The organism is Lentilactobacillus curieae, assembly GCF_000785105.2.
GTDB classification, from domain to species: domain Bacteria; phylum Bacillota; class Bacilli; order Lactobacillales; family Lactobacillaceae; genus Lentilactobacillus; species Lentilactobacillus curieae.
Map to the genome: position 1 here is coordinate 173,015 of NZ_CP018906.1, position 230,686 is coordinate 403,700.

The 230,686-nt window shown below is 40.5% G+C and carries 208 protein-coding genes, 2 tRNA genes, 2 rRNA genes, 3 pseudogenes, 1 riboswitch and 3 other annotated features (2 of these 219 cut by a window edge); of the genes and pseudogenes, 53 read left to right on the forward strand and 162 right to left on the reverse strand.

Features of this window, described 5'->3' with window-relative positions; genetic code table 11:
* The 6 genes from PL11_RS01040 to PL11_RS01065 form a co-directional block, all read right to left on the reverse strand.
* A 23S ribosomal RNA gene (locus tag PL11_RS01040) occupies window positions 1–802 on the reverse strand; it reaches 2,119 nt to the left of the window's first position.
* Window positions 803–978: 176 nt separating this feature from the next.
* Window positions 979–1,051: transfer RNA gene (locus tag PL11_RS01045), tRNA-Ala, on the reverse strand.
* Window positions 1,052–1,078: 27 nt separating this feature from the next.
* Window positions 1,079–1,152, reverse strand: a tRNA-Ile gene (locus tag PL11_RS01050).
* Window positions 1,153–1,238: 86 nt separating this feature from the next.
* Window positions 1,239–2,814 (reverse strand): 16S ribosomal RNA (locus PL11_RS01055).
* The 16S and 23S rRNA genes sit together here with 2 tRNA genes alongside, the layout of an rRNA operon.
* Window positions 2,815–3,164: 350 nt before the next feature.
* Window positions 3,165–4,421 (reverse strand): tyrosine--tRNA ligase, encoded by a 1,257-nt coding sequence (tyrS, locus tag PL11_RS01060; protein ID WP_035165701.1) that lies wholly within the window; start codon window positions 4,419–4,421, stop codon window positions 3,165–3,167.
* A 39-nt stretch (window positions 4,422–4,460) separates the two neighbouring features.
* Window positions 4,461–4,663 (reverse strand) — a binding site (T-box leader).
* Between the two features lie 51 nt (window positions 4,664–4,714).
* On the reverse strand, window positions 4,715–5,347 hold the full coding sequence (locus PL11_RS01065) for a zinc metalloprotease (protein WP_035165703.1): 633 nt from the start codon (window positions 5,345–5,347) through the stop codon (window positions 4,715–4,717).
* 159 nt (window positions 5,348–5,506) lie between these two features.
* Between PL11_RS01065 and PL11_RS01070 the strand changes: the two genes are divergently transcribed.
* Window positions 5,507–5,734, forward strand: coding sequence for a hypothetical protein (locus PL11_RS01070; protein WP_335621931.1), 228 nt, complete (start codon window positions 5,507–5,509; stop codon window positions 5,732–5,734).
* A gap of 109 nt (window positions 5,735–5,843) precedes the next feature.
* Here PL11_RS01070 and PL11_RS01075 read toward each other — a convergent pair whose 3' ends face one another.
* Window positions 5,844–6,278, reverse strand: a complete 435-nt coding sequence (locus PL11_RS01075) for a MerR family transcriptional regulator (RefSeq protein WP_035165708.1) — start codon at window positions 6,276–6,278, stop codon at window positions 5,844–5,846.
* Between the two features lie 225 nt (window positions 6,279–6,503).
* On the opposite strand from PL11_RS01075, the gene PL11_RS01080 reads away from it, so the two are divergent.
* From PL11_RS01080 to PL11_RS01090, 3 genes are read left to right on the forward strand one after another with little or no spacing between them, the layout of a single operon-like run.
* Complete coding sequence (locus PL11_RS01080; RefSeq protein ID WP_052127753.1) at window positions 6,504–7,922, forward strand: DHA2 family efflux MFS transporter permease subunit; 1,419 nt, start codon at window positions 6,504–6,506, stop codon at window positions 7,920–7,922.
* Window positions 7,922–8,653: a DUF4811 domain-containing protein gene (locus tag PL11_RS01085; protein ID WP_035165710.1), complete on the forward strand. Its 732-nt coding sequence runs from the start codon at window positions 7,922–7,924 to the stop codon at window positions 8,651–8,653. Before PL11_RS01080 ends, PL11_RS01085 begins: the two co-directional genes overlap by 1 nt.
* 10 nt (window positions 8,654–8,663) lie before the next feature.
* Window positions 8,664–8,882: a hypothetical protein gene (locus PL11_RS01090; RefSeq protein ID WP_237047502.1), complete on the forward strand. Its 219-nt coding sequence runs from the start codon at window positions 8,664–8,666 to the stop codon at window positions 8,880–8,882.
* A 68-nt stretch (window positions 8,883–8,950) separates the two neighbouring features.
* Here the strand turns inward: PL11_RS01090 and PL11_RS01095 are convergent, their stop codons facing one another.
* From PL11_RS01095 to PL11_RS01105, 3 genes are all read right to left on the reverse strand, one after another.
* Window positions 8,951–9,817 (reverse strand): NAD(P)-dependent oxidoreductase, encoded by an 867-nt coding sequence (locus PL11_RS01095; protein WP_035165711.1) that lies wholly within the window; start codon window positions 9,815–9,817, stop codon window positions 8,951–8,953.
* Window positions 9,817–10,791, reverse strand: coding sequence for a dTDP-glucose 4,6-dehydratase (locus tag PL11_RS01100; protein WP_052127620.1), 975 nt, complete (start codon window positions 10,789–10,791; stop codon window positions 9,817–9,819). Before PL11_RS01100 ends, PL11_RS01095 begins: the two co-directional genes overlap by 1 nt.
* Window positions 10,792–10,901: 110 nt before the next feature.
* A complete protein-coding gene (locus tag PL11_RS01105; protein WP_035165714.1) occupies window positions 10,902–12,071 on the reverse strand; it encodes an iron-containing alcohol dehydrogenase in 1,170 nt (389 codons plus the stop codon).
* A 274-nt stretch (window positions 12,072–12,345) separates the two neighbouring features.
* Window positions 12,346–12,577 (forward strand) — a binding site (T-box leader).
* A gap of 42 nt (window positions 12,578–12,619) precedes the next feature.
* Between PL11_RS01105 and PL11_RS01115 the strand changes: the two genes are divergently transcribed.
* Window positions 12,620–13,792, forward strand: a complete 1,173-nt coding sequence (locus tag PL11_RS01115; protein WP_052127622.1) for a trans-sulfuration enzyme family protein — start codon at window positions 12,620–12,622, stop codon at window positions 13,790–13,792.
* 181 nt (window positions 13,793–13,973) lie between these two features.
* On the opposite strand, the gene PL11_RS01120 is transcribed toward PL11_RS01115, so the two are convergent.
* From PL11_RS01120 to trhA, 4 genes are all read right to left on the reverse strand, one after another.
* Window positions 13,974–14,411: a hypothetical protein gene (locus PL11_RS01120; RefSeq protein ID WP_152638981.1), complete on the reverse strand. Its 438-nt coding sequence runs from the start codon at window positions 14,409–14,411 to the stop codon at window positions 13,974–13,976.
* Between the two features lie 91 nt (window positions 14,412–14,502).
* Complete coding sequence (hisD, locus tag PL11_RS01125) at window positions 14,503–15,792, reverse strand: histidinol dehydrogenase (RefSeq protein ID WP_035165718.1); 1,290 nt, start codon at window positions 15,790–15,792, stop codon at window positions 14,503–14,505.
* 55 nt (window positions 15,793–15,847) lie between these two features.
* Window positions 15,848–16,111, reverse strand: a binding site (T-box leader).
* 64 nt (window positions 16,112–16,175) lie between these two features.
* Entirely contained in the window at window positions 16,176–16,862 is a 687-nt protein-coding gene (locus PL11_RS01130; protein ID WP_052127623.1) for a CPBP family intramembrane glutamic endopeptidase, read from the reverse strand.
* A 76-nt stretch (window positions 16,863–16,938) separates the two neighbouring features.
* Complete coding sequence (trhA, locus tag PL11_RS01135; RefSeq protein ID WP_035165720.1) at window positions 16,939–17,589, reverse strand: PAQR family membrane homeostasis protein TrhA; 651 nt, start codon at window positions 17,587–17,589, stop codon at window positions 16,939–16,941.
* A gap of 137 nt (window positions 17,590–17,726) precedes the next feature.
* On the opposite strand from trhA, the gene PL11_RS01140 reads away from it, so the two are divergent.
* Complete coding sequence (locus PL11_RS01140) at window positions 17,727–18,173, forward strand: DUF1836 domain-containing protein (RefSeq protein ID WP_052127624.1); 447 nt, start codon at window positions 17,727–17,729, stop codon at window positions 18,171–18,173.
* 100 nt (window positions 18,174–18,273) lie between these two features.
* Window positions 18,274–18,648: a hypothetical protein gene (locus PL11_RS01145; protein WP_035165722.1), complete on the forward strand. Its 375-nt coding sequence runs from the start codon at window positions 18,274–18,276 to the stop codon at window positions 18,646–18,648.
* Window positions 18,649–18,897: 249 nt separating this feature from the next.
* Here the strand turns inward: PL11_RS01145 and PL11_RS01150 are convergent, their stop codons facing one another.
* Both PL11_RS01150 and PL11_RS01155 read right to left on the reverse strand, forming a co-directional pair.
* Window positions 18,898–20,154, reverse strand: coding sequence for an NADPH-dependent oxidoreductase (locus tag PL11_RS01150; RefSeq protein ID WP_035165723.1), 1,257 nt, complete (start codon window positions 20,152–20,154; stop codon window positions 18,898–18,900).
* A 4-nt stretch (window positions 20,155–20,158) separates the two neighbouring features.
* Window positions 20,159–20,782: an NADPH-dependent FMN reductase gene (locus PL11_RS01155; RefSeq protein WP_035165725.1), complete on the reverse strand. Its 624-nt coding sequence runs from the start codon at window positions 20,780–20,782 to the stop codon at window positions 20,159–20,161.
* Window positions 20,783–21,183: 401 nt separating this feature from the next.
* On the opposite strand from PL11_RS01155, the gene PL11_RS01160 reads away from it, so the two are divergent.
* Window positions 21,184–22,116, forward strand: coding sequence for a serine hydrolase (locus PL11_RS01160; RefSeq protein WP_035165726.1), 933 nt, complete (start codon window positions 21,184–21,186; stop codon window positions 22,114–22,116).
* Window positions 22,117–22,168: 52 nt separating this feature from the next.
* Here PL11_RS01160 and PL11_RS01165 read toward each other — a convergent pair whose 3' ends face one another.
* The 6 genes from PL11_RS01165 to alsS form a co-directional block, all read right to left on the reverse strand.
* Complete coding sequence (locus PL11_RS01165; protein WP_035165727.1) at window positions 22,169–24,388, reverse strand: alpha-galactosidase; 2,220 nt, start codon at window positions 24,386–24,388, stop codon at window positions 22,169–22,171.
* A 16-nt stretch (window positions 24,389–24,404) separates the two neighbouring features.
* A complete protein-coding gene (locus tag PL11_RS01170; protein WP_035165729.1) occupies window positions 24,405–25,664 on the reverse strand; it encodes a M20/M25/M40 family metallo-hydrolase in 1,260 nt (419 codons plus the stop codon).
* 119 nt (window positions 25,665–25,783) lie between these two features.
* Window positions 25,784–26,515 carry an SDR family NAD(P)-dependent oxidoreductase gene (locus tag PL11_RS01175; RefSeq protein ID WP_035165731.1) on the reverse strand — a complete coding sequence of 244 codons (732 nt, stop codon included), beginning with the start codon at window positions 26,513–26,515 and terminating at the stop codon, window positions 25,784–25,786.
* A 169-nt stretch (window positions 26,516–26,684) separates the two neighbouring features.
* Window positions 26,685–28,112: an MFS transporter gene (locus tag PL11_RS01180; protein ID WP_035165733.1), complete on the reverse strand. Its 1,428-nt coding sequence runs from the start codon at window positions 28,110–28,112 to the stop codon at window positions 26,685–26,687.
* 173 nt (window positions 28,113–28,285) lie between these two features.
* Window positions 28,286–28,999, reverse strand: coding sequence for an acetolactate decarboxylase (budA, locus tag PL11_RS01185; RefSeq protein ID WP_035165734.1), 714 nt, complete (start codon window positions 28,997–28,999; stop codon window positions 28,286–28,288).
* A gap of 21 nt (window positions 29,000–29,020) precedes the next feature.
* Window positions 29,021–30,697: an acetolactate synthase AlsS gene (gene alsS, locus PL11_RS01190; RefSeq protein ID WP_035165735.1), complete on the reverse strand. Its 1,677-nt coding sequence runs from the start codon at window positions 30,695–30,697 to the stop codon at window positions 29,021–29,023.
* Between the two features lie 95 nt (window positions 30,698–30,792).
* Here alsS and PL11_RS01195 point away from each other — a divergent pair, with 95 nt between their 5' ends.
* The gene (locus tag PL11_RS01195; protein ID WP_035165737.1) at window positions 30,793–31,212 is read left to right on the forward strand and encodes a MarR family winged helix-turn-helix transcriptional regulator; all 420 of its coding nucleotides are present in this window, start codon (window positions 30,793–30,795) and stop codon (window positions 31,210–31,212) included.
* Window positions 31,213–31,303: 91 nt separating this feature from the next.
* Here PL11_RS01195 and PL11_RS01200 read toward each other — a convergent pair whose 3' ends face one another.
* The 7 genes from PL11_RS01200 to PL11_RS01230 all read right to left on the reverse strand — a co-directional run bounded on the left by PL11_RS01200 (window position 31,304) and on the right by PL11_RS01230 (window position 38,076).
* A complete protein-coding gene (locus tag PL11_RS01200; protein ID WP_035165739.1) occupies window positions 31,304–32,032 on the reverse strand; it encodes a glycerophosphodiester phosphodiesterase family protein in 729 nt (242 codons plus the stop codon).
* Window positions 32,033–32,046: 14 nt separating this feature from the next.
* Window positions 32,047–33,375 (reverse strand): ABC transporter substrate-binding protein, encoded by a 1,329-nt coding sequence (locus PL11_RS01205; RefSeq protein WP_078256878.1) that lies wholly within the window; start codon window positions 33,373–33,375, stop codon window positions 32,047–32,049.
* Window positions 33,376–33,389: 14 nt separating this feature from the next.
* Window positions 33,390–34,229: a carbohydrate ABC transporter permease gene (locus PL11_RS01210; protein ID WP_035166690.1), complete on the reverse strand. Its 840-nt coding sequence runs from the start codon at window positions 34,227–34,229 to the stop codon at window positions 33,390–33,392.
* A gap of 8 nt (window positions 34,230–34,237) precedes the next feature.
* Window positions 34,238–35,188: a carbohydrate ABC transporter permease gene (locus tag PL11_RS01215; RefSeq protein WP_035165742.1), complete on the reverse strand. Its 951-nt coding sequence runs from the start codon at window positions 35,186–35,188 to the stop codon at window positions 34,238–34,240.
* Window positions 35,163–36,260: an ABC transporter ATP-binding protein gene (locus tag PL11_RS01220; protein WP_035165743.1), complete on the reverse strand. Its 1,098-nt coding sequence runs from the start codon at window positions 36,258–36,260 to the stop codon at window positions 35,163–35,165. The genes PL11_RS01215 and PL11_RS01220 overlap by 26 nt, the downstream gene beginning before the upstream one ends.
* A 373-nt stretch (window positions 36,261–36,633) precedes the next feature.
* Window positions 36,634–37,560: a phosphoglycerate dehydrogenase gene (locus PL11_RS01225; RefSeq protein WP_191982073.1), complete on the reverse strand. Its 927-nt coding sequence runs from the start codon at window positions 37,558–37,560 to the stop codon at window positions 36,634–36,636.
* Window positions 37,561–37,584: 24 nt separating this feature from the next.
* Window positions 37,585–38,076 carry a GNAT family N-acetyltransferase gene (locus PL11_RS01230; protein ID WP_035165745.1) on the reverse strand — a complete coding sequence of 164 codons (492 nt, stop codon included), beginning with the start codon at window positions 38,074–38,076 and terminating at the stop codon, window positions 37,585–37,587.
* 180 nt (window positions 38,077–38,256) lie between these two features.
* Here PL11_RS01230 and PL11_RS01235 point away from each other — a divergent pair, with 180 nt between their 5' ends.
* Both PL11_RS01235 and PL11_RS01240 read left to right on the forward strand, forming a co-directional pair.
* A complete protein-coding gene (locus tag PL11_RS01235; RefSeq protein WP_052127630.1) occupies window positions 38,257–40,017 on the forward strand; it encodes a bifunctional metallophosphatase/5'-nucleotidase in 1,761 nt (586 codons plus the stop codon).
* Between the two features lie 17 nt (window positions 40,018–40,034).
* Window positions 40,035–40,925 carry a histidine phosphatase family protein gene (locus PL11_RS01240; RefSeq protein WP_035165746.1) on the forward strand — a complete coding sequence of 297 codons (891 nt, stop codon included), beginning with the start codon at window positions 40,035–40,037 and terminating at the stop codon, window positions 40,923–40,925.
* Window positions 40,926–41,018: 93 nt separating this feature from the next.
* Here the strand turns inward: PL11_RS01240 and PL11_RS01245 are convergent, their stop codons facing one another.
* The 18 genes from PL11_RS01245 to PL11_RS01325 form a co-directional block, all read right to left on the reverse strand.
* Window positions 41,019–41,831, reverse strand: a complete 813-nt coding sequence (locus PL11_RS01245; RefSeq protein ID WP_035165748.1) for a hypothetical protein — start codon at window positions 41,829–41,831, stop codon at window positions 41,019–41,021.
* 11 nt (window positions 41,832–41,842) lie between these two features.
* A complete protein-coding gene (locus PL11_RS01250) occupies window positions 41,843–42,658 on the reverse strand; it encodes a hypothetical protein (RefSeq protein WP_052127631.1) in 816 nt (271 codons plus the stop codon).
* Between the two features lie 90 nt (window positions 42,659–42,748).
* On the reverse strand, window positions 42,749–43,510 hold the full coding sequence (locus PL11_RS01255; RefSeq protein ID WP_035165751.1) for an ABC transporter ATP-binding protein: 762 nt from the start codon (window positions 43,508–43,510) through the stop codon (window positions 42,749–42,751).
* On the reverse strand, window positions 43,497–44,456 hold the full coding sequence (locus tag PL11_RS01260) for a FecCD family ABC transporter permease (RefSeq protein WP_035165753.1): 960 nt from the start codon (window positions 44,454–44,456) through the stop codon (window positions 43,497–43,499). The genes PL11_RS01255 and PL11_RS01260 overlap by 14 nt, the downstream gene beginning before the upstream one ends.
* A gap of 1 nt (window position 44,457) precedes the next feature.
* On the reverse strand, window positions 44,458–45,354 hold the full coding sequence (isdE, locus tag PL11_RS01265) for a heme ABC transporter substrate-binding protein IsdE (RefSeq protein WP_035165755.1): 897 nt from the start codon (window positions 45,352–45,354) through the stop codon (window positions 44,458–44,460).
* 9 nt (window positions 45,355–45,363) lie between these two features.
* Window positions 45,364–46,251, reverse strand: coding sequence for an NEAT domain-containing protein (locus PL11_RS01270; RefSeq protein ID WP_035165757.1), 888 nt, complete (start codon window positions 46,249–46,251; stop codon window positions 45,364–45,366).
* Complete coding sequence (locus PL11_RS01275) at window positions 46,244–47,446, reverse strand: NEAT domain-containing protein (RefSeq protein ID WP_052127633.1); 1,203 nt, start codon at window positions 47,444–47,446, stop codon at window positions 46,244–46,246. The genes PL11_RS01270 and PL11_RS01275 overlap by 8 nt, the downstream gene beginning before the upstream one ends.
* A gap of 121 nt (window positions 47,447–47,567) precedes the next feature.
* On the reverse strand, window positions 47,568–49,886 hold the full coding sequence (locus PL11_RS01280; protein ID WP_052127634.1) for an Ig-like domain-containing protein: 2,319 nt from the start codon (window positions 49,884–49,886) through the stop codon (window positions 47,568–47,570).
* Window positions 49,887–50,084: 198 nt separating this feature from the next.
* Window positions 50,085–51,068 (reverse strand): YhdH/YhfP family quinone oxidoreductase, encoded by a 984-nt coding sequence (locus tag PL11_RS01285; RefSeq protein ID WP_035165759.1) that lies wholly within the window; start codon window positions 51,066–51,068, stop codon window positions 50,085–50,087.
* Between the two features lie 165 nt (window positions 51,069–51,233).
* On the reverse strand, window positions 51,234–51,626 hold the full coding sequence (locus PL11_RS10215; protein WP_035165762.1) for a VOC family protein: 393 nt from the start codon (window positions 51,624–51,626) through the stop codon (window positions 51,234–51,236).
* 12 nt (window positions 51,627–51,638) lie between these two features.
* On the reverse strand, window positions 51,639–52,340 hold the full coding sequence (locus tag PL11_RS01290) for a DUF6198 family protein (protein WP_237047524.1): 702 nt from the start codon (window positions 52,338–52,340) through the stop codon (window positions 51,639–51,641).
* Between the two features lie 71 nt (window positions 52,341–52,411).
* On the reverse strand, window positions 52,412–53,419 hold the full coding sequence (locus PL11_RS01295; protein WP_035165768.1) for a zinc-dependent alcohol dehydrogenase family protein: 1,008 nt from the start codon (window positions 53,417–53,419) through the stop codon (window positions 52,412–52,414).
* A 310-nt stretch (window positions 53,420–53,729) separates the two neighbouring features.
* Window positions 53,730–54,917: an iron-containing alcohol dehydrogenase gene (locus tag PL11_RS01300; protein WP_035165769.1), complete on the reverse strand. Its 1,188-nt coding sequence runs from the start codon at window positions 54,915–54,917 to the stop codon at window positions 53,730–53,732.
* A 69-nt stretch (window positions 54,918–54,986) separates the two neighbouring features.
* Window positions 54,987–55,844, reverse strand: a complete 858-nt coding sequence (locus PL11_RS01305; protein ID WP_035165770.1) for a MetQ/NlpA family ABC transporter substrate-binding protein — start codon at window positions 55,842–55,844, stop codon at window positions 54,987–54,989.
* 19 nt (window positions 55,845–55,863) lie between these two features.
* The gene (locus PL11_RS01310) at window positions 55,864–56,634 is read right to left on the reverse strand and encodes an acetoin reductase (RefSeq protein ID WP_035165771.1); all 771 of its coding nucleotides are present in this window, start codon (window positions 56,632–56,634) and stop codon (window positions 55,864–55,866) included.
* Window positions 56,635–57,038: 404 nt separating this feature from the next.
* Window positions 57,039–58,286 (reverse strand): glycosyltransferase family 2 protein, encoded by a 1,248-nt coding sequence (locus tag PL11_RS01315; RefSeq protein ID WP_035165772.1) that lies wholly within the window; start codon window positions 58,284–58,286, stop codon window positions 57,039–57,041.
* A gap of 263 nt (window positions 58,287–58,549) precedes the next feature.
* A complete protein-coding gene (locus tag PL11_RS01320; protein WP_035166696.1) occupies window positions 58,550–59,452 on the reverse strand; it encodes a prenyltransferase in 903 nt (300 codons plus the stop codon).
* 111 nt (window positions 59,453–59,563) lie between these two features.
* Window positions 59,564–61,915, reverse strand: a complete 2,352-nt coding sequence (locus PL11_RS01325) for a nitric-oxide reductase large subunit (RefSeq protein WP_035165773.1) — start codon at window positions 61,913–61,915, stop codon at window positions 59,564–59,566.
* Window positions 61,916–62,163: 248 nt separating this feature from the next.
* On the opposite strand from PL11_RS01325, the gene PL11_RS01330 reads away from it, so the two are divergent.
* From PL11_RS01330 to PL11_RS01340, 3 genes are read left to right on the forward strand one after another with little or no spacing between them, the layout of a single operon-like run.
* Window positions 62,164–63,465 carry a Y-family DNA polymerase gene (locus PL11_RS01330; protein WP_035165774.1) on the forward strand — a complete coding sequence of 434 codons (1,302 nt, stop codon included), beginning with the start codon at window positions 62,164–62,166 and terminating at the stop codon, window positions 63,463–63,465.
* Window positions 63,458–63,763 carry a hypothetical protein gene (locus PL11_RS01335; protein WP_035165775.1) on the forward strand — a complete coding sequence of 102 codons (306 nt, stop codon included), beginning with the start codon at window positions 63,458–63,460 and terminating at the stop codon, window positions 63,761–63,763. Before PL11_RS01330 ends, PL11_RS01335 begins: the two co-directional genes overlap by 8 nt.
* A gap of 6 nt (window positions 63,764–63,769) precedes the next feature.
* Window positions 63,770–64,147 carry a hypothetical protein gene (locus PL11_RS01340; protein WP_052127637.1) on the forward strand — a complete coding sequence of 126 codons (378 nt, stop codon included), beginning with the start codon at window positions 63,770–63,772 and terminating at the stop codon, window positions 64,145–64,147.
* Between the two features lie 44 nt (window positions 64,148–64,191).
* Here the strand turns inward: PL11_RS01340 and PL11_RS01345 are convergent, their stop codons facing one another.
* The 17 genes from PL11_RS01345 to PL11_RS01425 form a co-directional block, all read right to left on the reverse strand.
* The gene (locus PL11_RS01345) at window positions 64,192–65,535 is read right to left on the reverse strand and encodes a dihydrolipoyl dehydrogenase family protein (protein WP_035165776.1); all 1,344 of its coding nucleotides are present in this window, start codon (window positions 65,533–65,535) and stop codon (window positions 64,192–64,194) included.
* A 62-nt stretch (window positions 65,536–65,597) separates the two neighbouring features.
* Window positions 65,598–66,035: a MarR family winged helix-turn-helix transcriptional regulator gene (locus PL11_RS01350; protein WP_202817842.1), complete on the reverse strand. Its 438-nt coding sequence runs from the start codon at window positions 66,033–66,035 to the stop codon at window positions 65,598–65,600.
* An 86-nt stretch (window positions 66,036–66,121) separates the two neighbouring features.
* Window positions 66,122–67,261 carry an NADH-dependent flavin oxidoreductase gene (locus tag PL11_RS01355; RefSeq protein WP_035165778.1) on the reverse strand — a complete coding sequence of 380 codons (1,140 nt, stop codon included), beginning with the start codon at window positions 67,259–67,261 and terminating at the stop codon, window positions 66,122–66,124.
* 130 nt (window positions 67,262–67,391) lie between these two features.
* On the reverse strand, window positions 67,392–68,153 hold the full coding sequence (gene pnuC / locus PL11_RS01360) for a nicotinamide riboside transporter PnuC (RefSeq protein ID WP_035165779.1): 762 nt from the start codon (window positions 68,151–68,153) through the stop codon (window positions 67,392–67,394).
* Window positions 68,154–68,337: 184 nt separating this feature from the next.
* Window positions 68,338–69,207 (reverse strand): shikimate dehydrogenase, encoded by an 870-nt coding sequence (locus tag PL11_RS01365; protein WP_035165780.1) that lies wholly within the window; start codon window positions 69,205–69,207, stop codon window positions 68,338–68,340.
* Window positions 69,208–69,714 (reverse strand): shikimate kinase, encoded by a 507-nt coding sequence (locus tag PL11_RS01370; RefSeq protein ID WP_035165783.1) that lies wholly within the window; start codon window positions 69,712–69,714, stop codon window positions 69,208–69,210.
* A gap of 5 nt (window positions 69,715–69,719) precedes the next feature.
* Window positions 69,720–70,571, reverse strand: coding sequence for a prephenate dehydrogenase (locus PL11_RS01375; protein WP_035165784.1), 852 nt, complete (start codon window positions 70,569–70,571; stop codon window positions 69,720–69,722).
* Window positions 70,572–70,584: 13 nt separating this feature from the next.
* Window positions 70,585–71,868: a 3-phosphoshikimate 1-carboxyvinyltransferase gene (aroA, locus tag PL11_RS01380; RefSeq protein ID WP_035165786.1), complete on the reverse strand. Its 1,284-nt coding sequence runs from the start codon at window positions 71,866–71,868 to the stop codon at window positions 70,585–70,587.
* A 14-nt stretch (window positions 71,869–71,882) separates the two neighbouring features.
* Window positions 71,883–73,049, reverse strand: coding sequence for a chorismate synthase (gene aroC, locus PL11_RS01385; protein ID WP_035165789.1), 1,167 nt, complete (start codon window positions 73,047–73,049; stop codon window positions 71,883–71,885).
* The gene (locus PL11_RS01390) at window positions 73,046–73,333 is read right to left on the reverse strand and encodes a chorismate mutase (RefSeq protein WP_035165791.1); all 288 of its coding nucleotides are present in this window, start codon (window positions 73,331–73,333) and stop codon (window positions 73,046–73,048) included. The genes aroC and PL11_RS01390 overlap by 4 nt, the downstream gene beginning before the upstream one ends.
* Window positions 73,334–73,345: 12 nt before the next feature.
* A complete protein-coding gene (locus PL11_RS01395; protein WP_035165793.1) occupies window positions 73,346–74,569 on the reverse strand; it encodes an MFS transporter in 1,224 nt (407 codons plus the stop codon).
* 323 nt (window positions 74,570–74,892) lie between these two features.
* The gene (locus PL11_RS01400; protein ID WP_035165796.1) at window positions 74,893–75,615 is read right to left on the reverse strand and encodes a sulfite exporter TauE/SafE family protein; all 723 of its coding nucleotides are present in this window, start codon (window positions 75,613–75,615) and stop codon (window positions 74,893–74,895) included.
* A 205-nt stretch (window positions 75,616–75,820) separates the two neighbouring features.
* Complete coding sequence (locus tag PL11_RS01405) at window positions 75,821–76,960, reverse strand: GGDEF domain-containing protein (protein ID WP_035165803.1); 1,140 nt, start codon at window positions 76,958–76,960, stop codon at window positions 75,821–75,823.
* Window positions 76,961–76,994: 34 nt separating this feature from the next.
* Window positions 76,995–78,224, reverse strand: a complete 1,230-nt coding sequence (locus PL11_RS01410; protein ID WP_078256881.1) for a glycosyltransferase family 2 protein — start codon at window positions 78,222–78,224, stop codon at window positions 76,995–76,997.
* Between the two features lie 60 nt (window positions 78,225–78,284).
* Window positions 78,285–78,770 (reverse strand): hypothetical protein, encoded by a 486-nt coding sequence (locus tag PL11_RS01415; protein WP_035165805.1) that lies wholly within the window; start codon window positions 78,768–78,770, stop codon window positions 78,285–78,287.
* A gap of 4 nt (window positions 78,771–78,774) precedes the next feature.
* A complete protein-coding gene (locus tag PL11_RS01420; protein WP_035165808.1) occupies window positions 78,775–79,569 on the reverse strand; it encodes an EAL domain-containing protein in 795 nt (264 codons plus the stop codon).
* A gap of 169 nt (window positions 79,570–79,738) precedes the next feature.
* Window positions 79,739–80,515, reverse strand: coding sequence for an acetoin reductase (locus PL11_RS01425; RefSeq protein WP_035165810.1), 777 nt, complete (start codon window positions 80,513–80,515; stop codon window positions 79,739–79,741).
* A gap of 308 nt (window positions 80,516–80,823) precedes the next feature.
* Here PL11_RS01425 and PL11_RS10465 point away from each other — a divergent pair, with 308 nt between their 5' ends.
* The 7 genes from PL11_RS10465 (at window position 80,824) to PL11_RS01460 (ending at window position 85,595) form a co-directional block, all read left to right on the forward strand.
* Window positions 80,824–81,441, forward strand: coding sequence for a C40 family peptidase (locus tag PL11_RS10465; RefSeq protein WP_035165818.1), 618 nt, complete (start codon window positions 80,824–80,826; stop codon window positions 81,439–81,441).
* 141 nt (window positions 81,442–81,582) lie between these two features.
* Complete coding sequence (locus PL11_RS01435) at window positions 81,583–81,981, forward strand: hypothetical protein (protein ID WP_035165820.1); 399 nt, start codon at window positions 81,583–81,585, stop codon at window positions 81,979–81,981.
* A gap of 66 nt (window positions 81,982–82,047) precedes the next feature.
* The gene (locus tag PL11_RS01440; RefSeq protein ID WP_035165821.1) at window positions 82,048–82,401 is read left to right on the forward strand and encodes a YisL family protein; all 354 of its coding nucleotides are present in this window, start codon (window positions 82,048–82,050) and stop codon (window positions 82,399–82,401) included.
* Window positions 82,402–82,405: 4 nt separating this feature from the next.
* The gene (locus tag PL11_RS01445) at window positions 82,406–82,675 is read left to right on the forward strand and encodes a type II toxin-antitoxin system RelE/ParE family toxin (protein ID WP_418287661.1); all 270 of its coding nucleotides are present in this window, start codon (window positions 82,406–82,408) and stop codon (window positions 82,673–82,675) included.
* Window positions 82,676–82,806: 131 nt separating this feature from the next.
* Entirely contained in the window at window positions 82,807–83,709 is a 903-nt protein-coding gene (locus tag PL11_RS01450; protein WP_035165823.1) for an ABC transporter ATP-binding protein, read from the forward strand.
* A gap of 11 nt (window positions 83,710–83,720) precedes the next feature.
* Complete coding sequence (locus PL11_RS01455) at window positions 83,721–84,497, forward strand: ABC transporter permease (protein WP_035165824.1); 777 nt, start codon at window positions 83,721–83,723, stop codon at window positions 84,495–84,497.
* Window positions 84,498–84,860: 363 nt separating this feature from the next.
* Window positions 84,861–85,595, forward strand: coding sequence for an MIP/aquaporin family protein (locus PL11_RS01460; protein WP_035165826.1), 735 nt, complete (start codon window positions 84,861–84,863; stop codon window positions 85,593–85,595).
* 69 nt (window positions 85,596–85,664) lie between these two features.
* Here the strand turns inward: PL11_RS01460 and PL11_RS01465 are convergent, their stop codons facing one another.
* Both PL11_RS01465 and PL11_RS01470 read right to left on the reverse strand, forming a co-directional pair.
* Entirely contained in the window at window positions 85,665–86,849 is a 1,185-nt protein-coding gene (locus tag PL11_RS01465) for a tripartite tricarboxylate transporter TctB family protein (protein ID WP_052127641.1), read from the reverse strand.
* A gap of 95 nt (window positions 86,850–86,944) precedes the next feature.
* Entirely contained in the window at window positions 86,945–87,376 is a 432-nt protein-coding gene (locus PL11_RS01470; protein WP_035165828.1) for a MarR family winged helix-turn-helix transcriptional regulator, read from the reverse strand.
* A 159-nt stretch (window positions 87,377–87,535) separates the two neighbouring features.
* Here PL11_RS01470 and PL11_RS01475 point away from each other — a divergent pair, with 159 nt between their 5' ends.
* A complete protein-coding gene (locus PL11_RS01475; protein ID WP_035165830.1) occupies window positions 87,536–88,924 on the forward strand; it encodes an MFS transporter in 1,389 nt (462 codons plus the stop codon).
* 72 nt (window positions 88,925–88,996) lie between these two features.
* On the forward strand, window positions 88,997–89,113 hold the full coding sequence (locus PL11_RS10305; RefSeq protein ID WP_191982075.1) for a putative metal homeostasis protein: 117 nt from the start codon (window positions 88,997–88,999) through the stop codon (window positions 89,111–89,113).
* 62 nt (window positions 89,114–89,175) lie between these two features.
* Here the strand turns inward: PL11_RS10305 and PL11_RS01480 are convergent, their stop codons facing one another.
* Window positions 89,176–89,535 (reverse strand): YxeA family protein, encoded by a 360-nt coding sequence (locus PL11_RS01480; RefSeq protein WP_035165834.1) that lies wholly within the window; start codon window positions 89,533–89,535, stop codon window positions 89,176–89,178.
* A 15-nt stretch (window positions 89,536–89,550) separates the two neighbouring features.
* Window positions 89,551–90,582, reverse strand: coding sequence for a YdcF family protein (locus PL11_RS01485; RefSeq protein WP_035165836.1), 1,032 nt, complete (start codon window positions 90,580–90,582; stop codon window positions 89,551–89,553).
* Between the two features lie 322 nt (window positions 90,583–90,904).
* Between PL11_RS01485 and PL11_RS01490 the strand changes: the two genes are divergently transcribed.
* Window positions 90,905–91,831, forward strand: a complete 927-nt coding sequence (locus PL11_RS01490) for a GH25 family lysozyme (protein WP_052127642.1) — start codon at window positions 90,905–90,907, stop codon at window positions 91,829–91,831.
* A gap of 12 nt (window positions 91,832–91,843) precedes the next feature.
* Complete coding sequence (locus tag PL11_RS01495) at window positions 91,844–92,686, forward strand: hypothetical protein (RefSeq protein WP_035165838.1); 843 nt, start codon at window positions 91,844–91,846, stop codon at window positions 92,684–92,686.
* Between the two features lie 406 nt (window positions 92,687–93,092).
* On the opposite strand, the gene thiT is transcribed toward PL11_RS01495, so the two are convergent.
* Together thiT and PL11_RS01510 are read right to left on the reverse strand one after the other, a co-directional pair.
* On the reverse strand, window positions 93,093–93,677 hold the full coding sequence (gene thiT / locus PL11_RS01505) for an energy-coupled thiamine transporter ThiT (RefSeq protein ID WP_035165844.1): 585 nt from the start codon (window positions 93,675–93,677) through the stop codon (window positions 93,093–93,095).
* A 173-nt stretch (window positions 93,678–93,850) separates the two neighbouring features.
* Window positions 93,851–94,321: a glutathione peroxidase gene (locus PL11_RS01510; protein ID WP_035165846.1), complete on the reverse strand. Its 471-nt coding sequence runs from the start codon at window positions 94,319–94,321 to the stop codon at window positions 93,851–93,853.
* Between the two features lie 227 nt (window positions 94,322–94,548).
* Between PL11_RS01510 and PL11_RS01515 the strand changes: the two genes are divergently transcribed.
* Window positions 94,549–94,929, forward strand: coding sequence for a hypothetical protein (locus tag PL11_RS01515; RefSeq protein WP_052127644.1), 381 nt, complete (start codon window positions 94,549–94,551; stop codon window positions 94,927–94,929).
* A 318-nt stretch (window positions 94,930–95,247) separates the two neighbouring features.
* On the opposite strand, the gene manA is transcribed toward PL11_RS01515, so the two are convergent.
* The 5 genes from manA to PL11_RS01540 form a co-directional block, all read right to left on the reverse strand.
* On the reverse strand, window positions 95,248–96,228 hold the full coding sequence (manA, locus tag PL11_RS01520) for a mannose-6-phosphate isomerase, class I (protein WP_035165848.1): 981 nt from the start codon (window positions 96,226–96,228) through the stop codon (window positions 95,248–95,250).
* 18 nt (window positions 96,229–96,246) lie between these two features.
* Window positions 96,247–97,593, reverse strand: a complete 1,347-nt coding sequence (locus tag PL11_RS01525; RefSeq protein ID WP_035165850.1) for a glucose-6-phosphate isomerase — start codon at window positions 97,591–97,593, stop codon at window positions 96,247–96,249.
* A gap of 26 nt (window positions 97,594–97,619) precedes the next feature.
* The gene (locus tag PL11_RS01530; RefSeq protein WP_078256882.1) at window positions 97,620–98,360 is read right to left on the reverse strand and encodes a DUF6198 family protein; all 741 of its coding nucleotides are present in this window, start codon (window positions 98,358–98,360) and stop codon (window positions 97,620–97,622) included.
* Window positions 98,361–98,369: 9 nt separating this feature from the next.
* A complete protein-coding gene (gene scrK / locus PL11_RS01535; protein ID WP_035165853.1) occupies window positions 98,370–99,245 on the reverse strand; it encodes a fructokinase ScrK in 876 nt (291 codons plus the stop codon).
* Between the two features lie 223 nt (window positions 99,246–99,468).
* Window positions 99,469–99,948, reverse strand: coding sequence for a hypothetical protein (locus PL11_RS01540; RefSeq protein ID WP_052127645.1), 480 nt, complete (start codon window positions 99,946–99,948; stop codon window positions 99,469–99,471).
* 87 nt (window positions 99,949–100,035) lie between these two features.
* On the opposite strand from PL11_RS01540, the gene yaaA reads away from it, so the two are divergent.
* Window positions 100,036–100,785, forward strand: coding sequence for a peroxide stress protein YaaA (gene yaaA, locus PL11_RS01545; protein WP_035165855.1), 750 nt, complete (start codon window positions 100,036–100,038; stop codon window positions 100,783–100,785).
* A gap of 249 nt (window positions 100,786–101,034) precedes the next feature.
* Here the strand turns inward: yaaA and PL11_RS01550 are convergent, their stop codons facing one another.
* From PL11_RS01550 to PL11_RS01565, 4 genes are all read right to left on the reverse strand, one after another.
* Complete coding sequence (locus PL11_RS01550) at window positions 101,035–101,952, reverse strand: NAD-dependent epimerase/dehydratase family protein (protein ID WP_035165857.1); 918 nt, start codon at window positions 101,950–101,952, stop codon at window positions 101,035–101,037.
* Between the two features lie 60 nt (window positions 101,953–102,012).
* Complete coding sequence (locus PL11_RS01555; protein WP_035165863.1) at window positions 102,013–102,690, reverse strand: type 1 glutamine amidotransferase domain-containing protein; 678 nt, start codon at window positions 102,688–102,690, stop codon at window positions 102,013–102,015.
* Window positions 102,687–103,025 carry an ArsR/SmtB family transcription factor gene (locus PL11_RS01560; protein WP_035165865.1) on the reverse strand — a complete coding sequence of 113 codons (339 nt, stop codon included), beginning with the start codon at window positions 103,023–103,025 and terminating at the stop codon, window positions 102,687–102,689. Before PL11_RS01560 ends, PL11_RS01555 begins: the two co-directional genes overlap by 4 nt.
* A gap of 358 nt (window positions 103,026–103,383) precedes the next feature.
* Window positions 103,384–105,843, reverse strand: coding sequence for a phosphoketolase family protein (locus PL11_RS01565; RefSeq protein WP_035165866.1), 2,460 nt, complete (start codon window positions 105,841–105,843; stop codon window positions 103,384–103,386).
* Between the two features lie 434 nt (window positions 105,844–106,277).
* Between PL11_RS01565 and PL11_RS01570 the strand changes: the two genes are divergently transcribed.
* Window positions 106,278–107,006 (forward strand): GntR family transcriptional regulator, encoded by a 729-nt coding sequence (locus PL11_RS01570; protein ID WP_035165869.1) that lies wholly within the window; start codon window positions 106,278–106,280, stop codon window positions 107,004–107,006.
* 74 nt (window positions 107,007–107,080) lie between these two features.
* Here the strand turns inward: PL11_RS01570 and PL11_RS01575 are convergent, their stop codons facing one another.
* The 3 genes from PL11_RS01575 to PL11_RS01585 form a co-directional block, all read right to left on the reverse strand.
* Window positions 107,081–107,770, reverse strand: coding sequence for a 2,3-diphosphoglycerate-dependent phosphoglycerate mutase (locus tag PL11_RS01575; RefSeq protein WP_035165871.1), 690 nt, complete (start codon window positions 107,768–107,770; stop codon window positions 107,081–107,083).
* A gap of 82 nt (window positions 107,771–107,852) precedes the next feature.
* On the reverse strand, window positions 107,853–108,887 hold the full coding sequence (locus PL11_RS01580) for an AI-2E family transporter (protein WP_078256883.1): 1,035 nt from the start codon (window positions 108,885–108,887) through the stop codon (window positions 107,853–107,855).
* A 17-nt stretch (window positions 108,888–108,904) separates the two neighbouring features.
* Window positions 108,905–109,846, reverse strand: a complete 942-nt coding sequence (locus tag PL11_RS01585; RefSeq protein ID WP_035165873.1) for a tetratricopeptide repeat protein — start codon at window positions 109,844–109,846, stop codon at window positions 108,905–108,907.
* Window positions 109,847–109,959: 113 nt separating this feature from the next.
* Here PL11_RS01585 and PL11_RS01590 point away from each other — a divergent pair, with 113 nt between their 5' ends.
* Window positions 109,960–111,132: an SAM-dependent methyltransferase gene (locus tag PL11_RS01590; RefSeq protein WP_035165876.1), complete on the forward strand. Its 1,173-nt coding sequence runs from the start codon at window positions 109,960–109,962 to the stop codon at window positions 111,130–111,132.
* A 225-nt stretch (window positions 111,133–111,357) separates the two neighbouring features.
* Here PL11_RS01590 and PL11_RS01595 read toward each other — a convergent pair whose 3' ends face one another.
* On the reverse strand, window positions 111,358–112,131 hold the full coding sequence (locus PL11_RS01595; RefSeq protein ID WP_035165883.1) for a (S)-acetoin forming diacetyl reductase: 774 nt from the start codon (window positions 112,129–112,131) through the stop codon (window positions 111,358–111,360).
* Between the two features lie 189 nt (window positions 112,132–112,320).
* Here PL11_RS01595 and PL11_RS01600 point away from each other — a divergent pair, with 189 nt between their 5' ends.
* Window positions 112,321–113,301 carry a HoxN/HupN/NixA family nickel/cobalt transporter gene (locus PL11_RS01600; RefSeq protein ID WP_035165885.1) on the forward strand — a complete coding sequence of 327 codons (981 nt, stop codon included), beginning with the start codon at window positions 112,321–112,323 and terminating at the stop codon, window positions 113,299–113,301.
* 47 nt (window positions 113,302–113,348) lie between these two features.
* A riboswitch (TPP riboswitch) is annotated at window positions 113,349–113,446 on the forward strand.
* A gap of 42 nt (window positions 113,447–113,488) precedes the next feature.
* Window positions 113,489–113,992 (forward strand): energy coupling factor transporter S component ThiW, encoded by a 504-nt coding sequence (gene thiW / locus PL11_RS01605; protein WP_035165886.1) that lies wholly within the window; start codon window positions 113,489–113,491, stop codon window positions 113,990–113,992.
* Window positions 113,993–114,081: 89 nt separating this feature from the next.
* Here thiW and PL11_RS01610 read toward each other — a convergent pair whose 3' ends face one another.
* The 23 genes and pseudogenes from PL11_RS01610 to PL11_RS01715 form a co-directional block, all read right to left on the reverse strand.
* Window positions 114,082–114,414, reverse strand: coding sequence for an AzlD domain-containing protein (locus PL11_RS01610; RefSeq protein ID WP_035165887.1), 333 nt, complete (start codon window positions 114,412–114,414; stop codon window positions 114,082–114,084).
* 11 nt (window positions 114,415–114,425) lie between these two features.
* On the reverse strand, window positions 114,426–115,193 hold the full coding sequence (locus PL11_RS01615) for an AzlC family ABC transporter permease (RefSeq protein ID WP_035166708.1): 768 nt from the start codon (window positions 115,191–115,193) through the stop codon (window positions 114,426–114,428).
* 124 nt (window positions 115,194–115,317) lie between these two features.
* Window positions 115,318–116,586 (reverse strand): D-alanyl-D-alanine carboxypeptidase family protein, encoded by a 1,269-nt coding sequence (locus tag PL11_RS01620; protein WP_035165890.1) that lies wholly within the window; start codon window positions 116,584–116,586, stop codon window positions 115,318–115,320.
* Window positions 116,587–116,601: 15 nt separating this feature from the next.
* Window positions 116,602–117,771: a sensor histidine kinase gene (locus tag PL11_RS01625; protein ID WP_035165892.1), complete on the reverse strand. Its 1,170-nt coding sequence runs from the start codon at window positions 117,769–117,771 to the stop codon at window positions 116,602–116,604.
* A gap of 15 nt (window positions 117,772–117,786) precedes the next feature.
* Entirely contained in the window at window positions 117,787–118,476 is a 690-nt protein-coding gene (gene croR, locus PL11_RS01630) for a response regulator transcription factor CroR (protein WP_035165894.1), read from the reverse strand.
* Window positions 118,477–118,597: 121 nt separating this feature from the next.
* Window positions 118,598–119,761 (reverse strand): glycerate kinase, encoded by a 1,164-nt coding sequence (locus PL11_RS01635; RefSeq protein ID WP_052127646.1) that lies wholly within the window; start codon window positions 119,759–119,761, stop codon window positions 118,598–118,600.
* Between the two features lie 59 nt (window positions 119,762–119,820).
* Window positions 119,821–120,426 (reverse strand): hypothetical protein, encoded by a 606-nt coding sequence (locus PL11_RS01640; RefSeq protein ID WP_035165896.1) that lies wholly within the window; start codon window positions 120,424–120,426, stop codon window positions 119,821–119,823.
* A gap of 104 nt (window positions 120,427–120,530) precedes the next feature.
* Window positions 120,531–121,670, reverse strand: a complete 1,140-nt coding sequence (guaB, locus tag PL11_RS01645) for an IMP dehydrogenase (protein ID WP_035165899.1) — start codon at window positions 121,668–121,670, stop codon at window positions 120,531–120,533.
* Window positions 121,671–121,880: 210 nt separating this feature from the next.
* Window positions 121,881–122,588, reverse strand: a complete 708-nt coding sequence (locus PL11_RS01650; RefSeq protein ID WP_035165901.1) for a DUF1129 domain-containing protein — start codon at window positions 122,586–122,588, stop codon at window positions 121,881–121,883.
* Between the two features lie 26 nt (window positions 122,589–122,614).
* On the reverse strand, window positions 122,615–123,715 hold the full coding sequence (gene ychF / locus PL11_RS01655; RefSeq protein ID WP_035165902.1) for a redox-regulated ATPase YchF: 1,101 nt from the start codon (window positions 123,713–123,715) through the stop codon (window positions 122,615–122,617).
* 27 nt (window positions 123,716–123,742) lie between these two features.
* On the reverse strand, window positions 123,743–123,928 hold the full coding sequence (locus tag PL11_RS01660; RefSeq protein WP_035165903.1) for a DUF951 domain-containing protein: 186 nt from the start codon (window positions 123,926–123,928) through the stop codon (window positions 123,743–123,745).
* A gap of 21 nt (window positions 123,929–123,949) precedes the next feature.
* Window positions 123,950–124,834, reverse strand: a complete 885-nt coding sequence (locus PL11_RS01665) for a ParB/RepB/Spo0J family partition protein (RefSeq protein ID WP_035165905.1) — start codon at window positions 124,832–124,834, stop codon at window positions 123,950–123,952.
* On the reverse strand, window positions 124,824–125,591 hold the full coding sequence (locus tag PL11_RS01670; protein WP_035165906.1) for a ParA family protein: 768 nt from the start codon (window positions 125,589–125,591) through the stop codon (window positions 124,824–124,826). Before PL11_RS01670 ends, PL11_RS01665 begins: the two co-directional genes overlap by 11 nt.
* A gap of 1 nt (window position 125,592) precedes the next feature.
* Window positions 125,593–126,339, reverse strand: coding sequence for a 16S rRNA (guanine(527)-N(7))-methyltransferase RsmG (rsmG, locus tag PL11_RS01675; RefSeq protein ID WP_035165908.1), 747 nt, complete (start codon window positions 126,337–126,339; stop codon window positions 125,593–125,595).
* Window positions 126,340–126,627: 288 nt separating this feature from the next.
* The gene (gene gdhA, locus PL11_RS01680; protein WP_035166710.1) at window positions 126,628–127,974 is read right to left on the reverse strand and encodes an NADP-specific glutamate dehydrogenase; all 1,347 of its coding nucleotides are present in this window, start codon (window positions 127,972–127,974) and stop codon (window positions 126,628–126,630) included.
* A 292-nt stretch (window positions 127,975–128,266) separates the two neighbouring features.
* On the reverse strand, window positions 128,267–129,178 hold the full coding sequence (gene rihC, locus PL11_RS01685; RefSeq protein WP_035165910.1) for a ribonucleoside hydrolase RihC: 912 nt from the start codon (window positions 129,176–129,178) through the stop codon (window positions 128,267–128,269).
* Window positions 129,179–129,214: 36 nt separating this feature from the next.
* On the reverse strand, window positions 129,215–130,525 hold the full coding sequence (locus PL11_RS01690; protein ID WP_035165912.1) for an NCS2 family permease: 1,311 nt from the start codon (window positions 130,523–130,525) through the stop codon (window positions 129,215–129,217).
* Between the two features lie 30 nt (window positions 130,526–130,555).
* A complete protein-coding gene (locus PL11_RS01695; protein WP_035165915.1) occupies window positions 130,556–131,800 on the reverse strand; it encodes a NupC/NupG family nucleoside CNT transporter in 1,245 nt (414 codons plus the stop codon).
* A 117-nt stretch (window positions 131,801–131,917) separates the two neighbouring features.
* Complete coding sequence (locus PL11_RS01700) at window positions 131,918–132,754, reverse strand: alkaline phosphatase family protein (RefSeq protein WP_035165917.1); 837 nt, start codon at window positions 132,752–132,754, stop codon at window positions 131,918–131,920.
* Window positions 132,755–132,997: 243 nt separating this feature from the next.
* A complete protein-coding gene (locus PL11_RS01705) occupies window positions 132,998–133,357 on the reverse strand; it encodes a hypothetical protein (RefSeq protein ID WP_035165918.1) in 360 nt (119 codons plus the stop codon).
* An 11-nt stretch (window positions 133,358–133,368) separates the two neighbouring features.
* Window positions 133,369–133,981: pseudogene (locus tag PL11_RS01710) on the reverse strand (hydrolase).
* Between the two features lie 734 nt (window positions 133,982–134,715).
* The gene (locus tag PL11_RS10435; protein ID WP_257787907.1) at window positions 134,716–134,844 is read right to left on the reverse strand and encodes a hypothetical protein; all 129 of its coding nucleotides are present in this window, start codon (window positions 134,842–134,844) and stop codon (window positions 134,716–134,718) included.
* Between the two features lie 64 nt (window positions 134,845–134,908).
* A complete protein-coding gene (locus tag PL11_RS01715; RefSeq protein ID WP_035165920.1) occupies window positions 134,909–136,000 on the reverse strand; it encodes a hypothetical protein in 1,092 nt (363 codons plus the stop codon).
* Between the two features lie 159 nt (window positions 136,001–136,159).
* On the opposite strand from PL11_RS01715, the gene PL11_RS01720 reads away from it, so the two are divergent.
* Entirely contained in the window at window positions 136,160–137,362 is a 1,203-nt protein-coding gene (locus PL11_RS01720; protein WP_237047503.1) for an SGNH/GDSL hydrolase family protein, read from the forward strand.
* A 102-nt stretch (window positions 137,363–137,464) separates the two neighbouring features.
* Here the strand turns inward: PL11_RS01720 and PL11_RS10315 are convergent, their stop codons facing one another.
* From PL11_RS10315 to PL11_RS01775, 11 genes are all read right to left on the reverse strand, one after another.
* Window positions 137,465–139,312 (reverse strand): hypothetical protein, encoded by a 1,848-nt coding sequence (locus PL11_RS10315; protein ID WP_191982077.1) that lies wholly within the window; start codon window positions 139,310–139,312, stop codon window positions 137,465–137,467.
* A 183-nt stretch (window positions 139,313–139,495) separates the two neighbouring features.
* A complete protein-coding gene (locus PL11_RS01730) occupies window positions 139,496–142,138 on the reverse strand; it encodes a YfhO family protein (RefSeq protein ID WP_035165922.1) in 2,643 nt (880 codons plus the stop codon).
* A 200-nt stretch (window positions 142,139–142,338) separates the two neighbouring features.
* Window positions 142,339–142,887, reverse strand: coding sequence for a DUF6612 family protein (locus PL11_RS01735; RefSeq protein WP_335621932.1), 549 nt, complete (start codon window positions 142,885–142,887; stop codon window positions 142,339–142,341).
* Window positions 142,781–143,662 (reverse strand): DMT family transporter, encoded by an 882-nt coding sequence (locus PL11_RS01740; RefSeq protein ID WP_052127647.1) that lies wholly within the window; start codon window positions 143,660–143,662, stop codon window positions 142,781–142,783. The genes PL11_RS01735 and PL11_RS01740 overlap by 107 nt, the downstream gene beginning before the upstream one ends.
* 202 nt (window positions 143,663–143,864) lie before the next feature.
* A complete protein-coding gene (locus tag PL11_RS10320) occupies window positions 143,865–145,286 on the reverse strand; it encodes a hypothetical protein (RefSeq protein ID WP_035165925.1) in 1,422 nt (473 codons plus the stop codon).
* Between the two features lie 342 nt (window positions 145,287–145,628).
* The gene (locus PL11_RS10325; RefSeq protein WP_191982078.1) at window positions 145,629–147,158 is read right to left on the reverse strand and encodes an S-layer protein; all 1,530 of its coding nucleotides are present in this window, start codon (window positions 147,156–147,158) and stop codon (window positions 145,629–145,631) included.
* Between the two features lie 445 nt (window positions 147,159–147,603).
* Window positions 147,604–148,818, reverse strand: a complete 1,215-nt coding sequence (locus PL11_RS10510; RefSeq protein ID WP_052127649.1) for a hypothetical protein — start codon at window positions 148,816–148,818, stop codon at window positions 147,604–147,606.
* A 252-nt stretch (window positions 148,819–149,070) separates the two neighbouring features.
* Entirely contained in the window at window positions 149,071–149,442 is a 372-nt protein-coding gene (locus tag PL11_RS01760) for a hypothetical protein (protein ID WP_035165927.1), read from the reverse strand.
* A gap of 42 nt (window positions 149,443–149,484) precedes the next feature.
* Complete coding sequence (locus PL11_RS10480; RefSeq protein WP_052127651.1) at window positions 149,485–149,691, reverse strand: hypothetical protein; 207 nt, start codon at window positions 149,689–149,691, stop codon at window positions 149,485–149,487.
* Window positions 149,692–149,805: 114 nt separating this feature from the next.
* Window positions 149,806–150,165 carry a hypothetical protein gene (locus PL11_RS10485; RefSeq protein WP_052127653.1) on the reverse strand — a complete coding sequence of 120 codons (360 nt, stop codon included), beginning with the start codon at window positions 150,163–150,165 and terminating at the stop codon, window positions 149,806–149,808.
* Window positions 150,166–150,408: 243 nt separating this feature from the next.
* Window positions 150,409–151,950 carry a hypothetical protein gene (locus PL11_RS01775; protein WP_052127654.1) on the reverse strand — a complete coding sequence of 514 codons (1,542 nt, stop codon included), beginning with the start codon at window positions 151,948–151,950 and terminating at the stop codon, window positions 150,409–150,411.
* A gap of 349 nt (window positions 151,951–152,299) precedes the next feature.
* Between PL11_RS01775 and PL11_RS01780 the strand changes: the two genes are divergently transcribed.
* From PL11_RS01780 to PL11_RS01790, 3 genes are all read left to right on the forward strand, one after another.
* Window positions 152,300–153,625 (forward strand): dihydrolipoyl dehydrogenase family protein, encoded by a 1,326-nt coding sequence (locus PL11_RS01780; protein WP_035165930.1) that lies wholly within the window; start codon window positions 152,300–152,302, stop codon window positions 153,623–153,625.
* A 438-nt stretch (window positions 153,626–154,063) separates the two neighbouring features.
* A complete protein-coding gene (locus PL11_RS01785; RefSeq protein ID WP_052127657.1) occupies window positions 154,064–154,543 on the forward strand; it encodes a hypothetical protein in 480 nt (159 codons plus the stop codon).
* 160 nt (window positions 154,544–154,703) lie between these two features.
* The gene (locus PL11_RS01790; protein ID WP_052127659.1) at window positions 154,704–155,138 is read left to right on the forward strand and encodes a DUF2325 domain-containing protein; all 435 of its coding nucleotides are present in this window, start codon (window positions 154,704–154,706) and stop codon (window positions 155,136–155,138) included.
* A gap of 62 nt (window positions 155,139–155,200) precedes the next feature.
* Here PL11_RS01790 and PL11_RS01795 read toward each other — a convergent pair whose 3' ends face one another.
* From PL11_RS01795 to PL11_RS01815, 5 genes are all read right to left on the reverse strand, one after another.
* Entirely contained in the window at window positions 155,201–156,697 is a 1,497-nt protein-coding gene (locus PL11_RS01795; RefSeq protein WP_237047505.1) for a hypothetical protein, read from the reverse strand.
* 194 nt (window positions 156,698–156,891) lie between these two features.
* Window positions 156,892–157,248: a hypothetical protein gene (locus tag PL11_RS10515; protein WP_152638984.1), complete on the reverse strand. Its 357-nt coding sequence runs from the start codon at window positions 157,246–157,248 to the stop codon at window positions 156,892–156,894.
* A gap of 216 nt (window positions 157,249–157,464) precedes the next feature.
* On the reverse strand, window positions 157,465–158,283 hold the full coding sequence (locus PL11_RS10520; RefSeq protein ID WP_052127664.1) for a glycosyltransferase family 2 protein: 819 nt from the start codon (window positions 158,281–158,283) through the stop codon (window positions 157,465–157,467).
* Between the two features lie 128 nt (window positions 158,284–158,411).
* Window positions 158,412–159,431, reverse strand: coding sequence for an Ig-like domain-containing protein (locus tag PL11_RS01810; RefSeq protein WP_035165934.1), 1,020 nt, complete (start codon window positions 159,429–159,431; stop codon window positions 158,412–158,414).
* A gap of 112 nt (window positions 159,432–159,543) precedes the next feature.
* Window positions 159,544–160,122, reverse strand: coding sequence for a zinc ribbon domain-containing protein (locus PL11_RS01815; protein ID WP_035165935.1), 579 nt, complete (start codon window positions 160,120–160,122; stop codon window positions 159,544–159,546).
* A 275-nt stretch (window positions 160,123–160,397) separates the two neighbouring features.
* On the opposite strand from PL11_RS01815, the gene PL11_RS01820 reads away from it, so the two are divergent.
* Window positions 160,398–161,141: a hypothetical protein gene (locus tag PL11_RS01820; protein ID WP_035165937.1), complete on the forward strand. Its 744-nt coding sequence runs from the start codon at window positions 160,398–160,400 to the stop codon at window positions 161,139–161,141.
* A 208-nt stretch (window positions 161,142–161,349) separates the two neighbouring features.
* Complete coding sequence (locus PL11_RS01825) at window positions 161,350–162,522, forward strand: MFS transporter (RefSeq protein ID WP_035165938.1); 1,173 nt, start codon at window positions 161,350–161,352, stop codon at window positions 162,520–162,522.
* Between the two features lie 59 nt (window positions 162,523–162,581).
* Here the strand turns inward: PL11_RS01825 and PL11_RS01830 are convergent, their stop codons facing one another.
* The gene (locus PL11_RS01830; RefSeq protein WP_035165940.1) at window positions 162,582–162,899 is read right to left on the reverse strand and encodes a hypothetical protein; all 318 of its coding nucleotides are present in this window, start codon (window positions 162,897–162,899) and stop codon (window positions 162,582–162,584) included.
* Window positions 162,900–163,259: 360 nt separating this feature from the next.
* On the opposite strand from PL11_RS01830, the gene PL11_RS01835 reads away from it, so the two are divergent.
* The gene (locus PL11_RS01835) at window positions 163,260–163,694 is read left to right on the forward strand and encodes a hypothetical protein (RefSeq protein ID WP_035165942.1); all 435 of its coding nucleotides are present in this window, start codon (window positions 163,260–163,262) and stop codon (window positions 163,692–163,694) included.
* An 85-nt stretch (window positions 163,695–163,779) separates the two neighbouring features.
* Here the strand turns inward: PL11_RS01835 and PL11_RS01840 are convergent, their stop codons facing one another.
* Window positions 163,780–164,577 (reverse strand): matrixin family metalloprotease, encoded by a 798-nt coding sequence (locus PL11_RS01840; protein WP_035165943.1) that lies wholly within the window; start codon window positions 164,575–164,577, stop codon window positions 163,780–163,782.
* A 310-nt stretch (window positions 164,578–164,887) separates the two neighbouring features.
* Between PL11_RS01840 and PL11_RS01845 the strand changes: the two genes are divergently transcribed.
* Window positions 164,888–165,307: a hypothetical protein gene (locus tag PL11_RS01845; protein ID WP_035165944.1), complete on the forward strand. Its 420-nt coding sequence runs from the start codon at window positions 164,888–164,890 to the stop codon at window positions 165,305–165,307.
* Window positions 165,308–165,348: 41 nt separating this feature from the next.
* Here PL11_RS01845 and PL11_RS01850 read toward each other — a convergent pair whose 3' ends face one another.
* The 3 genes from PL11_RS01850 to PL11_RS01860 form a co-directional block, all read right to left on the reverse strand.
* Window positions 165,349–165,786 carry a hypothetical protein gene (locus tag PL11_RS01850; protein WP_035165945.1) on the reverse strand — a complete coding sequence of 146 codons (438 nt, stop codon included), beginning with the start codon at window positions 165,784–165,786 and terminating at the stop codon, window positions 165,349–165,351.
* 122 nt (window positions 165,787–165,908) lie between these two features.
* Window positions 165,909–167,288: an FAD-dependent oxidoreductase gene (locus PL11_RS01855; protein WP_035165946.1), complete on the reverse strand. Its 1,380-nt coding sequence runs from the start codon at window positions 167,286–167,288 to the stop codon at window positions 165,909–165,911.
* A gap of 353 nt (window positions 167,289–167,641) precedes the next feature.
* The gene (locus PL11_RS01860) at window positions 167,642–168,370 is read right to left on the reverse strand and encodes an alpha/beta hydrolase (RefSeq protein ID WP_237047506.1); all 729 of its coding nucleotides are present in this window, start codon (window positions 168,368–168,370) and stop codon (window positions 167,642–167,644) included.
* A gap of 148 nt (window positions 168,371–168,518) precedes the next feature.
* On the opposite strand from PL11_RS01860, the gene PL11_RS01865 reads away from it, so the two are divergent.
* Window positions 168,519–169,076: a TetR/AcrR family transcriptional regulator gene (locus PL11_RS01865; protein WP_052127667.1), complete on the forward strand. Its 558-nt coding sequence runs from the start codon at window positions 168,519–168,521 to the stop codon at window positions 169,074–169,076.
* A gap of 600 nt (window positions 169,077–169,676) precedes the next feature.
* Here the strand turns inward: PL11_RS01865 and PL11_RS01870 are convergent.
* Window positions 169,677–170,042, reverse strand: a complete 366-nt coding sequence (locus tag PL11_RS01870) for a hypothetical protein (RefSeq protein ID WP_035165947.1) — start codon at window positions 170,040–170,042, stop codon at window positions 169,677–169,679.
* Window positions 170,043–170,201: 159 nt separating this feature from the next.
* On the opposite strand from PL11_RS01870, the gene PL11_RS01875 reads away from it, so the two are divergent.
* Window positions 170,202–170,591 carry a hypothetical protein gene (locus tag PL11_RS01875; RefSeq protein WP_035165949.1) on the forward strand — a complete coding sequence of 130 codons (390 nt, stop codon included), beginning with the start codon at window positions 170,202–170,204 and terminating at the stop codon, window positions 170,589–170,591.
* Between the two features lie 535 nt (window positions 170,592–171,126).
* On the opposite strand, the gene PL11_RS10330 is transcribed toward PL11_RS01875, so the two are convergent.
* A complete protein-coding gene (locus PL11_RS10330; protein ID WP_191982079.1) occupies window positions 171,127–171,300 on the reverse strand; it encodes a hypothetical protein in 174 nt (57 codons plus the stop codon).
* 67 nt (window positions 171,301–171,367) lie between these two features.
* Here PL11_RS10330 and PL11_RS01880 point away from each other — a divergent pair, with 67 nt between their 5' ends.
* Complete coding sequence (locus tag PL11_RS01880) at window positions 171,368–172,165, forward strand: hypothetical protein (protein ID WP_078256884.1); 798 nt, start codon at window positions 171,368–171,370, stop codon at window positions 172,163–172,165.
* A gap of 183 nt (window positions 172,166–172,348) precedes the next feature.
* Here the strand turns inward: PL11_RS01880 and PL11_RS01885 are convergent, their stop codons facing one another.
* The 4 genes from PL11_RS01885 to PL11_RS01895 all read right to left on the reverse strand — a co-directional run bounded on the left by PL11_RS01885 (window position 172,349) and on the right by PL11_RS01895 (window position 177,558).
* Complete coding sequence (locus PL11_RS01885) at window positions 172,349–173,863, reverse strand: hypothetical protein (protein WP_078256885.1); 1,515 nt, start codon at window positions 173,861–173,863, stop codon at window positions 172,349–172,351.
* A 327-nt stretch (window positions 173,864–174,190) separates the two neighbouring features.
* Complete coding sequence (locus PL11_RS01890) at window positions 174,191–176,005, reverse strand: hypothetical protein (protein ID WP_237047507.1); 1,815 nt, start codon at window positions 176,003–176,005, stop codon at window positions 174,191–174,193.
* A 21-nt stretch (window positions 176,006–176,026) separates the two neighbouring features.
* Window positions 176,027–176,584: a hypothetical protein gene (locus tag PL11_RS10225; protein ID WP_152638987.1), complete on the reverse strand. Its 558-nt coding sequence runs from the start codon at window positions 176,582–176,584 to the stop codon at window positions 176,027–176,029.
* Between the two features lie 125 nt (window positions 176,585–176,709).
* Window positions 176,710–177,558, reverse strand: a complete 849-nt coding sequence (locus PL11_RS01895; protein WP_035165951.1) for a helix-turn-helix domain-containing protein — start codon at window positions 177,556–177,558, stop codon at window positions 176,710–176,712.
* A 148-nt stretch (window positions 177,559–177,706) separates the two neighbouring features.
* Here PL11_RS01895 and PL11_RS01900 point away from each other — a divergent pair, with 148 nt between their 5' ends.
* Window positions 177,707–179,089, forward strand: a complete 1,383-nt coding sequence (locus PL11_RS01900) for an MFS transporter (protein ID WP_035165952.1) — start codon at window positions 177,707–177,709, stop codon at window positions 179,087–179,089.
* Between the two features lie 136 nt (window positions 179,090–179,225).
* Here the strand turns inward: PL11_RS01900 and PL11_RS01905 are convergent, their stop codons facing one another.
* The 3 genes from PL11_RS01905 to PL11_RS01915 all read right to left on the reverse strand — a co-directional run bounded on the left by PL11_RS01905 (window position 179,226) and on the right by PL11_RS01915 (window position 180,313).
* A complete protein-coding gene (locus PL11_RS01905; RefSeq protein ID WP_035165953.1) occupies window positions 179,226–179,450 on the reverse strand; it encodes a DUF2922 domain-containing protein in 225 nt (74 codons plus the stop codon).
* Window positions 179,451–179,470: 20 nt separating this feature from the next.
* Complete coding sequence (locus PL11_RS01910) at window positions 179,471–179,680, reverse strand: DUF1659 domain-containing protein (RefSeq protein WP_052127669.1); 210 nt, start codon at window positions 179,678–179,680, stop codon at window positions 179,471–179,473.
* Between the two features lie 87 nt (window positions 179,681–179,767).
* Entirely contained in the window at window positions 179,768–180,313 is a 546-nt protein-coding gene (locus tag PL11_RS01915) for a sigma-70 family RNA polymerase sigma factor (RefSeq protein ID WP_035165954.1), read from the reverse strand.
* 459 nt (window positions 180,314–180,772) lie between these two features.
* On the opposite strand from PL11_RS01915, the gene PL11_RS01920 reads away from it, so the two are divergent.
* Window positions 180,773–182,191, forward strand: a complete 1,419-nt coding sequence (locus PL11_RS01920; RefSeq protein WP_052127671.1) for an MFS transporter — start codon at window positions 180,773–180,775, stop codon at window positions 182,189–182,191.
* Window positions 182,192–182,249: 58 nt separating this feature from the next.
* On the opposite strand, the gene PL11_RS01925 is transcribed toward PL11_RS01920, so the two are convergent.
* The 10 genes from PL11_RS01925 to PL11_RS01970 form a co-directional block, all read right to left on the reverse strand.
* Window positions 182,250–182,678 (reverse strand): hypothetical protein, encoded by a 429-nt coding sequence (locus tag PL11_RS01925; protein WP_035165955.1) that lies wholly within the window; start codon window positions 182,676–182,678, stop codon window positions 182,250–182,252.
* A 19-nt stretch (window positions 182,679–182,697) separates the two neighbouring features.
* On the reverse strand, window positions 182,698–183,177 hold the full coding sequence (locus PL11_RS01930; protein ID WP_035165956.1) for a hypothetical protein: 480 nt from the start codon (window positions 183,175–183,177) through the stop codon (window positions 182,698–182,700).
* A gap of 537 nt (window positions 183,178–183,714) precedes the next feature.
* On the reverse strand, window positions 183,715–185,640 hold the full coding sequence (locus tag PL11_RS01935; RefSeq protein WP_035165958.1) for a copper-translocating P-type ATPase: 1,926 nt from the start codon (window positions 185,638–185,640) through the stop codon (window positions 183,715–183,717).
* Complete coding sequence (locus PL11_RS01940; protein WP_035165960.1) at window positions 185,640–185,912, reverse strand: cupredoxin domain-containing protein; 273 nt, start codon at window positions 185,910–185,912, stop codon at window positions 185,640–185,642. Before PL11_RS01940 ends, PL11_RS01935 begins: the two co-directional genes overlap by 1 nt.
* Before the next feature lie 14 nt (window positions 185,913–185,926).
* On the reverse strand, window positions 185,927–186,298 hold the full coding sequence (locus PL11_RS01945) for a cupredoxin domain-containing protein (RefSeq protein ID WP_035165962.1): 372 nt from the start codon (window positions 186,296–186,298) through the stop codon (window positions 185,927–185,929).
* Window positions 186,299–186,310: 12 nt separating this feature from the next.
* Window positions 186,311–186,760, reverse strand: coding sequence for a CopY/TcrY family copper transport repressor (locus PL11_RS01950; RefSeq protein WP_035165965.1), 450 nt, complete (start codon window positions 186,758–186,760; stop codon window positions 186,311–186,313).
* A 134-nt stretch (window positions 186,761–186,894) separates the two neighbouring features.
* The gene (locus PL11_RS01955) at window positions 186,895–187,182 is read right to left on the reverse strand and encodes a hypothetical protein (RefSeq protein ID WP_035165967.1); all 288 of its coding nucleotides are present in this window, start codon (window positions 187,180–187,182) and stop codon (window positions 186,895–186,897) included.
* 158 nt (window positions 187,183–187,340) lie between these two features.
* Window positions 187,341–188,444, reverse strand: coding sequence for a glycerol dehydrogenase (locus PL11_RS01960; protein WP_035165971.1), 1,104 nt, complete (start codon window positions 188,442–188,444; stop codon window positions 187,341–187,343).
* Between the two features lie 570 nt (window positions 188,445–189,014).
* Window positions 189,015–189,779 carry an SDR family oxidoreductase gene (locus tag PL11_RS01965; RefSeq protein ID WP_035165973.1) on the reverse strand — a complete coding sequence of 255 codons (765 nt, stop codon included), beginning with the start codon at window positions 189,777–189,779 and terminating at the stop codon, window positions 189,015–189,017.
* Between the two features lie 124 nt (window positions 189,780–189,903).
* A complete protein-coding gene (locus PL11_RS01970) occupies window positions 189,904–190,755 on the reverse strand; it encodes a CPBP family intramembrane glutamic endopeptidase (protein WP_052127672.1) in 852 nt (283 codons plus the stop codon).
* Window positions 190,756–190,882: 127 nt separating this feature from the next.
* Here PL11_RS01970 and PL11_RS01975 point away from each other — a divergent pair, with 127 nt between their 5' ends.
* The 4 genes from PL11_RS01975 to PL11_RS01990 all read left to right on the forward strand — a co-directional run bounded on the left by PL11_RS01975 (window position 190,883) and on the right by PL11_RS01990 (window position 193,008).
* The gene (locus PL11_RS01975; RefSeq protein WP_035165974.1) at window positions 190,883–191,194 is read left to right on the forward strand and encodes a hypothetical protein; all 312 of its coding nucleotides are present in this window, start codon (window positions 190,883–190,885) and stop codon (window positions 191,192–191,194) included.
* A gap of 67 nt (window positions 191,195–191,261) precedes the next feature.
* A complete protein-coding gene (locus PL11_RS01980; RefSeq protein ID WP_035165975.1) occupies window positions 191,262–191,666 on the forward strand; it encodes a hypothetical protein in 405 nt (134 codons plus the stop codon).
* A gap of 115 nt (window positions 191,667–191,781) precedes the next feature.
* A complete protein-coding gene (locus PL11_RS01985) occupies window positions 191,782–192,285 on the forward strand; it encodes a hypothetical protein (RefSeq protein ID WP_052127675.1) in 504 nt (167 codons plus the stop codon).
* A 141-nt stretch (window positions 192,286–192,426) separates the two neighbouring features.
* Window positions 192,427–193,008, forward strand: coding sequence for a hypothetical protein (locus tag PL11_RS01990; RefSeq protein WP_052127677.1), 582 nt, complete (start codon window positions 192,427–192,429; stop codon window positions 193,006–193,008).
* Between the two features lie 39 nt (window positions 193,009–193,047).
* Here the strand turns inward: PL11_RS01990 and PL11_RS01995 are convergent, their stop codons facing one another.
* The 6 genes and pseudogenes from PL11_RS01995 to PL11_RS10230 form a co-directional block, all read right to left on the reverse strand.
* Window positions 193,048–193,983 (reverse strand): ADP-ribosyltransferase, encoded by a 936-nt coding sequence (locus PL11_RS01995; protein WP_052127679.1) that lies wholly within the window; start codon window positions 193,981–193,983, stop codon window positions 193,048–193,050.
* A gap of 472 nt (window positions 193,984–194,455) precedes the next feature.
* Window positions 194,456–196,453: pseudogene (locus PL11_RS02000) on the reverse strand (cation:proton antiporter).
* Window positions 196,454–196,630: 177 nt separating this feature from the next.
* Window positions 196,631–196,834 (reverse strand): hypothetical protein, encoded by a 204-nt coding sequence (locus PL11_RS02005; RefSeq protein ID WP_078256887.1) that lies wholly within the window; start codon window positions 196,832–196,834, stop codon window positions 196,631–196,633.
* A gap of 69 nt (window positions 196,835–196,903) precedes the next feature.
* Window positions 196,904–198,499: a S53 family peptidase gene (locus PL11_RS02010; RefSeq protein ID WP_052127683.1), complete on the reverse strand. Its 1,596-nt coding sequence runs from the start codon at window positions 198,497–198,499 to the stop codon at window positions 196,904–196,906.
* A gap of 144 nt (window positions 198,500–198,643) precedes the next feature.
* The gene (locus PL11_RS02015; RefSeq protein ID WP_035165977.1) at window positions 198,644–198,829 is read right to left on the reverse strand and encodes a hypothetical protein; all 186 of its coding nucleotides are present in this window, start codon (window positions 198,827–198,829) and stop codon (window positions 198,644–198,646) included.
* Between the two features lie 22 nt (window positions 198,830–198,851).
* Window positions 198,852–201,734 carry a DUF5776 domain-containing protein gene (locus PL11_RS10230; RefSeq protein ID WP_052127685.1) on the reverse strand — a complete coding sequence of 961 codons (2,883 nt, stop codon included), beginning with the start codon at window positions 201,732–201,734 and terminating at the stop codon, window positions 198,852–198,854.
* A 201-nt stretch (window positions 201,735–201,935) separates the two neighbouring features.
* Between PL11_RS10230 and PL11_RS02025 the strand changes: the two genes are divergently transcribed.
* Window positions 201,936–202,319, forward strand: coding sequence for a DUF805 domain-containing protein (locus tag PL11_RS02025; RefSeq protein WP_035165978.1), 384 nt, complete (start codon window positions 201,936–201,938; stop codon window positions 202,317–202,319).
* A gap of 303 nt (window positions 202,320–202,622) precedes the next feature.
* Here PL11_RS02025 and spxB read toward each other — a convergent pair whose 3' ends face one another.
* From spxB to PL11_RS02040, 3 genes are all read right to left on the reverse strand, one after another.
* The gene (spxB, locus tag PL11_RS02030) at window positions 202,623–204,386 is read right to left on the reverse strand and encodes a pyruvate oxidase (protein WP_035165980.1); all 1,764 of its coding nucleotides are present in this window, start codon (window positions 204,384–204,386) and stop codon (window positions 202,623–202,625) included.
* Window positions 204,387–204,543: 157 nt separating this feature from the next.
* Window positions 204,544–214,686 carry a DUF5776 domain-containing protein gene (locus PL11_RS02035; protein ID WP_052127687.1) on the reverse strand — a complete coding sequence of 3,381 codons (10,143 nt, stop codon included), beginning with the start codon at window positions 214,684–214,686 and terminating at the stop codon, window positions 204,544–204,546.
* 87 nt (window positions 214,687–214,773) lie between these two features.
* Complete coding sequence (locus PL11_RS02040) at window positions 214,774–216,045, reverse strand: KxYKxGKxW signal peptide domain-containing protein (RefSeq protein ID WP_035165982.1); 1,272 nt, start codon at window positions 216,043–216,045, stop codon at window positions 214,774–214,776.
* A gap of 529 nt (window positions 216,046–216,574) precedes the next feature.
* Between PL11_RS02040 and PL11_RS10415 the strand changes: the two genes are divergently transcribed.
* The 3 genes and pseudogenes from PL11_RS10415 to PL11_RS02050 all read left to right on the forward strand — a co-directional run bounded on the left by PL11_RS10415 (window position 216,575) and on the right by PL11_RS02050 (window position 219,488).
* Window positions 216,575–217,495, forward strand: coding sequence for a glycosyltransferase family protein (locus PL11_RS10415; protein WP_237047508.1), 921 nt, complete (start codon window positions 216,575–216,577; stop codon window positions 217,493–217,495).
* Between the two features lie 18 nt (window positions 217,496–217,513).
* Window positions 217,514–218,002: pseudogene (locus tag PL11_RS10420) on the forward strand (glycosyltransferase); the annotation flags it as partial.
* A gap of 16 nt (window positions 218,003–218,018) precedes the next feature.
* The gene (locus PL11_RS02050; RefSeq protein ID WP_035165984.1) at window positions 218,019–219,488 is read left to right on the forward strand and encodes a glycosyltransferase; all 1,470 of its coding nucleotides are present in this window, start codon (window positions 218,019–218,021) and stop codon (window positions 219,486–219,488) included.
* 77 nt (window positions 219,489–219,565) lie between these two features.
* Here the strand turns inward: PL11_RS02050 and PL11_RS02055 are convergent, their stop codons facing one another.
* From PL11_RS02055 to PL11_RS02080, 6 genes are all read right to left on the reverse strand, one after another.
* On the reverse strand, window positions 219,566–221,659 hold the full coding sequence (locus tag PL11_RS02055) for a fibro-slime domain-containing protein (protein WP_035165987.1): 2,094 nt from the start codon (window positions 221,657–221,659) through the stop codon (window positions 219,566–219,568).
* 68 nt (window positions 221,660–221,727) lie between these two features.
* A complete protein-coding gene (locus PL11_RS02060; RefSeq protein ID WP_191982081.1) occupies window positions 221,728–222,921 on the reverse strand; it encodes a KxYKxGKxW signal peptide domain-containing protein in 1,194 nt (397 codons plus the stop codon).
* Window positions 222,922–223,236: 315 nt separating this feature from the next.
* Window positions 223,237–223,974, reverse strand: coding sequence for a glycosyltransferase family 2 protein (locus PL11_RS02065; RefSeq protein ID WP_035165991.1), 738 nt, complete (start codon window positions 223,972–223,974; stop codon window positions 223,237–223,239).
* Between the two features lie 66 nt (window positions 223,975–224,040).
* Entirely contained in the window at window positions 224,041–224,616 is a 576-nt protein-coding gene (locus PL11_RS02070; RefSeq protein ID WP_052127689.1) for a TetR/AcrR family transcriptional regulator, read from the reverse strand.
* Window positions 224,617–225,077: 461 nt separating this feature from the next.
* Entirely contained in the window at window positions 225,078–225,599 is a 522-nt protein-coding gene (locus PL11_RS02075; protein ID WP_052127692.1) for a stage II sporulation protein M, read from the reverse strand.
* A 133-nt stretch (window positions 225,600–225,732) separates the two neighbouring features.
* Entirely contained in the window at window positions 225,733–226,425 is a 693-nt protein-coding gene (locus PL11_RS02080; RefSeq protein ID WP_035165993.1) for a GTP pyrophosphokinase, read from the reverse strand.
* Window positions 226,426–226,524: 99 nt separating this feature from the next.
* Between PL11_RS02080 and PL11_RS02085 the strand changes: the two genes are divergently transcribed.
* Entirely contained in the window at window positions 226,525–227,691 is a 1,167-nt protein-coding gene (locus PL11_RS02085; RefSeq protein WP_035165995.1) for an MFS transporter, read from the forward strand.
* A gap of 591 nt (window positions 227,692–228,282) precedes the next feature.
* On the opposite strand, the gene PL11_RS02090 is transcribed toward PL11_RS02085, so the two are convergent.
* Window positions 228,283–230,686 carry the 3' portion of an ABC transporter permease gene (locus PL11_RS02090; protein WP_035165997.1) on the reverse strand. 185 nt of this gene lie beyond the right edge of the window, so 2,404 of the gene's 2,589 nt are visible here — the last part of the coding sequence; its start codon lies beyond the right edge, outside the window — the gene reads right to left on this strand; its stop codon occupies window positions 228,283–228,285.

The following is a 230,686-nucleotide window of genomic DNA, read 5'->3' on the forward strand; positions in this document are numbered from 1 at the left end:
AGCACTTTTCAACGTACACGGGTTCGGCCCTCCAGTAAGTTTTACCTCACCTTCAGCCTGGACATGGGTAGATCACCTGGTTTCGGGTCTACGGCAACATACTTAAACGCCCATTTCAGACTCGCTTTCGCTGCGGCTCCGGCTTTTTCACCTTAACCTTGCATGTTACTGTAACTCGCCGGTTCATTCTACAAAAGGCACGCTATCACCCATTAACGGGCTCTAACTGCTTGTAGGCACATGGTTTCAGGAACTATTTCACTCCCCTTCCGGGGTGCTTTTCACCTTTCCCTCACGGTACTGGTTCACTATCGGTCACTAGGGAGTATTTAGCCTTGGGAGATGGTCCTCCCGGATTCCGACGACGTTTCACGTGTGTCGCCGTACTCAGGATCCTGAACTGAGGGTCATTGATTTCATCTACGGGGCTATCACCCTGTCTCGCCAATCTTCCCAGATTGTTCGATTATCAACAACTTTGGTAACTCAAATGTTCAGTCCTACAACCCCAAAGAGCAAGCTCTTTGGTTTGGGCTGTTCCCCGTTCGCTCGCCGCTACTTAGGGAATCGATTTTTCTTTCTCTTCCTGTGGGTAATTAGATGTTTCAGTTCCCCACGTCTACCTCTGATCAGCTATGTATTCACTGAACAGTAACAGTCGATTAAAACTGCTGGGTTTCCCCATTCGGAAATCTCCGGATCAAAGCTTACGTACAGCTCCCCGAAGCATATCGGTGTTAGTCCCGTCCTTCATCGGCTCCTAGTGCCAAGGCATTCACCATGCGCCCTTAATAACTTAACCTAGTATCACTTCGTGATACTCAAGTTAATTGAGTTTTACGCGAATAAAACATTTCGTTAATTTGACTCAATAAACGCGGTGTTCTCGGTTGAAATTATATTTTAAATATAATTCACTACAGAAAATTAATATTATCTAGTTTTCAAAGAACAAAATCCCTGACGCTCTCGCGTCAATGGAGAATAGCGGGATCGAACCGCTGACCCCCTGCTTGCAAAGCAGGTGCTCTCCCATCTGAGCTAATTCCCCATACTCTCCGGTCATATGGCCGGTGGATGGGCCTAAATGGACTCGAACCATCGACCTCACGCTTATCAGGCGTGCGCTCTAACCAGCTGAGCTATAGGCCCAAAAAAGCGTTAACCAGAATTGAGAGTAGACCTCTCAAAACTAAACAAAACTTTCGACATGTGTAGGTTTCCGTATTATTCCTTAGAAAGGAGGTGATCCAGCCGCAGGTTCTCCTACGGCTACCTTGTTACGACTTCACCCTAATCATCTGTCCCACCTTAGGCGGCTGGCTCCAAAAGGTTACCTCACCGACTTTGGGTGTTACAAACTCTCATGGTGTGACGGGCGGTGTGTACAAGGCCCGGGAACGTATTCACCGTGGCATGCTGATCCACGATTACTAGCGATTCCAACTTCATGCAGGCGAGTTGCAGCCTGCAATCCGAACTGAGAACGGCTTTAAGAGATTAGCTTGACCTCGCGGTTTCGCGACTCGTTGTACCGTCCATTGTAGCACGTGTGTAGCCCAGGTCATAAGGGGCATGATGATTTGACGTCGTCCCCACCTTCCTCCGGTTTGTCACCGGCAGTCTTGCTAGAGTGCCCAACTAAATGCTGGCAACTAACAATAAGGGTTGCGCTCGTTGCGGGACTTAACCCAACATCTCACGACACGAGCTGACGACAACCATGCACCACCTGTCATTCCGTCCCCGAAGGGAACGCCCAATCTCTTGGGTTAGCAGAAGATGTCAAGACCTGGTAAGGTTCTTCGCGTAGCATCGAATTAAACCACATGCTCCACCGCTTGTGCGGGCCCCCGTCAATTCCTTTGAGTTTCAACCTTGCGGTCGTACTCCCCAGGCGGAGTGCTTAATGCGTTAGCTGCAGCACTGAAGGGCGGAAACCCTCCAACACTTAGCACTCATCGTTTACGGCATGGACTACCAGGGTATCTAATCCTGTTCGCTACCCATGCTTTCGAGCCTCAGCGTCAGTTACAGACCAGACAGCCGCCTTCGCCACTGGTGTTCTTCCATATATCTACGCATTTCACCGCTACACATGGAGTTCCACTGTCCTCTTCTGCACTCAAGTCTCCCAGTTTCCGATGCACTTCTCCGGTTAAGCCGAAGGCTTTCACATCAGACTTAAAAGACCGCCTGCGCTCGCTTTACGCCCAATAAATCCGGACAACGCTTGCCACCTACGTATTACCGCGGCTGCTGGCACGTAGTTAGCCGTGGCTTTCTGGTTAAATACCGTCACGGTGTAAACAGTTACTCTTACACCTGTTCTTCTTTAACAACAGAGTTTTACGAGCCGAAACCCTTCTTCACTCACGCGGCGTTGCTCCATCAGACTTTCGTCCATTGTGGAAGATTCCCTACTGCTGCCTCCCGTAGGAGTTTGGGCCGTGTCTCAGTCCCAATGTGGCCGATTACCCTCTCAGGTCGGCTACGTATCATTGCCTTGGTGAGCCGTTACCTCACCAACTAGCTAATACGCCGCGGGTCCATCCTCAAGTGATAGCCGAAACCATCTTTCAAATGAAAACCATGCGGTTTTCATTGTTATACGGTATTAGCACCTGTTTCCAAGTGTTATCCCCTGCTTGAGGGCAGGTTACCCACGTGTTACTCACCAGTTCGCCACTCGTCCAAATGTTGAATCAGAATCCGTGCAAGCACTTCAACTTCATCAGCGAGGACGCGTTCGACTTGCATGTATTAGGCACGCCGCCAGCGTTCGTCCTGAGCCAGGATCAAACTCTCATTTTAAAAATGATAAGCTTGTAAGCTCATGATTATATTTGTTCTTTATCGCGAATTGACTTCGCAAATGTTTGTCTTTGATCTAACGATCAAAGGACCCTACACATTTGTTTGTCGAAAATTTTGTTCAGTTTTCAAAGGTCTACTTTGTTCAGTTAATGTTGCCTCAACGACTGATGTCATTGCTTTTGACAACTATTACAATATATCATGTAGTCGATTATGTGTCAACGACTTTTTGAAATATCTTTTGCGGTTCAAAACGCTGTGTCTCAAAAGCCGCAAGTAATAATATACCGACTTAAAGCACCAATGTCAACAAAAAAAGCAAATCAATTTGATTTGCTTTTAAAATCCTATTTAACTTTAGCCAAAAAGTACCGCTTTTTACCACGACGAACAATGACAAACTTACCGTCAAACTTGGCTTCTGGGTCGATTTCACTGTCAACATCAGTGACTTTCTCTCCATTAATTCTGATCGCACCATTATTAAGATCTTCTCTGGCTTGTCTACGAGAAGGTTCTATTGAAGTAACGTCAACTAACCACTCAACGATGTTTCGCTTTTCTGAAGTGAGTTCAACAGTTGGCATATTTTTAAATCCTTGTTCAATTTCTGACGAAGTCAACTTAGCAACGTCACCAGAAAATAGTGCAGCTGAAATATGCTCTGCTTCTATAACTGCCTGCTTGCCATGAACAAACTCAGTTACTTCTTCGGCTAATCTTCTTTGAGCTTCACGCTTTTCCGGTTGAGTCTTAACCTTATCTTCTAGTTCGGTGATCTCATCTTGGTCCAAGAAAGTAAAGTACTTTAAATACTTAACCACGTCACGATCATCTTGATTGATCCAGAATTGATAGAACTCGTAAGGAGTCGTCTTTTCTGGATCAAGCCAAACAGCACCTCCAGCAGTCTTACCAAACTTAGTTCCATCTGCTTTAAGCATCAATGGAATAGTCAATCCGTATGCACGGGCTTCTGAACCTTCAACCTTATGAATTAAGTCAATCCCTGAGGTAATATTTCCCCATTGATCAGCACCACCCAATTGTAGCTGAACGTCATTATTTTGATATAGATGAAGGAAATCAACAGATTGTAGAATCTGATACGTAAACTCAGTAAATGAAATTCCTACTTCTAACCGGCTTGCAACGATTTCTTTGTTAAGCATAGTATTAACGTTAAACAACTTCCCGTAATCACGAAGGAAATCCAATAACGTCATTTTTGATAGCCACTCATAGTTATTAACAATTTCAAACTGGCCATCATCCCCAAACAAGTTCTGCATTTGTTCAGTCAATGCAACCTCATTGTGATGAACTTGATCCATAGTTTGAAGCACCCGCTCAGACTTTTTACCACTTGGGTCTCCAATCGATCCGGTACCACCACCGATAACAGCAACCGGTTTATGGCCAGCTAATTGGAATCTCTTTAAAATCATAAATGGAATCAAGTGACCAATGTGCATACTGTCACCCGTTGGGTCTACTCCCACATAAATTCCAATTTTTTTATTTTCAACCAAATCGTAAAGTCCGTCGTGGTCAGTTTCCTGATTAATCGCACCACGCCACTGTAAATCATCAATAATGTTCATATGTAACTCCTCCTAAATAAAAAAGTCCCTAGCACAATTGCTAGGGACGAAGTTTTTCCGCGTTACCACCCAAGTTATCGACAAATATCGACCACTCAAACCATTGGTAACGAAATGACCCGTCTAAATAATTAAGAAAACTCCACAAGTGTATGTTCACTAAATACTCGTTTGGCTCGCATCCCCGCCAAATTTCTGAATTCTCGAAGTAATAAGCTACTGTCTTGTTTCATCGTTTACTGATATGCGTTTAATGATAGATTAGCAACCTATCATTGTCAATATGACAATAATCAAACTACATATTTCTGGAAATACAAGTGTGGATCATGCCTATAACCATTAAACTCTGAATCGCTAACTGGCGTGGTATGCTTCAAAGACCACTTTGCTAAATCAGCGTCAAATTTACCAATATGGGTTGAATAATCTCCCCCCATTATCGTTGCCCGTGTAAACAACGATCTTAAACTAGCCTCCGGATAAAGGTACAAATCCTTCGTGCCTAGAGTATGACCTAATTCATGAATCAATACTGCTTCCCGTTTACTCTCAGAATAGCGATTCATTGTCTCGCTATTTAAGGCAATTACACCACTATTGATTTCAGCCACGCCTGCCAATCCAGGAGTTATGGCTGCTTTAGTGATTACTAGTCGCGAGTCCGTTAAAGAATTAGTCTGTACGAACACCTTCTTGCCTAGTGCATAATTCCATTTTTTTGTTGCTACATTAATTTCATTATTGTATTTGTGAGCATTGCCAGTCACATGATACTTAATCACACCGTGATCAGTTAGGTTTTTTGAAGCAATCATGTTGTGATCAAAGTAGATTGTTCTCCCCTGAGCCGAATCAACTAACGATATCCCCATTATAACTATTCCGACAACTAAAGCAGATAAGAGTAAAGCTATCCGTTTCATATTATTAGTGCCCCCCTAATAATTCCTCTCCGCCTTTAACCATTATCAATATATCATGATGGCAACTTTCTGAGAACTAGATTGCACACAAAATTCATATAATCTTCACGGAAAATTCAAGGTGTGTATCAATTGCATTTAAGACCGATTATTTTTAAAATGATAGTCGAAAGGATAGTGATTAATATGTTAGAAATCACCTATAAAGACGGAAGTTCTACAAGCAAGATCACTTATAACAGCGTTGATGACTTTATCGCAAATCAACGTCTAGAAACTCCAGACCTTGAAGATTATTATGAAATCGAAAACGCAACTATTGATGGTAAGGAAGTTGACTTATCTGATAAAACTATTATGGGATTGTATAAACAACTATCAGACTAAGTATCAAATCAGTTAGATAAACCATTAATAGCTTAATAACAAAAGCACCACGTAATTCTTTTAAAAGAATTAACGTGGTGCTTTTTATAAATCTCATAAAGATTAATATTTAGCTGATGTCTTCAATTTCAAAAGAGGTCTCTCCATTTTCGATGATGCCCCAAACTCGCTGTTTCTTAGAATTATCAAGGTATCCAAAGTCTAGAAGAAACTTGTTATCAGCCTCTTTTTTTAGCCCCTTAAACTGAGTAGTCATAAATTGTTTGACTACTGGTGCAGCCTCATCAATTTTTAAAGCTTTCTCAACAGCAGCACTCAACGTGAACCCTCGATTCAAGAATCGTTGGATGTTCACAATTCTAATCAAGGTGTGCATATTATACTGCCTAGACGCACCTTTTTTAGTCTGAATTGCTGAAATGTATTTTTGCTGCTCCCAATATCTTAATTGCCGAGAAGATACTCCAGTAATTTTTGATACTTGGCCAATGCCAAAGATTAGCTTATCAGTGGCTAGAAATGATTTTTCTGGAATTTCTTCCATAACCTATTCACCTACAATGTGTTTTTATTAACTCGTTAGACAACAATCGAATTATAATTGGTAATTTTTTATTCGTCAATATTATGTATTCGATTACATTTGTCAAGTTAGTTGACAATGAATTAAGTTGAGCGTAATCTATCTTAGACTTTGTTTTTTGAAAGGAAGATAGTATTGTCTGAAAAAGTATTAGATGCAAACGGCAAGCCGTACAGTCGTGGCTTAATGGTTGCCACCATGATTTCTGGTGCGTTCTTGACCATCTTAAGTAGTACGATGTTAGCTACCGCATATCCAGCATTGATGAAGGCGTTTGACGCCTCCACTTCAACCGTCCAGTGGTTAACCACTGGTTTCTTAATGGTCAACGGGGTTATGATTCCAATTTCAGCCTGGTTGATTAGCAGATTTAGTTCCAAAACATTATATATGACTGCAATGTTTTTATTCTTAATTGGAACCACATTAGCATTTACCGCCAACGAATTTGGTGTAATCTTCGCCGGCCGAATTATTCAAGCAATTGCCGTGGGAATCTCAATGCCCCTAGCACAGACAGTTAACCTTTCGATTTTCCCTCCTGAAAAGCGGGGAACAATCATGGGTACCTTAGGGCTAGCGATGGGATTGGCTCCTGCAATCGGTCCAACACTATCAGGTTTCATCATCGATAGTTATTCATGGAGAATGTTATTTGGAATGTTAATTCCTATTAACATTCTGGTTATTATAGTAGCTTTCTTCACCGTTAAGAAAGTTCTTCCTACTTCAAAACCTTCTCTAGACATCATCTCAGCAGTATTATCAACTGTTGGTTTTGGGGCTCTCCTTTACGGGTTCTCAGAAGTCGGTGACAAAGGTTGGGGCAGCTCAGTTGTAATTATTTCAATTCTATTAGGATTAGTAGTAATTGCATTGTTCGTTGTTCGCCAACTTAAGGCAGAAAATCCTTTCTTGAACCTTCGAGTATTCAAGACAAAGGCATTCACGATCACTTCCCTACTTTCAGCCGACGTTAACGTTGCCATGGTTGGGGTCGAAATGGTTCTGCCAATTTACTTACAAACGGTTCGTGGCGATTCAGCATTAGAATCTGGTCTGACCTTGCTCCCAGGAGCTTTGATGATTGGTATCATGAGTCCAATTACTGGCCGAATTTTTGACAGAATTGGTGCTAAGCGCCTTGCAATGTCAGGACTAATTCTACTTACTCTTGGAACTGTACCTTTCCTATTCTTAACTAAGAATACCCCAGTTCTATTCCCAGTTATTACCTACGCAGTTCGAATGGTCGGAGTTGCCATGACATTAATGCCAGTTACGACTTCTGGTATGAACGCTCTGTCACTTGACCAAATTAGTCACGGAACTGCTGTAAACAACACCCTTCGTCAGGTTGCAAGTTCTGTCGGAACAGCTATCTTGGTAAGTATCTTGAGCAACGTTACCAAAAACTCAATGCCAGGAAAATCACTATTAGATTCAATGCCGCTACTATATAAAGAACACGCGACTAACGCTGTCTTAAACGGTTATGCCGCAGCGTTCCTTGTTGCAATCGTGTTCTCACTGATTGGACTAGTATTGACATTCTTCTTAAAGAACGAAAACACCGTTAATCCACTCGCTGGAGGTGACAAATAATGGGAATCGCTTTAATCGTAATTTTCTCCGTATTTTTCATTTACTCATTCGTTTTGATGAAACAAGGTTCATTTAGAACCACAACTTGGCTAGTTTCACTAATTGGATTAGTGCTAACTTTAGTCACAATCACAATGGGTGATACCCAACATTGGGGCATGAAGCCAGCTACTATTACAACCATTAAAAGAATTGATCCTGCATTTGCAATCAAAGATATGGGTCTAAATGTAGCCATCAAAAAAGATTTGGGAACTAAGGGTGAAAACGTAGTGGTTTACAAAAACCAAGGCGCTAAGAAAACTACTCACACCCAACTTGATTCAAACACCAAAAATAAGTTTACCCGTGTGCGCGAACACTCATCACAAATCATCACCACTACTAAAGAGTACACATACAAAAACACATTCTTTAAGTTTATGTATGCTGGCTTGGGGACTAACCATGAATATGTTTCAAGAGTAAACAACTTCCAAATTACGGACGATTGGGTTGTCCTTACCCCATCACAAGTCAAGAAGATGCAATCTCAAATGAAGAGTCAACAAGCTAACTCAAAAAAGATGTTAGCCTCAGTAATTAAACAACAAGTTACAGCAGCAAAAATGAAGAATCCAAAAATGAGTGCCTCACAACAAGCAGAATTAGTCAAAAAGATTAAGACTGCAGCGATTGCTAAAGCTTCAACTCAAGCAAAGCAAAAAATAAAGGCTATGTCCGTCGAGTAACTTTGCTATAATGATTGCGAAAGGAATGATTAGTTTGGGCTTTACACCGACACTTATCTTCGCAGACATCTGCTTAATTATCTCAATCGGAATTGGTTTATTAATTCAGGCAAACAACTTTCCGAATAACGTCAAAATCGGTTTGATTATTTTAGCTGGAATCTTTTTGATAATCTCAATTAGTATCAATGCGGTTTCAGCAGTCAAACGGAGAAATGAACGTAAATAAAAGACTGTAATCCACTGTCTTCTAAAACAATAAGGAGCTACGATGTTTTCAACTTCGTAGCTCCTTATTTATTTTTCCGTCCACAATTTTATCAATCCCTGGGTTCCAAGTTCCCCCCAATCATCAATGGAAACCATCTTTTCGTATAATTTTTTTGCTACCGCTGTTCCTGGAAGGGATATCTTCATTTCATCGGCAACTGAAAGCACAATTCGTAAGTCCTTCAAAAAGTGTTTAGCCATAAACCCTGGTTGTAAATCCCCTTGGAGGATTCTTGGCCCATAATTATCCATACTCCAGTTCTGGGCAGCACCGCCACCAATCATCTTAATAACGGCATCAAGGTTAAGGCCAGCTTTATCAGCATATACAAGTGACTCAATCATCCCCGTCATCGTTCCGGCAACCATGATTTGATTAGCCATCTTAGCATGTTGCCCTTCACCTGTTCCGCCAAAGTAGGTTACGGCACTTCCCATAGCTTTAAAAATCGGCAGTTGCTGTTCAAACGCTGATTGCTTGCCGCCAACCATAATCGTTAGAGTTCCACTTTTTGCGCCCACGTCGCCACCTGAAACTGGAGCATCTAAAGCAGCCACCCCTATTTTATTTGCGGCTGAATAAATCTTCTCAGCCAACATGGGCGAACTCGTTGTCATATCAATAATCGTCTGTCCTTCATGGGCGTTAGCTAAGACTCCGTCCTTACCCAAGTACACCTCTTCAACATCGGCTGGAAACCCGACAATTGAGATAATAACGTCAACACTGCGAGTGAGACTAGCGACATTATCTTGCCACTGTGCGCCATTATTGATAGCAGCTTGGGCATGATCTTTAGTTCTGTTATAAACATCAACTTGGTATCCTGCCGCCAGTAGATTTTTAATCATCCCTGTACCCATGATCCCAGTACCAATAAATCCAATTTTCATCACTGTTTACCCACCTTCCGCTGTTCTAACCATGAATAATTACCGGTATACCAGTCCACCAAATCCGACAAGTCTGACATTATATTATGACTTGCTTGCCATCCCATCAGTTCAATCGGCTGACCAGTAATCAAGTAATTAAGATCATGCCCTGGGCGATCCGCAACGTGTTTAATTAATGATGCAGGTTTATTAAGCCGTTTCAAAATTTGAGTAACTAATTCTAAATTCGAAACACTCTGGTTACCCGGAACGTTATAAACCTTACCCGACTGGCCTTTTCTTAACACTAGGTCGATTGCCCGACAATTATCCTCCACTGATAACCAACTCCGGCAATTATTACCTACTCCGTATATCGGCACCAGCTGATCTGCAACTGCTCGCTTAATAATTTTAGGGATTAACTTTTCTGGATACTGTCTAGTCCCGTAATTATTGGCGGACCTAGTAATGCATACATCCTGTCCATATGTCCTGTGATTAGCCAACACCATCATATCAGCAGCAGCCTTGGATGCCGCATACGGAGATGAAGGTCGTAAGGGGCTATCTTCCGAAAAATGTTTACCATTTAAATGTGAATCCCCGTATACTTCATCCGTGGATATTTGGATAAACCGGGAAATTCCCTTTTGTCGAGCAACCTCTAACAACCTAACTGTGCCGTTAACATTACTCATCAAAAATGGCTCTACATCGGCAATGGAGTTGTCAACATGGCTTTCAGCTGCAAAGTTGACAATTGTATCGATTTTAAATACATCTACCCATTCAGCGATCAGATCACTTTGATTAATATCAGCCTTCCTAATAAACAATCTATTGGGAAACTGTAGCGAAAGATTCCGTAGAAAGTTAAAATCGGCCGCATAAGTTCCCTTATCAACTACCAAAATCTTGTCAGCTGGATAAGAATTCAATATTAAGTTGCAAAAGTGGCTACCAATAAATCCCGCTCCACCAGTCACCATAATGTTCACAGAATCACCCAATCACATTTTTAGTTCTATTATAAGAGTTAATTGGGCAAAAAAAATGAATTTCAGCAATTACTGAAATTCATTTACAGAGATAATATTGATTATTCTGCGTCGTAGGCTTCTTGGAACAACTTAACTAATTCTTCTTTAGTACCCTTACGTGGGTTTGAAAATGCGTTTCCATCCTTCAACGCGTTTTCTGCCATCATTTCAAAGTCTTCTGGTTTGGCACCAATCGCTTTAATACTACGAGGAATGTTAACATCATCGGCCAATTGACGCATTGCCTTGATTGACAATTCTGCAGCATCCCTAGTTGATAGTCCAGTGGTATCTTCACCCATAATTCTAGCTAACTCTGCAAAGCGTTCTGGTGCGGCAATGATATTATACTTTTCAACGATTGGTAATAACATCGCACAGCAAACACCATGGGGAGCATCATATTGACCACCAAGTTGGTGGGCCATAGCATGGACATAACCAAGATCAGCATTGTTAAATGCCATTCCGCCAAGCATTTCTGCTTCAACCATTTTAGTTCTGGCATCAACGTCGTGACCGTTAGCAACAGCTTGACGAAGACTTTCTTCAACTAACTTGATTGCTTCCACACATTGGCCATCAGTAATGTCATTACGGTTGGTTGACACATATGGCTCAATAGCTTGAACAAAAGTATCCATTCCTGTTGCAGCAGTTAAACCCGCAGGAACGTCTAGCATTAACATTGGGTCATTAAACGAAACCAATGGAACGTTCCGCCATGAAACAACAACAAATTTTAGCTTAGTTTCTTCATTAGTAATTACACAGTGGCGAGTTAACTCAGATGCCGTTCCAGCAGTTGTGTTGACAGCCATCAATGGAGGAAGTGGATTATCAAGAGTTTCGATTCCAGCTAGCTTAGTGATATCGTCACCATTGGTTAAAATAATTCCAGTTCCTTTACCAGCATCATGGGAGGAACCCCCACCAACAGTGATGATACTGTCACAGTTATTATCTAAATATACTTGTTTAGCGGCTTGAATATTTCTAACCTTAGGATTTGGTTCAACCCCATCATAAATTGCATAATCTACTCCAGCTTCATCAAGTGATGACAAAGTTTGGGCAACTGGACCGTTGTCCATTGAGCGTAAGAATTTGTCAGTAACAATTAATGGTTTGCTCATGTTAAGCATCTTAGCACGATCACCAATTTTCTTAATTACCCCTTTACCAAAAAAATTCACGCTTGGCATTAAGAAATCAAAATTTTCCTTCATCAATAAAATCCCCTTTAAATAAATATTATGATAACAGTGTTAATCATATCATCGCCCTTACGAGATGTAAATAATTTCACAATAGTTTTTTGTTTATTTTTAAATCGTAAAAAAGCCTGTATTGTCAGTCTATGTAAGCGTTATGCTATAAACTGTTTTCGGACTCCTTTTGTGTTGTTCATCCTGGAATGTTGTGAACAATTTAATTAATCTCGTTAACTTAACATGGGATTGACCGAGTTTACAAAAGGCGGTAAACTAACTTCAATTTAATTATTAGACAGTGATGAGAAGAGTAATCATCTGAATTTAATAAAGAGAGCTTCGGTTTCACGGTGAGAGAAGATAAATTCAGTTGATGAAGATGATCTCTGAGTCTAGTTGCGGTCTTTTGGCTAGTAACTCGTTGGCAATCGTTAACTTGCACGGTATTCTTACGAGAGTACTGATAGAGATGCTAGCCATGACTAGCAAACCAGGTGGTACCGCGAAATTTCGCCCTGAACAATTATTTATTGTTCAGGGCTTTTTATTTGGAGGAATGAACAATGACAGAAAATAGACTAGATACAATTCTCGCTCAAGCAGGTAACCGGAACAACCATGATCAATACGGATCAGTCTCCACTCCACTTTACTTTTCATCTAACTTTAGGCATCCTTCTTTAGAGGAGGTCGAGGCTAGTGATCCCCATTCAGGATATTCATACTCACGACTCTCGACCCCCACTCGGGACGTACTTCAAGACACCTTAGCTAAGATGGAATCTGGCTGTGCTGCATACGCTGTTAGCTCTGGAATGGCAGCAATCCAGTTAGTGTTCAGTTTGTTTAAAACTGGTGACAAAATTATCACCTCAGATGATTTATATGGAGGCTCATTTAGATACTTCGACTACCTTGAATCTCACTACAACATCCAGTTCACAAAGTGGAACGGAACTGATTATGATGAACTCCAACAACTAGTTTCTCCAGATACTAAAGCAATTTGGCTGGAAACACCTTCAAACCCGACAATGAAAATTATCGACATAGATAAAGTTGCTAATATTCTTCACACGGCTAATCCAGAATCACTAGTTTGTGTGGATAATACATTTCTAACTCCCGTATATCAACAACCCCTGACTCAAGGAGCAGACATTGTGGTCCACAGTGCTACTAAGTATCTTTCTGGACATAATGATTTACTCGGTGGTGCCGTCATCGCTAAAAAGCCACAAATTGCCGAAGAGTTGGAATTTAATTTTAATACCACAGGGGTAACCCTTGATCCATTTGACTCATGGTTGTTACTTCGAAGTTTAAAAACCTTATCTGTCAGAATGGAACGTCACACCAGTAACGCTCAAAAAGTTGCTGCCTGTTTGAGCAATGTTCCGTGTATTGAAAAAGTCCTGTACTCGGGACAAGGTGGCATGGTCAGTTTCTACCTATATAGTGAGGATAAAGTCCGTCAATTACTAGATAATCTTAAAGTGGTTGCATTTGCAGAAAGCCTTGGTGGCGTTGAAAGTTTGATCACGCTACCAGCTAAGCAGACCCATGCTGATATGACCGAGGAGGCTCGGCAAAAACTGGGGATCACTAGCACCTTGCTTCGGCTCTCAGTTGGCTTAGAAAATCCTGATGATATCATTGAAGATATTGTTTCAGCACTGGGTGAATCTCTTGGTCAAGAAAACCCGAGTCCATCGCCATACGCTAACATCAACTAAATATTTTATGACACAAAAAAAGCCGACGATTTACATTTCGTCGGCTCTTTCTTATAGCATCAGCTATTTAGTTGAAACCTTCACAGCTGATGCTTTAAGATTATTTCCAATTGTCAAAAAGCATCACCTCCTTTTTTTGTTGTCAATAAGATACAACCATTTGTAGGAGAATGCAAGTAAATTACCCTAATGCATTATAAGTGTACTTATGCTTGATCTTTTGGGAGGTGTAAACGTCATACGAACCAACTCCGTAGGATCTAATCAATACCTTTTTATACGAACCTTTGATCAACTTTTTAGTAGTTTTGAATTGTCCTAATGACTGGGATTGCTTACTTGATTTATTTAGCATGTACCACGATCCCCATTTAGAAACGCTCAGCTTTTTATATCCCTTTTTTGATGGGGTATATTTTTTCCCATCAAACGTAACTGACTTGGGAGTCACTTTGATTTGGCTAAATTTTGACTTTCCTTTATAACAGTACCAGGTTCCTTGAATCTTCGCAGGCGTTTTGGTGCTTGCTTGTGCAGAAACTGGTTGTGTGTTTGCCGCCAAAAAAAGTCCAAACAGAGCTACAAACATCAAAACCGAATTTTTAAATACTTTCAACATGCTATCACTTCCTTGCAAAAATTATAGCATGCGTCCCATTTCCCTGCGGTTACTGTCCATCGACAATTGCATTACGGATGTAAGACACGGTTTACATCTGTTCTCCATTAAAACGGCTTTCAATTGCTCTGGCGTGGGCTTCTAACCCCTCAACTCTGGCAAGAGTGGTAATATTCTTGGCATCCTTTTCTAGAGCATCTTTGGTGTATGAAACAAATTGAGTCTTTTTAATAAAATCGTCAACTCCTAACGGCGAGAAGAATCTGGCCGTTCCACCAGTTGGCAATATGTGGTTGGGGCCTGCCAAGTAATCCCCCAGCGGCTCGGACGCGGAGAATCCAAGAAAAACTGAACCAGCGTTTTTAATTTGGTTAAGGTAAGAAATCGCATCATTTAACTGCACCTCCAAGTGTTCAGGAGCAACGTCATTCATCAATTCAAATGCATCGTCAATGTTCTCAACAACTGCAATAAACCCTTCATTATCAACTGCAGCTTGAGCAATTTCCCGTCGTGGTAGTAAAGCACATTGGCGATTAACTTCCACACTTACCTGACTTGCCAGAACCTCGCTATCCGTTACTAGTATTGGTCTGGCTAGTTTGTCATGTTCTGCTTGGGAAAGAAGATCTGCAGCTACCTGACTTGGGTTAGCATCATCAGAAGCAATAATTCCAATTTCAGATGGTCCCGCAATCATGTCAATGTCAACTTGACCAAATACCATCTTTTTAGCTGTCGCAACAAAGGCATTTCCTGGGCCAGTAATTTTGTCGACCTTCGGAATCGATTCAGTACCATATGCTAGGGCAGCAATTGCTTGAGCACCACCTACTTGGAATACTTTATCGACGCCGGCAATTTTCGCTGCGGCTAAAACTGCTGGTTTAATTCCATCCTTTTGTGGTGGGGTGACCATCACCACTTGTTGAACTCCGGCAATCTTAGCTGGAATTACATTCATCAGAATAGATGAGGGATATGCAGCCGTTCCTCCAGGGACATATACCCCTACTGATGCTAAAGGCGTAATTTTTTCTCCCCGAATGATTCCCGGTTTGTTAGCATCAACGAAGTTATTTTGAACTTCCATTTTATGAAAGGATTCGATGTTTTGTTTTGCTTCCTTTAACGCGGTTAAAACTGCTTGATCTGTTTGCTCATATGCAGCATCGATATTTTCTTGACTGACCAAAAAATCGTTAATTGAAATATTATCAAACTGTTGGCTGTATTCCTTTAATGCTGAATCACCCTTACTACGAACGGTTCTAATTATTTTTTCAACTGCTTCCTCGACTTCTTTTCGATTACTCACTTCTTCAGTTCTGGTATCAACAAACTTCAATAAATTTGGTAATGTGTCCTTTTCAATGCGCATACTATATCCCTCCATTTTCACAAACAAAAAAATCCCCAGAAATTGTTATCCAATTTCCGGGGACGAATTAACTCGCGGTTCCACCTCGTTTTGTCACCACCTCACGGTAAGTGACCTCACACTGCCAATAACTAGTCGTCTTGATAATATAATCAAAAGAACAGTTACGGTAGCAGTGGTAACGCTCGCTAGCGGGTAATCCTACTTAATTCAGATTACCAGTTCATAGATGTGGTTCACTGCCGTAACCAACTCCTTCTCACCAGCGGAGCTCTCTTTATGGATGCTAAACAGCTACTTTTCTAATCATAACTTCATGTTTGTAATTTGTTTTTAATTTTGATTGTCTATTAATTTACCACATCAACATCAATTGTCAATTATTATTTCGTAAAAAATTGCATTGCAAAGACAAAAACTGCACCCGCAAAGCTTGTAAAGTCAAAGATGAAGTGGGTCACAATACTTTGCCAAATATTTTTTGACCAATAATAAATTAGCCCAAAGAATGCCCCAATCACCATATATGGAATCATCTGCACCACAACTCCGTGAAAATTGTTCCAGTGGATAAGGCCAAAGGCAATTGACTGAACAAAAAACATAAGCCAAAATCCTAATCGGCTATTTTTAAACTGATAAAACATTACGTGCCGATATACGATTTCTTCAGTAAACGGTGCAAATAATGAAGTCAAACTGCCAATCACCATTATTCCTGCGCCCGTTGCTAGCATGTCTCCGCCATGTTGACCAGAAGCAGACAAGCCAACGGTCTTTAATAACGCCCTGGTTGCCGCCAATAGAACATAAATTCCAATGACAGATACAAATGCTAGTAGTAAATTGCGTAACCAATGGTGTTTCCAAACCTGCCAGTTATCTATCAACACATCTTTATACATACTGATTGCAACGATCATAACGGCAAGCCCAAGAACAACTGCGGCAACTACCCGCATATTTTGTGAATGAATTAAATTAAAATAAGACCCGATCCAAAGTTCAATGAATGGTAATGCTATCACCAAAATTGTCTTCCACCAGTTAATGGTTTCTTTTCTCTGCATATTTTTCTCCCTAAATCATTGATAGGTTGACAGTATCACAACCCATTACCAGTTTAAACGAGAAAGGCTTATTTTGCTAAACATTAATATAAATTGAAAGAAACATTGCTAAAGTGCCGCCCATTACGAAAAAGTGCCAAATTAAATGGAGTCCAGGAATTCCCTTCAAACTGTATATTAATGCGCCAACTGTAAAAGTAACCCCTCCAGCAACTAGTAGCCAAAATCCTGTTGGGGCTAATGCTGCATACAACTGCTTTCCAAGAATTAAACATAGCCAGCCCATTACTACGTACACAGTAGTTTCAATTTTTTGATAGCGGCCATGACCAAGTATGTGAAAACAAATCCCAGAAATGCTCAGAATCCAGATTACCGCTAACAGAATGTACGAAGCTGTGGTATGCAAAAACACAATACAGTAAGGTGTGTATGATCCAGCAATTAGGATAAAAATGTTACTGTGATCAAGAATTTGAAAGATACGCTTTGCCCTTGTAAACACAAAGCAATGAAACAGTGTTGATGCTAAATATAGAATCATCACCGTCGCAGAATACACAGCGAGACTAGCAATCGCAACCGCTGATAAATTATCTACAACCGCCTTATGAAGCAACATTACCGTTAACACAATTGCAACAATAAAAGACACACCATGCGTTACTGCGTTGAACACTTCGTATGTAATTAACTTGCCAGTAATTTTTTGTTTGACCTTTTGCATTTATTGACACCACCTTTACCAATATAATAGCGTCATCCAGTGGCCTAGTCAAGATTAAGTAGATATCAAGTCTACTTAATCTGGATTATAAAATTCTTTTATGCGATAATATATAAAAACGTCCAAGGAGTCCATTTATGGAAAATAAATTAATCCTCACCCTTCCCCACTACCAAGCATTACCCACGATTGGTCTTTACATGGACCAAGTTCTGGGCATGGTCGAACAGTACACGAGCTCGTTCGTAGATCAACCAATCACTAAGTCAATGGTTAATAGCTACGTAAAAAAGGGGGTAATTGAAAAACCAACTGGTAAAAAGTACAGTCAAACTCAACTAGCGGAAATTATTTTGATAGTTCTTTACAAACCAATCTTTAGTTTACCCGCAATTTCAAAGGTCCTTAGCCAAGCTAGGTCTGCAAATGAAGTATCCCAAATTTTTGATATTGTCGTTGATCACTTTAACGCTCAGCTAAGGAAAGTAACCGAGCAATCACCCCAAAATGAAGATTTATTGGCACAATCGGCAGAATTACTAGCTAGCAGATTGGTCATTGAACATCGGATAAATTTACTTTAGGAAAACGCAACCTTCTTTAACAAATATTACGATTATATTTCATTGACATCTTTTTGTAACATTGTATACTTTAGTCAATCAAAAAAAGGAGGAGATTATTATGAAAAAAATCTCAATTGTCATTGCAAGCGCGGTTCTTGCTCTACCTTTAGCATTTTCTGCACCACTAGCAGCTAATGCTGCTCCTAAGACTTATAGCTACACTGTTTCAAAAGCAATTACTTACAAGAAAGCAAAAGTTTACCATACTAAGGATGCAACCCCATACGTATTTAAGGGTGCATTTATGGCGGACAGACCAACGGTTAGCTTCCAAGCTAAGGCTAAACTGAAGGCTGGCACAACTTATTACGTAACTAAGGCACTTAAGGTTCAAAATAAGGCGAAGAAGAACGGTACATTCCTTTACGTTAAGGGTAATGGCTGGATTGCATCGTCGAAGTTGACGGCCGGCAAGTTTATGCAGGCGGATTGAGCGTAACAGAATTCTTTGATTTCGTCTTAACGCCCCCACAAGGATGGGAGCACTACATGAATCTTTGATTCAGTCGTAGTGCCCCGACAAAAGCAACAGTTAGTGAATCTCGTGAATATACTGTCCCTGCTGCCAATCAGTCGTAACAGCGACTGTGTGGAGCCATTAAAATAGAAAACAATCCCAATACTAAAAAACAGGTTTCGATATTTAAAATAAAAATATCGAAACCTGTTTTATTTCTATAATCTAGCTCTCTGACGCACCTGTTGAAGCATCTGTATCTGGCTTACTTGGTGTCTCTGGCTCTGCTTCACTTTCAGATGCACCCGTTGATGCATCTGTTGATGGCGCAGCGGAAGCCCCAGTTGAGGCGTCTACCTTATTACTTGGATCATCGACCAGCATTTTCCCTGTCATTTTTAGGTATGATTCAACGATTGGCCATAAATCAACTACCCATTCGTTAATTCCCCGGTATTCTCCGTTTTCATTATGCATTGCCTTGTAGTAATGCATGATGTGTTTGGTTGGACCGTTTCCTGGAACTGGCATTGAAACTAAATCAGTTTTACCTTCACGAAGTGCATGGATTACCTGTTGGACGTGTTTTACGGCTCTGCCAGGGTGAACACTGCTTAATGGGTCTCCAACTTGCCCGGGTTTTCTTGGAGCCAACATATCCTTGGTGTCCAGGTACTTGTTGTAGTAAATAAATTGATTGTTTTCATCCGCATAGGTCAACTCAATTGGCATGGTGTTAAGGAAGTAATTTAATTGATTAACTGTTAGCAAACCACGATCCAATTTAACATAGTCGCTACCTTCAGCTGCGTTAGTCTTTTTAGCTGCTTGCTCTACCCAATCATCAGCGTTCATATCAACGCCATCAACTGTGGTTTCAGCAGTTCCGTTTGCACCCAAATCTTCAGATTCATATGCAGAATCTTCTTGTTCATCAATTGTATTAATGACTTTAACAAACTTGATAAACTTTCTCAGTGTTTCGTGAATAAAGTCAACTGTGCCTTGGTTCTTTAAGTTTCCTAATGAATCAAAGGCATTCTTAACATCCCCAACCAAGACTTCGTTCCCTGGTAAAACTACAGCATTAACTCCAGGAGCTTCTAAGATTTGGCGTAGGTGCAATTGTGCCCGCGATGAACCTTGCGTGAAGTACGAAGCACCAATTATCATTACGGGTTTCCCGTCTAATGGGTGAACATTGAATGACAACCATTCAATCACACTCTTAAGTGCAGCGGGGACTGTATGGTTGTGTTCAGGAGTAGCGATAATCACCCCATCAGCAGATTTAATCTTCTTAACTAGGTATTGAACTGCTTCACTTTCTGTTTGGTCTTCATCTTGATTGAACATTGGAATATCGTTAATATCCAATAATTCGATATCCACTTCACGACTAAAGTGACTTGCAATATACTTTAATAACTTACGGTTATATGATTCGTCTGCAATCGAACCTGCAATTCCAACTAATTTCATAATTTTATCTCTCCTTCTTATCGGATGATTCCCAAGAAAAGTCCTTTGCCTGTTGCTTATTGGCAGTATGGGCATTACCTAATTGACTTGAAATATCAATAAATTCGATAAAGTCTTTAAACAATCCGTCAAGTTGATCAGCTAGTTCTTTGTTTACCAAGTGTTCTTTATCTTGAAATGCTTCGAGAGAATGATCAAGTAAGAACTCTGAGCTAGGCATTATCCTAGCCTTAATTTCTGGAGAATCCAAAACTTGGCGAAGTTGTGCTTGTGCTCGAGATGAACCTAGCGTCCCAAAAGATGCTCCCGTGATCATAACAGGTTTATCAACCAGTGGATGCTGGCCGTATGACAACCATGCTAACAAACTAAGTAGGGCAGCTGGAACCGCATGATCATACTCAGGGGTTCCAATGATGACACCGTCTGATTGTTCAATCTTTGCAGCAATCTTTCTAGTTTCTTCTGGTACTTGCATACCGGCACTCTTTTTGAAGATTGGGATTCCCTTGATTTCGATCAGTTCAATCTCAGCTTGTTGCTTAAAGTGCTCTTTCATATACTCCAGCAACTGACGGTTCGTTGATAGTTTTGAGTTTGTTCCCACAATTGCAACTAAATGTTTCATCCCGATTAGCCCCTTTTATTTAACAAGTACAAATTAAAAGATTCACATAATTGATTATCGTAGCAATTATATATTTAATTTTGGAATAAATCAACCAAAACGCAGAGAATATTGTAACCGTATTCAACGTTTTCAAGCGGCTAAATACCAGTACTTTATAAGTATCTATATGAGTAGCAATATTCTCCAAACATAATCCATTGACTTGTTCATTCCCCTACACAGTAATTATAATCTGCCAGGCTAAGTAGTGCAGTGATTTAGTTTTGTAACAAAGTACCGCTTATTTTACAAAAAATGACACTAATTACACAGTTCGATTACAGTTCAGAAATTTCGTTGATATCCCCCCTTAAAAGGTGTTAAGTTTATTCCAGTAATTTATTAAGGGAGTATGGAGAATGAAATTAAAACAATTATTTAAGACAGTAATTATCACTGCTGTCGCTTCTGTTTCATTTACAACAATGGGTAGTTTTGCATCAAATATGGAAAACGCCCAAGCATCATCAACTGGTGTTAAGTACGCTAAGTCAGCAGCAGCAATGGATGTTAACAGCAGTAAAGTTGCTTGGTCAAAAAACGGTAACACCTTGCGACCAATCGCTTCAATCTCAAAACTTATGACGTTGTATCTAGTTCGTGAAAAACTTGATGACACATCAGCAACTTGGAACTCAAAAGTTAACACAAGTTACTGGGGTCTTAAGTCAATGGGTAAATCATCAGTTTATGGTGGTTTCAAATTCAAAAAGAACTCATACACAGTTCGTGACCTTTACTTGGCTGCATTGATTGAATCATCAAACAACGCTGCTATTGCTTTAGGCCAATGGGTTGCTGGTGGGTATACACCAACTGCTAACAAGCGTTTCTTAAAGATGATGAATACTCAAGCTAAGAAGTGGCACTTTACCAGAGCCAAGTTTGTTTCAGCAAATGGTATGGAAAACAACGAATTAGCTAAGTATGGTTACGGTGTTTCTGGTTCATACGCTAACCTTCTTTCAGCAAATTACGTTGCCCACATGGCTCGTCACTTAATTAATGACTATCCAGACATTACCGACGATTCAAGTATCAAGAGCATGAAGGTTGATGGCCAAACTCTTTACAACTACAACAACCTACTACCGGGTAGAAAGTACTACCAATCTTCACTTAACGTTGATGGTTTGAAGACTGGTTACACTGATCCTGCTGGTTACTGTTTCGTAGGAACTGCTCAAAAAGCAGGCCACGACAGAATCGTAACGGTTGTTCTCCACGATGCTAATGAATTCACCGAAACTCGTTCATTAATGAACTACATGTACAATAACAATTTAGCTTAATAAAAAATAAAAAGGATTCCATTGGGTAACTGCCCTCTGGAATCCTTTTTTTCTATACAGCTTTGATAATAAATAGCTGGGAACTAAAGTCTGCTGTCCTTAGTCCTTGCTTCTTTGAATTAGTTAAAATCTCAGGGACAAAGTAACCAGCGTTCATCAATTCATCCCCATAAAAAATTTCCTCTGAATCGTTGACCCGGTATTGTTTATCCGGATCTAGCCCTTTAAATTTGATTCTCAAGTATGGTGAATTGGGAATATTTAATAATTGGAAACGGCCAACAATTGCCAAATCTCTGTCAGGGCTGACCACTTGCCAGCTAGTAACGTTACCATTAAAGGGGCTTTCCAAACGGTAAAATTTACCAAACTGGAAGACTTCACGATACTTCTTATAAAATTCGACCTGTTTCCTAACCTCTGCTAGCTCAGAGTCAGTCATTTTGGTCAAATCTAACTCATAACCAAAATCACCAAAGTAGGCAACTCTTGCCCTAGTGTTCAACTCAGTATAGCGTCCCGTTTGGTCGTTAGGAACAGCTGATACATGGGCACCCATCATTGATTGAGAATACCCATACGATGTTCCGTGTTGAATTTTCATTCTTTCAACGGCATCCGTATCATCGCTTGTCCAAGCTTGCGGAGCATAATACATCATCCCTAGATCAAACCTACCTCCACCCGAAGCACAAGATTCAAATAGCACTTCAGGGTGTGCCTTAGTTAACCGTTCATAGAGGTCATAAACACCAAGAATATATCGATGTCCCATCTCCAATTGTTGGTTGGCTGCCAGCTTTTGTCCATACATTTCAGTGATGTAGCGATTCATATCCCATTTAATGTAATCAAGTTGCGTTTCATCAATAATTTTACTAATCGAGTCAACTAAATAATCAACCACTTCCGGACGCGACATATCAAGTACAAATTGATTTCTACCAGGCGTTTGATGACGGCCTGGCGTTTGAATCATCCAGTCAGGATGTTCACCGTACAACTGAGATTGTTTGGAAATCATTTCTGGTTCAAACCACACACCCAGTTTCATCCCGAGTTCATGAACTTGATTAGCGAAGTGACCAATTCCATTTGGAAATTTGCTTTTATCAACAAACCAATCGCCTAAAGAAGTCGTATCGTCATTGCGTTCACCAAACCAACCATCATCTAACACAAACATTTCTATTCCAACCGACTTGGCAGTTTTAACAATCTCCATCAACTTATTTTCATTAAAGTTGAAGTAAGTTGCTTCCCAGTTATTTACTAAAATCGGGCGGGTTGAATGAGCATATATTTGATTAACCAGATGCTGTTGATAAAAGTCAGCCAATTGTTGACTTAACGCATTCATCCCTTGGTTAGAAAATGTCTGGACAGCTTCCGGAGTCTGGAATGTATCTCCCGGCTCTAAATTCCATGAAAATTCGTTTGGATTGATGCCAATAAGCACACGAGAACCATCAAATTGATCAACCTCAACCTGATCCAAGAAATTCCCAGAATATACTAAATTGAATCCAAACACTTCACCAGAATTCTCACCTGTATCTGGCCGAGCAAGCATCATAAATGGGTTTGCTTGGTGGCTGGATGCCGTGCGGAGACTTCCAGCTCCCTGATATCCAGGTTTTAGTTTTGAACGGGTAAAGTGTCTCTCACGAGCCCAGGCTCCCGGAAACTCAATCAGATCATAATTGCTATCAGGCAAATCTAACTCACTACTGAATGCGTGGTCAATTACCACCCTTTCAGTACCATGATTTATAAATTTAGAACTGCGAACAATCACATCTTGATCAGGAAAAACCGAGTAGCTAAGCTGTAAATCCACACCCACAGTCTCGTCTCTGAGAGTAATAATCAGAGTCTGACTACCGTCATCAGCGGAACCAAATGTAGCTGGTAATCCATCTAACCGCCGTTTTCCTGACTTGATTTCATAACTAGCATACTTAAATTCTGAAATCCGGCTGCCATTATTAAATGTTAGTTGAAACGCTGGAAATCTAAAATCACCACTACCTAAAGCTGAATATTCAAATTTAAGAATATCCGGCTGAAAGTCTGGTTTGTCAATTTTCCACGCCACTGTAGCATCTTTCAATTCCCGGGTCGTTAGGTTTGAGTAATTATCTTTGGCATGAATTTTTGTTCCGTAATAGATCTGACCTAGCTCTCCGTTTTCAAGTACATGGAATACATAACTCGTGTGTTTTGTTTGTAGATGAAATGTTTTTGAAGCATCATTATATTCAATTGTCATGGGACACCTTCTATATTTATTTTTGTAAATAGCTAATCACCGAAGTCTTAAACAAATCGATCATTTTTAAATAAACTTGAACATCAACGTACTCGTTAACTTGATGTGCGGATGTGTTACCCGGTCCAAGAATTACCACTTCCATTTCTGGATTACCTCTAACAAATTCAGACGCATCCGTGCCTAACGAAACCCCAATTGTCGGTAACGGCAAAGGTTGCTTTAAAAACTGGCTAGCATTTTCTTGCAATAAATGGGTTAACTCGCTTCTACCAAAGTTAATCACGGGATCTTCGCTATACTCAACTGTAAGTTTTAAGTCGATTGTCGGCGTCTCGTTAAGTTCAGTAATAATTAACTGTAAAGCCTCAATCAATTGATTATTGGGAAATTCTGGGATTGTCCGCACTTTAACCTGCTCATATGCATAGTCCGGAACTGAATTGACCTGTTCCCCACCATGGAAAACGTCCGGAGCATATACTGTTTTCCCCAAAAGCGAATTTTGATATTCTAGTTTAGAATAAAATTCCTTTTCAGCAAGGTAATACTGAACCAGACTATCAACAGCGTTAACCCCTAGACTTGGCATAGAACTGTGAACAGACTTTCCCCTTGCTTCAACTTTATAAGTCATCCAGCCTTTATGGGCACCAACGATAAAATGTTGTTCGCCATCTTGCTGCTTACTAGTCTCAAGGGCAGTCTGCAATTTAAAGTATTCGTGGGGATCAATAAATGCTCCGCCTTGGAAATATTCACGGATGTTTTCCAATGGAACTCCAGTTGGCTCACTGATTATCAATGCATCTAGATCGTCAGCATATCCTAACTCCGTGAGATGCTTTGCTCCTTGCTCAGTTAACTCCTCGGAAATCGTTGCCATAAACCTGAGGGTTCCGTGGGTGACGGCATTCATATCTTTTAGTTCAATCATCATAATTACAAATTCCGCCAGTCCTGACTTCATGTCGCTAGCACCTAACCCATAGATTAGACCGTCTTTTTCTACAGCAATGAATGGATCATCCGCCCATTTTATTGAGTCCGTTTTAACAGTATCTTGATGCCCACTCAAACCAATTATTGGGTGACCACCATCCCCAATCTCAGCAACTAAGTCCGTTCTACCAGGAAATTGTTGAATCTTTTTGGCCTTGATTCCATGCAATCCAAATAACTGAACTAAGTAGTCACTAACAGCTTCTTCATTACCGTTAACTGAGGGAATATTAATTAAGTCTTTTAGTATTTGTACTTTTTCGGTATCTTTCACTTGTTTGCTCCCACTGGTTAATAATTACCACCATTGTAACCGAAACGAAGAAAACATTGAAAAATAACGGGGTGGCCTGAGCCAAAATACTCACAACCACTCCGTTAAAATTATTTAAATTATTGGGCAGTCATCCCACCATCGATAACGAATTCCGATCCAGTCGAGTAACTTGAATCATCCGAAGCCAAGAATAAGACCATCTTAGAAACTTCTTCTGGTTCTGCAACTCGTTTTAACGGAATTGCCTTGGCGAATTCCTTGATCAAGTCTTCATTGTCTGACTGGTGAATCATTGGTGTTGAAATCACCCCAGGATGAACAGAGTTGACCCTAATTCCATAATTTGCAAGTTCAATTGCTGCTGCTTTAGTCATTCCTCTTACCGCAAACTTTGTGTCTGTATAGCCTAAAGCACCTGCAACCAGTCCATTCATTGAGGAAATATTGACGATGCTACCACCATGATCCTTCATCTTTTCGGCAGCATACTTCATGCCATAGAACACACTCAACTGATTGATTTTAAAAATCTTCATGTAGTCGTCAGTAGTTAAATCAAAAATTGACTTGGAGAAGGTAATCCCAGCATTATTTACCAGGATGTCGAGTTGACCAAACTTATCAACTGCTTCATTGACAACGTTTCGCCAATCATCCTCGTTAGAAACGTCTTGCTTAACAAAAATAACGTTGTCGCCAAGTTCGCTGGCAACTTGGTTTCCCTTCTCTTCGTTAATGTCTGTAATCACAACTTTGGCGCCCTCATCAACGAACAACTTAGCATGACTTGCACCCATTCCTTGTGAGGCTCCGGTAATTATTGCAACTTTACCATCAAGTTTACCCATATAAATTCCTCCTTTTTGAATCCGATTACAATTAAAGTGTAGCTTAATTCACATCGAATATAAATAAAAATGTACTTATTGTGATTGATTCCCGATTGGTTACGTAGATTAAGACACAAAAAAGGCTACAATGATGAAATCATTGCAGCCCCATTAACTAAACTAAGAATTATTTACTAACGCTTGCGGTTTTCTTGCTGACTTTTCGATTTTGCAAATAACGAATAAGCACCATAATTAACGTCAATCCTGAAACCACAGTTGCAATTCCAAACACATTCATAAAAGCACTCATAAAGTTGCTACCGAGTTGTGGAGTTATTCGCACGACTCCTGGAATTTGAACAAATAGAAGTGACGAAGAGAAGCTAATTCCAATCGTCATCCCCAACGTTCTGGCAAACGAATTAACTGATCCAGCAATCCCTGCTAAGCTACGATCGACAAGTCCCATCGTTAACGCATTATTTGGTGACAGGAACAGTGCCATTCCAACACCATTTAGCACGATTGGCCAGATAATTAGTGGTAACTGCATTGTTGCTGGATAAATTGCGTAACCCACCTGAGAAACCATTAAAACCACCAAACCGACCACAGTCAGTAGTTGTCGGTTAACTCGATCAGCCAAAATTCCTGATAGCGGGCTAACAATCAACATGGTTACTGACTGTAGCATTACTAGCAGCCCACTTTGCAGTGGAGTCATTAGTCCATAACTTTGTAAGTAAAATGGCAACATAATGTTTGAAACTGCGTTAACCATCATCGTCAAAAATAGTGCAGTAATTGATATCATGAATGGCTTGTTATGAAGTACCTTCGGCGAAATCCAAGGACTTTTGGCATGGTCATCTTGGATAAATGAGTACGCAGTGATTCCCCCACCAACAATTAGGAAGGCAAATCCCATCAAAATATCCTTACCACCTTGGAAAAATGGGCCACTCAGGAAGAAAATCAGCATTCCCACTGTGAATAGTGACTGTCCCTTCCAGTTTGCCCCCTTCATAGTGGAACCAACTGAATTGATGCTTTCCTTGGGAATTTGGAGAACCTTACGACCAAAATACAGCACAATCAAAGAGATAGGAATGTTTAGCCAGAAAATCCAGCGCCAACTTCCGATAGACATAATTAATCCACCAACCGCCGGCCCAGAAATTGCACCTGCGGAAATAAACATCGAAATATACGATAGGGCCTCTGCACGACGTTTATCAGGAAAATAATCGGTAACAATTCCCATCGAATTAGCCATGATCATTGCAGAGCCAATCGCCTGAATAATTCTTCCAACAATAATCACCCAAAAAGTTGGTGCAAACCCAGTAATCGCCGAGCCAATCAGGAATGCAATTCCTCCATTTAAAAATATGTAACTCTTTGAAATTTCGTCCCCTAAATGGCCAAACATTACCAGTAAAATGGCAGTAGTAATCAGTCCAGACTGAACTACCCAAGTTGCTAAACCACTTGAAATTCCAAGTGACAACGCAATTTTAGGCAATGCCAAGTTGGTACTTGATCCAGATAAACTCGATAAAAATGCAAATGAACCAAGAACCCCGATAATTGCTAAGTTTTTCTTTTCCATTTTTCTGGCCTCCCCCTTTGGTTTCTCATTATTTATAACATAAATGGCAGAGAATTCATCGAATTATGCTTGTAAAAAGTTAGTGGCTTGGCTTACCGCACAAAAAAACCGTAAACCATTCAAATTAACGTTTGAATGCTTTACGGCTATTCATTTATTTTGTTTATCTGCAACTACTTTTCTGACTCTTCAATACTCTTGTCAATTTCATCATCTGCAAAGTCATGTTGCATATAGTCATTATCGCTTACGGGTAGGTGTTGTTCTAAGGTATCAAACTGTTGAATAGTAACCTCAGCTTGATCAACCGCAAATCCCAAAACGTGCCCACCAAAGTCATGGGCGTCACTCATAAAGTGATAGTGGAACCCACCGACTGCTGCACCATTAAACAACTCTGGTGAGTAGTAACCCAGCAACGTTCCTTCAACTGTGTCACGCTTGAAGACGCTTTGCTGCTTAGCAGTTTCGGACAATGTTTTATATGGCACATCAGATTTGGCAACGGCTCGAGTTGTAACGTCCGTGAACGTTCCCTGAACTTTAACAGAGAAAAACGTATTGGCACTGCGTGATAGTTCAAGAATTTGTTTACTTAAATCGGCCATTTTTACGTTTTCGACAGTTGCTAGCGGTTGATAATCCGCCCAGTTTGCATTAGCAAACGGCATGGTAAAATCACCATTAACGATGTTTACCTCACCCTTAGAGTTGACTTGATATGGCTTGCCATCCAAAATAACGAGTTCGCCATCCAGTCCTTCACCGGTCCCGATTCCAGTATCACCATGTTTTAGGAAATCAGCCATTGTGGTAGTTCCCTTCAATAATCCTGGGACTAACAATGCCAGCGTCCCGTGTTGATATAACGTACTGGTTTTACTCATTGATATCATCCCTTCAACAAATTAATTTAAAATGTCATCTAATAAAGTTGACTTCAACTTAATGTTATCACTGTAATCAACCGGAACATCAATTACTGAAGGACCATCTTCTGATTTGGCTGCCTTTAAGGCTGAAATAAGTTCTTCCTTGGTAGTTGCTGTGTGGCCATGAGCACCAAAACTCTCAGCATACTGGGCAAAATCTACTTTACCTAGAGTAACTCCAGCATCCTTACCATATTTGGCAACTTCTTGGAACTTAACCATATCGTAGTACCCATCGTTAAAGATTACTTGGACAATATTCAAGTTTAATCTAACCGCAGTTTCTAACTCAGCTCCTGAGAACAAGAAACCACCATCGCCAGACACTGAAACAACTGGCTTTTCTGGGAATTCAAGTGCTGCTGAGATTGCCCAAGGTAGTGATACCCCAAGAGTTTGCATCCCGTTACTAAATAACAAGTGGCGAGGCTTGTAACTTCTAAAGTAACGAGCCATCCAGATATAAAAACTACCAACATCAACAGTAACGATTGTGTCTTCAGTTGTTTCTGATTGAAGGGCGTCAACCACTTCAAGTGGGTGAACAAACCCATCTTTAGCTGGTGAAGTTTCGATGGTTCCTTCATCAAATCTAGATCTTAAATCATCCAATTTCTTTTCAACATTGCTTGCCAACGGTTCAGTACCTGCAACTTGTTCAGCTAGTTGATCAAATGTCTTAGCAATGTCTGCTTGAATTGTCATTTCGGGTTGATAATCAAATGAGATTTCAGGGGCAATTTCGTCGATACTAACAATCTCTGATTTATGGTCAGCATTCCAGAATCTAGCTTCATACTCAACTGGATCATAACCAACGGTAATTACGAGATCACTTTCTCTTAAAATTGCATCACCAATTTGGTTTCTAAACAAACCAACTCGACCAAAGTAATTACCCTCTAATTCTTTAGAAATGATTCCAGCACCTTGAAAGGTTTCAACAACTGGAACAGCTAAATTACTTAAAAACTTTTTGATTGCGTCAGCATTTTCAGGTCTTGAAGCTCTCATCCCTGCAAGAATAACTGGCATCTTAGCTGCCTTAATTTTAGCAACGATTTTTTCAACACTAGCTTGGTCTGCGGTGCTCTTAACTGGTTCTTGAACCTTTTCAATAACTGGTCTGTCAGATTCTCCACCTAACACATCTCCAGGAATCGATACAAATGTGGCTCCAGCTTTAGGAGCTACAGCTGCTTGATAAGCGTTGGTAAAGGCTTCCGAAACGTTATTTGAATCCTGAATTTCCACACTTGTCTTAGTAACAGAACTCATAATCGCCTGACTTGGAATACTTTGATGAGTTAAACGGGCAACGTCATCACGAGGCACTTGGCCTCCGATTGCAATCACCGGATCAGCCTCAGAGGTAGCGGTCAATAGTCCGGTAATCAAGTTAGAAACCCCAGGACCAGAGGTCGTTGCGGCTACTCCTGGTTTGCCTGTTAACCTACCAATTCCTTGTGCCATGAAGGCAGCATTTTGCTCGTGGCGTGTTACTATTAATTGCGGAGCTTTAGGATCATCATTGTACTTTAAATCCTCAAACAATTGGTCAACTTTAGCACCAGGAACCCCAAACACATACTTAATTCCTTGGTTGATCATACTTTGAATTAAAGATTTTGAACCAGTCATTTTATCACTCATTACAAGCACCTCGATTTTTTGTGTGTTGAATTGTCAACACATTTAAGATATACTCACTGTGTTGAATTGTCAACACGAATTTGAAAGGATTATTTATGAAAGACCTTGGCTATTTAGCGCAGGATATCTCAATCCTGCACCGTCAGTACTACAAAGATACTGGCAAAATTTTCAGTGAATATCAATTAAATCCGACTGCTGTCTGTATTTTACTAACAGTCCATGACAAACCTGGAATCAACCAAAATCAGGTTTCAAAAGAATTGGTAATTGATCGTGGGTTAGCAACTCGGGAAGTTAAAAAGATGGAACAGATTGGCTTGCTGACCCGTGCTGCTGGCCATGGAAAAGCATTAACTTTGCAAACCACTGATTCCGGGGAAAAATTGATTCCCACAGTTCAAAAGGTACGCAGCAACTGGTGGGAAAATCGGCTAAAGGAGTCGGGAATTACAGTCGATAGTCCACTGTTTTCAGCGATTGACCAAGTAGTTGGTAAAATTGTTGGAAATTAGGTAATTAAAAGTTTCAAAACTGAAAAATAAGCTACGATGGGTGTTTTCATCGTAGCTTATTTTTTACTCACATCTAGGATTCACTTCCATACTAACCGGCAGTCATTGTTGACGATTTATGCAAATCGCCAGTTTGAACAAAATGTCTGACCTGTTGTGCTTTTTCAAAGTCATCCGTTATTAGTCCTGCAACGCCTTTGGAAAATAGTGTGGCCATTTTGCGTCCATCATCGACCGTCCAAATTCTCTCCTTCACACCAGACACCGGCTGATAGTGATGTAAATGTAGGCCACTAAGTCCTTCAGTAATTACAAACTCACCTGGATTTTGAATCCTATGATCTGATAAGAAGCAATAGTTACCTGCTGCAGCAATTTGGCGAGCAATTCGTAAACTATCAATATTAAAGGACGAGTAGATCACGTCACGCTTTAAGTTGGCTGCCCTAACCATTGCCAACACCTTGGGCTCAATATTCGGGTAATGAATTTTATTCGTTTTAAACTCTAGATTTAGTAACCCATCAAAATTCTGAACCAAGGATAAAAATTCACTCAGGCTTGGAATCGGTTCCCCATTAGCTAGTTTAAATTTGCGTAGGTCTTGAAAATCATAATCAAACACTCGCCCTTTGCCGTTAGTTGTTCGATTGATTTTTTCATCGTGAATCACCACAGGAACACCATCTTTTGTAAGGTGGACATCAAATTCCAACCCATCAATTCCATGATCAATTGCATACTCAAACCCTGCTAGCGAATTTTCTGGGAATCTTGCTGGAAAACCACGATGACCAAAAATCAGTGTTTTATTATTCATGATAAAGCCTCCAATTAGTATCCGTTTGCCCGATTGTTATTTTTGATGTATTCGTTCATGCCATCTTGAGCAGTCTTCAATGACTTATCGATATTACTACCGTTATATATTTGCTGCATTGCTGTTTGAGTGAGCACTCGTTCTTGAATTAAACCTTCCAATAAAATTCCTGAATTGGCTGAGTTTGGCTTGGTGTGCGCCAACTGTTCACCAGGAACCTTAGCTGCAGGTACTTTCTTGTACAAATCCTTCAAAATTTTTGTTTTTTGCGAATCCTTGTTTAGGGCTAAATACCCCGTTTGTTGTTGCCACTTGGCTTGATTTTCAGGTTTCATCAAGAACTTAATGAATTGCCAAGCTCCTTCTTGAACATTCTTAGGCTTATCATTTGAAATCCACATCGAGGCTCCACCAATGGCTACCCCGTTTGACTTAGTCCCATCCGCGTGTGGATATTCAGTGATTCCTAACTTGTCCTTCATCCCCGTTGTCAATTGGCCAATGTACGCAGACGATTGAATAAATACACCCAATTTTCCAGACAAAAATGCCGCAATTTCGTTAGCTTCAGCACTACTACCGGATCCAAAATTAATAAAGTTCTTCTTTTTAATATTTTCTCTGACCCACTCCATTGCATGCTTGGCAGCAGGCGTGTCCAGCTTGATCTTTGTAGGTGTCTTTTCCCGACCATTTTGATTATTGGCTAAACGTTCCTTCTGGTTCGCCATAAATTCTTCAAGGAGCCAAGCGTACTCTTCAACCGTCATTCCCTTGATTTTCCCCTTTGACTTCTGGGTAATTTCCGTAGCTAATTTTGTAATGTCGCTATAACTCGGTGACTTAGGCGGGTTCTTAATTCCCAATCTTTTCAGCATCGATTGATTGTAATAAAGAACTGGTTGAGAAGTGTTAAAGGGCATTGAAACTTGAACCCCATTCTTTGAATAGAACTTTTTAGCAACGGGCATAATCTTGCTCATGTCGTAGTGATCACGGTCAATAAATTTTTGAACAGGAGTTGTCATCTTTGAATTTGCCAATTGGGTAGTTGAAATTTCAAATGATTGGAATAGTGCTGGTGATGCGTTTGATCCGTGGGTATGATTAATTTTTTGAACGACTTCGTTATAACTACCCTCAAACTCAGGCACAACCTTGTACTTGGACTGCGATGCGTTGAATTCATTTGCAAACTTTGTCAATTGAACTTGTCCTGGACCCGTCATTTCATTCCAAAACACAATTTTTGTTTTGTCTGCGGCTTTGGACTTTACACATCCACTAACGCCCAATGCCAACAGAAGGATGGCTCCAAGTGCTCCTAAGGCTTTTAATTTCAATTTTAAAATCTCCTTTACTTAACTGATCCCTCATTAAGGCCGGCCTTAAAGTAATGTTGCCCAATAAATAACACGATTAGGGTTGGAATCACGACGATGGCTGCACTAGCTTGAATCATTCCCCAATTGTTAAACGTTTCTTGCGATTGCAACTGGCGAAGTCCATCTTGAACAGGTCTGAATTTGTCAGAAAAGGTCGTCAGCATTGGCCATAAATACTGGTTCCAGCTTCCAAGAAAACTGTAAGCAGCTAGCGTAAATAAACTAATTTTTGAATACGGTAGCACTACATGCCAGTAATACTGTAAGTGGGAAAGTCCTTCAATATCGCTAGCTTCCTTTAGCTCTTTAGGCATCTGCATAAATGATTGACGGAGCATGAACGTTCCAAAAGCAGTAGTAAAAAACGGAATAATCATGACAGCATAGTGATCCAACAGGCCCAAATTTTTAACCGTTGTAAAGTTAGGAATCACTTGAGCTTCAAATGGCAGCATCATTGTGGCCAAAAACAAGTAAAAGATTGCATTTCTACCCTTAAAGTTTAAGAAAACAAAAGCATAAGCTGACATCGAGCAGAATCGTAATTGAGCCAGCATCGTTCCCACTGAAATGACTAAACTATTGAACAGATAACGCAAGATTGGCGTCGTGGTAATTGCATCAACATAATTTTGAAATGTTAGGTGGCTACTAAAAATCGTTCCCTTAGCAATCTCATCAGTTGGTAAAAAGCTTGTCCAAAGTCCTAAAACAAACGGACTAATTACTAGGAACATCAGGAAAATCAACAAGACATACTTTGAAATTTTTACATATGCATTGATCCGACTCCTGGTCGGAATTGGTCCCATCAAATCCATTAGTAATTCACCCGTCTTTCCAAAACTTTAAATTGAATCAAAGTCATAATTGCAATAATTACTGTCAGAATAATTGATTCGGTACTTGCTTGTCCGTAGTTACCATTTAAAAATGCATCCTGGTAAATTCGGTAAACAAGGAAGTTAGTAGCGTTATTGGGTCCCCCCGCCGTCATCAGGTCAATCAAGCCAAAGCTCTTGAATGCATCAATCATAGTAACAATCATCACGAAGAACAAAGTTGGAGAAATCATCGGAACTGTAATTTTAAATACTTGAGAAATTTTGGAAACCCCAGCCACATCCGCCGCTTCGTATAAGTTTCTAGGAACCTGTTGTAGTGCCCCAAAGATAATTAAGAATGTGAACCCTAAGTTCATCCATACCGTAGTGGTAACAATTGCGACCATTGCTAATTTAGGATCTGTTAGCCAATTTAAAACTGGTAGGTGAAGCCAATTGGATAATTGCGTCAGCACCCCAACTGAAGGGTTAAAAACAAACAACCAGAAGATTGCAGCAACAGAAACCGAAACTCCCATAGTTGAGGAGAACAGCGTTCTAAACCAGCGAATTCCCTTTAGATTTTGGTCGGCAGCAACCGCTAATAGTAATCCAATTGCAACTGTGGCAACACAAACCAACGCAACGTAAATTAATGTGCTTACTAAGCTTGAAAGATAGCCAGGATTTTTAAACAACGATAAATAATTTGAGAAGCCGACAAAAACGGTCGCTTTGCCCGCGTCATTGGTTAGAAATAGACTTAAGTACAACGTCTTGATCATCGGGTAAAAAACAAACACTCCTAATACTAGTAACGACGGTCCTAAAAATATCAGCGCATTAAGATGCTCTCTCGCCCAGTTTTGATCTGCCGTCGTTGGCTTGATAACTGTTTTTCTTGTCCCTTGTTCCGTTACTTTAGATGGTACCGATTGTTGCTCCATCGGAAATGACCTCCTCTTCTTGGAAAATCAGCTGGTTACTTTGTTCATCAAAGACATACATTGTTTTAGCCCCTGTGATTCTAATCAAATCATCGGCATTTAAAGTCACCTGATTGTCTAACACTAATCTGATTTCTTGATCATTTTTTAACCTTGCAGTCGCAACTACCTTATCACCAAGGTACGAGACAGAAATCACTCTGGCATTTGCACCACGAGAATCAACCTTTACCTGCAGGTCACCAGGACGAATCCCAACACGATAAGATTCTCCGTCATTTAAGAGTCTTCTTGATGAGAATACTAGGTCATCCGTTACTTGTAAGTTGTCGTGGTTCGCAGTTGCGTTAAATAAATTAATTTGTGGGGTGCCAAAAAACTTAGCAACAAACTCATTGTTCGGATGATTATATATTGAAATTGGAACGTCAATTTGTTGAACCCGATGGTCATTTAAAACCATTACTCGATCAGCCATTGTCATTGCTTCTACTTGATCATGAGTGACATATATCACGGTAATTCCAAGTTGTCTTTGAAGCTCGCGAAGTTCTAAACGCATCTTTGCCCTTAGTTGGGCATCAAGATTTGATAGTGGCTCATCCATAAGGCAAACCTTAGCATCTGAAGCAATCGCCCTAGCTAACGCAACCCGCTGACGTTGACCACCTGAAAGTTCGGATGGTTTTCGACCGCCCAAATCAGTTAGCCCAACCGTATCAATCGCTTGAGTTACTCGTTTGTTAATTTCATCGGTTGCCATTCTTCTAGCTTTTAGTCCAAAAGCTACGTTGTCACGAACGCTCATAAATGGAAACAGAGCATAGCTTTGAAACACCATCGACAGATTACGTTCCTTTGGTGGTAAATCGTTTGCAACCTCATTATCAATTAATAAATCTCCCGTCGACATTGGGATCAGTCCGGCAATCATTCTGAGTAACGTACTCTTACCACAACCTGAAGGGCCAACAATCACAAAAAATTCTCCATCCTTAATCTCAACATTCACATCTTCTAGAACTGAAGTCTGGTCATAAACTTTACCGACATTCTTTAAGCTAATTGGCATTACTACTCCACCTACTCCCTAAAAGTGTTAGTCAATTTCAACTACAAGTTCATCTTAATAAACTAATGTGTATATTAAGTAAATCCAATGTATATTTTATGTAAATGTTGGTTGCTGGCTATTTGATAATGGTTCTACGGAAACAAAAGGGATTGAGACAGAAAGCATACGAAGATGCTTTCGTCGTCCCACCCCCGCAAGACCAACAGTAACTGAGAGTCATGAGTAATGGCTCTCAGTCCTGATGGTTACTGCGTGTAGCAACTATCTGAATAGAAGAAAAAATGCCGTTATAATTTCAAAAAGTGAAATTATAACGGCATTTTTTCGTTGAGCTTAGTTTTGTCTCAGCCTCTTGTGACAACACATCATATTAAATTTTATTTACTGGCCACTTAGGATCTCCACCATCAAGCACCCTGACAACTTCACTGGCAGCATCAACAGCCATGCGAGTCATACTTTCAACTGTGCTCGACGCAATGTGTGGCGTCAGTAAGACATTGTCCAATTTATATAGTTCTGAATTTCTTGGTAGTGGTTCAGGATCTGTTACATCTAAAGCTGCCTGACCAATTTCACCAGTCTTTAATGCTTCAATCAGTGCGTCTTGATCTACCAGTGCTCCACGTCCCAGATTGATTAAAGTCGCTGTACTCTTCATCTGTTTAAATTCAGCAGCTCCAATCCCGTACTTTGTTTCTGGAGTTACTGGCATGTGCAGCGTCAAAATATCAGATTCAGACAAAATCGTATCCCGGTCAGCGAAGTTTCCGTAGGGTGTGTCCTTTTGTGTCCTGCTGTAAAGGAGCACATTCATCCCAAGTCCACTAACCTTTTTAGCAACCATTTGGCCAATGCGACCGTAGCCCATGATGCCCAACGTCTTACCCTCTAAATCAAATCCAAGTGGGCGGGGACCATCACCATTTTTCATAGTTTCTGTGTGGGTCACAATATTTTTGGACACATCAAAGATTTCTGCCAAGGTAGTTTCAGCAACTGTTGAAGCGTTAGCGTTCGGGGTAATCGTTACCCAGATTCCCTTCTTAGCTGCGTATTCATAATCCACAGCATCATACCCTACACCATGGCGAGCAATTATTTTTAAATTTGGCATTTGATCGATTGTGCTGGCAGTAAATGGTTCGACAAACAATATGGCACCAACAGCGTCTTTAGCTTCTTTTAAAATGGCATTCTCATTGTTATCAACAATTACTGGTTCATATCCATGGTCTCGTAAGTACTGATTGCCTGCCTCAATCATGCCTTTTGGTACCACAACGCGATTATTCATATGAATGATCCCCAATCTTCTAGTTTAAAAATGTTTTCCCAATATCACTAAATCATATTTATTGCCGTCCATCTCCGCAATTTTAGGTAGTAGCCCCCATTGCTCATATCCGTGAGATTTGAACAGTCTTAAGCTTGGCTGATTATGGCCAAATATCAACGACACAACCGAATCAATATCATAGTCTGTGACGTGTTGATCCAAGTAGTCTAACGTTTGAGAACCAACGTGTTGGCCACGAAAGTCTGGATGGATGTAAATGCTGACTTCAGCCAGTTTGCGATATGAGTCACGATCATAAAAATCATTGAGGCTAACCCAGCCTGCTTGCTGATTATCAACCTTTATTACTAATAGTGGTCGCGTTTGTTGATTATGACTTTTAAACCACGGTATTCGGTCTTCAACACTCACTGGTTCAACATCACCGGTTGCCATCCTGCTGGGAATGGTCTGGTTATAAACTTGCACAATAAATGGTAAGTCTTCAATAGTTGCGGGTACAAATTCAATCAAATTCGTTCCTCTTTTCTGAGATAAATTATAACTACATTTAACCACAAATCGCTTAAGAACGCACTTTAAAACGTGATTAGTCAAACGATATACTTTTTGTGACGATAGCATTGTTATATTCATTAGTAAATGGTAATCTATGTATGTAATCGTTTACAGATTTATCTAAGGGGGAATTTTATGTTGCGATGTTTTAACTTTTTGGGCCGCACGGTTCCAGTAGCAATTGGTCTACTGTCTGTTGCTGTCTTACTTTCACCAGGAGGAGTTTCAGCGGCGAAAGAAAAATCTCAAACTGCTGAAATGCCAATTCAGATTCTAGGGGTAAATGATATTCATGGTGGATTACAAACCACCGGAAAGTTTGTTATGGACAGCAAGACTGTCACTAATGCCGGCGGCCTTGCTCGCCTAGGTGGCTATCTTGATCAGTCACAGGCAGATTTCAAACTAGCCAACCCAAACTCAGTTACCATGCGGGTTCAGGCTGGGGATATGGTAGGTGCTAGCCCAGCTAATTCCGCTCTATTAGATGATGGTCCAACCCTAGCTGCTCTTCAGGCTATGAACATCAAGGTTGGTGTATTGGGTAATCACGAATTTGATCATGGAATTGATCAATACTTGAACGAGGTTAACGGAAAGACACCATCCACTGTTGGACTAAAGAACCAACAACAGATTCGTGCCATCCAGAATTATCCATTTGTAAATACCGGAATGAAAATGATTATTGCTAACGTCATTGACAAGCAAACTAACCAAATTCCAGCCGGATATTCTCCATACGCAATTGAAAAGATCACTGACCCTAAGACCCATAAAACGGGAAAGATTGGCTTTATCGGGATCCTGAACACTAACCTTCCAGGAATTGCCAAAAAATATGACTTATTAGACGAAGGGGCAACAATCGCAAAGTATGACAAGATTCTTCGCGCTAAGGGGGTTCACGCAATTATCGTGTTAGGTCACACAGGTGCTGTTACCCAAAATGGTGAAACTACCGGAGACGCAGTCAACGATATTAAAAAGCTTGAGCAGATTGATCCTAATAACAGTGTTGATGCATTTTTTGCTGCTCATAGTCATCAATATGCAAATGCTTCAGTTTCAGGGATTCCCGTTATGCAGGCAGGTTTCCAAGGGAAAGGTTATTCTGACTTAACTGGAAAATTTGACTTTAATACTGATGACTTTGTCCCTGATAGTTTAAATCCAAGCGTCAAGCCAGTGTATTCCGCAGCTGATGATCCGACATCAACTTTCAATCACGATGCCAGCTACTCAATAATTAATCATATTATTAGTGATGCAAACGAAAGAGTTGCACCAATTATTAATGCTAAAGTTGGGTCTGTCCAAGGTGGCCAATCAATCAGTAATGATTTATCAGCAACTAAGGAATCACAAGCAGCCTACGTTGTTGTGGACGCTCAAAGAAAGATTGCTAATGAACAAGGTCATAAAACTGATATTGCAATTACCAGTAACGATTCAATTCGCAGCGGTATGGAGACCAGTGAAAATGGAGACGTCACTCTTGGGACGCTTTACAATATGCAACCTTATGGGAACAGTCAGCCAATTGTAGAAATGACAGGAAAGCAAATCGTTGAACTGCTTAATGAACAATATACCAAGAGCCAGCTCTACTTCCTGCAAATATCTGGACTAACCTATCATTTTAAAGCAACCAATAGTGGCTCCCAAATCGCTACCGTTTCAGATGTCAAAGTTAACAACCAACCAATCAGTCCTGATGGCAAATACAGAGTGCTTACAAACGATTACTTATCAACTGGTGGAGACGCCTATAAAGCATTTACCAAGGGAACGATTGTTGATAATGCCGGTCAAGATATCGACTTACTAACAGCTTACATGCAAGAAAACAGTCCAATACCAGTACCACAACTAGATCGTAAAATTACAGACTAATCAAAGGGGATTTAATCATGAAACTATCAGTCAAACTACTTACAATTGCTAGCGCCGCCGGAATGGCAGGTGCCATTGCCTTTTCAACACCAATCAACGACACTAATGCTAGTGCCGCAAAGAAAACCACTAAAAAGGTTGTCAAAAAAACAACCAAGAAATCTTCTAAAAAGGCAACTAAAGCAAAGTCAGTTACCATTTACTTAACTCGGCACGGAGAAACCACCGGTAACGTTATGGGCAGAGTTCAAGGTTGGAGTGATTTTCCATTAACAACTAACGGAATTAAAGTCGCAGATCAACTTGGTTATGGTCTCAAGGGAACAAAATTCAAAGCTGCTTATGCTGGTAACCTTACTAGACAAGAAGTTACAGCTGAACATGCCTTAAAGTATTCCGGAAATTCAAAGGTGAAGGTTAACATTTCTAAATTCTTACGTGAAGGTGGATACGGAAGTTTTGAAGGCGATAGCATCGCTGCAGACAACAATGAAATTGCCGGTGTCTATGGCTACAAGGACGGAACCGAATTCCAGCAAGCTACTGGTAAAGACTACTGGAACATGCTGCAAGATGCATACTATAAACTTGATCAACTAAATTCACACAATACTAAACTTGCTAGTGCGGATCGTGCTGAAAACTCAGGTATGGTCCAACAAAGAATGACTAAAGAACTAAACAAGATTGCTAAGACTACTCAGAAGAATGGTGGCGGTAACGTTCTCGTTGTTAGTTCTGGAATGTCAATTAACGAATACCTTTCAACAATGGCTCCAAACTACACTGGGGCATCAATCCCTAACGCTGCCGTTACCAAGCTAGTTTACAAGAATGGTAAGTTATCAGTGAATGGTCCAATTGCATCCCTAAGTTACGTTGATAAGGGTGCACAAATGATGAAATAGTTATTAAATATTTCAATTGGATAAACTAAAAGTCTCCACAAACATTCCCTATTGATCAGGAAATGCTTGTGGAGACTTTTGATTTGTTCACCACTAACCGGTAGTGTAAAACGTTTGGCCACCGATTGAATAGATATTAGAAACAACGTAATTGTCATCCCCAATATAATGATTAGCCCCTGGGACAATTGTTACCCGCTTGATTTTTGTGTTCTTAATTGTAGTTCGGTATTTGTATTTACCTGATAACTTGGTTGCAGGAATCCCGCTAATTTTAGAGTTGTAATAGTAATAAACCTTACCATTTTTGTTGACCGTATGCCGAATTTTAGCATAGTCAATTGGCTGACCATCACTTGATTCATAAGTGCCAAGTGGTTGCGTGTATTCCAGATACCCATCCGTTGTCACTTTAATCTGGTTTGTTTCGTAAGTTGTACCATCAACAAACTTACTCCCCTTCCAAAATGTCACCATTCCATCAATATAGGGATTTTCCTTCCTGGTACTGGTATTATCATAGAATTTCAAATATGCGGGTGTTTTCACAATTTTAAAATTGCTTTTCTTTGCCCATATTCCCTTAGTTAACATCTGGTTATGTTTTGAATTTGCCAACGTCTTGCGAACTGGCCAGCTTAGTTCTGATGTGTTAATTTCCAAAAATGGCAACCCAGACTTTCCATTCCTGTTTATCCCGTTATACTGAAAAATTGTCCCTTTGGGAATCGTCACCGGAGTGTCTTTAAAGTATCCATTGGTTGTATGGATGGTTTTTTTAGTCATGAAGTAAGTATTATCTGGAGCATTAAAAATCCAGTCTGAAGCCGCCTTAGTCTCTATCTGAGACGCACTAATAATTCCAACTGTAATTCCTAACAGACCCACAATTTTTCTAACTTTCATAATTCCCCTCCCTATTTCAAATTAGCCGTTCCAGACTTCATAAACCAGTAATTAGATTTACTATTTCCTAAACGATACAAGTTACTAGAAATTACCTGTTTAGCATTATTCTCGTTTGGTAGTGCCGTATAGGTATTTGCAGCTGTCCACCAAATAACTATCTGACTATCACCATTTGCCAATTTATCAAATGGCAACGCATCTGTACCCTTCTTAACAGTTAGATATTCTCTTGCAACTTCATGCTTCGCATTAATTATTTTAGCTGAATATGTTGGCTTACTTGAAACCCTGTATAAATATGGTGAGCTTTTATAGTATTCCAAATAACCATCATTCGTCACTCGAACTCTAGCATTATGTGCGGAACTAAAGTTGGCAGGAAATCTTTGCCCTTCCCACATGCTTCCATTACGTTGAATAATCTTATTGTATCTTCTTTGATGACGAACGATTGCTGAGTAATAGTATAGATATGTTGGTTTTTTAATTTGTTTGTAGTTAGCCTTTGTTAATTTTTGCCACGCCGAAATTGTACTAGTATTTTTGTTCAATAACGGTTTGCGGACATTATAATTCAATTTTTCAATGTTAAAGTATGCGTACTTTACTCCGTTGCGATTCTTGAAACCATCAACTTGCACCGTTGTTCCCTTAGGGATTTTAATGGTCACCTTTTGCTTACTATTCTTAACGGAGATGGCCCTTCGCGTTGTCAAGAAACTACCAAGCTGTACCTTTGCACTGGCTGGATCTGCATGCGTTGCTACAGAAACACCGGCAAGTAGCAGTAGTCCAAAACTAATTAGTCCTTTATTAATCTTCATATTATCCTCCAAAATGAAAAACACTTTTCATGCACATAATACTCCAGTTTTGTTTGGGGTAAAACTGTCCATCAAAAGTGTTACACTTTCTTATCGATTAATATCAACTACATATTTTCCATAATCCGGAACATCAACGATTCTCATCTCAGAAGCAAATAGTTCAGACAATAACCGTTCATCCTCAAGCTCAGATACGGTTCCAGTTTTCACCAACTTACCTGCCCTCATCATCCATATTTGATCACTAACTTTGAAGGCGGTGTTGATGTTATGGATAACCATAATTACTGTGATTTGCTTTTCTCGCTGAAGCTGCTTGATTAGATCCATGATTTCCTTTTGAAAATGCACGTCTAAATAAGTGGTTGGTTCGTCAAGCATCAGATAATCAGGTTCCTGAGCAAGAGCGGCCGCAATCCAAACTCGCTGTTGTTGTCCGCCGGAAAGTTCAGTGATTTGCTTATCTGCAAGGTCAGTTAAATCTGCTGTTTTTAAAAATTCGCTGATTTCTGAATCCGGAATTGTTGCCAATAAACTGTGATAGGCAGCCCGCCCTGTTTTGACAACGTCACTAACTGTCATTCGATCGTAAACCTGATTTTGTTGCTGAACAACAGCAATTTTTTGAGCTCTTTGCTTTAAAGATAAATCAGATAGACTTTGACCATCTAAAATAACCTTCCCAGAGTCAGGTTGTCTTTGCCCAGACATCAATTGTAACAACGTCGACTTTCCCGCACCATTTGGACCGATAATGGACAAAATCTGGCCTTCTGGAACTTCTTGTGACAATCCAGAAATAAAGGGTTCATTTTCAACGTACTTATAACTTAAATCATCTAATTTCATTGAAATTCCCCCTTTGCAGCATCACCACTAGGAATATACCACCAATAACCGTCATAATCGTTGCTGCCGGTAGTTCACTAGGTAGCACAATTATCCTCCCAACAGTATCAGCAAGTAATAAGGTCCAAGCTCCTAAGAGCATCGAAAATGGAATCAAGGTCTGATAATCATGGCCCACCATTTTTCTAGCAATATTGGGAATCAAAATTCCCATAAATGGAATCGTTCCAACAACTGCAGACACGCCAGCAGCTAAGTAAATTACAAGTGCCAGCAATCCAAATCTCATCGTGGTCGTTGAAATTCCAATCGTTCTTAAACGCTCATCAGATAGCTTTAGGTAGTTTGCCCATGGTGCCAAGAACAGCGATATGAGCATTCCAATTACGCCAACGATTAGCACCATAAATGTAGAGTTCCAGGTGAAGCCATTAAAGGAACCGCCAGCGTTGAAGGTTGTTCCACCAGAAATCAACTGAATGAATCCCATCAACGTTAAATTCAGAGCCACTCCAACAATTATCAACCTTGAAGGACTCTTTAATGTGGATTTATTGACCAATACCAGCAGTGCTAACACACCGCCAATAAATGCAAAAATCCACTTACTTATTAACATTGAGGGCAAGATCATACTACCAAGGAGGACAAACAAATCGCCTGCACTTGAAATCCCTAGGATGCTTGGATCCGCCAGCTGATTTCTAAAAACCGATTGACTAAAAGCACCAGCAATTGCCAGCATCCCTCCACAAATCAAACTCGCCACGATTCGAGGTAACCGCAACGTCAAAATTGTATTTAATGTATCTGGAGATTTTCCACTAATAGCTGCTATCAACTGTGAGAATGATAACGAACTAGCCCCCACCATCACTGAGGCCACAATCGTTATTATCAATAGCATCAATACCAATGAATAACTCCAACCCTCTTTCTTATCCATATTATTCACCACTTGGATACAGCCAATTCGATACCTTGTCTAAAGCGGTTGCGACCCGCATATTTGCTGTAGCATCAAAGTCTGGTTCCTGTAAGTCATGTACCCGTTTGTTTTTAACTGCACTCAATTGCTTCCACATTGGATCAGACTTAAATTCAGAATTAAATTGCCTAGTAACCATGTCAGGCATGGCGTGCTCTAATCTTAAAATCACTTGTGGATTAGCTTTTTTGATGGCTTCATCATTAGGTTGCATATATTCTTGAGTATTTGAATTAAACACATTTTTACCGCCTGCAAGAGAAACTAAGTTCCCGACATACGACTTGTTAGTAGCAATCATGTACGAGGCACCCGGTAACCCCATGATTACCAGCACCCGCACTGGTTGTTTATGCTTAGCAGCTTTCTTCTTTGCTTTAGCAGTTGCATCCTTAATTTCGTCAATGGCGGCGGTTGCCTCGGCTTTTCTATCATACCGGTTTCCCATTTGGGTAACCGTTTCTTCTAACGCTGTAACTGACGATAAGTTTAAAAAGTGAGGTGTAATGTGCTGTTCTTTAAATGACTTTCCAAACTGATCCTTAAGGACATCAACAGAATAAACCGCAGTTGGGTGTAGGTTAGCAATTTTCTCAGCACTAGGACTCATTGGACTACCAACCTTTGTAATGTGTTGATACCTGCTAGGAATTTGGTTCTCTGTGGTCGGAATCCCCACCAATGGTAGTTTTAATTTATCTGCAATTTGGACTACTGCGTAAGTAGTTGCTACGATTCTGGGCTTACTGTTGCTATTTGCTTGACGATTACTCTTGATAGCAAATATGCCGCCAATAGCACCAATTAAGGCGATGACGGCAATTGCTACAATCGCAATTTTTCGCGATGATTTCAATTATTCGACCTACTTTCTCTTTTTAAAGAAGTAGTAGCCTGCTCCACCAGCAACGACAACAACTGCAGCAACACTACTTACAACGATTGGTGTGCTGTTTTTCTGTTTATTCTGCTTTTTATTATTTGCTTTTTTAGCTGGCTTTTTTGAAGTAGGTTGCTTTGACTTAGCAGTTTTCTTGTTCTGCTTTTTAGTCTTTGCCGGTTGCTTCTTTGAATCCTTTTTTGGGTCAGACTGCTTCGGGCTATTTAATTCTTTACTAGTTTTTGCTGGTTGCTTAGTCTTATTGGGCTGTGCCACGGTCTTTTTAGCTGTGGTCTTTGGCTTAGCCTGACTAGACTGTTTAGCAGGATTTGACTTTTTTTGAGCGTGATGCTTTGGAGTAACCGAAGTTACCCGAGTCTGCTTAGGTTTACTCGCAGGACTAACCTTTGCTCGGGTAGTCTTGTGTAATGCAGGTAATCCTGCAGTATTGAACTTAAAGGTGATCATATGCTTAGCTTTATAGACACCGGGAACATTAATCGCTAATTTAGCATTGATTTTTTTGTTCAAGTTCTTGGTATAAAAAGAAAAATAAAGGTTTGAGTTTCCCTTAGCATCCTTGACCTTACGAACGTTTTTTGGTGCTCCGCCATTTACGTTTAGCACTTTAACAGGATAAGAACTTAACTTCTTAGCAGTTTTGATATCAACGGTAACAACATACCGACCATTTTTAACTGTAACTGAAGCTGGATGTTTAAAGTATCCTGATGCAATTGATGTCTGGTTAGTTCCATACCTTAAAGTTTTATACTGAATTGCTTTAGCATTTGCATTTACAAACCCTAGTAATCCCAGAGCCATCCCAACAAATGCCAACCCTAGTTTAATTAGTTTGGTTGTCTTATGCATTTACCCTGCCTCCCAAAAATTTGAATCCTCCAGCAACTGTCACCATTGCCATAAATAAGCCAAGAGCGCTCAGCTCAAATTGGCTGCTATCACTGGTTTGGGGTAATTTGGCGTTACTTAAGTATGACTTACCACTACCACCATTATTGTTACTGGTTGGTAATGCAGCAGCTGCAGCAACGTGTTTTGCAGTCTTTGAATGACTGAACTTAAACCTGATATTAAATGTTTGGCTAATGTTAAGCATTGGCACCTTAACATGAATTTTGGCCTTAACTAATTTTTTCAATTGCTTAAGCGATGAAACGTAGAAACTGTAATTCATTGTGTAATTCTTCTTGGTCTGACCTAACTTAACTCCATAAACCTTTTTGCCCAGAACGGAAATTGGTTTAACTGCGTGTGATCCCAATCCAAGACTCTTTTTGTAGCTAACTGTCAGTTGAACTCTGTACTTTTTACCAGCTTTAATGACCTTAGCCTTCTTAGTGTAGTACTTGTTGGCAATTGATTTTTGACTATTATCGCCTTGCAAGATTACATATGACCAAGTGCTTGCCTTTGTTTTAGAAGTCTTTTTAACTGTAGTTTTCTTGGTTGGCTTCTTTGCTGGTGTCTTTTTCTTAGTAGTTGCTGTTGGTAAAGTTGTAGTTGTGGTTGTTGGTTCTGATACTGTCGGTGTTGTCGATGTCGTACTTGTATCTGTCGTTGGTGTTTGTGGTGTCTGAGGAGCAGTTGGTTGTGCTGCTGGTTCAGAAACCTTCTTAGCATTGGCATAATCCAAGAAAAACTGTGCCGTTTGGTTCATCGATCCAATAATTGGAATCTGCAAACTAAATGCCACCGGTACGTAATTTGACTTACCATCAGTATTAAAAGTTAAATCTCCCTTATTACCTGCTTGGTTTGATTCCTTTACAGATTGGCCATTAGCAGTCATTCCCTTAATATAGTTCAAACCATTAGTGGTAACCGTAACAGCATATGTACCATTGCTAACATTCACTTTAGCAGTACCGTAAAAGTATTGATTAGCCAGTGAAACTGACGAAGGACTGTTTGCCTTTCTTAATGAAACCGGTACCTCATAGCCACCATCTGATAATGTATCCGCTTTGATTCCAGTAATTAAAAATACCAGTGTTAGCACAGTTACAGCTATCGCTCCTAGTACTTTAAGCGTTTTTGTCTTCATGTTTTTGCCTCCCCAAAAAATATAAAAATAGAATAATTGCTTACAATTTATTTTAACATTATTGTAACGGTTTTCAGCATTCAAAATAAAAAAAGAATTCCTAAAAAGGAATTCTTTTTAACTAAGCTCGTTTTCTAAGAATAACAAACATCCCAGAAGCGGTGATGACCATCAAAATTCCACCAACAACACTAATCAATGCATCGTTACTATCCCCGGTTTGTGGTAGCTTACCACTTTCAGGGTAATTGTCTGATGCCTGTTGATAGTCAATGCCCAACATAACTGCTGGTTTCATTGGTGAGTTTTCTGAATTGGTACCTGTCGCTGCCAGAGCATTAACAGTTTCTTGGCCATTATCAACTGGTAATGCTGAACTGGTTGTTGTAGTCTTAACAACTTTAGTTGGTTCCTCGGTAGCTGCATTGATTTCATCAGCTTCCTTAGTTGGTTGCTTAGTCTTTTCAACTGGTTCAACTGTTTCCTCAGTTGGCGTTTTTTGTTTGTCAGAAGGAACCTTTGGCTCTTCAACTGGGCTTTCTTCAGTTGTTGGTTCCTTAGGTTTATCTGATGGAACTTTTGGCTCCTCAACTGGACTTTCTTCAGTTGTTGGTTCCTTTGGTTTTTCTGACGGAACTTTTGGTTCTTCAGTTGGTTCCTTAGGCTTATCAGATGGAACCTTTGGATCTTCAATCGGTGGAACAACGATATCTGGCGTTCCAGGCTCGTTTGGTTTTGGATCCTCAGGCTTTTTAGGTTCTTCAGTTGGCTCTTTAGGCTTTTCATTTGGATCTTTAGGATCTTCAGGCTCTTCGATTAACTCTTCGTCACCTGTAGCGCCACCCTCTCTGGAGAACTGACTGGTTTTCGCAGTCAATGATTGTTTATTACCAGAAATAACTGAATCCTTTGTTTCCATCTTTAAATCATTATTAGACAACTTAGGCATTGTGTCGCCAACAACGTAGTCCTTAAAATCAATGATTTTGGTTTCAAACGAAACAACTGCTTTAGCGGGAATTGCTTGATTATTATTAGCAATAGCATCAGCTGCCATCAAACTATCAAGACTAACTTTAAATTCTCCACCACCTGTAGTTGTATTGTTACTAATTACATCAACTTTAAGTTCTGGAGCCTTAACTTTTTTTACGATATCTCCAGCTTCATTGTAATAATTGACCATAACAGAATCCGGAATTAAATAATGGCCTTCAGCAAACTTATCGGTAATCACTGGATTAACCTGGTTAAGCTTACGGGCATTGTTAACTGAAATAGACCATTTGATCTTATCAGTATATTCCTTCTTACCTGTAGCCGGGTTAGTCTCTTGAACTTGATTACGGCCCTTATACAAAATACTTTGACCACTACTAGTTCCCCACTCAGCATCTGTATACTTGATGTTGTAATCAAAAGTAGCATCAGTACCTGACTTAGGAAAAACAATCTCTGTTTCTCCTGAGGTATTAACCGCTTCCTTATTGAATTCGGCACCAAATGCAAAGTAACCCTTTAAGTTTTGCTTATTATCGACACCTGGTTGAAACTCGATAGTAGCAACGTTATTGTCAATTGTTACTTTACCAATCAAATCATTGTTCTCATCACGCATCTCAATTGGATCATTGGGAAGGTAGTCTTTAGCCTTAATTTGATCAGGTAGTTCAAGCACGTACTTATCACCAGATTTGGCACTAGGTACGGACCAGTCGTAACGAACATAGAATGGTGTCTTGCCATCAATCTCAGAATGTTCAGGCAGCGGATTGTTACCATCTTTATCCTTTGAAACGGTAACTTTTTCCATGAATTTAGTGGCATCTTTATCTTTAGATACGTTAGTTGCTGTGTTAGCTGCCGTGTTCCTCATCACAACATTAGCACTAGCAGCCTTACTATAAACCGGCGCCTTAGCTGTATGTCGCTTAACTGTAACTGCTGCAGCCTTAACACTGTTCTTAGCATACACAACTGGTTTAGCTTGTGCCTTAGGTTTTACATTAAGGCTTGCTTTGGCTGGTTGTACCTGAGTTGTTGTTACATTCCGTGTTTCAGTTGAACTACTTTGACTAGTTGGCTGGACCGCTGGTGTTTGAGCTTGCTCCGCAACTTGTGCTTGGCTCTGCTCAGCAGCCGGTTCAGTCGTCTGTTGCTGAATGGAACCGGCCGTACTATTCGCACTATAAGTAGCATCTTGCTGATCGCTAACCGTTTGTTCAGCATTAGCCGTTGTTTCACTCGACTGACTCACAGACTGGGTACTATTCACATCTGTTCCCTCAGTTGGACCAGCTCTTGTAGCGGTCACTGCAGATGGCGTAATCCCCCCTGCCGGATCTCCAGTCGCTGCACAAGCAGTTAAGCTAAAGAATCCGACAAATCCAATAATAACAGCGACAACCGCCATCATTATCGGAATTAATCTTTTGCGCATTATTATCCCCCCTTACAAAATCAATGAACGACATGTACAAAAGCACAATTTCATTATAAAAAACTCTATAAGTATAAACAAATAATATGCCAATGAATTTCGTATACAAAGAAAACTCCGGGTGTCAATTTTTAAATCTACGAAAAAAGTGCTCTAGTTTTTATATAAAAAATACTAGAACACCCTTTTTGACTACCTTTAAATTTTTACAATCGTTCGGCCAATATGTTGGCCATCTTTTATCTTGTTAACTACCTCCGGAATCTGGTCCATGCTGATTTCTTCAACTCGTAGGTCAGTCGTCACGTCCCATTCACGTGCCAGTAGATTCCAGACTCGATTGCGGGTTTCCATATCGACTGAGACAGAATCAATTCCAACCAATGACACTGCCCTCAGAATAAATGGCAAAACTGTAGTAAACAGTTGGTTGCCACCAGCATTCCCAGTAATTGCAACTATGCCATCATAAGCCATTGCGGGCAATATTTGGCTAGTCACCTCTCCACCAACTGCGTCAATTGCAAAATCATATTTTGCCGAAGTAAGTGGTTTTTGATCCTTATCCAATCGACTCGAGGTAATGACGTGGTCTGCCCCAAAATCTCTGGCAATTTGTTCCCGTTCACCATTGTGAACCATACCAGTAATATTTTCATAGCCAAGATTTTTAAGGATGGCAAGGGCAACACTACCCACTCCGCCCGTTACTCCAGCAATTAAAATTCTTGCTTTTGGGTTGTTCATTCCCATTCTTTGAAGTCTATCAACAGCAAGTGCCGCTGTGAATCCAGCAGTTCCATAAATCATTGTCTCTCTCATACCCATTGTTGCTGGAATGTGAACCAACCACTTGCCCGGAACTCTAGCATATTCAGAAAATCCACCGGTATGAGCCATGCCAACATCATAACCAGTCAGCACCACCTCATCACCGACAACAAAATCTGGATCATCTGACTGCACCACTTCACCACTAAAATCAATTCCAGGAATCATTGGGTAGTTTCTAATCACCCCACCATTTAACTGAAATCCAAGCATATCTTTATAATTTAGAGAAGAGTAATTAACATGGACAATTACGTTCCCCTCCGAAAGCGACGAAAGATCTATCATTTCGCGTCTAAAGCTTAGTTCATTATTGTTCTCTCTAATCACAATTGCATTAAATTTATCCATATTAATCACCACCTGTCGGAATATTACTACAATTGATCTAATGATTGAAGAAAAATGACCTCCGGCTGCGACCAGCTTTATTCAACAGAAAAACGCCCAGTGAAATTAATCACTGAGCGTCATCTGGTAAGTTAATAAGATGTTAGAACAATTTTGCTTTCCTAATTATAGGATTTGGCAGAACTCTAACTTTTCGTTGTTTGGTCCTAAGATATTGAAGAAACGAATTCCGTTGTCCCAGAATGAAGGGATTGCTTGAATTTCACTATCAATAACGTTAAGTCCAAGTTTGTGAGCTTCGTCAAATGCCTTTTCAATATCAGTAGTGTTAATTGAAATATGGCTAATTGAACCTTCCTCACGAGTTTCAGAAATTTCACCATCATATGTTTCGATAGTTAAGTTGCCAAGGCGCATAAATGCACAGTGGTTATCGCCATTTGGGAAGTAGCCTGCTTTTTCAAAACCAAGCTTTTCGTAAAAGGCAATTGTTTCATCTAAGTCTTTTGCAGGAATACCAATATGTTGAACACCAGTAATGTAATCAGTCAAACTCATGTCAAAAATCTCCTATTCAGTAACTTTTTTACCAACATCAAGCTTTTGATGTTTAAGTTTTCTAAAGATGTGAATATCTGCCCATCCGGTAACAGCGCCTTGACATAGGAATGCAAATACAGTTCCTAGTCCAAAGTTGGTAAACTGGCGAGTAATGATAATCGCAATGATTGCCATAATTGTAGGTGGGATGTAAGAAGCCCACATGGCGACCGCAGCCCGACCCTTGAAGTACTTGAAACGCAAGATTTGCATTAAGTCATCGGCAGGGTGAAGAACAAAGTTTACTCGTTGATAGATTGAAATTGCAGTACCAATCAATGCAACCCCAAAGAAGTTGAGTAAGATGTAGAAGCCAATCATTAATGGTGTCTTTGCGTCGGGAAGACCCGCAAAAATTGGGTATTTACCAAGGAAAAAGTCTTCAAAAATTTGAATCATAGCAGAGAATGGCACCATGAAAATCAAGTTTCCAAAAATCCGCTTAATATCAAACTTACCTACTAACAATGCGTTAAGCAATGAAATTAACATTCCTAGAATCAAGAATGCCCAAAATAGGTTCCAGTGAAGAGCAGTACCAAGGTTAGCTTCAGCAGCTGTCCAGTATGCTGATCCTAAGAATGAAGGATGAATCTTTGCACTAGTAACCAAAGTCAAAACGTTACCAGCCGAATTAATGATCAATGAAACCACAAAGTAGAACGTTGCCATTGCTGGAGATAACGTACTCCCTTTTGGCTCATCAACATTTTGAGTGTTTTCAGTCATCTATATCACCTATCTTAATCTTGATCTCCGACTTTAACAACAGCCTTACTTACATTAGTAATCTTACCAGTTAAGAAATCTTCAACTTCTTCAAGAGTAAGAACATGGCTGATCAAATCTTCAACATTCAACTTGCCGCTTGAAAGCATTGCGAGTGAATCCTTGAATGAGTATGGGTTAATAAATGAACCTTGGATAGTTAATTGTTTTTGGAAAACTTCGTAAGTGTTCATTGAGAATTTTTGAGTTGGTTTACCAACACCAAACATCAATACTTGAGCACCCTTCTTAGTTGCTTCGATTGCTTGTTCTTGAGTTTGTGGAAGACCAACAGCTTCAATAACTACATCGTAGTCAGCCGGAATCTTGTCAGTTTCAGTGTTGAATGTGTTAGTTACGCCGAAGTTTTCTTTGTTGTTAGCAAGCTTTGCTTCGTTACGGCCAGCAAGGTCAACTTGGTGAACACCGTATGCTTGAAGAATTTGGGCAAATAATTGACCCATAAATCCATCACCGATAACAAGTGCTTTTTGGTATGGAGTTAATTTAAGTAACTTGATTCCATGAACGGCACATGAAATTGGTTCAACAGTAGCAGCTGCTTTCAATGAAACATTGTCAGGAACTTGGTATACAACTGATGCAGGAGCAGTAAATTGCTGTTCAAGACCACCGTTTCTAGTAACACCAACAGCTGAAAGGTTGTTACATAATTCAGGACGGTCAGTTAAGCAGTATTCACATTGGCCACAGTAGATGTTAGGGTCAACAGATACACGGTCGCCTGGCTTAAGGTCAGTAACTTCTGAACCAACTTCAGCCACAACCCCTGAGTTTTCGTGACCTAAAACGATTGGTGGAACAGCATCAGCTGAACCTGGTAGACCAGCATACAATGCGTGGTCAGTACCACAGATACCAGCATATGCAGTATTGATCAATACTTCGTTAGGCTTTAAATCTTGAGCCTTAATGTCTTCAATTTCTAGTTTTTCTACGCCTTCTAGAACAAGTGCTTTCATGTTAATTAATTCCTCCAAATAGTAATAAAATGTCAGTATGCGAAACATTGAGCAAACATTTGTAAAATGCCATCTCAATTCAACGTCATTATACTAACACCATTTCCCTATTTGTGCAAACGGTTGTCTTTCCCGCTTATCAAGGGTTGACGTTCTGTACCACTTATTGATATCCAACGCAATTTCTTTACTAGCAATAGATTGTGCGTCACTTACCAGTTTACATTTAGCAATTTCTTGTGATTTTTTTATAAAATAAAAAAGCTCGCTAAACAGTAATCTAACGGGCTTTTAAACAAAATCTATAAAATTATAAGTTTTCTGGCGTTGATGAGTCTTGATAAATCTTCTTAACATCGTTAACACTGAGTTTGATATATCCATCCTCAGTCAGATTACCAGTTTCAACTGCACTTTGAGCCATTGCATCAAAATTGGTTTCATCCTTGATGCCCACCTCAGGAAGTGTCATTTCAAATCCAAGTGAACTAATCCAATCGTATGTTTCTTTAATTGCTTGATTAGCTGCATCGTCAACGTTATCCGCGTCGACTCCCCAAACATTTTTTGCAAATCTTGCCATTAATTCGTGAGTTGAACTATCTTGAGCAACCACTTTTAACCAACGAGGTGTCAAAATTCCTAGTCCTACTCCGTGAGTAATATCATAGTAAGCCGATAACTCATGTTCCATTGGATGAACTGTCCAACCATTAACATCCCCTAGCCCAACAATTCCGTTAAGAGCCATGGTTGCTGTCCACATTAGGTTGGCACGAGCGTCATAGTTATCTGGATCTTTAATTGCTACCGGTGCCCACTTAATAACTGAACGCATTAGTCCTTCAATCATTCCCTTAGAAACATCATTGTTTTCTGAACGATCAAAGTATTGTTCAATTAAATGGCTCATGATATCCATTGAGCCAGCTGCAGTTTGCCTAGTTGGCACTGTATAAGTGAGGGTTGGATCCAAAAATGAAATAGATGGGGTATTTGGACCACCAGTACCAAATTTTTGGTTAGTCTGAGGGTTGGATATGACTGAACCCCGATTCATTTCTGAACCAGTAGCTGAAAGTGTCAAAATATCAATCAATGGTAACTGGTCGATTTTCATTCGTTTGCCTGAATCAAGAACTAGGTCCCAAGGATCACCTTCATAATATCTTGCAGAACCAATTACCTTGCTGGCATCAATTACCGAACCACCGCCGACTGCTAAAATTACGTCGATGTTGTTAGCCTTAACTAATTTTTGCCCTTCACGAACTGAGTCAATCTTGGGATTAGGAGCAATCCCAGGTAGTTCCACTATATTTAATCCATCTAAAAGTTTTACTACTCGTTCGTACAATCCCGAGTGCTTGACTGATTGGCCGCCATAAACGAGCAGAACATTTTCGCCAAAGCTAGTAACAGCATCTCTTAGCTCACCATCAATCTTATCCTTACCAAAACGAATATCGGTTGGATTCTTAAAACTAAAGTTTTCCATGAGTTAAAACCCTCCATTTCGAAGTAACATTCTATACCGAAACGTTGGAAAACACGACCATTTTATTCTTTATTTTAGATAAGACAATGGCTTGTCAACCTCAACCTTAGTGCCATCGTATTGATTTTTGATGTACTTTTGAATCGCTGGTTCATGATATAGCTTTACTAGTTTTTTGTATTGAGAATTGTTCTCTTCTTTTTTGACAGTTGCCAGCACGTTGATGTTGTCTTTGGTACTATCATTCACCTTTTCGTGGAAAATCGAATCTTTCAAAACATTGAGGTGTCCTTCCAATGCAACAGTATTTGAAATCAAAACAACTGGAACACTTTTAAGCACCCTAGGTCCTGTAGTGTCATCAATCAGCTTAAATTTCAAGTGGTGTGGATTTGATGCAATGTCTCCAGTATCGCTTAATGCATTAAAACCAGCCTTTAACTTAATCAGCCCTGCACTTTGAAGCAGCAACAAATCTCTGGAAGTGTTAGCTGGGTTATTAGCAATCGCAACCGTGGTGCCATCTGGAATATCACTAACTTTCTTGTACTTATTTGAATAAATTCCAAGTGGCTCAAGGTAAGTAGTACCTAGTGCGCGTAGTTGCCCTGACTTGTTTTCCTTATTGTAGGCTTGAAGGTATGACCATGACTGAAATGCGTTGACGTCAACGGTTCCGTCTGTGGTAGCTTTGTTCAACTGAACTCCATCAGCAATTTGCTTAACCGAAATTTTTAGACCTAACTTCTTGGCTTGAGAAGTTTTAGCAATGTGTTGCCAAATATCATAATCTGAACCTTGAGAGCCTACTACAATGGTCTTGCTTCCACTGGCCGTTCCACCGGTTAGTGAATGAATTCCAAAGCCGATTCCAATAACTACCAACAATGCCACTACTAAATAGCCAATTCTTTTTACTGATCTCATAGTTAATATTCTCCTTTAATTAACGATATTCCATTCCGCCATCTACTAATATCGACTGTCCCGTCAGGTAGCTTCCTTCTGGTGAGGCAAAAAAACCAACCACGTTGGCAACGTCTTCGGGGGTCGCTTCTCGACCCAAGGAAATTTCTGACAAAACATCTCTTTGCTGTTCAAGAACTGTCTTTGATTTAATTTCTGCAGTTCGCTCATCAATTGCATCCCTCAACGGCGTACGCACTACCCCAGGGTTATAGGCATTCACAGTAATTTGATATTTTGCTAATTCCTTCGACGCTGCCTGGGTTAGACCCCTTATACCAAATTTAGAAGCAGAGTACGCACTTTGAAGCGCGGATGCCTCAACTCCAGCAAGTGAAGCAGCATTGATAATTCGGCCACCACTTCCCTGCTCAATAAAACGCTTAGCTGCAATTTTAATTCCCCAAAATGTTCCCAAAAGATTTACATCGATCAGTCTCCTAATTGCCGCCGGATCAGAATCCACAATTGAGTCTATGAAGGCGACTCCAGCGTTGTTAACAAATACAGCTAGTTTTCCAAGATCACCTATCGCATTATCAACAGCCGTGGCAAATGCATTCTCATCTGCAACATCAACTTGATAGTCCTTGGCGGTAAATCCTTCCCTTGTAAGCTCATCAACGGTCTGCTTAGCGGTTTTGGCATTAATGTCTAATACACCAACTGCCAAACCTTGCCTCGCCAACTTAAACGCTATTGCTTTACCAATCCCTTGTCCTGCTCCAGTTACAATCGCTAATTCTGTCAAATTAATCCACCTCATCACGAAGAACGGCAATAAAAAAAGTCGTTCCTGTATTTAATACAGAAACGACTTATCGTGTTACCATTCTGAGTTTAATTATTTAGTCACCTAAACAAATCTCGCCAACCATCTTAACCCAACTGTATAGTGAAAAAATGGTGTGTCCATTAACGAGGACCAGCCCGTCTACCGCTTTTGATGGTTCAATCGCGTTAGCCAATCATCGGCCATTTTCACCGTTCACCAAAGATTGACTTTCATCATCACGTCAACTCTCTGCACAATGGTTCCGGGTTACTTTCCGAATCGATTTGTTTAAATTCTTATGAGTAAATTTATCATTATATTTTAATCGTGTCAACAAATTTTTTATAGTTCATTCGCGTATTTAACTATAAGCCGTTAAATCACTCCCCATGGGTGGTGACAATCCACTTCTTTTTAAAGAAGGTTAATACTGCCCACACATTAATCCCCTGGTAATATAGCTGAAATCCATACGTTTTGGCCATCATCCAAAATGTTTTAAGCATTCCTAAATCCTTAATTAGCAGATAATAGGTTTCTGCAAAAATTAGATTGAAGGTCATGGTAAGGTTAATTATTAAAATTACTATCATTTCTTGTTCTGAAAACACCGAAAATAAAATATTCACATCAAAATAATGCATTTCTATGTACTGAACTAGCCAAAAAATCCACAAGATATTAATCTGTATTGCTTTTGAAAGTGTACTAATTCTGCAAAAAACGTGGATACTTTTTACACTTGGCCGAAGAATCATATTAACCATCGCCACAAAAAAGAATCTGAGTAAGCATTCAAACGATCCCCTGGACCATCTCGTTAACCCGTGAATCGATTGTCTAAACGTTGAATAGTTTTCGTTAACCACGTATGCATCATCAATAAAGTTAACTCGTCCACCATGGGAAATAATCTCCAATTCCTCATATTCATCTTCAACGAGTGTCTTAAACCTAAAGCCACCGTGAACTAATATAATGTCCATTCTTGTAGCAAACCCTGTTCCTAATAGTGATGCACAGTCGAATAAGCTTTCTGGTGATTGCTGAAAGTGGTTGGACCTCTTAAAAGCAACGTTTAAACCATGGTTAATGAAGCCCCTTCCTTTTTTCGACAACAGTGACGTTTGCATTGCTTCTGGATCACTTTTAACTGTCGCGTAATCGTTATAACGTTGCAATAAATTTGGAGATATCTCGTTATCGCTATCCACAATCACCAGATAATCATAGTTACGTAAGTGTTCAATACACTGAAGGCCAAAATCAATGGTATTTGATTTACCAACTCCATGACGGCGAGCTTTCGGATAGTCCTCACTAGTTATCACATTTGCTCCCGCCGTTCTGGCAACCAGTGCGGTCTGATCATTACAATGGTCAGCAATTACATAAATATCAAATAATTCTTGGGGGTATGTTTGTTCTAAAAATCCCTTGACCGGAATTGAAATCACCGTTTCTTCGTTGTGTGCCGGAATAACCACCAAGAACTTCTTATTTGGTAGCCTACTGGGGACGTGTTCTTTTACCTGGGCATAACCCAATATTGATAGCAAATTATAGTACAGCATATAGATAAAAATGTACGCGGTTAAAAACGTAGATATAACTTTAAAAAATAGCATCTTGTCTCTCCTATATAAAAAATGACCGCTATCAATTTTACGCCGTAAATGTAAACTTAACAATAATTATTTTATAATATATTAAGTAATGCGATTAACTATTTTTTAAGATCAATTCAGATTCATACCCTACTATATCAATGCCATTATATATGTATCCCGTTAACCATATCAACAACCACACTTTACCAGCGATTCTTTTTTAATTATAAAAAAGGCACCGAAATCACTATCTGATTTCGGTGCCTCTATTATATGATTTTCTAAATCACCATTCCCACCCCAAAGAATAGTGCCATTGATAAACCACCAATGACTAGAATCTTTACGGAACAAATGAATGTCTCTGTCTTAACCTGTTTATGCGCAAATATTCTCACCTGCTTGTAAACTAACGGAGCCGCCCAAAAGCATAACAACGTCTCCCAGGGAGCAATCTGCATGACCACCGCTAGAACAATGGCTACGTAAGCAATCACGTTTAACGATATGAATAAAATAACTGAATTGCGTTTACCAAGGTACCAGACAATCGTGTGGCGATCATTATCAATATCCTCTTGTAAATCACAGATATTGTTATCTAACATAATGTTGGCAATCCACAGCACGTTTGGTAACGAAATCAAGAAGATTGGGGCAATTAGTCCCCAACTCCACGTGAACTGCTGGTAAATATTAATGTAAACGGTAATTAACGTGATCACAAATCCCATCGTGATTCCCGAAAAGAACTCACCAAACGGTGTATCCGCAATGGGCTTGGGTCCCATCGTATATAAGAATCCAATTGCAAAACAGAACAATCCCATCCATAACAATGACAGCCCAGAGCGGTAAACCAAATAAATTCCACCGATTCCTGCAATTCCAATAAACGCAACTAGAATCGCCAAGACTATCGATTTTGATAATCCAGCACGGCCAACAATATTGGTTTGGTTTCGGTATTCTTCCACATCTTTAGCTTGTAAAAAGTGGTTAAAGTTGTCCAAAACATTCACAGATGCGTCAAATAATAGCATTGCTACAAAAAAGATAACTGTATTGATTGGATCAATCACTTGGTAATTATACCAAGTGTAAAGTAACCCGATAGTAAACGGAATGATGCTTGCCGTCAGCGATTTAACCTCAATCAATTCTAAAAAAACACTTTTGGTCATGTTCATCAACCTACCCCTATATTTATATTCACTAATCATTTTACCTACAAAGTTAGTTAATTAACACCCCAAGCAAAAAAGAGTGACCATCGGCCACTCTTTTCACAACAACTATTTATTAGCTTTCGCTGCATCTTCTCTAGCTTCTTCTTCAGCCATCTTATTCAAAGCAACCTCAGCAGCCTGATTATCATCCTTCTTCAAATTAAAGAAGCACTTAACCACGATTACTAGTAGGATTACAACCCCCGCAGTAAACACCAAATCGGGAGCCATTCTGGCCCATAAAAATCCTGAAACTAATGGCTCATGATAGAAACTAAGCAGCCTTGCATGCCAATATCCGTGTTTTAAAGCATCAATTAGTTGAATCTGGCCAACTGGCATTAACGTGATGAATACCATTCCTGCCAAACCAATATTGGTTAACCAAGCGGCCCATTTAACGGCCTTATCCATCTTGGGCGTCCACAATGACTTCTTAGTCACGTTTCTCAATGCATAAAGCATAATCGCAATTGAGAACATTCCGTAAACCCCAGCCATTGATGCATGAGCATGAGCTGAAGTCCATTGGGTACCATGTTCAAAGTAGTTGATTGCTGGAGCATTGATCAAAAATCCAAGGGCTCCGGCACCAACAGCATTCCAAATACCTGTCCACATTAAGAAAATAAACGTTCCCTTGTAAGGAAATTCCGTCTTAGTATCTTTGTAAACTCTATAATGCGTGTAAGCTTCCCAAACCAGCAAACACAGTGGAACGATTTCGAGAGCTGAGAAACATGCCCCTAATGCTAACCAAATTGAATGGTCACCTTCCCAGAAGTAATGGTGTCCCATTCCAACAACCCCTGAACCAAGCAATAAAATTACTTGGAAGTATAGGGCTCTAACTGTTGAACGAACTGTCGTCAGCTTCATATCAACCATCAGCCAACCAATTAGGATTACAGCAAATGATTCAAAGATTCCTTCAACCCAAAGGTGAACGATCCACCAACGCCAGTAATCCGCAAAGGTTACGTGAGAATTAGGCAAAATGAATAGTGATGCCAAATAAAATGCTGGAATTGCAATTGCCCCACAGAACAACAGCGTGGTTAACCTAGTTCTGTCATATTGGAGTTTCCGCTTCATGGCTGGAATGAATCCCCTCATTAAGATGATTACCCATAGAACCATCGCTAATATAAAGACTATTTGCCAGAACTTACCAAGTTCAAGGTATTCCCAACCGAAGTTACCGAATAGCCACCAATTTTTGTTTAAAATTCCTAAAGTTGATCCCCATTCACCAAGCATTGAACCACCAATACAGATGATCAATCCCCAGAACAGTAAATCAACCAGCTTGCCCTGGTGCTTGGGTTCTCTTCTAAGAACTCTTGGCACAATATAAATCCCAGTTGCCAGCCAAGTTGTTGCTACCCAGAAAATAACCAACTGTAAGTGCCAAGCCTTTGCAACATTAAATGGCCAAATGTTTTGGAGCGGAATTCCAAAGAAAGAATTTTCTACATAATAGTGAGCCATCAATTCACCCATTAATATTTGTAACAGGAACATCAACATTACGATAACGAAGTACTTTGCCGTCTTTCTTTGACTAGACGTAATTGGTACATCAGGGTCAATGTTGACTGGCTCTTCAGGTAAGTACCGTGACTTCATATCAAATTGGTAACGACGTTGGAAGTAAATGATTACCCCAACCCCAACAGTTAATAGTGCGACAGAAATCGCAGTCCATACCATTGCTTCAGCAGGCATTACGTTCCCCGCATCTAGATCATATGGCCAATTGTTAGTGTACGTAAAATCACGTCCTGGCCGGTTGGTCGAGGATAACCATGCACCCCAGAAAAAGAAACTAGTCAACTGGTCAACCTTATTTCCTTTGTACATAAAAGCATCAGTCTTTTTCTGATTGATCATCGACGCTGGTAACCCAGCCTGTTCAGGGTTATTAATAAATTCCTTCCGGTAATAACTCTGAAGGCTCTTCAAGCCGGCCGCTTGAGCATTTGTAAGTGTCAAAGTCTGGTTAGCCTTACTATATCGGTTAACCTTAATTTCTTTTTTGACCTTAGCTTTGATTCCGCCTTGTTGAAAATCATTCAAATCACTGAAATTCTTGTTGTGCATCTTCTGAGCATAGTACTGATCCATCCCCTTAAGGTACACGTGTAGTGATTGTGCCGTATAGTCAGGGCCCAAATAAGATCCATTTCCTAAATAAGTACCGTAGTCTGCCAACCCGTACTTTTCGTAAACTGCTTGACCAGATAATAATGAATGTTTTGAAATAAGTTCAGTTCCGTTCTGGTCAACAATTTTACTTGGACGAGGGGCTTCATTCTTAAAAATCATAAAGCCACCGGCAATTAAAATTGAAAACGCAGCAACCAAAGTGATTATAAGTACTTTGGTTAGCCGTTTATAGTTATATCCTGTATTCATACTATTCCCTCCCCGATAAAAACATCATAACTACAGGTTAATAATACCACTAATATGTAACCGATTAAATAATTATATTATGTTTATATTTAAATATTTTATTCATATTTTATATAAAAAGACTGATTACCCTAGCTTCTTTACTAATCAAGGGATTAATTAGGAATATGGCTACGTCTTGACAAACACGAACAGATGTTCGACAATAAACATACGTTCCCCATAAAACTATTTTTGGAGGTGAAGTTATGGACTACTCAAACGAACCACGCGGGGTATTCTTTTTAATCGATAACAAATCTTTTTACGCTAGCGTTGAGGCAACTATGCGAAACCTAAATCCCCTAACTGTTCCACTTGTGGTAATGAGTGAACAAGAAAACACTAACGGCGGTCTGATTTTGGCAACTTCCCCCATGGCTAAGAAAATGTATCATCTCAAAGCGAATGTTTCCCGCCAACGTAATCTCCCCCAAGATCCTAACTTAATGGTCGTTCCCCCAAGAATGAACCTTTACATCAAGCGTAACTTGCAGATTAATGACATTTTTCGCCGCTTCGTAGCCGACGAAGATCTCTTTCCCTACTCAATCGACGAATCAATTCTCGACCTTACCCACTCTTGGCAATTATTTGGTAGCACACCCGTTGAGGTCGCAAAACTAATTCAACGAACAGTCCGCAAAGAATTGGGTCTATATGTCACCGTTGGGATTGGCGATAATCCAGTCCAAGCAAAGATTGCACTTGATATATATGCCAAGCATACAGATAATTTGATTGGTGAAATCCATTATGAAACCGTCCCCGAAAGAATCTGGTCAATCAACGACCTAACAGACGTCTGGGGAATTGGCTCTAGAATGGCACTTAGGCTAAACCGGCTGGGTATTCACAATATGGACGAGTTAGCCCACACTTCTCCGTTTTACATCAAGGAGAAACTTGGGATTATTGGTACCCAATTATTTGCAACAGCTTGGGGAATTGATCGAACCAGCCTTCATAAACGGCTCAAGCCCAAAGAAGCCAGCATTGGTAACTCTCAAGTTTTGCCACGGGACTACAATAGTCAAACCGAAATCGAAACGGTAATCAAAGAACTTGGCGAACAGGTTGGTGCTAGGTTGCGTCACCACAATAAACAGGCTGGTGTTTTATACCTGGGAATTGGTTTTTCATATCTAGCGAGTGAGGATGATGGTCGCGGTGGATTTAGTCACTCAATGAAAATTGCCCCCACTAACAACAACCGCCAACTAGTTAGTTACCTAATTCAGATGTTTCGCGATAGTTGGCAAGGACAAACCATCCGAAATGTCGCCGTATACACCAGCAAACTGAGTAATGATGTCGGTGAGCAACTCAGTATTTTCTTCGACCCTAAAAAACAAATCAAAAAAGCCAATACAGATCGCATATTAGACTCAATTCGCAATCAGTTTGGCTTTACTTCATTGGTATATGCACGCAGCTTAACCGAAGGTGGAACAGCAATCAATCGGGCTTCTCTGGTTGGTGGTCACAACGGAGGAAATGCTTATGAATAGAGATGTTAAGTTGATTTTGGAAAGAATCAACCCACTGTTTAAAAGAATTAGTCACACTCGCTACTGGATTAGGATAGTCAATGATCATTACGACAATCAGTTCAACTTCTTCTTTCATTCCCAGCGAGCAGGAATGAGGGAGCGGTCAATCCCACTCCACTCCATCACTAACTATCAACTCGAATATTTGGAAACTGTAATCAATGAGATCCAGGAACATTTTAACCTTTCAATCTACTATTCAGGTTTTAAAGGCCAACGTTGGCCTAGCAATAACCGGGTTATTCAATGGAAGTGATCAATTATGAAACGGCCCGAGATTAATGACAGCACCGCAGAGCTATTTTTTAAATATTATTATCAAGATAGAGGCATGCTTAAGTGGCAAGGATACTATTTATCAGACCACACTAGTGCCCTAAATCACCAGGCTGAGGAGAAAGCCCACACGATTCACAGGCAAGTTGCCCCAGAAATGACATCAATAGAAATTGATGAAGTAATTAACCATGCGATCAAAAAGAACACCCTTATCTCGATTCAAAGTAATATTAAGGACGATGACGGCGTATTTCCCCCACCAATTTCTGGTCACATTCGCGGCTACGAAGATTCCCGGTTATTTTTGGATAGCGGCGAATCAATCGAGTTGGTTGATATAAGAAGCATCGTTCAAAATTAAAGGACCAATGGTTAAGCTCCTATGGCTACCGTTGGTCCTTTATATTAAATCGTCATCATTTTTGTTACTAACAAACTAACAATTCCTGATGTGGTACTTGGAAATGCAAATATCATTTGGTTTAATTCTGATGCTGAAATTTGCTTATTGATAACTAATGTTAAGAAGTTAAGTAAATCAGCTGCTTCATTTCCATAAGCTTCTGCACCAACTAAAGTTTTAGTTGCTCGATCAATAACCACAGTTATTTCTGCATCAACTTCATTTTTAGATTGAAAGAGCATTTGCTTACCATACTCAATTTTTTCAACTACCAAGTTATCATCATTAAGTGCACTAACTGAGCTAACTCCGACATTGGCAATCCTTGGCAAGGTAAAAACAACGGCAGGAACAACTGCATAGTTGATTGGATTAGAATCTCCAAGAATTTGCCCAGCAATGTAATTAGATTCAAAAGTTGCTGTTGGTGTTAACTTACCCACGCTCTTATCCAAAACATCCCCACTGGCGTAAATGTTAGGAACGCTTGTCCGCAAATGATCATCCGTAACGATTCCTTTAGCAGAAAAATCTATATTTAAACCATCGAGACCGATACCCTCAACATTTGGCATTCTACCCGTTGCATCGAGAACATAGTCAGCTTCGATTTGATTGCCACGACTTGTTTTAACAACTAAGCCAGTGGTACCTTTTTCAACTACATCAACTGAAGTTGAGAAATCAAACTTAACCCCAGCCTTTTCCAGCTTACTAATTGCCTTAGCAACATATGCTTGATTGAAGTTTGCTAAAGCTTTATCCGCATACTCAACGATAGTAACCTCGCTACCTAGTTCAACTGCCATCGATGCAAATTCCAAGGAAATTATTCCGGCACCAATGAAAACAATTTTATGAGGCATTGCTTCTAGTGATAAAAAGTCCCGACTATCGTGAAGAAATTCACTTCCAGGAATGTTAAGCTTTCGGGAATGTTCTCCAGTTGCAATCACAATGTTCTCAGACGTGTACTGATTATTGTCGACAGAAACTGTGTGATCATCGCTAAGCCTACCATGCCCCTTAATAATAGTAATTCCCACCGCCATAAATAATTGTTCTAGTTGATCTGGCAACGGGTTAATAATCTTTTTCTTGTAGTTCATCAAGGCATTCCAATCAATCGTGACATCTTCCTTGATAATTTCTGGATACTGTCTTAACTGATTTTTTAGTTCAAACGGGCCATCCAATAATATTTTGGGATCACACCCATAGCTGGTACAAGTACCCGCAATAGTATCTTCTTCTACGATTGCAACTTTCTTGCCGGCCTGGCTAAGAGTAACTGCTGCATGCCAGCTTGCGTGACCACTACCAATAAAAATTACGTCAAAATTCATATTAAATCCCTCCATTTTCAATCGTGCGCGATTGATTACCGCTAAAAATAACGAATCCAACGTTATTCTATTGAATTCGCTAATTCAGAAATCAATTCATTATTAATTTCCAAAGCCTGACGATACTTTTCGATATCAAGTTTTCCTTCAGCTATACAACTTGAAACAGCTTCAAAAACTGCATCTTGGCTGTTAACGCCCTTGCTTGTTAAGCTGACAATTAATTGCCGCTTATCGGTGGCGTCCCGATGACGAGTAACCCAACCTGCCGCTTCCAGCCGTTTTAGTAGTGGTGTTAGCGTATTGCTCTCTAGATCAAGTTGCATCCCTAATTGATTTAACGCCAGGTTGTCTTGTTCCCACAAAGCCAGCATCACAATGTATTGAGGATAAGTCAGGTCAAAGTCTTTGAGGGCTTGTTGATAAAACTTATTAAAAAGTCGATTAGCATTGTAAACGGAAAAACAGAGTTGATTTGCTAAGTTCATTTCTTTAGGAATCAATTAATTCTCTCCAATCAATCGTGTGCGATTAATTTTCAGTATACACCATTTTTTTGGCAATACAACCCAAATTTTGAATCAACCTATTCTTTCTGATTACCAGTCAGTGGGACACCTTGTGGACCACCCGAAACCATCTCAATCATCCCTAAGAAACTTGGTTGAATATTCAAATCAGCTAGTTCACTTTTATTAATCGAGTACCGGATCGAATCCTCATCTCCATTTGCAACCTTAGAAACCCATTTGGGTTCCCAAATCATCTCGTGACCAATCGCTAAAAGATCGTAGTCTTCAGCAGCCTTTTCAACTTGTTTTGGAGTAGCTAATGAACCAACCACGATGATTGGAAACGCACCGGCAACCTGCTTCTTAATCAAACTATTAATAATTCGCTTATCTTCGTGATTGCGAATTGATGTTCTCCAAACATCATTTTGAGAAACGTGAAGGTAATCAAGTGGCTTTTGCTTAAGGGCATCAATCAATTTCATAGTGTCAGCAAGCGTAATGCCTGGTTCTTCCAATTCCTCTGGAGATAAGCGGTAACCCAAAATAAATGGCGCAGTTGAATACTTATCAATGGCATCTTGAACAGCGTCAATAACGGCCAATGGAAATTTCATCCGTTTTTCGACTGAACCGCCCCAACTGTCATCTCTACGATTTGAGTGTGGTGAAAAGAATTGCTGAATCAAATACGTATTCGCCCCATGAATCTCAACCCCATCAAATCCAGCTTCAATTGCCCTTCTAGTTGCTTCACCAAAATCTTTAATCGTTTGCAAAACTTCTACTTCTTCAAGAGCACGTGGAGTTTCGTGCCCTGGACGGGGAGCGGCAATTGCACTAGCACTTATTGGTTGCTCGCCACGTAAAATTGCACTAGATGACATCCGACCCGCACTGAAGATTTGGATAATCGCTTTTGAACCACCAGTTTTCATAGCAGCCGCCAATTCAGAGAGCCTAGGAACAAATTTATCATCCGCAATACTAAGTTCCCCTTCAAACCCTTTGCCTAGCGGATTTACATTGGCAACCGCACTAATAAACATCCCCGCTTGACCAGCACGTTGTTGATAATAATCAAGTTCATCTTTAGAAACCGTTCCGTCTTCCATCGCCATTCGTTCAGTCATTGGTGGAATAACAACACGATTTTTAAGAGTGATTCCCTTATTTTCTAATTTAAATGGATTCAAAAAATTATATTTTGCCATGATGGATTCCTTTCACTGCCAAATTTTTATGTTTAATAATTGTGCGACCATTTATAAAGATAGTCAACGTTCCTAATAAAAAAGCAGTCGTATCCAATTTGATTTCGATTGGATGCGACCACTACTATGATTATTTAATTTCTGAAAGGCCCTTTTTTCTTCTACCTGAGTTGAACCATGGGCTAACTGTAAATGCCAAAATATCATTAACCACGTAAACTGCTGAGTTCACAGCCATGGCTAAAGTTGCATCGCCTTGACTAAATGTAATTCCCCAAAGAATCAATTGGAAAATTCCTGAGAACAACCACCAAAAGTATTGGTTACTGTATCTCATGAAACACATAATGCCGGCCGTTAAACTAACAGCAAAGCTTAAGGCATCAACATATGGACGAGGATCATTGGTGAATGCGCCAATTGCCCAGCCAGATACAAAGTAGACAATTACCGTCCCAACAATGGCAATAATCCACTGCTTCAAACCAAACTTCCGTAAATTATTAACAGTGTTATCATTCCAAGTCTTTACAGATAACAACACTGGCAAATCCAATGTTGCCACGTATGCAACTTGTTCAAAAATTGATAGGTAATTTTTTGCAGTCCAACCCGCATAAATAAAGCAGATTGCTGATAAAATTCCTAACCAACCGTTCACAGCCTTAGCTGCGTTGATTGATAAAATACATAATACCCCAAGGGTTGTCCCGATAAATGTAATGAATGCTACTGGTGTGATTGGGTTAGAAACCAACGTCATGATTTGTAAACCCATTGAAAACCAGAATAAGTAGTAGTTTTGTTGCGGCCAGCCCTTTACCTGCTGTGCCAACCACTTAAAGTATGTAACTAAATTGTGTCGTTCGCTTGTTGATGCTAAATTATCCAATTCTCTCACTCCCAATATTTAATTGGGCTGCAGCCTTATAACTATATATAGTGTCGTATTTGAAAAACAACACTATATATAGTATATCCATCTGAATTCAAAGTCAATCTTTGATTGATCCAAATTTAAGAATAACAAACGGCACGAATTAAAATTATACAGAGAAAATCAATAATAAACCAGCTTATTTTTGTCGGTTAGCAACCTCTTTTTTGACAGCATTCATCACAGAATCAATTGGCATATTCATTCCTGTCCAAAGTTTGAACGCTGCTGCTGCTTGAAAAACTAGCATTCCAGTCCCGTTCATCACGTGACAGCCTTTTTGCTTAGCTACTTCTAACAGCGGGGTCACTAAAGGAAAATAAATTGCATCAAAAACTACCTGATCAGGATGCAGATTTGCTAACTGACTGGGTGTTAATGGGAAGTGATTATCACCCGCCATTCCAACATTAGTCCCGTTAACGACAATGTCTGAATCCTTAATAGCATTCTCTAAGGCAGCTTCGTCATCAAAAGGAACAACTGATACTTGGTCACCCCAACCAGTCATTTCTTTCTTAACTTCGGCAAACGAATCATTATTTCGTTTAAACACGGTAACCTTGCCGGAATTCGCCTTTACCAAAGCCAAAACGATCGACTTTGCCGCTCCCCCAGCACCAAGGACCGTTACATGTTTGCCAATAACATCGACATTCTCATGAGCAAGCGCTGCAATAAAACCGTCCCCATCGGTGCTGTATCCAGTCAAAAAGCCGTGGTCATTGACCACCGTATTGACAGCCCCCAACTTTCTGGCGGTATCAGATAATGAATCTAGATGGGGTAACACAGTTTGCTTAAACGGCATTGAAAGGTTAAAGCCACCAATTTCCATTGCTCTCATTGATTTGAAAATTGGTTCAATTTCGGCAGTTTGAACGTCAAAGGCAAGGTAGACTGAATTTAATCCTAGTTCGTTGAATGCCATGTTGTGGATCAATGGCGACATACTATGCCGAGCTGGATGGGCAATAAATCCATATAAAGTTGTGTGTCCATCAACCATCTACTTCGCCACCTTTAACTGGTCAATAATTTTATCTGCTACTTCAAACGGAGTAAGTTCATCGGTTGCAACTTGCAAATCGCTTACGTTCAGGTATGTGTCGTGTCGTTGGGCCTGTAAGTCTGCTAATCCCGCTGCCCCTAATTTTTCAACTAATGGCCGATTATTATCTCCTGCCAACCTCGCCAAAATCGTTTTAATTGACGCCGACAACAACACAACTGGTGCCCCCGCTTTTCCCAAAAATTCTTGATTGTTTCGCTGCATCGGGGTGCCGCCACCAGTTCCTAAAATTCCTGGAAATTCATTTGTTGATTGCAAACATTGTTGCTCAATCATTCGAAAACCATCTTCACCACGTTCGGCAAATATTTGTGGGATACTCATCCCCGTCTGCTCAACAATTAATTGGTCTAAATCAAAGTACTGCTTTCCCAATCTATCTGCTAACAGCTTGCCAACAGTGGTTTTGCCACTGCCCATGAACCCAACTAAAATTAAATCCATAAATATCACCCCTGATCGATTAATTGCCTAATTTCTTGTGACTTGCTAAAAAAATTGTGAATTGCTGTTTGATTACCAGCCTGAATATCTTGTTTAATGGTTGCTAAAGCCTTGGAAAATTCATCAATTTGATCCAAGATAACCTCTTGATTGCTTAACATAATTGCAGTCCACATATCTGGATCAGCAGCTGCAATTCTAGTGGTATCTCTAAATCCACCTGCTGCGGATTCAAGACCCACCTCTGTGTTTTTAAGCGAACTATTAGTAGCTTGTACTAACGATGAAGCAATAACGTGTGGTAAATGGCTGGCAGCACCAACAAACTGCTCGTGATTTTCAATTGAAACAACGCGCCATTTGCTCGTTGAAGTTTTCAATAAGCGTTTGATTTGCTCAACCCCAGCCATTCCGTTATTGGGGATTAAAAAGTAAGTTGCCTGGGAAAATAAATCCGTTCTACCTGACTTAGCTCCCGTTAAGTGTGATCCGGCCATTGGGTGACCCCCAACAAAAGTGATATTGTGATCACTCAACACTTTCGCAGCGGTCATGATTTTTGCCTTGGTGCTACCAACGTCAGTGACAACCACTCCAGGTTTTAAATTCAGAGTGGGAAGTTCCTTTATCTGGTCGATAATGACGTCAACCGGCCCGCACAAGAATATTACGTCAGCTTGTTGAGCCCCCTGTTCAAACGACACCACTTGGTCAATCAATCCACTCTGGATCATAAACTGACCGTTGGCGTCGTCGGGATCACTTCCGGTAATTTTCACTTCATCGTCTCCTTGACGAATACTTCTCGCCAAAGAGCTACCAATCATTCCTAGTCCACTTATAAACACAGATTCCATATAAAACCGCCCCCTAAATTAATCGTGCTAAATCATCAAAAAAATCTGGATATGAAATTGATACAGATTCTTTTCCAGCTAACTCTAAGTGTGTGTCCACTAATAAATCCGCCACCGCCAAAGTCATCCCAATTCGGTGGTCACCGTGACTATTCAGCTGAGATGATTCAACATGCCAATCTTGACTACCATTGATTACAAACCCATCTGATTTCTCAGTAATATCAATTCCGAGCTTTTTAAATTCCTCGGTGATTGCAGCAATCCTGTCAGTTTCCTTAACCCTTAATTCTTCCGCTCCAGAGATGGTGCTGGTTCCCGCTGCTCTGGCACACAACAAGGCAATAATCGGTAATTCATCGATCATCGCCGGAATTTTCTCGGCAGAAATATCCGTCGCCGTTAGCTGTGATGAAGTAACAACCAAGTCCGCCAGTGGCTCACCATCCCGATTGATATTTTCCAACTGAATGTTGCCACCCATCCGTTTCACAACGTCCAGAATTCCAGTTCTCGTCTCATTGATTCCCACCCGTTGTAATCGAATTTGTGAGTTTGGAACCAAAAGCCCCGCAGCAATGAAAAATGCGGCAGATGAGATATCACCTGGAACAGTTAAATCGATTCCCTTAAGTCGTGGTTGAGGGTTAACCGTAATTGTAAGTTGATCCTCACTGGTAACAATCTTTCCACCAAACGCATTTAACATGGTTTCCGTGTGGTTTCTAGTTGGCAACTTTTCTCTGATTATTGATGGCTCATTTGCTTGTAATGCCGCAAAAATCAATGCGCTTTTAACTTGGGCAGATGCAACCTTCATCTGGTAGTTAGTTGAATGAAGTTGTTTGCCATTTACAATCGCTGGCAGGTGACCATCAGTTGTGATAACTTCAGCACCCATAGTTGCAAGTGGTTCACTTACTCTGTTCATCGGCCGTTTAGAAAGCGAATCATCACCAATCAGCTCACTCGAAAAATTTTGACCGCTTAATATTCCCATTATTAATCTGGTTGTCGTTCCAGAATTTCCCATTTGCAGTTCATGCTTGGGTGCCTCTAACCCGTTGAAGCCAACACCGTGAACAATCACATGCTCATCAATAATGTCGATTTTTACTCCTAGGTCACGAAATGCATTAACTGTTGATAAACAATCATCTGAAAACAAAAAGTGATTAATTTTGGTTTCACCTTCACTAAGTGCGCCTAGCATAATTACGCGGTGGGAAATACTTTTATCACCCGGAACCAGAACTTCACCATGAAGTCCTTTCGGCGTTTTTACTAAAGTTGTCATCTTGTCATCCCACCTTAAAATTCTTTGAATTCTTCACGATATTCCGTGATTTGTTGTTTTAATCGGTTTAAATTGCTACCGTCAAATGTATCGGTAATTGCCTTGGCAAGTTCAATTGCCACAACACTTTCAACGACAATTGAAGCAGGAACGATGGCTGTCGTATCAGAACGTTCTACGTTAGCCTTCATCGTTTCCTTAGTTGCGATGTCAACGCTTTGAAGAGCTTTGTAAAGTGTAGGGATTGGCTTCATCGCTGCTTTGATTACTACCGGCATACCGTTCGTCATTCCACCTTCAAATCCTCCAAGGTGATCAGTAAGCCGACCAAATCCTGCCTGTTTTTCCCAATCAATTTCGTCCATCACTTCACTACCTAGACTTGCAGCCGCTGTAAAGCCGTCGCCAATTTCGACTCCCTTTATGGCATTGACTCCCATGACTGCGGCTGCTAATTTTGCATCTAGCTTGGTGTCCCAACTAACGTAACTTCCTAATCCTGCCGGAACATTTGTGGCAACCACACGGGCAACCCCGCCAAGGGTGTTACCATCCTTTTTGGTTTGATCAATCAAATCATGGATTGACTGAACTTTATCTTGATCAACAATTCTTAAATCATTTTGCTTGATGGAATTTTCAATCGTATCAACGTCCAACGTCCTGTGGTGGTCCGCTGCGATTGAGCCAACTGACTCAACGTGGCCAACGACTTTGATTCCAAGTTGATTAAGCAATTGCTTACAAATCGCTCCAACCGCAACTCTCATTGCGGTTTCGCGAGCAGACGAGCGTTCCAATACGTTCCGTAAATCTCGATGACCGTATTTCATACCACCAACTAGGTCCGCATGACCTGGGCGAGGTCGGTTTACTTGCCTCAAAGTATTTTCTGAAGTTTCTGGACTGGTTGGATTCATAATTTCGCTCCAGTGAGCGTGGTCGCGGTTTTTAACTACCAAGGCGATTGGTGAGCCTAATGTCTTCCCGTGACGTACACCGCCAACAATTTCGACAACGTCATGTTCAATTTTTTGGCGGTTACCGCGGCCATAGCCTCCCTGACGATCAGCTAACATCTGATTGATTTGATCAACGTCTAGCTGAAGGCCAGCTGGGATTCCTTCTAAAATTCCTGTTAGTTGTGGTCCATGAGATTCTCCTGCAGTTAAGTAGTTCATTTTGCTTCCCCCACCCGGTTTAGTAATTGATTTTGCTGCTTTTTTGATTCATCCATAATCTTTTTGAAAATTTCGGTAATTGCCTTACCAACCTGTGGGTCCCGTAAGTTCTCAGTTACCTTTGTCAGCACAACGTCCTCTCGTTGAGAATTAAGCGTTGGAATTCCGTCCCTGTCCTTCACTGCCGCAATCATTGCCGTGAAGTCAAACCGTTCTTTCAAAAGTTCTGCAATTTCCTTGTCTGTTTGGTCGATTTGCCATCGAAGTTGTTCTAAATCTGTCATAGTAAAGACTCCTTACTTATTTTTATTTGAATTGATTCCAGCCATATCGATTCTGGCTAATTGAGTAGCAGCTTTGCGCTGGGCACATAGAATGGTAGCTAACGAAAGTGCCGCCCCTAAAATTCCAATCATCACATCAAAGTTGATTACTGACTGAATACTGGTGCTTGCTAGCCAACCTGTCACGATGGGAACAGTGAATGTTGCAATGCTACCAAATGTCATGTACAACCCCGTGATGACGCCTTTGTGAACTGGGAACATCTTAAGCAACAGGTTTAGTGCTACTTGCAGTACCCCACCTGCAGCGGTAAAACCGAAGATCCAGGCTGCCGCACTCACAATAATTTGATTAGTTAAAGTACTAATGGAAAAAAGTGCCAGCAATGATATTAAAGTTGAAGTCAATAACACCTTTTCTTCAGCAACTCCTACCTTCAATATGATGAAGGTCACCACAACCCCCATGATTGAACCAATGCTGTACAGTGAAAGCAATCCGTGAGACATAATGACTGACATGTGCAACTTGTGCTGAGCAAAGACGGTAATCCATTGAGTAAACAAAATCATAACCGCCATTGAGGTGTATCCGTACATTGAGAGAGCTACTGCTGAAATTACCTTTTTAATACCATGCAATCCACTTTCGCTTTGTTGAGTTTCAATTGCTGCATTAACCTTTGGAAACTCAACTGTTCGAATAATTCCCAAATTAATAACTAGTAGGATGAATGGTAGGATGAATGACCAGCCAAACCAGAGCGAGTTGGTTTCCAAAGTCGCCACAATCAACGGTAAGATAAACTCACCTAGCGACATGAACGCTTTAATAAATACATTTGAAGCCCCTGCATTACCACCCATTTCGATAAACGTTGGGTATGTTCCAGCATCGAAAGCTGAATTGGCAATTCCTGCAAGAATTGCCAGACCATATGCAGCAACTAGGTTAGTCGTAAACGGGATTCCAACGAAGAAAATCATGTAACTTAAAATTCCGAATAGTACCATGTGCTTACGACCAAATCGGTCAGATAAGTATCCGAACAAGAAGTAGGCGATTAACTTTCCAATTCCGATTCCCGAAATAACGTAGGAAACCGTTGCAATTGGCACGTGCCAAAACTTTCCTAGTTCCTGCATATTTTGAGTTAATATGATCAACCCAATTCCGTGAACTATGTAATTGAGGTATAAACAAAGTGATAATTTTCGTCTTGAAATTTTATCCATATATTTCACTCCTTAGATATAAAAAAGGACCAGCTAGATTTAATCTAGCTGGTCCTTGGTCTTGTAGAAGACTCAAACACTTTAATCAGCTAGACTTACTCGTCTAGCCGGTCAATCATCAATGATTGTCTTCCGTTTAGACGTGAGCGCTTATGCGCCCACGTTAAAGCGGACGCTACCTAATAAATAGATAGCTAAAATACCATTTGTTTTGTTGATGATTGGTTTGTGTCATAATTGATCTTCCTTTCGTTTTTTATGTTGAATCTATTAAAACAATTAAAAAACTAAATGTCAACACTCATTCAAAATTAATTTAATTCTCATTTAAATAAATAGTAAATTCCACTGAGCCCAATAAACGAAAAAACACTTTTTTCAATCATGTTGATATTCATATGTTTCGTAATCCGGTTGGCAATCATTGTTCCAATGACCCCGCCAACAATTCCAATCAAAATAAATTTAATGTCACTAGTTGTCAAAATCCCACTAGCAAACCTAACTGTCGTTATGTAAACTTGGTCGATCAAGAAGAAAGTTTGAATACTGGCTAGGTACTCCTCCTTGTTTTTGGCTAACGACAAAAAGTACATTGCCATTAATGGGCCACCAATTCCAAATAGTCCGTTAAAGAATCCCGAAATAATCATAAAGATTAACGCTACATAAATCGGATACTTGCGACCATTACCTAGTGATTTGAAGAACAAGAAGTAAATCGACAGGCACAATAATAATCCACCTAGCAGCATCTTCAATACTTTTACATCCAAAGCTGATCCCAGTTTTAGTGACAGAAATGCAACCAGACCATACACAATAAACGGACCAATTATTCGTTTGACCTTTAACGCCTTACGGTAGTGCCAAGCCATCATTAAATTGGCCACTGACATGATCAAAGATGCAACTCCGGCACTTTGGGGAATTGGCAAGATTGACGGTAAAAAAATCATTAGTACAATTGCCGACCCAAATCCAGTAATTCCTTGAACCAGTGAAGCTAAAACTGCAGGTAATAATACGAGTAGTAACAGTTCCAACTAATCGCCTCCAAAAAATCGTTTAATAATAATTATACGCTTTTAAACAATAGTTAAGGTTATAAAAGGGGAGCACTACATGAATCTCTGATTCAGTCGTAGTGTCCCGACAAGAACAGTAACTATCTGAAGGAACGAAAAAACGCAGTTATAATTTCAAAAAGAGAAATTATAACTGCATTTTTTCGATTACCCTAATTTTGTCTCAGTCGCTCAACATAACAACTATTTGGTTTCTACCATTTTTCTTGGCTCTGTATAAAGCATGGTCCACACGATCATACACATCTTGATAGCTCTCATCAGTAACTTGAATCGTAGTTATTCCAACCGATAAAGTCGTCGGTTCATCTAAATCAAGCTCAGTTCTTTGAACTTGTTCCCAGCGGCGTTGAAGTCGAGTAATCAATCCTCTAGAAACTTCCGGACCAATACTGGACATGATTAGTGCAAATTCTTCACCACCTACCCTAAAGGTTTCGGTTCCTGGCACCAAGTGGGATTCTTCAGTTAACAGTTCTGCAAATTTTCTTAGCAATGTATTCCCCATAGGATGTCCATGTTTATCATTGACCTTTTTAAAGTGATCGATATCAATTTCCACCAGCACAACAGGAATCTTTTTAAGTCTGTTGAGATTAAAGAATGCTTCTAGCCTTAGATTATATTCACTAAAGTTTTTTAGCTTGGTCACCCCATCAGTGGAGGCCCCATAAGCTGCCTTTGCTACATAATCATTTTCACTTGCTAACATATGCAAAACCACACCCAAAATTAAGCTCAGAACACTAAAGGCTTCCCAAGAATGAATTGCGTGCTTGAACAATCTGATACCAGCAGTATCGTTAGATAACCCCAAGTAAAAAAACAGTGAAACTAGTTCAATTCCCAGTAAATTTTTAACCAACCGATACCCCGGTCGATTTGTAATATAAAAAATCATCCGTAACGAAATGACCGTTGCTACCAAAAACAGCCAGAAAATCAAATCTGTAGTTGAACAACCTGTCGAAACAATTCGGCCAATAAAGCCCACTAATACAACGAAAAGACCACCCTTAAAGCCAAGATATAGCGTAACGTAGGTAACCATCAAGACAGTAAAGTTCAAAATCGTTGTATTTTCTTTTGGATCAATTGCGGCAATTTGAAAAACAAACGAAAGGACACTGAAGTACCCAATACTAACCGTATTGAGCACTCCAAACGTATAGTCGATTTGTGATCTTTTAGTCTCATAGTAACTTAACGTTTTCATCACAATCAGATGATAAATCATAACGATTCCAAGCACGATGAAGCAATTCATTGCTACTTGTTCTAGATTGACCAAAAACCAATTCATGAAAAAAACCTCTTTTCAAAAATCCAATCAGTCGTTAACCGGTCGTTTTGGCTTGCTCTCTCTTAGGGCTCTTCCAGGTACCGCTTCCCCGTCCCAAAATAGTTTTGACGGCTCCAACAAATGTCCAAACAATCGTTAACGGATTAATAATCCAATAAAACATCATGTATAAAGGCGCAAAAATCCAATATTTTAATTTAGCACCATGAAAATCTAATATCAGTGCAGTTAACAACTGGACGCTTCCAGCAATCACTTCACTAGTAATCATCAAAAATGAATAGCCAACGTACTTAATCGCAGCATCATAATTACCAGTAATCAATAGACCAGCCATTAGGGCGATAAAAATAACCGTTGAAACTACGTAAAAGAACGACCAGATTATAGACAGAGTAGAGTCTAAAAACATCGTGAACTGATACTTGTTCTTAAGCGGGTGTTTTAGAAAGGCCATAATGTTGGTTAACCAAACTTCAGTTCCACCTTTAGCCCAGCGACTCCGCTGCCTAAACAACTCTTTTAACCTTTCTGGAACAGTCATATGGAACTTAATCTCTGGCGCAAATGTCGGTACAGTCCCCTTTAGGTGTTGATCCCAAGCAATGCTAATATCTTCGGTTGCCCGATCTTGTCTGAAGCCGCCAACTTCAAATAATGCTTCTTTTTTATACATAGTATTTGCACCACTATAAGCATACATAGAATTGTTGATTGCACTTTGACTACGCTTAATAATCCCAACGATACTTGAAAACTCAACGGTTTGAGATTTTCCTAGAATTGAACTGCGGTTTTCGACATCCATATTAGCCGTAACTGCAGCAGTATTGATATTTTCTTCATTGGTAAAGTAACTCATGTATTTTTTCAAGGCATCAGGCTCTGGAAGGGTATCTGCATCATTACTTAGAATATAGTCCCCCTTAGCAAAGAACATTCCAATATTAAATGCATGTGCCTTTCCCTTGTTATCCTCTACCCTGATTACCCTTAGCTTAGGGAATTCAGCTTGGAGCTGACTTAAAATTCGGGGCGTATCATCAGAAGAGCCATCGTCCATCACCAACACTTCGTAATTTTGATAATTGATTTCAGTGAATAAGTACTTTATAGTTTTTTCAATTAAAATTTCTTCATTATGAGCTGGAATCATGATGGTGATCATTGGCGCATCTTTTGTAGAATCTTCATTAACAATTTTCGGTTCTTTAATAAAGATTCGGTACATAATCGCACCCCAGAACCAGAAGAATGCTCCCATAATCGGATAAAGGGAAAGTAAAAAAAATCACCCACTGCAGTAAACCCATGTGCATCATAATTACTTCTCCTTGTCTTCTTTAATCAAATTCTGTAACTTACCATCTTCAATATTCAACTCTTTAGGAACAACAAAAGTTCTAACGTTTTCACGAAATTCTTCATCCCCGTATTTGGAAGTAGCAAATTCATTTAACTTATTAATCACCACTTGCCGTTCAATTGGATTAAAGTTTGGCCACTTATCCAAATAGTGCCGGCTTCGTTCATGTTGAATAATGGCCATTGAAATTGAAAAGGCGCCAATAACCACAAAGGTAAATATCAAAATAATCAATAAAAATTCACCAAAAATGACCAAGTCCTTGAAATCAACGTAAATTCCAAAAATTTTCAGGCCATGGCGTTTAAGAATCATCCCAAGGATTAGCATCGGAATAAGTACAGTTATCCAGCCAAACAATGCAATCAAAGACTCTTTAACTTTTATAACTAAGTTTCCTTTTGAAAAGAAGTCATCCTCGTAATTCTGGTTTTTATTACTCAACTAATTACCCCATCTTCTTTAATTCTGCAGTTTCACCAACATACCATCCTTGAACATAGTTGATTCCAAGGTAGCGAGCCAGGATATGATCAGAGTTAGTTTCAACTCTTGAAAGTACTAGTTTGATTCCGTGACTTTGAGCAAAAATCAGCCAAGCACCCAAGTTCATATCAAGCCAATCACTTTCATCGGTCTTGCGATACTCATCCATAGAACACTTTAAATAATCAATTGACTCAGCCACCTCACTTAGCTTCCTTAAATTTTTAGCATGACTGCCAACTGAATCAAGACAAATTTTTGCACCTAATGATCGGGCATAATTCATTCGTTTAATTAACAAAGATGACTTCCAGTTATTTAAATCTGCAAAACTGATTTCAATCGCTAGTTGATGACTAGTAGTTTGACTTATTAGACTCTTGATAAACGGTTCAAAACTAGCATTCATTAATTGCTCTGCTGATAGATTGATTGAAATATTCTGTCCAGCAGGAATTTCTTGAATTGCGACTTTAAAAAGGCTCAAAAATTGGTTCAAAGTTAAGTAGTTCGGTCGGTCGGGCACGACCCATTCACCAGTCTGATTCAATTTTCGAAGTAGTAACTCATACCCTAAAATATGTGAGTTAATGTCAAATTGCGGCTGACCAAAGAACTTTAAGTTGCCTTCGGGTCCGCCTTTGCGGTGGCGATCATAACTCAAAGAGTAAATAGTATATATAATAGTTAACGCCATTAACGCAACTATTATTGTCGTGGCCACTACCGCCAAGTGATCAATCAAATTAGTAAACATTTTTAAGCCTCATCTCAGTTTAATTCACAACAATAAAAACTAAGAGTCATTATACATACGGCTTTTGTAATAAGTCAACACTACTTTTTAGATAATGCACAACCTAACAAGAGAATGTGCATTATCTAAAAAAGCCCGGCAAATTGCCGAGCTTTCAACGTTTATTAAATTAAAGCAATCCGCCGCCATCAACAGCATATGCTTGTCCTGTAATGAAATCTGCCTTTTCACTAGCAAGAAAGGAAACCATATTTGCAATATCATTTGGTTCAACCGTTCTTCCCAGAGGAATGGTGTCAACAAAGTCTGCCTTGTTCTGTCCCAGAGGCTTACCATTGATATCAGCCATTTTGGCATCAATTTCATCCCACATACCAGTTGTGCCAACTACTCCTGGAGCGTAGGCGTTAACGGTAATGTGATCATGAGCTAATTCGTTAGCAGATGATTGGGTAAGACTAATTACAGCGGCTTTAGTTGCTGAATAGGTTGCCCAGACTGGAAAAGCTCGCATTCCTGCAATTGAGGATGCGTTAATAATTTTTCCGGCAACACCAAGTTGCTTGAACTTTTTAGCAGCAGCTTGAATTCCGTACAGAACACCAAAAACGTTAATCTTGAAGCTAAGTTCCAAATCAGCTTGCTTAATTTCTTCTACCTTATCAACCTTGGCAATTCCTGCGTTATTGACCATTACATCAAACCCGCCTAGTTCATTGCTAACTTGATCAACTGCGTTTGTAAACGCTGCTTGGTCAGTAACGTCCAGCGCAACGAACGTTGCTTTTTGGCCAGCACCCTCAACCTCTTTGATTACACTTGCAGCAGTATCTTTTTGACCTGGTAAATCTGCGATTGCAATATCAAAACCATCTTTAGATAGATGACGAGCAATCTCTGCCCCAATTCCTTGAGCTCCACCAGTAATCATCGCAACTTTTGCCATTGTAAAATTCCTCCTGAATTTTGATAACGTAATTTTATTCTCTTGTGCACAACTTATCAAGAAAAATGTAGTGTAATTTTGCCACTTGTCTGTAATCTACCTGCCACAAACATTGTCAAAAATTACATTGTGGACGACACATTTAGTTTACATTTCCTACCAAAATCCAACCACCGCAGCCTCTGGAACAATATTTCAGTCACTATATTTTAGTTATCAGATTACAATGTGGCCGTAATTGTTCTGACACCTTAAGCAGTTATGATAAATCCCGTTCCAAATTAAAAATAAATCAATGAGGTGTTCTTTTGAAGTTTCATAAAGGATTTTTAGCATTAGCATTTGCCGGCGCAATTTTTGGCGGTACAGCCGTATCAGCCAGCGCTGACACTTATAACCAAGCAAATAGCCAACCTACCTACAGCACCAACTATAACTATTACCAACCTACTAGTTATGGTTACTCATATGATCAGGCTAACAATGGTAGTCAAGCATACAATGGTCAAACAACCAATACAACCACTGCTACTAGCAGCACACCTACCAGTGACAAGGCACAGTCAGTTGTCGACCTTGCCAAAAAGCTTGCTGGTCAAAACATCCCTTACGTTTGGGGTGGCGAATCACTTAGTGGAATGGACTGTTCAGGATTAACTGACTATGTGTTCCAAAAAGCTGCTAACATCAGCTTAGGTCATTACACAGTTACCCAAGAAAGCAAGGTAACTACTGAATCTGTTGCTAACGCTAAGCCCGGCGACCTTCTATTCTGGGGTGGCCATGGATCAACTCATCACGTAGCAATCTACATTGGTAATAACCAATATGTTGCTGCTCCTCAACCAGGACAAAACGTTGATATCGAAACCATCAACAGCGCATTCATGCCTAGCTTTGCCGGACACGTAAACGGCTTAGCCTAGACCACATTCACAATTACTAACACAATCCCACCAGTCAAAGTTCCCCCGCTTTGGCTGGTGGGGTTTTGTATAAGCGAAATTTACCCCGAAAATTTCAAAATTAGTTATAATCCTACTATATTATTTTAGGGGGAATTAACTATGACACAACAACTAGGAACCCATGATTTAGGAACTTACGAATATGTATCTAATGCCTACAATGACAACATGCGTATTCCTGAATACAAACTGCCTGCATCGCTAGCAGATGGTGAACAGACAGTTTTTGATACTGACGTAATTAAAATGATCATAGATGTTAAAGCGCAGCGAGTTGTTAAGGTAACAATCATCACCCCAGAACCCACTTCATCAACATATATGCAGGTATTTGAAGGATTTGAATTTGGATTAGATGCACTGGGAACTTGGATCAACACTTATCACCGTTCAACATCCACCCATGGTAAGGCAGCCGACGTGGTAAACGGGATTCTAGCTAGTTATGACACAACTGCAGATAATGTTCTTACTGTGAGCCTAACTCGAGCCAACTAAATTCACTTATCCATTTTAAACATGTAGGGGTATCATTATAGTTAACAAACTATTGGAGGTACCCCTATGTTTTGGTTATGGATTCACTTAATTGCTTGGATTGTCTTGGCAGTAATTGTAATTATTGCCCTTTCCTCAAAAAATAACAATATTTTCCCACTGGCAATGACTGCGCGGGTAATATATCTTGTCGCAATAATTAGTGGAGTAGTTCTCTTACTGAATGCGTGGAAGTACGCCCCACTATTGGCCTCAGTAAAAGCAGTTCTCGGAATCGGTCTGCTTGGATTGATTGAGATTGCATTCGCCAAAAAGCAAACTAGTAAATTGTCAAAACCGCTGTTGTTTTCAACAATTGGTTGCTGCATTTTATTAGGATTTTTTGGTCTTTGGTTGTCTCAAGGAAGACCGTTTCTGTAGGTGATTGGCAATGTACACAGTAAAATACCAATCACGCTTTAAAAAGCATCTGCAAAATCTGCTGCGGGCTCAACGCTTTAGTAAAAAAGATTTTAAAGCAATTGAAGAGTTAATCGTTAACGGAACTCCAATTCCTGAAAAATATGATGATCACGTAATTAAAAGCCATAAACCTAGAAGAGCATTATTTATCAAAGGCAGCTGGCTATTAATATATGAATATCACGATGATCAAGTAACTTTTTTAGATGTTGGTCGTCACGGAGAAATTTAAATCCAGTTGTGATATTTTCAAATCTGGAAATATCATGACTGGATTTTTTGCACCCAAAACTGCACACCCCCATTCACAACCACCCTGTTATAATTGACCCATGAATTACATTTTTAGAATAGGAGCATTCAATGTCAGAACAAATACTAACAGTTAATGGCCTAACCAAGCGGTTTGGAGATAAAGTTATTCTCGACAACATCTCCTTCTCGGTCGCTACTGGACACATTGTTGGCCTAGTTGGCCCAAATGGTGCTGGTAAAACAACAATAATGAAATCAATTCTTGGCCTGTTCAAAACGGATAATGGCAGCATAAAAATTGGCGGATTGCCCGTTACCACCATTGATCACCAAGCTTTAGAAGCGGTTGGAGCGCTTATCGAATATCCCGGGATCTATCCATTTCTCAGTGGAATCGACCATTTAAAACTATTCGCAAACGATACTACCAGCGATAGTCAGATTACCTATATTGTCGACCGACTCAAAATGACCAACTATATTGGTCGCAAAGCTAAAAGCTATTCGCTAGGAATGAAGCAAAAATTAGGCATTGCAATGGCGCTAATCAATCACCCTCAAATTGTAATCCTAGATGAACCAATGAATGGATTAGACCCCCAAGCCAATCGTGATTTACGTGACTTGATTGTTGATTTAGCCAGCACAGGGACTACCTTTTTGATTTCTAGTCACATTCTTAGCGAATTAGAAAAATTAGTTGATGATTTAGTGGTTATTAATCGGGGAAAAATTGTTGCCCAGGGAAGCATGGATTCCTTTGAAGCGACTGGAACCGTTACAATCAGCATTGATACCAACAACAACCTTGCAGCTAAGGCACTGCTTGGTTCATTTGGTTATGAAGTTATTGATACAGCGGCAGAAGGACCTGTACAAATATCTTTGGATGCAGGTGCCAATTTAAATGACATTCTTGAAGTGCTAATTAAAAACCGCATTCAAATCATTCAAGCCACCCAGGATCATCAAGATTTAGAATCGTCATTACTTAACCTATTACGAGAATAAGGAGCAAAACGTTGACTTCACTTATCAATCAAGAATTATTTAAGCTTGCTAAAAAAAGAAGTACAGTAGCAGTCATCCTCATTATCATTGGGATTATGACTATCTTTGCGGTCGTTTCAAAAATCAACCCCAATCAATTAAGTCCTATGAGTTTATTCACAGGAACGTTTTCTGGCTTAACTTGGGCGGTAATTGCCCTGATTGCGGCTGCTAGCTCAACAGTTGCAATGGAGTTTGAATACGGGACAGTTAAGGAATTACTATATCGTAAATATAGTCGCGGAAAGGTCATCGTCAGTAAGTGGATAGGTTTGGTCTTATACTCTGGCTTTTTGTTTATCCTAGTATTCGTCTACTCACTCGTATTAAAGCTGCTATTGTTTCACAATTCGTTTGAGCTATTCAAAAAATACTCGGGTGATTCACATAACCTACTCACAATGACGTTTTTTGATTACCTCGCTGAGTTTTTGTCTTTATGGCTAATTTTAAGTCTAGTCTTACTCATTGCCAATCTGTTTAAAACCGCAGCTGCAGCAGTCTCCATTGGAATCATTGGGTATTTCGCCGTTGCTCTGATTCAATCCCTAATGGGACTGATGATTCACCATTGGCATTGGTTAAAATGGAATCCGTTGAACATGATGAACATCTCTCAGCAAGTTCTTAACCCTGCAGTTAAGAATGTCACCCTGCTGAGCATCCCCGAATTAGTGATTGGTAATTTGGTTTACATTGCCATTTTTCTGTATGCGGGATACTTAATTTTTAAAAATCGGAATGTATGACCTCGTTCTGTCATATGAATTTAATTATTTTTCAATCGGATGTTATTTATATCTACTGCAAAACCTGCTATAATTTTAATTTGTCATGATAACTTTCAGATTGAATCCGTAGAAAAACAGCTATACAGTTTGTTAGATGTCAGTGGCCTAGGCGGTTATGTCGCCTTCGCACTGGCATTTTCTTATGCAATTCATAATTAAAACACAATGCTTATTAAATGATTAAAATTAAGGGTTGTACTTACTAAAAGTAAGTAGTATTCTATCACTTATCCATTCGGATGTTGTGGCCCTAAACCATGCAATTATTTATTTTAATACGGCTACCCATCTGAAAAATATATTTAGAGAAGAGTGAAGAGTATGACGTACAGTTTACTAATTCGCGTGATTGCCGAGTTTATCGGTACCGCTTTATTGGTGATCTTAGGTAATGGTTCAGTTGCAAACGTGGATTTGAAAGGCACTAAGGGTAACAACGGTGGTTGGATCCTCATTGGGCTCGGATACGGTGCTGGAGTAATGATTCCTGCAATGATGTTTGCCACAGTTTCTGGAGCTCAAATCAATCCAGCCTTAACGCTGGCAATGGCACTTAATGGTTTATTCCCTTGGAGTGAGGTTGTTCCTTACATCATCGCCCAAGTACTTGGGGCAATGTTTGGTCAATTGATCGTTGTCTGGAGTTACAAGCCCTACTATGACCAAACAGAAAACCCCCGTGCAATTCTAGGGACATTCTCAACCATTGACAACGCTGATTCTAAGCGTGATGGCTTTATCAACGAGTTCGTTGGTACATTTATCCTAATCTTCGGTGCTTTAGCAATCACCCACGATATTGCATTCAAAGCTAACATCGGCTTAGCAAACTTTACCCTCGGTTTTCTTGTGATGACACTAGTAGTATCCCTTGGTGGTGCCACTGGTCCTGGACTAAACCCCGCAAGAGACCTTGGCCCTCGAATTGTGCATGCTCTTTACCCATTGAAGAACAAAGGTGAATCAATGTGGGGATATGCATGGGTTCCTGTCATTGCCCCATTCCTTGCCGGAATTGCTGCAGTGTTTGCCTTCAAAGGAATTTTAATGAAGTAACTGTTCATACCTATATATACGAAAACGGACGGAAATAATTTCTAAAAGAAATTATCTCTGCCCGTTTTTTTACATTTTATAACTAATTGGCATTATTACATCAAACTGGCTTCCCTGAATTACGAACGAGTCCGAATCACTGATTTCTTCAAAGTACAGGTGCACAAACTTTGGTCGGTATGCGTCTGATTTCTTATCCAACAAAATATGCAAATAGTAACTACGTTTTGCATGAGGCGCTAATTCCTCACCCTGACCGCTATCTATAACACTTTTATCGCTACTATTAATTTGCTTTCCATCTGGTAAAACAATTTGCTTGAGTCCGCCAACAATAATCGAGCGGTTAGAATTATTTGTTACCGTATATTGTGATTTTAAGTACGTATATGGGCTGGTTAATTTATTGGTATCAAAGTCGTTTCCAGAATTAAACTGTTGATCCGAATTCAGTGGTTTATTAGTTGCAATCTTCACTAAATCCACAGTCGTCCCCACTTGCCCAGTTCCTTGGGAATGTTTCTTATCAGTAGAAAGCCCTAACAAAGAAATCTTTCCATAATGGTCACTATAGAAGTACTGCCCTGCTTTACGCAATGGCGCATGACCAACATTATTAGGATCACTAACGTTAGTGGACTTCGGGCTACCTTCATCACTATCTTCCCTAACGGCATTTTCAGTAGTCTTCTCGACCATGGCACCATGAAGGGAATTGTTAATGGTAGCAAATCCAATAAACATCGCTACTGTTAGGAAACATAGGTTGGCAATCAGAATCAACCACCATGACTTATCATTTGTAATCCAATTATTGGCTCGGTGTTTTCCCCGCCGACTTGTTTCAATCGTTTCAGGTGTCTCTTCAATTTCTTTAATGTAAGTATCTTCATCTTCTACTGATTGATTAGTACGAAGATCCCACATCACGATTACCAAACTGACGATGGCAGTTACGATTCCCCAAAGTTTTAAATCGTGAAAACTCTTTGACGCAAACAGCATCGCAACAAACGTTGCTACCAAATTCAATCCTAAAGGCATCAACTTTAAGAGTTTGTTGTTGCTCTCTGCAAATAATATGTATGAAATTCCAGAAATTGCAATCAAAATTGCAAAGTACAAGCCGGTAGAGCTCCCCGTTCCCGCAGAATTTGCAAACGAAAGCATCGCACTGACTAGAGATGATTGGTATGCAAGCACCACTGCTAAAATAACAAAAATAGCCCCCACGGCCAACTTAATTTTTTTCACAATTTCACCTCCCCAAGTACTAGCAATAATAATAGCACAAGAAGTGAGACTGACTATGGCAATTCCAAGAACTTAACCTTTTTTGAAAAAATAAATCACTCATTTAATTTTTCTAATGCTGCCTGCAACTTTAAAACATTATTGAGCATCGAGTCCGCATCATTGCCCAATACAGCTTTCAAGTGCGCATCATTCTCTTTATATACCGCACGAATCTTCTCTCCGGACTTTCTTGCTCTGGGAGTTAACATAATTTGCTTGTACCGACTGTCAGTTTGGGAAACCACTCTGACAATCAGCTCTTTCTTCTCCATTAGCTTTAATAAGGCAGTTGCTGAAGATTTTTGGATGTTAAATTCCTTTTCAATATCAGTTTGAAAGATTGGCTCCTCACCCTCAGTCCGGTATAAGAAATCAATTAAACTCATCTGAGCGGCAGTAATTCCAAATTTTTTTGCTTCTTTAGAAGAGAATCTGGTTAGTGCATTGTTCAGTCTTTTTAACTCAATCGCAAGTGATTTTGACATATTTTTGTCTCCTAGTTTTAATGCTAACTATTGAATATTATTTATCAGTTTACTAAATAAAAGCGGTTTCGTAAACACATTGACACTTGAATTTATTTTCTGAAAATGATAATTTATATAGATGGTTCTATATAGAACTATTTGTCTTAGGAGGAAATTATGGAAAGAAAAGTATCAAAAAAGCTCTACTTATCAATTTTAGCAACTGGACTAATGGCGTTTTGTGGAATCGTTATTGAAACCGCAATGAACGTAACATTTCCAACGCTAATGGACCAATTCAACGTCACCACTGGGACCATTCAGTGGCTAACAACTGGTTACCTACTCATCGTGTCAGTTATTATTCCATTATCTGGGTTTCTAAAGCGGAGGTTTACACTAAAAAGCCTCTTCTTAGCTGCAAGTACGCTATTTATTATTGGACTAATCATTTGTAGTTTTGCAAATAACTTTTCACTATTATTAGCAGGTCGACTCATTCAAGGAATGGGGACCGGAATCGCTTTACCATTAATGTTTAACATTATTTTAGAGCAGGCTCCCTTACAAAAAATTGGCTTTTTAATGGGAATCGGAACTTTAGTTACTGCAGTCGCCCCAGCATTGGGTCCAACATATGGTGGTTTATTGGTTGCAGTTAACTGGCATTTAATTTTCATCTTGTTGCTAATCGTTATGGTGTTTGCATTATTTATTGGTGTTTATGCTATTACCCAAGTAACTGAGACTGAAAAAATCAAGTTAGACATTATCTCATGGATCAGCGTTGCCCTCTTCTTTGCTGGCGCTATCCTTGCATTTAACAGCATTGAATCTTCCATCACTAATGCAGTGATCTTTGGGGTAATCGCAATTTTAGGATTAATTGCGTTTACCTGGAAATCAAATCACTCAACTAGTCCCTTAGTTAATCTCTCGATCTTCAAAGTACCTTCATTTAGCTTGCTACTTTTTGGATTCATCATTTTCCAAATGCTAATTGTTGGTTCTGCGTTTGTCCTACCTAACTATTTGCAAATCGTAAACCAAGTAAACTCTGCCGCAGCAGGTTTACTACTGCTCCCTGGGGCAGCTTTAGGTGCAGTCCTAGCTCCAATTAGTGGTAAATTGTATGACAACTTAGGACCAAGAAAACCAATTAACATCGGCCTTGGATTCCAGGTAGTCGCTTTATTTTTACTCTTTATCACAGCAATGACCGCACCTGCATGGCTCATCATGGTTGGTTACATTTTATTCATGCTAGGAACTGGATTTGCAATGGGGAACATTATGACCAGCGGGCTAAGCCAAGTTACAAAAGAGCTCACTCCCGATGGTAATGCCGCCTTTAACACCCTCCAACAATTTGCCGGTGCACTAGGAACTGCAATTGCTTCACTAGTTTTGGCACTATCACAAGATAAATCTGACTATCTCCACTCAACCGCCGTTGGCGCCCAACACGATTTCTTAATGCTATTCATCATGCTGATCGTGGCAATCATTTCTATCAACATGGGGTTAAGTAAACTTCGTGATTTTAGCGAAAAGATTGACGGTTAGTCATTGACAATTTTTAAAAACCCTGTATATTTAAATGGTAATTATTACTGTTTAATTTGGAGGTGTTTCCGCATGGAAAAACTAGATTTATCATCATCTTATCGGAAACTAAAGAGTCCTAACATTAAGACTCGCAAACGTGCTCTTAAAGCGATTCACGATATTAAGAGACAAAAGAAAGTAAAGTAAACAAAAACTGGTAGTTGTACTCCAACACTTTATGTTGGGGTACAACTACCAGTTTTTTGGTTTTATTTTAATTTATCCATAGCTTTAGCTGGAATATCTGTCTTAGAAACTTGATTCCAAGTGATAACTTGGCCACGACTCTCGTTATAACTTAGTTTTAAGTAAGCATTCATTTTGAGTGGCCTCTTAACGACTCCACTATTGAATTCAACAATCTTCTTTTTACCATCTTGATTATAGGCAGCTTGGTGATACTTGTAGCGGTTATCATTTTTACCCATTCGTTGACCCTTAGTTGTGATCTGGGTGTAGTAATCTTGACCACCGTAGTTTCTTAAATACCAGCCATACCCAGTTGCAAACACGGCAACAAAGGCAATCACGGCAACGATTGTGCTAATAATTAAGTTTCTTTTTTTCATAACATCCTCCAAATATTAGCGAATAAATAAGAACAATGACACAAGCGCCCAAAATGCCACAATCCCAAGTGTCATCCATTTATAGATAGATAGCAAAGCAATGTATTCGCGCAACATCGCACTTGGAAGAAAGTAGAATGAAGTTGGCGCTCCAACCCCCTGGGCATCCAATCCAGCTCTTTTAGCATAGATTGCTCCCCTCAAGACGTGGTAGTTATTGGTAGAAAAAACAATCTTTGGTTTTCTGTTTTCTCCACGTGCTTGCCAATCAGCTTCAATTTTCTGCTTTGAAAATAACATATTTTCATATGTGGATGTCGATTTATCCTCTAACATAATCTTTTCTTCAGGAATTGCTTGGCTCTTTAAGTACTTAGCCATAACGTATGCCTCAGAATAAGGCTCGTCCGGTCCTTTTCCCCCACTTGGAATCATCAAGGAATGTTTGGCGGGAAAATCCTTAAAGTACTGAATCGCTCTATCTAAACGACTTTTTAGCAGTGGCGATACTTCTTCGGATCTAACCCCAGCACCAAGCGTAATCACATAGTCAGCGGGATACTTAACAGGAAACATTTGATACATAAATGAATAGAAGAGGTATCCCACCAAAATGAATGTCAGTGTCGCGTCCACCATCAGCCCCCAAAAGATGATGATAATTAAAAAGTTGGGCCAAATTTCAACATATCTAAGGACCAGGTAACTGGCAAGCGCCATCATGATCAAATTAAATCCGAAAAATAAGGATAACTTAGCCGTTAAACTCTTTCCTTCTTTAATTTGCATCACCATAGTGTTAAACATGAGTGCTAACCCAATAAAGACTGGCAAGGCAATCATCCCAATCAGCATGAACAAGATCACTGCTTCATTGGCCTCCTGTGACGCACCGGCTATGGTGTTCATAACTGCAACTAATCCAGACAAAATCAAGATCATCACGCCAGCAAACAAGAACAGGCCAGCAAAAAAACTTCTGCGGTCTCGCAGTAAAAACAGTCCGGAGCATAAGGTTATTAATGCTCCGAAAATTGCAATTGTCATAAAATCCCACCTCAAAAAAGTTTATTTCCTTAATTCTACCGTGATTACCTCAAGAAACGCAATTAGACGCGTGTTTGTTTATATTAGATTATTTGCACAAAGACGTAAATTATCCCCAAATCCGAACTATTTCACGCTGTAATCTAATCTTAAATAAAGTGAAAAAAAGGCCGCCATTCCGCGTACAATTCACGTTTGTAACCCTTCATTCACTTAAACAACAATTTGTATGCATTGATACTGAAGCGATTATGGTTTACATTGAATCAGGATTTTAATTTAACTACGAATTTTTTCTACAAAAACTAGCTGGAGGATCAATATGAAAGCAGGAAAATTATTTAAAGCGTGCATCGCATTTTTAGGAGCAGTGCTCTTTACAGTTTCAATCGCCAACACTGTTAAACCTAAAGCAGCTTCAACAGTTATTCCCGACATTTCAGAATGGCAAGGAAAATTAACTGGAACAAAGGTTGCAAACCTCAAGAGTCAAGTATCATTCATCATCAATCGTCGTCAGTATGGTGCAGGTTACCAAGACAAATATGCAACTAACAACACTAACCTTTATGTTAAGTACGGTGTTCCGTTCGGTGAATATGACTACGCAACATTTACCAGCGCTGCCAGTGCCAGAGCAGAAGCAAGAACTTTTTATGCTAACTCAAACAAGCACGCCAAGTTTTACGTTCTAGACTTTGAAGAAAATGATGTTCGTTCAGGATCTGCTAACTCAGCTGTTAAAGCTTGGTATAATCAAATGAGAGCATTGACTAACAAAAAGTTGATTTTCTACTCATACCAATCATTTGCAACTACGTATGCTAACTCAGCACGAAAGAGTTTTGACGCACAATGGATTGCGAACTACTCATCACGCCCAACTATCCAGACCGATTTATGGCAATATACTAATAAAAAGTACGTTCCTGCCTTGAAACAATCCGTCGATGCTAGTACAATTTTAAACTCAAGCAAGCCAGTTTCTTGGTGGATCGGTGGTACAAACATGCACACTGATTCAGCAGCAGCAAGTTATTACCAAACTGCCCTTTCTAGCGTAACTACCACTCGCCCAGTTTACCTTTACAACTCATCAAGTTTTAAAGCTGCAAACCGAGTAAAGAAAGTTGCTACTGGAACCAAGATGACCATCAGTGATGTAAAACAACGTTCAACAGGTTCTTACTACTTCGTCACATCTGATGGCCAATACATGACTGCAAATAAAGCATACGTTGCGGGATAACGGAGGATTACAATGAAACTATACAAGATTGCAGCAGTCGCTACTTTAGCGTTAGTTTTGACTGGATGTGCATCCAACCAAAGCGATTCAAAGAACTACAAGGATGAATCAAAGGCAGCTTTGAATTCAAAACCTACTCATAAACACGCAAAGGCAAAGACTAGCACTAACACCAGTTCAACTTCTTCGGAGGCTAGCTCTTCAAGTAGTAGTTCATCCTCATCAGCAGAAACAAAGAGTAACAACAGTTTTGCTAGCCTTTCCAGCCAACTAGCAAGCAAGTTACCAAACACTTTAATTCCCCAAGCTAGTGGCATGAATGCCTCACAGCCAGTAAACATCAAGTATTCTGGCAACTCACAAAATTCAAAGATCACTTACTCACTTGGTCAAAAGAACTTACCACTTAACTCAGCTAGTGCATCAAACAATGCCTACGCTGTATTGACAAAGAAGACTTACGCTTCTGCATCAGCTGCTAAACAAGCCGTTGATTTCCAGCCAGCATCTTCAGTTAAGGGATTACCAAAGGTTTCACTTGGTCATTCAATCACTGGTCACACCCAATCAGGTGCAGGTCAAGAATACATCTCTTGGAATGAAGGTCGTTGGTCAATCTCAGTTCACGGAAGTAAAGTAAACAACACTAATCCAAAGTCTACTGCCGTTTCAGCAGTAAATATGTTTGAACAGTATTCACTTCCAGCTCCAGAATCAGTTGGTACCGTTAAGCTTCTTGCCGGCGATACCACTAACTTGAGCCAAGAAGTTAAGTTCCAAAAGGGTAACCAAGTTTACACCCTTAAGGCAAACACTGCTTCAGCTGCAATTGCTATGGCAGCAAGCATGAAATAAATTATTTCTTACAGAAGTTGGTTAACGAATTTTGTTAGCCAACTTTTTTATTGATTTTTTTCTTAATTTATCAAAAACACCTTGAATTGATAGCGATTTCCATGGAATAATAGTTACTCCGAGGTGTTAATCATGAAATACATAGTCGCACTTATTTTAATAATTTTCCTTTATGTGGCAGTAATTGCCGTAACCACGTACACACAACTTAAGCATCACAAAATCCGCAATGAGAATCGCAAAAAACAACCCTTTGTGTTCTCTGCAAATCACAAGGTGAATCTAGACTCCAGCGACACTTTTAAAGCAGTCTTCTGGGAAAAGTACAAAATGGGACTGCGGTCCCCACTATCTCTATTCAGATAATCAAAAGGTGTGAATCAGAAAAGTAGCTAGCTTTTCAGGTTCACACCTTTTTTTCATCCTTAGGAATAAATAGTTTTGGGGCAACATTAGCTAGGATCAGTAACACGACCGTAGACAGTGCTAAATTCAGGGCTGCTGAGGTACCGTTAAACACTAATGAGTACAAGAATGGGTTCACACTTTTGGGAGCATACTGTGACCACACAAAGGCTCCTGCAAGGTAGCGCCAAGTCCAAGCAATCAAAGTAGCTAAAACAACGCCACTCACTATCATCACTGCTGTAGTTAATCTTCGACGTGTAATATTACGTTTGATTCCCGTTGAAAAAATTCCGGCCAACCCAAGACAGGCATATGCCAAAGGGTACTCCATTAATAACTGCAAAACACTTAAAAAGTTCTTCATCGCTTGGCCATCAACAATTTGTACTAATCCCCAAAGTAATCCAGCGACCATCCCTAAGTACGGTCCCCTTCTAAATGCGTACAATATCATTGGAATCGCTCCAAGCTGAATATCAATCGCACCGTGAGGAGTTTGCAACGGAATAAACGACAATGCCACACAAAGAGCCACTACAACAGCGCCTTCCGTAATTACATTTAAGCTTCCGCTTCGTCCCATCTACATCCCTCACTTTCATACCCTTATTGTAAGGGAATTTGTAAAACAATGTGGGGATCTGTAACTCCATTTTTTAGGAAGTTGCAGTAATTCATAATCATTTATGAGTAGTCCAAAAAATCTACAATACTAAAAGCATCGTAGATTTGTTTAGATTGGATTTTAATCGACTATTATTTATTTAATTCTTCAACAATGGTTTCTTCCATTTTACTTGGCTTGGTGATTGGTGCATATCGTTTAACAAGCTGGCCATCTTTACCAACTAAAAACTTAGTAAAGTTCCATTTAATACGGCCGTTACCTGATTCAGTCTTTAGATAAGTAAACAATGGGTCTTCGTCATCGCCATTAATCACAACTCGCTTAGTCATTGGGAACGTAACTCCATAGTGCAGTTGACAGTACTCACTAGTTGCTTCATCAGAGTCTAATTCCTGTTTAAACTGGTTCGACGGTAACCCAATCACTTCGAGTCCTTGGTCATGATATTTTTTATAGAGATCCTCCAGTCCCTCAAGTTGAGGAGCCAGGCCACACTTACTAGCAGTGTTTACAACTATTAATACTTTGCCTTGATATCTACTAAAGTCAATCTCCTGGCCGTTCATTTCAGTCTCTTTGAAATCATATACCTTGGTCATCTAAACGCACATCCTTCCAATGTCTGGTTGATTTAACCATACCACGCTTATTGGTTGTGTACAATCGACATTTAGCCATAAAACTGTTGATTTGCCAGGATTTGTAAAAGAATCTTTTACTTCTTTAATATTTCTTAACCATTTTGTTTTTGCTTTGTAATATTTTGGTAACCCTCTTCGCTTACAATGTGTTCTTGTAATCAAAAATAGAGGATGAATTATAGAATATGAATATCAAAAAAGCATTAATGTTGCTGACAATCGTCTTGGGGATCAACGTCAGCGCACTCGCAGCACCCATTTTAAATAACTCAATTGAAACCGCACAGGCGAAAAAGAACCCCCGCGGTAAAGCATACGTTACTAAACGCCAATTCCGTTTCCGCGGAGTGGTTAAGTATCACGGTAAAAAGTGGACTTACTATACTGGTAGTCGCTTTGCTGATGGTAGTCGCAATCATGGTGGCTACGACAAGAACGGCTACATTATCGTATCAGCACCTCGTTCATACAAATTCGGTACAAAGATTAAAACTCCACTTGGTTGGGGCGTTGTACACGATCGTGGAACGGCAATGACAAAGTATCATTTTGATGTGGTTATCTAATAGCTACTGTGCGTGGTACATTCGCTTAAATATAAAAATGTTTCTCGTAACAGAAACACAATTTACAAATCACCAAACTATTCTACAACAATGAAAAGAGGCTGGGACAAAAACTAGGCTCATCAAAAAAATACCGTTATAATTTCAAAAAATGAAATTATAACGGTATTTTTTCTTATATACAGATAGTTGCTACACGCAGTAACCATCAGGACTGAGAGCCATTACCCATGACTCTCAGTTACTGTTGGTCTTGCGGGGGTGGGACGACGAAAGCATCTTCGTATGCTTTCTGTCCCACTCCCTTTTTTGTGCTTATCACTTAACCTTTTCTCCCGGTTCCGTTTCCACTAGCTCTAAGTCCTTGCCAGCCAGTTCATACTCACCAAAATTAGATGGGATTATAAAATGCATCCCTTTTTCCAAATTCGACACATTACCTGCCTTAGTAAGCGTCCCAGAACCAGCAGTCACCGATACCAACTTAAATGAATCGGCAGCCTGTGTTTGGCCCAAACTCTCAGTTGAAATTCTTAACCGTTTCACACTAAAGTAATCTGTTGAAACAAACGTTGTTTCTTCAACTCCATCACTAGTAACGGTCAGCGGGTGAATCTCTGGCTCCTCAAACGGTACGGTCGTGACATCAATCGCACTATCCAAGTCTAAAGTCCGTTTTTTACCTGTTTTTTGGTCTACCCGATCGAAATCATAAAGCCGATAGGTAGTATCAGAACTTTGTTGAGGTTCCAGTACAACCACCCCTTCAGCAAGGGCATGAATTGTACCTGAGGGAACATAAATGAAGTCTCCCTTTTTTACCGGCTTGCGTTTTAATAACTGATCCCACTTCCCTGTGTGAATCATCTCAGCCAATTCTTCTTTAGTCTTTGCATTGTGACCATAGAAGATACTTGCCCCAGGCTCCGCTGATAGTACGTACCAACATTCAGTCTTACCTAATTCGGTTGGACCTTCGTGTTCAGCAGCATACGCATCATCAGGATGAACCTGAATCGAAAGATTAGCATTAGCATCCAAGATTTTCACCATTAATGGAAATGGTTTCGAGTTATCCTTATTCGCAAACAGCTCTGGGTGGGACTGCCACAAATCGTTTAACTTTGTACCTGCAAACTCACCATTAGCAACCGTTGTCGTTCCGTGTGGGTGAGCACTAATTCCCCAAGCTTCACCAGTCTTGTCAGACGGGATCTGGTAGCCAAACTGCTTCGCGAGTTGATTGCCACCCCAAATCTTTTCGTGCAACACCGGAACCATAAATAGTGGTTCATTCATTGTAAAACTCCCCTTGAATTAAAGTCTTTGGTTAAGTTCCTTACCAAGTTCTTCAAATCCAGGTTTACCGAGCAATGCGAACATATTCTTCTTGTAGGCTTCAACCCCTGGTTGGTTAAATGGGTTGATTCCGTTAAGGTAACCAGAAATGGATACCGCAATCTCGAAGAAGTAAATTAAGTAACCTAATGTATATTCGGTCTGATCTGGAATGTGAACACTCATGTTAGGAACGTTACCATCCGTATGGGCTAATGTAACCCCTTCAAATGCCTTGGTATTAGCAAAGTCCATCGTCTTACCTTCAATATACTTCAAACCATCAAGATTGTCATCTTCCTTTGGAATTTCCATGTCATGGTTTGGCTTATCAACTTTAACAACGGTTTCCATCAAGTTACGTAAACCTTCTTGGATATATTGGCCAAGTGAGTGCAAATCAGTTGAGAAGTTTGCTGATGAAGGGTAAATTCCCTTTTCATCCTTACCTTCTGACTCACCCATCAGTTGCTTCCACCATTCTGATAGATACATCATATTTGGCTCGTAATTCTCAAGCAACTCCGTTGTGTAGCCCTTACGGTAAAGAATGTTCCGGTAAGCTGCGTATTGATATGCTTCATTTTTAGTCAAATCAGTGTCGGTGTAGTCATCAGATGCATCAGCAGCACCCTTCATCAAATCATCGATGTTGGCACCAGAAACTGCGATTGGTAACAAACCAACCGGAGTTAATACTGAGTAACGGCCACCAACGCCATCAGGAATAACAAACGTTTCGTAACCGTGTGCGTCAGCTTCTTGTCTAAGTGCCCCACGAGCTTTATCAGTGGTTGCGTAAATTCGTTCATTTGCACCAGCTTCACCGTATTTATCAATCAATTTATCTTTGAAGATTCTAAATGCAATTGAAGGTTCAGTTGTGGTACCTGACTTAGAAATCACGTTAACTGAAAAGTCACGGTCACCGATCATATTGATCAGATCGTATACGTACGAAGAACTCAGTGAGTTGCCCGCAAAAAATACTTGTGGAAATTCACGTTGATCATCTGGTAAGTAGTTAAAGAAACTATCATGAAGAAAATCAACGGCCATCTTGGCCCCTAAATATGAGCCACCAATTCCGATGACAACTAAGACTTTTGAGTCTGATTGAATCTTCTTAGCAGCGGCTTTAATTCTGGCAAACTCTTCCTTGTCAAAATCCTTAGGTAAAGTTAACCAGTCTCTGAAATCACTACCGGCACCAGTGCCTTGACGTAATTGATCATCAGCAGCGTTAACTAACGCTTGCATCTCTCCTAATTCGTTGTCATGAACAAACTTAGATAATTTTGAACTATCAAATTTAATGTGAGCCAATGTAAATCTCTCCTCGTTGAATATTTTTATTTACCAACATTAAGTGCTTGGTGTTTTAGTCCTGGAAATACATGTTTATCAGCTACTCCGGTAATTGCTCCTTGGAATAAGAAAGCAAAGATGGTTCCTAAACCGAAGTTAGTGAATTGGCGAGTCACTGCAAATGCAATGATGGCCATGATTGTAGGTGGGATGTATGATGCCCACATCGCCAGATTAGCGTTACCCTTGAAGTATTTGAATCGCAAAATTTGCATCAAATCATCTGCTGGGTGAAGCACCACATTTGCTCTTTGGTAAATTGAAATCGCTGTTCCAATCAGTGCAACCCCAAAGAAGTTCAAGAGGATGTAGAAAATTACCATTCCAGTTGAGTTTGCATCTGGAAGTCCACCAAAGAATGAGTACTTACCAATAAAGAAGTTTTCAAAAATTTGGATCAAAGCTGAGAAAGGTACCATGAAAATCAAGTTACCTAAAGCTCTTCCCCATTCCAACTTACCAACCAACAGTGCGTTAAGCAGCGTGGTTAAAATTCCTAGAATCAAGAACGTCCAGAATAGGTTCCAGCCAAATGCCACACTCAGGTTCGCTTCAGCGGCGGTCCAATATGCTGAGCCTAAAAATGAAGGATGAATCTTGGCACTAGTTGCTAATGTCAAAACGTTTCCGGCTGAATTTAGTACCAATGAAAATACAAAGAAGGCAATTGCCTTAGCCATTGAAATCGTTCGGCCGTTGTTACTAATAGATTGTGTTGTTTCCATTCTTTTCACCTACTTATTCAACTCTTTTAAAGCCATCGCAAAGTCACCAACAGTTGCTGAGCCATTGTTCTTCACAAGTGGCATTACAATGTAGTCGGTCAAGTTACCAACATCAACGTAACCATTCATTAATTTATCAAATTCAACCCGAACTTTAGTAAGGAATTCTGGGCTAACAACCCCGCCACCAAAGACGATTTTTCCTGGGCGCAAAGTCAATGTGACTTGAATGGCTGCTTGGGCAACATAGAAAGCCATGATGTCCCAAACATGATCAGTCAACGGAACATCTTTACCTGGTTTACCGAGTCGGGCATCAAACGTTGGTCCCGCCACCAATCCTTCAAGACAGTCGCCGTGGAATGGACAGATTCCCTTAAAATCAAGATCATCAGGATGGCGTTTGAGCCTTACGTGTCCCATTTCAGGATGGCCTAAATCGCCAACAAAGTTTCCGTTAATAATTGACCCTGCTCCAACACCAGTTCCGATGGTATAATAAGTCAATGAGTTAACGTGTTGGTTAAATAAAGTTGCCATCACATATTCACCGTAAGCTGATCCGTTTACATCGGTCGTAAAGTAAATTGGCACATCAATGTCTTTCTTAATTCGACCAACAAAATCGGTGTCAGCCCACCCCGGTTTAGGAGTGTTTGTTATGTACCCATATTTAGGGGCATTTTTTCTTAGCTCAATCGGGCCAAATGAGGAAATTGCAATTGCTGCAATATCATCAAACTGTTTAAAGTAATCAACAGTTTTTTGTAGCGTTTCCTCTGGTGTGGTCGTTGGGAACTGGGCTTGATCGATAATTCGATAGTCCTTATTACCAACAGCGACAACAAATTTGGTTCCTCCTGCTTCGACACTTCCTAATAACATAAAAATTCCTCCCTTAGTAGGTCATGCAACCGTTTGCATTGCTGATACTATATACTATAAGACGATTTCAAAAAATTGCAAGTGTTTTGTAGAAAACGGTTACATTTTGTTTGTAAAGTGCTGGCTTAATGCCGCTTTTTTAACCTGTTTTTTCAAAAAATAAGAGCCTAGATATTTTAAGTATCATTACCTAAAAATATCTAAGCTCTTTTAGTATCTTAATTTATTGCATCACATTACTGCTTCTGAGTATCACTACTAGATAAGCTATGAATACTGGTGAAAAGAGAATAAACAGTGCGTTAATCAACAACCCCACTCCCCATCGGTAGCCCATATCAGCCAGCCCGCTGTATGATTGAGTGGTATCCCAACTGTACTCCCACTGGTTTGCAGTCACCCCGTTGGCAGACCATTGATTATTTCTGTGTTGCATTTGCCGATCCTGGTGGTGTAAGTTCATTGCTCGATCCTTATACGATTCGAACCGCGTTTCATCAGGATTGATTTTCTTTGGGTTTAAAATTCTATAGATAGGAATCAAAAAAGTGTTTATGATAAAGTAAACAACGCTCCCAGAAACGATAACTTTGAACGGTTCAAATGTTAGCGTTCCTTGAAACAGCATAACCAGACCTAAAGCAATCACTGCTCCAACTAAGTAAAAAATATATCTGGCGACCAAAACAACTGCGCTCTTCATACTTACAGCTCCTTTATCCCCCCTTGGATAGCCCTTATTATAGTTCTATAAGCATGATAAGTACATATATTTTGAAAGGATTTTAGCATGAAAATTATCATTTCCCCTGCCAAAAAAATGGTGGTGAATTTAGACGACTTTGATATCTTGGATATGCCTCAATACCTAGACGAAACTAAGCAAATTCTTGCAGAGCTCCAGCAGCTTGATAAGTCTGCTGCCCAAAAATTGTGGCAAACTAGCGATAAATTGACTATTGAAAGCTACCAAATATTAAAACAGACTAACTTAACTGAGCGACTGACGCCCGCCATCATTGCATTTTCTGGCATCCAATATCAGTATATGGCGCCGGGGTTGTTTACCGCTCCCGCCCTAAATTATGTTCAACAAAATCTTCGCATCTTATCTGGTTTCTACGGCATTTTACGTCCTTTTGACGGAATCACCCCTTATCGACTTGAGATGGGGTCAAGAATGAAATTAAGGGGATATAAGAACCTTTACTCTTTCTGGGGTAGCAAACTCTACGATGCACTAGTTAGTGATCAAGAACCAATTATCAACTTAGCCTCAAAAGAATATGCCAAAGCGATTACTCCGTACTTAAAATCAGACCAACAGTTTATTGACATTGTCTTTGGTCATCTAGTTGATGGCAAGCTTAAAACTCGTGCAACATTCGCCAAAATGGCTCGTGGTGAGATGGTTAGGTTCGCTGCTGAAAGGAACGTAACCGACCCAATCCAACTAAAAGAATTTGACCATTTGGATTATAAGTTTGATGAGCGGCGCTCAACGGATATGCAGTATATCTTTATAAAGGATGAAAAGTAATCCAATTAAGCCAAGAGTGAAAATTACAACACGATAACTGGTAAAATGACTAAGAATATGAAGGACTAATCACAATTGATTTAATTGTGACTGCTATTTACTTATATGCTTACTGTCCTGAGGCTCTCAGTCCTAATAGTTACTGCGTGTAGCAACTATCTGAATAGAAGAAAAAATGCCGTTATAATTTCAAAAAGTGAAATTATAACAGCATTTTTTTCGTTGAGCCTTGTCTTGTCCCAACCTCTTTTAATTATCAAGAATTTGGGTAATTCCAGCTTCAAATGAAGTTACATCAAATTTGGGGAATTTAGTTTTAAATTTATTTGAAAGAAAAACGTTATCTACCCTATATCGAGGTAACAACTCCATTGATTCTTTCAATGCCGGATTAAATAGGCTTCCTAACTTGAACATCCATAACTTGATTACAGAGTATTTAATCGGCTTTCCTAAAACTTGCTCAGAAATCTTAAGCATTTCCTGATAAGTAATCCCCTTCGTAGTTGGTAAATGCCAAGTCTGGCCATAAGCAGATTCAGTATTTCCAATTAACGCCATTGCCCGACTAGCATCTGGAGTCCAAATCAAAGTTCGTTTTGTCTTATCATTAACTGGTATGAAAACTCGCTTACCAGCTTTAATGCGATTAAAGATCATAGAATTAGTAATGCTTTTGGTGTTATCTGGGCCGTAAAACTCCGGTGCTCGACAAATGACAATTGGTAAGTCTCCTTTCTTTATTTCATCTATTAGTCGTTTAGCCATCTTGGCCCTTACCGTTGACTTGCGTCCTTCATGAAGTAAAGGACTGGATTCAGTCTGTGGCGTATCGTTTTTAGGGTACATATAGGTATTATCGAAAAAAACTAGTTTACTGTGAGCCTGCTTACTAGCGTTGATGATATTATCTAGCATAACTAAAAATTGTTGTTCCCACATATCTGAATTCATTGGCAATCCTGCAGTAAAGTAAACGATATCACTACCCGCTACCGCAGCTAACGTTTCATCATAGTCTAGCAAGTTAGCAGCAACCGTCTGGTCACTTGGGTGTATCCGCTTAGGATTTCGACTAACTAGTCGTAATTCTTGAGTGTAATTTTTATATAATTCTTCGGCCAACTCGTGACCGATTTGACCGTTGCTTCCTAAAATGGTTTGCATAAAGTTTCCTCTGCTTTCGTTTAATGGTTTAATCTTTTGAACAGTTAATTCAAAAAAATATTATTTTACTTCTTTAATCAACAAGTTAGCAACTGAACGTGCTGAAAATGGATTCTGACCTGTAATCAAATGCCCATCTTGAACTGCAAAATCCTTATATGCACGTTTCTGCTTGAACTTAGCTCCACGTTTTTCGGCCTCTTCTTTATTAAAGAACGGGACAACCGACTTTTTACCAGCAATAATTTCTTCAGACAAGGTGAAACCTGTGATTGTTTTTCCGGAGATCAGATAATTATTACTATCATCTTTAATATTTAATAATCCAGCTATTCCATGGCAGACTGAAGTCACATAACCATTTTGCTGATAAATGGCCATTGCAATTGATTGTAGTTCCTTATTATCAGGAAAATCCCACATCACTCCATGGCCACCAGCATAGTAAATGGCAAAGTAATCCTCAGGATTAACCTCACTGGGATTAAGCGTTTTGCTAAGGGCACGATTTTTAAAATCAGGGGTTTCATAAAACTCCATAATCGATTCATCAACGTATTTCATACTGCGAGGGTCTAAAGGAACAAAACCACCCTTAGGGCTGACATAGTCCACACTGATGCCGACTTTTTGAAGTTCCTTAGCAAATTCTGTCGATTCACCAAGCCAAAGGCCTGTTGCATCATGTGTCCCAGCATACCTAGTAATATTTGTTTCAACAATTAGGACTTTTTTCATTCTCGACCACTCTCCTTAATGATTTTCTTAACACTACTAATCATGTCCTGTAATTGATTTATTTGGCTCAAATCATGTGACAAATAATAATAGTTTCTAGTCCCTTCACTTCGGCGTTCAATAAGATGAGCCTGCATTAAAATCTTAATGTGGTGTGAAATAGCTGGTCGTGAAAGGTCAGTTGCATCTGTTAAATCTGTCACCCTCAATCCTTCAACACCGTTCTCTGCCGACATTAATTCAATCAAAATTGCCTGTCGCTTTTCATCACCCAATGCAACCAAAAAGTCACTGAGATCGGTCAATTGAGTTTTTATTCCACTTAAATCTTGCATAGTTATCGTCCTTTGGTTTAATATTTTAAACCATTAAACCATTGATTTTTATGTTTGTCAATTAGATTGAAGAATCGCTGGTAAAACAAAAGCCCCCGTTTGGGATTACTCCCGAACAGAGGCTAACTACAATCATTTAATATCAAACCAAATTAAAATTTTCCACTTTGGTTGTACCAGCTGAACAATTAGCATGGTAAAGGAGTTAGATGAGTAAAAATTTAGGCTAAAAAAATTGATTGTTGTTCTTGATGTCATTTTTGCAATTAAAGATAAAAAAAGAGATGAAGGTCATTCGACCCTCATCTCTTTTAAATTCATAATTCAAATTTGATTTACATCAAATTATCGTCAAAAATTATTTTTTAAGACCAGTCCATTTCCAACCAGTGAACTCTTCAATATCATGACCTTCGTCACGAGTAACCTTGAAGTGCTTAGCAAGAATGTCGTCCATCTTCTTATCGAAGTCAGCACCGGCAGCTTTGTCGATAACACCTTTGTCCATAAGAACTTGAACAGCGTCTTTAGCTTGGTTGAAACGATCCAACTTAGAATATACACGCATATCGTATGCAGTAGTAATATCACCATCTTCACGGTAACCGTGAACATGAAGACCTAAGTGTTGACGTTCGTAGAAGATTGATTCGATTAAGTCTTCGAAACCATGGAAACCAAATACAACTGGTGTACCTGATTCGCCGAAGAACTTAGTGAATTCTGCGTCTGATAATTCACGTTCGTCGTTAAGAGGTCCGTTCTTCTTTTGAAGACGTCCTAATTCAACAACGTTGACGTAACGCATTTTAACTTCTGGGAATGCCTTGTTCAACAAGTCAATTGCAGCAAATGATTCGATAGTTGGTTCTACACCAGCTGATGCAAAGACGATATCAGCATCTTCACCTTCAGCAACAGTAGAAGCCCAATCGATAGTCTTCAAACCAGTGTTTGCTAATTCTTCAGCTTCATCAACTGAGAACCATTGTTGACGTGGTTGCTTAGATGCAACAATATGGTTAACCTTTTGACGATCTGAGAATGCACGGTTAAATACAGCAAGCAATGAGTTACCATCAGCAGGTAGGTATTGACGAATGAAGTTAGACTTCTTTTCAGCCAAATGAGTAAGCATACCTGGATCTTGGTGAGTGTAACCATTGTGATCTTGTTGGAATACAGTTGAAGTTGAGATCAAGTTCAATGATGGGTAATCATTACGCCATGGTTGATCTGCAGCTTGACGGATCCACTTGAAGTGTTGAGTAGTCATTGAGTCTACAACACGTAAGAATGATTCGTATGATGCGAATACACCAGTACGACCAGTCAATGTGTAACCTTCTAGCCAACCTTCAGCTTGATGTTCTGATAATTGAGCATCCAAGATACGACCTTCTGGTGCTTCGTATTGGTCGTTTGGTTCTCTAACTTTGCTCATCCATTGACGGTTAGTCATGTTGAACATATCCCAGAGACGGTTTGACATAGTTTCATCAGGACCGAATACACGGAATGAAGTTGGGTTCTTCTTAGCAACGCCAGCAAAGAATGTAGAAAGAACATTCATATCCATGTTACGGTTGCCATCTGGCAATTCAGTACCACGGTTGCTTTCGTTGATGTCATTAGCTAATGACTTCCAGTCTGGTAGGTCAAGCATTTCAGGCTTAGCACCCTTAGCACGGCCACCATTAGCAACTGGGTTAGCTGCCATACGCTTGTCACCCTTAGGTGCAAAGTCAGCAACTTCGTCCCTCAATGAACCATCAGCATTGAACAATTCTGCTGGCTTGTATGAGTTCATCCAGTCTTCGAATTCTTGCAATTGGCTTAAGTCGCCTTGCTTCAAGTCAAGAGGAACTTGGTGAGCACGGAATGAATCTTCGATTGGTTCACCCTTAGCGTTGTGAGTAGGACCACCCCAACCCTTTGGTAAACGAGCAATGATTACTGGCCATGGAGCAATTTCGCCATCTTCATATTTGCCGTTTTCACGTGCATCTTTTTGAATTTGCTTGATGTCAGCAATAGCTTGGTCAAACAATTTAGCAGCTTTTTCATGGTAAGTCATGAAGTCATGGATGTCATCGTTTTCTAAGAAACGTGGTGACCAGCCAAGTCCTTCAAAGAACTTGCCTAATTCTTCATCACTCATACGTGAAGTAATAGTTGGGTTTGAAATCTTGAATCCGTTAACGTCAAGAATTGGCAATACAGCACCATCATTCTTAGGGTTCAAGAATTTGATTGAGTTCCATGCAGTCATTGCAGGACCAGTTTCGTTTTCACCATCACCAACAACAGTAAATGCAATTTGGTCTGGGTTGTCTAAGACAGCACCAGTAGCATGTGATAGTGAGTAACCAAGTTCTCCACCTTCATGAAGTGAACCTGGAGTTTGAGCGGTCATATGTGATCCGATTCCACCAGGGAATGAGAAACGCTTGTAAAGACGTGACATACCTTCAAGATCTTGAGTGATTTCAGGATAATCTTCAGTGTAAGTACCGTCTAAGTATGAGTTAGTAACCATAACTTGGCCACCGTGACCTGGACCACCAATGTAGAACATGTTTAGGTCATACTTGTTGATCAAACGGTTTGCGTGGGCATACAAGAAAGTTTGTCCTGAAATTGTACCCCAGTGACCAATTGGCTTAACTTTAACATCGTCAGCTTTAATTGGTGTATTTGTAACAGAGAATAGTGGGTTGCTCTTCAAGAAAATCATACCACCTGAAAGGTAAGTACTTGCGCGCCACCATGCGTCAACTTTTTCCAAATATGCTTTGGAATCGTAATCTACTGCCATGAATTTAACACTCCTTCAATGAATTGATACTAAGTTATTTATCTCAACTGTGCCTGTAAATTAGACTTTAAAAATTCGCAATTGAACTATCTATTTACAAGACAATATATTACCTGAATTTCACAAAAAGTCAACAAATTTTAAAATTGATACGTCCCAATTTTTTAAGTGAAATTCAAAAAACGTAGACAACCTAATTCTTTTAATTCAAAATCAAGGAATGTCGATGATTAACACCATTAATCCGTACCTCGATTTCAACTAAACATGATATCTTATTTGGCAATATTATGCTTGAAATAGCTACTTTAGATTTAGTTTTTCATGTAAAATATTGGTCCGTTCTAATTTAAAAGTGTATCCGTTCCAAAATAACTGGTATAATTTACGACAATAATCATATTAGTTGTTGGCAAGCGTACAGGAGACCAAAAATGGCAGATTTAATATATCGTAAAGTAATTGACGATATTAAAAACCGAATATTCGATGATGAATTCAAAGACAACAGGTTACCAGATGAACGGAGCCTTAGTGAATCTTACGAAGTCAGCAGAAGTACAATCAAGCGGGCGTTAGATATTTTAGTTCAGCAAGGAGTTATTTTTAAAAAACGTGGGTCTGGTACGTTTATCAACCCACTCTATTTAAAAAACCAATCTTTATTTCAATATGAAGGAAACAACCTTGGTGTCACTGACAACATCATCACAACTGGACATAAATCATCAATTAAACTATTGGATTTCCAGGTAACTCCTGCTAATCCTGAGATTCAACAAAACTTGTTCCTTAATGAAAATGAATTCGTATATAAAATCGAGAGGCTTCGGCTTATCGACGGCAAACCAATTATTATCGAAACTGGCTACATCCCCATTAAATTAGCTCCTGAACTGTCGCCAGAAACCGTTAAAAAATCAATTTTCCACTTTATGAATCAAGAGGAAAATAAGCGCGTTAGTAAATCATTCATGTCAATCATGACTGAACCTTCTAATAAGGAAGATCAAAAATTATTGGATTTGTCAGAAAACGAACCAGTCGGAATCATGGCCGGAACATTCTTCTTAGATGATGGAACCCCATTCGAATTTTCAAGCATGCGTGTCCACTATAAGTACCTGAACTACAATACATTTATTAATTTGAATTCTGATTAATCTGCTATTTTTCTAACAAAACAAAAAACACCCAATCTCAATAAAGAGACTGGGTGTTTTAATTTTAACTAGGATTAACCTAATTTAGTTTTGTTTTGAACATTCAACTTTTCGTCGAAGTCATAAACAACTGGTTGGCCAGTAGCCATTTCCAAGTTGATGATGTCTTCGTCAGAAATGTTTTCGATGTACTTGCTCAATGCACGTAGTGAGTTACCGTGGGCAGCGATAATAACGTTCTTGCCGTCTAACAACTTAGGTGCAATTTGGTCTTCCCAGAATGGCATAACTCTTTCAAGAGTAACCTTAAGGTTTTCACCACCAGGAACGATGTTAGGGTCAAGGTTTGCGTAACGACGATCGTTAGCAGCTGAACCTTCATCACTTGCATCCAAAAGTGGAGGCAACACGTCGTATGAACGACGCCAGATGTGAACTTGGTCTTCACCGAATTTTTCAGCAGCTTCGGCCTTGTTTTGTCCTTGCAAAGCGCCATAATGACGTTCGTTCAAACGCCAAGTCTTAGTTTCTGGAATCCATAGTTGGTCTGAGTATTCCAATGCATAGTGTAAAGTCTTGATGGCACGAGTCAATACTGAAGTGAAGGCATAGTCAAATTCAATACCTGCTTCTTTGATTAACTTACCAGCGTTTTGAGCTTGCTTAACGCCTTCTTCACTTAAATCAACGTCAACCCAACCAGTAAATTGGTTAGATAAGTTCCATTCACTTTGACCGTGACGGATTAATACAAGTTTAGCCAAAATAATTACCTCTTTCTTTATCTCTTATCCCTGTAATTTTACACCAAACCAAGTCATTAATCGACCATGATTTGGAAATTATCTATTGTAAGAGTTTTCCTTTGGAGTTGAATCCGTGATGATACTGAACTCCCAAAATATCTAGGAAGAATGTAAATACGGGAACCCCGCAAATTAATCCCCAAACACCAAAGAAGTGTTCACCAACCAATAACACCACGAACGTGTAGAAAATTGGTAGGTTTGTTCTAGAAGACATAAACTTAGGATTAAGCACGTACGCCTCAAGTGCATGAACCACGATAATCGTTACAATCAGGTAAATCACATCTGTGAGTCCGCCAACAGAATAACCAACCAATGACAATGGTACAAATGAGATGATCACACCGGCAACGGGAATCAAACTTAAGATGAACACCATGATCGATAGCACTGCTAGTTGTGGAAGTCCCATGAACGCCATGACGATAGTCGTCAAAATTGTGTTAACAATCGCAATAAAGAATTGAGCTTCAATTACGACACCAAAGGTTGAAACAAACTTTTTACCGAAGAATTCAAGGTCTTCAAACAGCCAACTTGCATAACTGTCTTTGAAAGACCGTGAAAACTGCACCATCTGTTTTTCTTCAATCGTGAAAAAGTAACTCAAAATCAGTGACAAAAATAGCGTTACTCCCATTGATGTAGCGGTCGTAATTGAGTGCCAAATGATTCCCACACCATTTCTAACTGAACTCAACACGTGACTTTGTTGGATCATCTCATTAATCCAGTGCAGCGTCTGGTCATCCGGCAAGTTTTTAGGATTTGAGTAAAAATCAATCATGTCAGTAGTTGAACGAATTGTTTGGTGTGCCAGCTGAGGAACATACTTGGTAATTGCTGAATACAATCCAAACACAACAAGTAAGTACACAATTGTGACAATCAAGCCGCTTGGAAGCTTAATATATTTTCGAATGAACTTAGTTAGCTTAACAATCAACAAACTAAAAATAAACGTTAATAAAACGATGTTCATCATGCTTCTTAAAGCAATCAGAACTGCTATTACAGCTAAAAGTACGACTACCCGTCGTAAGGGCACGTTTTCGACAAATCGTTTATACATATAAAGTAGAGTTCTCCTTATTTAAGGGTTTGGTTAGCATATTGAGTTACAGATTGTTTTTCATTGTGAGCACCCTTGATTAAGTTCTTAACATCTTGATCACTCATTGTCCCTGAGTCAAAGCCTGCTTCATCTAATTCCCGACGGGCTGAGTTGACTTGTGCATTCGTAATTTCTTGGCCGCAAATGGTATTCTGCCCTGGTTTGACAGTATATTCATTAGATCCTTTATAGTTCTTCGCAGCTTGCTCTTCTTCCGGAGTCAAACTGGCACTGTTGCTTGATGAACCTGTAGCGTTTGAACTTGAATTTGAGCTTGAGCTCGAATCCAAATTAGGGTTCGCAACTGCTCCAGTTGAACTGTTTTGGTCTAGTGTACTGTCACTATTAGGCTTACCATCAATTGCGTTATTGTTGTCGTCACGTAACTTTTCAGCCTTCGACAAAATATCTTGGTAGTAAGTTTGGTGAATAGCTTTATCGTTGAAAATTTTATCAAGAGTAGTATTTGATTCCATATATTGACCGTTACCTGCTTGTTCTAGGGCAGTGTCATAGAAGCCATTGAATTTCTTGACGTTAGCTTGAATCGTCTTCAAATTCTTGAGATTAGTCTTTGCTCGGTCTACCAACTGTTCGTTACCGTTCTTAGTGTCGGCAACATCTTGGAATCCCTTCTTAGCATCGCTAAACTTGCGGTCATCTAACAAATTCTTTGCGGATACAAAATCTTGGGTTTGATTTAAAACAGTTGTGGCCTTTTTGTCATTCGGTTTACGTTTCAAAGCGTTAGTAAACGCTGTTTCTGCCGAAGTGTAGTCCTTGCTAGCAATGTAGGCATTTCCACGTGTCATTTGCTGATCATACAACCGATCATTTTGGGCGTGGCGTGCATAAGTGTATCCTCCCACAGCACCGGCAATAATTATTGCAACTAAAATCCAGATCCATTTTTTCAAATCAATGCCCTCCTAATGTAATCAATTTGCTATATTATACCATTTTTCCTTATATCATTTTTATCAGAAGCGTATAATGACTTTTGTATTTTAAAAAGAAAGGAATAAGATCAATGCTTGAAAAGAAATTTTACAAATCACTATTGAAGAACTCCTTCAATATTCCAGTTAGTGTAACCTACTGGGACGGTTCTACAGAGGTTTACGGAAATGGTGAGCCACAAGTAGCGATCAAATTTAACGAACCTATTCCAATCAGACAGGTCCTTAAAAATGCATCAATCGCTCTTGGAGAAGGCTACATGGATGGCAAGATAGAAATCGATGGCAGTATCGAAGATCTTGTTCTTTCTGCGTACAAAAGTGCAGATAGTTTCTTAAGAAATAAGAAATTTATTCGCTACTTACCTAAAGCTTCTCACGATGAGGAGGAAAGTAAGAAAGACGTACAGGATCACTACGATATCGGGAACGACTTTTATCGTCTTTGGTTAGACGATACCATGACATATTCATGTGCTTACTTTGAAAATCCAGATGATGACCTGGAAACAGCTCAGATGAATAAGGTTGAACACATCCTTAAAAAGCTTGATCCTAAACCACGCAGAACTTTGCTAGACATCGGTTGTGGTTGGGGAACCCTAATGCTCACAGCCGCTCAAAAGTACAACCTGCGTGTGGTTGGAGTAACACTTAGCCAAGAACAATATGACTACGTAAATGAAAAAATCCAGCGTCTTGGTTTACAAGATGTTGCTGAGGTTAAATTGACTGATTACCGTGAACTTGGTGATGCTAAATTTGACTATATAACTTCTGTGGGAATGTTTGAACATGTTGGTAAGGAAAACCTCAGTGAGTACTTCAAATGTGTGTCACATTACCTAACTGATGATGGTGTGGCTTTGATTCACGGAATCACCCGCCAGCAAGGTGGTGAATTCAATGGTTGGATCAACAAGTGGATTTTCCCAGGAGGCTACATCCCTGGATTGACTGAAAACTTGGACCACATCATTGAGAATGGTTTGCAAGTATTCGATGTTGAATCACTAAGACGTCACTATCAGAAAACTACGGAAATTTGGGACAAAAACTTTTTGGAAGCTCGTCCCAAAGTTGAAAAAATGTTTGATGAACGGTTTATCCGTATGTGGGATCTGTACCTACAAGCATGTGCGGCATCATTTGCGTCAGGAAATATTGATGTTGTGCAGTATCTAGTGTCGAAGGGGGCTGCCGGACATTCACTGCCGATGACGAGGGAATATATGTATAGGTAGAGTGCTGACAACCTCGGTAGACTTTGAGCATTAGCTTGAAATTTTGAATTGAGCAAACGAAGTGCGCAAGGCAAAATTTGGAGCTAAGAGAAAAGTCTAAGGTTGGAAGCCGTTCTAGGTAAAGTGCCGACCGCAAGCGGTAATCATTGATCACTAACTTAAAAAGATTTCCAAACGAAAAAGGCCCAAGCAATAGCTTGAGCCCTTTTTCAAATCCATTAATTTTTATTGGAATTGCATACCACCATCAACAATCAATGTTTGACCAGTAACGTAGTTTGAGTCTGGTCCAGCCAAGAATGCTACAGCGTTAGCAACATCTTCCGGTTCAGATAATCTTCCAAGAGCAATTCCATCAGAGAATGTTGACATTCCCCATTCGTCACTCTTACCAGCGTTTTGACCAACTTCATGAGCAATGTCAAACATCATTGGTGTCTTAACGATTCCTGGAGCAAATGCATTAACAGTGATGTCCTCTGAAGCTAAGTCACGAGCAGTTGTTTGGGTAATACCGCGGATTGCGAACTTAGTTCCAACGTATAGTGCCAAATTAGGGTTACCAACAACCCCTGCTTGTGAGGTAGCGTTAATAATCTTTCCGCCGTGGCCTAATTCCTTGAATGCTTTATGAGCAGCTTGAGTTCCCCAAAGAACTCCACCAACGTTAACTTTATATACCCATTCAAAATCATCAGGTGTAATTGTATCGATTGGAGTGGTTGGGCCAAGGCCTGCATTATTAACAATGACATTGAAGTCACCAAATTTTTCAACCGTTTCTTCAACTGCAGCAAATACTTGATCACGGTCAGAAACATCTGCTTTGATTGCAAGTGCCTTACCACCGTTACCATTGATTTCGTCAGCAACTTTTTGAACCTTGTCCAAGTGACGACCAACTAATGCTACTGAAAAGCCATCCTTTGCTAATCTTTCAGCAATTGCTTGGCCGATTCCTTGTCCGGCACCTGTTACTAATGCTACTTTGTTTGCCATTGTATATCCTCCGTATTTGTGAACTTATTAACATAGATATATTAGCCCCAGTTCTTTTGAAAAACAATCCCCCAAATTTCGAATTCAATTTTCAGTTTTAAACAACTTAATCATGTAGCCCCTATATATTGTACTTGCGATAAAAATGAACTACCATATATTGTATCAATGCAATTTGAGGTGGCAATCATGGAAATCAAATATCACAAGTACGCTTTACGCACGGATATCATAAAATATGGGGCTGTAATCACTGCCTTGTTCACCATGGGGCTTGGCTTAATCTTAAGTTTTGCAGGCAATTACCCAACAATCATTACCCTTGCATTCTTATCCTTCACTCTTGGGCTATCACACGCTTTTGATGTCGACCACATCGCAGCAATCGACAACATTACTCGTAAAATGATGAATGAAGGTAAAAACACCCACGGAGTTGGTTTTTCATTCTCCTTTGGTCACTCCATTGTCGTATTTTTAATGACCATGTTCACAGTTGGTCTGGTCGACCTAACTAAACAATCTCAAGGTTCCATTACCGAATTCGGTCATGTATTTGGCACTTTAATTGCTGGGATCACCCTTCTCCTCTTGGCAGCAATCAACGTTTATCTACTGTGGTCTTTAATCAAAAGTAACCCCGACAAACCTGCAGATAAAACTAACTGGGTCTTTAAGTTACTTAATAAGTTTCTCAGTCTGATCAATCACAACTGGCAAGTCATGATTGTTGGATTTCTCTTTGGGATTGGTTTTGATACCGCAACCCAAATTGCGGTAATGACCACTTCAGTCGTCGCTGCCACCAAAGGAGTTCCATTCATTATTGTGCTTGGGTTCCCGCTACTATTCACTGCCGGAATGTGCTTAATGGACACTCTTGATGGAATTTTTATGACATCTGCATATGGTTGGTTCTTGTCGTCTCCATCCCGAAAAATAAAGTACAACATCATCATTACTGGAATATCTGCAGTTGCGGCGATTCTAATTGGTTCAATTGATGTTTTGCAAAGTCTTGCCTCTAACTTTAATTGGAATAACCAATGGATTGTGGCAATTACTCACCTCGATTTCCATACACTTGGAGTCACCTTACTGTTCATCTTCATCATTGCTTGGGGTATCGCTGGTCTAACCTGGAAATATCATCAAAAGTCCAAAAATTAACCCCGTTAACTACATATCCATGCTAGAATAAACCTATTAAAATACTCGAATGACATTAGGGGTGCCCTTGGGCTGAGACAACGAAAGTTGGACCCTCGAACTTGATCTGGTTAGCGCCAGCGGAAGAAAATGCCGATTTCTTTTTTTAGAATCCCCTACTGTCGTCGAACATTGGAGGATTTTTATTTTGCGTAATCAAAGGCTTTATTCACTTGTTTTGACAGCAATCTTTTCAGCAGTCGGAGTCGTCGGTGGTAGTATGTTTGAGTTTAGTGTCGGGGCGGCTAAAGTTGCTCCAGTTCAGCATTTAGTTAATCTAGTCTCTGGCGTAATGCTAGGACCTTGGTGGGCATTGACCCAAGCATTCCTTACCTCACTTATCCGGAACATTATGGGAACTGGTACCGTACTCGCCTTTCCTGGGAGTATGATTGGCGCATTCTTTGTTGGTTGGATCTTCAGAAAAACCAAGAACTTCCTGGCTGCCACATTTGGTGAACTGATTGGAACCGGAATAATTGGGGCAATTGTCGCTTACCCAGTTGCGAGCTGGCTCATGGGAGCCAAAGGTGCACTTTATATATTCATCCCTAGCTTTTTTCTCAGTGCACTCGTCGGGGTGATTATTGGGTATATTATTTTGTTGGCGCTGAATAAAAGAGGCCACCTAAAAAATGGCCATCATCTGTAAAACAATAAGACGGAGTTACGATTTAATATCGTAACTCCGTCTTTTGTATGAATCATATATCATTCATTGAAAAAAATTTTTAACAAATTCTAGATGAAAACCGCCAGAATAAATACAGCCGCAAGACCCAGAACAACTGAAATTGTCATTGACCTGGTCCAGTACGCAATTCCAATAACTAACACCGCAGCCACCAATTCAGGGGCTTTATCCACAATTGAAATTTGGTAACTAGAATTAATGAATAAGTCTTTAACCACTAAGGCTGTGAACAAAGATACGGGAACGTATCTCATCCATTCATTAAACCATAACGGGATTTTTCTTTTTCTGAAAAACAACAACGGTATCAACCGTGGCGCAAACGCAACGACAAAACACGCAAGTATCAACCAAAAATGTTGTGTTGTACTCCATTCCATAATTCCGACTCCTAATCATTAGCGTCCTTAGGTGATCCAGCTGGGTTCTTCATCGACCTTAGCCAACCACTCTTGGGTAATCTCTTCCGAATTGTAGCTTCCAAGGCAAAACCAATGAAAGAAGCAATCAACGTAGAGATTACTAACCCAAGGGTAGACTTGGTAATCATCATGAAGAACGCAGCTAAAAATCCTGAAATAATGCAGATGAAAATGATCAACCCGTTCTTCAACTGCATCACAATCATGTAGAGGAATAGCGCAGTCAATGCGAAATGCACCACAGTTAAGTTGATAGTGATGGCACTTCCAATTACGCTACCGATAATATTACTTACTGTCCAAAATGCTAACGTGTAATGTTCAACGTTCAGTGCATCCCGAGGAGTAAATTTCTTATCAGTTGAAAATTTCAAATAGTTAATTGCGTAATTTTCATCATTCATCGATGCCGCGAACAGCGTCGTAAATCCAAGTGACTTACCGTGTAAGTACTTGGATAGACTTGACCCAAGCAACGCATATCGTAACTCCAGGAAGAACATCATCAACACAACTGAGTACATTGGGGCATTAGTTGCCAGCAACGATGCAATCAAAAATTGTGCTCCTCCAGAGAACACTAATATCGATACGAGTGCGGTCATGTAAATATTAAAACCGGATGCGTGGAGCAAAATTCCACACGCAAGTCCGATTGGTATGTAGCTTAAGTCCACTGGTAGTGAAACGTTTAGCATTCGACGCCAGTATGGTAACTCTGCGTCGGATCTAACCATATTTTTAGCCAAAAGGATTCCTCCAATAAAAAATTGAAAATAGAGTCAATGTTTAAAAATGAATCCAACGTACATTATATTGGAAAATTGATAATTAATAAACCTCTTAGACGCAATTCGAATTTCAAAAGAGTTTTGCAAGCGCTCTAAATAGCAATACGAAAACGTTCGCCTTTTTAACTTTTTTAACAGGCGTCATTGAAATTTTAGCATCTTGGTCATTTAAATACTCAAATTTTTGTCCATTAACTTTCAATTCTGCTTTGGCTACCACTTGATCAGTAGATAATGGTGCCTCAATTTTCTTAGCCTTATTAGTGAATTGACCAGTAACCTTCAAATCTTGATTACTAGGTAACCACAACCAACGATTTTGATTAGTTCCGAGCTTTACCGTTTGATTTTTGGCATTCTTAACCAAAATATCTTCTACACCATCAACTTTGGAGCGTTTATTGATTCTTACGGGCCTGTTATTGATTACGACCCCGCGCATCAACTTTTCAGTTTGAACATAACGAGCTGGGTCAGTTGGTGACGTATTTCTTGCATGCAAAATTACGGTGATAATTTTACGACCTTGATATGTGGCTGAACCAACAAAACATGCCCCCGCCTTATCAGAAGTCCCAGTTTTCAAACCGGTAACGTTGACATTATGCCCAACTGTTTTGGTTCCCAATAACGAATTATGACCTTCATACTGACTTCCAGCAAAGACAAAGTTCTTTAAACTAGTAATTTTAGTGACCGCTGGGAAGCTATTAATCAGGTTAGTGGCAACCATTCCCACTCCCTCAGCAGACATTTCGTTTTCTGCATTTGGAGATACGCCACTCAGTGCCAACTTGCCCATTAATTTATTGGGCAATCCTGCAGCGTTGTAAAACTTACTGTGCTTAATTCCCATCTTCTTAGCAGTCTTTTGCATCAGTAGTGCAAAGTTTTTCTGGTTCCCAGACACTTTATTACCCAGAGCTATTGCCGCCGCATTTGCTGAAGAAACTAAGGCTGCTTTGACCAATGATCTAACGTTGTACGTGTGTCCTGCTTTAAGAGTGACATTCGTTAGTTCGGCTGCAGTACTCAACTCAGCCAGTTTAGAATCAATTTTTACTGGCGAGTTCCACTTCAGTTTGTGTGTCTTAATTTGCTGGTCAATAATGTAAATCGTCATCAACTTAGAAACTGAGGCGATAGCTAAAGGTTGCTTAGCGTTTTGTTCATACAGGATTTGCCCTGTGCCGGCATCTACGGCCAGAGAGGCTTTCGCCTTAATCTGTAAATCATCGGTAGCGGTGCCAGCAGCATTTGCTTGAAATGGGATATGTACAAGAAAAAAGACGGCAGCGATAATCGTAACCGTCATTGTTAAAATCGGTCGTTTCTTCATTTTGGAACTCCTTAATTAGGCAAACGATTTGGGGTCATCAGGCTGCGAAGTCAGCTTTTGCCCCGGTTTGATTGGAATGTGAATTGAAAATGTGGTCAACTCATCATCTGATGTGACTTTAATGTAACCACCATGAAGAGCAACAATGCTCTGAGCAATGGCCAGTCCTAATCCTGAACCACCCGTGTCCTTGTTCCGCGACTCTTCTACTCGGTAGAAACGTTCAAAAATTTGGTCTAGTGCCTTACCAGGAATCTTAGGACCATCATTAGAAACATCAATTTGGGCTTCCTCATCAGAAATAAATTTCGCCTTCAAATAAATATTCTTACCACCACCCCCGTATTTAATAGCGTTGGAGATTAAATTATTGAATACCCGGCCGAGCTTTTCTGCATCAGCTTCAACAAATAGTTGTTTAGCTGACTCATTGGCGGAAATCTTAAGTCCATGTTTAGCTGCATCTAGCTCAAATGATGCAACCAACTGCTCCATCATCTGAGTCAAATCAATACGATTGTACGACAACTTAGTATCCATTTGCCGAACCTTCGTATATTCAAACAGGTTGTCAACTAGAGATTTCATCTGTTTGGCCTTTAAATAAGCGATTTCAGTGTATTTAAGCACATCAGCATCACTTCTGTACTGTTTGTCTTGGATCAACCCAAGATACCCCAGAATCGAAGTTAGAGGTGTTCTCAGGTCATGACTAACGTTGGTAATCAAATCATCCTTAGACTTTTCAATCGCCCGTTCTTCATTAATTGAATCAATAACACTATCAACCAATGCGTTTACACTATCAACAACTGACTGGGTGTTTCCAGACAAATTAAAGTTGATTCGGTGATCCAAATGACCATTAGCAATGTAATGTAGTTCTGAAATGATGTGTCGCAATTCCATTTGGTGATAACGTCTAATCAGCCGCCAGTAAACAACGGCTGCATCAAATAACAGGAGCAACACAATAAAAATGTTCTCCCAACTCCAAAGGCGGTAATGATCTGGGCCAATCAGAATCGAACGCTTGATAATAAATATTCCGTCTCGTAATCCGGGGTTGGCTTCGATTGATTGTTGAATCAAAATTATGATTGATAAATTCAACATCAACAGCAGGATAACCGTTATGATTCCTTCAAAAATTAATTCAGTTTTTTCGCGGCCAGTTAACTTCACGCCGTTTCCTCCAAACTAGTGTGCTTCAACTTTGTAACCAACGCCCCAAACAGTTTGGATAACTTTTTCACCATTGGTTGCTTCTTCAATCTTGTCACGTAAATGACTAACGTGAACCATTACGGTCTTAGCAGAGACAATGCTTTCTTGTCTCCATACCCGTTCAAAAATTTCGTCAGCTGAAAATACTCGGTTTGGATGACTTGCTAATAGGTACAAGATTCCAAACTCGAGAGCTGTCAATTGAACTGGTGCCCCAGTAATCGTCTTAACTTCGTGTGAATCCTTATTAATAGTCAATGGACCAATGTCCAAAACATCTGGAGTATCGTCAGTCACGTGTTCTTCAGCCCGACGAAGTAATGACTTAACTCTAGCCATTACTTCAAGTGGGTTGAAAGGTTTAGTGACGTAGTCGTCTGCCCCGCTGATTAGGCCTTGAATCTTATCCATATCTTCGGTCTTAGCTGACAAGATAATGATTGGAATCTGCGAGTCCTTACGTACTTCCTTAACCACTTCGATTCCACTCATCCCTGGCATCATCACGTCCAAAATCATCAAACCAATATCAGATTCAGTTCTCAAACGAGTTAAGGCTTCTTCACCACTGTAAGCTGAAACTGGCTCGTAACCTTCGTTTCTAATGTAAATTTCAAGTAATTGAGCAATTTCTTTATCATCATCGACAACGAGAATTTTCATTTTCTTACCTCACATTGAGTTTAAGTTCAATTAAATTATTACCTAATAGTTTACACTAATTAGTTCATCTAACAACGACAATTCCGACAAGCTAAAGATAAAATTAAAAAAGGATAATGCGTTAGTTAAGCTGTCGGATAATTGCAGCGGTTGTTGATTCCAGATTTTTCGCTGCATTTATCTTTGAGTCTCCTAGATGTGAATCAACCGTCACTGGAGCAATGTAGTCAAATCCCAAATGGTAAAGTGGCCCCAAATCTTCTCCTACCTTACCACCAATTCCAATAACCATGCAGTCAGGATTAATCGCTTTGGCTTCTTGGGCAACAATGCTCGGTGCTTTTCCAAATTGAGTTTGGAAATCAATCGCCCCCTCACCTGTCAAAACAATATTAGCTCCCTTAATTTTTTGTAGGAATCCCGTTTCTTTCATGACTAAATCGATTCCTGAAGTTAACTTTGCGTGCAAGAAAGCCAGCATTCCAGCACCTAATCCGCCTGCTGCACCAGCACCAGCAATCTGGTCAACGTCAATTCCTAAGTCAGAGTAGATGACCTTGGCATATCTTTTCAACGCTGAATCTAACTGCATAACTCGTTGGTCAGTAGCTCCCTTTTGGCGGCCAAACACTTCCGTTGCCCCCTGACTTCCAGTCAAGGGATTGGTTACATCTGTTGCCCCAATAATCTCAACTTCAGTTAACCGCATATCAAAATCCGTGATGTCAATCTTAGCCAAACGAGCTAAGCCAGCACCGCCCATATCGATCAATTCGCCTGAAGAGTCTAGCAATTTGGCGCCAAGAGCCACAGCCATTCCTGCACCACCATCATTAGTAGCACTGCCTCCAAGGCCGAGAATTATCTTTGACACCCCTTGGTTCAAAGCAGCTTCAATCAACTGTCCAGTTCCGAAAGTACTAGCTTCGCCAACCCGATTAATTTTTGGATTGATAAATTGAAAACCGCTAGCGGCTGCCATTTCAATCACAGCCGTTCGCCCATTATCAATTAATCCGTATTGAGCCGAAACTATTTCTCCAAACGGATTGGCAACCTGAGTCTCAACCAGCGTTCCATGATTAGCCTCAACCAACGTGGAAACAGTTCCTTCGCCACCGTCGGCCATGGGAATCAATTGATAATTCGCTTGCCCAAATACATCTGCACATCCCTGTTTCATCGCCGCTGCTGCTTGTTTCGCAGTGAGATAGCCCTTATATGAATCAGGGGCAATTACAATCTTATTTACACGCTGTTTAGTTCCGGTAAAATTTGGTTCCATAAGTTTATCCCATACTCCTCAATAAACGTTTTTATGTACTTATTAGCTGGCTGGCCTGGTTACAGAATTGGATTAAGCCACTGATTAGTAGGTAGTAACTTTAACTGTGAATGCACAGTAAACTGAGAAAACAAAAAATTGCGGCCAAATAAAGTGGCCACCTGGCGCTTAAACTCATCGTTTTCAACTTGAAGTACCAGCTTATTGACGTTATTCCGGTTCGTAATCGCTAATGGATAACGGGGGAATTCAGTGACTAAATCCACCGCCCGTGCTTTGTGAGCTTCATCCACCACTTTAGGTAGTTTGACCATTAAGACACGACCTGATTTAGCCAACCGCCGAATTATCCAAATAATCGCCTGATCACTTTCAGTCAATTTAAACTTCAGTTCACTATCGAAAACAGTCGCAACTTTATTGGCGAGGCCAGCAAATTCATCCCAGTTCTGCCAATCAATTTCTACTTCTTGCGCATTTATCAACCAATTGCGGTGAGAAGCAATTCTTAAAAACAGCCATTGATCTGGAAAGACCTTGAGTAGCCAATATGAACTGTTGGTGGAATGAGAAAAATTGACCGCTGTAATTTCTGCACGCGTACCAATGCCAAGCTTCACTTGAGCAATTATCCGCTGTTGTTGCGTAGTAAATTTTGGCTGCATCAACTCCCCCCTCTCCTCAAGAATTATTATAGCCCGTTAATTTCCAAAACAAAAACGGGCAGGTAAGTTCAAAGTTCGAACTTACTCACCCGCAATTTTAATGCTTATTTTTTGTAGTTAGGAGCTTGCTTAATTGCAGCTAGGTCATGTGGATGTGATTCAATCAATCCAGCATTTGAAATTTCAACAAATTGAGCATGGTCATTAAGGTATTCGATATCCTTTGCCCCGGTGTAACCCATTCCTGAGCGTAAGCCACCAATCATTTGGAAGGTAATATCGGTAACGCTACCCTTGTACTCAACCTCGCCTTCAATTCCTTCTGGAACCAACTTGTTGGCTTCGTTAACGCCGCCTTGGAAATAGCGGTCTGATGAACCATGAGCTTGGCTCATTGCTGCAACGGATCCCATTCCTCGGTATGACTTAAACTTCTTGCCATTTTCTTCGAACACTTCACCGGGAGCTTCTTCAGTACCGGCAAGCATGCTACCAAGCATTACGGCATTACCGCCGGCTGCAAGAGCTTTTACGATATCTCCTGAATACTTGATTCCACCATCGGCGATGATTGGCTTATGCCACTTTCTGGCAACGGCTGCGGCATCGTAAATGGCAGTAAGTTGAGGAACCCCAACTCCGGCAACGACCCGAGTAGTACAAATTGAACCGGGCCCAATTCCAACTTTAACCACGTCAACCCCAGCTTGGAATAGTGCTTCAGTTCCTTCCGCAGTGGCAACATTCCCGGCAATCAATGTGGTGTCTGGGTAGTGGTCGCGAATTTCAGCGATTTTTCTAAGAACTCCAGCAGAGTGACCATGGGCAGTGTCAATCACAATTGCGTCAACACCTGCATTTAGAATTGCTTCTGCACGGTAAAATGTATCTGAAGTTACCCCAACAGCTGCTGCAACCAAAAGTTTTCCTTGATCATCAACGGCGGCTTTAGCATCAACATCAGTGACTGCTTTTACCTTGGCAACTTCTGCTGCTTGAGCCTCGATGCTCAAATTCTTGTGGATAACCCCTAAACCACCAAGGTTTGCCATTGCAATTGCCATCTTTGATTCTGTCACAGTGTCCATACCAGCACTGATAAAAGGTACATTCAACTTAATGTTACCTGCCAATTGAGTAGATAAATCAACGTCATTTGGAAGTACATCACTTGCAGCGGGTACTAACAATACGTCATCAAATGTATAACCCTTTTTACCAAACTTTTCATCCCAGCTAACCATTTAACTCGCTCCTTTAAAATTTGATTGCTTAAAAATATACCACCCTGATTCCGAACAATCAAGGACAAACCCTCAATTCTCATTTATATCTAATCAAAAAGCCATACTCGCGTTGTATCAACAACGAGCACGGCTCAATAAAAATATTTAATTGTTTAAAATCCGAACATTAAACAAATTCAATTTTTGTTTACTATTCAAAGTTCGTTTTTAGAACAAACCACCCGTGATGTTGTAACGGCGTTTGAACCATACACTTCCACCAATTGAAAGCACACCCAAAGCAATGTATACGTATGGGTTAAGGATTGGGTTGATAACTCTTGGAATCAATCCTGCGATAAAGAATACCGCCATCCAAACTACGAAGAATCCAGCAATAAATAAAATTCTGATTGGTAGTGAGTATTTGTGCTTTACTCCTGGGGCAATCAGCATTGTCATCAAAGGAATTCCTAAACCAGCAATAATTGAACTTAAAATGATTCCGGTAATTCCCATAGTGGTTGCAGCAGCGTTCTTTGAGAATAAGAATGTAATTCCATACAATAAGTTAAAAATTGTAAAGAACAACAGAGTATTGTAGGCAGCGTTTGGCCAATAGTCTCTTACAGGATTGGCTGCCTTCTTTGGAGGATTAACCACATTGTCAATCTTTTGATCAACGGTTCCCCACATATTGCGGGCAGTCTTCCCACTTTTTTGGCCTTCAAGCAAATCCTTTACCATTTGGTCAACTAGCTCTGACTTTTGTTCATCCTTCAGTTTAACCCCACCTAAGGCTTGGTTAAATTTAAACATGTACTCGGCATTTCTTTTAGTCAAGCCGATGTTATCAAACTGTGAGTGTAACAATTCCGATGTTCTGTTGCGATCCTGCTGAACGTGGGCATTGCGTTTTTCATTATTTTCGCTCAATTAATTTCCGCTCCTTCAACTAAATGTTAAACGTTGAATCTAAACTCAACGATATCGCCATCCTGCATGACGTATTCCTTACCTTCAAGACGTAGCCTACCTGCTTCTTTAACGGCAGCTGGCTTTTCGTACTTGTCTAAATCATCAAAAGCCATAACTTCGGCCCGAATAAATCCACGTTCAAAATCAGAGTGAATGATTCCGGCAGCTTGAGGAGCCTTAGTTCCAGACTTAAATGTCCAAGCACGGGTTTCCTTGCCACCAGCTGTGAAGAAAGTTTCTAAGCCTAGCAACTTGTATGAAGCACGAATCAAACGGTTCAAACCTGGTTCTTCAACACCTTCGGCAGCCAAAAAGTCTGCCTTGTCAGCATCATCAAGTTCAGCAATTTCTTCTTCAGCTTCGGCAGCAACAGCAATTGCTTCTGCACCTTCTGAAGCAGCAAAGTCTTGAATTTGTTTAAAGTACTTAGAATTCTCTGGATCAGCCATATCGTCTTCAGCAATATTGGCAACATAGAGAACTGGCTTTGAAGTTAACAAGAATAGTCCCTTAACGATAGGTTCTTCTTCTTCATCAAAGTCAATTGTCCGAACCGACTTGCCGGCTTCAAGAACTGGCTTGATCTTTTCAAGCACAGCTAACTCAGCCTTGGCTTCCTTATCAGAACCCTTAGCAGCTCTTTGAACCTTAGCCAAACGCTTATCAACAGCATCTAAGTCAGCCATTCCTAATTCCAAGTTAATGGTATCGATATCGTCTAGCGGATCGATTTTTCCAGAAACGTGAGTAATGTTGTCATCATCAAACGCACGGACAACATGAACAATGGCGTCAACTTGGCGGATATTTTCCAAGAACTTATTACCGAGTCCTTCACCCTTGCTTGCGCCCTTAACGATTCCGGCGATATCAGTAAATTCAAACGTAGTTGGAACCACCTTATCAGCTGGAATTAATTCTTGAATGCGGTCTAGCCGCTTATCTGGAACTTCAACCATCCCAACGTTAGGATCGATTGTGGCAAATGGATAGTTGGCCATCTCGGCTCCGGCCTTTGTAATCGCGTTGAATAGGGTTGACTTACCAACGTTTGGTAACCCAACAATTCCTGCAGTTAATGACATATCAACAAACTCTTCTTTCCAAAATATTTAGTCTTCTGATTTTTGCAAAATTTTCTTTAACTTTTTATCAAACTCGCGGCGGGCAAGCATCACGATGTGCTGGCAACCAGTACACTGGATCTTAATATCTGCACCCATTCGGATGATCTCCCAGCGATTAGTTCCGCATGGGTGTGGCTTCTTCATTTCAACAATATCATGCAGTTCATACATAATGATCATCCTTTCAAATGATTAATCGAGATTAACATCAAGCATTTCTAGAATTCGGTTAAGATCCTCGGTTGATGCGTAGGCAATCTCAATCTTTCCGGCGCCCTTTTTCCGAGGAGCTGAATTGATTGCAACCTTTGTACCAAAGCGATCCTGTAGTTGGTTCTCAGATGCCTTAACAAATGGTGATTTACGTACCACTCGCTTTTTCTTAGCACCCTTCTTACCGTTAATTTTATCAGCCGCTTGTTCCAATTGTCTAACGGTCATTGAATCAGCCACTGCTCGTTTTGCCAACTCAACCATGTCTTTGCGGTTTTTAACGGACAGCAAAGTTCTAGCTTGTCCCATTGACAGTTTGCCTTCATCCAAGAAATCTTTGATTGGAGTTGGTAACCCCAGAATCCTTAAATAGTTAGCAATGTAGGGACGACTTTTACCCAAACGCTGAGCAACCTGTGCTTGAGTTAGGTCTAACTGAGTCATCAGCGTTTCATATGCCTGGGCCTCTTCCAACGTAGTTAAATCTTCACGCTGCAAGTTTTCCAAAACAGCGATTTCCATCATTTGTTCTTCATTCACATCACGAACAATTGCTGGAATCGTCTTCTGCTGAGCAATCTTAGAAGCACGTAGGCGCCGCTCACCAGTTAAAAGTTCATAGGCTTCCTTATCTGGGTTTGGCTTCCGCACGATAATCGGTTGAAACACCCCAGAATTCTTAATGGACAACGCAAGGTCTTCGAGGGCTTTTGCGTCAAAGTGGTGCCGGGGTTGGTACGGGTTGGGTTTAATATCATTTAACTTGATATCAATTACATTTTCTTTGCTAGTATCAACGTTGTTATCTTCAAACAGGGCCTCGATTCCTTTTCCAAGGCCACCAGTTATTTTCTTACTCGGCATGACGTTCAAGCACCTCCTCCACAAGATTCATATATGTCTTTGCTCCCTTAGATTTAGCATCATAATCAATGATTGGCAAACCATAGCTTGGCGCTTCAGACAACCGAATGTTTCTAGGAATGACGGTATTATACACCTCATCCTTAAAGTATTTGCGAACCTCTTCGTTCACCTGAACACCAAGATTTGTCCTTGAATCAAACATAGTCAGCAGAACCCCTTCAATTTTAAGGTTCTGGTTGAAATGCTTTTTAACCAATTCAATCGTGTTAAGTAGTTGGCTAAGTCCCTCTAAGGCATAATATTCGCTTTGCACGGGAATTAAAATCGAATCACTAGCAGTAAAGGCATTAATCGTTATTAAACCTAGCGATGGTGGACAGTCAATCAACACAAAATCATACTCATCTTTAACCTGATCCAACGCTTCCTTTAGACGCGTCTCTCGAGCCATTTGAGGCGTTAATTCGATTTCGGCACCAGATAGCTGAATGGTTGCCGGAACGATGTCTAATCCCTCGTGAGAAGTGTGCATGATAGTTTCAGAGACTGGCGTCTCATTGATCAGTACATCGTAGATATCTTTTTGGATGTCTGCCTTAGAAATTCCGACCCCACTAGTCGCATTCCCTTGAGCATCTGAATCTACAATCAGAACTCGTTTACCTGAAGACGCTAAACCAGCGCCCAGGTTCACTGCAGTAGTCGTTTTGCCAACGCCACCCTTTTGATTTGCTAGCGCAATTACAACCGTCATCCTAATTCCCTCTTACTTTCCCCTGCCCCAAGGGTTCCTTAGCCGGAGTCCCCGGTTTCCTGGGGTACTTCTTTGGTGTTTGTTTAACTTTATCAATTACGATAATATGTCTTGGCTCATCAGTATCTGCTAGGTTAAACGAATGGTCTGACACTACTTGACCACCAAGCATATCAATTGCCTTATCAGCATCATCCAATTCATCCTCAGCTTTTGAGGCCTTCATAGCAATCATCTGCCCACCAACTTTGGTCAACGGCAAGCAAAATTCGCTTAACACTGATAAACGAGCAACTGCCCGTGCGGTAACAATATCAAACTTTTCCCGGTAGTCTGACTTCTTACCACCAAACTCTTCTGCCCGGGCATGGTGTAATTCAACACCCGTTAACCCCAACTGATCCACCAACTCTTTCAAGAAGTTGATTCGCTTATTTAGCGAGTCGACGATTGTTACTTGAAGTTGCGGAAACAATATTTTAAGCGGAATACTTGGAAAACCAGCACCGGCACCAACATCACAAATCGTCAATGGTTCTGTTCGAATCTGTGAAACAAAAAAGGCAGGCGTTACCGAATCAAAGAAATGTTTGAGATAAACGTCTGGTTTTTCCGTTATGGTAGTTAGATTTACATGCTCGTTAGTTGCCACTAATAGCTTGAAATAAGTGTCAAATTGGTTAAGTTGCTCATCTGTTATTTCAATATGTTGGTCTAACAATGCTTTTTTAAATTGGTCAATGTTCATAAAATTTTCTCCTGAAATTGTGAAACAATCTTGTTTCACGACCTATTAATACTTTACCGTAATTTACCTGTGCATACAAGGCGTTAAGGCAAATTGACTCGAAAAACGACAAAATAATAGTATACAGGAAAAATCTAGAAAAATCGATGGTTGATTATGCGTTTGTGATTATCTGCATGAGTCCTGACTAGTAAAAAACAAGGAGCACAACTCTACCACTCAATCATGGCTTCATTTGTACTCCCTGTCTTCAATTTATGACTTATGTTTTGGGTAATTATTTAAGGATTAAACCAATCCTTGGGTCATCATCGCAGTGGCAACTTTTTCAAATCCGGCAATATTAGCGCCAGCTTGATAGTCCTTATCCAATCCATACTTCTTATCAGCTGCTTCTGACTTAGCAAAGATATTTTCCATCAATAATTTAAGACGACCATCAACATCTTCAAAACTCCAAGCTAGTCGTTCGCTGTTTTGGCTCATTTCTAGAGCAGAAACAGCAACACCACCAGCATTGGCAGCCTTAGCTGGTCCATAAAGGACGCGGTTTTCGCGATAAATTGCGATTGCATCAGGCGTACTTGGCATGTTAGCACCCTCACAGATGTATTTGATACCGTCTTTAATCATTAATTTAGCTTGATCCTTGCTGATTTCGTTTTGAGTTGCACATGGTAACGCAATGTCGTAATCGACATCAAAGTCCCAAACTGAACCTCCATGATATTCAGCACTCGCAACTTGATCTGCATATTCCTTAATTCGGCTACGTTCAACTTCTTTAATCTTCTTGACAATCTTGTAGTTAATCCCCTTTGGATCGTAGATGTAACCATTTGAATCAGAAACAGTGATAACCTTGGCACCTAATTCTGTCGCCTTTTGGATAGCGTATGTAGCAACGTTTCCTGCACCGGAAATCTTAATTCGTTTTCCTTCTAAACTATCGCCTTGAGCCTTAACCAAAGCGTTTGTGTAGTAAAGCAAACCAAATCCAGTGGCCTCTGTTCTTGCCAAACTACCACCAAATGTTAATCCCTTACCAGTTAAGACACCGTTTTGATAACCACGTAATCGTTTATAAGCACCAAACAAGTAGCCAATCTCTCGACCACCAACGCCAATATCACCGGCAGGAACATCTAAGTCTGGACCAATATGACGTTGTAGCTCAGTCATAAAACTTTGGCAGAAACGCATGATTTCGTTATCAGACTTCCCTTTAGGATCAAACTCACTACCACCCTTTGCACCACCGATTGGTAACGCAGTTAAACTATTTTTCAAAATTTGTTCAAAGCCAAGAAATTTAACAATACTAAGGTTTACACTTGGATGCAATCTCAAGCCACCCTTGTAAGGTCCAATGGCTGAGTTGAATTGCACTCGGAATCCACGATTTACATGGAACTTACCATCGTCTGATTCCCAAGGAACCTGAAATTGAATTGCACGTTCTGGTTCAACAAGTCTTGATAAAAGATCTGCTTCCACCCATTCAGGATGATCTTCAAGTGATGGTGCCAAACTGTCAAGAACTGTAAAGACAGCTTGTTGGAATTCTGGTTGATTAGGGTCACGGTGTTGAATTACATCTTTTACGGATTCAATATATTTTTGTACGTTGCTCATAAAAATTACCCACTTTCTCATCAAACTAACATCCAATTTGGACGAAAAGTATTTCGTGAACTAGGCCTAGTGTTAGAATACTTAACATCGTTAGAAATTATTTTACCAGATTTTTGATGAAAAATAATCACATTTTATTAAATTTATATAAAAAAGTTACTCAGAACCGAATAGAGTTCCACCGAAAGTCTCAAATCGTTTACGTTTAGCAAGTCTTCAAATCAATTTATACATAAAAAAGCACCTTGGTATTTCTTAATCCGAAATATCAGGGTGCTTTGTAGCAATAAATCTATTTAATTTTTGAAACTTCTTCTAAGAACCACTTGTTAAATGCCTGTGCATCAATATCGACACAAACGCTAGCGTTAGTCTTACCATCATGATAAGCACCACGAATGTCCCCAACAGTTTCGCCAATTGCGGGACCATCGGTAATTACATCAACCCACATATCCTTTGTAGTGATTGCTTCTGGGTGAAGTAGGTAGAAAATGGTGTTTACATCATGCATGGCAATTCCATCATCGCTGTTGTCACCATCATTGATGATAATGTCATGAAGCATCTTACCAGTTTCGTTCATATGCTCCAATTGTGACAATGAGTCAGGAGTTAACAAGGCCTTCATGGTAATGTCTAAACCAACCATAACGATTGGAATCCCTGATTGATACACAATTTTAGCGGCGTCTGGATCAGTAAACACATTGAACTCAGCAGCTGAGGTCATGTTGCCCATTCCAAGTGAGCCACCCATGGCAACAATCCGTTCGATGTGATCCTTAACTTCAGGATACTCACTGAATAGCAATGCAATATTGGTATATGAACCAGTTGGCACCAAAGTAATTGGTTCATCACTACTCATAATTTCATCACGAAGAGCTTCAACAGCGGTCTTAGCTAAAGGAGTTGGCAGATCCTCTGGAAAATCATATCCAGGCATCCCTGACTCACCATGAATCCGGGCAGCATCTTCAAACTCTTTGATCAATGGCTGTTTAGCACCAGCAGCAACTGGCACATCTTTATTGAAGAATCGGACAATCTTTTGAGCATTTTTAGTTGTCTTATCAACAGTTACGTTCCCCGCAACAGTGGTAATCAACTTTAAATCAATTTCAGGATCATTCAATGCCATTGTCAACGCTGCGGCATCGTCAATCCCAGGATCAGTATCCATAATAATTTTAATTGTCATCAGATTAATCCCCTTTTAAAACCAGATTTAGTTCAATTAGAGAATTGTACTCAAAACCAAGTCGCACATGAATAGCACACCCAAAATCCAGGTTGCTCCAGTCAACTCATTACATCTTTTTGCGGCAACTTTCAGTAATGGGTAAGCAACAAATCCAAAGGCCAGTCCAGTAGAAATACTGGTGGTAAATGGAATCAAGACCACAATTAGAAATGCTGGAAACCAGTCAGTAAAATCATACATGTTGATTGCACTCAACTGGTTCATCATGATTGCTCCAGTAATAATAATCACTGGGGCGATGGCAGCCTGTGGCACAAATGATAGCAATGGTATGAAAAACATCGACACTGCGAACATTGTCCCGGCAACAATCGCCGTAATTCCAGTTCGACCTCCACTTTCAGTGGCAGATGCACTTTCGGCAGCAGCCACAGTTGGACTAGTCCCTAATATTCCTGATAGAAAAGCAGTTACAGAACTAGCCTGAAATGCCTTTTTAAACTTGTTATGACTTGGAATAATTCCTTCAAGCAACCCCATCGACTCAAACACTAAAATCATCGTCATCGAAAATGCAGCCAACACAAACGGAATCGTCAGTACATTACTGAAATCCCCTTTGCCTAATATCTGACTGTATTTATCAATATCTGTAATTGAAACATTGGGCGTTGCTTGATCCTTGATGTTGAACACAATTCCGAGAATTGAGGTAACTGCGATTCCAATAAAGAAACCTCCAGTTACGTTTCTAACAAATAAAAATAGGGTCAAAACCAAACCAAACAGCGCAAGAAGCGCTGCTGGTTTAGTTAGGTCACCAATTGCCAATATTGAAGTTTTCCCAGCTTGAATCAATCCAGCTTTCTCCAGACCAATCTCAACCAGGAATAGTCCAATTCCAGCAGTGATTCCTGCTTTTAATGCATCCGGAATCCCCTTCGCCAGAATCTCACTGACCTTTGTAAAGGCAATCAGTACATATACAATTGATGAAACCATAGAAATCGTCACTGCTTCTTGCCATGACAATCCCATGTTTACAACGACAGTGTAGGTAAAGAATGCGTTGACTCCCATTCCCGGGGTTAAAATTACTGGTGCATTTGCCCAAAATCCCATGATCCAACAACCAATGAAGGACGATAAGATCGTAGCAAACACACTTAGATCAGCGGAAATTCCTGCATCCTTTAAAATCATCGGGTTAACGATGATAATGTAAGAAATCGCAAAGAACCCCGTAATTCCGGCAATTATTTCTCGTTTCAATACCTGCTTATCGGCAAAAGCTTCGCGTAAAGAAAGCTGATTAGCCTTCTCTATTTGTTGTTTGTTGTCCAAAAATAAAACCTAACTTTCTAAAATTAGCAATTACCAAACAAACAAACCAACGATTCCGGCAGACATCAATGATACTAAGATACCTGAAAGTAACATGATACCAACGTTCTTACTGATCAAATCGTTCTTTTCCTTGTCAACGATTCCCTTGAAGGCACCGATGATCATACCAGTAGTTGAGAAGTTAGCAAATGATGTCAAGAATACTGTAAGTTGTGCTTGGTAGTGAGGCGCAAAGATATGAGTGTTGTTAATGGTTGAAGCAATCTTACCCATAACAACGAATTCGTTAGTAACTAACTTAGTACCCATGAATTGAGCAAAGTCAAAGGCGTGTGATACATCAAGACCCATTAACCATGCGAATGGGAACATAAAGATACCCAAGATGTGTTCCAAAGTTAACCATGGGTTGAATAATTGAAGAACCTTATCGATTAATGCAGCTAAAGCAACGAAGGCGATAACATTTGCGGTAATGATAAGAATCAAACGACCAGCACCCAGAATAGAATCACCCAAGAATGAGAAGAATGGTTCTCTGTGGCCGTCTGCAGATACATCCCCAGCTTCTTCAGCAGCTGCATTTGAAGATGACATCTTAGCGATTGTATCTTCTTCTGGAGTAACTTTCACTGGGTTAAGCATATTAGTAACAATAATTGCGTTTAAAACGTTCAAAGGAATAGCAGTCAAAACGTATTGGCCAGGAACCATTTGGGTATAAGCACCAATGATTGAGGCAGTAACACAAGACATTGACATTAAAGCAATCGTTAAGTTACGACGAGCACTCATTTGTTTCAATTGTAGAGTTGAAACGGCAATGGCTTCAGTGTTACCTAAGAACATCATTTCAACAGCAAAGAATGATTCGAACTTTGGTTGACCAGTGATAAATGAAAGGCCACGACCAACCCATTTGATAACCCAAGGTAAAATTCCAATATAAGTCAAAATATCGAACAATGGAACAATCATCAAAATTGGTAGCAATGAACTAGTAACGAAGTCCATTTGTTTTACATGAACCCAGCTTGGTAATGCAAAGGCAATACCTGTGTATGAAACTTGAACTAACCAGTTGAATCCATCGGCTGCAGCTTTAACTGCATCACGACCCCATGAGAAGCCTGTCAAGATCCAAGCAAAGAACAAGTTAATTACTAAAACAACAATAATTGAGCGCCAGTTAATGTCTTTCTTGTTCTTTGAGAACAGGAAGGCAATTCCAAGGTATACAAAAACACCAAGAATATTGACTAATAAGTACATTTCATTATCCTCTTTTCATTAATAAATCAAATCCAAATGTATAAGTGCAAAAACGTTCTGCTATCCCCCTTATTGATGGATTGGTTTTATTGATTAAACCCGATGATTTAGCGCAAGTTAAATAAACTCACGAAGGAAGCTGTGACCATGATTTTTATCGGCAACTTCCACATTGAAAAGCTCGGCAACTGTTGCACCGATGTCCCCTAGAATCCGCCTGATTCCGAGTGACTTTCCAGCTCGGTTAGATGGCAGATAGACAATCAAGGGTAAGTATTCCCTAGTTGGTGACGTAGGAAAACTCATGTCATTAGCAAATGATGATGTGATGATCAGCATATCTGTGCTAAACATCTCATTCATTAATCGTTGAATGTGCCCGTCAATTTGAATAAGCTCATCTAAATACCCCCGCTGATTTGCGGAGTTAGCAAGCCGTGGCAAACTAGACATGCGGGCATAAATCAACCCGGAACGCTGTCTGATGGCTTCGCGATGCATTGACCACCACACAGAAACATCGTCATTTACATGAACGTTTTGGGCCTTGATTTGATTGGAAAAGTAGCTTTGGTAATTCGAAAGCAACAGGACATTATTATCCACCGGATTAGCCTCAACGACCGAATCCAAAACACTGGTAGTTCGGATACTTGATTGATAATCCAGCATTTCCCTTAAGCCACTGTGCATTTCATTATTAGGTGCTGTAATTTGAATCTTACCGTAGTACCCAAGTGGGTCCTCCACTACTGGTAACTGAGAAACTAGGTTCTGATAACGAATGCTACCTAATCCTAATTCGGTCAGTGTTGGTAAAGTGATATCTTCCGAGGTATCTGCAAATAGATGTCCTAGGGTATCTGCACCGACTGAATCAAAGCGATTGGCATCCCCGCTTTCGCCAATTCCCAGTGAAGCCAAGTCCAAAATAATTACGCGCTTGATCTTCATAAATCTCATCTTCCCCAATCATTTCTTTATTATGTATCAAGGTAATCGTTCTTAATATTTAGAATAACCATAAACTAGCCAACTGTAAATAAACAATGTTTCAGATTATGGCTGAACGAATTCCCAACACCTCATGATTGCGCTTTCAATAATAACAAAAAATAAAAGGGTTTACAACCCAATACACCGAATTGTAAACCCTTTTTGCAGCCCCTGCCAAGGAACTAAATTATACCACAAATATTACAGATTATTTTTCTGTAATTCTCTAACTTTATCCAACTCCTCATTGAATTTATCAACCTTTTGCTGATAGTCTTCAATCTTATCTGGAAACTCAGAATTAAACTCGTCCAACCCGCGCATCGCAAACACTGACTCATAAGCATAAACATCATCGTACGCCTTAGTGAAGGATGCTAACAATGAATGTTGCTCTTCACCAGCTAGTTGCAACGCCATTTGAATTGTTCGAAAATCTGTGTAAGCCAACTCAAACTGGACAGCAACCGCTCGAATAAAGTCATGTTGAGCCTTGATGTGTAGGAAATGGTGGTTAACTGACCACGACAACTTTTCTATTGAATCCTTTACATCTAACATACTTATGTCTCCTAACCTAAATTAAGGAAGATTCCGCCTTCCATTAGCTCACTAACAAACTTCGGCACAGTATCAGTTCGGTTCCAATCACGCTGAAGTTCGCAAGCTAACTGGGAAATACTAGTTGGTTGTGCTCCGACTTGAACTACTCTTTGAATCGCAGTCTCGTGAGCTACCTTTGAAGTCCCTCCAACTGCATCCACAACTGGGAACACTTCGTATCCTTCATGAAGTGCATCTAATGTTGGGAATGTTAAGCAGGCTTCAGTCCATAAGGCGGCAATAATTATCTTGTGACGACCAGTTGCTTTAACCGCATCATTGAAGTCTTGGTCTTCCCAGGCGTTGATGGAGGTTCTGTCATAACTTTTAACCCCTGGCAATTGCGCCTTTAGCTCTGGAAATGTGTCCTTATTTCTCCCGGTTTGTACGTTGATAAAATTGTCGGAATGTTAAACGCATTGATCAATTTTTGAGTCACAACAATATTTCTCATTAACGTTGCTCTATCAATCGAATTAATTGACTCAATTTGAGTTGGTTGATAATCAATCACCAAAAAACTGAGTCGTCTGGATTCATCAAAATGTCACTTTTGCCGTTACGTTTTGCCATACTTGTCATATATTTCACCCCTATATTTTTCTTCCCGAATGGTGCACCACCAAGATATCTAATATTCAAACACAATGCAACTGAAAGCGTTTAAACGCCTACGTTATAAGGATGAATTATATGCACAAAAAATAGACTTAAGTTTTGTTTTTCTAAAACTTAAGTCTATCTATTCAGTGGAAGGGTTATCTTTTGGGGTTGCTACCCGCTTAATATTTAATGAAATGTTCTATCGCCTCAATTAATTCTTATTGATTGACGCATCCGCCACAAACTTCGAAACCAATGTCTTTACGTTCTTGATTCATTTGCCGTGCTGTCAACCTTATTTAGATCGTTGTACAAGAAATCTTTTTAAAACGTGAACCATTTTCTCAACCTACTACAAGGGACTTCTCTTAGTATATTATCTAATATTACTTCTTATAAGTGTTCAATAGTAGATCTTTTAATCCGGCTAGTTGCAAGCGACCTCGATAACAGTTTTTTCGTCTTATTACTTCTAATCAGGTATTTAGCAATTAGCCTTTAAATAACACCGTTTAAATCTTTTAGTTTTCAAATGACAAGTGTGAAAATGTTGTCCAAAGCAGGTTGTAAACCCCTGTTACTTTGAATCTATTTCCCTTCCTTGACTATATAATATCATATCTGTAAGCGGTTGCAAGTATTAGAACTCACTTTTTTAAAAGATTGATAACTAGGAGCAATGTTCCCCACAAAATGCCTACAAATAGCAAGATCTAGCCAATTGGTAATAGCCAGTTCAACTGGTGAAGTGCTCCAAGTGAGTCTGCATAGCGACTAACTTCGAAGATTACTATACTGGCGATTCCTGAAACGATTAACACTGTCGGCATGTATTTTGGCAAGCTATCACCCCTTACTTTTGTATACAAAAACTCCAGCAGCTGATCAGCTACTGGAGTCTCTTAATTAACGGAAAATAAATCTTAGTGGGTCAAACGCAATGAAACCAAGAACGGCAATTCCGATGACAGATAAAGTAACGATAACCGGCATTGACTCTGATACAGTTGTGGCACCCTGGCCAGTTGTGCTGTAACGAACGTTCTTCGTAGGCGTTGTGATTGTTGCCTTCTTACCTGAAGCAGGAACAATTTTACCACTATTTTCTTTTTGTTTTTGAACCTTTTTGTATAACGCGTTAGAAAACGCATTTAAACTTACTAGTTTAGTTTTGTTCTTCGCAGCTGTTTCATTATTGCTAATTTCAAGTGCCGAACTTAATGGACTCTTGATGCTGCCCTTCTTGCCATTGCCATTAACCTGACCTAAACCACGTTGTGATAGGTACTGGCTAGCAGCAGCTTGTGAGGCGGTGTTTCCATTAGTAGCAGTTTGCCCTTGGCCTTGTGTTGTGGCCGCGGTTGAGCCTGTTGTTGAACTAGCATTTGTATTTGTATTTGCATTTGGTTGGTTAACTGTTGGTGTTGAGTCAGCTAAACTGCCCCCCGGCAATAACTGATCAATAACGGGCTTAACGCCCTTTTCAACTGTTGAACCAGTGGCCGCAGAACCACTTTTTCCTGCACCAACCATCGCAAATCCATCTCCTGTTGAGGAGCTGTTTTTATTTGCAGATGATTGATTTGCAGCAGCGCCAGTACTATCAGCTGCATCAGTAGAACTGTTTGCTGATGAAGAATTAGTAGCTGAGCTACTGCTTGAGTTTTGGCTACTGTCACTCACACTACTTGAGTCGGCAGTTGTTCCGCCGATTTGGTTGTTTGTGGGATGACTATCGTACGTTGTAGTGGTGGTTGTTCCATCATTAGATGTCGTACTTGCAGTCTTGGATTCATTATATTGTTCGACTTTTGCCGCATGATCGACATTTGTACTTTCATTGACACTAGTCTGTTTTTGGTATTGGACTTCAGTGCTTGAGTCACCACCTGAGCTGGCGAATACTTGGTCAGTCGATCCCCCCGAAACGACTGGACTAAGTAGTAATGCTGCGGAGGTGGAGCACAACACGGTAATCCACTTGAGATTTTTTCTCATAGCGATTCCCCCTCGGAATGTTATACTCATCCAACTAGAATACTACATTAGAATTGGTGCAAATTCAAGTAGTTACCCAAGTTTTAACGTTGTGTAATACGAATGTTACATTCCAGTGTTAGTCTGTACACTGAAAACAAATTTTGAGGAGAATTGAATATGCGAAAAACAATTATGTTGATGGCATCGTTGAGCCTCACATTAATGGCTACGGGGGCAGCTACTGCCAGTGCCAAGGCAAAGACAAGCAATGTAACTACTACACAAAGTAGTTCTAAAAAAAGCTCAACTAAAGATCAAAAGAAGCAGCCGGTCGTTGAACCAGCCGAATTAGTTAAAACTTCTGAAGTCGATCAAGAACTTCCATACCATCTTAAATCGGGTTATATTTATACTAGCTCTACTTTACAAAAACAACTTGGAAACGTCAAAACTCTTGGAAAAACAACTTGGTACGTTACCAAAAAAGGAGTTATCGACCGTTCTGCTCAAGGCAGCGGAAACTCAGTTTTTTACCAAGTAAAAAGCGGTAATGGTAAGCAAACTGGCTGGGTATGGCACGGTAATCTTCAATCAATTTCTGAAGGAACGTTTGATATCGGAATGAAAAACAGCGATTATTTCAACAAACAAAATATCATTACACTTGGGGATTCAATTACCCACGGCTACGATGGTTACGAAACTCTCGAAGGTATGGGTTACCCAAATTGGTTAGCACGTTACCTAGATACTAACGTTACTAACGTTGGTTACAACGGTGCATATCTTTGCCCAACAGAAAGTGCATCGACCGACGGTGATTTAACTACTGTTGTGAACGCCAACAACTTTAAGAATTATGGTGTTGCAACTATTGCCTATGGTACTAACGATTACGGTCATACCGATAGTAATCTGGATGCCCTTAAAGATACGTTAGCTCAAAACATTCGCAAGATGCGGTCACAAAATAAGAAGTTGATCATCTACGGAATTTTGCCACTTACTCGTTACGATTACAAGGAAAACTCTGACGAAACTATTGGTAAAGGTGGTTACACAATGAACGAATTGCGTGACGCTGAAGCTGAAGTCTACAAGCAGTTTGATATCCCTTACCTTGACTGGCGCGACGTTGCCCCAGGCTTGATTACTGATTCAAACTACAAGAACCGTCTCTGGGACGAACGTCTTCACCCATCTGCAAAAACTTACCAGATGATGGGTCGCGATATTGCCAAGTTTATGATTGACAATTACCCAAAGGATCGAATTCCAAAGAGTAAGCAAACAAAGAAAACTACAACCAAAAAGACCACAACTAAAAAGACTGTTGCAAGTAAGACTACTAAGCATGTAGTTAAGACAACTAAAAAGTAGTTATTGAATAATCAATCCCATCAACTTAAATGTTGATGGGATTTTTTTGTACACAAAAAAACACCGGCCAGAAGGTCGATGTTTTTAATAATCACATTAATATTAGTTTGATGATGTAGTTGAACCATCAGTTGAATCAGCAGCACCGTTAGCGTATTGGCTTAACAAACTGTCGATTGAAGTAGTTGATGAACTGAAGGCAGAGTCTGGGAAGGCAACGCCTTCTGGATCTGTTCCTCCACCTTTAAGATCTGCTTTTGCTAATTGGACAAATAGGTTCTGCAAATCATTGGGTTTATATGCCGCATTCGTTTCACCAATCTTCTTTTCAATTGATTTGTAATCAATTGATCTTTGATTTAGGTAAATTCCAGCTGCCGCCTTATCAACCTCTGCACCTAGTAACAACTTACTATTGAATCTGAATGATTTAGTAGATTCAACACTGTATGGAAGAGTGACAGTACTACCTAACTTTACATTGTTTGCAACCTTATCCCCTTGGAATGTTACGTGAACAACTCTGAAGTTAACCGTGCCACCAAGAATTGCATTTGTTATTCCAGATAGTGCACTTGATAGCCCTGATGTTAATCCACCCAGAATATTGCTACTATCTCCAAAAGCAGTAGCACCAAGAATTGATGAAAGATCGCTTGATCCACCTAGCGAATTAGTTCCACCTAACAGTCCAGAAGCATTAGGTTGACCAGTTGCTGAAGCGGTTGAAACTGGACGACCACTTGTGTTGGCCGTGTACTCAAGAATATAAAATTCATTTAATCCTGCTGAATTAACAGCATTTTGAATATCAGTACTACTGTAAACTTGGTCTTGGGTCTTGGCGTTAGTTGCTGTTGCAGAAGCTAACTTCTTAAGCTTGTTACCAATTGCCTCGGTAACACCATCTTTACTTGTAACCACAGCATTTTGGCCAACAGGATCACCTGGAAGTGTGCTGTAGTTCTTTGTGTTTACAGTAACTGAGTATTTAGGTGAAACACTGAATAAGTTAGCTTGGTTCTTAGTTACAGTAAAGTTGATTTGACCACCATATTGAGCAGCAGAAATTGCTGAATCATTTGCTGAGTGATCAGCAGGAATGCTGTAACCAGCAGGTACGTTGGTTGCCACTTGCCCGGCAATGCTGGTACCTAAGAAGTTACCAGCAGTTTGGGTCTTGTAGTTAGGATTAGTGAACGTATGTGATGAAACAGTCTGACCATCACTAGTTACGTAGTTAACCTTAACTTGATCTTCATTAACAACAGTTTGGCCAGCTTTTACAAGGTTGCTTGCTTTAACCCAACCATTTGCTGATGGAGTTGTAGCATCTTCAACGTAGTAGTAAGTTGCATTACTGTCGCGACCATTAGTCTTAGTCCCCATACCAGTAACCTTCAATGCATCTTTCTTAGATGCTGACGTTGAGTTCTTGTTTCTACCCTTACGGTATTGAGTCCAGTCTGGTTGTACGTAAGTCAATGGGTCTGACTTGAAATTGTATGTAGTTCCAGCAATATCACTTGGTACTGAACTTTGCTTGAATGTTGAAGTGTAAGTTAATCCACCTTTAACATTACGAGTATTGCTTGCAGGATTTGACTTGCCAGCATAAATCCAGCCACGGTATTGCTTATCAAATGAAACAACCTTCATGTAGTATGAACCGTTGCTTAACTTAGCAACTCTGTAACCACGGAAGTAGCTTTGACCAGCATCGCTCTTGCTCTTTAAACCAGATAAAGTGGTCTTACCAGCAACAACTTTGGCACCCTTTAGAACACCAGCCTTGTTGTATAAGGCATTACGCCCATTTGATAAATAGTTACGATCATTATAATTATTGCTTAAACTCTTGTTAGATGTCACACGAGTTCTTGCACTAGCACTTGTAGGATTTGTTGAAGCAACAAATGCAGTCACGCCAAGAACGGCGGCACTAAACAAAACTGCTTTCCCAATTTTGTTTTCATATCAATATACCTCCAATATATTATGTCTCTAAAACATCTTCATTATATAACGCGAATGTCTCCAGCATGTTACGATTAAATATCATTTAAATGAAATTTAATGTAAAAAAACACCCAGAAAGCTAGTGCACAACTAGTTTCACGGGTGCTTGTATTTTTAATTCTCTAATTTTTTAACCCGAAACTTCACTAAAAAAATTAGTAAAATTAGGACAACCACACTTATTATATAAATAATTATTCCTAGTTTAAACCCAACAGGTGTATATGTGAAAGTAACTGTGTGTTGACCTGCATTGACAGGAATTGAAATAAACATATCTGCCCATTTCTTAATACCAACCTTTTCGCCATCAACCTTAGCAGTCCATCCCTTAGAATATGGGATTGTAGTTGTCATCATTCCACCATTAACGGTCGAATTTATTGTTCCTTCCAGCTTATTGCTAGTGTGCTTAGTCACATTATACGAACTTTTTTTTAATTCATTTGCAAGTTTGTGAACTTTATTATTGTCAACTGAGAATAAACTTACTTCTTGAATCGGTGCCCTACCATAGTTTGGAGATATTTGAAGCTTAACAAGCCTATCCTTATTACCAGCAGATGCAATATTAAGCTGCGTTTCCTCTTGTGATGTTCTATACTGAGTTAGCATTTTACCATTAACCTTGTACGACAGCAGGACATCAGTCATCCTTGGACCTAGTGTCATATAGTATGAATGATGCTTTTTCATTCTAATCGTTAGGGTGACTGAAGCTGATTCTGTTGGATTTATTTTCTTCAGTACCCCACCTTCCAGATTAGGAATGGGTTCAGCGTTATCGTAGGAAATATTTGAATAATTAATTGGTTGTACAATTCTACCAATCTTAGAATCAAGTTGAGTTGCAATCTGGTTTTGATAATCGATAGTGCTACCAGAATTATTAATTGGGAACATATATTGATTTCTTGACATAAACCCTAAGGGTAGTGCGTCTGGATTTTTATGGATATTCACATAAGGGGTTCCATCCATTTTTTTATAATTATCAATGTCTGGTCTGGATGTCAACGGTGTCAGGAACTCCTGAATTTTTCTCCTAGCGGATTTTCGTCCATCTTCTCTTGATGAGTACATATATTTCATTCCAAGCAAAGAATCTGTAAATGTTGTTCCATTAGCATACACAGCGTAGTAAACACCACTAGGATTACCAGTGTTATTGTAAAATTTTGTGGTATCCGTTTCTAATGTTGAAGAAAATGCAGAACCACCATTATAGTTGCTGTTTAGAGCATCGTTTCTTGTTCTACTAAAAGTTTTCTCAGTTCGATAAAAGCCGCTATCCTTTGCTTTAACAACACCATTTGCTTGGCTCATTATTTTACTAAATTCTGTATAATCATCTTTCCTTAAGTAGGTCAGCTGATTTAAAGATAAGGCCAAATTACTTCCCATTTCCAAAACAACAATTACTAATAAACCAATTGGAAAGAGCCTCCGTCGCTGTTCAGATTTACTTGCAAACAGGAATAAAAGTCCCACACTTAATGCAACGAACGCAACTGCAATTATTACTTTCCAAACACTTAAGAAAGTAAACTTCTTCAAGAAAATTGCTATATAGAGCAAGCCGAGAGCTATAATCCCGGTAGCAATAAATAATGGTCTTTTTTCCAAACCGGTCTGACCAATCTGGTGTAATGCTTGGAGCGCAACCACGATCATAAAGAAAGATACAATAAATGAAAATCTAAATGGATACCAGACCGGTGCTGCTAGCCCATGCCAAAGTAAATCTAAAGGCAAAAATGACAGCGACAAGAAGAATAAAATTGAGAGAACTGCATTTGCAATCTTCAACCTTAATTCAGTTTTTGAATTAGCAAAAGAATAAATAAATAAAATGATGACTAAGGCTCCAACAAATAGGTTGGCAGTTCCCGATGCCAATTGATTAAAACTAAATGATCCGTCGACAAATTTGGCAATCATATTTACTGGATTAAATTCAAATCGCCATTTTACCGTGCTATGGGCTAAGTTGTTTTTACTACTTTTCAATGCAAAATAAGTAGGAATTAGAACCCAAGCTGCTAACGCACCGCTCACCAGGGAACTCACTAACCATTTACCAATCGTTTTTAAATAAGACTGACTTTCATAAGCTTTGGCTAAAGACATAATCACAATATATGCACTTACAAAAATGGCAATCATCCATCCTATGTAATAATTTATCATCAGCATCAATGCTAATGATAGTACATAAATGATTGGTGACTTGCCGTGCATTATTTTTAACAGACCCCAAAAGATAACTGGGAGCAGAATAGCTCCGTCAACCCAAATAGTATTCAGCTGATTTGCAACCATCCACCCAATTAAAGAATAAATTGTTGCAAATGAAACAGCAACCAAACCTGGTCTTTTATACATCTTCAAAAATAAGAAGCCACTAGTTAAACCGGCTAATCCGTATTTTAAGATAGTTATAATCCCAATAACACTTGGTAGTTTACTAATCGGAAATAATAATATCAGAAAGTTAAGTGGACTCATTAAGTAATAAGACCATGTTCCTAACATATCACCCCCCAGAGCCTTGCCGAAGGAGTAGAAGAAGCCACTAGGATTACTTAAAAGAGTATGTCTAAAATATGCAAAAAAATCAACGTACTGTTGTGCCATATCCACAGTTAAAACTGAAGATCCACCAAAAGGAGCAAACCCTCTATAGATAAAGTAAATGCTAGTAATCAATATTGGCAAGAAAAAGCTCATTGCTAATATAGTCTTTTTTGAATTCATATGTGCATCCTTTCAAAATTAATACCTTCTAATAATAACATGAAAAAAAATGTAGAAACCAGTATATCAGACAAAGTAAAGAAATAGTAAAATATCCAGCTATGTGTCCTTTTTATTATCCTTGAATTTGCACTTAAATTGTAAATTCAAGGATAATAAAAAAACAGCGAGGAATTCCTCGCTGTGTTAATGATTTGAGTTTAGAATAACAAGTTTGCAACGCTCTTCGGAATACTCTTTGACTTTGCTTTAACGCTATTTGGAACGCTAACGTCATTAATCTTATTCAAACTAGAATATGTACCCTCAGCTTTAGTGCTTACCTTAACCTTAGATTGTGAATTCTCATAGTCAATTTTGATTGTTGATTTTTGTGGAAGATAAGTTTTGTTATCAACTCTGTACTTCACAGAAAATTTATTGATCTGAATACCTTGAACTGCTGTCTTTGAACCTCCAAGTTGATCGGATAAAACCTGTTTAGCTACAGATTTAGCTTTCTTACTTGAACCAGAGTATGACATAACAAAACTATTTCCATCTTTTTTTGTTTTCAAATCATCCTTCAAGCCTTTAATTGCTGAAACAGATGACCTACCGATCATTTCCCCTTTAATATTTTTAACAGTCAGAGATGACTCCTTAACAGGATTCTTGAACCATTTCTTTCCCATTTGAAGATACATAATTAAATTCCAAGTGTAAAAACAATAAACTAAGAATAAACGTAACCACTGGTTGAACTGCATCTAAAATACTGACAACTGCGGATGGAGCAAAATCCAAGCTGTGGAGAAGTAGCAAAAACGGTAAAATCGTTCCCACCACAATAACCGTTCCCATTGAAAGCACTGTGCTTACATGGATTGGTGGAACTCCGGTCCAAAACGGATGTCTAATATTAAAGAACAGACTACCAATAATCAATGCCCAGCCCAAAACAATCACTGGAGAATGGTCTTTGGTAACAGGCTTTGGTAGTACAACGTAAAACGCTGCCGTCAATCCTGAGAAGATTCCCCAAATCAACGCATTCAGTGGAATTGACAATTCATGAACATTTCCATGAGTGATTGCTAAGAATACTCCAATCATTGCAATCACAAATGCAACTACATCGCTCCGAAGTGGCACTTGTTTTTGAAAAATCAGGCTTCCAAGAACAATAAACAGTGGGCTTAAATATTGCAAGATAGTTGCCGCAGCTGCATTTCCAGTCTGAACCGCAAAGTAAAACGTGTAAAGGTTGGCCATTAAGCCAAAGATTGCGTAGGCAAGTAGCCATCCTACGGAGCGCCATGATTTAAAAACATCAAATATCTTCATTCGATACTTAGCAAAACTAATAATCAGTAAAATAAAACCAGCAAAGAACGTTCTCGTCGAAAGGTACCAATCCGCCGGAATGTTCTCCCCCTGTGAGATAATTTGTAATACCGTTCCTGAGATTCCCCAGAAGGTTGAGGCAAGAAGTGCTAGTGCAATCCCCTTGCCTACATGCTTTTGAACAATTTCTTTTTCCATATCTATCACCAATATATGTAATCTTTTTAAATTTAGAAATAAACAACCTGTTGATTATATCAATTCTAAATTAGGAATTTACTAGAGTTACGCTAACAATTTTCTAATGTTTAAGAGCAAAAGAAAAATCCTTCCGCAAGGGGGAAGAAGGATTAGTCCCTGGCCATACCACGACTGGTGTGGCCAGTGTTATAAAGATAAATTAACCAACATAATCAGTGTTACCTGGTTGTTGTGGTGCTGGAATATCTGAAGCAGCTACTTCGTAACGGTCAAATACTAAGCGAATAGTAGTACCGTACTTAACACCCATATTTGCATCAGTTGTCTTTTTGCTGTTAAAGTTGTAGAAGTAAACCTTACCTGTAGAGCTTGACTTACCAAAGAATCCATTCAATTTAGCATCGTCTTTGGTAGCACTTGCAAGTTGATTTTTAGATACTGTTGCAGAATCAGTACCCTTAAAGAAAGTTGGTAAACTATTTGCGTATACATCGTCATTTACCATAGTATCTGCTTTACCAGTGAAGGCTTTTTGTTGATCTGCAGTTAACTTAGGGAAACCTGCGGCAAAATCAGTGCTCTTAAGGCCATCAATATTAGTACTCTTTGGATCACTGTAATTAAATGAAACCTTTGATGTTGCTGCCTTTTGAACAGAAACAGTTTGAGTCCCACCAAATACAGCATCCTTATTTACCAGGCTAACAACCATGTAACCAGCAGGTACATTGGCAGTTGCAAATTCACTCAATGATTGGTTCTTAGTGTTCTTGAATGAGCTTGAAGCTTGTTGACCTTGCTTAGTAGTTGTAGCAGTTGTGATAAATGTCTTGTCTGCGTTAGCGATAGTGTTGTTGTTTGCTGCATCAATGTAAGTAACCTTTACACTGTTGTTTGCAGTGGCTGCAGGTTCATTACTTACTGGAGCTGCACTCTTCACATAATCTTTGCTTACCCAAGCGCCATTGATATCAGCGTTTGATGAAGCGATTTGGTACCAAGTATCTCCTTGGCGTGAACGAGTAACTGCTTTACTTACAGTGAAAGTTTCGTTCTTGTACTTATCTGAGTTAGTGATGATTGAACCAGATGCGTCCTTTGAACGACCAACTTTGTATTGAGTTCCTTGTGGAGCTGCATAAAGTACAGTGTTTTCAGTGGCACTAGTGTTAGTTAGGTTAAACTTAGCACTTGCTTCTGGAGCTTGAGCCTCCTTGGTAGTTGCGTATTGGGCAACTCCACCGGCAAACTTAGATGTACTCTTACCGCCGTAGATCCATCCACGAGTGTTTCCATCGAAAGATACGATCTTGTAGTAAACTGAACCGCGATTAGTTGTTGCTACTTGGTAAGCACGGAAGTTGGTGTTAGCCAATCCCTTAAGTGTGCTCTTTGAAGCAACTACGCGAGCGCCACGTAATGTACCTGCTTTAGTGTATAAGGCGTTAGTGCCATTTACAGAAACGTTGCGTGAGTTAACGTCACCTGACATTTTTTGGTTACTTGTAACCTTTGCATATGTCTTGGCAGATGCGTTGTTTGCGTTTGCTGTACCAGCAACAGCTACAAATCCAAGTGCAGCCATGCCGACAAACAATGATTTCTTCAAATTGTTTTTCACGATAATCCTCCGACTTTGTGTATTAGTTTTGTGAACCTCAAAGTTCGCTAATAAGCATAGCACTCATTTATCGAATCAAAAATTACTAAATAAAGACAATGATGTTCCATAATTACGGCAAGATTACAAAGAAAAGACAATGTTTTAAAACCTAAAAGAAAATCTAAAGGCGCTTAAAATTTCACAAATTAGTCACATGTTTTTCGTACGCTATTACTAGCCTCTAGGGATATATGTAACTGCTTTGTGACAAAATGAATCTCCGCAGATCAAACTATGATTTGCGGATTTTTTGTGCACAAAAAAGGATAGCCATTCGGCTATCCTTTTCTTAAATCTATATTATTTGCTTGAGCCGTAATTGTTAAACATAGTTGCCCAGTTTGAAGGTAATACACCGTTCAAGTCATTAGTCATGTTATGCTTTTCAACTTGGTAATTTACAGCTAGATCTTTTGAACCAAACTTAGTTGATCCAGAAATTGAAGGGTTTGTGTAGTGCCATACTTGGTATTTAGCATTTGTGTTAACTGCATTACCATCAGTAACAGGTGCTTGAACCTTAGCATCGTCATTGTATAGAACATAGAAGTCACTTAATCCAGCAGTCTTCAATGCTGCAACAAGTTGATCCTTAGTAAATTCTTGGTCTGAAACGCCACGAACTGATGATAAGAATGAGCTTCTTAATGTTGTAAGGCTTGCTGATTGGTTATTTGAACCAACAACATAGGCGTTCTTATCTGTCATATCTTCAGAGTTTACAGTTGTATGACTACCGCTATTGGCAGGGTCAGAACTTCCTGTATAAAGCTTTATGCCTTGGAAAGCTTGGTTTGCAGCTGATGGGTAAACAAGAACTTTAACTTCCTTACCGTAAGCAGCATTTTGTAAGTTTGCTGAATTAGCAGCCTTTTGAGCATCAGTTAAACCACTGAATGAGTATGAACCTAAGCCACTAACTTTGCTAGTCCAGTATGAAGGCAATGCTGTGGTAGTTGTGCTAATCAATGAATCAGTTCCATCAACACGGTCGATTGTTGCCCATGCGTTTGAGTCCGAGCCACCCTTGGTTACTAAATTGCTACCAACAGTCTTGTTGTTAGATGCATCCACAAACGTAACCTTAACTTGGTTATCAGCAATAGTTTCAGCTGGAGTTGAGTCTGCCTTAGTCAATGCACTTTCTAAGATCCAACCATTTGCAGCTGAGTTCTTTGAGTCAGCAGCAGTGATGTGAACCCATTGATCGCCTTCACGGGTACGAGTACCAGTTTGGTCAATCTTGAATTTAGCATCTTTATATGGAGTTGAGTCAGTGATTGCACGACCAACCTTGTATTGTGTCCATGCTGGAGCTTTGTAAGTTACTTGTGTACCGTCGTTTGCAGTCCCCACACTCTTAATAGTGTATGTACTGTTCTTCTGGTCATCACTTACTGAGCCAGCCTTGAACGTATCATATGATGAAATTCCCCCATTAAATGATACAGTACTCTTACCACCATAGATCCAGCCACGGTAGTTACCGTCAAATGACACGATCTTGTAGTAAACAGAACCACGGTTGGTTGTTGCTACACGATATGCACGCCAGTTCTTTTGTGATGATTTTGATGCTGAAAGATCACTTAATGTAGCTTTTGATGCAACTACTTTAGCACCTTTCAAAGTACCAGCCTTAGTATATAAGGCGTTTGAGCCATTAACATTAACGTTACGAGTAGTAGCGTCGGTTGTTAGTGTCTTGTTTGATGCAACCTTAGCATATGACTTTGCAGATGCTTGGTTAGCACTTACTGATCCTGCAGCGGCAACGAAGCCCAATGCAGCCATTCCTACGAATAATGATTTCTTTAAGTTGTTTTTCACTTTATATTCCTCCAATTGAGTAACCTCAAAGATTGACTTAAGCATAGCACGCATAATTATTAAATTGGTTACACCAAAAACACAATTAAGGGCCTAAATTACATAAAAATTACAGCAAAAAGACAATGTTTTAAAACCTAAAAGAAAATCTAAAGGAGCTTAAAAATTCACAATTTCGTCACATTTTCGGTTTACGATAATTGACTTTTAAAAAGTGTTTCCTATTTTATCAGCGTTTACCTGAAAACACACCGCTATTTGTCATAGCTTATCAATGTTAACTTTTGTGAATTAATTATCAGTTATCAAACTTGCAATTCCTGATTTTTTATATTTATTCCTTTATTCAAAAATAGTAATAATCCGATTACTTCATTTCACCTAAAACAGAGTATAAAAAAAGCAGCTAGATGGGTTACCATCATAGCTACTTTCATAATGCTTACTAGTTAGTGCTAATGCTATCAAAGATTGATTGCCAGTTAGCAGGTGATTGTAGTAAACGAACTTTGTTGTTCTTCTTCTTAGTAACGTTGTAGTTGATACCAACGTTAGTGCTACCACCCTTAAGATCACCAGAGATGTTCTTAAATGTGTAGTGCCATACTTCATATTGTAGACCATAAACAGCGATGCTCTTAGCGTCAGTAACAAATTTCTTACCAAGGCCTACAACTACGCCACCGTCCCAATATGAAACGTAAAAGTCATCAAGACCGGCTTTCTTCAAAGCAGCGGTAACTTGTGCTTGAGTGACAGCTTGACCTTTGTCAGCTTTGATCAAACTAAGAACTGTTGCCTTAGCGTCATTGATTGACATTGCTTGGCCAGTTGATGGTGAGTAGATAAATGCACCTGCTTTACCCAAGTCATCCCCATTAGCAGCACTTACAGTAGTACCATCTGCTTTTGCGGTTGCTGAAGTATTTAAAGTAATATCAGCAAATGCTGGTGTAGTAGATTCAGTAGTATCAGTTGTGGTTGATGATGAGGCCTTTGTTAAGCCGCTTTCAAGAATCCAGCCGTTAGCAGCTGAGTTCTTGCTGTCAGTTGCAGTGATGTGAACCCAAGTATCGCCTTCACGGGTACGAGTACCAGTTTGGTCAATCTTGAAGGTTGCATCCTTGTATGGAGTTGAGTCGGTGATTGCCCGACCAACTTTGTATTGTGTCCATGCTGGAGAAGTGTAAGTAACTGTCTTATTGTCATTAGCAGTCCCAACAGAAGCAATCTTATAAGTATTGTTCTTTTGGTCGTCGTTAACAGTGCCAGTCTTAAAGGTATCGTATGAAGTTAAGCCCCCGTTAAATGAAGCGGTGCTCTTACCACCATAGATCCAACCACGATAATTACCATCAAATGAAACTACTTTGTAGTAAACTGAACCGCGGTTAGTCGTAGCAACTCGGTACGCACGCCAGTTGCTCTTTGATGTTTGAGCAGTTGATAAACCTTTCAAGGTACTTGTTGATGCTACTAAACGTGCACCTTTCAAAGTACCAGCCTTGGTGTAAAGTGCACTTGAACCAGTAACGTTAACGTTTCTAGATGAAGCGTCAGTTGTTAATGTTTGGTTTGAAGTTACCTTTGCGTATGATTTGGCTGAGGCTTGGTTAGCACTCACACTGCCAGCTACGGCAACGAATCCTAATGCTGCCATCCCCACAAATAGTGATTTTCATATTCAAAAATTCCTCCTGTATTTCCCTAAGAATATAATCTATTGTACACGCTTGAAATCCTTGTGTTCATGGCATTTCAGTAACACTTGTGTGACAATATTTCCATTCACTAAAGAAGTTCTAAAGCACCCCCCAATTTTAAGTTCGCCTTAAGTTAGACCCAATATAATTACAGGAAACTCAGTGTATAAAAAAATGGTCGTCCAAATGGACGACCATTTTGCGTTAATTTATTTTGGATACCAAATGTTGCCGAATATTCTACCCCATTGTTGAGGAGTAACTCCAACTCTTGGAACCCGTAATTTCTTCTTGGTAACAGTGTAGTTAGCTTCAAGATTCTTACTATCTACCTTGCGATCACCTGTTAAGTTCTTCAATTGGTAATGCCAAATTTCATGTTGGATTCCCATTACTGGTCTAATTGCTGAATCCTTGATAAATGACTTACCAACTCCGGCAACCGGTCCCCCACGCCAGTAAACTACGTAGAAGTCTGTCAAGCCGTAGTCTTCAAGGGATTTAACAATATCAGCATCCGGAACTGTTTCACCAGTCTTACCCGATATTCTATTCAACGCTGATTCCTTAAGGTTAGCCATTAAGCCACCCACTTCTGCTTTGTTTGAATATAGGTAAGCGCCTTAGGTAATGATGTCTTCACCCTTTGTAGTATCTGTTGCTGTGATGTGAACCCGCTGATCGTTTTCACGAGTACGAGTTCCTACTTGGTCAATCTTGAAAGTAGTGTCTTTATATGGAGTTGAATCCATTATCTGACGCCCAATCTTGTATTGAGTCCATGCTGGTTGTTTGTAAGTTACAGTCTTACCATCATTGGCAGTTCCCACGTTAGCAATCTTGTACTCACCACTAGTTTGCTCTGCAGTTGGAGTTCCCTGCTTAAATGTTTGGTAAGTGTTGATTCCACCACCAAAGTTAGCAGAAGATTTGCCACCGTATATCTATCCTCGGTAAGTCTTATCAAAAGAAACTACCTTATAATAAACAGATCCACGGTCAGTTGTTGCAACTCGGTAAGCACGCACATTTTTCTGTGAGCTGTTAGAAGCTGCTAAGCCTTGTAATGTTGTAGTTGTAGCAACTTTCCTAGCTCCACGTAAAGTTCCAGTTTTATCATATAAAGCATTTGATCCTGTAAACGTCACGTTCCTGGTTTCAGGAGCGCTAGTCAATGTCCTGTTCGATGTTACTTTGGCATAGCTCTTTGCATCGGTCTTATCTGCGGCGACTCCACTAGCAGCTACACAAAGTCCTAAAGCAGCTGTTGATATGAGTAGGGTTTTCGTAAACTTTCCTTCCATGGTGTTATGCCTCCTTATATTAAATCCACATTTCCTAGGTACATATATAGTTTAACAAGTTGCATTATAAGTTATCAAACTTTACGATTACATAACAATTACAATATGTTAAAAACTATATGCCTAATAGTTATAGCTCAGAACACAAAAAAGAAGGCGGTGCTTCAAGCCGCCTTCTTTCGTATTAGAGGGGTATTCTATTGTCGGAAATGGTGCTTCAAGCCATTTCGTCGGGGGGAAATGTTATTTTGATTTGAACAATGTTGGCCATTGATCAGGAGTGAAAGTTCGTGCGAGTGCGCCATTCAATGGCACTTTAACCTTAGTTGTCTTATAGAATACTTGTAAATCGTTAACTCCAGCCTTAAATGACCCTGTAATGTCTTTATTAGTTTCGTCATTTAAAGTGTAGTGCCAAATTTGAAAGTCACCGACAAGCGGATATTGTGTTAATTTCTTATTAGAATTAATGTATCCTTTAGGTGCTTGTAAGTTTCCGGCGTTGTTATAAACAACATAGAAGTCAGTTAGACCGGCAGCTGTTAACGCATTTTTTACAGTATCCTTACTAATAACTTGTCCAGGATCTCCCATTATTTTACCAAGCATACCATTCTTAATGTCATTTACATTACCCATAATTGTTCCATTTCCTGAAACAATGTATGCATTGGCAGCGCTAACTTCGTCTTTCGCACCAGCAACTGCTGTGTGTTCAACACCAACTTCATTCCCAGCTTGCGTATTCAACTGAATACTGTTGAACGCAATATTATTTGAAATTGCCTGAACTTGTAAGTTCACAGAACTTCCAGTAGCTGTACGAGCTAACGTAGTTTTTTCAGCACTTGTTAGAGTACCACCATCAACTAGCTGGTATCCCGTACCAACCAAAGCGCTTGAAATAAGTCTTTGAATTCCAGTTGTATGTGAATCAGGCAGAATGTCATTAGTTCCTAACAACGTTCCCTTATTTGCACCAGGAACTTTATAGTCAACTGTCTTAACAGTGTGAGCATCAGCAGCAGTAACTAAGTTAATTCTTACTGTATCAGCAGGAATTCGGTCTGTCGGTGGAGTCACTTCAGCCTTAGTCAACCCGCTATACAAGATCCAACCATTTGCTTGGTTGTTCTTTGAGTCTGTTGCCAAGATGTGTACCCATTGGTCGTTTTCACGAGTTCGAGTACCAACTTGGTCAATCTTGAATGTTGCGTCCTTGTAAGGAGTTGAGTCAGTGATTTGACGACCAATCTTGTATTGAGTCCATGATGGCTGCTTGTAAGTTACAGTCTTGTCATCGTTGGCAGTTCCTGGGTTAGCAAACTTAAATGTCCCATTCTTTTGGTCATCAGTCATTGTGCCACCCTTGAAAGTGTTGTATTGACTAATTCCACCTGCAAGGCTTCCAACTGTCTTACCACCGTAGATCCAACCACGATATGATTTATCGAAAGCTACAACCTTGTAGTAAACTGATCCTCTATTAGTAGTAGCAACTCGGTATGCTCGGAAGTTTTTCTTTGAGCTATCTGAGTTAGCCATTCCTCTTAGAGTGGTTGTAGTAGCAATCTTTCTTGCTCCACGAAGTGTACCAGCCTTGTTGTAAAGTGCGTTTGAGCCAGTGAATGTTACGTTCCGGCTGTCAGCTTCGCTTGTCATTGCCACGTTTGAAGTTACCCGTGCATATGACTTTGCGTTTGTGTTATCTGCATTTACTGCAGCAACTCCTGCGTACATCCCCAGTGCAGCTGCAGAAATTAGTAGTGTCTTCTTTATATCCATAATCTTATAGTCCTCCTAAAATATTTCTTATTCCTTACTACGCTTTTAAATTTAGCACCATAACTAAATAGTTTCAATTCAAAACTATTTAATAACAGAATCTTACTATTTTCTTCACAGAACATTCACAATTAGACACCCGTACAAAACTATTCGCTTGTAAAAGTAACGCTTACAAACGTTGATGTGACAGCGTTTTGTTCTTAAGACATTCCTGTTCAAACTTTTTTCACATTTTCAATTTGGTAACTCAACAATGTAAAAAACAGATTTTTTGTTTTCAACCTCTTCCTCTTGTAACCTAAGGGTGGAAACCAATTTCTAACACTCGTGAATAGGAGGAATTCTCATGGCAACATATGATTACGATGTTTTATACCTTGGTAGTGGTCACGGTACCTTTGATGGCGCAATTCCACTTGCCCAATCCGGGAAGAAAGTTGGAATTATTGAAAGTGGCCTAATTGGTGGTACCTGTCCAAATCGTGGTTGCAACGCCAAAATCACCCTGGATGCTCCAGTGGAACTGCAAAGATCTGCAGAGCGACTAAAGGGTATCGTTGACACTGTTCCCAAGATAAACTGGGCAGCAAATGTCAAACACAAACAAGAAGTTATCGACGGGTTGCCTGGAATGATCACCGGTCTACTGGATTCAGTTGGCATCGACATCATTAAGGGTCACGGAATCTTAACCGATGCTCATACTATTGAGGTCGATGGGCATCCCCACACGGGTGAAAAACTCGTCATCTCAACCGGTCTTCGTCCTAATCGCCTTGACGTTCCTGGTGCTGAACTCATGCACGATAGTGAAGACTTCATGAACATTACCAAACTGCCCGAGCACCTCGCCATTATTGGTTCTGGTTACATCAGTTTTGAGTTTGCAACAATCGCCAATGCGGCAGGTGCCAAAGTCACTGTGCTGATGCATGAAGATCATGCTCTTCGCCAATTCAACCAATCTTACGTTGATACAGTAATGGATGACTTGGAACGCAGAGGAGTTAAATTCATTAAGTTTGCTGGTGTTTCTTCTATTGAAAAGGATGGAAAAGAGTTCATCGTCAACTATGCAGACGGAAAACTCAAGGTTGACTGGGTATTAGATGCAACTGGGAGAATCCCCAACGTCGAAAATATTGGGCTGGAAACAGTTGGCGTTAAATACAATAAGAAGGGAATTGAGGTTAACGACTTCTTGCAAACAACGGTCGACAACATTTATGCTTCTGGTGACGTAATCGATAAGGTTCAACCAAAGTTGACACCCACCGCTGTATTTGAGTCACTTTACCTCACAAAATTACTTTCTGGAAAAGAAAGTCTTCCTATTAAATATTCAGTAATTCCGTCAGTAGTATTTACATCGCCAAGAATTGCTAAAGCTGGTGTCTCGGTTCAGGAAGCTCAGAAAAAGGGTTACAAGATCAAAGTCAACCACCTGCCTGATGACTGGTACCGCCAAGTTGATAAACAAGATTTAGGTGAAAATACGTTAATCTACGATAATGATGGTAAACTAGTAGGAGTGACTGAAATCAGTGAACAGGCAGACAACGTAATCAATACATTGTTGCCAGCAATTGAACTAGGAATGACTGAGGAACAATTGGGACGGATGGTTTATCTCTTCCCATCATTAGCCTCAGCAACCTGGTCACAAATTTAGCGTGAAACAAATTCCACTAAATATGGTGCCGTTCTCTTGAACACATACAATATCTAGTGTACTATTATTAAAGAGTCGTTCCCCCGATGACTCATCATAATTTCCCACATATTATGACGCGCCGCCAAACTCCCTTTTGTTTGGCGGTTTTTTTGTGCCCTTTTTTACCACAATTTTTAGTTTCATTTAACCTTGTTTGCGAAATTGTTAAGGAAAAACGCTTATTTGACGCGTTTAAGCTGGGGTTAAGAAAACTCCAGTAATCTACAGACATTCAATAAACGAGGAAGTGATTACCAACAGCAAAACCTAATCGAACCACCCCAACTTTAAAAGTCGTCCCACACAATAAAAACTAAAAAATATAAATGGAATTTTGAATCTAACTTGCGATTGGCAGGGACCCAATCAAGGATTCAAATCGAAAGGATCTTAAATATGATTAATATTAAAAAAGTAATGTACACAACCGCAGCAACTGTAGCAATGGCAGCTCCAATGTTAACTAGTGTGGCAGCAAACGCCTCAGTGAAACCTCATCACAACGACACCGCAAAGGTCGTAAAGAAAGCCGCACCTAAGAAGGCTAACATTCACAAACGGGCAAAGGCTGAACCAAAGAAAGACACTCCAAAGAAGGAAGCTCCAAAGCCTGCAGCAACTGCAAACAACGGCTCAAAACCAGCAGCATCAGCAACAAATAATCAAGTAAAGCCAGCAACCCCAGCAAAACAAGCTGACAATAACAAGCAAAACGACAACAAGCAAGCAAAACCTGCAGTAAGCACCCCTGCAAAGCAAGCTGACAAGAATCAAGCTCCACAATCAGCAAACAAAGATCAAAAGCAAGCTCCCCAAAAGGACAGCACTCCAGCACAACCTAACCAAGCAGCAAATCACGCAACCCCTTCAAAATAAATAAATTAGTAGTGAGCCCCCTCTCACGATAATTCCCCTAACCAGCCACCTGTCCAAGCAGGTGGCTGGTTTTTTCTCCAAAAAATTTAAGCAATTTACTTGGTTTTTCTAATCAAAATATGGAATAATGACATAAAAGGTTAAGGGGGTGTAATTAACGATGACAGAATCACACACTAATCATTCCACAAATGGTAGAAAAAATGACGGTAAAACTAAGCTATTCAAGCCAACGATGGACTATGACCTATCAGGCAAAAAAGTGCTAATGGCGGGATATGGTGATCATAAAGCTGTTGCTGAACAAGTTGTGGATGCTCATAACGTTGATGAGTTATGCCTATACGACGAGAAAACTCGTGGTAAAGGAATCCAGACTAACTTGAATAAAGCAATCAAGCACGCAGACGTTGTGTTGGTAATGCTGAACTCAATTAGCCATAACACTGCTAACCAAGCAATTTCTATCGCCCGTGAACAGAAGAAATTAGTGGCTGCCACCAACGTTAACAGCCCATTGGCCATTGAGCAGGCAATTAGCCGAGCACTCAATCACCAGCCAATTTACGTTCCCTCTCACCACGTGGTCGAATAAAAAACAAAAAAAGCCGCAACTTTTATAATTTGCGGCTTTTTTAAGCGGGTTAAATAAGTTAATTAGTTGATGCTATTAAAAATACTTGCCCATTGTGATGGGGTAACATTCGTGTGAGTACCCTTTACCTGCTTCTTTTGGATGTTGTAGTTAACATTCATATTCGATTGCCCTGCAGTTGGGTTACCAGAAAGTTGTGGTGAAGTGTAGTGCCAGATTTGATCCTGCGAGTCCAAGTTAATGTTTGCAGAAGTGTTTACCAATGCAGATGAACCACCTAGTGATGGCTTGTATACAACATAGAAGTCATTCAAACCAGTTTGAGTTAAAGCATTGACAATTGTGCTTGGACTAACTGTTGTTCCATAATCTCCAGTAATCAAACTAAGGGTTCTACCCTTAAGGTCGTTGAAAGTTAAGCCACTGTATTTGCTTGAACTAACGACCGCATGAGCAGCTGATAAATCGTCTCCAGATGATGTAACACCTGTGTAGTCAAGACCCTTGTCAGCCTTGGTGTTAAACGTCATATCAGGAAATGCTTGGTTAGTAGAAATCTTTTGAACGGTGATGTTAACTTCTGAACCAGTCTTAGTTTGAGCTAATGTGGTCTTTTGATCATTAGTCAACACGCCGTTTGCTAATGTGTAACCAGTACCTGCAAGGTTAATTGAAGCAATGTTTTGAATATCAGTAATTCTTTGTGGTGGTAAGTTCCAAACGTTTCCGCCAGCATTACCAATCAATTGTCCCAAAGTAGTTCCCTTGGCGGCACCGGCAACAGTGTAGTTAGCACTCTTAATTAAGTTACCTGCTGAGTTGACGAAGTTAATCTTAACAACGTTGTCAGCAATTGGTTCTTGAGCTTGAGTCAAACCACTATATAAGATCCAACCATTGGCATTAGTGTTCGTTGCGTCAGTGTTAGTAATGTGAACCCACTGATCACCCTCACGTGTTCTAATACCAATTTGGTCAATTCTAAATGTGGTGTCCTTGTATGGAGTTGAATCGGTAATTTGCCGACCAATCTTGTATTGAGTCCATGATGGAGCTTTATAAGTAACGGTCTTGTCATCGTTAGCGGTACCGACGTTGGCAATCTTGTAAAGTCCCTTCATTGTGTCGTTGACTTGACCAATCTTGAAGGTATCAAATTGATCAACACCACCATTGAAGCTAGCAGTTGATTTACCACCGTAAATCCAACCACGAACAGTTTGGTCAAATGCAACAACTTTGTAGTAAACAGAGCCACGGTTAGTTGTAGCAACTCGGTAAGCTCTAAAGTTTTGCTTTGAGCTGTTTGAGTTTGCAAACGAACGAAGAGTGCTTGTCGAAGCAACTCTCCGTGCCCCCTTCAACGTACCCGCCTTTGTGTACAGAGCGTTTTTACCAGTAAACGTGACGTTACGAGAATTTGCATCGCCACCTAGCTTTTGATTTGAAGTAACCTTAGCATACGTCTTGGCGCTTGCTTGGTTGGCATTAACTAAAGCTGCGGCTGCAAACATTCCCAATGCTGCAACTGAAACTAAAATACTTTTCTTAATATTCATATTCAATAAATAGGCCTCCTTCAGATTTCCCCGCTACATCTTAAGATTAGCATTATAACCGTTTAGTATCAAATGAATGCAATTTCGATAACGTTACTATACTTTTAAAAGTGTGATTTAACTAAGCTTGAAAAAGTTGCTGGAGTTGTAACTCTTAAGTAATACAAAAAAGCTGGCAATTCTGCCAGCTTTCATCATTCTGTCTTTATCTCATTTTGCACATGCTTCGTATGTGACCACGATCCCTGATCATAATACGTAAACAAACCAGAAATCTGTGCCACAAAGTACGTCATCGAGAACCACAATAAAGCAATCACGGCCTTAATTGCTTTGAACACTCCCTGCTTACCATCCACGATTATGCCATAAAACATTGGTACAAAACCGTAGAATAGTACAAAGAAGTTAAACGCGGTAACTGGCACAATGTATGATTCAGACCAAGCTAGAAAAGTGAATCCTAACTGGATCTGACCAAATAGGTCAATTACCGTAAACCCGCTTAGGAGCAGTACCAACGCCGTTAACATCTGAATGTTTTCCCGCATCGAAAATAGGTAGTTGATCTGATCTAAATACCTAAATTTTCCCGTCTTGAAAAACGCTTTAAACAGTTGCTTGTAATTATGGAACGCTACATACCAATGTCCCCGACTCCAACGATACCGTTGAATGACCGAATCCTTAAGTTTCTCAGGCTTTTCATCATAGATTCGTGTAAAGTGATTCCAACCAACTTGGCCACCTGACTCAACAATCCGGATTTACATTTCCAAATCCTCGGTAAGACTGTGAGACTTAAAGCCATTATTGTTATCTAACCACTCAGTTGAAACTACGAATCCCGTTCCACCAATACTGTTAGGCAAGTGCAGCCGGTATTTAGCCAGCTGGAAAGCCCGATTCATTGTCCAGTAGGAAGCAGCATAGCCTAGCGGCTGAAACTTATCCGTATTCTTACTGTCCAGATACACTTGAACCGCATCAATTTTTTTCTCAATTAGTTGTGAATTAAGTTCTTGAAAAACGTTTGGATCTACAAAGTTATCTGCATCCAAAACCATCACGTAATCATACTGATGATAGTCATAATCTTCTAGCGCATACTGTAGTCCTGCAGGTTTACCTACTCCAAATCGCTCATGCTTACCCTCGGCTGTGTCCACCACGTCAACATCCATATCGATACACATTGCCGTCGTGGAATCCGTTGACTGATCTGATACCACCACTACGTTATATAATTCACTCGGGTAGTCGATGGTACGCAGGTGTTTAATTGTCTCACTGATCACAGCCTCTTCGTTATGGGCAGGAACCATAATTAGAAATTTCAACTTTGGATCATGCATCTCGTAATCTCGCTTGACCTTACCATAACCAATTATCGATAAAAACATGTAGTAGAAAATTAGAATATACGTCCAAACAGCAATTATACTCGCTACGATTTTAATTCCCCACCACACAACTTCAGCAATCTCATTATCTTGGCTAAGGAAGTAACTGAGGTATAAGATACTCAAACCGATTATCGTTAACACCACAAATACAAACGTCGACCGACTCTTGTGAATATCCATAGTGATCACTTCAATTCTATAAAAACCACTACTTCCTACACTTTTATTATAACATTTATAGCGTTTACATTATCAATTCTGCGAACTTAAAATTAAAAAAGAGTGAGATTTATTCTCACTCTTTTTGTCTATTTAAGCAATGCCCCAATCTTATCGATTCGTTCCAAATACAAATCGTTAATTTGATTAGTCATGTCTGCAATTTTTTGATCATTTTCTTTAGCTTGAGAGGTTGCCAAATCTGCGTCACCTTTATAGTGAATCAGAGTTGTGAAATAATCATCTGCATTATCACCTACCGCGGCAATTTCTGCTTTAAGGGTGGCAATCTGGCTTGCTAAATCATCGGTGGCTGCTGATTGATCAGTAACCGTCGTATCTTCTGAACTAGTGGATGTGCTCGTATCTGGGGTGGCTTCAGTTGCTTGCTTAGCAGCCAATTCCGCTTCCAACTTAGCTAGTGTCCCGTTATTTTTATCATCCGAATAAGCTTCAAAATTTTTATGGGCTTCATCATATTTTTGCATCAACATGGCTGACTTTGTTCGTAAATCATTGGTCTCGTTGACCAATATTTGTTGAGCAGTCTTGATAGCGTCAATATGTTTTGTAATTGATACTACTTCAGGATCTGTACAAGCATCAATATCAGTCGTTGAAGTGGTCGTTGAATTATCTGGTTGATCACTAGTGGCTGGTGCACTAGTACTTGGATTGCTGTCACTTGGTGTACTTGTGCTTGGCGTGCTGGTACTTGTTGAGGTATCAGTACTTGGTTGAGTAACCGTTGGTTCAACTACGCTTGGCTTAGGTGCTGGTGCCGGAGCTTCAGCGACCGGAACTACCTTCTTTGCAGCTTGGTAACCAGCTTTGCTAGCCGAAACAGTATACTTCCATTCAGGTTTTAGATCACGCTTGATTTTCATCTTAAACGTACCCTTGCTGTTAGCTTTACCATATGCATAAACTACGCCTTTACGGCTAATTTTAACAGTGGCTTTGGGTGTGGTCTTACCTGTCACGTAATGGCTAGACTCAGTCAACTTATTGACACTTGTCTTAACTGCCTTCTTTGCAGAAACAGTTACCCCGGAAAACAACAGCAGACTTCCTGCAAGAAAGCCCCCGACTAATTGCTTTTTATTCATAATACTTCTCCCTCATTCGTGCTGTGAAACTAATATATCTGAATTATACCTTACATAAGAAATAAAACAATCAAATTTTTTGACAAAAAAAGAACCGCTTTCACGGTTCCCTTTAAGCATCAGCTTTGTTGTACAAAACTTTTCCTTGATCAACTTTAAATAGTGGCTTTTTACTCTTATCTGTCCGAATCTTGATTTTCGAGTACATCTTATTACCATATACTCCATCAAATTCATTAGACTTCTTGACCGTTTTCTTAACCAGTCGTTTCCAGTCAGGATTCGTTTTGATGTTCTTAAGAGCAGTACTCTTGTAAGAAATCTTGATAGTTGTGCCCTTCTTCTTGTCCACGGTAATCTTTGGGTGCTTGCCATAAGCAGTCTCACCGTCGAACATGTTAAGGTGCATTTCCTCTTCGATCTTATGATGACCAGGGCCATCTTTAAATGTTGTGACCTTACCAACAACTAACACAAAAACTAATCCTAAGGCAATGATCATCAACTTCTTAAGTGGTGTCATGCCGTTGTTATTACCACTGTCATTAGTAGCTCTTCTGCTAACTCTCGAATTATCGCTTGCTGCATCTTTTTTCAATGCAGGTTGTGCTGCTCCACAGTACGGGCAAAATCGTGAATACCCCGGAATTTTACGTCCGCACTTGATACAGACCTTTTCTTCTTCGCTCATGGTGACCCTCCCAAAATTCTCGTCAATTAATATTATACAAAAACATTGGAGTTTTGCAGATTATAATTGTGTTTCAAATTTATGCGGTCAAAAATCGGCTCAAAAAACTTTTTCAAAAAGTATAGTCGCTCAGAAACCATTAACACCCGCAATTAAATTTATGCGGTCAAATTTTCTGCGTGAAAACGGCAAATAAAAGGTTCAACTTTAATAACTAATATGTTAGAATCTCAATCATGTTTTGCATAGTTGTTTATTAATATAAGGAGAGGACAATGAAACTACGTAACACACTGACCACTGCCGGAAGAAAAGTTCACCAGGAGAAAATTGACATTAGCCAATTAAAACTCAGCCACATCAAGACTCATTACGATCAGCCCCAGATGGACTGGAAGAATATGCTAATGATTGTACCGATTCCAAATAAAAGGTATAAATCAATCGTCCTGGATAGAGCCCGGGGGCTTTACGCTCTAAAACAATCACCTGATCAGTTAATTGATTACTTCAAAAAAGAGCATCCCCTTGCCTGCCCCCGCACCCTCAGAGAACTCGCCAACTTCGTTGGGATTAAAAACTACATTCCCTTTGTAACTGGCGAAGTTAAATTTGCCCCATTGAAAACCAATAAAGAGTGCCATCATAGAGCCTGGGTATCAGTATCGCCAATGAGCAGTTGTTTCCCAGAACTAGGAAATAATTGTAGCATTCACTTTGATGGGGTTGACGAACTCGTCTTAGTCGATCAGACTCACCACTTTGTCGAGCATCGGGTGCAAGACACCATAAAGCTTAGTGGTGCTCAAGAAAGCTATCTCTATCAGGCTGCACAAATTGTGGATAATTACGAGCATGTTACCATTGAATTCCCCAAGAATCACACCATAGGTGACCTGGATATCTCCGCCTTCTTCAAGTTTTACGCTGCCCACAGTATTGAAATTATTTGTGATTATCTAGATTATGAACTGGCGGAGGAAGATTTGAAGGCGATGATTAATAAGTTGATGTCATAAAGTACATTGAATTCATTCTTTTTTAAGAGTAATCTATCATCAATAACTATCTCACTAGGAGTGATTGGCATGATGACTTGGATTGGTCTTCAGCACTGCATTACGTACACTTTTGCACTTCGGTTGTTGTAACCCAAAAGTTCAGCGGACGACCAGGATTTAAATTTATCGTTTAGCTGAATAGTCACAGTACTGGAGTGCTTATAAAATGAAAACTAAATATATTGGTAATGCTCACAAAGGATATGCATACACATTTCTTTCTTGGTTTGGAATTACCAGCCTATGGGTTATGTATTTACAAACCCAAGGACTATCACTTTTGGAAGTTGGCTTGTGTGAAAGTATCTTTCACATAGCTAGCTTCTTGTTTGAAGTTCCATCGGGAGTTCTAGCCGATAGGTTATCATACAAATTAGACCTAATCATAGGGAGAATTGCTGCGATTGTCTCTGCGATACTACTCTTGTTTGGCCACTCTTTTTTGACGTTTGCGATTGCATTCGTTTTTAACGCCTTGTCATACAATATGCAGTCAGGGACTCTTGAAGCTTTATTATATGACTCACTCAAGATCGATGATAAGGCTGACAAATATCCAAGTGTCATTAGCAACATAAACGTATTCATCGAATTAGCTGATACTATCGGTGTTGTTATCGCTGGGTTCATGGTTCACTGGCATTTTGAGTTTACTTACGTTATCGCAATTATTGTTAGTGTACTTGGGCTTGGCACTGTTCTCATATTCAAAGAGCCAACTTTACCTAGACAAAATAACAGTTCACCGCTGACCACTAAGTCAATCATAGTTAATTCTTACCAAACATTAAAAGTGAACAGCACCCTGAGATATTTGATGATTTTTGATTCAGTCTTTGCTGCATTTTGTACTGCATACTACTATTATTTTCAATCATTGATGGAATCTGAAAACTTTTCTGGATGGTTGATTTCTGTACTGATGGTATTGTCGGCTGCGATTAACATTGTAGGGATCAAAATGACCCCTACGATTCAAAAAAGATTTACTCAAAGAACCTTCTTGGTTAGCCTAACGATAATTTTAATCGGACTGTTGCTGCTTAGCTGGTTTAAATGGATTCCATTATTGTTGCTACTATTCTTAGTATCACAATTACTAATGTCCATGACAGAGCCCATATTTAGCAATATTTACAATGAAATGATTGATTCCGAACAACGTGCTACTTTATTAAGCGTTGCGAGTGTCATGTTCTCTGCAGCCATGATTTTTATTTTTCCACTAATTGGCTGGCTGATTGAACTACAATCATTCTACACCGGTTTTGGAATCATCGGCATCGGTCTACTAATAATTACGCTATTCATCACCAAATATTTTGTTAAAATAAAATAACTTACAAAAAACCTCACGTACTTGGAAAAATCCGAGTACGTGAGGTTTTTTGCTAATAATTACTGAGCATCCAATCCTGCAACTAACTTCTTATCGACCGAATTAGTTGGTGTGCTGGTTGAACTATGTGTATCTTTATTACTACTTGAGGTCTGGGTTGGAGCGTAATGCTGGAATACATTCACCCGCCAGATATTTAAGTTAGCCCCAAGTTCGTTCGAACCATCGACATAATCAATGGTTGGGTTTGTCGCAATGGCATCTAGATATACCGTCCCATCTTTCTTGGCATCAAAGGTAATCTTGCCAATCGTTCCGTTAGCAACCGTAAAGTCCCCCTTCACGTTTTCAATGGTGTCTTGGTCCACGTTAGTCATTGTTGTGGCTGAGTTGGAAATGCCAACATTTAATATAAATAATTCCCCAATTATTTTTCGAGCACGTCAACGTGATATCACCGCCTATCAGTATAACATGACAATTAATAAAAAATACTAATTTTACAACATTATTTTTACAATCTTTTGTGGCACCCTTCCGCAACATTTACATTAATTATTCAGTATTTAGTAGCGATACACCTTGTAATAGAAAAAACATAATTAGAAATTCTTCTTGAATTTTCACAATCTCCACCTTATACTATGACCATAGTTCACGTCATAAACTGTAATTTAAATCTCATAATTCAGCACCATCGTCCATGCCACTTTTCCAACACAAAGCAGGTGATTATTATGAAGCTCGGAACAAACAATCAACTTTTCGTTCAGATTTATGACTTCACCTTAAACATCAGCCGAACCGCTGCGTATGCTGGTGATGCTCACAGTGTCCACTTTCAAGTTGACGATAATCCAATCGCATTGACTGATATGATCAAAGACAAAATCATAAACTATTCACTTGTGGAATGCTGTGACGAACACAAAGACTTTGATTCCCATATCCATATTCTAGATGACAACCAGACTGCCGAGTTTAACTCAGTGAAAACTAATGCCCGCATGAAGTTTGTGACCACAACCTATACAATGTGGCATGACCCGCAAATTGAACGGATCTACTTTCAGCAAGCAAACGGCACAAAAGGTTACTTTGCCGGCGATGCCCTCCTATTACGCGACATCATTTACTTGGAAAGTGTGGGCGTTCCATTTTTAGATAGATAACTGCAATTATTCACTCCTGGCCCAATGGCGAGGAGTTTTTTATGTAAAAAAAGCCACCCTGGTCTCCCAAGGTGGTCTTACTTAACTATTTAAATGCGCCAAATACCTTTAATGCTAACTGTGCTCTAAGAACATCGGTGTTCGTCAGCGGATTGTAACCCGCATTAGTTGCGTTCTTCAATGATTGGTAATAGTGGACTTGTGGTGAATCACTCTCAAAGTACATCGTATCGTTCTTGTTAGGTGAGTGGTTCAATCCGAGAACATGACCTAGTTCGTGAGTTAAAGTGGCACCATAGTACAAAGTTCTTGAAGTCTTATCAAGCCCGTTAACCGCGATGTCCTGGCGTTCTGCTGTCAGGTCTGCACCACTTACTCCAGATTGTTGACTGTTGTCGATGATTTGCTTGCTTAACTGTGCCAAAGAATTCTTGTACATTTTTAAGTTAACCACGACGCGTTTCTCACCTGGATCCCACCAGGCATCAGCACCATCATTGGAGCCAGTCGCATTATTGACCGTATTAAACGTAAGCGTATGGCTGCCCTTGGTTCCGTATTGGAATACTTGCCTGCCTAATTTGTCATTCCAGTACTGAACTGCGAAGTACAAACTATCACGCAGATCTTTATTCTTAGTTCCAAGATAAATCTTTACGGTGCGATTTTTAGCAATTCCAGATTGCAAGCTGTAGCTAATCCGATACTTTTTAGCCAAAGTCTGGTAATTATCTTTGTAGTAATTTTGCGACTTGTTCAGTAGCGATTGCGGTGGTGTCACCCCAGCAGCCTTTGCTGGATGGCTAACGCCAATGGCTGATGTGCCAAACACAACTAGCAAACCAGCGACTACAGTTGACTTAATCTTTAATCTTGTCTTCATAGCTAACGCCCCCGTAAAGTTCATGAGTTAATCTACGATGTGAAGTATAGCAGGACTTTCATAAAATACGGCTAAAAACGCTCAATTATTTTTCTAGTTCAAATTAAACCGCTATCAATGCTAAAATCAAGCACATCATAGTTAAATTTTGCGATATTTTTTCATTTTTTATATACTTTAGTTGTTGCATAAAGTAACCCATTATCGGCTCAGTTAGGCTACCCTATGGCTTGGGGTAGCTTTTTTTGTTTGGAAAAATAATAGTCTTTAAATATGGACTATGGGATAATGTGCGTGGGAGGATTTAATTATGAAAAAATCAGCACTTGTCTTAGTTGCCTTAACGACACTTGGACTCAGTACCGTTACCACTTCAGTCGAATCACTATCTCAACAAACAGCCCAAGCCGCTACATGGCATAAAGGTACACCAAAGTCATGGCGTGGATCATGGATTAACAAACCTAATGGACGTTGGACAAGCTTTAAAGCCTTAAAGGCAGGATTTGAGCTTGGCAGTCAAGGAATGCCTGTTAGAATTGTAAAGTATGCAAAGTATCGAAAAGTAAACAAATCTACGTATGCTGTCTTCGGCTACGCTGTTCCAAACGGAATGTTCCTAGGTAGAAACACAAAAGTATATCTAAAAACTTACCACGGCAAGCACTACATCAAATCATATGGATATAGTTCAACCTACCTAAGAGTTTCAGCAACTTCACGATTCTAACAAAAAGAGTGATGCACATAAATGTGTATCACTCTTTTGCTTTATTTCCAGTGAACATGACCACGATAATAATGCTTATAAACCCAATATCCAGCACCACCAGCACAGACTAGTTGCTTATGATAACTGCCATTTCGATAAATTGTCCGAACTTTATAAGAATCTCCATCTCCAGCGGTTTGATGCCAACCTAAGAATTGAGTGTAACCTTTATAGTTGTATGGGTACACAGCAAACTTAGTTGGTTTCACGTAATGATACCTTCCGGAATAATAATCTCGGAATGAAACTCGATATCTATAAAAAGTTATCCTATCGTAATGACCATGACCAGAATAACTGTACCACGTGCCACGAAGTGGGCTTGGTATATATGAAGATTTTGCACTGGCAGTTTCATTATTACTTAAGCTTTCAAATGCCATTACACCACTAAAAGCTAATGTTAATAATGCTACTTTAACAACTTTGTTGTTCATAATAACCCCCGTATGTATGTTATATATAAAATTATACAACCATAACCGTCTTGCACAAGGGCTATTCCACTACATATAAAAAAATCCCGCCAGCCTTCACCCACGAGATTCTTCACACATCGCTATTTTCTCGTAAACTCTTCCTCACCCAGCGCATGCTGTGCCGCCAAGTTCAACAAACTCCACTGGCGATCAAACCCAGGTTGGAAGAAGAAATCAGCTTCCGCCAAGTCCTCTAACTTCATCTGGTGTTGAATTGCCAATGCTAGCACATTACCTTGAGCAGTCACATCATACTTCGACATCACAGCTCCACCAACTAACCGGTGAGTCTGTGGCTCAAAGAATAACTGGGCATAAACCTTTGGGTTGCCCTTGCTCTCAGGCACGTAAGCTGGTCGCAACGTATCTTCATAGAACGAAGTTGCGACTTCCACCCCAGCTCGTTCAGCGGTAAAACTGTTCAGCCCGCTTTGAGCAAAGTGATAATCAAACACACTCAGTGCAGATGAACCGACTACCCCACCAAATGGCTCTGATGGTGTGGTTTCAAATAAATGCTTAACTACATAACGAGCTTCACGCCGGGCCACCGTTGCCAAAGCAATCGGCACTTTCTTACCCGCTGCCACTGAGTATGCCAGAGTCGCGTCACCCAGCGCATACACGTTCGGTAAATTAGTTCTCAAATACTGGTCATTCTTGATCCAGCCACGGTCATCCAGTGAAACCGTGCCCTTCAACCAGTCGGTGTTTGGTTGCACCCCAGCTGCTTGGATAACCAAGTCACTTGGAATGTCACCCTTATCGGTTTTGACCGAGGCAACCGCACCACTATCACCACTAAATTCAGTAATTTTAACGCCAGTCTTAACCTCGACACACTTTTCAGTGAGTTCCTTAGTCAACACATCAGTCAATTCTGAATCAAGGTAGGTTCCCAGTGGTCGGTCAATCACATCAAGCAAAGTTACGTGCTTGCCAGCCTTAGTTGCGGCTTCGGCAGCTTCAATTCCAATGTAGCCTGCCCCAATCACCGTAATGTTCTTAACACTTGGATCAGTCAACTTGCTCTTAATCTTGGTTGCCCAATCTTTTCCCCGCATTAGGTAAACATTCTCCAAATCCGTTCCGACAACTGGCAACGATTTTGGAGTTACCCCCGAGCTCAAGATCAGCTTGTCATAAGGTACTTCAGATGTTTCGTTGCTCTTTAAATCCTTAACGGTCACTGTCTGCCCATCACCATTGATCTTAGTAACTTCATGGCCACTCAAAATATGGACGTTGTCTTGTGGAAAACTGTCTTCACTAAAGTTCCGCACGTCATCAACGGCAGTAACGTTATCTTCGAGGTACAGTTCCATACCACAAGACATAAATGAGATGAAGTCACCCGCTTCAAACAGTGTAATATCAACGTCATCGTAACGACTCAATAATTCCAGAATGGATTGGTGGCCACCATGTGAGGCACCAACGATTACAACTCTTTTTGTCATCTAAAAAATCCTTTCCCTAAGAAATTGTAAGACTGATTACCCTTACATCTCAAAAATACCATGTGGAGTTTTGATAGTCAAAGAACCTGTTTTAAAAAAGTGGAACAAAAAACATACCAAAATGCTTTCCGTTCCACTTCCGATTCTAATTATCCAAGATACTCTTTATAAAATTCATCCAACTTATCAACTGCTTTATTCACAGCCTCTGGTTAGTCATAAAGTTGGTAATGAGATACACCATCTAATACCAACAAATCCTTGTGCTTTGAAGCTGCTCGATCATAAACTTCCATTCCAGTCCTGTATGAACCAAACGCACCAACAACATTTCACACAACGATTTGAAGTGGTTAAGTTAATAACTTTGCTGCCAGGTGAACTGCATCGAATCCAAGTACCCCCGCTAAACTAGTAAATCGTAATTTATTAGGTGAGTACTTGTCCTCGCCACGAGGAGTCCGATAGTAGTCAACTGCTTCAATGTAATCAACATCAGTATAACCAGCTTGCTGTAATTCTTCCGGTGAGTTAGGATTCCACTGAGTAATCATTGGATCAGCACCATTGGCTTCAGCAGTTCTTTGCCTAGCAATGTTGTCCAACGTAGCCAATAATTGGTCATCTGGTCCAAAGGTTTCTCTATAAACCATTCCAACATTAGCTGAAGCAACCGCGCCAACAGCAGCGATTCGCTTATCAGTCTTGGCGGTGTTGAGCGTATAACCACCACTGGCGCAGATCCCTAATGCCCCAATCTTTTTATCATCTACATATGATAATGAGTTCAAGTAATCAATCGCAAAACTAATGTCTTCTGAACGTTGACCAGGGTTTTCAACAAATCTTGGTTCCCCTTCACTTTGACCTTGGTATGAAGAATCAAATGCTAAAGTAATGAAGCCACGGTTTGCTAATTTGTCCGCATAAATTCCAGAAGTTTGGTTCATATTACTACTGGTTGGGTGAGTTACCACAATTGCGGCATACTGCTTACTCTCATCAAAACCTTCTGGGAGGTACAACGTCCCCGCTAAATCAAAGTTATAAGTTGGAAATGAAACCCGTTTTTTATCAGTCATATTATTTCTCCTTTGTTATTACACTTGTGTGTTTTACTACACACGTGTATAATAACGACAGATTAAATAACTAACAACGGACAATTTACACACACTGTGCACTTATACACATAAAAACAAAGATGTGTATCATCTGGAGGATACCAAATTGCAAAAACCTATGGATCGTAGAGTTCAACGAACACAAGAGTCTTTAAAGACCGCCTTTACAACTCTACTTGGAGAATACGATTTTGACGACTTGTCAGTCAAAATGATTACAGAAAATGCTAATGTGGGGCGCAAAACATTCTACCTCCACTATTTAGATAAATACGATTTGATGGACGCCGTAATTGACGAATACTTTGAAGAACTGGCGGACGCCTGCAAACTAGATAAGCCCTTAGAATATGTTGATAAGACTAAAATCTGGTTTGATTTCTTTGACGAACGCCGCTCAGTGTTCAAAAAGCTCTTTCTGAGTAAGGGCTCATACTCGTTTAGAGATAAGTTCCTTAAATTCACTAGCAATGAACTGATTAAAAAATCTGACTTCAAACCATCCGAGGACTTCAACATTAAAATCCGCTTCTTGAGTTGTGGAGTTATCGGAATCATTGAATCTTTTGTGTTAGGTACAATCACTCAAGACGTTTCTAAACTTTCTGAGCAGATTGCTGAACTAATATATGGTAATTTAGGACTGAAAGTCCCAAGAAGCTAATATTAGGATATTAATATTAATCAGCACTGTAATTAATATCAGTAGCTTAATATCAATATTAAAGAAAAAAATGACGGATATATTATTTATATCCGCCATTAATTTATTAATGGTTATTTGACTAATAAATTAATATTAGTCGGGAAATCGCTAATATTAAAGCTTTAATATCCACCAAAGTATCCGCAACAAGGCATAAGTATTTAGGAAAAAAGCCAAGAATATTAAGATTCCAATCGGCAGATATTAATCTCTTAATATTAATAATTCCCCTACTAATATCAGTCTTCTAATATTTAATTAATGGCAAAACATTACTAATATCCGGCATTAAGATCCTAATATTTTGTTATTAACAAGTTAATATTAATTGCGCCAATCGTTAATATTAGAATCCTAATTGGTGGAAAAACAACAAATTAAATACCTGTGAATATTAAAGTATTAATTGCCAGATTATTAATCTGCTAATATTAGTATTAACAGCAAAAATGGCGGATATATTATTAATATCCACCATTAATTTATTATGCATACAAAATAATTTATTTGCTCGGATTTTCGACGTAAACTAATTGATTAGTTTAAATTTAAAAAATTTTATTTATGGCGGAAATGTAAGGTTGAAGTATCATAACCAAGGTATAAGTTATTACTGTTCTTAAAATACAAACCGACCGATTCATAAATTCCATTAACTGCAAATGTCCCGTATTTGTGGGCACCGTTCTTTACATATCGATACTTAATCCAGTCATTCTTATGCCCATTACGATAAGTGTCTGTAAAGTATGCGTGGTATTTGTAGGTCTTAATCATCATATGCCGCGATGGTAAAGTCCAAATGTGACGATAGGCTGCAGGTAAGGCAACTACCTTGGCTTCCGCAGTTGTTGATGGTTGTCCCAATAATACCAACTCAAATGTGCCAAGCAAAGTGGCAGTACTAATCCAAATCTTCTTCATAAAAACACCCCTTTGTCTTAAAGAATAGCACTGGGTATAACAACTGACCAGATAAAGTTAATCCTCTTGGGATACCTTTTTTATTATCCAGCCTTTCAGCCCCACCTTTTACTTAAATTAAATCGGCAGTACAATAATAGTAATTTGGAGGGGAAACTTATGAAAAAAACAGTTTTAGCTTTATTGGTCAGCGCTGGGTTATTTGGGGGCTTGACCATCACATCAGCAAACACTGAAGCCGCAACTTGGCACCAAGGAACGCCTAAGGCTTTACGAGGTACTTGGAAGACCAAACCGAATAGATTCTTCGGTAACGTAGTTTTTACCATACGGATTGGAAAAAATTATAGTCACGCCATGGGTAGTGATCCTGATTTCTTGAACAAGGTCAAATACCAATACTTAGGTCATCATTACTATAAAATTCGTGGTATAGAAACAGTTTACAGCCACAAACCAACAACTCGATACTTCAAATGGGATTCCAAGCATCACATTCAGTACAACACCACCCGTTCGATGAAGTATGGAGAATCATATTACCGTTAAACATAGGCAACAAGAATTAGGGAGTTTTGTAATTTGCTTGGCAAATCAAGTACCCGTGAACATTTAAATATTAATATTATTATTTAAAGCAAAAATGGCGGATATATTATTATATATCCGCCATTAATCACTTAATATTTTATTATTAATATCCTAATATCATTTTGAACCGTCATTAATATTAGCTTCTTATTTCATTCATAACTTTTTGTGGGAACGCACTTTCCGCGCTAATCAGCCCGTCACCACTCCCGTGGCGGACTGATTAGTAAGCCTTAGTAGACGCGCGGTTAGGCCAAAAGAACTGGCGTGCTTACCGTGTTGCTACTACTAACCGTGGCTCAGTTTACTACAAGATCGTATCATTCGATAAGACTTACCGTGGCTGGATCTATGGTGGTAAGAGCACTTCAGCATTTGCTGGTGGTATCGCTTCATACGCTACTACTCAAGCTTCAAACGACAGCAAGGCTGACAACAAGACTACTTACAAGTTAGCTAACACTGTTGCTAACGAAAACAAGGTAATCTTTGCTCAACCAGCATGGTCACAATACAAAGTTGGTCGCGCTAAAGTTGGTGGAAACGGTGCCGTTATTGCTGATGCAAGCAAGTACAACGATGCTACTTTCACTCTTGCTAAGGCCGTTACTACTTCACGTGAAGGCCAAACTTGGTACCAAATCGCTAACTCATCAAACAAAGACATTGATGGTGCTTACGTATTAGCTGACAACGTTCAAGCTGCTAAACCAGCTGAGCCAGCAGTTCCTACATTGTCACAATCACAAACTGGTGTTCAATTCATTGATGCTGACACTGGTAAGGCATTGGGACAAAAAGTTCTAAACAAGCAAGTTAATGAAGCTGCAGCTCAAAATACTATCACAAACTACGCTAACCCCACAACAGCAAGCGTTGATCGTTACCTTAATGAACTTGGCTTAACTAACTATTCATTAGATGGATTGAATGCGGGTCAAGTAGCTGCAAACAACTCAGCTTTAGCAAACTCACAATACGGTTCATATACTAAGATTTTTGTTAAGAATCAAGTAACAGCATCTGTATTTAGTGGTGCCGTTAACCTTATGGCTGACGTTCATTATGGTATGACATCAACTAACGCAAATGGTAACCAAATCCTTGCAGATAGTACTTATGTACAAAACTCAAAGGGTCAAATTACTACTCTTGGCGAATTAAAGGCTGCATTTAAGTCAGCTCTTAAGGGTGCTACTGGCAAGTATGTTAACAGCCAAGCTGTATTCGATGCACTTAAGGCTCAAGGTTTAGATGATATTTACTTCCTATTCAAGACATCTGACAGTTCATTTGTTACACCAAACACTTTGAACAACAACCTTGTTGGCCAAGGTTTGATTGCTGGTCATGCAACAATTACACCTAGCCAAATTGCTTCTTCCCCACTATATGATCAATCTAAGGGTGGATTCCAAGTACAAACACCTGCTACTGTATTTACTTACACTGTAAATCGTAAGCACGTTGCTAACTTGGATGCATCACAATACCACAACACATTTAAAGACATTTTCAACTCAATTAACTAATTGAATTGAGTTGAAAAAGGGCCAACTTTTTGTTAAGTTGGCCCTTTTTTAGTATCTGATTTAAAAAACTAACACCTTGCTAGTTTTGTGTATTTGCATTTACTAGTACATAAGATTCAGATGATTAATAATAATAAAATCAAAAGAGATCGACTCAATTTGATATCTAAAATGGAATTAATTTTAGCTTAAAGCATCCCAAGTGTTTGAAATGTTTTTAACTGTAATAGGTGTCTTTGAAACTTTGAAGCTAACAGTTACAGAAGCGTCGCTGTCACCAGCATTGCCTTTAGCTGTCATGCTGTCATAAGTGTAGTGCCAAAGTTGTACCTTTTCACCTGGTGTGAATGGGTTAGCATTATCCTTAAAGCTACCGTTTCCATCGTTTGACTTAACTGCGTAGAAATCAGTCAAACCTTGTGCTTGAAGTGCAGACTTAACTGCAGCATCGGTGATTGTAGTTCCTTTTGGTAAGCGAAGTGCACTCGTAAATGCAGCTACAGCATCGTTATAAGGCTTTGCTGTCTTACCAGAATTTGCAATATAAGCATTCTTCAAAACATCTGTTTGTGCAGTGTTGTTAGCACCAGTGTTTTGAGGATCTTGATTATCAGTGTTAAATTTTGCTTTTGAAACAGCTTGTACGTTAGTAGAAGGAGTTACAAGGATAGTAATTTCTTTACCAAATTGAACGTTGAGGATATTTTGCAAGTTGTTTGCTCTTTGACCATGAGTCAATGCAGCATATGAATATGATGAAAGTGCTGATAATTGAGTGGTCCAGAAGTTACCAATTTGAACTTGATGGCCACTCGTTGACATACCACCAAGGTAAGCATCTATAGCTTTAAGCATGTTAACAGCGGTTGCATAGTTAGCTGTATTTGTAACAGTTACTTTACCAACAGACTTGCTTGTTGATGCATCAACAAAGTTAACACGTACTTGGTTAGCTGCAACAGGGGTTTCAGCTGGTTTAGTAGCTTGAACGTTGTCAGCTAATACGTAAGCACCATCAATGTCTTTGTTTGATGAGTTAGCGATTTGGTACCAAGTTTGGCCTTCACGTGAAGTAGTAACGGCCTTAGCAAGAGTGAAAGTAGCATCGTTGTACTTGCTTGCATCAGCAATAACGGCACCGTTTCCACCAACTTTAGCGCGACCAACTTTGTATTGTGACCATGCTGGTTGAGCAAAGATTACCTTGTTTTCGTTAGCAACAGTGTTAGCTAACTTGTAAGTAGTCTTGTTGTCAGCCTTGCTGTCGTTTGAAGCTTGAGTAGTAGCGTATGAAGCGATACCACCAGCAAATGCTGAAGTGCTCTTACCACCATAGATCCAGCCACGGTAAGTCTTATCGAATGATACGATCTTGTAGTAAACTGAGCCACGGTTAGTAGTAGCAACACGGTAAGCACGCCAGTTCTTTTGGCCTTGCTTGCTGTCCTTAAGGCCTGCAAGAGTAGTTGTAGTAGCTACCTTCTTGGCACCCTTTAAAGTACCAGCCTTAGTGTATAGTGCGTTTGATCCGTTAACGTTAACGTTACGAGTAGTAACATCACCGGTAAGGGTCTTGTTTGACGTAACTTTAGCGTATGACTTTGCTGAAGCATTAGTAGCATTTGCAGTACCAGCTGCTGCAAAGAAGCCTAAAGCTGCCAAACCAACAAATAATGATTTCTTTAAACTTGACTTCATTATCTTGTTTCCTCCAATATATATAGTTTTTACCGCTTTGTGTGACGGTACGGTTAATTTTACAGTAGGAATCGCAAAAGTACAATTGTTTTTCGAACTGAATTAACCTTACGTATGAAAGTATATAACCATCCCCACCCTCACGCAATAAATTTCAGAATAATTCACGGATTTGTTATAGTGGTAACAATAATGTAACAATTCACAAAAGCGTTTTCTTTGCGAACATAAAAGGGTTCACCAATTTGGCGAACCCTTTGCACAATTAAGCGTAACGTCTGTGTTCCATTAATAGAATGTAACATATTTTACTAATGATATTGATTATTATTTGCTAAGTTCTGAACCTACATATTGAGTGAACTTACCACCCTTTAGCAGCACCTTATCTTCGTAGTCAGAACCCGCTACACGATAGTCTTCACCGCCATCTTGGAAGATGTACTCAGTTGGGTATGGAGCGTAGCTATGAACGATATACTCGTCATCAGCAACTTGTTCCAGACGACCGTTGATCACTTTAAGGTCATCCCCCGAACCAACCACATATGTCTTCTGACCGAATCCATTAAGGTAGGCTACCATCTCTTCACCCATGTCCCAATCGGCGTAACCAGTGTCGCCTTCAGGGAAGAGTTTAGCGAAGATCCCCCCATCTTGAGCGAAGGCTGATTGACCAAAACGGTTTCTTGATAGGTCAGGACGGTTAATGTTCGGTCCTGCAATACTGAATGTCGAGGCAGCTTCCCCCTTCTTTAGTGGGCGATCAGTTGCGGTTGCTTCAGTATCGTATAGGTAAAGCATTGCGACAGTTGAGCGGTAAGCACCCTTCAGCAGTTCAGCGTCACCCAAGTTATCATAGGCAATCTGTGAGGCTGCAGAAGTGATACCACCCCAAAGTGAGTGCATCATGTATGACAATGCTTCCCACCATCTATCGGGAGCTTGAGCCCGAAAGTCATTGGAGTAGCCAATGTTGGCTCTTAATAGGCTTGCGTACTTCTTAGCGGCATCCTTGTGGCCAGACATACTGAGAGCCCCACTAGCTGGGCCGAAGCCAGCGTTGTCATAGAAGTGTTCAGTGATTGCGGCTTGGTAAGTGTCACTGGCTTTGTCAATCTTAGCAGTAATTTGGTTCCAACGTTCTTTGATGATTTCGTATTTGTCTGTTAGCCCACCCGCTTTAAGGTCGGCTAATAAATCGTTAATATATAGGAAGAAAACTCCTAACATTTGTGATTCTTCCTTGGCACGAGGGTCAGTGTGCAGGTCTGGGTTGACCCGAAGATCGAACACATCAGCAGCCCATGAAAGGTACTCTTTTCCTGAGTTGAGTTTCAAGACACTATCATCGAATTTAGATAATAGGTAGAAGACGTGGCCGATGTACTCGAAGTCCATACAACGGTAGAAGTCGCCGTAGAGTTTACGAGGGTTAAAGAAATCCCCGTCAATGAACCACTTTGGCCGAACGTAATTAACGACACTCAGCTCAACCTTTTGAACTTGTTCGGAATTCAAGTGACCCACGTTTAGCAAGTTTTGTTGAAGTACTAAACTGAGTTTTCCAAGCGACTCCCCTTGATTAGAAAGTGGCTTGTAGCTGTATGGTACCTCAGCACCAGCCCCTTGGTACAGTTCGTTAGAGATGTACTCTACCCGGTCGTTAAGCACGTCAGCAAGTGACTTGGTAACGTTGTAGATCAACATGTCTGAAGTTCCGTCCGTGAAGACGACTTCCACCTTGTGTTCGCCAGCAACGTGGTTGGTAAAGGCAGCGACACCATTGCTGAATTTGTCAGTAACGTCAGTAGTGATTAGCTCGCCATCTGTGTTAGTGGTTACGGTCATCTTAGCGACTTCAAGGCCTGCAGGAAGTTGGACGTTGACGTGGATGTCAGTGCCTTCCTGGATCATTGGATCAGCGGTCACGATTGGGTGGCCTAGCTGATTACCAACTTCATAGAAGTTATCGCGGTCAGTGAAGTCTGCCATGATGAACTCCCAGGTCTTAGTTGAGTTAGCGGGAACTTCAATTCCAGCTTCACTGTAGATCCAGTCGTTCTTAGGGCCGTTACCTTCTGGGTAGCCACCAGCAAAGACAATCTTGTTGAAAAGCATGCCGTCTAACGATGGTGACACGTTTTCAAAGAAGAGGTTCGTTTAGTCACAGTATGAACCGATTGAGCGAACTTCACCTTGGGTTTGGTAGAAACCTAGACTAGTGTTTTCACCATCTCGGCGCATGTTAGCTACCTTCGTGTAGTTGTTTGAGATGCTTGCGAAGAACGCTGAGGAGTTGTGAATATTTTTACGAACGTCCTTGTCACGGAACATTACATATGAAAATGGAATCCAAACTTCAAAGTCGCTAACATCTAAAGTGGCATCAGTACGGTTGGCGAGTTCGTAGTGAACTTGAACGTTGCCGTCAGCGTTTTGGTACATAATTTTAAAGTCAACGTTATCGTTAATTGCGTAGTTAACTGTTGTTGTGTCGGTTGTTTGTTCAACTGCAGGGGTAATGTCAGTACTGATGATTGACTGGCCGTTGATTACTCCTGAGAATTCTCCGAATAACTTATCGTCATCGTGGTAACCAGCGTCTGCCAAGTAGTCTGGGTCAATAACCCAGTTCATCTTGTGAGCGTCAGTAGTGTTTACTAATTTAATGAGGTTGCCCCGTTCGTTAAAAGCAAGGTCATAATTTCCAATTCTCATAGCAGTCTCCTTAAGTTTAATTTGTTAATAAGAATTGTAAACGATTTCAAAAGTTTTCAAATAGAATATAATAGACACAATTTATAAAAAATAACAGTCGCTACTTCGACTGTTTAAATTTACTGTTACGATATGCGGTTGGTGATTTTTTCTTGTTTCTTAAATACAGTGGAGAAGTAGTAAACATTTTGGAAGCCGACCTCTTCTGAAATCTCTGAGACTGACTTGTCAGAATTAAGTAGTAGGTTTTTGGCTTCATCGATGCGAACTCGCGTCAGATACTTATTGGGAGTGATGCCATAGGTGTTCTTAACGCTACGGATAATGTACGACTCGTGAGTATGGAACTGTTTAGATAGTAGTTCGTTGTTGATTTCATCAGCGTAATTATTCTTGAGGTACTTGATGACCTGACTGGCAAGACGTTGTGAACTGGTAGCCACTTCGACATTTGACTGCAGGTATTGAAGAACGTTGATGAACTGCTGTTGGCTTCGCCAGAACCCAAGCTCGGCGTTTTCAAAGCTAGATTCGAAGATAACGTCGATTTTGTCAGTTAGCCCAGACAACTCGCTTAGATCCTGCTGTTTGTTGAGATATAATGTTAAGTCAGGAGGTGAGTAGTGAAGGTTGGGTACTTCGATCTTGCTTGGTTGCCGAACTGGATGATCAGATTGCTTCCAATTACCAGATACATAGAAGTGTAGCCAGTAGTAATCGGTCTCCTCCTCCACGGGTTTCCAGGAATAATGATGGTGCATGGGTTGGAGGATAAACATTTGGCCTGGTTCAATAATGTAGTCATTGTCATCTTCACTTAAATAGAGGTGACCCTTTTCCAAAAGAATCATCACAAAGTATGGTAGGTCGTCACCATCAGGGTGGTTATCCCCCTTAATAAAGTGGGCAATTCCTCCCTCAATGAAGACCGGCATTGGAACGCATGAGATTGATAACACTTGATTGGATTCCATTAACTTACTCCTTCGTGTGTTATTTTTTATAAATTATAAATTGAATATTGCATTTTATATTATACGCTTTCAGTTTATATTTTTAATCAAAAGAAAACGCTATCACATAAAAATGTAAGCGTTTATATTATTTTTGGGAGGAAACATTATGGAAACTTCACACAAAGTTGCTGCAAAGACAGATACTACTAAATCAAGTCGTCTGCCCCTACACAGGGTACTAGCCTTTGCAAGTACCGATACCGCTGGTAATTTACTCTACACCACAGTTACTACATTTATTCTTTACTACTACACTGATGTATTTGGGATTTCTGTTGGGGCCGCCGGAATTATTCTGTTAGTTGCCCGAATCCTAGACGCATTCGATGCTCCAATCTGGGGGTTCATTATCGATCACACTCACAGTAAATTCGGTCAATCTCGTCCATGGTTCTTATGGATGGCGGCACCATTTGCAATCTTCTTTGTAATGACATTCTGGAGCCCAGACATTTCTCAGGGCGTTAAGTTCATTTACGCACTAGCAACTTACATCCTATTTGGAATTTGTTACACCGGAGTAAGTACTCCAATCAGTGCTATCTTGCCTAACTTATCCAATGATTCTGACGAACGAATCAAGTTAAACTCATTTAGAATGATTGGTGGTAACATTGGTTTCTTCATCACTGCTTCATTCACACTTACCTTCGTTAAAGTTCTTGGCGGTACTAACGCCGTTGCTGGTTGGCGCTACAATGCAATTATCTTTGGTTTGATTGGATTTTCCCTTCTGTTATTCGCCTTCTCAGGAACTAAAGAAATCAACACCGAAAAAGTTAAACCATTACCTATTCTTCAAAGTATCAAGTCAGCTAAGAGTAACTGGCCATGGTTCATCTTAGTCATTGCCTTCGTGTTCTACTGGTTAGGTAATGCCTCACGTTCAGCCGTATTGATCTACTACAATCAATACAACTTAGGCCACAAGGAATTCGCTTCAGTATTGAACGCTTTGATTATGTTCCAAATTCTGGGAATGGTATTGATTCCATTCTTGGTTAAGAAGTTTAGTAAGACACACGTATTAATGTTTGGTTTAGCACTTGCCGCTGCCGGATCAGTTGCAACTAGCTTGGCAGGTAATAGCTTCATCTTGCTCGCCATTGCTTGGTCAGTTGCCTCAGTTGGTACTGGTATCTCTGTCTCAATGCCATTCGCAATGTTAGCCGACGGTGTTGACTACGGTAAATGGAAGAACGGTATCCGTGCTTCTGGTTTCTTAACTGCCATTAGTAGTTCATTCGCCATCAAGATGGGTTCTGGACTTGGTGGATTCATTCCGTCAATCATCTTGGAAAATGCTGGTTACAAGGCAGGTGCTACGCAAACTGCCTCAGCACTTTCAGCAATCAAATTCTCATTTGGTTACTTACCAGCAATCTTCTTCATCATTGGTGCAATCGTAATGGTTATGTACAGCAAGTACGAAAAGATGCAACCACAAATTAAGGCTGATCTTGATGTCCGCCACGCTGAAGATAAATAATTTGATTAACCTAAGCAGGTGTTAAAACTCTCCTAAACCTGCAAAAAATGCCCACTGAGACCAATTTCTCAGTGGGCATTTTTTAGTTTCGAGAGGTGTTTTTTAGTGTTTGATATTAAGTTTCTTTAGCCAGTGATTACTTACGATTGTCGAAAATTGAAGCGTGAGTAGTTTCTGTGTAACGTGCAGCCAATGGTTTAGCGTACGGATTAATGCCGTCATTGTCGAACATTTTCAAAGCAGCAATCTTATCCATTTGGGCGCGAGCAACTTGCTCAGACACGTCAGTACGTGCGTATGCTAGTTGCAAAGTCTTAACTTTTTTGTCGCTTGATTCAAAGATTAATTCTAATTTACTCATTTATAGTTCCCCCAGTATTCTTATTCCACACCAACGTGATCAGTAGTTGCAATAGTTGCGTCAATAACGCGGTCGCCAGTAAGTTCTTTAAGGACTCCGGCGAAGTCGACGATTTGGTCAGCAGATACGTTTTGAGCGATGTGTGCGAATGAGTGCTTAACACCCTTTTCGTGACCTTCCCCAACAAATGTATAAGTGACGTTTGACTTCATCCAAGCTCTATTTGACATAATTGACTCTCCTTTATTAGTTAATGTAAGTGATTGGCCAACCCTTACATCTATTAGTAACAAAATAAGGTGCCAAAAGTGTTGCCCCTAAATTTTAATTTGTTTAGCTTTTCGGATAACCCCTTCTTTCCATTTGTACACAGTCGAGCGATTGACCGTGTATTCACGGGCAATTTCCGTGTTATTCATTCCATACTTATAAGCAGCTAATAGGTACCGTTTCTCGCACTCGGTGCATTTATCCATCAACTGGGCAAATACTGCGTGGGTGTCATACTCAGTTTCAAAACGGTGTTCTGCTGGAATATCGAACAGTTCATCTTGTTCAGATGTGGTCTCGTCAGGTACGTACTTATGGCTGTTTAATGTACTTTGTTTCTTTAGATAGTTAAGCATTGTCCAGTACACCTTTTGGTAGATGTAAACTAGGCGTTTCTTCTCGCTGTCAGTCGGTGCCTGTGGGTATGCGTTGACGAATGCCAGTCGCCCCTCCTGAACCATATCATCGTAATACTCGTGGTTTGGTCCGATATGTAGGCGGCGCAGGACGCCGAAGATGATAACTTCATGGTCTCCGGCAACTAGAAATTGGAATGCTTCATTATATTGTTCTCTGACGTTCTCGTGAATCATCTTGAATCTCCTCATAAGTTTGAATTGATCCAAGGGCCCTTGTCACGAGATATTAGTATGGAGGAGATGGAGTGGGAGAACTATGGGGGAGATTTTAGACGTGTGAACGTGGTGCTAATGGGTTTTGAAGGTTGGACTGGTGAAAAGCGTTGGGAGTTTTTGAGGATAATTGAGTGATGGTTGTTCTCATTGCCACATAATCCGCTGATTATTCAAAAAGGCGTATCAACCAGCAGTGAAATTGTTGTTAGACATTTATGTCTTACAACAAGGTCAGACTATGAGACTTTTTAAAGGCTCATAGCTGTGCCCACTGCATTCCGTTGATACGCCAAAAAGAATAATCAAAGCCACCCATAGAATAATCAAATAGCGAAAAACGTCCTAGGCTATCTAGTTCACTTTCCCTCCCAATTGCGTTAATCTGTTTGCATTAAATGGAGTTTCAAGGGGGAAAACATGAATAACATTAGGAAGAATCCATGGCTTGGTTTAGCCGCCATTGGGCTATTGACCGTCATGGAAAACATTGATGCGTCGATTGTTAACATCGCAATGCCCATCATTTCTAAGTCGCTTCACGTACCGTTGAGCCATACCGCATACATTTCAATTATTTATATGGTTGTTTTATCCGGGTTACTAATTTCCTTTGGTCGTCTTGGTGATATTGTCGGTAAGACCAAGGTTTTTAAATCTGGCACGTATGTATTCATCCTGGGTTCCTTAATGGCCAGCTTCAATCTCGGGTTTGAATTTCTACTTCTTGCCCGAGTCGTTCAGTCAATTGGCGCTGCCGCCACCCTTTCCAATAGTTACGGCATCATCTCACAAATCTTCAGTCCTGACCAACGTGGGCGGGCAATGGGAATCAACACGATTTTTATCTCGGCTGGCTATGTCGCGGGACCTGCGCTTGGTGGAATTCTCCTGCAGGTGTTCCCATGGAATTCAATTTTCATGATCAACATCCCCATCGGAATTATCGCCATCATCATGAGTTGGCTCTTCTTGAATTTAGATGATGAAGCCACCAAATCCGGTAAATTCAAGTATGACTACGCTGGCTCGGCACTGCTCTTCATCAGTATTTCACTATTCTTTACAGCACTAGAGCTTGCCCAAAGTCTTGGGTTTGAAAATTTGATGGTAATTGGCCTATTTGTTGGATTTGCCATCGTCGCCATCGCCTTTTGGATTGTCGAGCAGGATGTGGATGCACCCACCCTGGATTTCTCACTATTTAAAAATCCAATTTATAGTACCGCCCTATTTGTCGGTGCTCTGTCACCAATCGTGAACTCATTATTTAGTTTTATATTTCCAATCTACCTTCAAAGTTTTAGAGGAATCAGCGTTGGCATCACCGGTGCATTGGTATTGATTTCGCCAATCACCACGGCGATTGCTGCACCAATTGGCGGCTGGATTGGTGATAAAACATCAAAGGAAATCATGATCATGTCTGGATTAGCATTCATGTTTCTTGCCCAGGTCGGTTATTACTTCTTTGACCAGAACACAGCAATTTCCTACATTATTGTGATGATTATATTAAACGGAATCGGAACGGGAATCTTCATTGCCCCAAACACAGCGACGATCATGTCACCAATTGCGAAGGATAAGCTGGGAGTTGCTGGGGCATCTCAAACTTTGGCGGTAAATCTGGGTAACATCATCGGAATTTCGCTAGCCTCCCTCGTTATTTTCACAACTATGAGCCACTTAGCTGGTTATAAGGTAAGCAGTTATTTGCCAAGCCACCCAGAATGGTTCATTTACGGAACTCGACTGACATTTATTGTGGCAGCTGGGCTGATGTTGTTGGGGGATCGTGATAACGGCGTGGAGAGTGTTGAGGAAGATGGAAGTTAAGTAGAAGAGTTAGTTGGAGAAAAGGAAAAGCACTTCCGGTGAGGGAAGTGCTTTATGTTTATCGATGATAATAATAACTAATTGAGTTGCCGTAAGGGCTCCAAGATCTCAATGCCACGCGGCCGTTGTGATGAACACGTTTTAAGTACCAGACGCCATCGGAGTGAGCTGCCCCAATTTTCCAATACCCTTTTGGAGTTTTATGACTGCTACGATACAAAGTTGGTATTTTAGTTCCAGAAATGTATCGTCTTCCCGACACTCCCCATGATCCTGATTGCTTGCGGCCATTCACATAATCCGCAACGTAAAATGTATACTTGGTCATTTTGATAAATTGGGTGCCATAACTTCCCTTTGAAAACCAGCGACCTCTCAACGATGTTGGAACTGTTACAACTTTAGCCTGAGCATCAATCTGACCAGCAACTGTAGTTAAGCTTAATACGACAGCAAAAGTTAACACTAAAAGTTTTAGTTTCTTCATAAATATCTTCCCCCACTAATTATTTAAATAACGGATACAATTCCTTCTTATAGGTTGCATGCGAAATCTTAGTTAACAAAGTCTTTTGATGATTATCATTCATTAACAACTTGTGCTTAGATACTTTTACGGTCATGGTTCCCGTTCCACCACCAAGTGCGTATGTTCCCTTAAACTTATAAACATGGTTCCCTAAATAATGGTACTTAACATGGTAAAAGAATGGTGAGCCACTATCGAACTGAGGAAAATTCTTACCATTTTGATGTGTGACTGCCTTTAACATGGTAGAAATGGTTGTTCCAGAAAATGATGTATAGACATAGTTATTGTAGTAATAACCAGATTTGATTTTTTTGCCACCTGTGTGAGCTTTCCAATAGCCCTTAACAGACTTAGGAATTCCTTTATGCCATGTAGCGGCATCAGCTACTTGAGTACCAGCAAATGACACAACGTCCACAGCAGCAAGTGCTATTAATCCTGTATTTAACTTCATAATTTTCTCTCCCAATCTTATTATGTATTACTCATTTGTATTTTACCCCTGTTTTAGGAAGATACCTACACCAATTTTCTTGTCCACCTCGGCCTTTCATGCCATACTAAAACTACAATTTCTCGAAAGATGGTGATTCCTTTGGCAACAATCAAAAGCATTCGCTTGGGAAACTTCATCTAAAAATAAAACTCCTCAGTAACGTCTAAATACGTTACTGAGGAGTTTTTATCTTTGTTGCCGTAATCATTCAAAAAAGCCATATCCACTGCGTTCACACAGTAAACGTCAGGACTGAGCCTGGCTTCACCAAGCCTCAGTTACTGTCGTTTTTGTGGGGGCTCACGAACGAAATCAAGATTTCTAGTTCACTCCCATTGATATAGCTAAAAGAATGATTAACTTAAACATGTTGATATAGATAAAAGAGCGATTATCTTAAATCTGTTTATATAGCTAAAAGAATGATTATCTTAAATCTGTTTATATAGCTAAAAGAATGATTATTATAAAAAAGGATCCCGAAGGATTCCTTTTTTAAGCAATTGTTTTTGTTCCAATCTTTGCTTTATTTAGTAGTACCGAACTCGTCACAACTGACAATGAACTAAACGCCATCGCTAACCCTGCCAACTCAGGACTGAGTGTCATGCCGATAAAGTAGAAGATACCGGCAGCAACTGGGATTCCCAGTACATTGTAGATGAATGCCCAGAACAAGTTTAACTTGATTCGGTTAAACGTCTTGCGACTGAGTTCAAGTGCCTTGGCAACGTCACGAAGATCGTTCTTAACCAACACAATACCACCCGATTCAATTGCGATATCAGTTCCTGATCCCATCGCAATTCCAACATCAGCAGTACTTAGTGCGGGAGCATCATTAATTCCATCACCGACAAAGGCAACTTTGCCGTCAGCCTGCAATTGTTTGACGTGGTCAGCCTTATCGCCTGGCAGCACATCAGCAATCACTTTGTCGATACCGACTTGATCAGCGATTGCCTTAGCAACCCGCTCATTATCACCAGTCAGCATAACCGTTTCTAACCCTTTAGCCTTCAATTCAGCAATGGCAGCCTTTGAAGTTTCCTTAGGGGTATCTTGAATTGCAATCAAACCGATAATTTGGTCGTCAGCGGCCACGTACACCACTGTTTTAGCTTCGTTTTGCAATTGGTGAGCTTTGGTTTCAAGCTCCTTAGTCATCGAAACTCGGCCGATTAGTTTGTCATTACCAACCATCACGCTCTTACCCGCAACAGTCGCCTTAACTCCCTCGCCCCGAATGGCTTCGAAGTTAGTCGCAGCCTCAGCAGTAATTGCTTTATCAGCTGCTTCATTCATAATAGCAGTAGCCAATGGATGTTCTGATGATTCTTCAAGGGCGGCAGCCAAACTGAGAACTTGGTCAGTGTCACCAATCACATCAGTAACTTCTGGCTTACCAACGGTAATGGTACCAGTCTTATCAAACACAACGGTTTTAACGTCGTTAACTTCTTCGAGAACCTCACCATTTTTGATTAAGATTCCCATCTTCGCACCACGACCAGTTCCAACCATCAGAGCAGTTGGCGTTGCCAATCCCAAAGCACATGGGCAGGCAATCACAACAACTGACACGGCAAAAATCAAGGCATTAGCGACAGTTGCGCCAATGAAGACGTACCAAACTAGGAAGGTAACGATGGCTAGAATCAATACGATGGGGACAAAGATATCGGAAATCTTATCAGTCAAATTTTGAATGGGAGCGTGGCTGTTTTGTGCCTTCTTTACCATTTCAACGATTTGAGCCAACATAGTGTCTTCGCCGACCTTGCTAGCTTCGAAGGTAAAGGTTCCGGTATTGTTAATGGTTGAGCCAATAACTGAATCCCCAGCTTGCTTGGTGACTGGCATGCTTTCACCAGTGACCATTGATTCGTCGATTGTTGAAGTTCCATCAGCGATAGTTCCGTCAACGGCAATCTTTTGCCCTGGTTTTACCCGAATGACATCACCGACCTGAATCTCAGAGAGTGGCAACTTTACATACTTACCATCGCGCAAAACTTCGGCGTCTTTGGCTTGTAAGTTCACGAGCTTTTCAACGGCATTAGATGCGTTATTTCTCATCCGCTCTTCAAAGACCTGACCAAGTAGCACGAAAGTTGTAACGAACGTAGCACTTTCGAAGAATACTGGTTGGCCTGAGATCATGGCGTAAATACTGTAGAAGTATGCGGTGGCTGTACCAATCGCCACCAACGTATCCATGTTTGAGTGGTGTTTTTTAAATGATGCCCAAGCACTTTGGAGAAACGGACGGGCTGAAATCAGCATCACCACGGTGGTAAGAGCCAACATTGTCCATTCACCACCAGGAAGCATCCAGCCAAATAGTGGTTTCAAGATCATCTCAGCCAGCATTGGCAGTGAAAAGATCAGTGAAACCCAGAACCTAGTCGCAATTTTCATTATTGAATCACCACTTTCCCATGGAACATGTCCATGCCACAACTGAAGTCAAATTCACCAGCCTTGTCAGTAGAAACTTCCACCGTTTTGATTTCGTTAAGTGGGAGGTTTTCTTCAAAGCCCAACTCGTTAGAGTGAACAACATCTAGACAGCCCTGTTCGTTAGTTCGTTTGAATGAAATTTCTGCTGGAACACCCTTCATTAACTCCACGATTTGTGGTTGGTAGCCCTTATCAACAATTACCTCAACGTTTTGCTTTTCTGTACTCATTTTAAATTCCTCCATTATTCAATAATTAATTTGCCGTGGAACATATCCATACCGCAAGCCCATTGGTACTCGCCGGATTTACTGGTATCGATTTTGACGGTTTCTTTTTCATTTTGTGGTAATTCCTGATTGATTCCAAAATCCGAAAGCACCACCCGATCTAAACAACTTGAAGCGTCTTTTCTGGTAAAGTTCAACTCAGCGGGAACACCCTTTTTAAGGACAACCACTTCTGGTGAGTAACCCCCGTTGACTTCGATGTCGACGATTTGGTTGTTATCGGTGACGTTAGCAACTTCTTCTGCCGCTTCGTGTTTACCGAAGAACCACCAAACGATAAAACCGATGATGGCCAGTCCTGCGATTAATACTAAAATTTTGATCATTGTTAGTTCCTCCTAGTCAATTTTGCAGCAGTCAGCACCATGATCCATGCCTGGCATGCAGTTGCACTCAACCATGTCGGGCGCTGTCTTTGATTTTTCAGCTAATAGCTGTTGTAAATTTTCAATGTCAGCCTTGCTTAATGGGCTGGTTTGCACGAGGTCAGCGATGACCGAACCTTTGCGCATATCACAGATGTTGTTGAACATGTCGCTGGCAGTTGCCTTCATCGCATCCCCTTCAGCAATCGTTGGGTGATAGATGAACTTTCTGCCCTCTTTGCTAGTAGATAAAGCGGTCTTCTCAACCAATCGGCGAAGCAAAGTCTTGATGGTTGACTCTGTCCAATCCTTTTCCAGTTGAATGGCGTTAATAACTTGATTGCTGGTAGCCTCACCAAGCGTCCAAACGATTCTCATGATTGACCATTCTGCGGTGCTCATTTCAGTTGCGGTTGTGTTCATATTTAATCTCTCCGTTTCGTTTACATCTGTAAACCTTGATTCTAATTTACACCCTACGTTTACAGTTGTCAACGTAAAATCCAAAATAAAAGGCAACCACACCTTTCCTAGAAAGTCATGATTACTTAGCCTCACTATTTAAATGCATCCAGCTTTTTAACTGGGTGATCAATTCTAAAGTTACCGATGGTTGCTCCAGGTTGTGCCGGTACCATCCCAAGAATTTTATAATGTCCTGGACCCTTCACAGTCAAAATGTCCTTGTGTGGCGGGATTGGTCCGACGATGGTCAAACAACCAGTTTCGTCAGCCAATTCAACATTGGGATTAATCTCTTCATCGAACAATGCTTCGTATTTCTTTCCAAATCGAGAATAATTATCCCCGTACACCCAAACAAATGTCTTCTCAACACACTCCATCGTCTAATCAACTCCTTTGACTCCACAACTATTGTCACCGTCAGTATAGTTTATCTGACTTTAGTTCTAAAGAAATAAGTCTGAAGAGTTGTTGTCCCTATTAGCAGTTTTAGTAAAGAAAAAAGGACTCCTATACGAAGCCCTTCTACTTATAACAATTATTTTTGAAAATTATTCTTTACGTACTGGTCAACTGAAACCATGGCACCAACTACATCCTCAGCAGACACCTCGAATGGCATTTCATGAATTGTTTCGTCTTTAATTGTCGCCTGTTCACCAACCTTTAATAAATCGTCTTGATTTACATCTCCGAGATTTAAATCATCAAGAGTCGTCGGAAGCCCAATCTTCTGATTAAATTTAATAAACTTGTCTAGTTCTTCAGAAGGGACATTGTCTAACATTAATTCACATAGATACCCGTAGGCCACCTTCTCACCGTGCAAAATCTTTTTGCCATCAACTTTCAGTGCAGTGAGTCCATTGTGAATCGCATGAGCTGCCGCCAGACCAGAGCTTTCAAATCCTAAACCGCTTAATAACGTATTTGATTCAACCACTGTTTCTAAGGCTTGGGTAACGACATTTCCATTTACTGCCGCAACTGCCTCAGCTCCATGCTTAAATAGATTGTCTGCGCAGGTCTGTGCAATAGCTAGCGAAGCAAGTGTTGGAGCTTCCCAAAGCATTGATTTATTATAACCTCGGGCTACGTCCTGTGCTTCAATATTTGTTGCCATTGCATCACCAATTCCAGCAACTAACAATCTCGTCGGTGAGTTAGCAATCACTCTAGTATCAACTAACACTAAATCAGGATTTTTATCATAAAAAGCATACTTACTAAATTTACCATCAGGCGTATAAATTACTGAAAGTGCAGAACATGGTGCGTCTGTCGACGCAACGGTTGGTAAAGCAGCAACTGGAAAACCAATTTGATCAGCAACGTTCTTAACTGTATCAATAGCCTTACCGCCACCTAGACCGATAATAAAGTCGGATTCCTCACTTTTAGCCACATCAACTATTCTAGAAATCTCTTCTTCAGAAGATTCACCATTGAACCCTTCTCGTTTTACTGTAAAACCATCATCAATCATTGATTTACTAAGTTCTTTCCCAATTATTTTCCAAACAAAATCGTCGCAAATCAACAATGGCTTGTTTCCAAGATTTTCCATATACTTCTTAGGCGATTTGAAAACATCTTCTCCCTGTACATATCTAGACGGACTTGCAAACATCCGTGTTTTCATGGAGACCCTCCCCTTACTTTTAGTTCCCATTTAATATTGACATTATAAAACAGCTTATTCAGAAATAAGTGAATTTTGACTGCTAATCAAGAAATCCCAACGGGTATCCCTGTCCCGCATACTGCTCATCTTCCTTGGCCACAAACATATAGAAGATAAACTGGTTGTAGCCAATCTCGTCGATGGTTTGATCAACGATACTATCACTACCGCCATTAACTCCCCCGATAAAATTTGCCCGCAGTTATTCCAAGGTGATAATGCCGTACTTGTGGCGTTCGACAGCGTCTGTGTGGGTCATATGTAAAACTTGATTGATGTCTAAACCTTCCATAGCGAATCTCCTCTTTGGAGAATAGTATATCAGAAAACACGAACATATGTTCAGAAATTTAATTAATTTTAGTGTCCTTTCAAATGTAATTTTTTGCAAAATGAACGAATAAAAACAAAACTGACCGGCATGAGTCCAGTAAATTACCGAATTCATACCAGCCAGAAAGCTGCGTAAATATTTTACTCCAATTTTAAGGGTTCACTTCAGAACACTTTTTTATTTGAACGATGATTCTAATATACCGTCCATCCCCCATCTACCGGCATCACCACACCATTCACATAACTAGCTTCATCCGAAACTAAGAACAGTGCTGCATTGGCAATTTCTTCGGCAGATCCAGGTTCTGGTGATAAGCCCATACCGACCATTTGACGCTTCATACCGTGCTCATCCACGCCCTTCATCGACTCAGCAATGTTGGTCTTGATTCCACCTGGAGCAATCGTATTCACCCGAATGCCATCAGGTTCATACATATACGCAGTGTTCTTGGTGAGCCCAACCACTGCGTGTTTAGAAGCTGTGTAAGCAGCCCCAGCACGACCACCGTTGGTACCACCAACTGAAGCAATGTTCAAAATTGTCCCACTCTTTTGTGGTAGGAATGCATGAATTGCTTCACGAGTTGAGTACATGACACTGTCGGTATTAACAGCAAATACCTTTTGCCACATGTCATCGGTAACGTCCCCCGCTGCCGCCATGTTATCCATGATTCCAGCGTTGTTCACAACAATATCGAGTTTACCGTACTCCTTCTGAGCAAACTCAAACATTTCTTTGATGTTACCCTCATTGGAAACGTCAACTCTGATTGGCTTAGCATCCCCGCCAGCATCAGTAATGGCGTAAACGACTTCTTGAAGCCGTTCCTCATTCAGATCAGCGGCAACAACCTTAGCACCCTCCTTAGCAAATAACTTCGCCATTGAAGCTCCCATTCCAGAGCCAGCACCAGTAATAATTGCAACCTTATTTTCCAAACGACCTGTCATAATAATCCCTCCATTCTTTAATTACAAGTTCAGTATATATTTTCTAAAAACGGTTACAAGAATGTTGAACAAAAAAGCACTACGTGAATTTTCGATTCAATCGTAGTGCCCGATATTTTAACGTTTAGTAGAACCTCAATCCCACATGCCTATTCATATTACGATACTTATTCACTAGCCAACCCAGGAACACCGCATAGACAACGAAGCAAATCAAGCTTGCCTCCAGTCCAAATGTTCCACCGTTGATCAAAGTGCTAACTCCCGTCTCGTGTGACTGAAATAGACCGGCTACATTTTGCGTTCCGTAAACTGACGTGCCAAACAACACCCCTTCCGCAAAGTTCCAAGCTCCGTGGATGGCACCGTTGATCAACAGGTTATCCCAGATCAATCTCACAAACGACATTGAGAGGGCAAACATAATTAAGTTCACTCCAGCAAGCCAGTTAACCCCTGGATTAGCCATATGCAAAGCTGCAAAAATCAGCGAGTTTAAGATTACCGCTAGGACGGTGCGGTCTTTAGACAGAAAGTACCCCATCACGTAGCCCCGACATAGAAGCTCTTCGAAGAAACTTTGAATCAAAAAGCCACCAAAAAGTAAAATGATGATTCCAATCGAACTCGGCTTAAACACCCAACTGATGGTAAAACCCTTGAGAAAAACACTGATCAGCCAGACTAAAGCAAACAGTCCTAGCCCACCCCAAATTCCGTTGAGATAATGGTGCCAATCTCTAAAGTCCAGAGCAACAATTTGGCGATTTCTCCTGTAGATCCAAATGATTAGCAGGACGCCAACAATCTCGCTCCAAAGTGTAAGCAGCATTCCAACATTCGTGCTACTTAAGAATTGATAGCTAATTCCAAGAAATCCAAAAATATACGGTAAAATTTGTGCAGCAAGCATCAGTAGAAATGTGACCACCAGGACAATCAGAATGTCTCGGCTGGTCTCGTATACTCGTTTCATAATCAACCCCCTTTATCAAGACCAATGATAGCACCCTACCACCATATATCAACCTAAGCACAGAGATATTTTGCCGGTAGGAACTATGGTAGAATCAGGTTAAACAAAGGATTGGAGGAACCCGCCAATGGTTCTACTTGCAATTATTTTAGATATCTTATCCGTCGGCAACTACTTTTTCCAGCTAACTGTTGGTCCACACACCGGTGTGGCTTACTGGCTGGGGACGATTTTACAGATTATTTTTGCGGTGATTTTACTATTATTTGCAATCACGTATAAGGGCAAGAAAAACATCGACGTGAAGGTTCCGGGATATAAAAATGATGTCCCCACGCTGAGATACTCGATCATCATGGCCTCATTAATTTTAAATATTCCAGTAATCTTTTTATATGTACTAAATCTAACGGGAGCTCCAATAATTTTTGGTGGTTAATGCACCTTGTAAGCGTTATTATGTTATGCTTAATTTGTAACAAGTATAATCTAGGGGAATTATTATTATGAAAAAGCATATTTTATTGGGGGCCTTGGCTCTCAGCACTTTTGGAGTCATGTTTGCGAGTCCAACATCGGCCAATGCGGCTACCTGGCACAAGGGGGTGCCAAGTATCTTGAAGTCTGGTGTTTGGAAGGTTGCCGGTGTTAAAGAATACTGGGCGTTTAATAACAAGGGTGTCTATGACATCGATGGCAAGTATGTATACGAAACCAATAAGCCACTGTACACAAAATCGGGGAATAAGTACACAATCAAGTCTAACTATAGTAAGACAAAAAATTTAAAGTACGTATACTGCACTTTAACTAAAATCAATAAGAATAAGTTCAAGTTTGTAATGCCACACACCTCTAAAGATAAGGTAGTGTACTACACGACATTGACAAGAACTTACAAGATTAAATAACAATTGTGACGCCGTCTCAGAGATGAAACGGTGTTTTTTTGTGGAGTTTAAAATTGTCCCCCACTCTTCAATTTTGGTACCCTTACGGGGCAAATAAATAACCGGAGGGATACCGATGAAATTAAAGGCCATATTACTGACCTTAATGTTGTTTGTTGGGATTGGATTAGCTGGATGTAGCTCTCACGCTGAGAAGTCCACTAATCAAGATAATAAAGTCGAAAACCACGCCAAAGTGAATGATAAGGCTAAAATTTCGACCGAAGATCAACCAGTTGCTCATGACGATCATAATCAAACAATGGCTCTCTCAAGTTCGAAGGCTAAAGTAAAGTACAAAACAGTAAAGTTCCGTGCGCAACTTGATGACCTTGATGACTCAAAACTCTACAAGTATGTTCCAGGGACTCGCAAGAATAAAACATATAGCTGGAAGAAAGTTAAGGCTTATGAAGGCAAACGAATCTATGTAGACAAAAAAGCAACAGTTTATACTCGCGACCGCGACGACGATGATGACGACTACGATAGTGAAGAATACTACCGCATCCGTTTTTCAGCCAGCAACAAGGCAACTAAGTACTGGGTGGAAGAAGATGTGGTGGATGACGATGACTAATCAGAAATTTCTAAATTAAATCGACAACCCCGTAATCATAATTTAAAAAATGTTTACGGGGTTATTTATGTATTACATTGTTGTTTGATAATTCAAATTCTGATAACATTATAGTACATATAAAGAACCGGAGGAATCCCGATGAAATTAAAGGCCACATTACTGACCTTATTGTTACTTATTGGAATTGGACTAGCTGGCTGTAGTTCAAATAGTGAAAAGACCAGCAGTAGTTCCAGTGATAACAAGGTTGAAAAACAATCCGATACTTCTAACAAGTCTAGTGATAGTCAGTCATCAGCTGTGAAAGATGATGACGATAATGACGATCAAGACGACAACGATAGCAACACATCAGCTACTAGTTCAAATTCTAGTTCAAAGGCTAAGGTAAGATACAGAACGGTAAAATTCCAAGCCCAACTTGATGACGTTGACGATTCAAGACTTTACCAATCAGTTCCCCTTTCTCGAAGAACTAAGACAGCTAGCTGGAACTCAGTTGATGCTCACGAAGGAAAACGCGTTTATGTCGATAAAAAGGCAATTGTCCTAACTCGTGACCGTGATGATCATGACGACGATGATGATTACGATGACAATGATAATGACGATAATGGATACGATAGCGAAGAATATTACCGCATCCGCTTCTCTGCAAGTAACAGTGCTAAGAAGTACTGGGTAGAAGAAGATGTCGTTGATACCGACAATGACGATTAATAGTAAAAGGACCATTTCACTATGTGAAATGGTCCTTTTTTATCTTTGCATGCTTACCGAAATCAACTTATATTTATCCTTCAAACTAGTCTTCGCTTGATGACCCTTGGTTTTTTCTTTAACTGTATACGTGACCGTCTGGACCTTCGTAACAATCATGTTGGCTCCCGGATTGATCAGGAATTCCTTTTCACCAACGTTGTAAGAGACTGGATCAATGTAAGCTCCGGTGTTACCTTTCGGTAGTTGAATTTTTAGTAGCAATTTACTTCCAAAACCTAAAGCGGTGTAACGAGAAATGCTGGTGGATGAAAATCCGGGGTCATCATAAAGTGCCCCAACCCGCAGCTTCTCCCCGTTTAATGACTTACGTAAACCAGATGTGGAAACACCTCGGTAAACGGTCATCGGTGTCTTGAGGTTATATTGCTGAAGTGCGGAGGTTAGTAAATTGGCGTTCTTAGCCACGGTTTTGTTACCGTCACCGTACCGCAAATAATTGTTCAGTTTTGTATAACCCGTGCCACTATAGTAGTCGATAGACTTCCGTTCAGCTTTTGATAATTGCTTAGCCCACGCTTTTGTCTGCTTGTTTAATTTTGCCAGGGCAGTCTTGCTGACCTTATATGTTTTAGTCGAGTATGTGAGACCGCTGATGTTTTTAACGTACATGAGGCTACTGAATCCCTGAGCGGAAATTATTGCCCCCTTGCCACTCTTTTGCAGAACGGTAATTCTACTGTTCTTGGGAACCACGGTTCGTTGGGTAAAACTGGGTTCGCCACCAGCCAAACTATACGCAGTAGTTGCATACTTCAGAACGAATTGGTTAGGCGTTTCGTCGTGGTACTTTGAAGTTACGTAAGTTTGGGTGGGCAGTTTTTTCGGTTTAGTTTTGGCGGCTAGGCTCGTGTCGGCCATCAGGGGCAAACAGAGCGTGAATGTAGCGATTAAGATTCCAACTTTGGTTTTCATCAGAGGTCACTTCCTTATGGGGATAGTATAACAGGGAGAACTGCAGGAATCTATGATTCCGTCGCAGTTCCCCCACAACGAAGACGCATACTAATCGACACGAATAGTGGCGGTTAGTCGCGACTGAGACTGTGTGGAGTGATTACGCAGATGCTTTCGTCGTCTCACCCCCACAACGATGACACATACTGAGCGTTGCGAATAGCGACGGTCAGTCGTGACAGAGACTGTGTGGAGATAGTGCAGGAATCTATGATTCCGTCGCAGTTCCCCCACAACGATGACGCATACTAATCGGCACGAATAGTGGCGGTTAGTCGCGACTGAGACTGTGTTGAATTTAGTGCGAATAGCGGGATTCACTCCTGATGCTTACTGTCCATGAGGCCAGCCAGTCCCATGTTGACTAATCCAAAACACAAAAAAAGCTATAATGCCTTCAACATCATAGCTCATTTCAATCAATTGATTTTTATATCTGCTCTTTAAACAACTCAGAATTCTGAATGTACGTAATTTCATCAAAGGAGATTCTTTGCTGCAACCGCTCAGCCAAATCCGAATTAATTTTCTTACTGGACAGTGCTTCTTGAATCAACTCGTACTCAGAGTGGAACGCTTGCATGAACAGTTCATAAACCTTATCGGGGTCAACGTCTCGACTATGAACCCTTCTGTGACGGGTTCGGTAGAACCGACGGACAAAGTTTACTTCCATCCCGTGTTCACTTTCATGGGACTTCAAGAATTCCATAACGGCATCGAATCCAGCTTGTTCAATCGGCAAAATATCTTCGCCATGGTTTTCAAACTGTTGACGCCAGTAAACTTCTTCTAGGGCAACCGGAGCCGTTAAGAACGCTTCTTGAGCTCGGTGAAGATCCTTATAAATCTTACCAATGTGCAACCCAAAGCGAATCCGTAACCAAACGTTCTTCCAGACCTTGTCATCCGCCGAGAAGTTGTTTAGTTCGATAAATTCAAAGTAGTATTGAAGCTCATCATCGGTGATTTTGCCTTCAGTGTGGAGCTGTTTGATAGCAGCCTTTTCAACCGCCTGAGCTTCCTTCATGATTTGTCTTTGAATTCGGTGGTTTGGCGTCCCATCAAGAACCAATTGTTGCTGAAGCGAATCAATAACGATTTGGGCTTCAGCAGGATATTCCTTTTCCTTAACCAAGTCACTAATGGCCGCTTGAATCATCCGCTTAACCCACTTGTAACGAGGCTGATTGGGAGATTTAGTTGGTAAAATCGCTGGAATCAAAACAGTTGGCATTACCAGACTGACAATGATAATCACTGCTGCGATAAAAATCAGTGGGCTTCTGTAGGCAAATGTTTGCCCCTTAATTACCAACGGCATTGAGAATGCCAATGACAAGGTAATGGTTCCGTGAGCCCCGCTTAATGCCATGATCAAACTATCTCGCCAAGAACGTTCCTTATTGGCATTAGTTCTGACTAAGAAATGGCTCCACAATAACCTGACAACCAGTTGGGCAAAGTACAGTAGTGTTCCAATTAATACTAGTTTTCAAATGGCAAAATCCGGATTGGTCGATGAGTGCATTGCCCAGATAACAACCGGTAACGACAGTCCTAACAAGACGAACACAATTCCAGATAGCGAGCCAGAAACAACTTCCCAAACGTTGCTGGTAACGATCTGCATCCGTGAAGACGTCAACCGAAGTTTACCACGCTCAGATCCTTGAGCTAGCCCTGCGGCAACAACGGCTAAGATACCTGACATCTCGAATTTATCCGCCAATAGGTAAACCAGAAATGGTGTCAAAATCTGGATGGTCACCATGATGATTGGCGTATCGTCGTGATAACGAATCAGGAAGAGCCGCACACTCACGATGGCAATTCCTAAAGCGGCACCGAACAACAGACCACCCAAAAATTCCCACAGGAACACTAGAATTGTGTGATTAAACGAAAATGAACCAGAAAGGTAAGCTCCTAAAGCAACCTCAAACAGCACGATACCAGCAGCATCGTTAAACAATGATTCATTTTGCAAAATCCCCATCTGTTCCTTGGCAATTGGGTTGGCCTCAAAAATCGAGTTTACCGCTGCCGCATCAGTTGGTGTTACCACAGCCATCAAGGCAAAGCTCAGGCTCAGTGGCAAGATTGGGTATAGGAAATGCAGTCCGGTTCCAACAATCAAAACCGTAACTAACACTAATCCTACCGCCAGCGACAAGATGTTTACGATTGAACGGCCAATCCACAATCGCGAACTGTTCTGCGCTTCGTTGTACAGCAACGGCGAAATAATGGCTAAAGCAAACGTCGATGGATCGAGAACAAAGCCTCGATATACCGGCAAAATTGATAATAGAATTCCGATTCCGATTAGGAAAAATGGCAACGGAATAAAATTAATGTGGTTAGCGAGAATGTTTGCCGCAACGACCCCCGCCAAAATGATTACAATCAAGAGGACTTGATCCATGATTGAACCCCCTATATAAACTTATGAGTATGCCTAAATTATCAGGTTACTTACTAAAAATCATTATACTAGTTTTCCCGTTAAGACTGTTACATTTCGATTGTATGGGTAGACAAACAAAAAGGCTCAAACCATTTCGGCTAAATATCAGCTGAAACAATTTGAGCCTAAATATTTTTATTTGCCAGCCTTAAAATCACTGAACAATTGATTGAAGTCAACAGTTCCTAATCCAGTAGCTTGATTGTAAAGTTTACCAGGTTGGCCGGTATAGTAAAGGTTATTGTTGCTGGTGCTATCAAGTGGTGTAAATGGTGAAAGTGGTTGCTGAGCAAACTTGTAAATTTGTGGTCCCCAGAAACCAATTGAGCTACCGTTCATCCCCTCATTCATCACAGCGTTTGCCGCCGCAAGTTGAGGAGTCGCAAAGCTAGTTCCACCATTGATCGTCTACTTACCAGCTTTAACCCCCTTCTGGCCTGGGGTTCCGTTGGTAACGTACATTGCATATCCAGTCATTGGATCAGAGTTTGCAGAAACATCAGGAACGTTGCGGCCGCGAGAAGTACCGTAAATTACTCGAGGGCTTGGATTGATGATTCCCTTACCTTGCTTGTCGTACTTAATGTAATCAACTGCTCGGAAGGTGCCAACCCCAGAGACTCCTTGTTGGTATCGTGGCAGTGCATTGAGCTGTGAGAAACCGCCGCCACCGGCTGAAAATGATTGTTCCTTAACATCTGCCTTAGCAATTTGTTTGATATTGCCCCAACCCTGTTCTTGTTTAACTGTCACCGTTCTACCATCAATTTTCTTGGTAAATGGCAATGTCGTTCCGCCAACTTCAACTAAGTAAGGTGACATGCTGATTGACAGATTCAGCTTTGGGTTAGATTTATCGCGAGCACCATTATCCCCCGCAGCATTAAACATAGTAATTCCCTGAGCTGCCGCTTGTTGGAAAGCAAGGTTCAGAGCATCGTTGTACTGTTTGGCATTTTCAGTCAGTCCGTACGTTTTATCGGCTACCTCATTAAATACGTTAAAGCTTGTCGATAGTGTTTTATCACGGTTAGCAGAAATTGCCTGAACAAACGCATTGTAGTAATCGTAGTCGCTTTGAGTTTGGTTACCGTTGCCAGTACCGATATAAACGTTGATTCGTGAATTTGGTGCTACTGAGGCAGCCTGCTGAACATCCAGAGTGGCTTCAACTTGGGCCATGTAGGCTTCGTTGACCTTTTTGAATGGCTTGGTAATCTTTCCAGAAACGTACTTTGCAGAGCTTGAAGTGTAGTAGCGTTTAATTCTGTTTGTATCAGTGTTCCCACCCATTTTATTTAAATAGGTTTTGATGTCCTGAGTATGAAAATCACTAAGGGTAATTAGCCCAACACTTTGCCCCTTGCCCGTTAGGCCTTGGCTATAAAGTTTGTCAACGCCGTATCGAGATGTGAATTTTTTAGCAGCGTACTTATCAGAGAAATCAGCCTTAGAGAGCTTGAGGTTAGGCGTATCAGCCTTGACCTGAATGTCTGACGCAAACTTGGTCTTTGCTTGTTTTTTAGCGGCTTTTTTCTGGTAGTTATTTTCCACCCCGAAACCAATAATTGCTTGGGTCTTATCTTGAAGTGTCTTGGGTAAGGTGTACATAGTATAATATTTTGCGCTATTTTGATTAGTTGGTTTTGCCTTCAAGGCTTTAACCACATTGTTGTATGATCCAGAAACCTTCAAGCTCAGGTTCCCAGCATTTGGTTTAACTGTGACCTTGTACTTTTTAAAGTGACTCTTAAACTCATTGATGACACTATCTGACTGACCAAACCGGGTGGCGAATTGGCTTGGTGTCAGGTACTGATGGTAGCTAGGAGAGGCTGGGTCGACTGTATCGTAAACAAAGTCTTCAAGAGCAGCTTTATTCTTTGGATTAAGCGAAATCATGAACGTCGACTTGTCGTTCTTCTTGGCAGCGTTCGCCACTACCTGCGAACCAACAATCCCACTAAAAGCCATTACTCCTAAAATAATTCCTAGTTTTTTCATTTGTAGAAATCCCCCTAGAAAAAATTAACTATAATTTTTTACTTGTTGGAATTATAACAGGACTTACAAAAAATCAGTGGTTTTATGAACGGTTTTAGGGATAAAAAAATCGCAAGCCAATTTGCATTGACTTGCAATCCTAAACTAATGTTTTGCGTTTCTTGTTATCAACCAGAATGCCAAAACCACTGCGACTAGTGCGGTAATCAAAGCAATAAAGTTGACGATTCCAGCGACTGGGGCTAGAAAATTCAAGCCACCAAGAATCTTGAGAAGAATGGAAACGCCGATGAGAATGAGGGCGATGAGTTGTAGTTTTTGTTTTGTCATGAAAGTTGTTCCTTATTGATAGTTATTTAGTAATTTTAACGTATTTACTATTAGCAGTCACGTACCCACCAGCAACTTGATACCGCTTTGTTCCGGATTGAGTCACACTACTTGGAACAGTGTAAACAACCTTTTTAACTTGTAACTTCTTCCCCGCCTTGATGTGTTGCTTACTGCTCTTCGAGTTTAGAGTTGAATATAACTTGATACCCTTTTTAACAGTTATATTCTTTGGAAAACTTGTCTTTCCAGACTTAACCAGTTTTCTATTAGCTGTGACGATTTTACCATTAGTCAACACATACCTTGTCGTAAGATTGTGAGTGACAATCCGGCTTACCTTTAAAATAGTACCTTGACGATAATGTTTAACAAACCCCGTTAATTTTTTAGTTCGGTATGAATTTACTCCATTAGGATTAATCACTGTAATAACTTTATGCAGTGACCGATAGTAAACTGGCCGAACATAACTTGTATTTGCGGTAATGTACCCTGTTTTGCCATCTGTTTTGCTGAGATGATTGACATCCCTGACAAAATATCTTAGCCGACCATTGGCATCCCTTGCATATCTGATTACCACAAACATTGGCCGATTTACCCTTGGCTTTTTGGTATATTTAGCCAGCCGCTCGTGAGAGTTAAAGTTTTTGCTTTCATATAGGTAGATTGGCTTGAGGGAATAAACAGCTTCTCCCTTTGTAGCAACTAAACTTCCAGAAGCTTGGGGATTACTTGGTTGTGGACTAACTGGTTGCGTTGATGTACTTGAAGTTGACTGCGAACTTGAAGAACCGTTATTAGCTGTTGGTGAAGTGCTCGAATTATTTGTCGTTGGAGTGGATCCACCATTTGTGGGGGTAGTCCCACCACCATTGGTACTACTCTTCTTCGTGTAGTACTCTTTGATAGTTCCTCCACCAGCAGGAATAGTGATTGGGCTGGTTGATTCAGGATTGTAGCCTGTAATCTCTGGCATTGCTACCTTTTCACCAGGTTCTGCATTCATCTTGATAGGACTGACGTTTGGAATTGGCTTGTTGGTTGCCCGATCGCAAGGAATGATGGTGACAGTAACGTTGTTAGGTTGATCTGGAAGATTAGGCTGATAGTATACTTTAATGTCTCCACCATTGGCCGGCATGGTACTTGGGACAGCATTTACAGGAGTCCAACCAGCAAGCGTCGGTACTTCAATCTTTGATCCAGGAACAGCTGTAATCGAAGTACTCTCAACATTAGGAATCTTTTTTCCAGTAGTTTTGTCACAAGGAATCAAGATAGCTGAAACGCTAGTTGGTTGATTCTTTTTATAGTAAACAGGTATCTTAGCATCTTTATCAGGTATCACAAACGGGTTGCTAGGATTCTTTGAGTTTTTTGTATCAAATGTCCAACCATCAATCTCTGGTATTGCAATTTCATTTCCAGGTTGGCCAACTTTAGTAACACTAGCTCCTGTAATAGGCTCATTCGTTGCTTCATCATAAGGAATCAAGGTAACCTTAACATCGTTAACTTTTTTAGGGACCACTGTGAGTGTTGAAGTATAGACACGGGAACTAATATTTGTTTTATTATTTGTAAATACAATATCAACAGGGTATTTTCCCGGCTTACTTATATCACCGTTAACCGTTATCGTGTTTGTACCATCCGTATATGTGGTTTTATTACCAGAGGAGCTATCACCGTCAATCGTTATATTGTACGTACCTTCATCAGGATTAAAGTGCTTCGGGTGATCTGGATCAAATGCTTTGATTACAAAGTCGCTCCAATTTGGGACATAATTTTGTCCCTGCGAGATTGTATAACCATCTGGCTTTAATACTAGTGAGGGAATAAATTCTCCATTAGAGTTATTTATAAATGCGAAAGCTGCGCTGTTTCCATCTTGCTTAAGGGTTCTGTCTAAAGAAGTGGTAATTGTGGCACTGGACGTAACTTTAACCTTATCATTTGCTGACTGTGTCTTGACTGCATATATTGCCGATAAACCATTAATTGGTTTATCCTTTGGCCAGCCGCTGAAATCAATTGTAAATCCTGTATCGGTAGTAACAACCTTATAATAATCTGTAGGTACAGCCGTATTGGTATAATCAAATAACTTAATGCTTTTCGGATAAATTGACCGTGACGTATCAACATTCAACTTAACATCGTTCAAACTTTCCCCGGCAGCTAATTTAGGGAACTGAACCTGGGTGTATCCCGTCATATAGTTTCCCGTATAGTCAAACTGGTACTGATCACCGTTTTGAGCATAATAATTGGGAATGTACTTATTCCCTGCACTATCTTTAAAATCATCTGGGAACTTCAATGGGTTATTTCTATCCATTCCAAAATTAACCACAGAAAAGTTGGCGTCTCCACTGTCACCACCAGCATAGTTATTGATGTTAATTGTGAACGGATTACCAGAATTCAAAGCTATAGCATTACCATCTTTCGAAACGAACTTTGCGGTAACGTTAGCTTTATATGGCTTACCTTTATCTAGGCCAACCTGACTTGAAGGCTTAATCAGCAGTGAAACTTTCAACGGATATTCTATCAGAGACTCGACGCCTTTTCCAAGTGTAATCACAACGTTGCCATTATCATCAATGGGGTCCATGCTAACCACATTAGTATCGGTATCTGTGAATTTAATACTGTCTGTCCCTGGCTCCACTGCATCCTTATCAATATGCAAAATTATTTGGGAATCAGTCTTTGCCAGACCTTGTGGAATCGTGAAGGTAAATGGCATCGATTTCGCGCTATTCACCTCTGACGACCCAGTATAGTCCATTTTCACTTGGTCATCAGCTTTAGCTGAACAGCTAATTGCTAAAAGTACTCCCAGGATTATCATCAGTGCTGGAGCAATCTGTTTAATCCATCTTTTCATAAAATCGCCTTACCTTTTAAGAATCAAGATATGTAACAATACCTTCACCCCCATTGTACTCAAAAGCAACCTACTTTCTAGCCATTATCTTCCCCAAGTGTGCAATATCGTGAGATTGTATATTTTCTTGTGAGCATATAACATTGATTTTTTCTAATTGATTGTATAATAAAGTCATGCAAGGTAAAGGGGGGTTTATATATGCAAGCATACAAAGAATTCTGGACAAAAATGTTCGTATTCAATGCCAAAGCTACTCGGAAACAATACTGGATTTCCATAATTATTAACGCTATTGTTGTTGGACTGGTCAGTTTGGTCACTGGTGATTACAAGTACGTTGGAACGGAAACAACCCAGGCGTTCACAGAACATAATTATTCTTTAGTTTTTTCAATATTTTTGCTTTTAGTGTGGATTGCCGAATTTACGATTCGTGCTCGCCGACTACATGATTCGGGTCACAGCAACTGGTGGATTTTGTTATACATGATTCCATTGATCGGTTGGATATGGCTATTCATTTTACTAGTAATGCCATCGAAAGATGACAATAGATGGCCAGATAATCAAAGTGAAGTTTAATTTAAAGAGGTTAGGACAAAACAAGGCTCAACGAAAAAAATGCTGTTATAATTTCACTTTTTGAAATTATAACGGCATTTTTCCTTCCATTCAGATAGTTGCTACACGCAGTAACCATCAGGACTGAGAGCCATTGCTCATGACTCTCAGTTACTGTTGGTTTTGCGGGGGTGGGACGACGAAAGCATCTTAATATGCTTTCTGTCTCACTCCCTTTTTTACGTATCTACATATAGAAACATCCCAAAATAAAAAGCCGAGGCCTTCGCCTCGACTTTTGGAAGTTTCATTAATAGCTGAGTACTATTTTACACCATGATTAGCCAAGAATTCACTAAATGGTTTCAAATCTTCAGCATAGTAGCGCTTCTTAAACTGTGCAATTGCTTCTGGTGAGTTTTCTGCAGGATCTAATTCAAGCTTTTCAACTGGAATTGGACGTTCGCCAGTAATCTGCACGTCGATCAATACTGGTTCATTTTGATGTTCAGTCATTTCCAAGGCTTCGTCGAATGCCTTAGGCAATTCTTCTACCTTAGTAACGTGAATTCCATGAACCCCTTGAGCTTCAGCAACTTGAGCAAAATCAATCCCACCAAGTGAAACTCCGAAACGTTCTTCGCCCTCATCTTCTTGTTCATCCACGATGAATCCAAGTTCGTAGTTCTTGAAGACCACGTTGATGATTGGTAAATTGTAAAGTTTCTCAGTGATTAAATCTTGCATGACCATTGTTTGAGCACCATCACCAGCCAGACTGAATACTTGTTTATCCGGATGGCTTAGCTTTGCAGCTAATGCACCTGGAAGGCCAGCACCCATTGTGGCGAATAAACCTGAAGTGAACCAACGTTCCTTACCAGAGTTTTTAATTAAACGAACGGCATTTTGGGTAACATCACCAACATCGATTGAGAAGAGTGCGTCATCCTTGGCAATTCTGTTGATTTCCTTAAATACAGGTTCGAATCTCAAATCACCATCAGTCTTGTTCATCATGTGTTCGTTGTATTCACGCCAGTTATTTGCGTTATCAATATTTGCTTGGTACCAAGGTGATTCTGGCAATTGTTCTGACATTTCTAGGAACTTCTTAAGTGCCTTCTTAGCATCTGCGTACATTGAAACATCAGTCTTATGACGCTTACCAAGCATTGCAGGGTTACTATCAATTTGAATGAACTTAGCATTTGGATTGAAAAGAATTTCTGAGAATGGGAAGTTTGATCCGACAAATAGCATCAAATCAGTTTCTTTCAGAGCTTCGTTAGCTGGCTTAGAAGCAACCCGCATTCCTGATCCTAATAGAGCTGGAAATTCGTATGGAATAACATCCTTAGCTAATGCCGCGTAAATAATTGGCATTTGTAATTTACGTGAAAGTTCCATCATATCGTCAGCAGCGCCACGAACCCCTTGGCCCATGTAAATGACTGGTTTCTTAGCTTCCTTGATTAGCTTCAAGGCTTCTTCAACCTTTTCACCCTTAGGTTCTGGAGCTTCAGCCTTTTCAAAGTTAGCAGCTGATGAGTAGTAACCATCTGCTGGAATTTGTTCATGCGCTAAATCATTTGGAATTACCACTACTGCTGGACCATGTTTTGCATAAGCTTGGCGAATCGCCTCATCAACGACCTTTGGCAAACTTTCTGCAGTGGTTACGGTACGGTTGTAAACAGCAGCGTCGCTGAATAATTGTGATTCATCTTGTTCTTGGAAGAAATCCGCATTCATAAAGTTATGAGGAACCTGGCCAACTAAGAATAAAGTTGGAACGCGATCCATCATTGCATCGTATGCACCTTGGAACAAGTGAGTAGCACCAGGACCTGCTGAACCAAATGCTACCCCGATTTTTCCAGTTACTCGCCCATCATCTACTGCAGCCAAACCACCAACTTCTTCGTGGCGGACATGAATGTATTTAATGTTGCCCTTTGATTGTTCTTCACGCAACGCATACATCACGTTGTTAATACTTCCTCCAGGAAGACCATAAATATGATCAACGCCCCAGCTTTCTAAAGTCTTAATCATTGCTACGCCTGAATCAATTGTGTTTGCCATAGTAAATATCCCCCTTGAAAACGTTATCTTTTATTTGTATGACTGAATCATAACCTGTAACTTTTAAAGTATCAAGGAAAATGCACTATTAAATAGTAAGTGAATTTAGCCAAAAAAAGAAACCCGCATAATTGCGAGTTTCTTTAAGTTTTGAAGCTTAAATTGTATCAACAAACTTCTTGTTGGCAGTCATGTAAAGACCATCGGCTAGCTTAAATCTGTAAGTAGATCCACTCATAACCACTGACTTAACTTTAACTGTCATACCCTTCTTGACGATAAACTTCTTTTGGCTGGCGCTGAACTTAGCACCATTGTACAAGTACACGCCCTTAGGGTTTGTTACCTTAACCTTGCCGGTTGACTTAGTGTGATATTGACCACTAGGTTTTCCGACCTTAATTGCTGACTTCAATCCAGTTACGTATGTTCCATCAGCGAGTTGTAGTCTTGTTGTTGAACCTGACTTAACAACACGTTTGACATTCAACTTAGTACCTGGTTTGACGTAAGCAATTCTCTTACTGTTAGAGAATGTCTTTCCTGAGTAAGCAAAGATTCCTCTACCAGCTACAACGTAGCCACTCTTACCAAATTCACTGTAGTATCTTGAGTTGGTACTAATGAACTTACTAAAGTCCTTAAGACCAGTTACATACGTACCATCATTTAAGATAAATCTAGTTGTACCACCGTTAGTTACAATGCTTACAACCTTAAGAACAGTACCTGGTTTGACATAACCAACACGAACTGAGTTACCGAAGGCTTTACCACTGTAACGGTACAAGCCCTTGCTTGTTAAGATCGTCTTACCAGCAGTAGCCCTGTAGTATCTATCCGCCTTCTTCTTGGCATTGGCGGCAGCGGATTCGCTAGCTGCGGCAGAAATGTTGCCTGAGCTAATTGCGGCACTGGCACTCTTAGCAGCGGAAGCTAATGCGGCACTGACAGCTGCACTAACTGCTGCACTAGCGCTGGCAGCAACACTAGCAGACTGAGCGGCTGATTGGCCAGCAGAGTTTCTAGCTGCTTCACTAGCTGCACTTTGAGCAGCAGCTGATCTTGCGGCAGAAACCGCGGCGCTAGCACTTGCGACTGCTGATTTAACAGCGGCACTGGCACTATCAGCGGCACTATCAGCGGCTGACTTGGCAGCGGCACTTGCGCTATCAGCAGCACTCTTAACAGCAGCAGATGCACTATCAGCAGCGGATTTAATGGCATCATCAATCTTCTTCTGAGCAGCATCGCTAGCAGCCTTGGCAGCTGATGATTGAGCTTCACTAGTAGCAGCTGAAGCAGAATCGGCAGCTGATTTGGCTGCATCATTAGCAGCCTTAGCAGCACTATCAGCGGCACTCTTAGTTGCTTCGCTCACAGCGGCTGAAGCACTCTTAGCAGCACTTTCACTGGCTGCTTTAGCAGATGCAGCAGCCGAAGCGGCAGCACTATTAGCAGAGGCAATAGCATCTGCAGCTGAGTTGGCTACGGCAGCAGCACTTTCAGCGGCACTCTTAGCAACAGAATTGGCACTATCAGCGGCACTCTTAGCGGCGGAGCTTGCAGCAGCACTTGCAGCGTCAGCAGCCTTTTGTACGGCTTCGCTGGCAGCAGTTGATGCTGAGGCAGCAGCGCTATCAGCCGCGGATTTAATTGCAGCTGATGCACTAGCAGAGGCAGCAGAATTAGCTGCAGAAGTTGCGGATGCAACGGCTGAAGCAACTGCATCATCAATTGCTTTTTGAGCGGCTTCGCTTGCAGCCTTAGCAGCTGATGATTGGGCTTCACTAGTGGCAGCTGAAGCTGAATCGGCAGCCGACTTAGTTGCTTCGCTGGCAGCTTTGGCAGCACTATCGGCAGCACTCTTAGCGGCTTCATTTGCAGCACTTGCGGCTGAGTTAGCAGCACTTGCAGCAGAATCAGCTTTTTCTTGAGCGTCCTTGGCAGCGGAGCTTGCGGAATCAGCAACTGATTGAGCAGCACTTGCACTGTCAGCTGCACTCTTAGCAGCTTCACTTACAGCAGCTGAGGCACTGTTGGCGGCACTTTCACTAGCAGCCTTTGCTTCATTAGCAGCACTTTCAGCGGCGCTCTTAGCAGCCGACGTTGCGGCAGCTGACGCACTATCAGCAATTACCTGAGCACTGTCAGCAGCACTCTTAGCAGCTTCGCTTGCGGCAACACTTGCAGAGTTAGCAGCACTTTGTAAAGCTTCGCTGGCAGCAGTTGATGCTGATGCTGATGCACTTTCAGCAGCACTCTTGGCAGCAGCACTTGCACTGTCAGCAGCACTCTTAGCAGCTGAACTTGCAGCAGCTGAGGCTGAATTAGCAGCCGATTGTGCAGCACTATCGGCTTCTTTGTTACCAGTTGCGGCAGCAATTGCTGCACTAGCACTATCAGCGGCACTCTTAATTGCGGCTGAAACAGCGGCACTAGCACTGGCAGCAGCGCTCTTGGCAGCTTCATTTACGGCTGCCGAAGCACTATTGGCAGCACTTTCGCTGGCAGCTTTTGCAGCATTTGCAGCACTATCGGCAGCACTCTTAGCGGCTTCACTGGCAGCGGAAGTTGCTGCAGCGGATGCACTATCGGCAGCACTCTTAGCAACCACATCTGCACTGTCAGCAGCACTCTTAGCGGCTTCGCTTGCGGCAACACTTGCAGAGTTAGCAGCACTTTGTACGGCTTCACTGGCAGCAGTTGATGCTGAGGCAGAAGCAATGTTAGCAGCTGATTGAATTGCAGCACTAGCACTGGCAGCAGCACTTGAACTTGCAGAAGCAGTTGCGGATGCTACGGCTGAGGCAACTGCATCATCAATTGCCTTTTGAGCGGCAGCAGAAGCCTCTTCCTTAGCCTTCTTAAGTGCTTCTTGAACTGCAGCAGATGCTGAACTTGCGGCATCATCAGCAGCCTTCTTGGCAGCAGCACTTGCACTATCGGCAGCTGACTTAGCAGCTTCATCAGCGGCTTTGGCAGCATCGCTTGCAGCAGCTGAAGCTGAATCTGCTTTATCTTGAGCTTCCTTAGCAGCTGAACTTGCTTGATCAGCTACAGATTGAGCTGCACTAGCTGAATCAGCGGCACTCTTTGCAGCTTCACTTGCGGCAGACGCAGCAGATTGAGCTGCGCTGTCATTAGGGTTCTTAGCGGCTTCACTTGCGGCAGCTGAGGCACTATCAGCAGCATCACTTGCAGCCTTAGCAGCACTATCAGCAGCAGATTGAGCGTCACTGGCAGCTTGAGCCGCACTATCAGCTACAGATTGGGCAGCTGAAGCAGAATTGTTAGCATCGTTGATTGCGGCAGATGCACTGTCGGCTGCAGATTTAGCAGCGGCACTAGCACTATCAGCAGCAGATTGTGCGGCTGAACTTGCAGCAGCAGACGCACTATCAGCAGCACTTCTGGCAGCACTATCAGCGGCACTATTACCAGTAGTTCCAGCAATTGCAGCAGACGCACTATTTGCAGCGGATTGAGCAGCTGAGCTTGCAGCAGCAGACGCACTATCAGCAGCACTCTTAGCAGCAGAACTTGCGGCTGCAGAGGCTGAGTCAGCAGCACTCTTAGCGGCTTCACTTGCGGCAGTTGAGGCACTATTGGCGGCAGATTCTACAGCGGCACTTGCGGCAGCAGAGGCTGAATTTGCAGCACTTTCAGCAGCGGAACTTGTGGCTGCTGAAGCTGAGTTTGCGGCACTTTCAGCTGCCTCACTAATTGCAGCAGAGGCACTGTTTGCAGCACTAGTTGCAGCTGATTCTACAGCACTAGAGTTAGCAGCAGAGGCACTATTTGCGGCAGATTCTACAGCAGCACTTGCGGCAGCAGAGGCACTATTGGCGGCAGACTCTACAGCAGCGCTGGCAGCAGCAGAAGCTGAGTCAGCAGCTGATTTAGTTGCTTCGCTTGCAGCAACTGATGCAGAGGCACTAGCACTAGCAGAAGCACTTTCAACTGCAGCAGATGCTGAATTTGCAGCACTTTCTGCGGCTGATTTAGTTGCTTCGCTAGTAGCAACAGAAGCACTATTTGCGGCACTTTCTGCGGCTTGACTTGCAGCTGTTGATGCTGAGGCTGACGCACTATTTGCGGCAGATTCTACAGCAGCAGATGTTGCGGCACTAGCACTCTCAGCAGCACTGTTTGCAGCTGATTCAACAGCAGCTGAAGTTGCGGCACTAGCACTTTCAGCAGCACTCTTAGCGGCTGACTCTGCGGCTGAAGATCCTTGAGCAGCTGCACTTTCAGCAGCGGATTTGGCTGCTTCACTTACGACAACGGCAGCTGAGTCAGCAGCAGATTTAGCAGCTTCGCTTGCAGCTACAGATGCTGAGTTTGCGGCACTTTCGGCAGCCTGACTTGCAGCAGCAGATGCACTGTCAGCAGCAGATTTGGCTGCTTCACTAGCGGCAATACTGTTTGCAGCAGATGCACTATTTGCGGCACTTTCAACTGCAGCACTGGCAGCGACACTGGCACTTGCAGCAGCAGAGTTTGCAGCTGATTCAACAGCAGCTGATGCACTGTTTGCGGCACTTTCAACTGCAGCACTTGCGGCGGCTGAGGCTGAAGCTGCAGCACTTTCATTAGCTGATTTAACAGCTTCACTAGCAGCTACAGATGCACTTTCGGCAGCTGATTTAGCAGCTTCACTTGCAGCAACACTATTTGCAGCACTGGCAGATTCAGCAGCTGATTGAGCTGCTTCACTGGCTGCGGCACTAGCAGAGTTTGCAGCTGATTCAACAGCAGCGCTGGCAGCGACACTGGCACTTGCAGCAGCGGAGTTTGCAGCTAATTCAACAGCAGCTGATGCACTGTTTGCGGCACTTTCAACTGCAGCTGAAGTTGCAGCACTAGCACTATCGGCAGCTGATTGAGTAGCCTCACTAGCAGCTACAGATGCACTCTGAGCAGCACTACTATTGGCTTCAGCAACTGCTGCACTTGTTGCAGCACTGGCACTATCGGCAGCTGATTTGGCAGCTTCACTGGCAGCAGTTGATGCTGAATTTGCAGCAGATTCAACGGCAGCACTGGCAGCGGCACTTGCTGAGTTAGCAGCACTTGTAACTGCGTCACTAATTGCAGCAGATGCACTGTTTGCGGCACTCTTAGCAGCAGAGTCAACAGCGGCTGATGCTGATGCTGCGGCACTGGCATTTGCACTTTCAGTAGCAGCAGAAGTTGCAGCACTGGCACTATCGGCAGCTGATTTAGCTGCTTCACTAGCAGCAGTTGATGCTGATGCACTGGCACTAGCTGCAGCAGAGTCAACGGCTGCTGATACGGCAGCACTCGCACTTGTTGCAGCACTATTTTCAGCGGCACTTGCGGCTGCGGATGCTGAGGCACTGGCACTAGTTGCAGCACTATCGACAGCAGCAGAAACGGCGGCACTAGCACTGGCAGCAGCACTTGTATTGGCAGAATCAACAGCAGCTGATGCGGCAGCGGATGCTGAGTCAGCAGCACTTTGAGCAGCTTCACTGGCAGCAACTGATGCTGAATTTGCAGCACTTTCAGCAGCGGCAGATGCGGCTGCGGATGCTGAGTTAGCAGCACTTTGAGCAGCACTGGCAGCAGCTGAGGTTCCTTCTGCAGCAGCTGATTCGGCAGCACTCTTAGCAACAGCTTCGGCACTAGCGTTTGCAGAGTCTACAGCAGCACTAGCAGCAGCACTTGCGGAGTCAGCTGCACTTTGGGTAGCTTCACTGGCAGCAACTGATGCCGATGCACTTGCACTAGTTGCGGCAGATTCAACGGCAGCACTTGCAGCAGTTGAGGCACTGGCTGAAGCAGATTCGGCAGCTGACTTAGTTGCAGCATCGATCGCTGCACTGGCACTAGCAGCAGCACTTGCGTTCGCGGAGTCAACGGCTGCGGAGTTAGCAGCAGATGCGCTATCAGCTGCCGACTTTGCAGCTGATGAGGCAGCGGCTGAAGCAGAAGCACTAGCACTAGCAGCGGCACTTTCTTGAGCAGCAACTACGGCAGCACTCGCACTAGTAGCAGCACTTTGAGCTGCCTTTTCAGCTGCATCACTAGCAGCATTCGAAGCAGATTCAGCAGCACTTTGTTTTGCGGCTTCAACTGCAGCACTAGCACTATTTGCAGCAGATGTTGCAGCTGTTTCAGCGGCAGCACTTGCACTATCAGCAGCACTCTTAGCGGCAGCTTCAGCAGCGGCAGTTCCTTCTGCAGCAGCTGACTTAGTTGCTTCACTAGCAACGATTGCGGCAGAATCGGCAGCTGACTTAGCAGCTGATGAGGCAGCAGCACTTGCTGATTCGGCAGCTGATTTAACAGCGGCATCTACGGCAGCTGAAGCACTAGTTGCGGCACTCTCAGAAGCAGCTTTTGCAGCTTCGCTGGCGGCGATTGCAGCAGATGCAGCAGCTGATTTACCTGCACTTTCGGCAGCTGAGGTAGCAGCACTTTCGGCAGCTGCTGAGGCTTGAGCAGAAGCACTAGCTGAAGCGGCAATTGATGCAGCTTCACTGGCTGCTGCAGCTGATTCAGCGGCACTTTGAGCTGCCTTTTCAGCAGCGGCACTAGCGGCGGCACTGGCAGCTTCACTGGCAGCTTCTTTTGCTGCCTTTTCCGCTTCAGCAGCGTCAGAACTATTCTTAGCCTTTGCATCATCGTAAACTTTTTGGGCCTCGCTAGCGGCAGCAGCGGCTTTTTCAGCTTGAGTAGCAGCACTAGCGGCGGCACTTGCGGCAGCGGCAGCAGATGCTTGGGCACTTTGAGCTAAAGCAGCAGCGCCACTTGTATCAACCTGGCTAGCTAATTCAGTAGCGGCCTTTGCTGCATCGCTTGCGGCACTTGCGGCAGCAGATGCTTTAGTAGCATTATCAGCAGCTTGTTTAGCTTGTTCAGAAGCAACGGCAGCAGCTTTAGCAGTTTCAATTAAATCAGAACCTGCAGATGCTGACTTAGCCTTTTCCAATGATGAAGTTGCTTGGTTAGTAGCAGATATAGCGTTGTTGTTATATTCCTTAGCTTGGTTAAGTGAAGATCCAGCACTAGCAGCAGCCGAATTCAATGCTTGAGTATTATCAATTGAAACTAGCTTACTTTGGGCATCTAACAGTTTGTTAGTTGCGTCGTTGATTTCTTCAGCTGATGCTGAGTTATTAGCATTGACAATTTGTGCTTGAGTTAATGCAGATTGAAGGCCGCTCCAAGTATCTGCCGTGTATTTAGAAGCATCGGCAGCTGCTGGAGATGCACTAATGGCAGCTTGCAATGCAGCCTTACTCAAAGTAATTCCAGTCAACGCCTTATTCAAAGTTGAAACGGCATCGTTAACAGTCACTTGAGTAGCTGACTTGTCAGCTTGAACCTTCTTAGCATTATCCAAAGCAGTTCCTAATTTAGTCCACTGATCTGCAGTTGCATTAGGATACTTAGCTTGATTGTTGTTAGCGTTAGTTGCATCTTCAACCAATTTATCAAGGGCTGAAGTGTCGGCAGGAACGTAAATTGGGCCAGTAACGTTAGTGTCTAAGTTGGTTACTTGGCTTCCAGTTGGTTGCACATCCCCATTACTTGTCTTGATACCGTAAGTAACGTGAGAATTTGCTTCCACGTATTGACCGGCAGTCATTGGTGCCACATTTACAGACCAAGTACCATCAGCGTTAACCTGAGTAGTCGTTTGTGAGTTAACTGATCCATCAGCGTTGTAAACCGTAACCAAAACAGTGTAAACGTTGAGGTCATCGGCAGCAGGACGGCTCATTGATGAACTAGCATTAGCTTCTTCACATGAAACTGTTGAAGGAACAATAGCAGTAATTGAACCATTAATTACCGAGCTACCGACCTTCACAGTGTCTGAGCTAATGTTTACGTATGGACTTTGGGCTTTAGCAGCAGTGCTTGCGTAACCAACGGTACCAACAGAAACCTTACCAGTCTTACCGTTAACACGTTGAATTTGAGCGGTAATTACGTCACCAGTATTAATAGTTACCCCAGTTTGAGTCGTTCCAGTTACGGAACCGAATGAAGCTGAGTAGCTACCATCTGATGCGATTTGGGCTGTGGTAGTTGCTCCCGTTGTCTTGTTAGTGAATACAACTTGGTAAATATCACCATCCAAATCAGTGCTGTGATCGATAGTTACCTTACCTGTGATTGTGTTAGTACCTTGAACGATTGCACTAGAAACATTGCTAGTGTTAAACGCTGGAACAGCATTCTGCGTAGCATTGGTGATTGTTGCTGTACCATCTGTAGCTTTTCCAGAGTAATCAGTACTACCAGTTGGGGAAGCAGTGTTACTACTTGAAGTAGTTCCCCACTTGTTGGTAAAGGTTGAACCATCAGAGATGGAGCCCGCACCGGACAAGTTAAATCCTTGACCAGTAGGTGATGCTGTAAACGTAATTGTATTATTAGCATTGGAATCAGTCAGACGAGTTAAATAATTCTTGGCTGAGCCACTATTATGAGCCTTTGCCCAAGCGTTCAAATCAATTTGGAACCAAACAGCGATTCTTGCAGTACCTGTACCGACTGCCTTCATATCAACAGATAATACTGGACGGCCATCAGCACCAGTTGATTCTGAAATTTGAATATCCCCTTTCGCTAAGGCGTCCTTAACTGAAAGCGCACTATTTACGTTCAGTCTTTGCTTAATCAGTGTCCAAGGAACTGTTTCAGTACCGGTTCCATAGCTTGCAAATGCGGCGGCACCAGCGCCATAGTAAGCAACTTTTACATAATCCTGCCAATCAGTTGAATTGAAAAATCCAGATAGCTCTTCAGGTAATGTCCAAGTTGCATTAAAAGTATTACCAAAGTTGAAGTTCAGCAGACTAGTTGATGAGGCAGTACCACCAAAAGTAATAACCCCTGTATCAGCATTGATAGAGTTCATAGTCCCCGAATCATCAAGGTTGTTCCAGCCCAGAGTTGGAGCAACTACGTTAAGGTTAAGCCCTTTCGAATTACCAACAAGGTTATTTGCATAGTAGTTAAGCGCGTTAGCAGTTGATGTCAGCTTAGAAGTTTCGACGGAACCAGAATCAAGAAGATTACTTGCATCCCTCACCGCACTATCCAATTGATTCAATGACTCTGCAGTGTACTTCCCTCTATCAACAGTTTTTGAATTATTGATAGCAGCAATTAAATTTTTCTTCGCAGTAGCAGCCGCTGAATCAGTAGGCACAACATTCCAAATTGCTTGCTGAAGGACCACAGCATCAGATGCTAAAGCACTTGCATTTGAATCATAGTATCTAGCAAACTGAGCTGATGAAATTGCAGCAGACAACTTAGCGTAACTGTCCGCGGTGAACTTAGACTTATCCAAACCTAACGCAATATTCAAGTACTTATCCAAACTATCGGTTGATACTTGGAAATTTGACTTAAGTTTGTCAGCAGCAGCTTGGATAACCTTAGTTGCAGCCTGAAGCTGATCGGCAGTTGCAGTACCGTTAACCGCACCACTAGCATTGATGTACTTAGCTGCAGCACTTAATGCGCTCTTCAGATCAGCAGTAGTTGATGCATCATAAGCAGCACCACTGTTAGCATTCAACAATGCGTTACCACCCGAAATTGCATCAAGTAATTCGTTGCCTACAGTGGTCTTGCTTACTAATCCACTAAAGCTGCTTTGCAACCCAGCAACCGCATTACTTACTTGGTCAGGAGTTGCGGCAGCGTTGTTCATAACTGCGCGTGCGTAGATAATTGAACTTTCAAATGCATTCCAAGTTGCTGAAGTGTAAGCACCGTTGGCGTTACCAGCATTATAGGTTGAGTTTGCACTGTTCAAAGCAGTTTGCAATCTAGATAATGGGGCTGATGAAGTCAAATTGGCTAATGTAGAACCTAAATCATCATTGGCATTAACTAATTGATCAGCAGTAGCGTCAGCTCCTAAAGAGTTCACACTAGTAACCACGGCCTTTAAAGTACCGATTGAGCTAATTGTGTATGAACCGGCAGAGTTGATTGCTGCATTTGCAGTGGTTAATTGAGCATCAATTTTTGCCTTGATTGCAGTTGAACTATTAGCTTCAAGGTCTGAAATTGAGTTTTGCAAACCAACTAATGCTGCTCCCATACGTTCTGCAGAAGCATTTTGATCCAATGCACTTTCTGCTGATCCGAGGCTAGCAGTGTAACCACTCCAGGCGTTAGTTGTGTATTGAGCCTTATTAGCGTCTGGGTATTTTGCTTTAGCAGCAGAGACTGCATCACTCAAAGTAGCGGCAGCTGTGTTTCCAAGTCCTGGAATCAAACTGGCAAGAGCAGTATTCAAACTAGAAATTCCGGTTTGAAGTGCTAACTTGCTTGAATTTTGAGTTAATCCAGAAACGTTGTTGATAGCTGCAGCTAATTGAGCAAATTATTGAGTGGTGTAATCAGCACTCTTTCTTGACTTAGCATCAGCTAACGTATTTGAGAATTGTGTCCATACATCTGCTTCTGCAGATGCATCAGCTAGCAATTCGACGTCCTCATCTTCTAAGTCTGCACTAGTTGCTGCGAACGCAACTACTTGTGCACTTTGCGGAGCCACTTCATCTGTTGAAGCGAGGTCCTCAGAGTCATCCGACAATAGTTCTAAATCATTATCGTCAGTGTCATCTGAAACTTCATTTTGGTCATTAACATCTGAATTAGTTAGACTTGTAGTCTGAACAAACTCATTTGCAAACATCAACATTGCACGACGGCCTTGTGCAGAAGAGCTGTCCGAGTTAATTGCTGCAATACTTGAAGCGGCTGAAACTGCTCCCGAAGCAGCTGCAATCGCTTCACGAGCTGGGTCATTAAATGAAGCGTTACTTTCAGGTGCAGCTGAAAGTTGTGAGTCGTTGGCAGCGTTGTCTGGATTGCTGTCATTTTCGTTAGAATTATTGGCATTTGCATCATTATCGTTTCTAGCCAAGAATTCATTATCATCGTTGTTTTTTACTGAACTTGAAGCTGTTGTTACTTGATCGTCATTATCTGCTTGCCGACGATCATTATCCTGAGTTTGTTCCTTATTTGAACTTGATGAAGCCTGGTCTGCTCCACCATTGTCAACTGAAGAACTGCTCTTTTCAGTAGAGCCATTTCCACTTACAACCGTATTACTGGAAGTAGACGAAGTAGACGATGAATCTTGGCTGCTTGAACCAACCGTCGCCTGACTTGGTGTGTCATCTGAACTCGATGTTGAAGTTGAAGATGAACGGTCTCCAGAATATACGGGCACTTGTGATGTCTGGTTCGATGAAGAATTTGCAGAACTACGATTTACAGAACTTGATGAACTACTTGAATCAGTAGTTGCTTGTCCGTATACCGCAATTGGTGCCTTACTTGTTGATGACGAAGAGCTACTTGCCTTTGAAGAAGACGAAGAGCTTGATCCGCCATTATAAACGACAACCGACTTGTTAGCCGACGAGCTATCAACCGGTATGGATGTCTTACTACTTGTTGAGGAACTTTCCCCATAAACAGGAGTCGCAGCTTTAACTTGTTGATTATCAGCTAAAGCAACTCCTCCACCAAACGCAACGATAGTTATCGCCGCAAAGAGCCATTGCTTACCACTTTTGTACATCTTGTAGTGAAGCTTTTCGCTCGAAATTTGGTCTTTCAATTCCTTATTTCGTTTTGACATATAATATGCCCCCCTAAACATTTTGAACCCGTGTTCCGTATTACATGATGTAAAAAATGCTGTTTCTCATAATATGCATTTATTAGTAATATGCTGTGTTGACCAGATTTCACACCCCATATGGCTTTGTTGAAAATGAAGTAAAAGCTTATGCAGTCCATTGCATAACGCTTTAAGTCAATATGGTTCACTAATACTTGCATTCATTTGAAGCAGCTGCCCTTAATCCCTAAGGATGTGGGCTATCATACACTAACTAAAAATAATTAATAGCGTTTTGCACGTTTGATTTTTACCCAACACGTGTTGATTAAAAGCGAAAATTTTAACTGCATATTCCAACACTTGTGTTGAAAAGTTTGCTACACTTTTATGCATAAACAAAGGGGGATATTTCATGTTATACTTCTTAAACTTTTAGGTACCTATCAATAAATCAGGAATTGAACACGCCCAATTAAAACGACTTCAACTATTTAAAGACACTAACGTTGAAGCAAAAATTGTAACGCGTGATTATGATGCAAACTTGCACTACAACATTAAGGTTTCCAAAATGGACGATAGCGACGTTATCAACATGTTTGATTACTTCCAAGGGGCCGTCCACTTTGATAGAAAACCAGTTGGCGTCGACGAAATTCAAATCGCCAAAAATTTAGCAGATGACGTCACCCGAAAATGGGATGATGCAAATAACTACTACGAACTATTTAATGGTGACAAAATCATCATGCGAATCGTTCTATTTAAAGATAGTGAGCAAGTTTCAGCCGTTCACTACTTTGATCATTTAGAAAACCTTTATCGAGTGGACTACTACGATTACCGTGGATTTATTTCCAAACGACAGTACTACACTCCTGACAACAACGTGAACATGGAAGAATTATTGCGCCCTGACGGAACCGTCGCACTTCGCCAATTCTTCCGTTTTGATCGTTCAATGCAACGTTCGCTCTCTCAATACCGGTTGATTGGCTATCATGGAAAAGACTACCAATTCGACACAATTTCAATGCTGATGCGGTTCTTCCTGGATGAACTAAACAAGAAAGATCCACAGACTGGAATCTTCATTTCCGACCGTTCGTTAGTTGATGACTGGTCGATCATGCACATGGAGACACCATCATATAAAGTTTTACATCTGCACAACTCGCAAACAAATGATGCTAATGATCCGCTTCATTCTGGCCTAAACTACAACTACGAGTTAGGACTTAACAATTTGGACAAGTGGGACGCCATTATCACTTCCACTATGAAGCAGGCAAAAGACGTTCAAAAACGCTTTAACCCAGGAATTCCGATCTATGCCATTCCAGTAGGAATTGTTCCTGAGACCGTCCTTGAAGAAGATAGAATTCCAGTCTCTGAACGCACACGTCACAAGGTAATTGCGGTTGCCCGAATCTCTCACGAAAAGCACTTGGACGATCTAGTTTGAGCTGTTAACCAAGCAAGGGAATCAGTTCCTGACATCTCACTAGATATTTACGGTTACGAAAACGACGAAAACGACTATGCAGAACCAAAGAAGGTTAAAGCGGCAATCAAAGAACTAGGTTTGGAAGATGTAGTTAAACTTCAGGGTTATAGTACAGACCTTGATTCTGTTTACAAGAGTGCCCAAGTCTTTGGACTCACTAGCCGAATGGAAGGATTTAACCTCTCCCTACTAGAAGCCATTTCTCATGGTGTCGTTGGGGTTACCTATGACGTTAATTACGGTCCTAATAGTATTGTTGAAGACGGCGTCAACGAAAATATCGTTGAATTTAACAACTGGCACCAAGTAGCAGATCGCCTAGTTAAACTCTTTAAAAATGACGAATTACTGCAAAAGTACAGTGACGGTGCATACGAAACCGCAAAACAATACTCACCAGAAAACGTTTGGAATGCGTGGGTAAATCTAATCGTAGATGCCAACAACAAGATTGCGCAGGACTAAGGGGGAAGAAGTTTTTATGGAATACTTAATTTTAGATACCGTAAGTGACGCTAAGTTTGAGCAAAATAACACTCTCAAACAACAAATTTCCATCTTGAAACAAGCTGGAAGTGATTTTAAAGTATTAACTCGTGATTACAATCGTTATCAGGCTAAGCACTTAAAAGAGCTAGGAATCGCCGAGGACAAAGTGGTTAACATGTTTGACTTCTTCCAAAATGCTGTCAATATTCCACATGCTCAGCCTACTATCCATGATTTACCACAAATTCCGGCTGAGGCATACGAAATCCAGCCTCACGGATCAAACTTTAATGAACTCCGTGACGGTGGTAAGCTCTTGGCTCACCAACAAGTAATGCCAGAAACTTTCGGTCAGGTAGATTACATTCGCTACTACGACCAATATGGCAACTACTCAACCATTGAGTACTATGACGTTCGCGGTTTCAAAACCATGGAACAATACTTCCATCCAAATGGTCAAGTAGCATATGAATTTTGGTACAAGCCAAGCGGAGAACGCGTAGTTGAAGCAATCTATATGTTTGGACCAGACAAAAAAGAAGTTATCAATACTTCTTGGCACGTCAACGATTTTAAGGGTGATAGCTACGAACTTGATAATATCGATCAGTTATTCAGTCTATTTTTAAACGAGCAGATTGCAGACGATGATCAAGCTCGTTTAATCAATGACACACCAGACTCAATCCACTTACTTTCAAGTGATCTAATTGGCAATCCAGAAATTTACTTAAAACTAAGTCAAGTCAATGACCGTGATGCCATTAAGAAATACTTGGAGATTACACCAGCTGCTAAACTATTGGTCGACACCGATGATCAAGCAGCCATTATTGAACCACTCGGTGCTCCAGTATTTGTCGATCCTGAGTACGGTTTGACTAACACCGAACTGTTGAGAAGCTATGCGGATATCACAAAACGACTACCAGAAAACGTGATTGCGTTCACTGATTTACGCAGTTCTGAGGAAATAAATACGTTAATTAACGCATGGCGAATCGTTCATGAAGCTAATGACACTGCCACATTAACCATCGTTGGTTCTCCCATCGGGGCAACTAACCTGACGCCAATCTTTAACAAGCTAAAAGAACTTAATTTATTTGAACTGGTATCAATTCAGCTTGATGCTAAGAAGGTCCCTGAAGTTTATGACAGATCAACTTTGATGTTGTTACCTTCCACAATGTATGGAACGACTAGTAACGTTGCTGAAGCTGCCCTGCGCTCAATTCAAACTGTTGTCGTTGATGACAACGAATTAGCGGCTTGGGTTGCAAGTATCGGTGCTGGAAGCACTGTTGAAAAAGATGCAGTCAACCTAGCCGACGCAATAATCAATCTAGTCAAGAACCCAGAAACTTTAATTAAAGCTAGTCAAGCAGCTCATAGTGCAACTAACCAACTTTCATTAGAAAATTCTGTTGCTAAGTGGGAAGCAGTATTAAATAACTAAACAACCAAAAAACACCTCTAAGTATCCTATTCCCGGAAAATCACTTAGAGGTGTTTTTTTACGATGCATTAAGTTATCTATTGTTTTCTTTTTCTTCTGTACACTCCGAACGTCAGAACGGATAGACCTGCAAGTAGTGCGGCACCAATCGTACTTGCATGTTCATCCCCCTCACCTGTTTGCGGCAACGTTCCCACCTGATTCGTTTGAGAAGTACTTACCTTATCAGGTTGGTCTGCTACGCCAGGTGCTGAGTGTCCGGTTTGATCTGATTCACTGACAATCTGATCACTACTTTCAGAACCATCAGAGGTTAAATCAACCATGTGTAGATTACCATCTTGATTCCCGCTACCAGTAGCTAGGTCAACTGCTGAAACCTGTTGTGAGCTACCACTGTTAGTAGTTCCACTAAGGTTACCGGTTGAACCACCAATACTACCATTGCTAGTTCCACCACTTTCAGGAAGTCCTTCAGGCCTTTCTAAGTCACCAGAATCACCTGGGGTACTTGGCGTACCTGGGGTGCCTGGTGTACCCGGATTAGGCGGAACAACTCCTGGATTGGATCCGCCGCCAGTATTAGTTTCCCTAATTCCTAACTCAGTATAAGTTCCGTAGGTGTGGCGAGTAGTTTCGCGTTCGCTGTAGGTAGAACCAACTGCATAAGCAACTTTCTTACTAGGGTTCTTATCGTCAACAGCGAAGGCATTATTTTCTGCATAGTTGTGTTGTGGAATTTGAAGATTGAAGTTCATTTTCAAGTTGGACTCTTCATGGCCACGTTCCAAATAGAACAGTTTAATTTGGTGTTCCGAATCAGCCTTATTCCAATTTGGAATCACAATCTTTTTTACATTTTTCGGAACCGTTTCAGTTTCACTGGAAACAATTTGGCCAACGACAGCTTCAGGTTGTCCAGTTTTAACCTGTGCTGTAACAACTCCAGTAGAAAAATCAATCGATCCAGAAGCCGCATCATGAATTCCACCGATATCTAGAGCTAGCTTATTATCAATAAACAGCCAAAAATCATCGTCTCCTGAAAATTCAAATTTCATTGGCGTCTTTACCTTTGCACCATCCTTAACGCTTTCAACTTCCCCATCTTTGGGGTGAATGTAACCCATTTCCATGGTCATTCCAAAATAGTGATTTAGGCCATTTTCTGCATTTGAGTTAACAGAACCTGTCTTATATTGTTTGGTTTTTACCCCGACACCATTCTGAAATTCAAAAAATTCGTCTAATCTATCAAGTGGGAAGAATTGTCCGAAACGTTCTGGCTTACCAGTCTTAGCCCCTGGCATATTGTTCCAGTTAAACAATTTTATATCGCCATTTTCGTCAAGATAAGCATGGTTCTTCTTACTGTCGTATGAAAAGCCACCGTTTCCATCTGATACAAACAGATTTTCCCCATCTTGATCCTTGAAGACAACCTTTTTGCCTTCGACTTGGCTGTCATCAAAAAGATAAGCCAATGATTGATCTATTAGGCTCTTATAAATGGGATAACCATTTTCATCTAGGTAATCTCTCACAATTTCCTGACTAATTGCGTAGTCTTTATATACGTTATTAGGATTTGGATTTGTCAACCCTGCCCTTTCTGCCGAGAACTTCAAGTACTTGCCATTATTGATTCCTAAATCATTAACATTGCCACCCTTTTCAGTTCCATCATCCTTAAGCCAATAATCAAATAGTGAGATTTTCACCCCAGGGTTAATACTTTCCAATTCCTTTAGGGTTTTATTATCCTCTCCACTATTCTTCAAATCAGTCTTTGGCATTACCTTTGGAACAGTGATTGAGTAAATAATTCCCTTATCATGAATATCGTCCGGGTCACTCGTATAATCAATGTGGTAAATTTTGTTGCCAATTTGAACGTAATCCTGACCTGCCTCAATTGCTTTTGCTAACAAGTCTTTTTCGTCAATTTCTTGACTGTCATCATTTAGATAACCACTAGTAACATAGCCTTTGTTCTTGACATCTTTAAAGAATTTTAGCAGTTGCTTGTCATTAACTTCTTTAAAACTGCCATCACTGTATTCATACAGTTTGTCATCTCTTTCGTAGAAATTCTTCACCGAATACCCATCAGGGATGCTTTCATTGATATTACTATATTTGTACTCAATGTACTCCAAAATTGTTGCCAAATCTTTGATTTTAGGATCAAGATTTCCCTCATCATCAGTAAAGATTTCAAAGTCAATATCTTCTAGGATTAAATCGCCACTTTCGATTGCTTTTCCAATTTGTCTTTGATTTCTTCTTCCGTAAGCCCACCGTCGTTCACAGCTTTTAGATAACGGTCAACCAGTTTTTCCGTATTGATGATCGACTTTACCTTTTCGGTCACGTCCTCAGTAAATTGACCATCAACCTTTTTGAAGTACCTGATTTCTCCGTTCACCTTCCGTTTAACAACGTAAACAGGATTAGCCCCGTCTTCACCTGGCTTTGTAAATTCCATAACCTTACCTTCAATTGTGTCGCCCTCAAAACCTTCAGGAACTTTGTCGATAAAGTGATAAATTCGGTAATCGCCTGAAAATTCCGTTCCAGCTGGTAATTCTTTAAGTTGCTCTTTAGTCAGGTAGTGTCGCTTAGCAATTTTTTTATCGATCGTTTCTTGAATTTGATCTAAAAATTCCTGATCAGTAATCTTCACAAACGAGTCATTTATTTGTTCATAAAAGACCTGCTTGCCGTCTTCCATAACTTCATAAAATTTTCGTTTGTACTCGCTGGTATTTTCTTCCTTAACTTCGTTAGGATCAATAACTTCTTTATCTGCCTTAGTACTGGCTTTAGCAGCAACTGGGCTTTGTGCCTTCATCTGAGAAGTCTGTTTTTTAACAGTTGAATTTTGAGTAGCAGGTTTTTCTACCTCTGCAGTTGGGCTAGCCTTTGCTGCTTGTGACTTGGTCTCTTGTCCTTGTGTTACCTGTTGGTTATCGACCTGCGTCTGCGGTGCTGTTTCGGCTTGACTAACTTGAGGTTTAACTTGTGAACGTGGTTGAGACTGAGTTACTGCCGGTTTAGCTACCGACTGGCTCGATTTTGGTTGGGTGTTTTGTTGCGGCGCACTTTGATAGCTTTGCACCGGGTTGGCCGCTGGCTTAGTAGCTGTTGTGGCCTGTTGGGCAGCTGGCTGTTGTTTCACAACTGTAGCCGGCGACTTGGTTGTTTGCTTTGGTGCTACCGGCTTTGCTGGTTTAGGATCAGGATTAGCAGGAGTGTACACCGGAACACTACTGCTGGTCTTTGCCGTTTCGGTTGAAGACTCTGCTAATGCTGAGCTACAGCCAAGGATTCCCATCCCAATAACACAGCTCCCACCAATTACCCAAAGTTTCCCCGCCTTATACAATCGATAACGGACAGTTTTGTTAGTATTTTTCAATTTTTCTTTCATTTGCATATTTCCTCCAAAATGTAGATCCGCGGGGCTTATCCGCAATCACTAATCTTTGGAGAATACCGAATAAATATGGGCAAAATGTAAACAAAATATGAAGAAAAAATAACTAATAACAAATTCGGAATATTCTAAAGAATGCCTTATAAACTTCGAAACACCGGTGTTTAACTGATTTTACGTAAAGTTTAAAAACTGCTAGTCTTTTGCAAATGCAGCAAAACTTAAGTAAAAAAGCCTAGAATGCAAAAAAACTCCCGTAACCTCTTATTTAAGAAATTACGGGAGTTCCCATATTTTATAATACTTATCTCAACTAGGAATCTTCGCACCCATATCATCAATGTGTTGGCGCACTTCATACTCACGCTCACGTTGTTTAAACGAAGCACTGTGGATCGTGCTACCTGGTCGCGATACCTTTTCATAAAGTGGTTTGGCATCCAGCAAAAAGTTGTTAGTTGCGTATACATAATCGGCTGTGAACAACAAATCTTCAGCAAGGTCCAAAGTTTCGTCGAACCGAATTTGTTTTTCACGCAGTACGCTCACCCGAAAAGCCTTATTCCAAACATACCCGCCAATTAGATTGCCCCGAGTATTAATTGAATCATATACTTCTCGTTTTGAAACACTGACTAATCCTCGATGTTCAAGTGCTCCAGCACCGCGAAAGCCCCAGCGATAGCCAACTGTAACCATATCTACTTTGGGTTCAGCCATCCCATCTGCCATTACCTGTAGGAAGTCTGGTTCCACCAAATCATCCCCATCAACAAACGTAATTGCTTCAACTTTGGCATCATCGATTCCTGCATTTCTGGCTTTGGAAACTCCGGAATGTTTAGTCAACTTGACCACTCTAAAACGAGGGTCTAATTTTACGTAGCGCTCCGCAACCGCCACTGTTTTATCAGTGGATGCATCATCAACTACAATGACTTCAAAATTGCGATATTGCTGATTAGCAAGCGAATCAAGCGTCTTACCAACATAATTCTCTAGGTTATGAGTAGGAACAACAACTGTCATTAAAATACTATCATTCATGGTACTCCCCCCTTAAATTAACAACCAGATTGTACTGCTTGCCAATTTAAAATCAACTAAAATGACCTACCTCAAATACCGCAGAACGATATCTGCAAGGACCCCCGCAATCTTAGCCGGATTTTCCTTGAAATGGTCACGCTCACCTTCGAAGAAGAAATTGATAACCACCCCCACCAGTGCAGCATAACTGTTTCGTGGGTCAATTCCCGGGACCTGGGAAACAACCGGCCGCCAATGATTATAAAATTCTGGGCGACCATGCGTCACATCCTTTAAAAACGCAATTTGGTTCTGATTAGCAAACAGCAATTGGAGAACTTGGTGATTTGCTTGAATGTACTTAAATAAAGCTAAGAAGTACGATCTCACGTACTGCTCAGTCTTATCTAAATTTTTACCGCCACCCACTGGATTATCCCGTTTGATCCTAATAATCTGATTCATGATTCCTTCTTGGGTCTTTTCTAGCAAATCATACTTATCAGTATAGTAAGCATAGAAGGTAGTCCGATTTAGTCCCGCATCATCCAAAATTGCCTTTACCGTCATCCGTTCGATTCCCTTTTCGGCAAGCTGTTTAAAGAACGCTTCGCGGATTGACTGTTTTGTTTTCATAACCCGCTTATCGTTATCATTCATAATAAATTATTCCCCCTTTTAGGTAGATATCCAACATTTTCATATAAAGTGTTGTTGTAATACATTGATATTATAACTAGAATAAGGTTAAAGCAACAGTTGTTGTTTTTCTAATTCCCTTATTAGGGTAGTTCACATTTTGGGGTGACTTTTCAGGACCATTTCGGTCGATGATAGTACTTCCCACACTCGTCACCCACATCAAAATTGCGAGCAATATATTGTTTTGTTAGTGGCCGAATTCCCGACGGCTAGATTTCGATTAACACATATACCGATCCTTGTCGCGCCCCTTTTCTCAATAGTGGCAAGGTCCCCCAAACACATTAGCTATTTACGAATAGTATCTATTATCCCTTGATAGGCATGTATCGAAACAGCTAGCAAAACCTAATATTAAATTAAAAGCACAGCGTTGGATTTCCCGTCCTCGCTATGCTTTTTCTTTTACACATTTTTAATTACTTACCAACAAATGTATGAATCAGTCCTGGAGTAATACTAAATTCGATAATTGCCGCCACAAATAGTAGTGGTAACACGAACACCAGCGTATCAATCACTGCATTTTTAATAATTAAGCCAAAAGTCTCAGGCCGGTCACGGTGCCTAATGTACTTATCAAACACAAACCAAACTACTTTAGCACTAATCGCAGCTGAAATGATTTGTGCAGGAATTTCCAAAATGCCGTGAGGTAAAATTCCGGCCATGAACATTGCGATTGGGTGCGCAGTCAATGTAAGCACAAGCCCAACCGTTGCTGCATTGTACACAATAAATGCGTAGTACAGCGGAATCGGAATCAGACCAAGAATAATGATCATTACTGAACCAGTAAAGTTATGCATAAATAGTGGCAGGAAGCTTCCTCCCTTTAACGTATTTTCGCTACCAATTGAGGCCTTTAAAAATGATCTAATTGCCTCAGTTGACCCTGTTAATTTAACAATTGCAAAGGAAATAATCCAAGTTGCCACCATAATGGCTAAAAATTGCCAGAAGAGTTTTTTGTAATCACGATTAAATCTACCAAAACTATCTTTTATCGTGTACTTACCCCCTTTTGACGATAATTATAAACTAATCAAGGCAATAACATAAAAATAAAGCTCACTATTCTGTTTCTTGCAATCCGTTGAAAATTTGCTGCATATTAGCTTCGATTTCATATAATTGGTCCGAATATTTTTTCAACCGACTAGCATACTGATCTGCCTTGTTGTCATCGGCAAAGCTCTTATAACGTAAGTCATGCTCAAGACTGGCCCACATGTCCATTCCAATTGTTCTAAACTGAATTTCAACTGCCACATTCTTTGGCCCTTCGTCTTGAAAAACAGGCACCGAAACAATCAAATGATAGCTGCGATAATCGTTTGGCTTTGGGTTTTTAATGTAATCCTTCTCCTTGATTACGGTGATATCGCTTTGTTTGGCTAGTGCGTCCCTAACCTGATAAATATCATCGATGTAGTTGGTAATCACCCGAATGCCAGCAATATCATAAATGTTTTCAAACACATTTTCTAACGTCAACTCCATCCCTTTACGGGCAACCTTCTCAATCAAACTAGTTGGTTCCTTCATCCGCTCTTCCATGTGATGAATCGGATTATGGTCAAAACTAACGGAATATTCGTCGTCCAAATTCTCTAGTTTGGTCCCAATTTCATTAAGTGCAGAATGCCGAAGTAAATATTCTTGGCTCACCTGTTTAATTCCATGTAATTCTTTTTCTAAATTAGCAGCTTTAAACTGCCGTTCAATTTTTTTAATGTTGAAGTGATTTTCGCGTTCAATAATCATTTTTGAAATTCCTCCGAATTTTTTGAATATCCCTCTAGAAATTATTATCTCATATCTGTATACTGAAGGTCTTGACTTTTAACACCAGGGAGGGAACAAATGAAAAAGTTTGGAACAAGAAGCTTTATCTTAGTAGCGATTGGATTTATTCTCGGCATGAGTGAATTCATCATGGTCGGAATTCTAAATGACTTGTCTGCCAGTTTTCATGTTGGCATTTCGGACGTTGGTTTTTTAGTTACCTTGTTTGCAATTGTCTACGCAATCGCAACCCCAATTTTGACCATTTTGGTTGGTTCTCACAGACTCTACCGAGTGATGATCCTACTACTAGGAATATTTATTGCAGCTAATGCGCTGACCGCAATTGCCCCCAACTATACAATTTTAACGTTGTCGCGAATATTAACCGCGATTGTTTCTGGAATCACAGTATCAATTGCCATCACGTTCTCAGCAGTAATTGCCCCAAGAGAAAAACGAGCGTGGTTAGTTTCCTGGGTATTTTCAGGATTTAGTATCGCCTCAGTTTTTGGGGTTCCGATTGGAACTTGGTTAAGTGATAAATTCGGTTGGAGAATTGTCTTTTGGCTAATCGTTGTCATTTCAATTTTATTTACTATCCTATTTATGCTTTCATTGCCAACTGACATTCGTCAGGGAAAAATGGATCACTTTACCCAACAATTTGCTATTTTTAAAGATAAACGGATTTTATTAGGAATCTTACTTCCTACTTTAAATCTTGGTGGGGTGTACGTTGTTTATACTTATCTAAGACCAATTATCGTGTCGGGATTAGGATTCCCAACAGCCTTCGTTACCCCAATATTGTTTGTTTACGGATTCGCCTCGCTGGCAAGTAATCAGATTAGTGGCCGTTTAGCAAACTATGACGGGTTAAAAACAATGACCAAGGTGTACCTACTCCAAATTGTTACTTTAGTTGCTTTGCCACTACTATTTGGACTTCCTTGGATTGCCCTAATTTCATTAATTATCTTAGGCTTTACAATGTATCTTCAAAACTCACCAATGCAAATGTTCTACTTGGAAGTTGCGGAGACAGATTACCCACAATCAATGGTTATGTCGTCATCTCTAAACTCCATTTTCAGTAACGTTGGAATTGCCGTTGGATCAGCAACTGGTGGTCTGATGGTAAATGCTACGGGATTAAAATCTTTGGGAATTGGTGGTGCGATTTACACCATTGCAGCACTAGCAGTTCTAGTTGTGTTGAATAAGGTTAGAAAAGTTAGATAGAAGAAATCCCCCTCACCATTGGAAATAATGGTGAGGGGGATTTTGTTTGGTGTGAATGATGGGGGAGATTTCTGTAACATCCCTTGCAGTCGCCGTCACGACCGACTTTAAGGACAGTGAGCATCAGGAGTGAATCCTGCTACTCGCAGAATTCACTTACTGTTGCTCTTGTCGGGGCACTACGACTGAATCAAAGATTCATGTAGTGCTCCCTTTTCGCATCATTCGCTTAGTGTCGCCGTTGCAGACGCACTACGACGGAATCGGAGATTCCTGCCTATTCTTCACAGTCTCTGTCGCGACTAACCGCCACTAATCGTGACGATTAGTATGCGTCATCGTTGTGGAGGCGTTAAGACGAAATCGAAGATTTCTGTAACATCCCTTGCAGTGGCTATCAGGACTCAACGCCACTATTCGTGACCTTGAGTTACTGATATCTTTGCAGAGGTTCGACATCGCAATCAAAACACGATTGCTGTCTATCCATCACAGTCTCTGTCGCGACTAACCGTCACTAACCGTGACGATTAGTATGCGGCATCGTTGTGGGGGCACTGCAACGGAATCATAGATTCCTGCAGTGCTCCCTCATTCATTCGACTTCAGCGCCTCTACCATATCCACATTCTTCAGATGCCTATGCGTAATCGCAATCACAACTAAGTTGAACACAATCATCAGCACCGTCGCCACCACATACCCAAGTGGTTTGATGACAAGTGGGAAAATCACCGCATTTGTTTCCGCCTGATGCAACACATACATCGTCAACAAGTTTCCCAACCCATAACCGCCAACAATTCCGACGATGGCCAAAATAATCGTTTCCCTAGCCACGTACATCGTCACTTCTGGATCAAAGAATCCTAGCACTTTGATGGTTGAAAGTTCCCGTTGCCGTTCCGATATATTGATATTGTTCAAATTGTAAAGCACGATAAACGAAAGCAATCCAGATAGCAAAATGAAGATCCATACAATTGGCCCCATTTGGCTAGACATATTGGTTACCGTCTTCTTTTGATCGGTTGTAAAATTAATTCCCAGAATGTTGGTATTCTTGCTAATCCACTGCTTACCTAACTTGGTTTCGGCAGATTTGTTAGTTTTCTTCAACTGTACCAACAATGTCTTCATTGATGGCTGCTTGCCCATCACATTTTGATAATTTTGCCTCTTAATATACATAAAGTTACTAACGTAATTTTCAGCAATCGCCGCAACCTTCACCTGAATCTTGTGGTTGTTTTGACCAGTAACCGAAATTTTGTCACCCTTTTTAACACCAAGTATCTTCGCTGCTTTTTCAGTCAAAACGATCCCATCATTAGGTAATGATAACTGCTTTTTGGAATCAACATCCTTGACCTTGATATACTTGCTGAACTGGTCTTCATTCTTTGGTGAATAGACAGTAATATCTGCCACTGACTTATCACCTTTAGAAACTTTAGCAGCCCCGGTACTTACAACTGTACTTTGCTTGTAATTTCCCGCATCCTTAACCGTTTTTTGAACTTCAGGCAACTTATCAGTTGTCTTTGACTGAACTACCGCATCGTAATGTATCAAGTCATTGTACTGGCGTTGACCTGATGATGAGATTGAATTATCCAGACCAAATCCAGTTAGAATCAGTGCAGTTCCGCCGGCAATTCCTAAAATCGTCATGATTCCTCGTGACTTGAATCTAAACAGGTTTCGGTAGCTGATTTTTTGGTTGAACTTCAGTTTTGACCAGATGAAAGTAACCTTTTCCAACCAAATTTTCTTGGAGGACTTAGGTGCCTTGGGCCTCATGAGCTCTGACGGAACGACTTTGACTTCACGATTAATTACAATAATTGCTGCACCAACTGTGGAAATTAGTGCAAGAACCATCGCAAACCCAATTGAAGTCCAATCAAAATGAACCACCGCTCCACCGAGTACATAATTTTGATACATTGAAATCACTAACCTTGGAAGCAATTCATTTCCAAGAACTGAGCCAAAGACAATTCCAACGACCGCGGCTAATAATGCGTACATGATGTACTGATAGGCAATTGAACCCTTTGAAAATCCTAGTGCCTTCAAGGTTCCAATTTGGCTACGCGATTCCTCAACCATTCTAGTAACTGTAGTAAAGGTAATCAATGCAGCTAACAGGAAGAAGAACAGTGGGAAGACATTTGCAATTGCTGCAATTCGGTCAGAACTCTCACCGTAACCTGAGAATCCTGGGAAATCTTCTCGAGTGCTCCATATATAAGTTGGCGTGGTGGCATCCTTAACCTTTTTCTTTTGCTGATCAAGCTTAGCTTGCTGTTTAGCAAGTTGCTTTTGCTGAATCTTAACCCGACTGTTAGTTGGCGCCGCTTTAGCAGCTGTTGCTAACTGACGCTTAGCAGCATCAAGTTTTGATTGTGCGCTGGTCAACTTTTTAGTTGCGGGTTTGGCAAGTTCAGCAGCTCGGTCCACCTTTCGGGCATTAAGAACCCGCTTTAACTGTTTAACTTTATCCTTTACTGCATCTTTATACTTCGAACCAAACGTACCTTTATCTTGCAAACTTGAAAATCTAACGTTAAGTGCGGTTGCAACTGGCAGGTTCATCATCTTCTTAGGAACGTATGCAAAGTACTGCACCTGACCATTTCCAATGTTGGCAGCACCACGAGTTGCGTTGTCGACATACTGCGCAGAATCAGCAAACCCCACCACTTTAAAAGTTCTACGGGTTAAGTCTGCGGATTTAGCAAATTTAAACGTATCGCCTAATTTGTATCCCTCGTCGGTCTTGGCTTTAGAGTCTAACAATATTTCATTATTGGCCTTCGGCAAACGACCACTTTTTATTTTTGGAAGATTTTGTTTATCTTGCTTATCATATCCGTACAAAGCAATGGCATCACGATTCTTACCACCAATGACTGCCTTATATTTACTTGTTTCAGCCTTGGCACCGCTAACTTTCTCAGCAGCCGCCACGTCCTTGGCAGTAAACCCT

Coding starts and splice junctions, on each gene's coding strand:
- PL11_RS01210 (WP_035166690.1), bottom strand. CDS start 34,229: ATGGGACCAATTCCGACCAGGAGTCGGATCAATGCATATGTAAAAATT.
- PL11_RS01580 (WP_078256883.1), bottom strand. CDS start 108,887: ATGTATAAACGATTTGTCGAAAACGTGCCCTTACGACGGGTAGTCGTA.
- PL11_RS01620 (WP_035165890.1), bottom strand. CDS start 116,586: ATGAAGAAACGACCGATTTTAACAATGACGGTTACGATTATCGCTGCC.
- PL11_RS01670 (WP_035165906.1), bottom strand. CDS start 125,591: ATGACGGTTGTAATTGCGCTAGCAAATCAAAAGGGTGGCGTTGGCAAA.
- PL11_RS01460 (WP_035165826.1), top strand. CDS start 84,861: ATGACGTACAGTTTACTAATTCGCGTGATTGCCGAGTTTATCGGTACC.
- PL11_RS01740 (WP_052127647.1), bottom strand. CDS start 143,662: ATGGAAAAAGAAATTGTTCAAAAGCATGTAGGCAAGGGGATTGCACTA.
- PL11_RS01975 (WP_035165974.1), top strand. CDS start 190,883: ATGGTTCTACTTGCAATTATTTTAGATATCTTATCCGTCGGCAACTAC.
- PL11_RS01595 (WP_035165883.1), bottom strand. CDS start 112,131: ATGGCAAACAAAGTAGCATTAGTAACAGGTGCCGGACAAGGAATCGGC.
- PL11_RS01290 (WP_237047524.1), bottom strand. CDS start 52,340: ATGGCAACGTTCTACTTTGTGGTTTCATTGATCATTAATTCGGCTGGT.
- PL11_RS01375 (WP_035165784.1), bottom strand. CDS start 70,571: ATGGAATCTGTGTTTATAAGTGGACTAGGAATGATTGGTAGCTCTTTG.
- PL11_RS01260 (WP_035165753.1), bottom strand. CDS start 44,456: ATGGATAAGAAAGAGGGTTGGAGTTATTCATTGGTATTGATGCTATTG.
- PL11_RS01225 (WP_191982073.1), bottom strand. CDS start 37,560: ATGAATAATCGCGTTGTGGTACCAAAAGGCATGATTGAGGCAGGCAAT.
- PL11_RS01395 (WP_035165793.1), bottom strand. CDS start 74,569: ATGGATAAAATTTCAAGACGAAAATTATCACTTTGTTTATACCTCAAT.
- PL11_RS01695 (WP_035165915.1), bottom strand. CDS start 131,800: ATGTACTTATTAGTCAATATTCTTGGTGTTTTTGTATACCTTGGAATT.
- PL11_RS10515 (WP_152638984.1), bottom strand. CDS start 157,248: ATGCGGGAAAACATTCAGATGTTAACGGCGTTGGTACTGCTCCTAAGC.
- PL11_RS01425 (WP_035165810.1), bottom strand. CDS start 80,515: ATGGCAAAAGTTGCGATGATTACTGGTGGAGCTCAAGGAATTGGGGCA.
- PL11_RS01610 (WP_035165887.1), bottom strand. CDS start 114,414: ATGGAATGGAGTACAACACAACATTTTTGGTTGATACTTGCGTGTTTT.
- PL11_RS01935 (WP_035165958.1), bottom strand. CDS start 185,640: ATGAAAATTGCGACTAGGTTCTGGGTTTCACTGATCTTTTCACTGCCA.
- PL11_RS01715 (WP_035165920.1), bottom strand. CDS start 136,000: ATGAGAAAAAATCTCAAGTGGATTACCGTGTTGTGCTCCACCTCCGCA.
- PL11_RS01785 (WP_052127657.1), top strand. CDS start 154,064: ATGATTAATATTAAAAAAGTAATGTACACAACCGCAGCAACTGTAGCA.
- PL11_RS02060 (WP_191982081.1), bottom strand. CDS start 222,921: ATGAAAGAAAAATTGAAAAATACTAACAAAACTGTCCGTTATCGATTG.
- PL11_RS01820 (WP_035165937.1), top strand. CDS start 160,398: ATGAAACTACGTAACACACTGACCACTGCCGGAAGAAAAGTTCACCAG.
- PL11_RS01830 (WP_035165940.1), bottom strand. CDS start 162,899: ATGACTAACGTGGACCAAGACACCATTGAAAACGTGAAGGGGGACTTT.
- PL11_RS01195 (WP_035165737.1), top strand. CDS start 30,793: ATGAAAGACCTTGGCTATTTAGCGCAGGATATCTCAATCCTGCACCGT.
- PL11_RS01475 (WP_035165830.1), top strand. CDS start 87,536: ATGGAAAGAAAAGTATCAAAAAAGCTCTACTTATCAATTTTAGCAACT.
- PL11_RS01485 (WP_035165836.1), bottom strand. CDS start 90,582: ATGACAATTGCAATTTTCGGAGCATTAATAACCTTATGCTCCGGACTG.
- PL11_RS01810 (WP_035165934.1), bottom strand. CDS start 159,431: ATGAATAAAAAGCAATTAGTCGGGGGCTTTCTTGCAGGAAGTCTGCTG.
- PL11_RS01440 (WP_035165821.1), top strand. CDS start 82,048: ATGTTTTGGTTATGGATTCACTTAATTGCTTGGATTGTCTTGGCAGTA.
- PL11_RS01840 (WP_035165943.1), bottom strand. CDS start 164,577: ATGAAGACAAGATTAAAGATTAAGTCAACTGTAGTCGCTGGTTTGCTA.
- PL11_RS01970 (WP_052127672.1), bottom strand. CDS start 190,755: ATGAAACGAGTATACGAGACCAGCCGAGACATTCTGATTGTCCTGGTG.
- PL11_RS02075 (WP_052127692.1), bottom strand. CDS start 225,599: ATGGTGGCAACTTGGATTATTTCCTTTGCAATTGTTAAATTAACAGGG.
- PL11_RS01815 (WP_035165935.1), bottom strand. CDS start 160,122: ATGAGCGAAGAAGAAAAGGTCTGTATCAAGTGCGGACGTAAAATTCCG.
- PL11_RS01215 (WP_035165742.1), bottom strand. CDS start 35,188: ATGGAGCAACAATCGGTACCATCTAAAGTAACGGAACAAGGGACAAGA.
- aroA (WP_035165786.1), bottom strand. CDS start 71,868: ATGACAACTTTAGTAAAAACGCCGAAAGGACTTCATGGTGAAGTTCTG.
- yaaA (WP_035165855.1), top strand. CDS start 100,036: ATGAAAATTATCATTTCCCCTGCCAAAAAAATGGTGGTGAATTTAGAC.
- alsS (WP_035165735.1), bottom strand. CDS start 30,697: ATGAGTGATAAAATGACTGGTTCAAAATCTTTAATTCAAAGTATGATC.
- guaB (WP_035165899.1), bottom strand. CDS start 121,670: ATGGTTAGCTGGGATGAAAAGTTTGGTAAAAAGGGTTATACATTTGAT.
- PL11_RS01140 (WP_052127624.1), top strand. CDS start 17,727: ATGGAAAATAAATTAATCCTCACCCTTCCCCACTACCAAGCATTACCC.
- PL11_RS01530 (WP_078256882.1), bottom strand. CDS start 98,360: ATGGAAACAACACAATCTATTAGTAACAACGGCCGAACGATTTCAATG.
- PL11_RS01915 (WP_035165954.1), bottom strand. CDS start 180,313: ATGATTCACGAGAACGTCAGAGAACAATATAATGAAGCATTCCAATTT.
- PL11_RS02040 (WP_035165982.1), bottom strand. CDS start 216,045: ATGTCAAAACGAAATAAGGAATTGAAAGACCAAATTTCGAGCGAAAAG.
- PL11_RS01480 (WP_035165834.1), bottom strand. CDS start 89,535: ATGAAAAAAAGAAACTTAATTATTAGCACAATCGTTGCCGTGATTGCC.
- PL11_RS02065 (WP_035165991.1), bottom strand. CDS start 223,974: ATGAATGATAGTATTTTAATGACAGTTGTTGTTCCTACTCATAACCTA.
- PL11_RS01955 (WP_035165967.1), bottom strand. CDS start 187,182: ATGGAGTGTGTTGAGAAGACATTTGTTTGGGTGTACGGGGATAATTAT.
- PL11_RS02010 (WP_052127683.1), bottom strand. CDS start 198,499: ATGAAAAAACTAGGAATTATTTTAGGAGTAATGGCTTTTAGTGGGATT.
- PL11_RS01850 (WP_035165945.1), bottom strand. CDS start 165,786: ATGAACAACAAAGTTGTTAAAGTAGCATTATTAACATTAGCTTTTAGT.
- PL11_RS01495 (WP_035165838.1), top strand. CDS start 91,844: ATGAAACTATACAAGATTGCAGCAGTCGCTACTTTAGCGTTAGTTTTG.
- PL11_RS01995 (WP_052127679.1), bottom strand. CDS start 193,983: ATGAAAACCAAAGTTGGAATCTTAATCGCTACATTCACGCTCTGTTTG.
- trhA (WP_035165720.1), bottom strand. CDS start 17,589: ATGCAAAAGGTCAAACAAAAAATTACTGGCAAGTTAATTACATACGAA.
- PL11_RS01450 (WP_035165823.1), top strand. CDS start 82,807: ATGTCAGAACAAATACTAACAGTTAATGGCCTAACCAAGCGGTTTGGA.
- PL11_RS01175 (WP_035165731.1), bottom strand. CDS start 26,515: ATGGGTAAACTTGATGGTAAAGTTGCAATAATTACCGGAGCCTCACAA.
- PL11_RS01160 (WP_035165726.1), top strand. CDS start 21,184: ATGAAATTAAAACAATTATTTAAGACAGTAATTATCACTGCTGTCGCT.
- PL11_RS01340 (WP_052127637.1), top strand. CDS start 63,770: ATGAAACGGCCCGAGATTAATGACAGCACCGCAGAGCTATTTTTTAAA.
- PL11_RS10305 (WP_191982075.1), top strand. CDS start 88,997: ATGGAAAAACTAGATTTATCATCATCTTATCGGAAACTAAAGAGTCCT.
- manA (WP_035165848.1), bottom strand. CDS start 96,228: ATGAATGAACCACTATTTATGGTTCCGGTGTTGCACGAAAAGATTTGG.
- PL11_RS01705 (WP_035165918.1), bottom strand. CDS start 133,357: ATGTTAGATGTAAAGGATTCAATAGAAAAGTTGTCGTGGTCAGTTAAC.
- PL11_RS01845 (WP_035165944.1), top strand. CDS start 164,888: ATGAAAAAATCAGCACTTGTCTTAGTTGCCTTAACGACACTTGGACTC.
- PL11_RS01985 (WP_052127675.1), top strand. CDS start 191,782: ATGAAATTAAAGGCCATATTACTGACCTTAATGTTGTTTGTTGGGATT.
- rsmG (WP_035165908.1), bottom strand. CDS start 126,339: ATGAACATTGACCAATTTAAAAAAGCATTGTTAGACCAACATATTGAA.
- PL11_RS01515 (WP_052127644.1), top strand. CDS start 94,549: ATGAATATCAAAAAAGCATTAATGTTGCTGACAATCGTCTTGGGGATC.
- PL11_RS01095 (WP_035165711.1), bottom strand. CDS start 9,817: ATGAAAATTGGATTTATTGGTACTGGGATCATGGGTACAGGGATGATT.
- ychF (WP_035165902.1), bottom strand. CDS start 123,715: ATGTCATTAACTGCAGGAATTGTTGGGTTACCAAACGTTGGTAAGTCA.
- PL11_RS01600 (WP_035165885.1), top strand. CDS start 112,321: ATGGAAATCAAATATCACAAGTACGCTTTACGCACGGATATCATAAAA.
- PL11_RS01775 (WP_052127654.1), bottom strand. CDS start 151,950: ATGGATATAAAGAAGACACTACTAATTTCTGCAGCTGCACTGGGGATG.
- PL11_RS01905 (WP_035165953.1), bottom strand. CDS start 179,450: ATGAGTAAATTAGAATTAATCTTTGAATCAAGCGACAAAAAAGTTAAG.
- PL11_RS01555 (WP_035165863.1), bottom strand. CDS start 102,690: ATGAAAAAAGTCCTAATTGTTGAAACAAATATTACTAGGTATGCTGGG.
- PL11_RS01490 (WP_052127642.1), top strand. CDS start 90,905: ATGAAAGCAGGAAAATTATTTAAAGCGTGCATCGCATTTTTAGGAGCA.
- PL11_RS10510 (WP_052127649.1), bottom strand. CDS start 148,818: ATGGCAGCATTAGGATTCGTTGCCGTAGCTGGCAGTGTGAGTGCTAAC.
- PL11_RS01920 (WP_052127671.1), top strand. CDS start 180,773: ATGAATAACATTAGGAAGAATCCATGGCTTGGTTTAGCCGCCATTGGG.
- PL11_RS01200 (WP_035165739.1), bottom strand. CDS start 32,032: ATGAATAATAAAACACTGATTTTTGGTCATCGTGGTTTTCCAGCAAGA.
- PL11_RS01925 (WP_035165955.1), bottom strand. CDS start 182,678: ATGAAGAAACTAAAACTTTTAGTGTTAACTTTTGCTGTCGTATTAAGC.
- PL11_RS01410 (WP_078256881.1), bottom strand. CDS start 78,224: ATGGGAGCATTCTTCTGGTTCTGGGGTGCGATTATGTACCGAATCTTT.
- PL11_RS01325 (WP_035165773.1), bottom strand. CDS start 61,915: ATGAATACAGGATATAACTATAAACGGCTAACCAAAGTACTTATAATC.
- PL11_RS01825 (WP_035165938.1), top strand. CDS start 161,350: ATGAAAACTAAATATATTGGTAATGCTCACAAAGGATATGCATACACA.
- PL11_RS01145 (WP_035165722.1), top strand. CDS start 18,274: ATGAAAAAAATCTCAATTGTCATTGCAAGCGCGGTTCTTGCTCTACCT.
- gdhA (WP_035166710.1), bottom strand. CDS start 127,974: ATGAGCAACGTACAAAAATATATTGAATCCGTAAAAGATGTAATTCAA.
- PL11_RS01155 (WP_035165725.1), bottom strand. CDS start 20,782: ATGAAACATTTAGTTGCAATTGTGGGAACAAACTCAAAACTATCAACG.
- PL11_RS01875 (WP_035165949.1), top strand. CDS start 170,202: ATGAAAAAAACAGTTTTAGCTTTATTGGTCAGCGCTGGGTTATTTGGG.
- PL11_RS01105 (WP_035165714.1), bottom strand. CDS start 12,071: ATGAAGGAAAATTTTGATTTCTTAATGCCAAGCGTGAATTTTTTTGGT.
- PL11_RS01420 (WP_035165808.1), bottom strand. CDS start 79,569: ATGTTTACTAATTTGATTGATCACTTGGCGGTAGTGGCCACGACAATA.
- PL11_RS10330 (WP_191982079.1), bottom strand. CDS start 171,300: ATGTCTTTGTTTGATGAGTTAGCGATTTGGTACCAAGTTTGGCCTTCA.
- PL11_RS01870 (WP_035165947.1), bottom strand. CDS start 170,042: ATGAAGAAGATTTGGATTAGTACTGCCACTTTGCTTGGCACATTTGAG.
- PL11_RS10485 (WP_052127653.1), bottom strand. CDS start 150,165: ATGGAAGGAAAGTTTACGAAAACCCTACTCATATCAACAGCTGCTTTA.
- PL11_RS01165 (WP_035165727.1), bottom strand. CDS start 24,388: ATGACAATTGAATATAATGATGCTTCAAAAACATTTCATCTACAAACA.
- PL11_RS01730 (WP_035165922.1), bottom strand. CDS start 142,138: ATGAATTCAAAAAAGACTATATTAGCAATGAGCTTTTTCTTGCCAATA.
- PL11_RS01130 (WP_052127623.1), bottom strand. CDS start 16,862: ATGCAGAGAAAAGAAACCATTAACTGGTGGAAGACAATTTTGGTGATA.
- PL11_RS01070 (WP_335621931.1), top strand. CDS start 5,507: ATGATAGTCGAAAGGATAGTGATTAATATGTTAGAAATCACCTATAAA.
- PL11_RS01295 (WP_035165768.1), bottom strand. CDS start 53,419: ATGAAAGCACTTGTTCTAGAAGGCGTAGAAAAACTAGAAATTGAAGAC.
- PL11_RS01405 (WP_035165803.1), bottom strand. CDS start 76,960: ATGAATTGGTTTTTGGTCAATCTAGAACAAGTAGCAATGAATTGCTTC.
- PL11_RS01760 (WP_035165927.1), bottom strand. CDS start 149,442: ATGGCTAACCTTAAGGAATCAGCGTTGAATAGAATATCGGGTAAGACT.
- PL11_RS01390 (WP_035165791.1), bottom strand. CDS start 73,333: ATGACAGATTTAGAACAACTTCGATGGCAAATCGACCAAACAGACAAG.
- PL11_RS01720 (WP_237047503.1), top strand. CDS start 136,160: ATGCGAAAAACAATTATGTTGATGGCATCGTTGAGCCTCACATTAATG.
- PL11_RS01345 (WP_035165776.1), bottom strand. CDS start 65,535: ATGAATTTTGACGTAATTTTTATTGGTAGTGGTCACGCAAGCTGGCAT.
- PL11_RS01780 (WP_035165930.1), top strand. CDS start 152,300: ATGGCAACATATGATTACGATGTTTTATACCTTGGTAGTGGTCACGGT.
- PL11_RS01250 (WP_052127631.1), bottom strand. CDS start 42,658: ATGAAGATTAATAAAGGACTAATTAGTTTTGGACTACTGCTACTTGCC.
- PL11_RS01945 (WP_035165962.1), bottom strand. CDS start 186,298: ATGATCAAAATTTTAGTATTAATCGCAGGACTGGCCATCATCGGTTTT.
- PL11_RS02005 (WP_078256887.1), bottom strand. CDS start 196,834: ATGAACGGTAGCTCAATTGGTTTCTGGGGACCACAAATTTACAAGTTT.
- PL11_RS01990 (WP_052127677.1), top strand. CDS start 192,427: ATGAAATTAAAGGCCACATTACTGACCTTATTGTTACTTATTGGAATT.
- PL11_RS01795 (WP_237047505.1), bottom strand. CDS start 156,697: ATGAATATTAAGAAAAGTATTTTAGTTTCAGTTGCAGCATTGGGAATG.
- PL11_RS01285 (WP_035165759.1), bottom strand. CDS start 51,068: ATGGATAAATTTAATGCAATTGTGATTAGAGAGAACAATAATGAACTA.
- PL11_RS01470 (WP_035165828.1), bottom strand. CDS start 87,376: ATGTCAAAATCACTTGCGATTGAGTTAAAAAGACTGAACAATGCACTA.
- PL11_RS01980 (WP_035165975.1), top strand. CDS start 191,262: ATGAAAAAGCATATTTTATTGGGGGCCTTGGCTCTCAGCACTTTTGGA.
- PL11_RS01240 (WP_035165746.1), top strand. CDS start 40,035: ATGAAACTATCAGTCAAACTACTTACAATTGCTAGCGCCGCCGGAATG.
- PL11_RS10230 (WP_052127685.1), bottom strand. CDS start 201,734: ATGAAAAGATGGATTAAACAGATTGCTCCAGCACTGATGATAATCCTG.
- budA (WP_035165734.1), bottom strand. CDS start 28,999: ATGAGTAAAACCAGTACGTTATATCAACACGGGACGCTGGCATTGTTA.
- PL11_RS01570 (WP_035165869.1), top strand. CDS start 106,278: ATGGCAGATTTAATATATCGTAAAGTAATTGACGATATTAAAAACCGA.
- PL11_RS01370 (WP_035165783.1), bottom strand. CDS start 69,714: ATGGATTTAATTTTAGTTGGGTTCATGGGCAGTGGCAAAACCACTGTT.
- PL11_RS01085 (WP_035165710.1), top strand. CDS start 7,922: ATGGGAATCGCTTTAATCGTAATTTTCTCCGTATTTTTCATTTACTCA.
- PL11_RS01510 (WP_035165846.1), bottom strand. CDS start 94,321: ATGACCAAGGTATATGATTTCAAAGAGACTGAAATGAACGGCCAGGAG.
- PL11_RS02025 (WP_035165978.1), top strand. CDS start 201,936: ATGCAAGCATACAAAGAATTCTGGACAAAAATGTTCGTATTCAATGCC.
- croR (WP_035165894.1), bottom strand. CDS start 118,476: ATGAAAATTCTCGTTGTCGATGATGATAAAGAAATTGCTCAATTACTT.
- PL11_RS01245 (WP_035165748.1), bottom strand. CDS start 41,831: ATGAAAGTTAGAAAAATTGTGGGTCTGTTAGGAATTACAGTTGGAATT.
- PL11_RS01180 (WP_035165733.1), bottom strand. CDS start 28,112: ATGGAAAAGAAAAACTTAGCAATTATCGGGGTTCTTGGTTCATTTGCA.
- PL11_RS01615 (WP_035166708.1), bottom strand. CDS start 115,193: ATGGTTAGATCCGACGCAGAGTTACCATACTGGCGTCGAATGCTAAAC.
- PL11_RS01300 (WP_035165769.1), bottom strand. CDS start 54,917: ATGGAAAACTTTAGTTTTAAGAATCCAACCGATATTCGTTTTGGTAAG.
- PL11_RS01550 (WP_035165857.1), bottom strand. CDS start 101,952: ATGCAAACCATTTTAGGAAGCAACGGTCAAATCGGTCACGAGTTGGCC.
- PL11_RS01635 (WP_052127646.1), bottom strand. CDS start 119,761: ATGGAACCAAATTTTACCGGAACTAAACAGCGTGTAAATAAGATTGTA.
- PL11_RS01930 (WP_035165956.1), bottom strand. CDS start 183,177: ATGAAGTTAAATACAGGATTAATAGCACTTGCTGCTGTGGACGTTGTG.
- PL11_RS01860 (WP_237047506.1), bottom strand. CDS start 168,370: ATGACTGATAAAAAACGGGTTTCATTTCCAACTTATAACTTTGATTTA.
- PL11_RS01115 (WP_052127622.1), top strand. CDS start 12,620: ATGACAGAAAATAGACTAGATACAATTCTCGCTCAAGCAGGTAACCGG.
- PL11_RS01235 (WP_052127630.1), top strand. CDS start 38,257: ATGTTGCGATGTTTTAACTTTTTGGGCCGCACGGTTCCAGTAGCAATT.
- PL11_RS01335 (WP_035165775.1), top strand. CDS start 63,458: ATGAATAGAGATGTTAAGTTGATTTTGGAAAGAATCAACCCACTGTTT.
- PL11_RS01665 (WP_035165905.1), bottom strand. CDS start 124,834: ATGCCGAGTAAGAAAATAACTGGTGGCCTTGGAAAAGGAATCGAGGCC.
- PL11_RS01895 (WP_035165951.1), bottom strand. CDS start 177,558: ATGGAATCCAATCAAGTGTTATCAATCTCATGCGTTCCAATGCCGGTC.
- PL11_RS01330 (WP_035165774.1), top strand. CDS start 62,164: ATGGACTACTCAAACGAACCACGCGGGGTATTCTTTTTAATCGATAAC.
- PL11_RS01065 (WP_035165703.1), bottom strand. CDS start 5,347: ATGAAACGGATAGCTTTACTCTTATCTGCTTTAGTTGTCGGAATAGTT.
- PL11_RS01315 (WP_035165772.1), bottom strand. CDS start 58,286: ATGCTATTTTTTAAAGTTATATCTACGTTTTTAACCGCGTACATTTTT.
- PL11_RS01940 (WP_035165960.1), bottom strand. CDS start 185,912: ATGAGTACAGAAAAGCAAAACGTTGAGGTAATTGTTGATAAGGGCTAC.
- PL11_RS01220 (WP_035165743.1), bottom strand. CDS start 36,260: ATGCCAATTAGCTTAAAGAATGTCGGTAAAGTTTATGACCAGACTTCA.
- PL11_RS01090 (WP_237047502.1), top strand. CDS start 8,664: ATGATTGCGAAAGGAATGATTAGTTTGGGCTTTACACCGACACTTATC.
- PL11_RS01835 (WP_035165942.1), top strand. CDS start 163,260: ATGAAGCTCGGAACAAACAATCAACTTTTCGTTCAGATTTATGACTTC.
- PL11_RS01305 (WP_035165770.1), bottom strand. CDS start 55,844: ATGAGATCAGTAAAAAGAATTGGCTATTTAGTAGTGGCATTGTTGGTA.
- PL11_RS01700 (WP_035165917.1), bottom strand. CDS start 132,754: ATGAAGATCAAGCGCGTAATTATTTTGGACTTGGCTTCACTGGGAATT.
- PL11_RS01660 (WP_035165903.1), bottom strand. CDS start 123,928: ATGTATGAACTGCATGATATTGTTGAAATGAAGAAGCCACACCCATGC.
- PL11_RS01080 (WP_052127753.1), top strand. CDS start 6,504: ATGGTTGCCACCATGATTTCTGGTGCGTTCTTGACCATCTTAAGTAGT.
- PL11_RS01735 (WP_335621932.1), bottom strand. CDS start 142,887: ATGCAGTTCAACCAGTGGTTACGTTTATTCTTAGTTTATTGTTTTTAC.
- PL11_RS01640 (WP_035165896.1), bottom strand. CDS start 120,426: ATGCAGCCAAAATTTACTACGCAACAACAGCGGATAATTGCTCAAGTG.
- PL11_RS01565 (WP_035165866.1), bottom strand. CDS start 105,843: ATGGCAGTAGATTACGATTCCAAAGCATATTTGGAAAAAGTTGACGCA.
- PL11_RS02050 (WP_035165984.1), top strand. CDS start 218,019: ATGGAATACTTAATTTTAGATACCGTAAGTGACGCTAAGTTTGAGCAA.
- PL11_RS01355 (WP_035165778.1), bottom strand. CDS start 67,261: ATGGCAAAATATAATTTTTTGAATCCATTTAAATTAGAAAATAAGGGA.
- PL11_RS01960 (WP_035165971.1), bottom strand. CDS start 188,444: ATGAAAACACGGATGTTTGCAAGTCCGTCTAGATATGTACAGGGAGAA.
- PL11_RS01435 (WP_035165820.1), top strand. CDS start 81,583: ATGACACAACAACTAGGAACCCATGATTTAGGAACTTACGAATATGTA.
- PL11_RS02085 (WP_035165995.1), top strand. CDS start 226,525: ATGAAAAAGTTTGGAACAAGAAGCTTTATCTTAGTAGCGATTGGATTT.
- PL11_RS01275 (WP_052127633.1), bottom strand. CDS start 47,446: ATGAAGACAAAAACGCTTAAAGTACTAGGAGCGATAGCTGTAACTGTG.
- PL11_RS01855 (WP_035165946.1), bottom strand. CDS start 167,288: ATGACAAAAAGAGTTGTAATCGTTGGTGCCTCACATGGTGGCCACCAA.
- tyrS (WP_035165701.1), bottom strand. CDS start 4,421: ATGAACATTATTGATGATTTACAGTGGCGTGGTGCGATTAATCAGGAA.
- PL11_RS10215 (WP_035165762.1), bottom strand. CDS start 51,626: ATGAGTTTGACTGATTACATTACTGGTGTTCAACATATTGGTATTCCT.
- PL11_RS01280 (WP_052127634.1), bottom strand. CDS start 49,886: ATGCGCAAAAGATTAATTCCGATAATGATGGCGGTTGTCGCTGTTATT.
- PL11_RS01540 (WP_052127645.1), bottom strand. CDS start 99,948: ATGAAGAGCGCAGTTGTTTTGGTCGCCAGATATATTTTTTACTTAGTT.
- spxB (WP_035165980.1), bottom strand. CDS start 204,386: ATGGCAAACACAATTGATTCAGGCGTAGCAATGATTAAGACTTTAGAA.
- PL11_RS02070 (WP_052127689.1), bottom strand. CDS start 224,616: ATGAATGATAACGATAAGCGGGTTATGAAAACAAAACAGTCAATCCGC.
- PL11_RS01590 (WP_035165876.1), top strand. CDS start 109,960: ATGCTTGAAAAGAAATTTTACAAATCACTATTGAAGAACTCCTTCAAT.
- PL11_RS01950 (WP_035165965.1), bottom strand. CDS start 186,760: ATGAACACAACCGCAACTGAAATGAGCACCGCAGAATGGTCAATCATG.
- PL11_RS01365 (WP_035165780.1), bottom strand. CDS start 69,207: ATGGTTGATGGACACACAACTTTATATGGATTTATTGCCCATCCAGCT.
- thiT (WP_035165844.1), bottom strand. CDS start 93,677: ATGGGACGAAGCGGAAGCTTAAATGTAATTACGGAAGGCGCTGTTGTA.
- PL11_RS01900 (WP_035165952.1), top strand. CDS start 177,707: ATGGAAACTTCACACAAAGTTGCTGCAAAGACAGATACTACTAAATCA.
- rihC (WP_035165910.1), bottom strand. CDS start 129,178: ATGACAATTAAAATTATTATGGATACTGATCCTGGGATTGACGATGCC.
- PL11_RS10225 (WP_152638987.1), bottom strand. CDS start 176,584: ATGAGAATTGGAAATTATGACCTTGCTTTTAACGAACGGGGCAACCTC.
- PL11_RS01320 (WP_035166696.1), bottom strand. CDS start 59,452: ATGACCAAAAGTGTTTTTTTAGAATTGATTGAGGTTAAATCGCTGACG.
- PL11_RS01560 (WP_035165865.1), bottom strand. CDS start 103,025: ATGCAAGATTTAAGTGGAATAAAAACTCAATTGACCGATCTCAGTGAC.
- PL11_RS02080 (WP_035165993.1), bottom strand. CDS start 226,425: ATGATTATTGAACGCGAAAATCACTTCAACATTAAAAAAATTGAACGG.
- aroC (WP_035165789.1), bottom strand. CDS start 73,049: ATGAACTACTTAACTGCAGGAGAATCTCATGGACCACAACTAACAGGA.
- PL11_RS01255 (WP_035165751.1), bottom strand. CDS start 43,510: ATGAAATTAGATGATTTAAGTTATAAGTACGTTGAAAATGAACCCTTT.
- PL11_RS01885 (WP_078256885.1), bottom strand. CDS start 173,863: ATGAAGTCAAGTTTAAAGAAATCATTATTTGTTGGTTTGGCAGCTTTA.
- PL11_RS01075 (WP_035165708.1), bottom strand. CDS start 6,278: ATGGAAGAAATTCCAGAAAAATCATTTCTAGCCACTGATAAGCTAATC.
- PL11_RS01150 (WP_035165723.1), bottom strand. CDS start 20,154: ATGAAATTAGTTGGAATTGCAGGTTCGATTGCAGACGAATCATATAAC.
- PL11_RS01790 (WP_052127659.1), top strand. CDS start 154,704: ATGACAGAATCACACACTAATCATTCCACAAATGGTAGAAAAAATGAC.
- scrK (WP_035165853.1), bottom strand. CDS start 99,245: ATGTTATTAGGAAGTGTCGAAGCAGGAGGAACCAAATTTGTTGTCGCT.
- PL11_RS01270 (WP_035165757.1), bottom strand. CDS start 46,251: ATGCATAAGACAACCAAACTAATTAAACTAGGGTTGGCATTTGTTGGG.
- PL11_RS02015 (WP_035165977.1), bottom strand. CDS start 198,829: ATGACAAAACAAAAACTACAACTCATCGCCCTCATTCTCATCGGCGTT.
- PL11_RS01910 (WP_052127669.1), bottom strand. CDS start 179,680: ATGTCAAATAGAGCTTGGATGAAGTCAAACGTCACTTATACATTTGTT.
- PL11_RS01120 (WP_152638981.1), bottom strand. CDS start 14,411: ATGTTGAAAGTATTTAAAAATTCGGTTTTGATGTTTGTAGCTCTGTTT.
- PL11_RS10520 (WP_052127664.1), bottom strand. CDS start 158,283: ATGGATATTCACAAGAGTCGGTCGACGTTTGTATTTGTGGTGTTAACG.
- PL11_RS01100 (WP_052127620.1), bottom strand. CDS start 10,791: ATGGTGACTGGTGGAGCGGGATTTATTGGTAGCCACTTTTGCAACTTA.
- PL11_RS01965 (WP_035165973.1), bottom strand. CDS start 189,779: ATGACAGGTCGTTTGGAAAATAAGGTTGCAATTATTACTGGTGCTGGC.
- hisD (WP_035165718.1), bottom strand. CDS start 15,792: ATGCGCATTGAAAAGGACACATTACCAAATTTATTGAAGTTTGTTGAT.